At 73.8% G+C, this 222,666-nt stretch carries 212 protein-coding genes and 12 pseudogenes (2 of these 224 only partly in view); 127 read left to right on the forward strand and 97 right to left on the reverse strand.

Annotated elements, in window-relative coordinates; genetic code table 11:
• Window positions 1–843: the 5' portion of an RICIN domain-containing protein gene (locus AB0F03_RS03980; RefSeq protein WP_361986257.1), read on the reverse strand. 789 nt of this gene lie to the left of the window's left edge; only the first 843 of its 1,632 coding nucleotides appear in the window; the start codon lies at window positions 841–843; its stop codon lies beyond the left edge, outside the window.
• 301 nt (window positions 844–1,144) lie between these two features.
• On the reverse strand, window positions 1,145–1,936 hold the full coding sequence (locus AB0F03_RS03985) for a hypothetical protein (protein WP_361986259.1): 792 nt from the start codon (window positions 1,934–1,936) through the stop codon (window positions 1,145–1,147).
• A 202-nt stretch (window positions 1,937–2,138) separates the two neighbouring features.
• On the opposite strand from AB0F03_RS03985, the gene AB0F03_RS03990 reads away from it, so the two are divergent.
• From AB0F03_RS03990 to AB0F03_RS04005, 4 genes are read left to right on the forward strand one after another with little or no spacing between them, the layout of a single operon-like run.
• Entirely contained in the window at window positions 2,139–3,083 is a 945-nt protein-coding gene (locus AB0F03_RS03990; protein WP_361986261.1) for an ATP-binding cassette domain-containing protein, read from the forward strand.
• Entirely contained in the window at window positions 3,080–3,919 is an 840-nt protein-coding gene (locus AB0F03_RS03995; protein ID WP_361986262.1) for an ABC transporter permease, read from the forward strand. The genes AB0F03_RS03990 and AB0F03_RS03995 overlap by 4 nt, the downstream gene beginning before the upstream one ends.
• Before the next feature lie 55 nt (window positions 3,920–3,974).
• On the forward strand, window positions 3,975–5,231 hold the full coding sequence (locus AB0F03_RS04000) for a sensor histidine kinase (protein WP_361986706.1): 1,257 nt from the start codon (window positions 3,975–3,977) through the stop codon (window positions 5,229–5,231).
• Window positions 5,228–5,893 carry a response regulator transcription factor gene (locus AB0F03_RS04005; RefSeq protein ID WP_361986264.1) on the forward strand — a complete coding sequence of 222 codons (666 nt, stop codon included), beginning with the start codon at window positions 5,228–5,230 and terminating at the stop codon, window positions 5,891–5,893. Before AB0F03_RS04000 ends, AB0F03_RS04005 begins: the two co-directional genes overlap by 4 nt.
• 73 nt (window positions 5,894–5,966) lie before the next feature.
• On the opposite strand, the gene AB0F03_RS04010 is transcribed toward AB0F03_RS04005, so the two are convergent.
• Window positions 5,967–7,040, reverse strand: a complete 1,074-nt coding sequence (locus AB0F03_RS04010) for a sodium-dependent transporter (RefSeq protein WP_361986265.1) — start codon at window positions 7,038–7,040, stop codon at window positions 5,967–5,969.
• 169 nt (window positions 7,041–7,209) lie between these two features.
• Between AB0F03_RS04010 and AB0F03_RS04015 the strand changes: the two genes are divergently transcribed.
• The gene (locus tag AB0F03_RS04015; protein WP_361986267.1) at window positions 7,210–8,046 is read left to right on the forward strand and encodes a hypothetical protein; all 837 of its coding nucleotides are present in this window, start codon (window positions 7,210–7,212) and stop codon (window positions 8,044–8,046) included.
• On the opposite strand, the gene AB0F03_RS04020 is transcribed toward AB0F03_RS04015, so the two are convergent.
• The 5 genes from AB0F03_RS04020 to AB0F03_RS04040 are packed head-to-tail and all read right to left on the reverse strand — an operon-like array spanning window position 8,027 to window position 12,029.
• On the reverse strand, window positions 8,027–9,391 hold the full coding sequence (locus tag AB0F03_RS04020; RefSeq protein WP_361986269.1) for a HAMP domain-containing sensor histidine kinase: 1,365 nt from the start codon (window positions 9,389–9,391) through the stop codon (window positions 8,027–8,029). The two genes, AB0F03_RS04015 and AB0F03_RS04020, sit on opposite strands and share 20 nt — an antisense overlap.
• Entirely contained in the window at window positions 9,388–10,050 is a 663-nt protein-coding gene (locus tag AB0F03_RS04025) for a response regulator transcription factor (RefSeq protein WP_361986271.1), read from the reverse strand. Before AB0F03_RS04025 ends, AB0F03_RS04020 begins: the two co-directional genes overlap by 4 nt.
• Window positions 10,004–10,732 carry a phosphatase PAP2 family protein gene (locus AB0F03_RS04030; RefSeq protein WP_361986708.1) on the reverse strand — a complete coding sequence of 243 codons (729 nt, stop codon included), beginning with the start codon at window positions 10,730–10,732 and terminating at the stop codon, window positions 10,004–10,006. The genes AB0F03_RS04025 and AB0F03_RS04030 overlap by 47 nt, the downstream gene beginning before the upstream one ends.
• 11 nt (window positions 10,733–10,743) lie before the next feature.
• Complete coding sequence (locus AB0F03_RS04035) at window positions 10,744–11,349, reverse strand: phosphatase PAP2 family protein (RefSeq protein ID WP_361986273.1); 606 nt, start codon at window positions 11,347–11,349, stop codon at window positions 10,744–10,746.
• Window positions 11,346–12,029 carry a DedA family protein gene (locus tag AB0F03_RS04040; RefSeq protein WP_361986275.1) on the reverse strand — a complete coding sequence of 228 codons (684 nt, stop codon included), beginning with the start codon at window positions 12,027–12,029 and terminating at the stop codon, window positions 11,346–11,348. Before AB0F03_RS04040 ends, AB0F03_RS04035 begins: the two co-directional genes overlap by 4 nt.
• Before the next feature lie 117 nt (window positions 12,030–12,146).
• Here AB0F03_RS04040 and AB0F03_RS04045 point away from each other — a divergent pair, with 117 nt between their 5' ends.
• Together AB0F03_RS04045 and AB0F03_RS04050 are read left to right on the forward strand one after the other, a co-directional pair.
• Window positions 12,147–12,518, forward strand: coding sequence for a BlaI/MecI/CopY family transcriptional regulator (locus AB0F03_RS04045; RefSeq protein ID WP_361986277.1), 372 nt, complete (start codon window positions 12,147–12,149; stop codon window positions 12,516–12,518).
• Window positions 12,515–13,444, forward strand: coding sequence for a M48 family metalloprotease (locus tag AB0F03_RS04050; RefSeq protein ID WP_361986279.1), 930 nt, complete (start codon window positions 12,515–12,517; stop codon window positions 13,442–13,444). The genes AB0F03_RS04045 and AB0F03_RS04050 overlap by 4 nt, the downstream gene beginning before the upstream one ends.
• Window positions 13,445–13,769: 325 nt before the next feature.
• Here AB0F03_RS04050 and AB0F03_RS04055 read toward each other — a convergent pair whose 3' ends face one another.
• Complete coding sequence (locus AB0F03_RS04055; protein ID WP_361986281.1) at window positions 13,770–14,570, reverse strand: crotonase/enoyl-CoA hydratase family protein; 801 nt, start codon at window positions 14,568–14,570, stop codon at window positions 13,770–13,772.
• 101 nt (window positions 14,571–14,671) lie between these two features.
• Between AB0F03_RS04055 and AB0F03_RS04060 the strand changes: the two genes are divergently transcribed.
• From AB0F03_RS04060 to AB0F03_RS04070, 3 genes are all read left to right on the forward strand, one after another.
• On the forward strand, window positions 14,672–15,199 hold the full coding sequence (locus AB0F03_RS04060) for a helix-turn-helix domain-containing protein (RefSeq protein ID WP_361986283.1): 528 nt from the start codon (window positions 14,672–14,674) through the stop codon (window positions 15,197–15,199).
• Window positions 15,200–15,679: 480 nt separating this feature from the next.
• The gene (locus tag AB0F03_RS04065; protein ID WP_361986285.1) at window positions 15,680–18,064 is read left to right on the forward strand and encodes a phosphoketolase family protein; all 2,385 of its coding nucleotides are present in this window, start codon (window positions 15,680–15,682) and stop codon (window positions 18,062–18,064) included.
• 167 nt (window positions 18,065–18,231) lie between these two features.
• Window positions 18,232–18,921, forward strand: a complete 690-nt coding sequence (locus tag AB0F03_RS04070; protein WP_361986287.1) for a response regulator transcription factor — start codon at window positions 18,232–18,234, stop codon at window positions 18,919–18,921.
• Window positions 18,922–18,959: 38 nt separating this feature from the next.
• Here AB0F03_RS04070 and AB0F03_RS04075 read toward each other — a convergent pair whose 3' ends face one another.
• Entirely contained in the window at window positions 18,960–19,373 is a 414-nt protein-coding gene (locus AB0F03_RS04075) for a pyridoxamine 5'-phosphate oxidase family protein (RefSeq protein ID WP_361986289.1), read from the reverse strand.
• A 211-nt stretch (window positions 19,374–19,584) separates the two neighbouring features.
• Between AB0F03_RS04075 and AB0F03_RS04080 the strand changes: the two genes are divergently transcribed.
• The gene (locus tag AB0F03_RS04080; RefSeq protein WP_361986291.1) at window positions 19,585–21,327 is read left to right on the forward strand and encodes a GAF domain-containing sensor histidine kinase; all 1,743 of its coding nucleotides are present in this window, start codon (window positions 19,585–19,587) and stop codon (window positions 21,325–21,327) included.
• Window positions 21,328–21,359: 32 nt separating this feature from the next.
• Here the strand turns inward: AB0F03_RS04080 and AB0F03_RS04085 are convergent, their stop codons facing one another.
• Window positions 21,360–23,312: a PAS domain S-box protein gene (locus AB0F03_RS04085; RefSeq protein WP_361986293.1), complete on the reverse strand. Its 1,953-nt coding sequence runs from the start codon at window positions 23,310–23,312 to the stop codon at window positions 21,360–21,362.
• A 271-nt stretch (window positions 23,313–23,583) separates the two neighbouring features.
• On the opposite strand from AB0F03_RS04085, the gene AB0F03_RS04090 reads away from it, so the two are divergent.
• Window positions 23,584–24,486, forward strand: coding sequence for a universal stress protein (locus AB0F03_RS04090; protein ID WP_361986295.1), 903 nt, complete (start codon window positions 23,584–23,586; stop codon window positions 24,484–24,486).
• Window positions 24,487–24,575: 89 nt separating this feature from the next.
• Here AB0F03_RS04090 and AB0F03_RS04095 read toward each other — a convergent pair whose 3' ends face one another.
• Window positions 24,576–25,034 carry a cyclic nucleotide-binding domain-containing protein gene (locus AB0F03_RS04095; protein WP_361986296.1) on the reverse strand — a complete coding sequence of 153 codons (459 nt, stop codon included), beginning with the start codon at window positions 25,032–25,034 and terminating at the stop codon, window positions 24,576–24,578.
• Window positions 25,035–25,333: 299 nt separating this feature from the next.
• Here AB0F03_RS04095 and AB0F03_RS04100 point away from each other — a divergent pair, with 299 nt between their 5' ends.
• Together AB0F03_RS04100 and AB0F03_RS04105 are read left to right on the forward strand one after the other, a co-directional pair.
• Entirely contained in the window at window positions 25,334–26,200 is an 867-nt protein-coding gene (locus tag AB0F03_RS04100) for a universal stress protein (RefSeq protein WP_361986297.1), read from the forward strand.
• A gap of 166 nt (window positions 26,201–26,366) precedes the next feature.
• Window positions 26,367–27,059: a pyridoxamine 5'-phosphate oxidase family protein gene (locus tag AB0F03_RS04105; protein WP_361986299.1), complete on the forward strand. Its 693-nt coding sequence runs from the start codon at window positions 26,367–26,369 to the stop codon at window positions 27,057–27,059.
• Between the two features lie 160 nt (window positions 27,060–27,219).
• Here AB0F03_RS04105 and AB0F03_RS04110 read toward each other — a convergent pair.
• A pseudogene (locus AB0F03_RS04110) lies at window positions 27,220–27,390 on the reverse strand (GNAT family N-acetyltransferase); the annotation flags it as partial.
• A 287-nt stretch (window positions 27,391–27,677) separates the two neighbouring features.
• Here AB0F03_RS04110 and AB0F03_RS04115 point away from each other — a divergent pair.
• Complete coding sequence (locus AB0F03_RS04115; RefSeq protein WP_361986300.1) at window positions 27,678–28,019, forward strand: STAS domain-containing protein; 342 nt, start codon at window positions 27,678–27,680, stop codon at window positions 28,017–28,019.
• Window positions 28,020–28,358: 339 nt separating this feature from the next.
• Window positions 28,359–29,597, forward strand: coding sequence for a PP2C family protein-serine/threonine phosphatase (locus AB0F03_RS04120; protein ID WP_361986710.1), 1,239 nt, complete (start codon window positions 28,359–28,361; stop codon window positions 29,595–29,597).
• 87 nt (window positions 29,598–29,684) lie between these two features.
• Here AB0F03_RS04120 and AB0F03_RS04125 read toward each other — a convergent pair whose 3' ends face one another.
• Window positions 29,685–30,530 (reverse strand): RNA polymerase sigma factor SigF, encoded by an 846-nt coding sequence (locus AB0F03_RS04125; protein ID WP_361986302.1) that lies wholly within the window; start codon window positions 30,528–30,530, stop codon window positions 29,685–29,687.
• A 257-nt stretch (window positions 30,531–30,787) separates the two neighbouring features.
• On the opposite strand from AB0F03_RS04125, the gene AB0F03_RS04130 reads away from it, so the two are divergent.
• Together AB0F03_RS04130 and AB0F03_RS04135 are read left to right on the forward strand one after the other, a co-directional pair.
• A complete protein-coding gene (locus tag AB0F03_RS04130; RefSeq protein WP_361986303.1) occupies window positions 30,788–31,195 on the forward strand; it encodes a YciI family protein in 408 nt (135 codons plus the stop codon).
• Window positions 31,196–31,203: 8 nt separating this feature from the next.
• Complete coding sequence (locus tag AB0F03_RS04135) at window positions 31,204–32,349, forward strand: DUF6596 domain-containing protein (RefSeq protein ID WP_361986712.1); 1,146 nt, start codon at window positions 31,204–31,206, stop codon at window positions 32,347–32,349.
• Here the strand turns inward: AB0F03_RS04135 and AB0F03_RS04140 are convergent.
• The 8 genes from AB0F03_RS04140 to AB0F03_RS04175 form a co-directional block, all read right to left on the reverse strand.
• Complete coding sequence (locus AB0F03_RS04140) at window positions 32,327–32,464, reverse strand: hypothetical protein (protein ID WP_361986305.1); 138 nt, start codon at window positions 32,462–32,464, stop codon at window positions 32,327–32,329. The two genes, AB0F03_RS04135 and AB0F03_RS04140, sit on opposite strands and share 23 nt — an antisense overlap.
• A gap of 130 nt (window positions 32,465–32,594) precedes the next feature.
• On the reverse strand, window positions 32,595–33,548 hold the full coding sequence (locus AB0F03_RS04145) for an anti-sigma factor RsbA family regulatory protein (RefSeq protein WP_361986307.1): 954 nt from the start codon (window positions 33,546–33,548) through the stop codon (window positions 32,595–32,597).
• A complete protein-coding gene (locus AB0F03_RS04150) occupies window positions 33,545–34,420 on the reverse strand; it encodes an MEDS domain-containing protein (RefSeq protein WP_361986309.1) in 876 nt (291 codons plus the stop codon). The genes AB0F03_RS04145 and AB0F03_RS04150 overlap by 4 nt, the downstream gene beginning before the upstream one ends.
• Window positions 34,421–34,501: 81 nt before the next feature.
• Window positions 34,502–34,876 (reverse strand): STAS domain-containing protein, encoded by a 375-nt coding sequence (locus tag AB0F03_RS04155; protein ID WP_361986311.1) that lies wholly within the window; start codon window positions 34,874–34,876, stop codon window positions 34,502–34,504.
• Window positions 34,873–36,162, reverse strand: coding sequence for a SpoIIE family protein phosphatase (locus AB0F03_RS04160; protein WP_361986313.1), 1,290 nt, complete (start codon window positions 36,160–36,162; stop codon window positions 34,873–34,875). The genes AB0F03_RS04155 and AB0F03_RS04160 overlap by 4 nt, the downstream gene beginning before the upstream one ends.
• Entirely contained in the window at window positions 36,162–36,965 is an 804-nt protein-coding gene (locus AB0F03_RS04165; protein WP_361986314.1) for an alpha/beta hydrolase, read from the reverse strand. Before AB0F03_RS04165 ends, AB0F03_RS04160 begins: the two co-directional genes overlap by 1 nt.
• 199 nt (window positions 36,966–37,164) lie before the next feature.
• The gene (locus tag AB0F03_RS04170) at window positions 37,165–37,860 is read right to left on the reverse strand and encodes a GAF and ANTAR domain-containing protein (RefSeq protein WP_361986714.1); all 696 of its coding nucleotides are present in this window, start codon (window positions 37,858–37,860) and stop codon (window positions 37,165–37,167) included.
• Between the two features lie 147 nt (window positions 37,861–38,007).
• Window positions 38,008–38,931, reverse strand: a complete 924-nt coding sequence (locus AB0F03_RS04175; RefSeq protein ID WP_361986316.1) for an NADP-dependent oxidoreductase — start codon at window positions 38,929–38,931, stop codon at window positions 38,008–38,010.
• Window positions 38,932–39,064: 133 nt separating this feature from the next.
• Here AB0F03_RS04175 and AB0F03_RS04180 point away from each other — a divergent pair, with 133 nt between their 5' ends.
• Window positions 39,065–40,099: a helix-turn-helix domain-containing protein gene (locus AB0F03_RS04180; protein WP_361986716.1), complete on the forward strand. Its 1,035-nt coding sequence runs from the start codon at window positions 39,065–39,067 to the stop codon at window positions 40,097–40,099.
• Here the strand turns inward: AB0F03_RS04180 and AB0F03_RS04185 are convergent.
• Window positions 40,040–40,561, reverse strand: a complete 522-nt coding sequence (locus tag AB0F03_RS04185) for a DoxX family protein (RefSeq protein ID WP_361986318.1) — start codon at window positions 40,559–40,561, stop codon at window positions 40,040–40,042. The genes AB0F03_RS04180 and AB0F03_RS04185 overlap by 60 nt on opposite strands.
• 298 nt (window positions 40,562–40,859) lie before the next feature.
• Between AB0F03_RS04185 and AB0F03_RS04190 the strand changes: the two genes are divergently transcribed.
• Entirely contained in the window at window positions 40,860–41,897 is a 1,038-nt protein-coding gene (locus AB0F03_RS04190; RefSeq protein ID WP_361986319.1) for a zinc-dependent alcohol dehydrogenase family protein, read from the forward strand.
• A 158-nt stretch (window positions 41,898–42,055) separates the two neighbouring features.
• A complete protein-coding gene (locus tag AB0F03_RS04195) occupies window positions 42,056–42,427 on the forward strand; it encodes a hypothetical protein (protein WP_361986321.1) in 372 nt (123 codons plus the stop codon).
• A 225-nt stretch (window positions 42,428–42,652) separates the two neighbouring features.
• On the opposite strand, the gene AB0F03_RS04200 is transcribed toward AB0F03_RS04195, so the two are convergent.
• Window positions 42,653–43,537: an ANTAR domain-containing protein gene (locus AB0F03_RS04200; protein WP_361986323.1), complete on the reverse strand. Its 885-nt coding sequence runs from the start codon at window positions 43,535–43,537 to the stop codon at window positions 42,653–42,655.
• 268 nt (window positions 43,538–43,805) lie between these two features.
• Here AB0F03_RS04200 and AB0F03_RS04205 point away from each other — a divergent pair, with 268 nt between their 5' ends.
• The 3 genes from AB0F03_RS04205 to AB0F03_RS04215 all read left to right on the forward strand — a co-directional run bounded on the left by AB0F03_RS04205 (window position 43,806) and on the right by AB0F03_RS04215 (window position 45,248).
• Window positions 43,806–43,979, forward strand: a complete 174-nt coding sequence (locus tag AB0F03_RS04205) for a hypothetical protein (RefSeq protein ID WP_361986324.1) — start codon at window positions 43,806–43,808, stop codon at window positions 43,977–43,979.
• Window positions 43,976–44,674: a hemerythrin domain-containing protein gene (locus AB0F03_RS04210; protein ID WP_361986326.1), complete on the forward strand. Its 699-nt coding sequence runs from the start codon at window positions 43,976–43,978 to the stop codon at window positions 44,672–44,674. The genes AB0F03_RS04205 and AB0F03_RS04210 overlap by 4 nt, the downstream gene beginning before the upstream one ends.
• Window positions 44,675–44,759: 85 nt before the next feature.
• Complete coding sequence (locus AB0F03_RS04215; protein WP_361986328.1) at window positions 44,760–45,248, forward strand: SPW repeat protein; 489 nt, start codon at window positions 44,760–44,762, stop codon at window positions 45,246–45,248.
• Window positions 45,249–45,373: 125 nt separating this feature from the next.
• On the opposite strand, the gene AB0F03_RS04220 is transcribed toward AB0F03_RS04215, so the two are convergent.
• From AB0F03_RS04220 to AB0F03_RS04260, 9 genes are all read right to left on the reverse strand, one after another.
• A complete protein-coding gene (locus tag AB0F03_RS04220; protein ID WP_361986330.1) occupies window positions 45,374–46,468 on the reverse strand; it encodes a glutamate--cysteine ligase in 1,095 nt (364 codons plus the stop codon).
• Window positions 46,469–46,768: 300 nt separating this feature from the next.
• The gene (locus AB0F03_RS04225) at window positions 46,769–47,359 is read right to left on the reverse strand and encodes a hemerythrin domain-containing protein (RefSeq protein ID WP_361986331.1); all 591 of its coding nucleotides are present in this window, start codon (window positions 47,357–47,359) and stop codon (window positions 46,769–46,771) included.
• An 11-nt stretch (window positions 47,360–47,370) separates the two neighbouring features.
• Window positions 47,371–48,570: a hypothetical protein gene (locus tag AB0F03_RS04230; RefSeq protein ID WP_361986333.1), complete on the reverse strand. Its 1,200-nt coding sequence runs from the start codon at window positions 48,568–48,570 to the stop codon at window positions 47,371–47,373.
• A gap of 301 nt (window positions 48,571–48,871) precedes the next feature.
• Entirely contained in the window at window positions 48,872–49,816 is a 945-nt protein-coding gene (locus tag AB0F03_RS04235; RefSeq protein ID WP_361986335.1) for a Rieske (2Fe-2S) protein, read from the reverse strand.
• 98 nt (window positions 49,817–49,914) lie between these two features.
• Window positions 49,915–50,157 (reverse strand): acyl carrier protein, encoded by a 243-nt coding sequence (locus AB0F03_RS04240; protein ID WP_361986337.1) that lies wholly within the window; start codon window positions 50,155–50,157, stop codon window positions 49,915–49,917.
• Window positions 50,158–50,282: 125 nt separating this feature from the next.
• A complete protein-coding gene (locus tag AB0F03_RS04245; protein WP_361986339.1) occupies window positions 50,283–50,543 on the reverse strand; it encodes a GlsB/YeaQ/YmgE family stress response membrane protein in 261 nt (86 codons plus the stop codon).
• Between the two features lie 179 nt (window positions 50,544–50,722).
• A complete protein-coding gene (locus tag AB0F03_RS04250) occupies window positions 50,723–51,691 on the reverse strand; it encodes a pyridoxal-phosphate dependent enzyme (protein ID WP_361986341.1) in 969 nt (322 codons plus the stop codon).
• A 53-nt stretch (window positions 51,692–51,744) separates the two neighbouring features.
• On the reverse strand, window positions 51,745–52,911 hold the full coding sequence (locus tag AB0F03_RS04255) for an alanine racemase (RefSeq protein WP_361986343.1): 1,167 nt from the start codon (window positions 52,909–52,911) through the stop codon (window positions 51,745–51,747).
• A gap of 10 nt (window positions 52,912–52,921) precedes the next feature.
• A complete protein-coding gene (locus tag AB0F03_RS04260; RefSeq protein ID WP_361986344.1) occupies window positions 52,922–53,569 on the reverse strand; it encodes a PAS domain-containing protein in 648 nt (215 codons plus the stop codon).
• Window positions 53,570–53,752: 183 nt separating this feature from the next.
• On the opposite strand from AB0F03_RS04260, the gene AB0F03_RS04265 reads away from it, so the two are divergent.
• Window positions 53,753–54,532, forward strand: a complete 780-nt coding sequence (locus AB0F03_RS04265) for an alpha/beta fold hydrolase (RefSeq protein ID WP_361986346.1) — start codon at window positions 53,753–53,755, stop codon at window positions 54,530–54,532.
• A gap of 67 nt (window positions 54,533–54,599) precedes the next feature.
• Here the strand turns inward: AB0F03_RS04265 and AB0F03_RS04270 are convergent, their stop codons facing one another.
• Together AB0F03_RS04270 and AB0F03_RS04275 are read right to left on the reverse strand one after the other, a co-directional pair.
• Window positions 54,600–55,100, reverse strand: coding sequence for a peptidylprolyl isomerase (locus AB0F03_RS04270; RefSeq protein ID WP_361986348.1), 501 nt, complete (start codon window positions 55,098–55,100; stop codon window positions 54,600–54,602).
• Between the two features lie 236 nt (window positions 55,101–55,336).
• The gene (locus AB0F03_RS04275) at window positions 55,337–56,410 is read right to left on the reverse strand and encodes an NAD(+)/NADH kinase (RefSeq protein ID WP_361986350.1); all 1,074 of its coding nucleotides are present in this window, start codon (window positions 56,408–56,410) and stop codon (window positions 55,337–55,339) included.
• A gap of 281 nt (window positions 56,411–56,691) precedes the next feature.
• Between AB0F03_RS04275 and AB0F03_RS04280 the strand changes: the two genes are divergently transcribed.
• Window positions 56,692–57,402, forward strand: coding sequence for a DUF4232 domain-containing protein (locus tag AB0F03_RS04280; protein WP_361986352.1), 711 nt, complete (start codon window positions 56,692–56,694; stop codon window positions 57,400–57,402).
• Window positions 57,403–57,635: 233 nt separating this feature from the next.
• On the forward strand, window positions 57,636–59,453 hold the full coding sequence (locus tag AB0F03_RS04285) for a sigma-70 family RNA polymerase sigma factor (protein WP_361986354.1): 1,818 nt from the start codon (window positions 57,636–57,638) through the stop codon (window positions 59,451–59,453).
• A gap of 12 nt (window positions 59,454–59,465) precedes the next feature.
• Here the strand turns inward: AB0F03_RS04285 and AB0F03_RS04290 are convergent, their stop codons facing one another.
• Window positions 59,466–60,317, reverse strand: coding sequence for a CAP domain-containing protein (locus AB0F03_RS04290; RefSeq protein WP_361986356.1), 852 nt, complete (start codon window positions 60,315–60,317; stop codon window positions 59,466–59,468).
• Window positions 60,318–60,783: 466 nt separating this feature from the next.
• Between AB0F03_RS04290 and AB0F03_RS04295 the strand changes: the two genes are divergently transcribed.
• The 3 genes from AB0F03_RS04295 (at window position 60,784) to AB0F03_RS04305 (ending at window position 62,545) form a co-directional block, all read left to right on the forward strand.
• Entirely contained in the window at window positions 60,784–60,918 is a 135-nt protein-coding gene (locus AB0F03_RS04295) for a hypothetical protein (RefSeq protein ID WP_361986358.1), read from the forward strand.
• 10 nt (window positions 60,919–60,928) lie between these two features.
• The gene (locus AB0F03_RS04300; RefSeq protein ID WP_361986360.1) at window positions 60,929–61,243 is read left to right on the forward strand and encodes a DUF2795 domain-containing protein; all 315 of its coding nucleotides are present in this window, start codon (window positions 60,929–60,931) and stop codon (window positions 61,241–61,243) included.
• An 897-nt stretch (window positions 61,244–62,140) separates the two neighbouring features.
• Window positions 62,141–62,545 (forward strand): SseB family protein, encoded by a 405-nt coding sequence (locus tag AB0F03_RS04305; RefSeq protein ID WP_356819544.1) that lies wholly within the window; start codon window positions 62,141–62,143, stop codon window positions 62,543–62,545.
• Between the two features lie 116 nt (window positions 62,546–62,661).
• Here AB0F03_RS04305 and AB0F03_RS04310 read toward each other — a convergent pair whose 3' ends face one another.
• From AB0F03_RS04310 to AB0F03_RS04320, 3 genes are all read right to left on the reverse strand, one after another.
• On the reverse strand, window positions 62,662–63,072 hold the full coding sequence (locus AB0F03_RS04310; RefSeq protein WP_361986362.1) for a MarR family transcriptional regulator: 411 nt from the start codon (window positions 63,070–63,072) through the stop codon (window positions 62,662–62,664).
• Window positions 63,073–63,145: 73 nt separating this feature from the next.
• On the reverse strand, window positions 63,146–63,496 hold the full coding sequence (locus AB0F03_RS04315) for a VOC family protein (RefSeq protein WP_361986364.1): 351 nt from the start codon (window positions 63,494–63,496) through the stop codon (window positions 63,146–63,148).
• Between the two features lie 145 nt (window positions 63,497–63,641).
• Window positions 63,642–64,523: a substrate-binding domain-containing protein gene (locus tag AB0F03_RS04320; RefSeq protein ID WP_361986718.1), complete on the reverse strand. Its 882-nt coding sequence runs from the start codon at window positions 64,521–64,523 to the stop codon at window positions 63,642–63,644.
• A 63-nt stretch (window positions 64,524–64,586) separates the two neighbouring features.
• Between AB0F03_RS04320 and AB0F03_RS04325 the strand changes: the two are divergent.
• The 10 genes and pseudogenes from AB0F03_RS04325 to AB0F03_RS04370 form a co-directional block, all read left to right on the forward strand.
• Window positions 64,587–64,927 (forward strand): annotated as a pseudogene (locus AB0F03_RS04325) (glycosyl hydrolase 53 family protein); the annotation flags it as partial.
• A gap of 190 nt (window positions 64,928–65,117) precedes the next feature.
• A complete protein-coding gene (locus AB0F03_RS04330; protein ID WP_361986366.1) occupies window positions 65,118–65,402 on the forward strand; it encodes an ArsR family transcriptional regulator in 285 nt (94 codons plus the stop codon).
• Between the two features lie 18 nt (window positions 65,403–65,420).
• Window positions 65,421–66,377, forward strand: coding sequence for an SMP-30/gluconolactonase/LRE family protein (locus AB0F03_RS04335; protein ID WP_361986368.1), 957 nt, complete (start codon window positions 65,421–65,423; stop codon window positions 66,375–66,377).
• A 67-nt stretch (window positions 66,378–66,444) separates the two neighbouring features.
• On the forward strand, window positions 66,445–66,906 hold the full coding sequence (locus AB0F03_RS04340; protein WP_361986370.1) for a CrcB family protein: 462 nt from the start codon (window positions 66,445–66,447) through the stop codon (window positions 66,904–66,906).
• Window positions 66,903–67,322: a DUF190 domain-containing protein gene (locus AB0F03_RS04345; protein WP_361986372.1), complete on the forward strand. Its 420-nt coding sequence runs from the start codon at window positions 66,903–66,905 to the stop codon at window positions 67,320–67,322. Before AB0F03_RS04340 ends, AB0F03_RS04345 begins: the two co-directional genes overlap by 4 nt.
• Window positions 67,319–67,693 carry a fluoride efflux transporter CrcB gene (gene crcB / locus AB0F03_RS04350; RefSeq protein WP_361986374.1) on the forward strand — a complete coding sequence of 125 codons (375 nt, stop codon included), beginning with the start codon at window positions 67,319–67,321 and terminating at the stop codon, window positions 67,691–67,693. The genes AB0F03_RS04345 and crcB overlap by 4 nt, the downstream gene beginning before the upstream one ends.
• A gap of 76 nt (window positions 67,694–67,769) precedes the next feature.
• Window positions 67,770–68,606, forward strand: coding sequence for an undecaprenyl-diphosphate phosphatase (locus AB0F03_RS04355; protein ID WP_361986376.1), 837 nt, complete (start codon window positions 67,770–67,772; stop codon window positions 68,604–68,606).
• Between the two features lie 114 nt (window positions 68,607–68,720).
• Complete coding sequence (locus tag AB0F03_RS04360; protein ID WP_361986378.1) at window positions 68,721–69,452, forward strand: FadR/GntR family transcriptional regulator; 732 nt, start codon at window positions 68,721–68,723, stop codon at window positions 69,450–69,452.
• A gap of 398 nt (window positions 69,453–69,850) precedes the next feature.
• Window positions 69,851–70,024, forward strand: a complete 174-nt coding sequence (locus AB0F03_RS04365) for a hypothetical protein (RefSeq protein ID WP_361986380.1) — start codon at window positions 69,851–69,853, stop codon at window positions 70,022–70,024.
• 41 nt (window positions 70,025–70,065) lie between these two features.
• The gene (locus AB0F03_RS04370; protein WP_361986719.1) at window positions 70,066–71,082 is read left to right on the forward strand and encodes an asparaginase; all 1,017 of its coding nucleotides are present in this window, start codon (window positions 70,066–70,068) and stop codon (window positions 71,080–71,082) included.
• A 395-nt stretch (window positions 71,083–71,477) separates the two neighbouring features.
• Here the strand turns inward: AB0F03_RS04370 and AB0F03_RS04375 are convergent, their stop codons facing one another.
• The 3 genes and pseudogenes from AB0F03_RS04375 to AB0F03_RS04385 form a co-directional block, all read right to left on the reverse strand.
• Window positions 71,478–72,653 carry a zinc-dependent alcohol dehydrogenase gene (locus AB0F03_RS04375; RefSeq protein WP_361986382.1) on the reverse strand — a complete coding sequence of 392 codons (1,176 nt, stop codon included), beginning with the start codon at window positions 72,651–72,653 and terminating at the stop codon, window positions 71,478–71,480.
• Window positions 72,650–73,588 (reverse strand): SRPBCC family protein, encoded by a 939-nt coding sequence (locus AB0F03_RS04380; RefSeq protein ID WP_361986384.1) that lies wholly within the window; start codon window positions 73,586–73,588, stop codon window positions 72,650–72,652. The genes AB0F03_RS04375 and AB0F03_RS04380 overlap by 4 nt, the downstream gene beginning before the upstream one ends.
• A gap of 395 nt (window positions 73,589–73,983) precedes the next feature.
• Window positions 73,984–74,151: pseudogene (locus AB0F03_RS04385) on the reverse strand (alcohol dehydrogenase catalytic domain-containing protein); the annotation flags it as partial.
• Window positions 74,152–74,425: 274 nt separating this feature from the next.
• Between AB0F03_RS04385 and AB0F03_RS04390 the strand changes: the two are divergent.
• Window positions 74,426–75,352: a glutaminase gene (locus AB0F03_RS04390; protein WP_361986385.1), complete on the forward strand. Its 927-nt coding sequence runs from the start codon at window positions 74,426–74,428 to the stop codon at window positions 75,350–75,352.
• A gap of 62 nt (window positions 75,353–75,414) precedes the next feature.
• Here AB0F03_RS04390 and AB0F03_RS04395 read toward each other — a convergent pair whose 3' ends face one another.
• The gene (locus tag AB0F03_RS04395; protein WP_361986387.1) at window positions 75,415–76,587 is read right to left on the reverse strand and encodes a serine hydrolase; all 1,173 of its coding nucleotides are present in this window, start codon (window positions 76,585–76,587) and stop codon (window positions 75,415–75,417) included.
• Between the two features lie 103 nt (window positions 76,588–76,690).
• Complete coding sequence (gene rho / locus AB0F03_RS04400; protein WP_361986389.1) at window positions 76,691–77,842, reverse strand: transcription termination factor Rho; 1,152 nt, start codon at window positions 77,840–77,842, stop codon at window positions 76,691–76,693.
• Window positions 77,843–78,384: 542 nt separating this feature from the next.
• On the opposite strand from rho, the pseudogene AB0F03_RS04405 reads away from it, so the two are divergent.
• Both AB0F03_RS04405 and AB0F03_RS04410 read left to right on the forward strand, forming a co-directional pair.
• Window positions 78,385–79,416: pseudogene (locus AB0F03_RS04405) on the forward strand (cytochrome P450).
• A gap of 96 nt (window positions 79,417–79,512) precedes the next feature.
• Window positions 79,513–80,403 carry a hypothetical protein gene (locus AB0F03_RS04410; protein WP_361986391.1) on the forward strand — a complete coding sequence of 297 codons (891 nt, stop codon included), beginning with the start codon at window positions 79,513–79,515 and terminating at the stop codon, window positions 80,401–80,403.
• Window positions 80,404–80,434: 31 nt separating this feature from the next.
• Here the strand turns inward: AB0F03_RS04410 and AB0F03_RS04415 are convergent, their stop codons facing one another.
• The gene (locus AB0F03_RS04415; protein ID WP_361986393.1) at window positions 80,435–80,833 is read right to left on the reverse strand and encodes a nuclear transport factor 2 family protein; all 399 of its coding nucleotides are present in this window, start codon (window positions 80,831–80,833) and stop codon (window positions 80,435–80,437) included.
• Window positions 80,834–80,906: 73 nt separating this feature from the next.
• Between AB0F03_RS04415 and AB0F03_RS04420 the strand changes: the two genes are divergently transcribed.
• Complete coding sequence (locus AB0F03_RS04420; RefSeq protein WP_361986395.1) at window positions 80,907–81,500, forward strand: PadR family transcriptional regulator; 594 nt, start codon at window positions 80,907–80,909, stop codon at window positions 81,498–81,500.
• A 719-nt stretch (window positions 81,501–82,219) separates the two neighbouring features.
• On the forward strand, window positions 82,220–82,993 hold the full coding sequence (locus AB0F03_RS04425) for a class I SAM-dependent methyltransferase (protein WP_361986397.1): 774 nt from the start codon (window positions 82,220–82,222) through the stop codon (window positions 82,991–82,993).
• On the opposite strand, the gene AB0F03_RS04430 is transcribed toward AB0F03_RS04425, so the two are convergent.
• The 5 genes from AB0F03_RS04430 to AB0F03_RS04450 form a co-directional block, all read right to left on the reverse strand.
• On the reverse strand, window positions 82,963–83,706 hold the full coding sequence (locus tag AB0F03_RS04430; RefSeq protein WP_361986399.1) for a GntR family transcriptional regulator: 744 nt from the start codon (window positions 83,704–83,706) through the stop codon (window positions 82,963–82,965). The genes AB0F03_RS04425 and AB0F03_RS04430 overlap by 31 nt on opposite strands.
• A gap of 153 nt (window positions 83,707–83,859) precedes the next feature.
• The gene (locus AB0F03_RS04435) at window positions 83,860–85,050 is read right to left on the reverse strand and encodes a serine hydrolase domain-containing protein (RefSeq protein ID WP_361986401.1); all 1,191 of its coding nucleotides are present in this window, start codon (window positions 85,048–85,050) and stop codon (window positions 83,860–83,862) included.
• 198 nt (window positions 85,051–85,248) lie between these two features.
• The gene (locus AB0F03_RS04440) at window positions 85,249–86,217 is read right to left on the reverse strand and encodes an acetylxylan esterase (RefSeq protein WP_361986403.1); all 969 of its coding nucleotides are present in this window, start codon (window positions 86,215–86,217) and stop codon (window positions 85,249–85,251) included.
• Window positions 86,218–86,383: 166 nt separating this feature from the next.
• Window positions 86,384–87,103, reverse strand: a complete 720-nt coding sequence (locus tag AB0F03_RS04445) for a ferredoxin reductase (protein WP_361986721.1) — start codon at window positions 87,101–87,103, stop codon at window positions 86,384–86,386.
• Between the two features lie 154 nt (window positions 87,104–87,257).
• Window positions 87,258–87,863 (reverse strand): sulfite oxidase-like oxidoreductase, encoded by a 606-nt coding sequence (locus tag AB0F03_RS04450; protein WP_361986405.1) that lies wholly within the window; start codon window positions 87,861–87,863, stop codon window positions 87,258–87,260.
• Between the two features lie 238 nt (window positions 87,864–88,101).
• On the opposite strand from AB0F03_RS04450, the gene AB0F03_RS04455 reads away from it, so the two are divergent.
• Window positions 88,102–88,863 carry a GNAT family N-acetyltransferase gene (locus AB0F03_RS04455; RefSeq protein WP_361986407.1) on the forward strand — a complete coding sequence of 254 codons (762 nt, stop codon included), beginning with the start codon at window positions 88,102–88,104 and terminating at the stop codon, window positions 88,861–88,863.
• Between the two features lie 42 nt (window positions 88,864–88,905).
• On the opposite strand, the gene AB0F03_RS04460 is transcribed toward AB0F03_RS04455, so the two are convergent.
• Window positions 88,906–89,310, reverse strand: coding sequence for a MarR family winged helix-turn-helix transcriptional regulator (locus AB0F03_RS04460; RefSeq protein WP_361986723.1), 405 nt, complete (start codon window positions 89,308–89,310; stop codon window positions 88,906–88,908).
• Between the two features lie 125 nt (window positions 89,311–89,435).
• On the opposite strand from AB0F03_RS04460, the gene AB0F03_RS04465 reads away from it, so the two are divergent.
• Together AB0F03_RS04465 and AB0F03_RS04470 are read left to right on the forward strand one after the other, a co-directional pair.
• Complete coding sequence (locus tag AB0F03_RS04465; protein WP_361986409.1) at window positions 89,436–90,542, forward strand: hypothetical protein; 1,107 nt, start codon at window positions 89,436–89,438, stop codon at window positions 90,540–90,542.
• 324 nt (window positions 90,543–90,866) lie between these two features.
• The gene (locus AB0F03_RS04470; RefSeq protein ID WP_361986411.1) at window positions 90,867–91,652 is read left to right on the forward strand and encodes a putative protein N(5)-glutamine methyltransferase; all 786 of its coding nucleotides are present in this window, start codon (window positions 90,867–90,869) and stop codon (window positions 91,650–91,652) included.
• 54 nt (window positions 91,653–91,706) lie between these two features.
• Here AB0F03_RS04470 and AB0F03_RS04475 read toward each other — a convergent pair whose 3' ends face one another.
• The gene (locus AB0F03_RS04475) at window positions 91,707–93,785 is read right to left on the reverse strand and encodes a SpoIIE family protein phosphatase (protein ID WP_361986413.1); all 2,079 of its coding nucleotides are present in this window, start codon (window positions 93,783–93,785) and stop codon (window positions 91,707–91,709) included.
• 313 nt (window positions 93,786–94,098) lie between these two features.
• Here AB0F03_RS04475 and AB0F03_RS04480 point away from each other — a divergent pair, with 313 nt between their 5' ends.
• The 4 genes from AB0F03_RS04480 to AB0F03_RS04495 all read left to right on the forward strand — a co-directional run bounded on the left by AB0F03_RS04480 (window position 94,099) and on the right by AB0F03_RS04495 (window position 98,276).
• Window positions 94,099–94,977, forward strand: a complete 879-nt coding sequence (locus AB0F03_RS04480; RefSeq protein ID WP_361986415.1) for a hypothetical protein — start codon at window positions 94,099–94,101, stop codon at window positions 94,975–94,977.
• 96 nt (window positions 94,978–95,073) lie between these two features.
• Window positions 95,074–95,445, forward strand: a complete 372-nt coding sequence (locus AB0F03_RS04485; protein ID WP_361986417.1) for a hypothetical protein — start codon at window positions 95,074–95,076, stop codon at window positions 95,443–95,445.
• 196 nt (window positions 95,446–95,641) lie between these two features.
• Window positions 95,642–97,657: an NADPH-dependent 2,4-dienoyl-CoA reductase gene (locus AB0F03_RS04490; RefSeq protein WP_361986418.1), complete on the forward strand. Its 2,016-nt coding sequence runs from the start codon at window positions 95,642–95,644 to the stop codon at window positions 97,655–97,657.
• Window positions 97,658–97,712: 55 nt separating this feature from the next.
• A complete protein-coding gene (locus AB0F03_RS04495) occupies window positions 97,713–98,276 on the forward strand; it encodes a PadR family transcriptional regulator (protein WP_361986420.1) in 564 nt (187 codons plus the stop codon).
• On the opposite strand, the gene AB0F03_RS04500 is transcribed toward AB0F03_RS04495, so the two are convergent.
• Complete coding sequence (locus AB0F03_RS04500; protein WP_361986422.1) at window positions 98,212–98,880, reverse strand: transcriptional regulator; 669 nt, start codon at window positions 98,878–98,880, stop codon at window positions 98,212–98,214. The two genes, AB0F03_RS04495 and AB0F03_RS04500, sit on opposite strands and share 65 nt — an antisense overlap.
• Between AB0F03_RS04500 and AB0F03_RS04505 the strand changes: the two genes are divergently transcribed.
• On the forward strand, window positions 98,803–99,348 hold the full coding sequence (locus tag AB0F03_RS04505) for a DUF4188 domain-containing protein (protein WP_361986424.1): 546 nt from the start codon (window positions 98,803–98,805) through the stop codon (window positions 99,346–99,348). The two genes, AB0F03_RS04500 and AB0F03_RS04505, sit on opposite strands and share 78 nt — an antisense overlap.
• On the opposite strand, the gene AB0F03_RS04510 is transcribed toward AB0F03_RS04505, so the two are convergent.
• Window positions 99,246–99,785 (reverse strand): hypothetical protein, encoded by a 540-nt coding sequence (locus AB0F03_RS04510; RefSeq protein WP_361986426.1) that lies wholly within the window; start codon window positions 99,783–99,785, stop codon window positions 99,246–99,248. The genes AB0F03_RS04505 and AB0F03_RS04510 overlap by 103 nt on opposite strands.
• A 206-nt stretch (window positions 99,786–99,991) precedes the next feature.
• On the reverse strand, window positions 99,992–100,966 hold the full coding sequence (locus AB0F03_RS04515; RefSeq protein WP_361986427.1) for a fibronectin type III domain-containing protein: 975 nt from the start codon (window positions 100,964–100,966) through the stop codon (window positions 99,992–99,994).
• Between the two features lie 486 nt (window positions 100,967–101,452).
• Between AB0F03_RS04515 and AB0F03_RS04520 the strand changes: the two genes are divergently transcribed.
• The gene (locus AB0F03_RS04520; protein WP_361986429.1) at window positions 101,453–102,202 is read left to right on the forward strand and encodes a glycoside hydrolase family 75 protein; all 750 of its coding nucleotides are present in this window, start codon (window positions 101,453–101,455) and stop codon (window positions 102,200–102,202) included.
• A 313-nt stretch (window positions 102,203–102,515) separates the two neighbouring features.
• On the opposite strand, the gene AB0F03_RS04525 is transcribed toward AB0F03_RS04520, so the two are convergent.
• From AB0F03_RS04525 to AB0F03_RS04540, 4 genes are all read right to left on the reverse strand, one after another.
• Window positions 102,516–102,926 carry a PTS fructose transporter subunit IIA gene (locus AB0F03_RS04525; protein WP_361986431.1) on the reverse strand — a complete coding sequence of 137 codons (411 nt, stop codon included), beginning with the start codon at window positions 102,924–102,926 and terminating at the stop codon, window positions 102,516–102,518.
• Entirely contained in the window at window positions 102,919–103,527 is a 609-nt protein-coding gene (gene dhaL, locus AB0F03_RS04530; protein WP_361986433.1) for a dihydroxyacetone kinase subunit DhaL, read from the reverse strand. Before dhaL ends, AB0F03_RS04525 begins: the two co-directional genes overlap by 8 nt.
• A 68-nt stretch (window positions 103,528–103,595) precedes the next feature.
• On the reverse strand, window positions 103,596–104,588 hold the full coding sequence (gene dhaK / locus AB0F03_RS04535; protein ID WP_361986435.1) for a dihydroxyacetone kinase subunit DhaK: 993 nt from the start codon (window positions 104,586–104,588) through the stop codon (window positions 103,596–103,598).
• A gap of 370 nt (window positions 104,589–104,958) precedes the next feature.
• Window positions 104,959–105,240 carry a peptidase inhibitor family I36 protein gene (locus tag AB0F03_RS04540; protein ID WP_361986437.1) on the reverse strand — a complete coding sequence of 94 codons (282 nt, stop codon included), beginning with the start codon at window positions 105,238–105,240 and terminating at the stop codon, window positions 104,959–104,961.
• Between the two features lie 107 nt (window positions 105,241–105,347).
• On the opposite strand from AB0F03_RS04540, the gene AB0F03_RS04545 reads away from it, so the two are divergent.
• From AB0F03_RS04545 to AB0F03_RS04555, 3 genes are all read left to right on the forward strand, one after another.
• Complete coding sequence (locus tag AB0F03_RS04545; protein ID WP_361986439.1) at window positions 105,348–106,559, forward strand: hypothetical protein; 1,212 nt, start codon at window positions 105,348–105,350, stop codon at window positions 106,557–106,559.
• Window positions 106,516–107,199: a hypothetical protein gene (locus AB0F03_RS04550; protein ID WP_361986441.1), complete on the forward strand. Its 684-nt coding sequence runs from the start codon at window positions 106,516–106,518 to the stop codon at window positions 107,197–107,199. The genes AB0F03_RS04545 and AB0F03_RS04550 overlap by 44 nt, the downstream gene beginning before the upstream one ends.
• A gap of 399 nt (window positions 107,200–107,598) precedes the next feature.
• Entirely contained in the window at window positions 107,599–107,937 is a 339-nt protein-coding gene (locus AB0F03_RS04555) for a DUF3040 domain-containing protein (protein ID WP_361986442.1), read from the forward strand.
• A 113-nt stretch (window positions 107,938–108,050) separates the two neighbouring features.
• Here the strand turns inward: AB0F03_RS04555 and AB0F03_RS04560 are convergent, their stop codons facing one another.
• Complete coding sequence (locus AB0F03_RS04560) at window positions 108,051–108,614, reverse strand: hemerythrin domain-containing protein (RefSeq protein ID WP_361986444.1); 564 nt, start codon at window positions 108,612–108,614, stop codon at window positions 108,051–108,053.
• 765 nt (window positions 108,615–109,379) lie between these two features.
• Here AB0F03_RS04560 and AB0F03_RS04565 point away from each other — a divergent pair.
• The 15 genes and pseudogenes from AB0F03_RS04565 (at window position 109,380) to AB0F03_RS04635 (ending at window position 125,665) form a co-directional block, all read left to right on the forward strand.
• Window positions 109,380–110,387, forward strand: a complete 1,008-nt coding sequence (locus AB0F03_RS04565; RefSeq protein WP_361986446.1) for an NAD-dependent epimerase/dehydratase family protein — start codon at window positions 109,380–109,382, stop codon at window positions 110,385–110,387.
• A gap of 28 nt (window positions 110,388–110,415) precedes the next feature.
• Window positions 110,416–112,050: a carbamoyltransferase C-terminal domain-containing protein gene (locus tag AB0F03_RS04570; protein WP_361986448.1), complete on the forward strand. Its 1,635-nt coding sequence runs from the start codon at window positions 110,416–110,418 to the stop codon at window positions 112,048–112,050.
• Window positions 112,047–113,042, forward strand: a complete 996-nt coding sequence (locus AB0F03_RS04575) for a glycosyltransferase (protein WP_361986450.1) — start codon at window positions 112,047–112,049, stop codon at window positions 113,040–113,042. The genes AB0F03_RS04570 and AB0F03_RS04575 overlap by 4 nt, the downstream gene beginning before the upstream one ends.
• Window positions 113,039–113,554: pseudogene (locus tag AB0F03_RS04580) on the forward strand (HAD-IIIA family hydrolase); the annotation flags it as partial. The gene AB0F03_RS04575 and the pseudogene AB0F03_RS04580, both read left to right, overlap by 4 nt.
• A 578-nt stretch (window positions 113,555–114,132) precedes the next feature.
• The gene (locus AB0F03_RS04585; protein WP_361986452.1) at window positions 114,133–115,143 is read left to right on the forward strand and encodes a glycosyltransferase family 9 protein; all 1,011 of its coding nucleotides are present in this window, start codon (window positions 114,133–114,135) and stop codon (window positions 115,141–115,143) included.
• Entirely contained in the window at window positions 115,140–116,102 is a 963-nt protein-coding gene (locus AB0F03_RS04590) for a glycosyltransferase (protein WP_361986454.1), read from the forward strand. Before AB0F03_RS04585 ends, AB0F03_RS04590 begins: the two co-directional genes overlap by 4 nt.
• Complete coding sequence (locus AB0F03_RS04595) at window positions 116,099–117,331, forward strand: glycosyltransferase (RefSeq protein WP_361986455.1); 1,233 nt, start codon at window positions 116,099–116,101, stop codon at window positions 117,329–117,331. The genes AB0F03_RS04590 and AB0F03_RS04595 overlap by 4 nt, the downstream gene beginning before the upstream one ends.
• Entirely contained in the window at window positions 117,328–118,089 is a 762-nt protein-coding gene (locus AB0F03_RS04600) for an SIS domain-containing protein (protein WP_361986457.1), read from the forward strand. Before AB0F03_RS04595 ends, AB0F03_RS04600 begins: the two co-directional genes overlap by 4 nt.
• A complete protein-coding gene (locus AB0F03_RS04605; RefSeq protein ID WP_361986459.1) occupies window positions 118,086–119,504 on the forward strand; it encodes a PfkB family carbohydrate kinase in 1,419 nt (472 codons plus the stop codon). Before AB0F03_RS04600 ends, AB0F03_RS04605 begins: the two co-directional genes overlap by 4 nt.
• Window positions 119,505–120,236: 732 nt before the next feature.
• The gene (locus AB0F03_RS04610) at window positions 120,237–121,241 is read left to right on the forward strand and encodes a glycosyltransferase family 9 protein (protein ID WP_361986461.1); all 1,005 of its coding nucleotides are present in this window, start codon (window positions 120,237–120,239) and stop codon (window positions 121,239–121,241) included.
• Window positions 121,231–122,172 (forward strand): glycosyltransferase, encoded by a 942-nt coding sequence (locus AB0F03_RS04615; RefSeq protein WP_361986462.1) that lies wholly within the window; start codon window positions 121,231–121,233, stop codon window positions 122,170–122,172. Before AB0F03_RS04610 ends, AB0F03_RS04615 begins: the two co-directional genes overlap by 11 nt.
• Window positions 122,169–123,104: a glycosyltransferase gene (locus AB0F03_RS04620; RefSeq protein WP_361986464.1), complete on the forward strand. Its 936-nt coding sequence runs from the start codon at window positions 122,169–122,171 to the stop codon at window positions 123,102–123,104. Before AB0F03_RS04615 ends, AB0F03_RS04620 begins: the two co-directional genes overlap by 4 nt.
• A gap of 125 nt (window positions 123,105–123,229) precedes the next feature.
• A complete protein-coding gene (locus AB0F03_RS04625; RefSeq protein ID WP_361986466.1) occupies window positions 123,230–123,715 on the forward strand; it encodes an STAS domain-containing protein in 486 nt (161 codons plus the stop codon).
• Window positions 123,716–123,865: 150 nt separating this feature from the next.
• A complete protein-coding gene (locus AB0F03_RS04630; protein ID WP_361986468.1) occupies window positions 123,866–125,128 on the forward strand; it encodes an ANTAR domain-containing protein in 1,263 nt (420 codons plus the stop codon).
• Window positions 125,129–125,209: 81 nt separating this feature from the next.
• Entirely contained in the window at window positions 125,210–125,665 is a 456-nt protein-coding gene (locus tag AB0F03_RS04635; RefSeq protein WP_361986470.1) for an RpiB/LacA/LacB family sugar-phosphate isomerase, read from the forward strand.
• A 68-nt stretch (window positions 125,666–125,733) separates the two neighbouring features.
• Here the strand turns inward: AB0F03_RS04635 and AB0F03_RS04640 are convergent, their stop codons facing one another.
• Window positions 125,734–126,099, reverse strand: a complete 366-nt coding sequence (locus tag AB0F03_RS04640; protein WP_361986472.1) for a DUF6479 family protein — start codon at window positions 126,097–126,099, stop codon at window positions 125,734–125,736.
• Window positions 126,100–126,285: 186 nt separating this feature from the next.
• On the opposite strand from AB0F03_RS04640, the gene AB0F03_RS04645 reads away from it, so the two are divergent.
• From AB0F03_RS04645 to AB0F03_RS04655, 3 genes are all read left to right on the forward strand, one after another.
• A complete protein-coding gene (locus AB0F03_RS04645; RefSeq protein WP_361986474.1) occupies window positions 126,286–126,660 on the forward strand; it encodes a ferredoxin in 375 nt (124 codons plus the stop codon).
• 106 nt (window positions 126,661–126,766) lie between these two features.
• Entirely contained in the window at window positions 126,767–128,332 is a 1,566-nt protein-coding gene (locus AB0F03_RS04650; RefSeq protein WP_361986475.1) for an NAD(P)/FAD-dependent oxidoreductase, read from the forward strand.
• A 162-nt stretch (window positions 128,333–128,494) separates the two neighbouring features.
• Window positions 128,495–129,994: an acyl-CoA synthetase gene (locus AB0F03_RS04655; RefSeq protein WP_361986477.1), complete on the forward strand. Its 1,500-nt coding sequence runs from the start codon at window positions 128,495–128,497 to the stop codon at window positions 129,992–129,994.
• Between the two features lie 142 nt (window positions 129,995–130,136).
• On the opposite strand, the pseudogene AB0F03_RS04660 reads toward AB0F03_RS04655, so the two are convergent.
• A pseudogene (locus AB0F03_RS04660) lies at window positions 130,137–131,110 on the reverse strand (nucleotide disphospho-sugar-binding domain-containing protein).
• A 58-nt stretch (window positions 131,111–131,168) separates the two neighbouring features.
• Entirely contained in the window at window positions 131,169–131,822 is a 654-nt protein-coding gene (locus AB0F03_RS04665) for a CatB-related O-acetyltransferase (RefSeq protein WP_361986478.1), read from the reverse strand.
• 99 nt (window positions 131,823–131,921) lie between these two features.
• On the opposite strand from AB0F03_RS04665, the gene AB0F03_RS04670 reads away from it, so the two are divergent.
• Window positions 131,922–132,548: a TetR/AcrR family transcriptional regulator gene (locus tag AB0F03_RS04670; RefSeq protein ID WP_361986480.1), complete on the forward strand. Its 627-nt coding sequence runs from the start codon at window positions 131,922–131,924 to the stop codon at window positions 132,546–132,548.
• A 406-nt stretch (window positions 132,549–132,954) separates the two neighbouring features.
• Here the strand turns inward: AB0F03_RS04670 and paaK are convergent, their stop codons facing one another.
• Window positions 132,955–134,271, reverse strand: coding sequence for a phenylacetate--CoA ligase PaaK (gene paaK, locus AB0F03_RS04675; protein WP_361986482.1), 1,317 nt, complete (start codon window positions 134,269–134,271; stop codon window positions 132,955–132,957).
• Window positions 134,272–134,495: 224 nt separating this feature from the next.
• Here paaK and AB0F03_RS04680 point away from each other — a divergent pair, with 224 nt between their 5' ends.
• From AB0F03_RS04680 to AB0F03_RS04705, 6 genes and pseudogenes are all read left to right on the forward strand, one after another.
• Window positions 134,496–135,362, forward strand: a complete 867-nt coding sequence (locus AB0F03_RS04680; protein WP_361986484.1) for an alpha/beta hydrolase — start codon at window positions 134,496–134,498, stop codon at window positions 135,360–135,362.
• A 212-nt stretch (window positions 135,363–135,574) separates the two neighbouring features.
• Window positions 135,575–135,817: a DUF397 domain-containing protein gene (locus AB0F03_RS04685; RefSeq protein WP_361986486.1), complete on the forward strand. Its 243-nt coding sequence runs from the start codon at window positions 135,575–135,577 to the stop codon at window positions 135,815–135,817.
• A gap of 106 nt (window positions 135,818–135,923) precedes the next feature.
• A pseudogene (locus tag AB0F03_RS04690) lies at window positions 135,924–136,878 on the forward strand (universal stress protein).
• 175 nt (window positions 136,879–137,053) lie between these two features.
• The gene (locus tag AB0F03_RS04695; protein WP_361986488.1) at window positions 137,054–138,295 is read left to right on the forward strand and encodes a PHB depolymerase family esterase; all 1,242 of its coding nucleotides are present in this window, start codon (window positions 137,054–137,056) and stop codon (window positions 138,293–138,295) included.
• A 139-nt stretch (window positions 138,296–138,434) separates the two neighbouring features.
• Complete coding sequence (locus tag AB0F03_RS04700) at window positions 138,435–139,883, forward strand: 3-hydroxybutyrate oligomer hydrolase family protein (protein ID WP_361986490.1); 1,449 nt, start codon at window positions 138,435–138,437, stop codon at window positions 139,881–139,883.
• Window positions 139,884–139,950: 67 nt separating this feature from the next.
• Entirely contained in the window at window positions 139,951–140,448 is a 498-nt protein-coding gene (locus AB0F03_RS04705) for a hypothetical protein (protein ID WP_356819675.1), read from the forward strand.
• Window positions 140,449–140,460: 12 nt separating this feature from the next.
• Here the strand turns inward: AB0F03_RS04705 and AB0F03_RS04710 are convergent, their stop codons facing one another.
• Together AB0F03_RS04710 and AB0F03_RS04715 are read right to left on the reverse strand one after the other, a co-directional pair.
• On the reverse strand, window positions 140,461–142,434 hold the full coding sequence (locus AB0F03_RS04710) for a peptidoglycan recognition family protein (protein WP_361986492.1): 1,974 nt from the start codon (window positions 142,432–142,434) through the stop codon (window positions 140,461–140,463).
• A gap of 263 nt (window positions 142,435–142,697) precedes the next feature.
• The gene (locus tag AB0F03_RS04715; RefSeq protein WP_361986494.1) at window positions 142,698–143,843 is read right to left on the reverse strand and encodes an aminoglycoside phosphotransferase family protein; all 1,146 of its coding nucleotides are present in this window, start codon (window positions 143,841–143,843) and stop codon (window positions 142,698–142,700) included.
• A gap of 328 nt (window positions 143,844–144,171) precedes the next feature.
• Between AB0F03_RS04715 and AB0F03_RS04720 the strand changes: the two genes are divergently transcribed.
• Window positions 144,172–145,668, forward strand: coding sequence for a hypothetical protein (locus AB0F03_RS04720; RefSeq protein WP_361986496.1), 1,497 nt, complete (start codon window positions 144,172–144,174; stop codon window positions 145,666–145,668).
• 33 nt (window positions 145,669–145,701) lie between these two features.
• On the opposite strand, the gene AB0F03_RS04725 is transcribed toward AB0F03_RS04720, so the two are convergent.
• Complete coding sequence (locus tag AB0F03_RS04725) at window positions 145,702–147,132, reverse strand: SpoIIE family protein phosphatase (RefSeq protein WP_361986498.1); 1,431 nt, start codon at window positions 147,130–147,132, stop codon at window positions 145,702–145,704.
• A gap of 349 nt (window positions 147,133–147,481) precedes the next feature.
• Between AB0F03_RS04725 and AB0F03_RS04730 the strand changes: the two genes are divergently transcribed.
• Window positions 147,482–147,895 (forward strand): SsgA family sporulation/cell division regulator, encoded by a 414-nt coding sequence (locus AB0F03_RS04730; RefSeq protein ID WP_361986500.1) that lies wholly within the window; start codon window positions 147,482–147,484, stop codon window positions 147,893–147,895.
• Window positions 147,896–147,978: 83 nt separating this feature from the next.
• Here the strand turns inward: AB0F03_RS04730 and AB0F03_RS04735 are convergent, their stop codons facing one another.
• Both AB0F03_RS04735 and AB0F03_RS04740 read right to left on the reverse strand, forming a co-directional pair.
• Window positions 147,979–149,004, reverse strand: coding sequence for a Gfo/Idh/MocA family oxidoreductase (locus AB0F03_RS04735; protein WP_361986502.1), 1,026 nt, complete (start codon window positions 149,002–149,004; stop codon window positions 147,979–147,981).
• A gap of 95 nt (window positions 149,005–149,099) precedes the next feature.
• A complete protein-coding gene (locus AB0F03_RS04740; RefSeq protein ID WP_361986504.1) occupies window positions 149,100–150,194 on the reverse strand; it encodes a chemotaxis protein in 1,095 nt (364 codons plus the stop codon).
• A 391-nt stretch (window positions 150,195–150,585) separates the two neighbouring features.
• Between AB0F03_RS04740 and asnB the strand changes: the two genes are divergently transcribed.
• Window positions 150,586–152,427 carry an asparagine synthase (glutamine-hydrolyzing) gene (gene asnB / locus AB0F03_RS04745; RefSeq protein ID WP_361986506.1) on the forward strand — a complete coding sequence of 614 codons (1,842 nt, stop codon included), beginning with the start codon at window positions 150,586–150,588 and terminating at the stop codon, window positions 152,425–152,427.
• Here the strand turns inward: asnB and AB0F03_RS04750 are convergent.
• Window positions 152,420–153,028 carry a DUF4232 domain-containing protein gene (locus tag AB0F03_RS04750; RefSeq protein ID WP_361986508.1) on the reverse strand — a complete coding sequence of 203 codons (609 nt, stop codon included), beginning with the start codon at window positions 153,026–153,028 and terminating at the stop codon, window positions 152,420–152,422. The two genes, asnB and AB0F03_RS04750, sit on opposite strands and share 8 nt — an antisense overlap.
• A gap of 102 nt (window positions 153,029–153,130) precedes the next feature.
• The gene (locus tag AB0F03_RS04755; protein WP_361986510.1) at window positions 153,131–154,759 is read right to left on the reverse strand and encodes an alpha/beta hydrolase; all 1,629 of its coding nucleotides are present in this window, start codon (window positions 154,757–154,759) and stop codon (window positions 153,131–153,133) included.
• A gap of 276 nt (window positions 154,760–155,035) precedes the next feature.
• Between AB0F03_RS04755 and AB0F03_RS04760 the strand changes: the two genes are divergently transcribed.
• The 4 genes from AB0F03_RS04760 (at window position 155,036) to AB0F03_RS04775 (ending at window position 159,634) form a co-directional block, all read left to right on the forward strand.
• A complete protein-coding gene (locus AB0F03_RS04760; RefSeq protein WP_361986512.1) occupies window positions 155,036–155,713 on the forward strand; it encodes a chaplin in 678 nt (225 codons plus the stop codon).
• Window positions 155,714–156,243: 530 nt separating this feature from the next.
• Window positions 156,244–157,098, forward strand: coding sequence for a GNAT family N-acetyltransferase (locus AB0F03_RS04765; protein ID WP_361986514.1), 855 nt, complete (start codon window positions 156,244–156,246; stop codon window positions 157,096–157,098).
• A 109-nt stretch (window positions 157,099–157,207) separates the two neighbouring features.
• Window positions 157,208–157,984, forward strand: coding sequence for a GNAT family N-acetyltransferase (locus tag AB0F03_RS04770; RefSeq protein ID WP_361986516.1), 777 nt, complete (start codon window positions 157,208–157,210; stop codon window positions 157,982–157,984).
• A 207-nt stretch (window positions 157,985–158,191) separates the two neighbouring features.
• Entirely contained in the window at window positions 158,192–159,634 is a 1,443-nt protein-coding gene (locus AB0F03_RS04775; RefSeq protein WP_361986518.1) for a hydrolase, read from the forward strand.
• 17 nt (window positions 159,635–159,651) lie between these two features.
• Here the strand turns inward: AB0F03_RS04775 and AB0F03_RS04780 are convergent, their stop codons facing one another.
• Both AB0F03_RS04780 and AB0F03_RS04785 read right to left on the reverse strand, forming a co-directional pair.
• The gene (locus tag AB0F03_RS04780) at window positions 159,652–162,366 is read right to left on the reverse strand and encodes a sugar-binding domain-containing protein (protein WP_361986520.1); all 2,715 of its coding nucleotides are present in this window, start codon (window positions 162,364–162,366) and stop codon (window positions 159,652–159,654) included.
• Between the two features lie 108 nt (window positions 162,367–162,474).
• Complete coding sequence (locus tag AB0F03_RS04785; RefSeq protein ID WP_361986522.1) at window positions 162,475–163,659, reverse strand: ROK family transcriptional regulator; 1,185 nt, start codon at window positions 163,657–163,659, stop codon at window positions 162,475–162,477.
• A gap of 115 nt (window positions 163,660–163,774) precedes the next feature.
• Here AB0F03_RS04785 and AB0F03_RS04790 point away from each other — a divergent pair, with 115 nt between their 5' ends.
• Window positions 163,775–165,214 (forward strand): APC family permease, encoded by a 1,440-nt coding sequence (locus AB0F03_RS04790; protein WP_361986524.1) that lies wholly within the window; start codon window positions 163,775–163,777, stop codon window positions 165,212–165,214.
• A gap of 56 nt (window positions 165,215–165,270) precedes the next feature.
• Here the strand turns inward: AB0F03_RS04790 and AB0F03_RS04795 are convergent, their stop codons facing one another.
• Together AB0F03_RS04795 and AB0F03_RS04800 are read right to left on the reverse strand one after the other, a co-directional pair.
• Window positions 165,271–165,708, reverse strand: a complete 438-nt coding sequence (locus tag AB0F03_RS04795) for an SPW repeat protein (RefSeq protein WP_361986526.1) — start codon at window positions 165,706–165,708, stop codon at window positions 165,271–165,273.
• An 89-nt stretch (window positions 165,709–165,797) separates the two neighbouring features.
• A complete protein-coding gene (locus tag AB0F03_RS04800; protein ID WP_361986528.1) occupies window positions 165,798–166,493 on the reverse strand; it encodes a sigma-70 family RNA polymerase sigma factor in 696 nt (231 codons plus the stop codon).
• Window positions 166,494–166,685: 192 nt separating this feature from the next.
• Between AB0F03_RS04800 and AB0F03_RS04805 the strand changes: the two genes are divergently transcribed.
• Window positions 166,686–167,780 (forward strand): MerR family transcriptional regulator, encoded by a 1,095-nt coding sequence (locus AB0F03_RS04805; protein ID WP_361986725.1) that lies wholly within the window; start codon window positions 166,686–166,688, stop codon window positions 167,778–167,780.
• A 334-nt stretch (window positions 167,781–168,114) separates the two neighbouring features.
• On the opposite strand, the gene AB0F03_RS04810 is transcribed toward AB0F03_RS04805, so the two are convergent.
• Complete coding sequence (locus AB0F03_RS04810; protein WP_361986529.1) at window positions 168,115–169,503, reverse strand: deoxyribodipyrimidine photo-lyase; 1,389 nt, start codon at window positions 169,501–169,503, stop codon at window positions 168,115–168,117.
• A gap of 69 nt (window positions 169,504–169,572) precedes the next feature.
• Window positions 169,573–171,084, reverse strand: coding sequence for an SDR family oxidoreductase (locus AB0F03_RS04815; protein WP_361986727.1), 1,512 nt, complete (start codon window positions 171,082–171,084; stop codon window positions 169,573–169,575).
• A gap of 92 nt (window positions 171,085–171,176) precedes the next feature.
• Between AB0F03_RS04815 and AB0F03_RS04820 the strand changes: the two genes are divergently transcribed.
• The 3 genes from AB0F03_RS04820 to AB0F03_RS04830 all read left to right on the forward strand — a co-directional run bounded on the left by AB0F03_RS04820 (window position 171,177) and on the right by AB0F03_RS04830 (window position 174,246).
• The gene (locus AB0F03_RS04820; protein WP_361986531.1) at window positions 171,177–171,680 is read left to right on the forward strand and encodes a MarR family transcriptional regulator; all 504 of its coding nucleotides are present in this window, start codon (window positions 171,177–171,179) and stop codon (window positions 171,678–171,680) included.
• Window positions 171,681–171,849: 169 nt separating this feature from the next.
• Entirely contained in the window at window positions 171,850–173,985 is a 2,136-nt protein-coding gene (locus AB0F03_RS04825; RefSeq protein ID WP_361986533.1) for an MMPL family transporter, read from the forward strand.
• Between the two features lie 84 nt (window positions 173,986–174,069).
• Entirely contained in the window at window positions 174,070–174,246 is a 177-nt protein-coding gene (locus AB0F03_RS04830; RefSeq protein ID WP_361986535.1) for a hypothetical protein, read from the forward strand.
• Window positions 174,247–174,256: 10 nt separating this feature from the next.
• Here the strand turns inward: AB0F03_RS04830 and AB0F03_RS04835 are convergent.
• A pseudogene (locus AB0F03_RS04835) lies at window positions 174,257–175,243 on the reverse strand (LysR family transcriptional regulator).
• A 143-nt stretch (window positions 175,244–175,386) separates the two neighbouring features.
• On the opposite strand from AB0F03_RS04835, the gene AB0F03_RS04840 reads away from it, so the two are divergent.
• From AB0F03_RS04840 to AB0F03_RS04865, 6 genes are all read left to right on the forward strand, one after another.
• Window positions 175,387–175,464: a putative leader peptide gene (locus AB0F03_RS04840; RefSeq protein WP_353962852.1), complete on the forward strand. Its 78-nt coding sequence runs from the start codon at window positions 175,387–175,389 to the stop codon at window positions 175,462–175,464.
• Between the two features lie 121 nt (window positions 175,465–175,585).
• Window positions 175,586–176,713, forward strand: coding sequence for a dimethylsulfone monooxygenase SfnG (gene sfnG, locus AB0F03_RS04845; protein ID WP_361986536.1), 1,128 nt, complete (start codon window positions 175,586–175,588; stop codon window positions 176,711–176,713).
• 52 nt (window positions 176,714–176,765) lie between these two features.
• Window positions 176,766–177,983, forward strand: coding sequence for an acyl-CoA dehydrogenase family protein (locus AB0F03_RS04850; protein WP_361986538.1), 1,218 nt, complete (start codon window positions 176,766–176,768; stop codon window positions 177,981–177,983).
• Between the two features lie 61 nt (window positions 177,984–178,044).
• Window positions 178,045–178,599, forward strand: a complete 555-nt coding sequence (ssuE, locus tag AB0F03_RS04855) for an NADPH-dependent FMN reductase (RefSeq protein WP_361986540.1) — start codon at window positions 178,045–178,047, stop codon at window positions 178,597–178,599.
• 5 nt (window positions 178,600–178,604) lie between these two features.
• Window positions 178,605–179,789, forward strand: a complete 1,185-nt coding sequence (locus AB0F03_RS04860; RefSeq protein ID WP_361986542.1) for an SfnB family sulfur acquisition oxidoreductase — start codon at window positions 178,605–178,607, stop codon at window positions 179,787–179,789.
• Between the two features lie 14 nt (window positions 179,790–179,803).
• Window positions 179,804–180,946, forward strand: coding sequence for an LLM class flavin-dependent oxidoreductase (locus AB0F03_RS04865; protein ID WP_361986544.1), 1,143 nt, complete (start codon window positions 179,804–179,806; stop codon window positions 180,944–180,946).
• Window positions 180,947–181,704: 758 nt separating this feature from the next.
• Here AB0F03_RS04865 and AB0F03_RS04870 read toward each other — a convergent pair.
• Window positions 181,705–182,778, reverse strand: a complete 1,074-nt coding sequence (locus tag AB0F03_RS04870; protein WP_361986546.1) for an acyl-CoA dehydrogenase family protein — start codon at window positions 182,776–182,778, stop codon at window positions 181,705–181,707.
• A 119-nt stretch (window positions 182,779–182,897) separates the two neighbouring features.
• Between AB0F03_RS04870 and AB0F03_RS04875 the strand changes: the two genes are divergently transcribed.
• Together AB0F03_RS04875 and AB0F03_RS04880 are read left to right on the forward strand one after the other, a co-directional pair.
• A complete protein-coding gene (locus tag AB0F03_RS04875) occupies window positions 182,898–183,248 on the forward strand; it encodes a YciI family protein (RefSeq protein ID WP_361986548.1) in 351 nt (116 codons plus the stop codon).
• A 151-nt stretch (window positions 183,249–183,399) separates the two neighbouring features.
• A pseudogene (locus tag AB0F03_RS04880) lies at window positions 183,400–183,765 on the forward strand (aldo/keto reductase); the annotation flags it as partial.
• Between the two features lie 41 nt (window positions 183,766–183,806).
• Here the strand turns inward: AB0F03_RS04880 and AB0F03_RS04885 are convergent.
• Window positions 183,807–183,983 (reverse strand): hypothetical protein, encoded by a 177-nt coding sequence (locus AB0F03_RS04885; protein ID WP_361986550.1) that lies wholly within the window; start codon window positions 183,981–183,983, stop codon window positions 183,807–183,809.
• 35 nt (window positions 183,984–184,018) lie between these two features.
• Here AB0F03_RS04885 and AB0F03_RS04890 point away from each other — a divergent pair.
• The 9 genes and pseudogenes from AB0F03_RS04890 to AB0F03_RS04930 form a co-directional block, all read left to right on the forward strand.
• Window positions 184,019–184,939, forward strand: a pseudogene (locus tag AB0F03_RS04890) (Tn3 family transposase); the annotation flags it as partial.
• A 130-nt stretch (window positions 184,940–185,069) separates the two neighbouring features.
• The gene (locus AB0F03_RS04895; protein WP_361986552.1) at window positions 185,070–185,693 is read left to right on the forward strand and encodes a histidine phosphatase family protein; all 624 of its coding nucleotides are present in this window, start codon (window positions 185,070–185,072) and stop codon (window positions 185,691–185,693) included.
• Between the two features lie 210 nt (window positions 185,694–185,903).
• Window positions 185,904–186,821, forward strand: coding sequence for a recombinase family protein (locus AB0F03_RS04900; protein WP_361986554.1), 918 nt, complete (start codon window positions 185,904–185,906; stop codon window positions 186,819–186,821).
• Window positions 186,822–187,131: 310 nt separating this feature from the next.
• Complete coding sequence (locus AB0F03_RS04905; protein WP_361986555.1) at window positions 187,132–187,827, forward strand: hypothetical protein; 696 nt, start codon at window positions 187,132–187,134, stop codon at window positions 187,825–187,827.
• Window positions 187,824–188,168, forward strand: a complete 345-nt coding sequence (locus AB0F03_RS04910) for a transcriptional regulator (RefSeq protein WP_361986557.1) — start codon at window positions 187,824–187,826, stop codon at window positions 188,166–188,168. The genes AB0F03_RS04905 and AB0F03_RS04910 overlap by 4 nt, the downstream gene beginning before the upstream one ends.
• Entirely contained in the window at window positions 188,165–189,373 is a 1,209-nt protein-coding gene (locus tag AB0F03_RS04915) for an acetylhydrolase (protein WP_361986559.1), read from the forward strand. Before AB0F03_RS04910 ends, AB0F03_RS04915 begins: the two co-directional genes overlap by 4 nt.
• A 117-nt stretch (window positions 189,374–189,490) precedes the next feature.
• A pseudogene (locus AB0F03_RS04920) lies at window positions 189,491–189,967 on the forward strand (aldo/keto reductase); the annotation flags it as partial.
• A gap of 170 nt (window positions 189,968–190,137) precedes the next feature.
• Window positions 190,138–190,530, forward strand: a complete 393-nt coding sequence (locus tag AB0F03_RS04925; protein WP_361986561.1) for a VOC family protein — start codon at window positions 190,138–190,140, stop codon at window positions 190,528–190,530.
• Between the two features lie 88 nt (window positions 190,531–190,618).
• Window positions 190,619–191,689: an adenosine deaminase gene (locus AB0F03_RS04930; protein ID WP_361986563.1), complete on the forward strand. Its 1,071-nt coding sequence runs from the start codon at window positions 190,619–190,621 to the stop codon at window positions 191,687–191,689.
• On the opposite strand, the gene AB0F03_RS04935 is transcribed toward AB0F03_RS04930, so the two are convergent.
• Both AB0F03_RS04935 and AB0F03_RS04940 read right to left on the reverse strand, forming a co-directional pair.
• Window positions 191,671–192,186 carry a DUF664 domain-containing protein gene (locus AB0F03_RS04935; protein WP_361986565.1) on the reverse strand — a complete coding sequence of 172 codons (516 nt, stop codon included), beginning with the start codon at window positions 192,184–192,186 and terminating at the stop codon, window positions 191,671–191,673. The two genes, AB0F03_RS04930 and AB0F03_RS04935, sit on opposite strands and share 19 nt — an antisense overlap.
• An 89-nt stretch (window positions 192,187–192,275) precedes the next feature.
• Window positions 192,276–193,199, reverse strand: coding sequence for a LysR substrate-binding domain-containing protein (locus AB0F03_RS04940; RefSeq protein ID WP_361986567.1), 924 nt, complete (start codon window positions 193,197–193,199; stop codon window positions 192,276–192,278).
• 112 nt (window positions 193,200–193,311) lie between these two features.
• On the opposite strand from AB0F03_RS04940, the gene mgrA reads away from it, so the two are divergent.
• A complete protein-coding gene (mgrA, locus tag AB0F03_RS04945; RefSeq protein WP_361986569.1) occupies window positions 193,312–194,304 on the forward strand; it encodes an L-glyceraldehyde 3-phosphate reductase in 993 nt (330 codons plus the stop codon).
• 243 nt (window positions 194,305–194,547) lie between these two features.
• Here mgrA and AB0F03_RS04950 read toward each other — a convergent pair whose 3' ends face one another.
• Window positions 194,548–194,931 (reverse strand): nuclear transport factor 2 family protein, encoded by a 384-nt coding sequence (locus AB0F03_RS04950; RefSeq protein ID WP_361986570.1) that lies wholly within the window; start codon window positions 194,929–194,931, stop codon window positions 194,548–194,550.
• A 316-nt stretch (window positions 194,932–195,247) separates the two neighbouring features.
• On the opposite strand from AB0F03_RS04950, the gene AB0F03_RS04955 reads away from it, so the two are divergent.
• The 4 genes from AB0F03_RS04955 (at window position 195,248) to AB0F03_RS04970 (ending at window position 199,778) form a co-directional block, all read left to right on the forward strand.
• Window positions 195,248–195,658 carry a hypothetical protein gene (locus AB0F03_RS04955; protein WP_361986572.1) on the forward strand — a complete coding sequence of 137 codons (411 nt, stop codon included), beginning with the start codon at window positions 195,248–195,250 and terminating at the stop codon, window positions 195,656–195,658.
• A 71-nt stretch (window positions 195,659–195,729) separates the two neighbouring features.
• Window positions 195,730–198,069 carry an FHA domain-containing protein gene (locus AB0F03_RS04960; RefSeq protein WP_361986574.1) on the forward strand — a complete coding sequence of 780 codons (2,340 nt, stop codon included), beginning with the start codon at window positions 195,730–195,732 and terminating at the stop codon, window positions 198,067–198,069.
• A gap of 12 nt (window positions 198,070–198,081) precedes the next feature.
• Window positions 198,082–198,630: a hypothetical protein gene (locus tag AB0F03_RS04965; protein WP_361986576.1), complete on the forward strand. Its 549-nt coding sequence runs from the start codon at window positions 198,082–198,084 to the stop codon at window positions 198,628–198,630.
• Window positions 198,630–199,778 carry a serine/threonine-protein kinase gene (locus AB0F03_RS04970; protein WP_361986578.1) on the forward strand — a complete coding sequence of 383 codons (1,149 nt, stop codon included), beginning with the start codon at window positions 198,630–198,632 and terminating at the stop codon, window positions 199,776–199,778. The genes AB0F03_RS04965 and AB0F03_RS04970 overlap by 1 nt, the downstream gene beginning before the upstream one ends.
• Here the strand turns inward: AB0F03_RS04970 and AB0F03_RS04975 are convergent.
• Window positions 199,775–201,055, reverse strand: a complete 1,281-nt coding sequence (locus AB0F03_RS04975) for a streptophobe family protein (RefSeq protein WP_361986579.1) — start codon at window positions 201,053–201,055, stop codon at window positions 199,775–199,777. The two genes, AB0F03_RS04970 and AB0F03_RS04975, sit on opposite strands and share 4 nt — an antisense overlap.
• A gap of 177 nt (window positions 201,056–201,232) precedes the next feature.
• Between AB0F03_RS04975 and AB0F03_RS04980 the strand changes: the two are divergent.
• A pseudogene (locus AB0F03_RS04980) lies at window positions 201,233–202,399 on the forward strand (DUF6777 domain-containing protein); the annotation flags it as partial.
• A gap of 613 nt (window positions 202,400–203,012) precedes the next feature.
• A complete protein-coding gene (locus tag AB0F03_RS04985; RefSeq protein WP_361986580.1) occupies window positions 203,013–203,465 on the forward strand; it encodes an ATP-binding protein in 453 nt (150 codons plus the stop codon).
• A 50-nt stretch (window positions 203,466–203,515) separates the two neighbouring features.
• On the opposite strand, the gene AB0F03_RS04990 is transcribed toward AB0F03_RS04985, so the two are convergent.
• Window positions 203,516–204,406: an RNA polymerase sigma factor SigF gene (locus AB0F03_RS04990; protein WP_361986582.1), complete on the reverse strand. Its 891-nt coding sequence runs from the start codon at window positions 204,404–204,406 to the stop codon at window positions 203,516–203,518.
• A 275-nt stretch (window positions 204,407–204,681) separates the two neighbouring features.
• Between AB0F03_RS04990 and AB0F03_RS04995 the strand changes: the two genes are divergently transcribed.
• From AB0F03_RS04995 to AB0F03_RS05010, 4 genes are all read left to right on the forward strand, one after another.
• Window positions 204,682–205,107, forward strand: a complete 426-nt coding sequence (locus AB0F03_RS04995) for a helix-turn-helix transcriptional regulator (protein WP_361986583.1) — start codon at window positions 204,682–204,684, stop codon at window positions 205,105–205,107.
• Between the two features lie 75 nt (window positions 205,108–205,182).
• Window positions 205,183–205,665 carry a VOC family protein gene (locus tag AB0F03_RS05000; protein WP_361986585.1) on the forward strand — a complete coding sequence of 161 codons (483 nt, stop codon included), beginning with the start codon at window positions 205,183–205,185 and terminating at the stop codon, window positions 205,663–205,665.
• A gap of 118 nt (window positions 205,666–205,783) precedes the next feature.
• Window positions 205,784–206,578 carry a VOC family protein gene (locus tag AB0F03_RS05005; RefSeq protein ID WP_361986587.1) on the forward strand — a complete coding sequence of 265 codons (795 nt, stop codon included), beginning with the start codon at window positions 205,784–205,786 and terminating at the stop codon, window positions 206,576–206,578.
• A gap of 34 nt (window positions 206,579–206,612) precedes the next feature.
• Complete coding sequence (locus AB0F03_RS05010; protein WP_361986589.1) at window positions 206,613–207,314, forward strand: ribonuclease H; 702 nt, start codon at window positions 206,613–206,615, stop codon at window positions 207,312–207,314.
• Here the strand turns inward: AB0F03_RS05010 and AB0F03_RS05015 are convergent, their stop codons facing one another.
• Both AB0F03_RS05015 and AB0F03_RS05020 read right to left on the reverse strand, forming a co-directional pair.
• Window positions 207,315–208,136: a tyrosinase family protein gene (locus AB0F03_RS05015; protein WP_361986590.1), complete on the reverse strand. Its 822-nt coding sequence runs from the start codon at window positions 208,134–208,136 to the stop codon at window positions 207,315–207,317. It lies immediately after the preceding gene.
• Window positions 208,137–208,171: 35 nt separating this feature from the next.
• Window positions 208,172–208,549: a tyrosinase cofactor gene (locus tag AB0F03_RS05020; RefSeq protein WP_361986592.1), complete on the reverse strand. Its 378-nt coding sequence runs from the start codon at window positions 208,547–208,549 to the stop codon at window positions 208,172–208,174.
• Window positions 208,550–208,887: 338 nt separating this feature from the next.
• Between AB0F03_RS05020 and AB0F03_RS05025 the strand changes: the two genes are divergently transcribed.
• From AB0F03_RS05025 to AB0F03_RS05045, 5 genes are all read left to right on the forward strand, one after another.
• The gene (locus tag AB0F03_RS05025; RefSeq protein WP_361986593.1) at window positions 208,888–210,084 is read left to right on the forward strand and encodes an FAD-dependent monooxygenase; all 1,197 of its coding nucleotides are present in this window, start codon (window positions 208,888–208,890) and stop codon (window positions 210,082–210,084) included.
• A gap of 81 nt (window positions 210,085–210,165) precedes the next feature.
• Window positions 210,166–211,656 (forward strand): MFS transporter, encoded by a 1,491-nt coding sequence (locus AB0F03_RS05030; RefSeq protein ID WP_361986595.1) that lies wholly within the window; start codon window positions 210,166–210,168, stop codon window positions 211,654–211,656.
• Entirely contained in the window at window positions 211,653–212,246 is a 594-nt protein-coding gene (locus AB0F03_RS05035; protein ID WP_361986597.1) for a TetR family transcriptional regulator, read from the forward strand. Before AB0F03_RS05030 ends, AB0F03_RS05035 begins: the two co-directional genes overlap by 4 nt.
• 80 nt (window positions 212,247–212,326) lie before the next feature.
• Entirely contained in the window at window positions 212,327–213,310 is a 984-nt protein-coding gene (locus tag AB0F03_RS05040) for an aldo/keto reductase (protein WP_361986599.1), read from the forward strand.
• A gap of 52 nt (window positions 213,311–213,362) precedes the next feature.
• Entirely contained in the window at window positions 213,363–213,857 is a 495-nt protein-coding gene (locus tag AB0F03_RS05045) for a DUF6328 family protein (protein WP_361986601.1), read from the forward strand.
• 16 nt (window positions 213,858–213,873) lie between these two features.
• On the opposite strand, the gene AB0F03_RS05050 is transcribed toward AB0F03_RS05045, so the two are convergent.
• The 10 genes from AB0F03_RS05050 to AB0F03_RS05095 form a co-directional block, all read right to left on the reverse strand.
• The gene (locus AB0F03_RS05050; protein WP_361986603.1) at window positions 213,874–214,440 is read right to left on the reverse strand and encodes a DinB family protein; all 567 of its coding nucleotides are present in this window, start codon (window positions 214,438–214,440) and stop codon (window positions 213,874–213,876) included.
• A 39-nt stretch (window positions 214,441–214,479) separates the two neighbouring features.
• Window positions 214,480–215,115 carry a DUF2238 domain-containing protein gene (locus tag AB0F03_RS05055; RefSeq protein ID WP_361986604.1) on the reverse strand — a complete coding sequence of 212 codons (636 nt, stop codon included), beginning with the start codon at window positions 215,113–215,115 and terminating at the stop codon, window positions 214,480–214,482.
• 75 nt (window positions 215,116–215,190) lie between these two features.
• Window positions 215,191–215,619, reverse strand: coding sequence for an SsgA family sporulation/cell division regulator (locus tag AB0F03_RS05060; protein ID WP_361986606.1), 429 nt, complete (start codon window positions 215,617–215,619; stop codon window positions 215,191–215,193).
• Window positions 215,620–215,735: 116 nt separating this feature from the next.
• Window positions 215,736–216,707 carry an LLM class F420-dependent oxidoreductase gene (locus AB0F03_RS05065; RefSeq protein ID WP_361986607.1) on the reverse strand — a complete coding sequence of 324 codons (972 nt, stop codon included), beginning with the start codon at window positions 216,705–216,707 and terminating at the stop codon, window positions 215,736–215,738.
• A gap of 51 nt (window positions 216,708–216,758) precedes the next feature.
• Complete coding sequence (locus tag AB0F03_RS05070) at window positions 216,759–218,327, reverse strand: serine/threonine-protein kinase (protein WP_361986609.1); 1,569 nt, start codon at window positions 218,325–218,327, stop codon at window positions 216,759–216,761.
• Window positions 218,328–218,486: 159 nt separating this feature from the next.
• The gene (locus tag AB0F03_RS05075; RefSeq protein ID WP_361986611.1) at window positions 218,487–219,446 is read right to left on the reverse strand and encodes a threonine/serine dehydratase; all 960 of its coding nucleotides are present in this window, start codon (window positions 219,444–219,446) and stop codon (window positions 218,487–218,489) included.
• A gap of 93 nt (window positions 219,447–219,539) precedes the next feature.
• The gene (locus AB0F03_RS05080; protein WP_361986613.1) at window positions 219,540–220,565 is read right to left on the reverse strand and encodes a polyprenyl synthetase family protein; all 1,026 of its coding nucleotides are present in this window, start codon (window positions 220,563–220,565) and stop codon (window positions 219,540–219,542) included.
• The gene (locus AB0F03_RS05085) at window positions 220,562–221,602 is read right to left on the reverse strand and encodes a tetratricopeptide repeat protein (RefSeq protein WP_361986615.1); all 1,041 of its coding nucleotides are present in this window, start codon (window positions 221,600–221,602) and stop codon (window positions 220,562–220,564) included. Before AB0F03_RS05085 ends, AB0F03_RS05080 begins: the two co-directional genes overlap by 4 nt.
• Window positions 221,603–221,753: 151 nt before the next feature.
• On the reverse strand, window positions 221,754–222,431 hold the full coding sequence (locus AB0F03_RS05090; RefSeq protein WP_361986617.1) for an AIM24 family protein: 678 nt from the start codon (window positions 222,429–222,431) through the stop codon (window positions 221,754–221,756).
• A gap of 74 nt (window positions 222,432–222,505) precedes the next feature.
• Window positions 222,506–222,666 carry the end of a serine hydrolase domain-containing protein gene (locus tag AB0F03_RS05095; protein WP_361986619.1) on the reverse strand. 1,006 nt of this gene lie beyond the right edge of the window, so only the last 161 of its 1,167 coding nucleotides appear in the window; the start codon falls outside the window, past its right edge; it ends in the stop codon at window positions 222,506–222,508.

The following is a 222,666-nucleotide window of genomic DNA, read 5'->3' on the forward strand; positions in this document are numbered from 1 at the left end:
GAACTCGGTACGGGCCTCGGTCGCGGACAGTCCGTTGTTGCCGACCTCCAGCATGTCGGGGTCGTTCCAGTGGCCGGGGCCGGCGTAGGAGGCGAGTCCGACGTTGCTGTGGAAGATGGACAGCATGCTGGAGAAGCTCGCGCTGATGTCGCCGGTGGTGCGCCAGCTGTTGCCCACGTCCGCGCCCCAGGTCCACACGTCGTCCTCCCCCCAGTTGCACAGGCTGTACAGGATGGGCCGGCCGGTGGCCGCGAGCGCGTCGCGCATGGCGGTGTAGCGGGTCCGCGCGGGCGCGCCGGTGTTGTTGCAGTTGTCGTACTTGAGATAGTCCACGCCCCAGGACGCGAAGGTTTGCGCGTCGGTGGTCTCGTGGCCGAGGCTGCCCGGGTAGCCGGCGCAGGTGGCGGTGCCGGCGTCCTCGTAGATGCCGAGCTTCAGGCCGAGGGAGTGCACGTAGTCGGCGGTGCCCTTGATGCCGGAGGGGAATTTCGCCGGATCCGGCACGAGGTGGCCGCCGGAGTCACGGGAGTGCGTCATCCAGCAGTCGTCGATGTTGACGTACGTGTACCCGGCGGCCTGCATGCCGTTGGTGTGCATGGCCTGCGCGGTGGACCTGATGAGCGAGTCGGAGACGTTGCAGCCGTAGGCGTTCCAGTCGTTGAAGCCCATCTGCGGGGTGGGCGCGAGGCCGTTGCCCGACGCGGCGGCTGCCGGCGGGGCCGCGCCGAGAGCGATCAGCGGGGCGAAGAGGAGCAGGAGGAGACTGGTCAGGGTCAGTGCCAACGCTCTGGAGGGGACCGGAGCGCCTTGACGCGGTGGTGCGGCCTTCCGACAGCTGTTCATGGTGCATCGACCTCCTGGGACCGTTCGTGGAGGGTTGCTCCGGCGCGGCGGAACAGAGCACGGCCCAGAGGGCGAGCGCACGGAAGCGACCATAAACAAACAAAGTTGCTCACTCAGAGAAGCCGCCCGGCCTCGCCCCGTCAACCCCTCTGCACCGTCCTTGCGGCCTGGTGCCCCACGGACCCGTCGGATTCGGGCCGCCGGCCCGCCTGCCGTCCGGAACCACCACGATCCGACGCAGCGGGCCGGCGGCCCCGCCTCCGCGGGCGCCGGCCCGCTGGTGAACCCCCGGAAACGGCCCTCAGAACGCGGCCGGGGAGCGTGTGCCGCGCTGTGACACGGTCAGGTAGCTCACGAAGCCGATGATCGCGGCCGTCCACGCGAGGGTGACCGGCGCCAGGCCGAGACCCAGGCCGCCGCGGGTGTGGCCGAGTGCCGTCCAGTCGGCGAGGGAGGCGCCGAGGGGGCGGGTGATGACGTACGCGGTCCAGAAGGCGGTCACCGCGTTCAGGGCGCCGAAGCGGTGGGCCAGGGCGGGGACGCAGATGGCGGCGGCGAAGAGGACCACCGATCCCAGATAGCCCAAGCCGGCCGTGGCGGTGAGGTCGCCCGCGGCGGTGCCCAGCGCGAAGGTGGCCAGGACGGCCGCCCAGTAGAACGCTTCGCGACGGCGCGTCCGGATGCTGTGGACGGACAGCGTCCGCTCGCACCCGTACCAGAGGACGAACACCGCGGCCAGTACGGCCATGAAGGCCGGCGTCGACACCGCGTACGGCACGCCGAGGCCGACGTGCAGGACGTCGGCGGCCATGGTGCCGAACACGCTGACCATGACGACCGCTGTCCAGTACGCCCAGGCGACGTACCGGCGCAGAGCGAACTGCACGGCCAGGGCGGCCACCAGGGCGAGGCCGCCGAACGCGACCGCCGGCACCGGCCCGAGCAGGCGGGCGAGGAGGTCCGACGCCGTCTCGCCCATACCGGTGGTCAGCACCTTGATGATCCAGAAGTAGACGGTCACCTCCGGCACCTTGTCCGCCATCCGGCGTACGGGGGTGAGGGGGCGGTCGTCGAGGACGTGCTCAGTGGTCATGATCCGCACGATGGCATTCCGCACCTGAAAGCAACCTGAACGGCGTGCCCCCGGCAGCGGCATCACGTAGTACCGCGGTACGACCGGACGGTCGCGGATCAGTCCCCGGTACCACCGGCCCGGGGCGGTTCGGCACCTAGCGTGGTCACTGAGGCGTCAGGGGCGACCGATGGACGCCCGTGCCCGACAGGAAGAAACACGAATGATCGACGCACAGCAGTTGACGAAGAGGTACGGCGAGAAGACGGCCGTCGACGGGCTGGACTTCGCCGTCAGGCCGGGCACGATCACCGGTTTTCTCGGGCCCAACGGCGCCGGGAAGTCCACGACCATGCGCATGATCGTCGGGCTCGACGCGCCGACGAGCGGATCCGTGACGGTCAACGGCCGCCACTACGCCCGGCACCGGGCACCGCTCCAGGAGGTCGGCGCCCTGCTGGAGGCCAAGTCGATCCACCCGGGCCGCTCGGCCCACAACCACCTGAAGGCGCTCGCGCTGACGCACGGGATTCCCGCGCGGCGGGTCGAGGAGGTCATCGACCTCGCCGGACTCGGCAGCGTGGCGAAGAAGCGGGCCGGTGCCTTCTCCCTCGGCATGGGCCAGCGGCTCGGCATCGCGGCGGCGCTGCTGGGCGACCCGCAGACGGTGATGCTGGACGAGCCGGTCAACGGACTGGACCCGGAGGGCGTCCTCTGGATCCGCAACCTGCTGAAATCGCTCGCCGACGAGGGCCGGACGGTCTTCGTGTCGTCCCATCTGATGAGTGAGATGGCTCTGGTCGCGGATCACCTGATCATCGTCGGGCGGGGACGGCTGCTGGCCGACACCACCGTGGCGGACCTCATCCGCGAGGCGGGCGGCGACACGGTGCACGTGGCCACGCAGGACCCGGCGCGGCTGCGGGACGTACTGGCCGGACCGGGCGTCGACATCACGGGCCGTATCGGATCCGACGGACTTCAGGTGACCGGGCTGAGCGCCCGCGAGATCGGTCTGAAGGCGGCCGAGCACGGCATCGCGCTGTTCGAACTGAGCTCGCGGACGGTATCGCTGGAGGAGGCGTTCATGGAGCTGACCAGGGATGCCGTGGAGTACCACGGCACCACGACCGTCGAGAGCCTCGAGACCGCCGGGAGGCCCGCATGAGCACGCTGACGACGACCGCCGAGGCACCGCCCGCCGCGCCCGCCCGCCCCGCCTACCGGGTGACCGGACGGCGCGTGCTGGCCTCGGAATGGGCCAAACTCTGGTCGCTGCGTTCGACCTGGATCACCCTGGGCCTCGGACTGCTCTTCCTCGTCGCCTTCGGGCTGATCGCGTGCAGCCGCTACCGGTCCGGCAGCCACTCCGGTCACCTGGACAGGGACTTCGCCGCCGCGACGGCCGTGAGCCTGTCCCTCTTCGGCACCAACTTCGCCCAGCTCGCCCTGGGCGTGCTCGGCGTACTGGTCACGGCGGGGGAGTACTCCACCGGCATGATCCGCTCCACCCTGGCGGCCGTACCGCGCCGGCTGCCCGTGCTCTGGTCCAAGGCGGCCGTCTTCGGACTGGTGGCACTGGTGGTCGGCACCCTGGGCGCCTTCGTCGCCTTCGGGTTCGGCAGCGGCATCGTCTCCGGCACGCCCGCGGCGATGAGCCTGTCGCACGCCGGAGTGCCCCGCAGTCTGCTGGGCGCCGGGCTCTACCTCGGGCTCGTCGGCGTCATCGGTGTCGCCCTGGGCGCGCTGCTGCGGTCGGTGGCCGGCGGCATCTCGGTGCTGGTCGCCACCTTCATGCTGATCCCGGGCCTCGTCTCCCTGCTGCCCAGCTCCTGGCGGGACGACATCAGCCCGTACCTGCCGAGCAACGCGGGCGAGTCGCTGTTCGCCCTGACCCACGACAGCACCACCCTGTCTCCCACGGCCGGACTGCTGGTCTTCCTCGCCTGGACGGCGCTCGCCCTGGCGGGGGCGGCGTACCGGCTGGTGCGCAGCGACGTCTGACCGCCCGCACCATGGGCAGGTGACCACCTTGACCACCACCGAGGACGTCAGCGGGATGGGACCGCTGGTCGCCCGGCTCGCCCGGGGCGGCCAGCGGCTGCGGCACGCCGACCGGGCGCATCCCTGGGTGCTGGACACCGCGGTGGTGGTGCTGGTCTTCGTGATGTTCTGCCTGCCCGACCTGCTGCACGGCGGTGCCGGGGACGGCGACGGTCCACGCCGGTTCCGGCTCGCCTTCACCCGGCTCGCCCCGTCGGCCATGCTGCTCCTTCAGGCCGGTCTCGTGCTGCCGCTGCTGTGGCGGCGGCGCCGACCCCTGGCGGCCTTCGGCGTGATCACGGCCGTCTTCGTCCTCCAGTGGTCCCTGGGTGCCGCGCTGCGCGCGGACATCGCCCTGTTCATCGCCCTGTACAGCCTGGCCCTGCACGGACGGCTGCGGCAGCTGCCGTGGGCCTGCGGGGCCATGGCGGCCGGGATGGTGCTGGTCGCGGTGCGCGCCTCGGCGGCGGTGTCCGTCTGGGACGCGCTGTTCTTCCTGCTCAGCACGGCGACCGCCGCCCTGGCGCTCGGCCTGATGGTACGGATCCGCCGGGCCCAGCTCGCCGGGCTGCGGGACCGGGCGGCCCGCCTGGAGATCGAACGCGACCAGCGCAGCAGACTCGCGGCCGCCACCGAACGCGCCCGGGTGGCCCGCGAGATGCACGACATCGTCGGCCACAACCTGTCCGTCATGATCACTCTCGCCGACGCCGGTGTGTACGCCACGGACACCGCTCCCGAACGCGGCAAGGAGGCCCTGCGGCTCATCGGCGACACCGGCCGGACGGCCCTCGGCGAGTTGCGGCGCGTGCTCGGCGTCCTGCGGGAGGCGTCGGACGATTCCGCCAGGGCGCCGGAACTCAGCCCGCAGCCCGGCGTCGCGGACCTCGCGGCACTGTGCGATGGTGTGCGCAGCGCCGGCCTGGACGTCGTCTACCGGACCGTCGGCGACGTGGAGGCCCTGGACGGCGGGGTGCAGTTGACGGTCTACCGCATCGTCCAGGAAGCCCTGACGAACACCCTCAAGCACGCCGGCCCCGGCACCCGGGTGAACCTGTCGGTCGTCGTCGAGGACACCCGGCTGGTCATCCGGGTCCGGGACGACGGCCCGGCCGGACGCCCCGGACCGCCGAACGAGGAAGGACACGGCCTGGTGGGCATGCGAGAACGAGCGGCGCTCTACGGCGGCGACGTGAGCGCCGGACCCGCGGCCGGCGGCGGATGGAGGGTGGAGGCCACCCTCGACCTGACCCCCCAGGCGGGCGCACGATGACCACCGTGCTCATCGTGGACGACCAGCCCCTCCAGCGCTACGGCTTCCGGGTGCTGCTCGACTCCATCCCGGAGACCGAGGTGGTCGGCGAGGCCGCGCACGGCGCCGAAGCCGTCCGCAGGACCGCCGAACTGCGCCCCGACGTCGTCCTGATGGACGTGCGGATGCCCGGCATGGACGGCATCGAGGCCACCCGCCGGATCACCGCCGCCGGCGACCGCTCCCGCGTCCTCGTGCTGACCACCTTCGACCTCGACGAATATGTCCACGCCGCCCTGCGGGCCGGGGCCAGCGGCTTCCTCCTCAAGGACGCGCGCCCGGAGGAACTCCTCGCCGGCATCCGGGCCGTCGCGGCCGGGGACGCGGTCATCGCGCCGGCCCTCACCCGCCGCCTCCTGGACGAGTACGCCCAGCACGTGCCCGCTCGCCGCGGCGAGTCCGACGACCCGAGACTGGGCTCCCTCACCGACCGCGAGCGCGAGATCCTCGTCGCCATCGGCAAGGGCTGGACCAACGGCGAGATCGCCGCCCACTTCGTCGTGTCCGAGTCCACCGTCAAGACGCATGTCGGCCGCGTCCTGTCCAAGATCGGCGCCCGCGACCGCGTCCAGGCCGTGATCTTCGCCTACGACCTGGGACTCGCCCGGCCCGGGGCCGGGTGAACGGACGGCGGGCAGCGGGGTCGTGCCCGCCGGCGGCCATCCGGCCGGGTCGGCCCTGCTCGTTCGCCCCCCGTCAGGCGGCGTCCGGACGGGATGAGCGCCGAGGGCGCGTCCGCACGACCCGGTTCGCGGCCGTCTTCTGCAACAGGCCGTACGCGAGGACGGGCAGCAGCAGATGGGGCTTGTCGGGCAGCGTGGTCGTCAGCAGCACGGCACCGGCGCTGCTGTTGTTCATTCCGCACGCGAGAGTGAGGGAGGAGGAGACGGACGGGTCGAGGCGCAGGACGCGCCCCGCGACACGGCCGGTGGCGAAGGACAGCGCGCACACCACCGCGGCCACGGCCAGCGCCGCGGCGAGCAGGAGCGGCCGGGGACGCGCGACGAAGGAACCCAGGGCGCCACTGGCGTTGACGTACGTCAGGACGAGCGAGCCGGCCAGCGCCACCGGGACGACGGTGCTCAGCAGACGGTTCAGCCGGTGACGCGGCACGACGAGCCGGCACAGCACTCCCGCCGCGCAGGGCCCCACCACCCCGGTCAGGGCGAAACCGCCGCTCAGTGTGTGTCCGGCCGCGGTCATCGTGCGGGCGTACCCGCCGTCCAGCAGCGGGGCCAGCGCCTCGACGGTGACGGGGATCGAGAGCGGGCTGAGCAGGGTGGACACGAGGACCAGTCCGACCATCGTGGGCTGGTCGCCCTGGCCCTTGCCGGTCCATACCGTGGCCCCGGCCGCCACCGGCATGGCGACAATCATGATCATGGCGGTCAGCAGTCCGCTGCCGCCGTCGGCGTCGGGAGAGCGGTGCAGCACGAACGCGACGAGCGGGATGATCAGCAGGGGAGCCGTCATGTGCAGCACGAGCCCCGCCACCAGTGCTCTCGGGCGGCGCAGCAGCCGGCCCAGCGCGTGCGCCGGGACCTGTAGCCCGGCCGAGAACAGCACGAGGCCCAGCAGGGACGAGGACACGGGCAGGGGGAGTCCGGCGCCGTCGCCCAGCGGCAGGGCGGGAGCGTGCCGCAGCCACAGGCCCGGGGCCGGCAGGACCAGCGCCAGGAGATAGGCGAGAGCGACGGCCCGGCCCAGCCGTCGGCGCAGCCAGGCGGTCGTGCGGTCGGTGCCGTCGCGGTTCGCGGGCGTGGTGTCCATAGGGGCGTACCTCCGTCGGGGGCGTGGGGCGCGGACGGGGTGTCGCTATGGGCGGGCGAGGGGCGCGGGGGCACATGGGTCCCATGGTTCACGCGTGGGCCGGGTGGGACGGGCGGGGCCGCGCGGCAGTCAGGATGTATTCAGGTTCCCGGTGGCACGGTCGGGCCTCATGACATACGAGACCTCCGAGACCGCCGGCGTCCCCAGCGCCCCGCCGGCCCCGTCCGGCCACCGCCCCCGCTGGAACAAGGTGCCCGAAGTCACCGTGTACTTCTGGGTGATCAAGGTGCTGTGCACGACGGTCGGCGAGACCGCGGCCGACATGCTCGACGAGAACCTCGGCCTGGGACTGACCGGCGTGTCGCTGCTGATGAGCGTGCTGCTGGCCGCCGTGCTCGTCGTCCAGTTCCGCACCACCGCCTACCGTCCCGGCGTCTACTGGCTCGCCGTGGCCCTAATCAGCGTCGTCGGCACACTGATCAGTGACAACCTCACGGACAACATGGGCGTGCCGCTGACCACGAGCACCACGGTCTTCGGACTCGTCCTCGTGGTCGTGTTCGCCGTCTGGTACCGCCGTGAGCGGACGTTGTCCATCCACAGCGTCGACTCTCTGAGCCGTGAGTCGTTCTACTGGCTGGCGGTGCTGTTCACCTTCGCCCTCGGCACGGCGGCCGGCGACCTGGTCGCCGAACGCATGGACCTGGGTTACTGGGTCTCCGCGGTGCTGTTCGCCCTGGCGATCGCCGCGGTCGCGGTGGCGCACTTCGCCCTCGGCCTGAACGCGGTGTGGAGTTTCTGGATCGCCTACGTGCTGACCCGGCCGCTCGGCGCCTCGGTGGGCGACTACCTCTCCCAGCCGGCCGGCGACGGCGGCCTCGGGATGGGCACGGTGGTGACCAGCGTGCTGTTCCTCGCGGTCATCCTCGGCCTGGTCGTGTACCTGGCGGTGACCCGCAAGGACGTCATCGAGCGGGAGCGGGCTGTCACCCGGCCGGCAGGCTGACCACGAACCGGGCCCCGGGCGTGTGACCGGGGTCGTGGAACACCTCACCGCCGGCGGAGCGGGCCAGGCGTCGCGCGAGCGGCAGTCCGAGGCCCGCTCCGCCGTGCCCGTCGTCCGGGTCGGCCCGTCGTCCGGGCTGGAAGAGCTGCGCGACGAAGGCGTCCGGCACACCCGGCCCGTCGTCGGTGACGTCGATGCGCAGGCGACCGGGCTCCGGGGCCGTACGGACGACGACGCCCGAGCGGGCGTACCGCAGGGCGTTGGCGAGCAGCGGGCTGACGATCCGCTGGAGGAGGGCCGGTGCGACCCCTGCCTGCTGCTGCGCCTCCTCGCCGGTGACGGTCACCGTCAGATGGTCCGGTGTGTCCAGGTTTTCGGCGAGCCGGCGCAGCGTCGGCAGCACCTCGGCCGTGCCGGGAACGACGGCCGCGCCCTCACGCGCGTCGTCGAGCAGCGTGTCGCAGATGGTGCGCATGGACTCGGCGGCGTCCGCGACGACCTGGTGGGCGGCCCGGGTCTCGTCAGGCGTACGCGGGCGGGCCTGCCACCAGTCGAGGGTGGCGATGATCCGGCTGAGCGGGGTGCGCAGTTCGTGCGACAGTTCCCCGGTCAGCTGTCTCTCGTGGCGCAGCACGGCGCGGATGCGGTCCAGCAGTGCGTCCAGCGAGAGGCCGAGCCCGGCGAGTTCGGCGGGCCGGCGCAGGGTGCCGAACCGGTCGTCCGAGCCCACGGCGCTCCACTGGGCCGCCTGGTCGGTCATGGTGCGTACGGGGCGCAGAGCGCGGCCGACCGCCAGACGGGTCAGCGCGTAGGTGCAGGCCAGCATCACCGCGTCGAGGGCGAACGACCCGAACAGCAGGGCGTCGGCCGAGCTGCGGTAGGGGGAGAGGTCCAGGGCCGTGACGACGGTGGCCGCGCCGCTGCCCTCGGGCACCGGCTGGGAGCACAGGCGGACCGGTTCCGGTCCGGCGGCGGTGACGCAGTGCGGCCCGCCGCGCTCGGCGAGTGCGCCGGCGACACGGTTCAGCGCCGCGGCGGGGGAAGGCGGTCTCTCGAGCAGCCGGGTGCCGGCGTAGATCCACACGTTGGCGTCGAGGAGCTGGTCGTTGGAGGTCTCCAGGACGCGCACCGTCGGACCGCTCGTGTCGACGGTCGTGGCGACGGCGGCGGCCCGGGCCCGCAGCTCGTCGTCGGCCTGACGCCGGAGGTGGTGGCGGACGACGGTGTTGAAGACGACGGTGAGGATCACCATCAGGAGCGTGGCGGTGGTCAGCGCCACGAGGGAGAGCCGGCCGCGCAGGGTGCGCGGAGCCAGCCGTGACGCGAGTGACCGGAACGGCATCATGACAGGCGGTGTCCGATCCCGCGGGCGGTGCCGATGGTCAGGGCACTGCCGCTGTCGCGCAGCTTGCGGCGCAGCCGGGTCAGGTACTGGTCGAGGGTGTTCTCGCTGACCTGGGCGCCTTCGGGCCAGCCCGCCCTGACCAGTTCGCGCCGGCGTACCACGTCCCCGTTCGCCGCCATGAGCCTCGCCAGGAGACGGAACTCGGTCGGGGTCAGATCGACGCGGTGGCCGTGCACGGTCAGGCTGTGCCCGACGGGGTCCAGGACCAGGTCCCCGGCCGTGGCCGCGGGACCGGGCGCGGCGCGTCTGACGGCCGCGCGCAGCCGCGCGGCGAGTTCGGCGATGTGGAAGGGCTTGGGCAGATAGTCGTCGCCCCCGGCGGAGAATCCCGCGAGACGGTCCGTGAGGCGGTGACGGGCTGTCAGGAAGATGACCGGCGCCAGGAATCCGTTCGCGCGCATCGCCTGGCACACGTCCCGTCCGTCCGCGTCCGGCAGCCCCACGTCGAGCACGGCCGCACCGACCTCACACGTGGCCAGCCGCAGCGCGGTGGCACCGTCCGCGGCGGGCACCGGGTCGAAGTCCTCCTCACGCAGGCCGCGCAGCAGCACGTCACGCAGGATGTGATCGTCCTCCACGACCAGGATCCTGGTGCGCATGGTCCTCCGTCGGGTCGATGGGGGTGTTCGCGGGGCCGGTGAGGAACCGGTCGGGCAGCCACCAGGCCATGATGCACAACCACAGGCCGAGCCAGCCGATACCGAGCAGCCAGCCGCCGACCACATCCGTGAACCAGTGCACCCCGAGGTAGACGCGGGTCAGCCCGACCAGCGCGCCCCAGCAGCCCGCGGCGGTGGCGAACAGGGTCCGCCCGCGCGGCTCGCGCAGGCATATCGCCGAGATCAGCAGTCCGGCGGCGAGCGCCGCCGTGGTGGTGTGCCCGGAGGGAAAGGCCCAGCCCGAAGCGTGCGTCGCCCAGTCCGCCCGGGGCGGGCGGGCCCGGGCGGCCAGCGTCATCACGCCGTACCGCACGGCCTGTCCGGACGCCAGGCACAGGACGGCGAGGCCGGCGGCGGGCAGTCGGTGACGCGGGGTACGGACCGCGACGATCCCGGCCAGCACGGCGAGCGCGTACGGCACGACACCCGTCCCGCTGGCGGTGAGCCCGCGGGCCAGCGCCACGGCCACGGCGGGACGGTGGGCCACGGACCAGGCGTGCAGACGGCCGTCGGTGAACAGGGGGCCTCCGTCGCCGGACACGCACAGGGTCAGCACACAGAACCCCGCCAGGGCCCCGAGGCCGACGCTCGCCGCCACATCGGCCACCTCGTCCCGGCGCACGACGCCCCGGCTCACGACGCCACCAGCAGCGCGCGCAGGCGGGTGGCCGTGACCTGCCGGACCAGCCTGTCCGCGGGGCGGCGCAGTGCTGCCACGGCGAGCAGCGCGACCAGTGCGCCGACGGCCGCGCCGGCCGCCACGTCGTGCGGGTAGTGCACGCCGACCCAGACGCGGGACGCCGCCATCGCGCAGGCCGCGACGGCCGCGACGGCGCCGAGACGACGGGAGACGGAGTACAGCGCCACCGCGGCCGCGAACGCGATGGCCGCGTGATTGCTCGGGAAGGACCAGTCGCCCGGTGCCGGGCAGGCCTCCAGGGTGCTGACGTGCAGACTCTGACAGGGCCGCTCCTCGCGCACCACCAGTTTCAGGGCGGCGTCCACGCCGTACGCCAGGACCACGATCACCGGGACCGCCAGTGCCCGCACCGCCGCCGCGGCGGCGGTGCGCCGGGCCTGCCACCAGCCGATGACCATGAGCAGCGCGAACAGCCCGAGACCGTACGTCGACCAGACCGACACCAGGCCGTCCAGCCAGCCGGGAGAGCGGTGGGCGAGATCCACCACGTCGGTGTAGGCGAAGCCGTCGACCGACGAACCGCCGAAGGTGAGCATCATCCGCGCGCCTCCTTCGCCTGTGCCTGCGCCCGTACCTTCGCCGCCCGCCGGGAGCGGGCCACCTCGACGGCCAGCGGAATCAGCGACACGGCGACGATCACCGCCACGATGGGCAGCAGATACCGGTCCACGTCGGGGATCGAGGAGCCCAGCCCATAACCGGCCAGGGTCAGGCCCAGGCTCCAGACGAGACCGCCGGCCGCCTGCCAGACGGTGAACGTCCGCGCGGGCACCTGGAGCGCTCCGGCCATCGGGTTCAGCACCGTCCGCACCACCGGCACGAAACGGGCCAGCACGATCGCCCTCGCGTGCCCGTACTTCGCCAGCAGCTCCTCGGCCCGGTGCGCCCCTTCGTGCAGCCTGGCCGAGGAACTGCGGGCGAGCAGCGCGCCCCCCGCTCTCCTCCCGAGCAGGTAACCGCACTGCGCGCCGGCGAGGGCGCCCACGGCGGCGGCGGCCAGCAGCGGTCCGAGCGACAGCCTGACCGGGCCGGCCGTGCCCGTGCACAGCAGACCCGCCGTGAACAGCAGGGAGTCGCCGGGCAGGAAGAAACCGATCAGCAGGCCGGTCTCGGCGAAGAGCACCACTCCGACGCCCAGCACGCCGAAGGCCGCCAGCAGCGAACGGGCGTCCAGCACGTTGACAGCGAGCTGCGACGATAGGTGGATGGGTGTGGTCATCGTCGTGAGCCCTTCGTGCTGACGCGACGGATACGGCGGTACGGCATCCGACCGGTGACTACAATTCTGTAGACGGTCTACTGAACTGTAGACGATGATGGGGTGAGGATCGTTCCCATGAGCGACACCAACGACGAGCGACGCCCGGCCGGCGAGCTGGAGGCCGCCGTCATGGCCGCACTCTGGGCCGCCGGCACACCGCTCACCCCGGGCCGGGTGCAGCAGGAACTCGCGGCCGACCTGGCGCGTACGACGGTGACGACCATCCTGTCCCGCCTCCACGAGAAGGGCGCCGTCGGCCGCGAGCAGCAGGGACGCGGCTACGCCTACTATCCCGTCCACGACGCGGCGGGGCTCACCGCGCGGCGCATGCACGGCGAACTCGACCGGGACACCGACCGCGAGACCGTGCTGGCCCGCTTCGTCGCCCAGCTCAGCCCGGACGACGAACAGGTGCTGCGCCGGCTGCTGGAGGCCGACCAGGCATGATCCTTCTGCTGCTGGTCCCCCTCCTGGCACCCCTGGCGGCGCCGGCCCTGGCGCGGCACGCCCTCGACCGCCTCGATCCCGTCACCGCGCTGTGGGCACTGACCGCCTCCTCGCTCGCGCTCGCGGGGGCGTGCGTGACGGCGCTCGGCGTCGTCGTACTGACCGCCCTGCTCAAGATCCCGGCCTTCGCCGCGCTCGGCGAACTCGTCCACCCCCTGCGCACCCTCTCGGACGGCGTCCTCGTCCCCGCCGCCGCGGCGGCGGCCGGCGTGCTCACCGTCGGCGTCTGGACCCTCGGCCGCTCGGCCGTACGACAGGTCGGTGCCTTCCGCACCGCCCGCACCCAGGCCGACCGCCGCCCCGCCGCCGGCGACCTGTGCGTCATCGACTCACCCCACCCGGACGCGTACGCCCTCCCCGGCCGCCCGCACCGCATAGTCGTCACCACCGCCATGCTGCGCAGCCTCGACGCGGCCGAGCGCGAAGCCCTCTTCGCCCACGAACGCGCCCACAACACCGGTGGCCACCACTACTTCCTCGTCGCGGCCGAACTCGCGGCCCACTGCCACCCCGCCCTGCGCGCGGCCCGCGCCACCATCCGGTTCGCCGCGGAACGAGCCGCCGACGAGGCCGCGGCCGCCGCTGTCGGAGACCGGCGTCTGATGGCCCGGGCCATCGCCCGGGCGGCCCTCGCCGGCCACGACTCCCGTGCGACGCGCCCGGCCTTCACCCCCGCCGCGACCACCGGCCCCGTCCCCCGCCGGGTCGCCGCCCTCCTCACACCCCCCGGCTCCCGCCCGCGCGCCACCCGCTGGATCGCCCTGCTCCTGGCGGCCTGCGCGGCGCTGTCCGTCACCGCCGCGACCGCCGGCGTGCTCACCGTCCATCACGAGGTGGAGGTCGCCCAGGGCGAGGAGAGTCCGTGACCCGGTGAGGCGCTGAGCCGGCGGCGTGGGCGGGGACCGCCGGGGCGCCGAGGAGCATGCCTGTGGCCGCCAGTGCGGTGGCGGCGACGACAGGGCGATACGGATGCGTACGGTGCGCCGAGGGGAAACGCCGCGGTGCCCCGGCAGCTCGCCGGGTCGACCGACCGGTGTCCGCCCGCCACGCTGACCCACTGGACTCGGTGACCCACCGGACCGGACCTTGTGACCCACCCAGTCCGGTGGGTCACAAGATCCGGAGCCCGCGCCGGGCTCCGTCCCCGCACGCCGGCTTCTCTCACAGCGGTTCTCCTGGGTGCGGCGATGGTCAGTGGCCGGTGAAGAGGGCGTCGCGGCGCTCGACGAAGGAGCGGACTCCCTCGGCTCCGTCGGCGGTCGACAGCAGCCGTGCGATGTCGGGGCGCAGCCGCTCGATCGCGGCGCCGTCGCCGTGCTCGTGGGCCAGGTGCGCGGACCGCAGGGCGGTCCGCACTCCCAGGGGGGCCGACTTCTCGGCGATGACCCGGGCGATCCGGGTCGCCCGTTCCACGGCGGCCGGTCCGTCGGCCACGACCTCCTGCACGAGGCCGATGCGGTGGGCCTCCGTGGCGTCGAACTCCTCGCCGGTGAGGATCCAGCGCATGGCGTTGCCCCAGCCGGCTTCGCGGGGGAAGCGGAGGGTGGCCCCGCCGAAGGGGTAGATCCCGCGGCGGATCTCGTACTGGGCGAAGCGGGCGTCCCGGGCGGCCACCCGGATGTCGGCGGCCAGCAGCAGCTCGATGCCCAGGGTCATCACCCAACCGTGCGCGGCGGCGACGACGGGCTTGGACCAGGTCCCGTCCAGCCGCCAGGGGTCCCGGCCGCCCTCGGGCGCGTCGAACTTCCCGGAGGCCAGTTCGGCGCCGACGTCGACCATGTCCAGGCCGCCCGTGAAGTGGTCGCCGTGGGCGAAGAGGACCCCGCACCACAGGTCGTCGTCGGACTCCAGGAGGCCGTAGGCGGCCGACAGCTCGGCGAGCATGGCCCGGGTGAACGCGTTGCGTTTCGCCGGGCGGTTCAGGCCCATGAGCAGTACGTGCCCGTCCCGTTCGACGGTCACCGCGGCGGCATCGGCAGATGCGGCATCCATCAGCTCTCCTCGTCAGTTGCATCATGAGACTTACGGGACGGTAACCGCCCCGCGCGCCGCGGACAAGTCCATCTCATGATGAAACTGATACCGTGACAGGTATGAGGCGGACCTCCTTCGACAACTGGCCCTGCTCGATCGCCCGGACCGTGGACATCCTGGGCGACGGCTGGACCCTGCTCGTGCTGCGCGAGGTCTTCTACGGCGAGTCACGCTTCGACGGCTTCATCACCAGCCTCGGCATCGCCCGCAACACCCTCACCGACCGGCTGCGGCGCCTGGAGGACGCGGGCCTGCTGCACCGGCGCGCCTACCAGGCCGACCCCGTCCGCCACGCGTACCTGCTGACGGACAAGGGCCGCGACTTCTTCGGCGTCCTGGCCGCCCTCAACGCCTGGGGCGACCGGTGGCTGGCCGACGACTCCGGGGCGCCGGTGATCATGCGGCACACGGCCTGCGGCCACGACACCCACGCCCAGGTGGTCTGCTCCTCCTGCGGCGAGCCGCTGCGCCACGAGGAGGTCGACGTGCGCACCGGCCCCGGCTACCCGGCCCGGCTGCTCGACGACCCCGGGGTACGGGCCCGGTTCGAGCGGAACGCGCACCCGGAGGCGGCCGCCGACCGGTGACGCCCGACAGGCTCCCCGCACGGTGCGACGGGCTCCTCGCGCGGTGCGACGGACTCCCCGCACGGTGCGCCGTGGTGCCTGGAGCTGCCGGTCCGGAGCCGCGGTCCGGAGCCGCGGTGCGGTGCCGGGGAGCGGTCGGTCCGGAGCCGCGCCGCCGTGCCAGGAGCGGCCGGTCCGGAGCCGCGCCGCCGTGCCAGGAGCGGCCGGTCCCGATCGGTCCGCGCTCGTCGGCACCGTCCCCCGAGGAGGTGTTCGTGCGCACCCATCCGGAGCTGGTCACCAGGCGCGGGCCGGCCGGCGGGCGGACGCTCTACGGGGTGGACGTAGTGCCGTGAACGCCCCCGGCAGGGACTGTTCGGCCCGCGGAGGTGGGCCGGACGGCCCTTCCGGGTACTCGCCGGGCCGCCGGAGGGTGGGGTGCCGTGCCCCCGGCACGCGTCGTCACCCACCGACCGCCTCCCGACCCGGGGAAGGACCCAGATGTCCGTCGACACGCAGCAGGCGCCCGCCGAACTCACGGACGAGGAACTCGCCACCCTGGACGCTCACTGGCGCGCCGCGAACTACCTCACCGTGGGCCAGATCTACCTCCTGGCCAACCCACTGCTGACCGAACCCCTGCGTCCGGAACACGTCAAGCCCCGCCTGCTCGGCCACTGGGGCACCTCACCCGGCCTCAACCTGGTCCACACCCATCTCAACCGCGTCATCAGGGCCCGCGACCTGAACGCCCTCTGCGTCTGGGGGCCCGGCCACGGCGGCCCGGCCGTCCTGGCCAACTCCTGGCTGGAGGGCTCGTACACCGAGACCTACCCGGACATCACCCGGGACGCGGCCGGCATGGCCCGGCTGTTCCGGCAGTTCTCCTTCCCCGGCGGAGTGCCCAGCCACGTCGCCCCCGAGACCCCGGGCTCGATCCACGAGGGCGGGGAACTCGGCTACTCCCTCTCGCACGCCTACGGCGCCGCCCTCGACAACCCGGACCTGCTGGTCGGCTGTGTGATCGGCGACGGTGAGGCGGAGACCGGCCCGCTGGCCGCCTCCTGGCACTCCGACAAGTTCCTCGATCCGGTCCACGACGGCGCCGTGCTGCCGGTCCTGCACCTGAACGGCTACAAGATCGCCAACCCGACGGTGCTGTCGCGGCTGCCCGGATCCGAACTCGACGACCTCCTCAAGGGCTACGGCCACGACCCGATCCACGTCAGCGGCGACGACCCGGCGGCCGTCCACCGGGCGATGGCCGATGCCATGGACACCGCCGTCGACCGCATCGCCGCCCTCCAGCGCGCCGCCCGCGAGGAGGGCGTCACCGACCGTCCCCGCTGGCCGGTGATCGTGCTGCGCACCCCCAAGGGCTGGACCGGCCCCGCCGAGGTCGACGGACTGCCGGTCGAGGGCACCTGGCGCGCACACCAGGTGCCGCTCTCCGCCGTACGGGACGACCCCGAGCACCTGCGGCAGCTGGAGGAGTGGATGCGCTCCTACCGGCCCGGGGAACTGTTCGACGAGAACGGTGCTCCGCGCGCGGACGTGCTGGCGTGCGTCCCGCACGGAACCCGGCGCCTCGGCGCCACCCCGCACGCCAACGGCGGCCTCCTGCTGCGCGAACTGCCCCTCCCGCCACTGGAGAAGTACGCCGTCGAGGTCGACAAGCCCGGTGCGAGCATGCACGAGCCGACCCGCGTCCTCGGCGACATGCTCCAGGACGTCATGGCCGCCACCACCGACCGGCGCGACTTCCGCCTGGTCGGCCCCGACGAGACCGCCTCCAACCGGCTCCAGGCGGTCTACACGGCCAGCGGCAAGGCCTGGCAGGCCGAGACCCTGCCGGTGGACGAGAACCTCGACCCGCACGGCCGCGTGATGGAGATCCTCTCCGAACACACCTGCCAGGGCTGGCTGGAGGGCTATCTCCTCACCGGCCGGCACGGGCTGTTCTCCTGCTACGAGGCGTTCGCCCACATCGTCGACTCGATGGTGAACCAGCACATCAAGTGGCTGCGCACCACCCGCCGCCTGTCCTGGCGGGCCCCCATCGCCTCCCTCAACTACCTGCTCACCTCGCACGTGTGGCGGCAGGACCACAACGGCTTCTCCCACCAGGACCCCGGCTTCGTCGACCACGTCCTGAACAAGAGCCCGGAAGTGGTGCGGGTCTACCTGCCGCCGGACGCCAACACCCTGCTGTCGGTCGCCGACCACGCCCTGCGCAGCCGCGACTACGTCAACGTGATCGTCGCCGGCAAACAGCCCTGCTTCGACTGGCTGCCGATGGAGGAGGCGAAGGTCCACTGCGCCCGCGGCGCCGGCATCTGGCAGTGGGCCGGCACCGAGGACGGCACGCGCGAACCGGACGTGGTACTGGCCTGCGCGGGCGACGTACCCACCCAGGAGGTGCTGGCCGCCGCCCAGTTGCTGCGCCGCCACCTGCCCGAGGTGATGGTGCGGGTGGTGAACGTCGTCGACATCGCCCGGTTGCTGCCGGCCGGAGAACACCCGCACGGCATGGGGGACTTCGAGTACGACGGACTGTTCACCACCGACAAGCCGGTGATCTTCGCGTACCACGGCTACCCGTGGCTGATCCACCGCCTCGCCTACCGCCGCACCGGCCACCCGCACCTGCACGTGCGCGGCTACAAGGAGATCGGCACCACGACGACACCGTTCGACATGGTGGTCCGCAACGACCTCGACCGCTACCGCCTCGTCATGGACGTCATCGACCGCGTCCCCGGCCTGGCGGTGCGGGCCGCGACCCTGCGCCAGCGGATGGAGGACACCCGGCAACGGCACCATGTCCGGATCCGCGAGCACGGGACGGACCTGCCCGAGGTGGCCGACTGGTCCTGGGACGGCTGACCGGCCGGGCCGGGCGGGAGCGCCCCGCACCGGGCCACCTCGGGGGCCGGGGTTCCCGCGCCCCTGGCGGCCGGGTGAGCGAAGCAGGGCCGACCGGCCCTGGTCCCCGGACCCGGGGCAGGAGGAGGATCGGCGGGGAGATGCGCACACGTCACAAGGAGCGACCGATGGCGGAGCACGAGCCGGCCGGACCCGGCCACCCGATCCGGGTGTTCCTCCTCGACGACCACGAGGTGGTACGGCGCGGGGTGCACGACCTGCTGGACGACGAGGAGGACATCACGGTGGCCGGCGAGGCGGCCACCGCCGAGCAGGCCCTGGCCCGCGTCCCCGCCCTCCGCCCCGACGTGGCGGTCCTCGACGTCCGCCTCCCGGACGGCGACGGGATCACCGTGTGCCGGGAACTGCGCGCGCACCTGCCCGGCCTGGCCTGTCTGATGCTGACCTCGTTCGACGACGAGGAGGCCCTGCTCGACTCGATCATGGCGGGCGCGTCCGGGTACGTCCTCAAGCAGATCCGGGGCTCGGACCTGGTGTCGGCCGTGCGGACGGTGGCCCGCGGGCAGTCCCTGCTGGACCCGAGCGCCACCACCCGGCTCATGGCCAGGCTGCGGGGCGGACAGCAGGCGGCCGGGCCGGGGTCGCTGCCCGGACTCACCGAGCGGGAGCGGGAGATCCTGGCGCTCATCGGCGACGGCCTCACCAACCGGCAGATCGGCCAACGGCTGTACCTGGCCGAGAAGACCGTGAAGAACCACATCTCGCGTCTGCTCGCCAAGCTCGGGGTCGAACGCCGTGTCCAGGCCGCCGTCATCGCCACCCAGGCCCAGGACCGGCCGCGCCCCCGGGGACGCTGAGCGCCGCCTCCGCGGACCGCGCCGCGCCCCCCGTCCGCTCACCCGCGGCCCGGCAGCCGGCGCCCCGTGACCATCTCGGAGGCGATCCGTACGAACACCCGGTCCCGGACGGGCGTCCAGGAGTCGGGGCCGCACCGCGAGAGACGTTCGTGCTCGGCGGGGTCCGTCACCAGTGTGGCCCGGCCGGTGACGACCACACTCCAGCCGGAGTGGGTCACCGCGTCGAACTCGTCCGCCTCGAAAGCGACCACGGCGCCGTCCACCGCGCGGACCAGGTCCGAGCCCGCCGAGGTCCCCAGCACCACCGAGGCGTCCCCGTCGAGGCGGAAATCGACCGGCAGTACGGCCGGGAGCGCCTGCTCGGTGTACACGACACGGCCGACGGGGACCTTGCCCAGCAGAAACAGGCAGGCCTGCCTGCCGAGTGCGGGGAAGTCGCCGTGGTGAAGCACGGGACCATCGTCTGCGCGGGGCCCCCGGAAGGGGTAGGGCCGACCGGCCCTTCCGCCGTCCCGAAGCGGGCCGGGGCGGCGGAGGACACCGGGTCCCGTCGCCGTGCCGTCGTCCGCCGTGATCCCGTATCGTCCCCTTCGCGGGGCCGGGCTACCGTGACAAGGGGCGGGGTGGCCGAACGCGGGGCACGGGGGGCTGGGAGGAACGGCAGTGGGAAGCTCCGAGGAGGTGCGCGCGGCAGGCGTGCGGCTGCCGCAGCTCGGGCTGGACGAGCTGCTGGCCGAGTTGCAGGCCCGCCTGGACGCGGCCCGCGGCACCCAGGACCGGGTGCACAGCCTGCTGGAGGCCGTGCTCTCCGTCGGCCGCGAACTGGACCTGGAGCAGGCGCTGCGCGGCATCGTGGAGGCGGCGGCGGCTCTGGTCGACGCCGAGTACGCGGCGCTCGGCGTGATCGGCTCGGACGGCAGACGGCTGTCTGCGTTCATCACGGCCGGGGTCGGCGCGCAGGAGATCGCCCGCATCGGCCCCTACCCGCAGGGCCACGGCATCCTCGGCGAGCTCATCCGCCACCCCGAGCCGCTGCGGCTGTCGAAGCTCTCCGAGCACGCGGCGTCGTACGGCTTCCCGCCCGGCCATCCGCCGATGAACAGCTTCCTCGGCGTCCCGATCCGCGTGCGGGACCAGGTCTTCGGCAACCTCTACCTGACCGAGAAGCGCGGCGGACGGCAGTTCGACGAGGACGACGAGTCGCTGCTGTCCACGCTGGCCGTGGCGGCGGGTGTGGCGATCGACAACGCCCGCCTGTACGAGGAGTCCAGGCTGCGGGAGCGCTGGCTGGCGGCGAGCGCGGAGATCACCAGCAGTCTGATGTCCGGCGCGGACCAGCACGAGGTGCTGGGGCTGATCGCCGAGCGGGCGCGGGACATCACCGGCGCGGCCCTCGCCACGCTGGCCATCCCCGTGCCCGGCACCGGCACCCTCGCGGTGGAGCTGGCCATCGGCCGGGAGGCGCAGGCGCACCGTGGCCTCCTGCTCCCCGTGGAGGGCACCCTGACCGGGGCGGCCTTCGCCCTCGGCGCGTCCGTGAGCAGCCCGGACATCGCGCACGACGAGCGGATCAGCGCGGGCCCGCCGCGCTTCGCCGGTCTGGGCCCGGCCGTCGCCGTCCCGATCGGCCGTGAGGACCGCGTGCGCGGGGTCGTCCTCCTGGCCCGCCAGGCGGGTGGCGGCGAGTTCTCCGACAAGGAGACCGTGCCGCTGAAGGGATTCGCCGCGCAGGCCGCCGTCGCCATGGAACTCGCCGAACGCCGCCGGGACGCCGAACAGATCGCGCTGCTGGAGGACCGCGACCGGATCGCCCGGGACCTGCACGACCTGGCCATCCAGCGGCTGTTCGCCACCGGCATGACGCTCCAGAGCGCGGGCCGGTTCATCGAGCACACCCAGGCCTCGGAGCGGGTGCTGCGGGCCGTGGACGACCTCGACGAGACCATCAAGATCATCAGGTCGACGATCTTCGGTCTGCGCACTCATGACGCCGACGAGGCCTCCGGGCTGCGCGCCCGTGCGGTACGGGTGGCCGGTGAGGCGGCACCGGTGCTGGGCTTCGCGCCCAGTGTCCGGACGGAGGGGCTGCTCGACACCCGTGTACCGCCCGAGGTCGCCGACCATGTGGTGGCCGTCCTGTCCGAGTCCCTCACCAACATCGCCCGCCACGCGCACGCCGACCGCGCGGACGTGGCGCTGGAGACCGACGGCAACGAGGTACGGCTCACCGTCACCGACAACGGTGTCGGCGTCCCGGCCGGGGGCCGCCGCAGCGGTCTGCGCAACATGACGGAGCGGGCCCATGGCCTCGGCGGGGACCTGGAACTCGTCCGCCCGCGGGACGGCGGCACCCGGCTGGTGTGGCACGCGCCCCTGACACGGACGCCGCCGGCCTCACGCGGCTAGCCGGCGGTGTCCGGCGTACGGCCGGGCCCGGCTCAGAGCTTCAACGTGAACCAGGTCGTCTTGCCCTCGTCGGTCGGCCGCACCCCCCAGCTGTGGGCGAGCGTGCGGACCAGCAGCAGACCCCGGCCGGACTGCTCGTCCTCGGCCGCGTGGCGGGGCTGGGGCAGATGCGGGCTGTGGTCGCTGACCTCCACGGTGAGGTCGGTGGAGGTGCGGCACAGACGGAGCCCGAGCGGGCCCGCGGCGTGCTGCACGGCGTTGGTGAGGGTCTCGGAGAGCAGCAGGAGGGCGTCGTCGGCCGGTGCCGCGCACTCCCACGAGGCCAGCGTCCGCCGGAGGAAGGCGCGGCCCTCGGGGACGGAGGACGCGGTGGCGGGCAGCTCGGCGGTCACGGCGGCCAGGGGGGCCGCCGGGAGCTGGGCCAGCAGGAGCGTCACGTCGTCGTTGTGGCCGTCCGCGTCGGGCAGCAGCGTGGCCAGCACGTGGTCGGCGGCGGCCTCCAGCCCGTCCGCCCGGAGGAAGAAGGTGTCGAGGACGGCGGTGAGTTCGGCGAGGCGCGCTTCGATGTCACTGTCGGGCGTCTCGATCAGGCCGTCGGTGTACAGCACGAGCGTGGCGCCGGGTGTCATGTCGGTGCGGGACTGTTCGTAGAGGACGTCGCCGACGCCGAGCGGGGCGTTGACCGGGGCGGGAAGCGCGCGGACGCCGTCCCGGGGGCCGACGACGAGGGTCGGCAGATGCCCGGCGGAACAGACCGTGACGGTACCGGCGTCCGGGGCGATGATCAGATAGCAGCAGGTGACCAGTTGGTCCGGCACGTCCAGGTCGGTGACGACCGTGTCGAGGGCCTGCATCAGCTGGCGGGGCTGCATGCCCGTCTTGGCGAGCGCGTGCGCGGCCGAGCGCAGCTGGCCCATCACGGCGGCCGCCTCCAGCCCGCGGCCCATCACGTCGCCGATGAGGACCCCGACCCGCCCCGCGCCCAGCGGTATGAGGTCGAACCAGTCACCGCCGACGCCGGCGCCCTGCGTCGCCGGCCGGTAGCGGCTGGCGGTGGCCAGGCCGGGGATGGCGGGCGGCGTCCCCATGAGACTGCGCTGCAAGGTGAGCGCGATGTGCCGCTGCTGCTCCAGCAGGGCCGTGAGTTCGGCCTCCGCGCGCTTGCGGTCGCTGATGTCCCGCACGATGGCACAGGCGCTGACGACCTTCCCGCAGCTGTCCCGGGTCGGCCACAGGGTGACGTCCACGTCCAGCAGCGCCCCGTCCCTGGTGACCCGCAGGGCCTCGAAGTGCTCGACCTTCTCGCCCTCGCGCAGCCGTTCCAGCAGGGCCCGGATGTCGTCCTGCATCTCGGCCGGGGCGAGCAGCGAGACGTGCCGGCCGATCGCCTCCTGGGCGGTGTAGCCGTACAGCCGTGCCGCGGCGGCGTTCCAGTAGGTGATGTAGCCGTCGAGGGTCTTGGCGAGGATCGCGTCCTGGGAGGACTCGACGAGCGCGGCGAGTTCGTTGATGCGGGCCTCGGCCGCCTTGCGGTCGCTGACGTCGCGCACGGCGGCCGACACCAGCAGTCCGTCCGCCGTCTCCATCGGGCTGAGGCTGATCTCCACGGGGAACTCGCTGCCGTCCTTGCGCAGTCCGTGCAGTTCCAGCCCGGCCCCCATGGGGCGCACCTGGCGGTTGGCGGCGTAACCGTCGCGGTGACGGGTGTGATGGCCCCGGAAGCGGTGCGGGACCAGCAACTCCACGGGCCGGCCGAGCAGTTCCTCGCGCCGGTAGCCGAACAGGGCCTCCGTCTGCGCGTTGACCAGCCTGATGGTGCCGGTGTCGTCGACGATGACCATGGCGTCCGGCGCCGCCTCCAGCAGCCCGCGGAACCGTTCCTCGGCCGCCGACGGACCGCCCTGCCGCACGTCGGTGCCGCACCGGCAGGGCCCGGGGACCAGAGGTGCCGCGGAGTGCGCCGGCCCGTACACGAAAGCGTTCATATGTACCCGCCAGTTCGGTCGTGATGCTGCGGCCATCCCAGCGCATGCGGGACGCGACGGCCGTGACTTGTCGCGTCCTGCCCGGACGGTGCGCGGAACGCTTCGGGACGTGACGAAGATGTCCGTTGTCCGTCCCTGACTGATCACAGTCGGTCACGTGGTGGCCGTGCTGTAGGGCCGGTCGGCCCCGCACAGGGACCTGCGGGCCCTGCCCCCCCGCCCCCGCGGGCCGCGAGGCTGAAGGGGATCCCGACATCAGGAGGTGGACACCATGTCCCGCACCGTCACCGTGGGCCTCGACGGTTCGCAGGAGAGCCGGACCGCCGCCGAGTGGGCGGCCCGCGAAGCGCGGCTGCGCGGGCTGCCGCTGAGGCTGGTGCACGTGTGGGAGCCGGCGGCCCCCATGGCGCAGGCGCCGCTGCTGGGCGGGGAGACGCAGCAGCGGTGGACCGAGCGCATCACGGAGGAGACGGCCGAGGGGCTGCGGCTGCGGCACCCCGCGGTGGAGGTCGTCGCCGAGCAGCGCGTCGGCAGCCCCGGCGAGGTACTCACGGCGATGGCCGGCGAGGCCGAACCGATGGTGCTCGGTTCCCGGGGCCTCGGCGGTGTCGGGGGCTTCCTGGTGGGCTCCGTCGGCCTGACGGTCGTCGCACACGCCCGGCGCCCCGTGGTGCTCGTACGGGCCGGGGGACAGGCCGCCGACGAACACGAGCAGGATCCCGCCGGCGTACCGTCCGCCGCGACGCCCTACCGGCCGGTCGTGCTCGGCGTGGACATCACCGCCCCGGACGACACGGTTCTCGCGTTCGCCTTCGAGGAGGCCGCCCGGCGCGGGACGGCCGTGCGGGCCGTGCACGCCTGGGCCATCCCGCCGTACTACGTCTACGGGCTCGCCGTCGACCCCGCGTTCGACCGGGAGGCCGCACAGCAGGAGAGGGCCGCGCTGTCCGAGGCGCTGCGGCCTTGGCGGGAGAAGTACCCCTCCGTGGCGGTCGTCGAGGACTGCGGGGCCGGAAGCGCGGCCGTGCGTCTGGTCGACGCCTCGCACGAGGCGTCCCTGGTCGTCGTGGGCCGCCGCACGCGCCCGGCCCGGCTCGGCCCGCGCGTCGGCCCGGTCACCCACGCCGTCCTCCACCACGCCACCGCACCGGTCGCCGTCGTCCCGCACGGGTGACCGCAGGGCTGGACACCCGCGGGGAGCCGCCCCATCGGCCGGCGGGGCCGCTCCCCGCGGAGCCTGACAGGGCCGGGGGGAACCGTCGGTCACGAGCGGTTGCCGCTGCCGTACGGGGCGTAGAGGTCCAGGAGACGGATGCGGGCGGCCTGGAGGCGCTGGGCCACCACACGGCCGACCCAGACGGCGACCGCGCGGCCGATCTCGGCGTCACGCGCGCACAGGTCCCGCACGGCCGGCGCGTCGAACTCGTAGGCGCGTACCGGGCTGGTGGTCTCGGCGCCCAGCTGCCAGGTGTACGGAGCGAAGTGCCAGGACCAGCCGACGAGTTCGCCGTGGCCGAGGGTCTCGATCACGGCGGCGCGGCGGCCGGGCACGTGCAGGTCCAGGGCGACGGTTCCGGTGCGGATGATCCAGAACCGGTCGGCCCGCCGCCCTTCCTCGAACAGGCGCGTACTCAGGGGAAAGGACACCTCGCGGGCGAGGTTCATCAGCCGCTCCCGGTGGCCCACCGGGAGGGCCGCCGCCAGGGTGGTGGTCGAGGTCATGACTCCGGCTCCTTTCGTTCCCGCCGCCGCTGCCGGCCGGCGGGGCGCAGTGAGGCTGCCGCCTTCCAGCTTCCGCGCGGCCGGTGCCGGACACCACGGGCCGCCCGGCCCTCACGCAGGGCCGACCGGCCCTGCATGGGGGCCGTACCGGCGCGGTGTGCCCGCTGAGCCGGCCCGCCCGCTCCGGGCCGAAGGTCCCCGTGCGCGGGTCGGACCGGCCCTTCGCGGCGGCCCGCGGCGCGTGTCACGGTGGGAGGGCAGGACCCGGCATGCCGGCCCGGCGGAAGGCGGTGAACCCGATGACGGAACTGCCCCTCGTCGTGGGCGTGGACGGATCGGCGTCCAGCCTGACGGCGGTGGACTGGGCGGTGGACGAGGCCGCCCGCCACGGCCTGGAGCTGCGGCTGGTGCACGCCTCCGTCTGGGAGCGCTACGAAGGTGCCCTGCCGCCGGACGGTCCCGACCGCCCGTCGGAGCAGATGATGGCCGAGCACATCGTCGCCTCCGCGGCGGAGCGGGCCCGGCTGCGCGACCCGGACGTCAGGACCGCCACCGCCATCCTCCCCGAGGAACCGGTGGACGCCCTGCTGCGCGAAGGCGACGACGCCTTCGCGCTGGTGACCGGAGCACGCGGCCGGGGCGGGATCAAGGGGCTCCTCCTCGGTTCGGTCGGTCTGGCCGTGGCCGCCCGCGCCCACTGCCCGGTCGTCGTCGTCCGCGGGGACCGGGCCGGCCTGGCCGGCACCCACGAGCGTGTTCTGCTGGGCGCGGGAGAACCGGACGCCGGCGGCGATGCGGCGCGCTTCGCCGTCCAGGAGGCGCAGGCGCGCGGCTGCGTCCTCGACGCCGTACGGGCCTGGCGCTGTCCCGCCGGACCCGACCGGGTCACCGGGGATCTCGCGCACCGGCACGCCGAGGAGGCTGCGCTCCTGCTCGACGCTGTGCTGCGGGACGCGACCGCCGGCCGGCCGGGGGTCCGCGTGCACCGCTCCACGCTCGAGGGTGCGGCCCGGAAGGTGCTCGTGGACCGTTCGGCCGCCGCCGATCTCGTCGTCGTCGGTGCCCGCCGGCGCGAGGACCACCGCCGGCTCCGGCTCGGCCGGGTGGCGCACACCCTGCTGCACCGTGCCCGGTGCCCGGTGGCGGTCGTACCGCGGCGGGGGTGACCCGCCCGTGGCGGCTGGGGCGGCACATGGTCCGCGGGGACGGGAGCGGTTGACCGAGCCGGGTCCGCCGGGATCGGTCATGGTGGACAGGCGGGGTGACAGCGGAAGCGGGCGAGCGGCCGAGGGACACCGGAAGGTGGATCGGCGGACCGGGGAGTGAAGGACGATGGCCGAACAGGGAGCACCGGAACAGACGCCGTCGACGGCGGCGGGCGGCACCCCGCAGGGCGACCTGGGGCGCCGCATCGAGCAGCGGCGGACAGAGCTGGGCCTCACCCTGGAGGAGCTGGCCCTGCGGGCGGCCATGGCCCCGAGCTACCTCGCGCACCTGGAGAGGCACAGCACCGCGGCGCCGGAGGCCGGCACCCTGCTCCGGCTGGCCGGGGCGCTCGGCACCAGCCCCACGGAACTCGGCGGCGGCCACGCCGACCTGCCGGCGGGCATCGGCCATGCCGCCCGGGCCCCCCGGCTGAGCGAACTGGACGAGCAGGAGTGCCGTCGGCTGCTGTCGACGCACGGCGTGGGAAGGATCGCCGTCTCCACCGAGGCCGCCCCGCTCATCGTCCCCGTCAACTACAGCATCGTCGACGACGCCGTCGTCCTCCGGACCCAGCCGGGGACGGTCTCCCTCCAGGCACTCGGCCGTGAGGTGGCCTTCGAGGTCGACCGCGTGGACGACGCGCTCAGTCAGGGCTGGAGCGTCGTGGTACGGGGACCCGCGGAGGCGGTGACCGACCCCGACGCCGTACGACGCCTCTCCGAACGCGCCTACACCACGCCCTGGGTCGGCGGGGAGCGTGATACGTGGGTCCGCATCGGGATCACCGCTCTGACCGGCCGCCGTATCGACGCGCAGTGAGCCCGTCCGGCGCCTCGCCCCGGGCCCGGGGCGACACGCTCCTCGAAGACTGCGCGTCCCCGGCCCGGCAACGGTCACGACACGCCTGCCGCCCCACCCTCCGGGGTGGACGGACGCGGGATCAGTGGTGCCCTGCCGCCGAGGCCGGGGCGCGAACGCGCCCCCCGATCACCCAGGTGTGCGCGGGCGTGAACCCGTCGCAGCCGCTGCCGGACCCCTGCCCGTCGTACCGCCCGAGCCGCTCCGGATCCGCCCGCGGCACCACGGCCCGCAACTTCGCCACGGCCTCGACGTGCGCCGCCGAAGCCGGCCGCGTCCGCCACTCCGCCATGATCGTCAGATTAGTGGGCCGGTTCCCCCGCCCCCGGGTGATTCTTGTCGCGGCCGGGCCCGCGGGCACCGGGCGGGCTGGTCACATCGGGGGAGCGTGTGCAACGCTGCGAGGAGCCAGCCTGGTCTGGTGAGAGACCCCGCGCTGTCTCCAGGCCATCCGGCCCGGTGGCCGGAGAACGGTACGGGTGGTCTTGCTCGGCTGTGCGTGGCCCGACGCCGCGCGCTTGACGGCCCGCCCTCGGGCGGCAGCCGTGAGAGGCTCGATCCCGGAACTGGGGACGATCCATGCCCGAATTCACCGTGACAGTCACCCACCATCCCGAAGAAACCGTCATCGCCGTGACCGGCGAGATGGACATGAGCACCTGCCCGCAGGTGGAGGAAGCCGCCACGGCCCTGCCCGCCGGCAACACGTCGCTGCGCCTGGACCTGTCCGGCATATCGTTCATGGACTCCATGGGACTCAACCTGCTGCTGACCCTGCGGCGCAGACTCCGGACCGGCGGTGGCCGTCTGGTCCTGGCCGGTGTCCAGGAGCAGCCCTGCGGCCTGCTGCGTCTTACCGGGGCGTACCCGCTCTTCGACATCACCGAGGCGGCCGACAGCCTCGCCGGCTCCGGGCGCTGACCGCACGGCGCCCCATGGCCCGGCGACGCGTCATCGGACTCCGCCACCCGTACGGACTCCGTCACCCGTACGAGGCCCCGCATCGCCGCACCGGCCCGCTGCCCGTCTCCGCGCCGCCGTAGGGCGGCCCGCACGTCTGTGCCCAGCCGGCCGTGCGCCACCGGAACGCAACCGTGCCCATCCCGGTCCCTCCCCACCGCCCGCTCCCGCAACCGGCATGTTGCCACCGCAAGCCGGGGGTACTGGAGATGGCGACGAAAGCGGAAGCGGCGGGCACCCGCCGCCCGCCGTACGGAAATGGGGACCGTCGTGCCGGGTCGTGACGAGGCGGTGCAGGGCATGCTGGCGGGCCTGCTGGCCGAGAGCCACCTGATGCCGTTCGAACTCCTGCCCTCCCGCGTGGCCGACCACGCCGCCAGGGCCGGGTTCGGCGACGTACGGATCTACCTCGGCGACCTCCAGCGCGACGTCCTGCGCCTGCTCACCGGCGACGGACGGGACGCCGCACAGGGCGCGCCCGAGGACGCCCGCGAGCTGACCGTGGAGGGCACCGTCGCCGGCCGCGCCTACATGCACGGGGAGATCATGACCGCCGGCGGCGCCCGGCCCGGCTCGTACGGATGGTGGGTGCCGCTGCTGGACGGCACCGAGCGGCTCGGCGTGCTGCACCTGACCTCCGCGACGGACGACGCGCGGGTACGACGCGACATGTACGCCCTGGCGTCCCTCGTGGCGATGCTCGTCGTTGGCCACCGGGACGTCAGTGACTCGTACGCCCGGCTGGCCCGCGTCAAGCCGATGAACGTCGCCGCGGAGATGCAGTGGACGCTGATGCCGCCGCGCACCTACGCCGACGGCCGGGTCGTCGTCAGCGCCGTCATGGAACCCGCGTACGAGGTCAGCGGCGACGCCTACGACTACGCCACCGCCGACGATGTCGTCCACCTGTCGATGTTCGACGCCATGGGGCATGACACCGCGGCCGGCCTCACCGCCAACCTGGCCGTGGGCGCCTGCCGCAACCGGCGCCGGCAGGGCACGCGCCTGCCCGACCTGGGCAACAGCATCGAACGGGTGCTCCTGGAACAGTTCGGGTCCAGCCGGTACGTGACCGGCGTCCTCGCCGACCTGAACACCGCCACCGGCATGCTGACCTGGACCAACCACGGTCACCAGCCACCGATCCTCATCCGCGACGGCCGCTGGAGCACCCTCCTGAGGTGCCCGCCCACCCATCCCATGGGCACCAACCTGCACCTGCCCACCATCGTCTGCCACGAGCAGCTCCAGCCCGGCGACCGGCTCGTCCTCTACACCGACGGCATCACCGAGGCACGCACCGCCGACGGCCGGGAGTTCGGCCTCAGCCGGTTCACCGACTTCCTCATCCGCCATCACGCCGACCACCTGCCCGTCCCGGAGACCCTGCGCCGGCTCATGCGCGCCGTCCTGAGGCATCACGACGACCACCTGCGCGACGACGCCAGCATCCTGGTGTGCGAATGGCTCGGCCCCGGTTCCCACCCGCCCCGCGCCGCACCCCTCGCCGGCATCCCCGGCCCCTGCGGTCAGGACTGAGGAGCGGCGGCCGTACCGGCGTGGCACACACGGCGAAGCCCGCCGCGGGGACGGCGGGCTTCGCACGGGGGGAGCGGACGGAAGTCGTCAGTCGTTGGTGAGCATGCCCTCACGCAGGCGGGCGAGGGTGCGGGACAGCAGCCGGGAGACGTGCATCTGGGACACGCCCAGGCGCTCGCCGATCTGGGCCTGGGTGAGTTCCTCCACGAACCGCATGTGGATGATCTGCCGGTCGCGCTCGTCCAATTCGGCGATCAGCGGGGCCAGCGCGTGGAAGTCCTCCACCAGCTCCAGGGCCGCGTCCTCGGTGCCGATGAAGTCCTGGAGGGCGGTCTCACCGTCCTCGCTGGTGCCCAGCGCGGCGTCCAGGGAGGAGGAGTTGTAGCCGTTGGCGGCGAGGCGGGCCTCGCGCACCTCGTCCTCGGGCAGGCTCAGCAGCTCCGACAGTTCCCCGACCGTCGGGGTGCGGCCCAGCCGGCTGCGGAGTTCCTCCGTGGCGCGGGCCAGCTGGACCCGGGCCTCCTGGAGGCGCCTCGGCACGTGCACGGCCCACGTGGTGTCACGGAAGAACCGCTTGATCTCACCCACGATGTAGGGGATGGCGAACGAGGTGAACTCCGCCTCCCGCGACAGCTCGAACCGGTCGATCGCCTTGATCAGTCCGATCATGCCGACCTGGACGATGTCCTCCATCTCCTCCGGCCCACGGCTGCGGAACCGGCCGGCCGCGAAGCGGACCAGGGACATGTTCATCTCGATCAGCGTGTTGCGGGCGTAGCTGTACGCGGGGGTGCCCTCTTCCAGCACCGCCAACTGCTCGAAGAACAGCCGCGACAGCTCGCGGGCGTCCTTCGGCGCCACCTTGGAGGGGTCGGCGACCTCCGGCACCCCGGCCGTCCGTAGGTCCGTCGCCGTCACGCTCATGAGCGCCATACTGTTCCCCTCCCACAATCGGATCCCTCGCTGCCGCCCGCCTTGGAACGGCCGTCGGCGCAGCGCTTACCCCCTCATCCTGCACCCATGCACGCTGTCCGCACCAATTTCCGATACCGGGGTCCGTGAGGAGGACCGCGCCCGGCTCCGGAGCCCGGAAAGATTTCTTCGCGAGCGATGTCGAGAACCCCCGACCGGCTCCGTCCCCGGGGTGAACGTGACCAGAATGGGTCGCGTCGGCACCGAGGAGAGACACGATGGCCAAGTACCTGCTGCTCAAGCACTACCGCGGCGCTCCCGCTCCGGTGAACAACGTCCCCATGCACCGGTGGACGCCCGAGGAGGTCACGGCGCACATCCGCTACATGCAGGACTTCGCGGCCCGGCTGGAGGGGACCGGCGAATTCGTCGACGCCCAGGCGCTCGCCCCCGAGGGGACCTTCGTCCGCTACGACGGTGAGGGGCGCCCGCCGGTCACCGACGGGCCGTTCGCCGAGACCAAGGACCTGATCGCCGGCTGGATGATGATCGACGTCGACAGCCACGAGCGCGCCGTCGAGCTGGCGGGGGAGCTGTCGGCCGCCCCCGGGGCGGACGGGAAGCCGATCCACGAGTGGATCGAGCTGCGCCCGTTCCTGGCCGCGCCGCCCACCATCACGGAGTGACCTCTCCGATGAACGAGGCCCTGCTCCGGAGCCTCACGCCGAGCGTGCTCACCGTCCTCGTCCGCCGCGGAGCCGACTTCGCGGCGGCCGAGGACGCCGTGCAGGACGCGCTGGTCGAGGCGGTCCGCGTCTGGCCGGCCGACCCGCCGCGGGATGCGAAGGGCTGGCTGATCACCGTGGCCTGGCGCCGGTTCCTCGACGCGACCCGGGCGGACGCCGCCCGCCGCAGGCGGGAGGACCGCGTCGACGAGGAGCCGGCGCCCGGGTCCGCGCCCGCGGCGGACGACACCCTCCAGCTCTACTTCCTGTGCGCCCATCCGTCGCTGACGCCGGCGTCCGCGGTCGCGCTCACGCTGCGCGCGGTCGGCGGGCTGACCACCCGCCAGATCGCCGACGCCTACCTGGTGCCCGAGGCGACCATGGGGCAGCGGATCAGCCGGGCCAAGCGCACCGTCTCCGGCGTGCGGTTCGACCGGCCCGGTGACGTCGCCACCGTGCTGCGCGTCCTCTACCTGGTCTTCAACGAGGGCTACTCCGGTGACGTCGACCTCTCCGCCGAGGCCATCCGGCTCACCCGGCAGCTCGCGGCCGCGATCGACCACCCCGAGGTAGCGGGGCTGCTCGCCCTCATGCTGCTCCACCACGCCCGCCGCGCCACCCGGACCACGCCCGACGGCAGCCTGGTGCCGCTCGCCGAGCAGGACCGCGGCCGGTGGGACACCGCGTCGATCGCCGAGGGCGTCGCCGTCCTCCAGGCGGCCCTCGCCCGCGACCGGCTGGGCGAGTTCCAGGCCCAGGCCGCCGTCGCGGCACTCCACGCCGACGCGCCCACCGCCGGGGAGACCGACTGGGTGCAGATCGTGGAGTGGTACGACGAGCTGACGCGCCTGACCGACAGCCCGGTCGTCCGGCTCAACCGCGCGGTGGCCGTCGGCGAGGCGGACGGACCGCGCGCCGGCCTGGCGGCGCTCGCGGCGCTCGACGACTCGCTGCCCCGCCACACCGCGGTGGCGGCCTACCTCCACGAGCGCGACGGCGACCTGACGACGGCGGCCCGCCTGTACGCGGAGGCGGCCCGCCGGGCACCCAACCTCGCCGAGCGCGATCACCTCACCCGCCAGGCCGCCCGGCTCAACGCCCGCCGGCCCCGCTGACGCGACCCGCCCGGCAGGTGATGCCGGCGGTGCCGAACCGGTTGGTCGCGTCGGAGTGACTGATCTTCGCCACGGCGGCCGTCGTGACGGTCCGCTCGGCGTCGCCGGTCCTCATGTGCGCGACATCCTCACGAGGCCGGGTCCGGAACGGGACGTGGAGGGCCGCCGGCGGGTGCCGGCCGTGCTCAGGCACCCGAAGGCGTGAGGCGAGCCGGTGCGCCGGGACCCCGGGAGGCCCTCGCCGGTCAGTCCACCGTCACGTGCAGGCGCACGGTCAGGCCGGTGGGCAGGGCCCGGATCTCCACCAGGTCACACAGCTGGTGCATCATCCACACGCCCCGGCCGCCGGCGGGGGAGAGCGGGTCGGGGCGGCGCCGGCCGACGAGGGGATCCGTGAGCCGGCCGCGGTCCTGTGTCTCGGCGATCAGTGTGTCGTCCCAGCGCCACAGCCGCAGGGTGCCCTGTCCTCCGCCGTGGCGCACCGAGTTGCCCGTGGCCTCGTTGACGGCGAGCAACCAGTCGGTACGGCGTCGCGGTGACAGGCCCGCCGCCCCGGCCCAGTCCGCGGCGGCGTCGCGGACGCTCCCGAGATCCCGCTCGCCGAAGCGCAGGACGACCGCGTCCACCGGTTCGGGCAGCGGTGTGTCGCAGTCGCGGCCCACCTCGTGCGCGTCCACGTGCCGTGGACTGTGCCGGTAGTCGCCGGGGCCGCCGATGACCGGGTGCGTCCGGTACGCCTGTGCCAGTACCGTCTCGGGCAGCGCGGTGTCGTAGGGGCACAGGATGGTCGCGGGGCGGCCGGCGAACGCCAGGTTGATCAGGGCCTCGTGGCGGGTGGCCTCGCGTGCCTCCGCGGGGGTGCGGCCCGGCCAGATCGGCTCGCCCACGATGGACGGGTGCCGGTCCGCGTGCCGGTCGGCGAACTCCTGGAGCATCGACAGGATGCGCCCGGGGTTGCGTCCGGCCTGCCGCATGTCGACCCAGGTGACGTCCCCTGCCTCCGCGCCGAGGACGTCCCGGAGCAGATTCAGGCGGGTGCCGGGCACGGCGACCAACTGGGGGCGGTGCTGCACGGCCTCCGCGCGGACGAAGCCCCCGACGCCCTTCAGATAGTCGTCCTCCGTGGTGTAGAAGAGCGCCGGATGGTGGAAGGCCGCGTTCTGGCCCGGCTCGGCGGACGGTCTCGTGTGGGTGGTCATCGGCCTGCCGTCTCTATGCCGGTGCCCAGCTCCGGGAAGAGTTCCAGCATGCGGTGGAGCGCGGGCGGCGCCCCGAGGATGCGCACGGGGGTGTCCGAGGAGCGTCGCAGCGCCGCCCGGGTGATGTCCGCCAGCGCCGCGACGTCGAGGTGGCCGAGGCCCGACAGGTCCAGCGTGATGTCTTCGGCCGGGGACGCGGAGAGCGCCGCCGCCGCCGAGGCGGTGACGTACCGGTTCTCCCAGCCGGCCGACCCGGACAGCCGGAATCCGGGCGGCCCGGCCAGTGGCGCGGCCGTCAGTCCCGGCTCGCCGCCCGGGCACGCGGTGGAGTCCGACCGCGTCAGGTGTGCCGCCGACAGCGCCGCCAGGTCCTCGGGGGGCACCAGGCGCCGGTCGTAGAAGCAGCAGGCCCGCAGGGGCAGCTGCTCGAAGACCTCGTGGTGGATCCGCAGCTCGTACTCCAGCAGTCGCTCGGCGCCGGCGATCTCCTGGGTGCCCCAGGACATCTCACCGATCGCCCGCAGCCCCCGGTATCCCTGCGCCACTGCCGCCTGCACGGCCTGCCGCCACAGACCGATCATCGCGTCCGGGTCGAAACGGTCCCCGGTCAGATACGTCTCGGCGGCGGTGGTCACCACGAGCTGTCCACGCCGTACGGCGGAGGGCGCGTCGATGCCCCGGTCGACGAGCGTGCGCGTCACGAGGCCGGGCGCGGTGGCATCCGCGAAGTACCGCACCTGTTCGCCCCGGTCGAATCCGGCCCGGACGAAGCTGACGAGATGGCCGGCCCATTCCGCGTCGGTCGAGTACGTCACAGCGGCATGCCGGTCCGCCGCGGTCTCACCGCTCGCGCTCACGGCCGTGGCGCACATCGGACCACCCTGCCCCTCCCGGTGCGACGGGATCCGCCACACAGATTCACCAGATTACCGCAGGGTCTTCACCGGACCGGGTCAGGACAGGGCGGCGTTCTCGCTGCCGTTGTCACTTTCGTTGCCGTTGCCGTTGCCGCTGCCGGGGAGCAGGGGGAAGACCTGGTCGAGGCCGACGATCCGGAGGATGCGCAGCGTGTGGGCGGGGACGGCGGCGAGCGCGAGGTCGGCGTCGGCGGCGAGGGCGTGGTTGTGGGCGGCGATCAGGGCGGTGATGCCGCTGGAGTCGCAGAACGTCATGCCGGCCAGGTCCAGGACCAGGCGCCGGCCGGCCGGCAGGGTCAGGGTGGGGAGCAGTTCACGCAGCTCGGTGGCGGTGCCGTAGTCCAGGTCGCCACTGATCTCCAGAACGGGACCGGTCGCGGCGTCTCGGATGGTGATCTTCAGTGGGCTCATCGTCGGTCATCGGTCCAGGGGCCGGGGGCGGGGACGCCGAGGGCGAGCAGGGCGGTGTCGTCGTCGAGCCCGTCGCCGAAGCTGTCCAGCAGTACGGCCAGGGCGTCGATGACGGCTTGCGGGGACTTTCCCGCCTGCCCGGTGGCGAAGGCGAGCAGGGCCTCGTCCCCGTACAGCCCGGTGCGGTCCTCGCCGGTACGGGCCTCGGTGAGGCCGTCGGTGTAGAGCAGGAGGGTGTCGCCGGGGGCCAGGGTGGTGGAGGCGGTGACGAAGCGCGCGGCGGGCAGGATGCCGACGAGGAGTCCGCCCGGGGTGGGCAGGAAGCCGGCGGTGCCGTCGGCGCGCAGGACGACGACCGGCGGGTGACCGCCCGAGGCCAGCTGGACGGTGACCCGGCCGGTCGTGGGGTCGGTTTCGAGCGTGCCGAAGACGGCGGTGCAGTAGCGCGGGTCGCCGCTGCCGGAGTAACGCTCGTGGAGCACCTGGTTCAGGGTCGACAGGGCGGCGACGGGGTCGGCGTCGTGCAGCGCGGCGGCGCGCAGGGTGTAGCGGGTCAGCGAGGTCACCGCGGCGGCCTGGGGCCCCTTGCCGCACACGTCGCCGAGGAAGAAGGCGAAGCGTTTGCCGTCGATGGGGAAGACGTCGTAGAAGTCGCCGCCGAGCCGGTCGGGGGACGCGGTGTGGTAGTGGGCGGCCGTCTCCACGCCGGGCACCGGAGGCAGCGCGTCGGGCAGCAGGGACTGCTGGAGCACGGCGAGCGCGTCCTGGAGCCGGGCCCTGTCGGCCTCCGCCTGCTTGCGCGCTTCCTCGGCGACCTTCCGGCCGCGCAGGAGTTCCTCCTCGTAGGCGCGGCGGTCGCGGGCGTCGAAGACGGTGGTGCGGATCAGCAGCGGCTCGCCCGTGCTGCCGTGCTTGACCAGGGAGGAGACCAGCACCGGGATCCGGCCGCCGTCGGCCTGTTTGATCTCCAGGGCGATGCCGCTGATCTCGCCCTGCATCCGCAGCAGCGGCGCGAAGTGCGTCTCGTGGTACAGCTTGCCGCCCACGGGCAGCAGGTCGGTGAACCGCATCCGGCCCACCACCGCCTCCCGCTCCAGACCGAGCCAGTCCAGCAGGGTGATGTTGATCTTCGCGATGGTGCCGTCCATGAGGGTGGACAGGTAACCGCAGGGCGCGTTCTCGTACAGTTCCTCGGCGCTGTCCTCCAGCAGGGCGGCGAAGGCGGCATCCGACGTCTTGTTGTCGCCGGCTTCGTAGGGGTCGGGCTGCTGCCCGGTGCGGCACATCACCGCAGACCCGCCAGGAAGCCCGTGATCGCCTCGTTGGTGGCCTCGGGCGCGGACAGGTGCGGGCAGTGCCCGGTCGCGTCGAGAGTGACAAGCGTCGAACCGGGAATCGCCTGGTGGACGAAGGCGCCGACCTCGCGGGGGGCGATGACGTCCTGGGTGCACTCCAGCACCAGCGTCGGCACCCGCACACCCTTCAGGTCGTCCCGCGAGTCCGACAGGAACGTGGTCCGGGCGAAGACGCGCGCCATGTCCGGGTCGGTGGCGCAGAAGCTGTTCTTCAGCTCGTCACCCAGTTCGGGCCGGTCCGCGTTACCCATGATCACCGGTGCCATCGCCGCCGACCAGCCCAGGTAGTTCAACTCCAGGGACGCCAGCAGCTCGTCGATGTCCGGGGCGCTGAAGCCACCCCGGTACCCCTCGTCGTCGATGTACCGCGGGGACGGCGCGACCATGACCAGCGCGCCGATGCGCTCCGGAGCCGCCGCGGCGGCCAGGACCCCGATCATCGCGCTGACCGAGTGCCCCACGAACACCGCGTCGCGCAGTTCGAGTTCCTCGCACACCTCCACCACGTCCCGGGCGTACCCGTCCAGTGAGGAGTAACGGTCCTCCGAGAACGCGGAGGCTTCCGAGCGGCCCGAGCCGACGTAGTCGAACAGGACCACCCGGTGGTCGTCGGCCAGGGCGGGCACCGTGAGCCGCCACATGTTCTGGTCACAGCCGAACCCGTGGGCCAGCACCACCGTCGGACCCTGCGGGTTGCCGGTGATGGTGACGTTGTTCCTGCGACCGATATCCATACCATCAGTGTCGCAGGCCGCGACGACCCTTACCGCAGGGGCACCGATCGCTCCACGCGCCACCTGACACCTTCACACCTGCACCCGGTCACCTGCACATGTGTCCGTACGGCAGTGGTTCGGGGGCGCCGGTGCGGGCGGCTTTCGGGTGAGCCGGATCACCCCGGGGCGCGGGGCGGGTGGGACGGGGCGGCAGGGGTCACGGCCGGGGCCGCAGGGGCGGCCGGGGGGCCGGGGGCCGGCCGGCGATGTCGGTCAGCAGACGGGTGCAGACGTCGCGGAGCTTGAGGTTGCTCTGCTGGGACAGCCTGCGCAGCAGGTCGAAGGCCTCCTCCGCGGTGCAGTGACGCTGCTGCATCACGCTGCCGATGGCCTGGTCGATCACGCTGCGGGACGCGAGCGCGTTCTGGAGGTGACGGGTGAAGTCCTCCGCGTCGGCCAGACGCTGGGCCAGCGCGATCGCGCCGCCGGCCCGAGCGGCGAACAGCGCCAGCTCCCGCCGGTCCCGCTCGGTGAAGGCGTCCCGGCCGACGGCGTAGAAGTTGAGGGCACCGGCGGTGTGGGCGCGTGCGGAGATCGGTACGGACAGCGAGGAGCGGATGCCCAGACCGGCCGCGAACCTCGGGTAGTCGCCCCACCGGGTCTCCTCCAGCAGGTCCGGCACGTGCACGACGCGGCCGGTCCGCAGGGCCTGGAGGCAGGGGCCGTCGTCCTGGCCGTACTGCCTCTCGTCCAGCTTGTCCGCGACGCCTCCGGTGCTCACCACGGTCAGGGGCCGCTGACGGCGCTGCAAGGTCACCCCGCAGCCGTCCGTCCCGGAGACGCCCACGGCCTCGTCGATCAGGTGCTGGAGGAACTCCGTCAGCGAGTCGGTCTCCAGCAGCCAGTCGATCATGTCCAGTTCGTGCTGTATGCGGTCCGGCCGGTCCACCGCCTCTCACCTCCCGCAGCGAACTGCGTTCCTTGCTCGGCCTCGCTGCACTGATACCCCCGCCGGCGGATGTATCCCCACCGGCTCGGGGCCGGCCGCCCCGCTCTCCGGTCAGACGACCGTCAGCACGATCTTGCCGGTGGTGCGGCCCCGTTCGCCGATCTCGTGCGCCTTCGCGGCCTGTGCCAGCGGTACGACCGCGCCGACCACCGGCCTCAGTGCGCCGCGTTCCACCAGGGCGGCGATCTCGCGCAGGCCGAGGTGGTCCGGCTCGACCAGCATCCACACCGCCCGCACCCCGTCCCGGGCGGCGGGGACGTCGTCCGGGCCGGGCAGGGTGATCAGCCGGCCGCCGGCCCGCAGCACCCGCAGGGAACGCTCGGCGGTCTCCCCGCCGATGCCGTCCAGCACGACGTCGATGCCGGACACGGCGTCCTCGAACCGTACGGCGCGGTAGTCGACCACCTCGTCCGCGCCCAGTTCGCGCACCAGGCCGTGCTTGCCGGCGCTGGCGGTGGCGATGACGTACGCGCCACGCGCCTTGGCGATCTGCACCGCGAGATGGCCGACCCCGCCGGCCGCCGCGTGCACCAGCACCCGCTCGCCGGGACGCACGTCCGCCGTGTCCACCAGTGCCTGCCAGGCGGTCAGCGCGGCGAGCGGCAGCGCCGCAGCCTCCACGTGCGTCAGGCTCGCCGGCTTGGGGGCGAGATGCCGGGCCGGGGCCACCACGTACTCGGCGTAGGCGCCCGCCTGGCGCGGGAACAGCGGCATGCCGAAGACCTCGTCGCCGGGACGGAACACGCCCACGCCGGGTCCGACGGCCGCGACGGTGCCGGACACGTCCCAGCCGACCGCCGGCACGGCGCCCCATTCGACGAGGGCCCCGCCGGCCCGGGTCTTCCAGTCCACCGGATTCACACCGGCCGCGTGGACACGCACCAGGACCTCGTTCAGTCCGGGCTCCGGGCGCTCGACCTCACGCTCGACCAGGTTCTCCGGTCCGCCCCACTGCTCCACGACCACCGCGCGCATGATGTCCGCCTCGTTTCCGTATCGGCTCGGCGCCGGGACCTCCCCGGCGCGACGCGGTCCACGATCCGGCACCCGGGCCCGCCGCGGTTTTGGCCGTCCGGCCATGATGTGCCAGGATCTGGCCATGAGTGACATGTGGTGCGCGGTGGCCGAGGACGAGCGGGACCCGGCGGAGCCGGTGCCCCGGCGGCACCGGATCGCGGTGCTCGCCCTCCCCGGGGTCCCGCCCTTCGAGCTGGGCATCCCCTCCCGCGTCTTCGGCAGCGTCCAGGACGCCGGGGGCCGCCCGCTCTACGCCGTCACCGTCTGCACCGCCGACGGCGCCCCCGTGCTCAGCGACGCCGGGTTCACCGTGCAGCCCGCGGCCGGCCCGGAGGCCCTGGCCGCCGCCGACACGGTGATCGTCCCGCCCACGCACGCCATGCCCGAGCTGGGCCGGGGCGGCCCGCTGCCCCCCGAGGTCACCGCGGCCATCGCCGGCATCCGGCCCGGCACCCGGCTGGTGTCCATCTGCACCGGGTCCTACGTGCTGGCCGCGGCCGGGCTGCTCGACGGCCGCCCGGCCACGACCCACTGGAACCTCGCCCCGGAGTTCCGCCGGGCCTACCCCAGGGTCAAGGTCGACGAGGACGTCCTCTTCGTCGACGACGGCGACGTGCTGACGTCCGCCGGCGTGGCCGCCGGGGTCGACCTGTGCCTGCACATGATCCGCCGCGACCACGGTGCCGCCGCCGCCAACCGGGCCGCCCGCATGTGTGTCGTACCGCCCTGGCGGGACGGCGGGCAGGCCCAGTACATCGACCGCCCGGTCCCCGTGCCCACCGTCGCCAGCACCACCGCCACCCGTGCCTGGGCCCTGGAGCACCTCGGCGAGCCGCTGTCCCTCGCCCAGCTCGCCGAGCACGCCCGGATGAGCCTGCGCTCCTTCTCCCGGCGGTTCCGCGACGAGGTCGGCACGACCCCCGTGCAGTGGCTCACCGCACAACGCCTGGAACTGGCCAAGCAGTTGCTGGAGACCACCGACCTGTCGATCGATCTGGTCGCGCACCGGGCCGGCTTCGGTTCCGCGAACTCCCTGCGCGCGCACATGAGGGCGGCCTTCGGGGTGTCACCCGCCGCCTACCGCCGGACCTTCAGCGCCAACGGCCTCGTCGGCAGCCGCGGTTGACCGCACCCGCCGGTCCCCGGCGGTGCCACCGCCGCCGGACGCGGTGAGCGAGCGCCTCTTCAGGAGGTCGTCGACGGCGCAGGCACCGGGTCCCAGGCAGGCGATCAGGAGGAAGGACCAGCAGAACAGGACGGCCGGCTCACCTCCGTTGTCGATCGGGAACAGGGCGTGGGACTGGTGGACGCTGAAGTAGGCGTAGGCCATCGAGCCGGAGCAGACGACGGCCGCACCGCGGGTGAACAGGCCCAGGCAGACGAGGACGCCTCCGGCCAGCTCGATGGCCGCGGCCCACCAGCCGGGCCACTGCATGGCGGGCACCGTGCCGCCGCCGTGGGCGCCGCCCAGCACGCCGAACAGGGACGCCGCGCCGTGACAGGCGAAGAGGAAGCCGGTCACCAGCCGGAACAGGGCCTTCAGGGCGGAACGTGCCGCGCCCGAGGGGTGTGCCGGTGAGAAGTTCATGGGGGTCACTCCTCAGTGTGGGGAGACCTGGATGACCCGGGTCTCTATTTCATGGACATGACAGTCCCGGTGTAGTGGGGTCCGTGCGCCGGCGCCAGCCGCCGGAAGCTCTGAGTTCCCTCTGAAGGCCGGACACCCGCGCGGATCGTTCCGGCACAGGTGGCGCCGGCCTGGGTACTGGTCCGGGGCACGGGGTGGCGGCGACCACGTGAGCCGGACGCCGTGCCCGTGCCGACGGGCGGCCGTCACCGCTGAGCCGCCCGCACCCACCGTCAACGCCGAGCGGAGAACACCTCTCATGCGAGCCACATTCATGTACGGCAGCGGCGACGTCCGGGTGGAGGACGTCCCCGAACCGACGATCGAACAGCCCACCGACGCGGTGGTCCGCGTCGTACGGTCCTGTATCTGCGGCAGCGACCTGCACCCCTACCACACCATGGAGAAGTCGGAGCGGGGCGCCCCCATGGGGCACGAGTTCCTCGGCGTCGTCGAGGACCTCGGCGCCGAGGTGTCCGGCCTCGGGCGCGGCGACCTGGTGGTGGCACCGTTCGCCTTCGCCGACAACACCTGCGCCCTGTGCCGGGAGGGTCTGCACACGTCCTGTCCCCAGGGCGGATTCTTCGGCCCCGGCAGCGGCTGCGGCGGCCAGGCCGAGGCGGTTCGCGTCCCGCAGGCGCAGGGCAGTCTCGTGAAGCTGCCCGTCGGCGAGGACTCCGGACTGCTGCCGTCACTGCTGACGCTGTCCGACGTGTACGGCACCGGGTACCACGCCGCCAGGACGGCGCACGTCGGCCCGCGCACCACGGTGACCGTCATCGGAGACGGCGCGGTCGGTCTGCTGGCGGTCCTCTCCGCCCGGCAGCTCGGCGCCGAGCGGATCATCCTCATGGGGCGGCACAAGGACCGTACCGACCTGGGCCGGGAGTTCGGTGCCACCGATGTCGTCCCGGAGCGCGGGGAGGAGGGCGTCGAGCGCGTGCGGGAACTGACCGGCGGCGACGGCACGCACACCGTCCTGGAATGCGTCGGCTACATGAACGCCTACGAGACGGCGGTCGGCGTGGTGCGCCCCGGCGGTGTGATCAGCCGGGTCGGCGTACCGCAGTACGAGGAGGCGCCGGTCGGCTTCGGCAGCCTGTTCCGCCACAACATCACCCTCACCGGCGGCCCCGCCCCGGTCCGCGCCTACATCGAGGAACTCCTGCCCGCCGTGCTGGACGGCACGGTCGACCCGGGGCGCGTCTTCACCCGCACGATCGGCCTGGACGAGGTGCCCGACGGCTACCGGGCCATGGACCGGCGCGAGGCCCTGAAGGTCCTGGTCACGCCCTGACGCCGCCAGACGGACAGCCCGGCAGGCTTCGGCCGAGGAGTCGTCGAGGACGGCACGTGGCGGTTTGGACGGTACCGGGCGAGAGACTCGGCCGCTGACACGGAGGGCGCCCGGGACCCGCGGGCGCCATCGGCCCATCGGCGCAGAAAGGAGTCCTCATGTCCGATGAGAAGACCGGGACGCACGTGCCGGGACACGAGACACTGCCGCTGCCGGACTACGACCACCTTCCGCTGGGCAGCCTCCAGCACCGTATCCGTACGCTCGACGAGCAGGGTCTGCGCGAGGTGCTGGCCTACGAGGAGGCGCACGGCAACCGGCTTCCCGTCGTGGAGGCTCTCCGGGCCCGGCTCCAGGAACTGCGCGAGGGGGCACAGCCGTCAGGGGGCTCCCCGCTCGCGCCGGCCCCGGAGCGCCCGCCCGCGCCCGACACCGGCTCCCCGGTCTCGCCCGCCACCACGGGCCCCCCGATGAACCCGCCGTCCCACGGCACCCCCGAGAATCCGGCGCAGCCCCGCTCGACGGGCTGACGCACGGCGGACCGGCGTCCCCGCCGGACCGGCTGCTCACTTCCCTGTACGTCCCACCTGTTCGGTGAGAGTGTGGGGGCGAGCGAGACCCGGGCCGGCGTCACAGCCGGCCCGGGGCTTGTGAGGGGTTCGCTTGGGCAGTCAGGCGAAGGCCGTCAGCCCGTGAGAGCCGACAGCTGTGCGCCCGCCGGTGGGCGGACGCATCCCCGCTCATGCCGCGGCGCCTCACGGGCCACCGCCGGGAAGTCGGGCGCGCGCGGCGGTGGCCGTGGCGTGCAGGTGTTCCAGGGCGTCCAGGACGACGGTGCTCCGGTGCCAGGACAACCAGCGCCCGGCGTCCGTCCCGATGCGCTCCAGCGCGGCCAACTGCGCTCCGGTCAGTCCCCGCAGCGGCCGTTCGTGGTGGGAGGACACCATGCCGAGCACCGCGCCCGCCCTGCTGACCAGGGGAACACTGTGGGCGGCCCGGCTGCCCGCCTGGAGGATGGCGTACCGGGAGGCGTCGTCGAACACGGCCGCGGTCGCCACATCGGCCACGGTGACCTGCCGTCGCTCGGCGGCGGCCTGCGAACAGGCGGTCGTCGGGGTGTCGACGAAGGCGAAGAAGTCGGTGAAGTACTTGTTCAGTCCGGTGTGCCGGGCCAGATGCAGCCGTCCGCCCCCGGCCAGCTGCACGTTGCCCATGGAGGTCTGCGTGAGGGACAGCACCCGGTTCAGCAGCGCCTTGAGCACCGCTCCCTGGCTGCTCCGGGCGCCTCGGTCGAGGGCGATCCCGGTCAGCGGGGGCGGGCTGTGGCGGGCACGGCCCGGGAACCACAGGGCCGTGTCGTGGTCGGGCGCGGGCGTGCGGACCACCGCTTCGGCCAGGGTGTGCAGCTTGATGTTGAACCGCTGGGAGGTGTCCCTCAGCAGGACGAACGCCTCCTTGGCGGAGGCGAGGGCGTAGCGCGCGAGGAGCACGTCCTGCGCGCGGGAGACCCCGGCATGCCCGAACAGCCGGTTACGGGCGTCCAGTTCCTCCTGCGACGGAAGCGGAACACCGGCCTCTTCACACGTGTCGCCGGCAACCTGGACGGCTTCCTCCTCAGGGGACCAGGGCAGCTGGGTCATACGGGCACTCCAGACGGAAAAGGGCAGGCAGGACGGACGCGGCCCGGCCGAACCCGGCCGGGCGCAGGTGCCTGCTTCCCAAACACTCCTCCCGAGCCTAACCACGCCCTCGCGGCACAAACACCCAGGCCCCCTGGTCCGGGCACCGGGCACCCGGCGCCCCGCCCCCGGGTGATGAGGAGAGCCCATCAAATTACCGAGGGGCAGGGGTGAATTGCCGGAAAAAGGGGGACCCGATCGCCTATACAACGTTCTGTGAGGAGTCGATATGAGCAGCCCCCAGGAGAACGAGGCCTCCAGCCCGCTGGAGCAGGTCACCGGTGAGAAGGACGTGCACCCCGAGGAGGAGGGCCGGCAGCCCGAGTCCGCGTCGGGCGCGTCCCGCGACGAGGAGGACGGCGCCACGGACGCCGGGGACCCGTCCACGCAGGCCGGGACATGACCGTCTCGATCGCGCAGCGGGATGCCCCGGCGCTCGGCGGCGACGGCAGCGTCCTGATGCGCCAGCGCCGCGACCACGCCCGGCTCGACGCGATGATGCGGCGCTACGCCGCCGCCCACGGTCCGAGCCGTGACCTGGAGCGGCTGTGGCAGGACATCGTGCACCTGGTGTTCAGCCACGCTTTCGCCGAGGAAACCGTTCTGTGGCCGGTGCTGCGCCGCGTCGCCCCCGACGGGGAGAGCCTCACCGGCCGGGTCGAGGAGGAACACCAGGCGATCAACGACCTGATCGCACAGGTCGAGAGGTCGGTCGACGACCCCCGGCGCAGGGCGTGGATCGAGGAGGCGTTCGCTCTCATCCGCCAGGACATCCGGGACGAGGAGGACGAACTCCTGCCGCGCCTGCGGGAGGCCTTCGACGACCGCCAGCTGCGGCGGATCGGCGCCGCCTGGGAAGCCGTACGGGCGAGCGCTCCGACGCACCCTCACCCCGGCGTGCCCCGCCGCCCGCCCGGCAACGCGGTCCTCGGCGTCCCCCTCAGCGTCTTCGACCGCGTCCGCGACGCCGTCGCCGGCATCAGCCCCACGGTCCGCACAGCCGTGACCCTCACCGGCGCGGCGGTGGCCACGGCCGTCGTCGCCCTGCTGGTGCGCGCCGTCCGGGGCCGGCCGAGGCAGGCACGCGGACCCAGGTGACGGACCGCCCCCGGCCCAGGCCGCGGCGGCCGTGCCCGGTTACTCCCGACAGACCAGACAGACCCCCTTTGTGAAGGTGAGGATCATGGCAACTTCTCCCAAGCCGTCGATGGAGACACACCCGGACATCATCGACATGCGGCAACGCCACGAGATGGCCGAGCGCGCGACCACCACCCCCCAGGGGCAGGCCATCGAGACACTGGCACTGCTCACCGGCCTGTACCTCGCCGCGTCGCCCTGGATCACCGGGTTCAACGGCCTGTCGACGCTGGCCGTCAGCAACCTGATCACCGGCATCGCCTACGCGCTGCTGATGAGCGGCGGCTTCGGGCGCGCCTACGAACGCACCCACAGCATGGCCTGGGCGGCCTGTGCCCTGGGCGTGTGGGCCATCGTCTCGCCCTGGGTGGTGGCCGGCAACGTCAGCACCACCAAGACCATCGTGAACAACATCATCACCGGTGCGCTGGCCCTGCTGCTGGCGCTGGCCGCCAGCGCGGCCGCCCGGGCGGCGGAGACGACCCACGCCCGGCGCGACATGTCCGCACCCTACGCGTCGGGTCGCGGCTGACCGGCCGGGCCGGACACGGCTGACGGTACGGGGCGTGTGCGCCGGGTGAGCCCCCGGCGGACGCGCCCCGGAGAACGTACGGGCCACCGCCCCGAACGTACGGGCGACGCAGGTATACGGCCCCGTCAGGGCATGCCGCTCGTCTCGACCAGCATGTCGATGACGGCGTCGAGACCGCCGTCGGCCAGCGCCTGCCGCTGACGGTCCGCGCCGGTCCCCTGCTGGAGCAGCCGGTGGACCAGCGAGGTCACCTCGCGGGTGTCACCGGCCGCGTCCAGGGCCGGCCCGGTGTGCGCCACCAGCCGGTACACGGCATCGCCCGCCCGGCAGCGCTCGCCACCGGGAAGGATCAGATCACCGCTCAGCCCGTACCGCGCCGCCTGCCACATCGCCACATCCACCAGCTCGGGAGGGGTGTCCGGCGCCGGGATGCCCGCCGCCGCCTCCCCCCTCGCGGTGTCGACCAGGGCGCGCACCAGGCCGGCGAACATCGCGGCCTCGTCCGTGCGCAGTTGCACGTCCAGGCAGCGGACCTCGACGGTGGGGTACGTCTCGGACATGCGGGCCTGCCAGTACAGCTGGCCGGTGTCACCGATCACCCCCGTCGACAGCAGCCGCCGCATCCGCAGGTCGTAGTCCGCCTCGTCGGCGAAGCACGGCGGGACGCCGCTGACGGGCCAGCGGTCGAAGACGACGGTGCGCCAGCTGGCGAACCCGGTGTCGTGCCCCTCCCACAACGGGCTGTTCGCCGACATGGCGGTCAGGACGGGAAGCCAGCCCCGGATCCGGTTGAGGACCTGCACGCCCACCTGCCGGCTGGGGATGGCGACGTGCACGTGCATGCCGTTGACCATCTGCTCGGCCACCAGCTGCGGTGCCTGCTGCTGCATGGCACGGTAGCGGGCCTGGTCGGTGACGGGGACGGGTAGCGCCTGGCGCAGCGGCGGCGTCCCGCTGGCCACCAGGCGGCAGCCGTGCGCCTCGGCCGCCCCGGCCACGGCGTGCCGCAGACGCAGCAGATGGCCGCCGACCTCGTCCAGCGACTCGCACACCGGAGTGGCCACCTCGACCTGGGCCTGGAGCAGCTCCGGCTGGATCTCCCGCGGCGTGACGAACGGTTCGAGGCCGGCCGCGGCGCGGACCTTCTCCGCGCGCGCCGCCAGCCGGCCACTGGCCGGCTCGACGAGCAGGTACTCCTCTTCGACACCGACGGTCGTCATCCTGGGCCTCCCGTTCCCGCGGCGCGCTGCCCGGAAGGCAACGGGCACGCCCTTCGGGCCGGCGTGCTGCCGCTCCGTCCCCGGCGCCGCCCCGATCGTGCGGGGACGTATCCAAGTGCCACCATGGTTCCGCCTCCGAACCCGCCGCGCATCCTGTGCCGGGCGGGCGGCGGCCCCGGGCACTCCCGGGACGCCGCGGGCACTCCCGGACCGCGCGGGAGCGCCTGCCGGACCGGCCACCGGATCGTGGTCAGTGGCCGGCAGGCACGGGCGGGCGGTGCCGCGGGTGCGCGACGCGCCTCAGTGCTTGCCCATCGCCTTGCGGACGGCGTCCTTGGTGCGGTCCATGAGGGCGGCCACCGGGCCGAGCGCGATGTTGGCCGCGGCCGTCTGGACGCCGGGGTGGGGCCGCGTGGGGGCCATGGCCTCGGCGGCCTTGACCGCCTTGGCCATGGTGGCGAGGTTGGTGACGTCGGTGCTGCGGCGGATGTGGGAGAACTCGTAGCGTTCCTCCGCCCGCGCGTGCTCCTGCACGTCCGTGCGCAGCTTCATCAGCCGCGGCCTGAACGCCGGGTCGTCGGTGTCCATGTCGTCCAGCGCCGCGAGGGCCTCCTTGGCGGCCTTCTCCTCGGCGAGCCGGTCCCGGACGACCTGCTCCCCACCCGACACCGCCCGCCGGACGAAGGGGTGCACGACCTCCTCCTCGGCGGTCTCGTGCACGGCGAGCAGCCGTACGAGGCGACGGAAGGCCTCGCGGCGTTCCTCGCCCTCGCTCCGCTCCACCTCGTCGAACAGGTTGCGGATGTCGCCGTGCTGACGCATCAGCAGGGCGACGACATCGATGTCGGGTGCGTGGTCGTCACCGGCCTGCGGGGTGTGCAGCTCGGACATGTGCGGCCGCCTCACTTCTCGCGCTGGGCGGGGTCGGGGTGCTCGCCCTCGGACTGCACGCGGTACTCGCGGCCGAACATGGCGTCGTGCTCGGCCATGACCCGGTCGCTCGGGGGCTCCTCGCCGCCGTGGATGCGCTCCTGCATCCTCTCGAACCGCTCGTGGGCCTCGCGGACGTAGCCCGCGCCGAGGGTGGTCAGGTCCATCTGGGTGTCGAGCAGTTCGCGCAGGTACTGCTTGTTCGGCTCGAAGGTGAGCACGTCGGGCAGCTCCGGAGCCAGCACCTCCTGCGGGTCGCGGCCGTCGTGGCGGCGCATCAGGTCGCAGGCGATGTGCAGGTGCTCCAGCTCCATGTTCAGGTGCAGCTCCCAGATCGCCTTCACCCTGGGGTCGCTCTCCTGCTCCATGAAGGAGTAGTACAGGTAGCACTCGTTGTACTCGTGGTTGACCAGCTGCTCCCACCAGGTCTCGCCCGGGTCGACGAGGGACTCGTAGTGGGTGACGTGCTCCTCCTCGATCAGCCCGATCTCCTGGTAGAGCTGCCGGGCGATCGGCTCCATGTAGGTGGGGCCGGTGTTCATGTAGAAGTTCATCGTCTGCTGTTCCGCCGACATGATCGTCAGCGCGTGCAGCTTCGACAGCGGGTTCGTCGTGTTCTTGTCGTACGGGTCACGGACGTTGTCGACCGGGTCGCGGTGGTGGTACCGGGTGGGACGGCCCGGCATGACCTCGGTGAGGTTGTCGACGATCGACTCCGCCTTGCGGTGCTCGATCATCTCGTACAGGTTCGCGTACCGGTACAGGTGGTCGAAGTCCTCCAGCACACCGAACTGGTACGCCTGCTTGAGGTACGGATCGGGCTCCATCCGTGCCACCCACGCCGTCAGGTCCACCGCGACCTGCTCGTAGGCGATCGTCGTCTCGAGCACCGAGGAGACCCCCGGCAGCAGCCAGTTGACCACCTTCTGCTGCTGCGCCTCGATGTACCGGGTCCGCGCCAGCTGCCGCTTCAGCTCCGGGTCGGGCGTGTGACGGGCGAGCTGGTGGCTGAAGAGGATGGCCTCCACCTCGATCCCGTTCATCGTGATGATCCGGCACCGGGTGTACGGGTCGCAGCGGTCGGGGTCGATCGGCTGCACATTCAGCTCACGCCAGCTGCGCAGCTGGCGGTCGAGCGGGATACCCCGCTGCTCCAGTGGGTTGAACGTCATGGGGGTGCCTCCAAGAGCGGGGCGAGTCGTGGGCCGGCGGGTACCCCGCCACGGACACGGGCCACAGGCCCGTCACCGAGTCTGGCCGCTACGGCTGCGTTTCAGCCACCGGTGCGGCTCAGGTGACACATGGTTCGCCCAGGTGGGCCAGCCGACGTGACATCGCGGCTGACGGATGAGACGACTGGATCGACACGTGTACGAGCGGTGCCGCCACCGGTCCCGGGGGCCGGCGCACCCCGTACGCGCGACCGCGGCGGGCCGGTCACCCGCCGCGGTCGGCGCCCATACCCTCTGCGGGTCAGATCTCCCGCCCGTCCCCCTGCCGGCCTGCCGGTGATCCGTGGTCCCGCTCCGGCCGGCGCAGCCGCACCTCGACGTGACCGTCGACGGTCCGCGTGTCGAAGGCGGGCTGGGGCGCGGTGGCGGGACCGCGTACGTTCAGGCCGTCCGAGAGCCTGAAGACGCTGCCGTGCCAGGGGCACCGGACACAGCCGTCGGCGACCGTGCCCTGCGACAGCGGCCCGGCGAGATGGCTGCACCGTTCGGCCAGCGCGTGCAGTGTCCCCCCCTCCTCCCGTACGACCAGCACGGGGACGTCGTCCACGCTGCGCCGCACGGCCTGACCGGGCGGGAACGTCTCGACGGGGCCGACGCGGTGCCAGCCCTCGGTGACGACGTGCGGAACCTCTTCCGTGTGATTGGCGCCCGAGGCCTGGCGATAGGCCAGATGCCCGCCCAGGGCGCCGCCGAGCCCGACCGCGGTCAGTCCGAGGAACCCGTACGCGCGGCCCGCCGCCTCACGGCCCTGGAGACGACGGACGAGCGAGGCGCCGTACAGGCCGACGGCCGCCGTGTTGGCCAGGGCGTGCACCAGACCGACGCGCTGCTGCTGGGGGTGCAGCTCCGCCCAGTCCACGGCGCCGGCGAGGGCGGCGGGCGCGGCCGTGGCCAGCCCGACGCCGATCAGCAGCGCCGACCCGGGGGAGCGTACGGGCCGCAGATCCAGCACCGCGGCGGACAGCCAGCTGCCGATCGGGACCTGCACCATCAGCGGATGCACGGGGTGCCCCAGCCACCTGCCATGGAGCGCGTCCCGTGCCGCTCCGAGCGGCAGGGACCGCGTCCCCGTGCGCAGGGCGCCGATCACGCGGTCGGCCCGCGGGTCCCGTTCCAGCCGGTCCAGCAGCCGGAGGAATGTGTTCTGCCGCGGGGAACGGCCGCGGCGACGAGGCGAAGTGCTCATGGGCGGCCGGGTCCCCCGCTGCCCGGACGGCAAACGGAGGCGGCTGCCGGTCCGGCAGCCGCCTCCTCCCTGCCCCCGGCCCGGGCCGCGGTATGCCGTCAGGTCACCGCCGGACCGGCGTCCTCCGTGCCGGACAGCTCGGCGAGGAACCGGTGACAACGGGCGGCGCGCTCGGAGTCCTGCTCCATGACGCTGCGGAAGAAGTCGGCGATCTCCTTCTTGCCCGCGTTCTCCGCGTCGCGCACGTACTGGCCGTAGTCGTGTCCGGCCTTCAGGGAGTGGTACTGCACGGAGATGAGGTCGAACACGACGTCACTGAATCCGGTCTCACCAGTCGCCATGAGTCCTCCTGGTCCGTCTCGTCTTAGGGACAAGGGCTGGGTTTCACCGTTTCGGAGGCTGAAACGCCCCGTACATGAGCAAGTCCCCGGCAGCGGGTGCTGACGGGGACTTCTCACGCGGGGGTTCACGCGTGTCGTCGGGCCCAGAGCGGGGTGACGAAAGCGATGAGGAGAGCTGCGACGGCTATCTGGAAGATATGGCGGATCCAGTCGATGCCGCCGGTGTCACCGACGCCGAAGGCAGTGGCGAGCGCGTTACCGGCGACCGCACCGATGATACCCATGATGACCGTCAGCCAGAGCGGGATGGGCTGACGCCCCGGGAGGACCAGCTTGGCCAGCAGTCCGATGATCAGTCCCGCGATGATGGCCCACAAGAACGACACGACTTCTCCTTCCACAGTGCACGAAGTCCGTTGGTCCTCACGTGCCCCTGGAAGGAGGGCTTACGCCTGCGCATCGCGAAGACATCTGGTGCGAGGACGCCTTCGCCCGCTGACGGCACGGGAACCGCGGGAACGGCCGGAGTCGGCCCGACGGCCCGCACACGGCCGGTCAGCGCCCGTCAGGCGGTGAGGAGTTGGGTGAAGCGCCGGGTGTCGATGTTGCCGCCGGACGCGATCAGACCGATCCGCGGAGGCGGGTTGTCGACGCGGCCGGCCAGAAGGGCGGCCAGCGGTGTGGCGCCGCTCGGTTCGAGAACGATCTTCAGGCGCTCGAAGGCGAAGCGCATGGCGGTGACGATCTCGGCATCGCTGACCAGGGCGATGCCGTCCACCAGGCGCTGGTTGAGGGGAAAGGTGATCGCGCCGGGCGTGGCCAGTGCCTGTCCGTCGGCGATGGTGCGGGGGACGGGCACGGTGACGCGCGCGCCGCTCTCCAGGGAGCGCTTGGTGTCGTCACCGGCCTCCGGCTCGACACCGATGACCCGGATGCCCGGGTGCAGTGCCGTGGCGGCGGTGGCGCTGCCCGCGATCAGGCCGCCGCCTCCCACGGGCACCACGAGGGCGTCCAGCGGGCCGGTGTCCTCCAGGAGTTCGAGAGCGGCGGTGCCCTGCCCGGCGATGACGTGCGGATCGTCGTAGGGCGGGATCAGGGCCAGGCCCCGGTCCGCGGCCAGGGCGTGGCCGAGCGCGGTGCGGTCCTGCGTGTAGCGGTCGTACGTGACGATCTCCGCCCCGTACCCGGCGGTCGCCTCCCGCTTGGAGCGGGGCGCGTCCTCGGGCATCAGGATGACCGCGGTGGTGCCCAGTTCACGGGCGGCCAGGGCGGTGGCCTGGGCATGGTTGCCGGAGGAATAGGCCGCGATGCCCTTGGCCAGCTGCCGGGGCGGCAGCTGGGCGGCCGCGTTGTAGGCGCCGCGGAACTTGAAGGCACCGACCCGCTGGAAGTTCTCGGCCTTGATGAACACCTCGGCGCCCACGAGGGAGTTCAGGGTGCGGGAGGTGAGGACGGGGGTGCGGTGGGCGATGCCCTTCAGACGGGCGGCGGCCTCACGGACGTCGTCGAACGAAACGGGCGGTACGGCGGCCATGCGGGGTCCTTGGGTGGTGAGGGGGCGGGGGACCGGGTGATGCCGGGGGCAGCTCACCAGCCGGTGACGCGGGGCCAGAACGCCTCGATCGCGGGAGCGCCGGCGGTGCTCCGGGAGCCGTCCACGACGTGATAGCCCCGGTGCTGGGCGGCGGTGGCGCAGGCGTGGTTGGGCAGGACGCGCAGGCGGGTGCCGACGGGCAGGGCGGGCAGCGGGGCGCCGTCACGGGCGGTGAGGGTGCCGTGCTCCTGGCTCGCGGCGGTCATGACCAGGCCGGGGATCGGCGTACCGGACAGGTCGGCGACCAGGCCGTAGCCCTGGTCCCGTGCCTGCGCGGCGGTGCCGCGGTCGCGGGACATGGCCATCCAGCCGCCGTCGGTGATGAGCCTGCCGTACTCGGGGCGGTGGCCGATGACGGTGACGACGACCGACAGGGCGAGATCGTCGACGCCGCACACGCCGAGGCCCGCCATCACCAGGTCGAAGAAGACGAAGTTGCCGGCGCGCAGTTCGGTGACTCCGGCGAGGTCGTCTGCGGCGTGGGCGGTGGGGGTGGAGCCCACGCTGACGGTGCGTACGGGCAGACCGTCGGCGCGCAGCCGGCCGGCCGCGGCGACGGCGCAGTCGCGTTCGTTCCGCGCCGCGACGCGCCGCTCCCCGTCGGTGCGGGCGAAGTACGACTCGCCGGCGTGGGTCAGGACGCCGTCCAGACAGCCCGCGTCGTCCAGGATGCGGCCGATGCCGGTGAGTTCGGGGGCGTCCGGCTTCAGTCCGCCGCGGTGGCCGTCGCAGTCGATCTCGATCTGGGCCGGGACGGCGATGCCGGCCTCCTGCGCCGCCGCCGCGACGCACCGCGCCTGCTCGGCGCTGTCCAGCAGGACGCGCACGGTGACCCCGCGGCGCGACAGGGCGATGACGCGCGGGAGTTTGTGGGGGTCGATGCCGACGGCGTAGGTGACGTCGGTGTAGCCGGCGGCGGCGAAGGCCTCGGCCTCGGCGAGGGTGGAGACGGTGACGGGGCCGGGGGCGCCGTCGTGCAGGAGGGCGGCGGCGTCGAGGCTCTTGGCCGTCTTCACATGGGGGCGCAGCGGAACCCCGAGCCGGTCGGCCCTGGCCCGCAGACGGGCGATGTTGCGCCGCGTCCGGTGGACGTCGACCACGGCGAACGGGGTGTCGGGACCGGCCAGGGTCGGGGTGGCGGGGGAGGGGGCGGCGGTCATGGGCGGGCCTTCACTTCGCGTAGTTGTAGACAGTCGCCCGGGACACACCGAGCAGGTCCGCGATGGTCCGCGCGGCGTCGCGCGAGGCGAAATAGCCGTCGTGCTGAAGCTGTCGTACGAGCGTCTTCTTGTCCTCCCGGCTCAGTGAGCGGGGCGCCGCGGCACGCTCCGCGGCGTGCGCCTCCACCGCTTGCCGCAGCTCGCGCGCGGTGCGGTCCCGCAGGGTCTCCAGCGGCTCGTCACGGTGCCCGGAGTCGGTGGCCACGAGGTTCGACAGCGCCAGGGTCACCGGGGACAGGACGGACACGTCGAGGTTCAGGCACAGCGCCGCGATGTACTCGCCGGCCGCGTTCCTGATGCCGATGGACGTGCTCTTCGCGGGGCGGCCGTCCGGGAACCGGTTGGGGTAGTTCTGAAGGACGCTCGGGTACTCCGGGTCGGCGATGCGGGCCAGGCCCAACTCCGTGACCGGGTCGCCGACCTGACGGCCCGACAGACTGTTCTCGATCACCCGGACCGCGTGGCGCGGGGTCCTCAGGTCGTGCAGGACCACCTCGCACAGCCCAGGGAACATGCGGCCCAGGGCGACGGCGATCTTCTCGGCCTCGCGGACGAGGTGCTCGTCCGCCTCCTCCGCGCTGTCCGCGAGGTGGTCCACGGCTACGCTCCCCCCTCGGCCTTCGACCGGACGTCCAACTCTGGACGGTAAGGCTAAGAAGTCCTCCGGCCGGTGTCCAGCCCGCCGGGCGCCGGCCGTCGCGCACGGGGAGCCGGCGGCCCGGGTACCGTCTGTCCGAGCACGTGTCGCACAGCACGTTCCACCGTCCAGCGAGGGGGACCCATGGCCGAACGGCTCGCCGCGGAGCACCAGTTGTGGCTGCGCAGTTTCCACCGGCCGACGCCGGGCGCGCCGCGGCTGCTCTGCCTGCCGCACGCCGGCGGCTCCGCGAGCTTCTACTTCGCCGTCTCCAAGGCGCTCTCGCCCGCCGTGGACGTGCGCGCGGTGCAGTACCCCGGCCGCCAGGACCGCTACGACGAACCCCTGGCCGGCTCCATCCAGGAACTGGCGCAGGGGGTGTTCCGCGCGCTGGGCGACGGGCAGGACACGCCGCTGGCCCTGTTCGGCCACAGCATGGGTGCCATGGTCGGCTTCGAACTGGCCCGGCTCCTAGAGGCCGCCGGGCGGCCCCCCGCGATGTTCTTCGCCTCAGGCCGCCGGGGCCCGTCCCTGGTGCGGACCGAGACCGTCCACCAGGGCGACGACGCGCAGCTGATCGCGGAGGTCACCAAGCTCGACGGCACCGACGCCGCCCTGCTGGAGGACGAGGAGCTGCTGCGGATGGTCCTGCCCGTGCTGCGCGCCGACTACCGTGCGGTGGAGACCTATAGGCGCGCTCCCGGACCGCGGCTGAGCTGCCCCGTCGTCGCGATGACCGGCGACGCCGACCCCCGGCTGACCCCCGACGAGGCCCGGACCTGGGCCGAGGAGACCGACGGGGCGTTCGAGCTGCGGGTCTTTCCCGGCGCCCACTTCTATCTGGTGGCGCAGCAGGAGGCCGTAGTGGCCGAGGTCGAAGCCGCGCTACGGCGGCTCGGACCCGCCGCGGGGGCGGTGGCCTGAGCGGCGCCGGCCGGCCCGGGTCGACACAGGCGGCACCGGCACAGCGGTGCCGCCCGCGTGGTGTGCGTCAGCCCAGGACCTTGGCGGACTCGATCACCACGGGCTCGGCGGGAACGTCCTGGTGACCCTGCCGGCTGCCCGTCTTGACGCCCTTGATGGAGTCGACGACGTCCTGGCCCTCGGTGACCCGGCCGAACACGGCGTAGCCCCAGCCGTTCGGGGTCTTCGCCGTGTAGTTGAGGAAGGCGTTGTCCGACACGTTGATGAAGAACTGGGCCGTTGCGGAGTGCGGGTCGCTCGTCCGCGCCATCGCCACCGTGTAGGCGTTGTTCTTCAGACCGTTGTCGGCCTCGTTCTGGATCGCGCCGAGGGCGGGCTTCTGGGACATGTCCGGGGTGAAACCGCCGCCCTGGACCATGAAGCCGGGGATCACCCGGTGGAAGATCGTGCCGTCGTAGTGGCCGTTGCGCACGTACGTCAGGAAGTTCTCGACGGTCTTGGGTGCCTCGGCGTCGTTGAGCTCCAGCACGATACGGCCGAAGTTGGTGTTCAGCTCGACGGACGACATCACAATCTCCTTGTTCCCGTGGGGCTTGCCCACGCGTACGGTACGGCCGGGCGGCCGTTTCTCCGGTGCGACCGAGGACCACGACGATCAGGGACCTCGCGCGCACCAGGGAATATATGACCACAGAGGGCACACCCGGCGCGGCAGCGCCCCGGGCGTCGAACGGCCATCCGGGTCAGGGCCGGTGCCGGCCGCGGCACCTCCGGACGGCGCGGCGGTTCAGGACGGACGGCGGTTCAGGACGGCCACGGCGCGTCGCCGGGCGCCGGTGGCATGTCCAGGTGGGCCAGGTCCTCCGGCGGTGGTGTGGTCACCGGCCACAGCGGCGCCGCGGCCCCGTCGGCGAGCGCGGCCGGTGCGTCGGTGAGGTTCATGCGCTCGCGCAGCCGCCCGTAGAAGTCCGTCGGACCCAGCCGGACCGCCCTCAGCCGGCGCGGCGCGGCATACACCCCGATCCAGTCCCCGGGGCTCAGCACGCCACGCAGCTGGCCGTCGATGCTGACCGCCGCCTGGCCCGACCGTTCGAGCACCCGCAGCGCGATCGGCTCGTCCGGCGCCGCCACGACCGAGCGGTTGAACACCATGTGCGGCGCGACCGGCGTGAAGACGAGCCCCTCCGCCCGGGGCGAGACCACCGGGCCGCCCGCGGCGAAGCTGTACGCGGTGGAGCCCGTGGGCGTCGCCACCAGCAGCGCGTCGGCCGAATAGGCGGCCAGGAGCCGGCCGGCCAGATAGACCCCGACCGACACCTGCCGGTCCCGCGCCAGCTTCTCCACCACCACGTCGTTCAGCGCGGTGACGTTGAGCGCCACCCCCCAGTCCCCGCCCGCCGTACAGTCCGCCCGCACCCGGGGCGGGGGCAGCAGCGGCCCTCGGCCGTACCGCAGCAGTGCCTCCATCTGCGCCGGCACCTCCAGCCGGCACGACGCCCGCATGGTGAGGAGCATCCGGCTCTCTACGGTGATCCGCCGCTCCCGTACGGCGTCCAGCGCGGCCCGCACCGCCGTGGCCGGAACCTCCGTCAGGAAGCCGACGCGGCCCAGGTCGACGCCGAGCACCATGGCGTCGTTCTCGGCCGCCAGCCGGGCGCCGCGCAGGAACGTGCCGTCACCGCCCAGGGTGACGACCAGGTCGGGATCGCCCGCGGTGTCGACCTCCTCCCGGGCGCTGTGCCGCGCGCCCTCCCGCCACACGTCGATGTCGGTGCAGCCCACCGCGTGCTCGGCACACCACTCACGGACCGCCCGTGCGGCGGCCACCGCCTCGGCGCGCCCGCCGTGCACGACCAGGCCGACCCGGTTCACCGTCATACCCGCCACACCCGCACATCCGCCTCCCAGCCGGCTCGTCCCCGGCTGCCATCCTCGCCGCGGACCGGGCCCGCCCGGCGCGCGCCACGCCGCCCGGGACACGGTGGCGAGTCTCGTCCCCGTCCGGCCCGGCCGGTGTGACGGACCGGACCTGATCCCGTCACCGCCGTGTCACAGGACCGGCTCACGGGAACCCGGGGCCCCGGCGACCGGTCTGTGCACGTGAGTACCGGCGCCGCGCCGGTCGTCCTGGACGCACACCGCACACATCGGGGGACCCCATGCAGAACCGACACACCAGCCGCGTCAGCGCGGCGGCCCTGGCCGCCGTCGCCGCCACCCTGTCGCTGACCGCCTGTCAGTCGGCGAGCGCGGCCCCGGCGGCGGCCACCCCCGTCGCCAAGGTCTCTTCCACCACTGCCACTTCGGCCACGGCACCGGCCACCGCCCGTCCCACCACCACCCGCCCCGCCGTCACCGGGACCCCGACCGCCACCCGGTCCGCGTCAGCCGTCCCGACGTCAGCCGTGCCCGCCCCGGCCGCCACCGCGTCGGTCTGTGCGGCGAAGGCGCTCGAGGTGACGGCGTACCAGGCGGCCCACCGTCCCGTCGGCACCGGCACCGGCGCGGCGATCGTCCAGTTCACGAATGTCTCCGCGAAGGCGTGCGTGCTGCGGGGCCACCCGACGGTGGCCGGAGCGGCCAACGGCTCGCCCCAGCACTCCGTCCCGCTGACGGTGACCCGTAAGGGCACCGCGTCCGCCGTGCGGGTGGCCCCGGGCGGCAAGGCGTGGCTGAAGCTGACCTTCGTACAGGTGCAGGGTGAGGGAGACGGGTACTGCGTGTCCGGCGCGACGCCCTCCGTGTTCCCGACGCTGGTGGTCGGCCTGCCCGGTGCCGGGTCGCACCAGGTCGCCCTGGACGACGGACAGTTCGCCGAATGCGACAACAAGGTCACCGCGACGGCGGTCTCGTCGGTGAAGCCCTCCTGATCCGGCGGACACCCGACCGACCGGTGTCCTGATCTCATCGGTGCCCCGGCCCGGCGGCCACTCTCCGCCGGGCCGGGGCACCGTCGTCGTGTGATCTTCTCCATTGCGGCAGTGGCACCGCCCCTGTGAGTCTCACGTCGAACGATTTTCCGAAGAACTGTTATCGGCACCGCACCCAGCGGTCTCCCAGCTGACGGACAGCATCGTTCGGCGTCGAGGACAGGGAAGCTCTGATGAGGACACAGCACACGGTGGACACGGCGGCGCTGGTCGACGCCGCCCGAGGGGGAGACCCGGCTGCCCAGGACGCCCTGGTCAGCGCCTACCTCCCGCTCGTGTACAACATCGTGGGCCGGGCCCTGAACGGGTCGGTCGACGTCGACGACGTGGTGCAGGAGACCATGCTCCGCGCCCTCGACGCGCTCGGCGACCTGCGGACCCCCGGGAGTTTCCGCTCCTGGCTCGTGGCCATCGCGATGAACCGGGTCCGGGCGCACTGGAAGGACCGGCAGCTCGCTCCCGGCGCCGTCGAGGAGGCCGCCGACGTCGCGGACCCGGGCGCCGACTTCGTGGACCTGACCATCGTCCGGCTCCAGCTGTCCGGCCAGCGCCAGGAGACCGCGCGCGCCACCCGCTGGCTGGAGCCGGACGACCGGGAGGTGCTGTCGCTGTGGTGGCTGGAGTGTGCCGGCGAACTGACCCGGGCCGAGGTCGCCGCAGCACTGGGCGTGCCGCCGCAGCACACCGCCGTACGGGTGCAGCGGATGAAGGCGAGACTGGAGTCCGCCCGCGTGGTCGTACGGGCGCTCGACACCCGGCCGCCCTGTGAGGAACTGCGCGGTGTACTGGGCTCCTGGGACGGCGTGCCGTCCGCTCTGTGGCGCAAGCGAATAGCCCGGCACGCCCGTGACTGCGCGCGGTGCAGCGGGCTGTGGAGCGGCCTGCTGCCCGCGGAGGGGCTGCTGGCCGGACTGGCGCTGGTCGCCGCGTCACCGGCGCTGCTCGCGACGGTACGGTCCGTGTTGGCCGGCACGCCCACGGCCGGGATGACCACGGCGGGCATGACCACGGCGGGCATGACCACGACCGGCTCGGCCGCACCCGTCGTGCCGGACACGGCGACCGCCCACCCGGCCGCGGACGCCGGGCGGACGGGATACGCGGGGCACGCCGAGTACGCCGGGGACGCCGGCTCGGACGCGGGGGACGCCGGTGCGGAGCCGGGCGGCGCGGGCGGTACCGGCCCGGGCACCCGGGCCGGGCTCCGGGGCGCTCGCCGGCGTACGACGGCCCGCGACGAGGCACGGCGACGGCGGCGCAACCGGCGCAGGGCCGTCGGCGGAGCCGTGGTGGCGGCCTGCGTCGCGGGCGGCGGCCTCTGGTACTTCGGCACCGGCTCCGGGCCGCACTCCGGGGACGCCACCGCCGCGCACACCGCGGGCGCTCCCGTCGTCGACATGGCGGCCCCGCGCCCCGCCGAGACCTCGCCCTCGCCGTCCGCGTCCCCGTCACCGTCCGCGTCGCACTCGAAGAAGCCGAGCACCTCCAAGAGCCCGCGTCCGGCCGGCCGGAGCGGTACGCCCGAGGCACAGCGCACCGCGCGCGTCACGCCCAGCCCGACCCGGCCCGCGCCGACGCGGACACAGCCGGCGCCGGCCCCGGCGCCCGCGGGCACGGTGGCACAGGTGGTCGCCCTGGTGAACAAGGAGCGGTCGGCCGCCGGGTGCGGTCCGGTCACCGAGGACGCGCAGCTGGAGAAGGCCGCACAGGGCCACTCCGACGACATGGCCGCCCGCGGCTTCTTCGACCACACCAACCCGGACGGCGCCGGCCCCGGCGAACGGATCACCGCGGCCGGCTACCGCTGGTCCACGTACGGCGAGAACATCGCCCGGGGCCAGCAGACCCCGCAGGCCGTCATGGACTCCTGGATGCACAGCCCCGGTCACCGCGCCAATATCCTCAACTGCTCGTTCAAGAACCTCGGCGTGGGCGTCCACAACGGCTCGGGCGGTCCGTGGTGGACCCAGGACTTCGGCGCCGGGCAGTGACCGCGGCGCCCCTCACCGGGCGGCGGCGAAGTCCTGCGTCCAGTAGCTGCCGGGCTGTGCGAGACCGACGCCGATCTCCTGGAAGGAACAGTTGAGGATGTTGGCCCGGTGGCCCGGGCTGGCCATCCAGCCGGCCATGACCTGCTCCGCCGTGCCGTAGCCGTAGGCGACGTTCTCGCCGTAACTGCTCCAGGCGTAGCCGGCGGCTGTGATGCGGTCGCCCGGGGCCGACCCGTCGGAACCGGTGTGCGACATGTTCTGGTGGGCCGCCATGTCCGCGCTGTGCGCCTGCGCGGCCTTGGTCAGCACCGGGTTCAGGGTCAGGGCCTGGCAACCCACCTTGGTCCGCTCGGCGTTGACCAGTCGCACGATCTCGGCGGTGACCCCGGACGCCGTGGCGGTGGGCTTCGGGGTGCTCGGTGCGGCGGGGGCCGCGGAGGCCGGCGCGGCGGGGGTGGCCCTTGGCGTCCCGGGCGCGGTGGTCGCCCCGGGCTGGTGGGCGGCGGCCCTCTTGGTGGGGCTCGGGTGGATCGTCGGACGGGCCGTGGTCCTCTTGGCGGCGCTCGGGTGGGCCGTCGGACGGGCCGTCGTCTTCGTCGCGGCGCTCGGAGGGGTCGTGACCGGGGGCGCGGGCGGCGGGGTGGTCTGCGGTACTCCGGCGTCCTGGACGTTGCGGTGGTGATCCCTGTGCGTGTGCTGCCACTGGCCCACGGGCACGCTCGTCGCGGCGTCTTGCGACTGCCCGTCCGGACCGTACGGCCACTCGGAACAGGCCAGGGCGACGGACGGTACGCCCACGGCGCCGATGGCGAGGGCGGTGATGACTATCCGCCGGTAGTGCTTCGATTTGCGGTGCTGTCCCATACGTCAACCTCACTCGGTGATCGCCGAGCGCTCATTCTCAGGACGCCTTCACAGACAGCGCAAAGAGCCCTTATTACTAGTTCGCCTAGTAGGTTCGCCCGGCTCTTGTCAGGCGGCCCGGGAGATGCTGACTTCGCGACAGCGATGTTTGCGCGTTCGTGGCTGCCCGTCAGAAGCGTGTGGGCGGCGGGCAACGCGGTGGGGTGCCGGACGGCCGGTGCGGCGCCGCGCGACACGTGGTCGTGTGCACGGCAAGCCGGACAAATCCCTTATGTCGCGGGAGTGGCTTCTACTATGCGCAGCGCTTAGTGGCCGAACCCGCTGTGATGGATGTCTCGTCCCTGCCCGGCCGGACGGGCGCCGGCCCACCGGCAGCGGAACGGGAACGCCGCCAGGTGAGGGAGGTGTGGCGTACGGGTACCCGGGGGCTTGTGACACATATGCGACCCGTGCGGGAGGAGACCTGATGAGCGAGAGCACCCCGTCCCAGGCCGAGGGCGAACCGGAGGAGGAGGGCCCCGAGACGGAACAGCCGCCGCGCACCACCCCGTCCCAGGCGGAGGGGGAGGACCCGGACGACGAGAACGCGGACGACGCGTGAGGGAGGCGTCATGGGCGCGGCGCACACCAGCGTCCCCGAGGTATTGGACGCGCTGAAGGACGTGTCCTACCCGGCGGACAGGGACCGTTTGCTCACGGCCGCGCGCGAGGCGGGCGCCTCGGACGACGTGGTCATGGCCCTGCGGAGCATTCCCGCCGAGGAGTACGGCGGCCGGGAGGAGGTGGCGCGGGCGGTCCGGGACTCCGGCCCCGGTCACGCCACCGCGCAGCGGGCGTCACAGGCACGGCACGCCGGCCGACCCGGGATCGCGCAGCATCTGCGGGACGAACCGAAGACCCCGATCCATGAGGAGTTCGACCGCTGAAGCGGGCACGGTGACGCCAGTGGCAGCTTGGTGCGGCCCGTGGCCGCACTCGCCGAACGCGTCGGCCCGGACGGCCTTCATGTGCTGGCCGGGGTCGGGACCGACTGCCGCGTGCAGTCCGCCGCCCTCGCCGCCGCCGACGCCGGCACGGAGGAACTGGTCGTGGCGACTCCTGCACCGGCGTGGACGACGACTCCCACACCTCAGGGCGCTGCGGACCATGGAGTTGTACCGGCCCCTGATCCGGATCACCACCTACGCCGGCCTGCGCGCGGAGACCGGCCCCTGATACGGATCACCACCTACGCCGGCCTGCGCGCGGAGACCGGACCGTGAGCGGGCCGCGGCCCACCCTCGGCTTCCCGCTGCCCGTGCCCGGCATCGGCGAGCTGCCCGTCGGGCCCTCGGCGGGAACCGCTCCCCGGCATGCTGCCGCAGGCCGGACCGAGCACGCCGTCGGCCACGTCGAGCTGACGCCCCCGCCCCCTCGGCCGAGCCGGCACGGACATCGCGGAGGAACGGACACCGCGCAGGAACGCACACCGGCCGCGCGCAGGAACGCACACCGGCGCCGCCCAGGACGAAGACGAGGGCTCCGCGGAACGCCGGACACGACCTGGACCCCGGCTGCCACCCCCGGTCGCCCGGCCGGAACCCGGTCGCCCCCGGGCCCGGCGGCGCTCGCCGGTGCCCCCGCCCCCGCGCCCCTGAAAGGCACGACCGCGTCCACTGAGAGGTATGACCGCGTCCACGCGGCCCACCAGGCTCGCCCGGCCCCGCGACCTCCCGTCGGTCCCGACGCATGCCGCGCACCCCACCGGGTACGCGAGGCGGAGCACGCCCGGGCAGCAGCTTGCCCGGCTGGCCCGTAACACCGCCGCTACCTGGGGATCTGCCATGGAAACACCCGCACACGACGACCTGCCGACGCCGACGCCGGCCCAGCAGGCACTGGACGCGCTCGCCGTGAACGCCGAGGACCAGACCGCCCTGGACACCCTCGCCCACAGTGAGGTACTCGTCCCGGTCCCGGACGACGCGGTCAACGGGGAGGGCGTCGACGCCTCGACGGTGGCGCTGCCCGTCCTCGAACAGCCCGGGGGCGACCCGATCGTCCCGGTGTTCACCTCGGAGGGCGAGATGGCCGAGCTGCTGCCGTTCGTGTCCCGCTACCGCCTGATCCCGCTCGGCGCACTCGCCTCGCAGTGGCCCGAGGAGGACCTCTCCCTCGCCATCGACGGCAGCTCCGCCCACGGACTGACCCTCACCTCGCAGGGAGTACGCACCCTTCTCGTCCGCTGAGCCCGCGCCCGACCCCCCGGGAGGGCGCCGAGGTGCGCCCGGCGCCGGACAGGGCCGTAGACCGGCTGTCGGCGTGGTGCCGCCCGCAAGGGGCGCGGAGATCCCGTCGGACGGACTCAGCCGCCGCTCGGACCCTCCTGCTCGGCGAGCATGCGCCGCAGTACGGCCCGCTGGAGCGGCAGCACCTGGGCGTGCAGCCCGCGGCCCCTGGGGGTGAGCGCGACCCACACCCCGCGCCGGTCCTCCGCGCACACGGAGCGCTCCACCAGACCGTCCTTCTCCAGCCGCCCGATCAGACGGGACAGCGCGCTCTGGCTGAGATGGACCCGGCCGACCAGGTTCTGCACCCGGCACTGGTCCCCCTCGGCGGGTGACTCGGCGGCCAGGATGTCCAGTACCTCGAAGTCGCTGGCGCCCAGACCGTGGGGATGCAGGGCGCGGTCGATCTCGCACATCGTGCGCGCGTGCACCGTCAGGATGCCCCGCCAGCGTTCCTCGAGCCGGGCCTCGGCCGTCTTGACTGCCATACCGGCACCGTAGCACCGATCCGGCCACTTGTTGAGTGTGCAACTAACGGTCCGGGCCGGTCCCTCGCAGGCCTCAGGCGGCCGGGTCCTGGAGGAGTCCCACCAGGTTGCCGTCGCTGTCCTTCACCGAGGCGATCAGCCGGCCGCCGCCGACGTCCTGCGCGTCTTGGAGCAGTTCCGCGCCGGCGTCCAGCAGGGCCGCGAGCCGCTTCGCGAGATCGGTGACGTGCCAGTACGGCACCGGCCCGGTCATACCCTTGGCATGTCCGTTCGGGTCCAGGCCGACGTCCTGCCCGGCGGCCTTGTAGCCGACGTAGTAGGGCTCGTCCGCGTACGGCTCGACGCCCAGCAGCGTGGAGAAGAGGGCCTTGGCGCGGTCCAGGTCGCGCACGGGGTAGATGATCGTCCGGAGACCCTCGGTCATGGGACTCACTCCTTCGGGATGCGTGGTCCGACGGGTTCCCGCCGGTGCTCCCAACGTAGGGCCGCAGGCCCCGCCACGGCTTCTCCGATCCTGACCGGTTGCCGGCCCCCGCCCGGGCCGGGAGACGGCCGACGGGTGCCGGCCGTCACGCGGAGTCGCGCCGGACCAGCTCCGTCGGCAGGATCACCGCCGCCGGGTCCTCACCGCCTGTCTGCGCCAGCAGCACCCGCACCGTCTCGGCACTGATCCGGTCCCACGGCTGCCTGATCGTGGTGAGCGGCGGACTGGCGGCGGTCGCCGCGGGCGAGTCGTCGAAACCAGCGACGGCGATGTCGTCCGGCACCCGCTTCCCGGCCCGGTGCAGGGCCGCCGGCACACCCTGCGCCATCAGGTCGAAGGCGACGAACACGGCGTCCATGTCCGGCGTCCGGGCCAGCGGCCGCTCCGCGCCCGCCTCGCCGCTGGCCCGGCTGTAGTCGCCGGAGACGACGAGCCGCTCGTCGGCCGCGATGCCCGCCTCGGCGAGGACCTTCCGGTAACCGGCGAGCCGCTCGACACCGCCGGGTGTGTCCGGCGGGCCGGTGACCACGCCGATCCGGCGGCGGCCCAGCGACAGCGGGTGCCGGACCATGTCCCGGGCCCCGTCCCGGTCGTCGGCGGCCACATAACTCACCTTCCAGCCGAGGCCGATCGGCTTGCCGCAGGCGACCAGCGGCACCCCCGCCTCCCGCAGCTCCTCGGCCACCGGATCACCGGAGTGACTGGAGACCAGCAGCACCCCGTCGACATGCCCGGCCGTCATGTACCGCGTGATCCGCTGCCGTTCGTCCTGCGTGCCCGCCGGCATCAGCAGCAGCGGGACGTCGTGCGCGGCCAGCGCCTGCGTGCAACCACGCAGCAGCACAATGAAGTTGGGGTCCTCGAAGAGCCGCTCCTGCGGCTCGGCCAGCAGAAAGCCGACCGAGTCCGACCGCCCGGTGATCAGCGAACGGGCGCGCCGGTTGACGACGCAACCCGTCCTGCGGATCGCGGCGTTGACCGCCTCCTGGGCCGCGGGGCCGACGTAGTGACCGCCGTTCGGCCTCCCAACTACGGCAGGACCGTCTTCGTCGCCGAGACGGCCTACCCCTTCCGCCTCGACAGCGACGACCCGCTCACCAACCGGATCGACACCACCGCGGAGCTGGTCCCCGGCCACCCGGCGACCGCGGCCGGCCAGGCCAGGTGGATGAACGACGTGGCGAGCATCGTGGAGGCCGTGCCGAACGGCCGGGGCCTCGGGGGCTTCTACTGGGAGGCGACCTGGACCGCCGTCACGGCAACGGCTGGGACCCGGCCGACGCCACCTCCGGCAACGGCTGGGAGAACCAGGCCCTGTTCGGCTACGACGACCGGGCGCTTCCCTCCCTGTCGTGGTTCAGCCACCGCTGAGCCGTCCGTGGCGGGCCCGGTCGTACACCCCGGCCGGGCCCGCGCCGTCCCGGCCGGGGCGTACGACCGCTCCCGGTCACACCGCCGTCCGGTACCGGACAACGGGCGCCGAGTCCCGGGCGCGCCGGAGTCGCCCCGGGCCACAGTGGGAACACTGCGCAGGAGGAGGCCGGGGAGCGGAGGCGAACGGATGACGGGAACTCCCTCGGGCCGGATGCGGCAGACCATCCTGGAGTGGCTCAAGGACCCGGCGGCCCACTTCCCCGCCACCCGCGGCGCCTCCGGCGACACCGGTGTCACCGCGCGGGCCGTCGCCGCCAAACTGGGCGTACCGCGCCGGACCGCCACCGCCCACCTCGACCTCCTCACCCGCCTCGGCGTGCTGCGCACCCGCCGGGTCCGCTGCCGCACGTACTACCGGCGCGACGAGATCCGCATCGCCGAGGTGGCCCGCATGTTCGAAAAGGGCTGGTGAAGAAGGGACCGACCGCACATGGACCGACCCACGCCACTCGTCCCGCTCCACCACGTCCGTCTGGGCGCCCGCGGACCGGAGGACGTCGTGGCCGACCCCCACGGACGCGTGCTGACCGGCGTGGCGGACGGGCGCATCCTGCGCGTCCACCACCCGGGCGACCCGCACGCGGTCCGCACGGAGGTGCTGGCCGAGACCGGCGGCCGTCCCCTGGGACTGGAACTCCTGCCGGACGGCGACCTGCTGGTGTGCGACGCGGAACGGGGACTGCTGCGCGTCGGCACGGACGACGGCACCGTCCGCGTGCTGGCCGACTCGGTGGCGGGGGAGCGGCTCCGCTTCTCCAGCAACGCCGTCGCCCTGCCCGACGGCACCGTGTACTTCACCGTCTCCAGCCGCCGCTATCCCCTTGACCGGTGGATCGGCGACATCGTCGAACACACCGGCACGGGGCGGCTGCTGCGGCTCGCTCCGGGCGGCGAACCCGAAGTCCTGCTGGAGGGCCTCCAGTTCGCCAACGGACTCGCCCCGAGCGCCGACGGCTCCTTCCTGATGATCGCCGAGACCGGCTCCTGCCGCCTGACCCGCTACCGGCTCACCGGCCCCCGCGCCGGACACGCCGACCCCTTCACCGACCTCCCCGGCATGCCGGACAACCTCTGGCGCGAGGGCCCCGACGGACCCGTCTGGGTCGCCCTGGCCGGCCCCCGCGTCCCCCCGCTGGACCTGCTGCACCGCACCCCGCCGGCCGTCCGCCGCGGCGCCGCCCGGGCCGCCGTCCACGCGCCGTACCGGCCGAGCGGCACCGTCGGCGTCGTCGCCGTCGACGACCGGGGCCGCACCGTCCACCACCTCACCCGCCGGCGCTCCGGCTTCCGCATGGTCACCAGCGTGTGCGCGACCCGCGACCACCTGGTGCTCGGCAGCCTCCTGGAGCCCGGTGTGGCGGTCTGCGCCCGGCCCGCCGCCCGCTGAGGCGGCGGTACCCTGGTCCGGGCCGTGACCGCCCCTCGGGACCGGGCCGAACAGGAGACGTACGAGCATGACAGCGCCGGGCACCGGGACCCGCGGCGTCCGTTCCGCGGCACGCCGGCGGCCGGAATGGCGTACGCAGGTGCCCGTCGTCGCGGTCGTGGCGGCCGGCGGGGCGCTCGGCGCGCTGGCCCGCTACGCCCTCACCCTCGCCTGGCCCACGCCCCCGGGCGGCTTCCCCTGGGCGACCTTGTGGACCAACGTCTCCGGCTGCGCCGTCATGGGCGTTCTCATGGTGCTCGTCACCGACGTGTGGTCCGCCCACCGCCTCGTGCGGCCGTTCCTCGGCACCGGCGTCCTCGGTGGCTTCACCACCTTCTCCACCTACGCGGTCGACATCCGCCGACTGGCCGATGCCGGCCGCCCCGGCCTCGGAGCCGTCTACCTCGCCGCGACGCTGTGCGCGGCCCTCGCGGCGATCTGGCTGGCCTCGGCCGCCGCCCGCCGCGTGCTGACCGTAAGGCAGCGATGACATCGCCCGCCCACCGCGCCCTCCGGCTGACCGTCTGCGCCGGCGAGAACGACACCTGGCACCACAAGCCGCTCCACTCCGAGGTCGTGCACCGCGCGCACACCGCCGGACTCGGCGGCGCCGGCGTCTTCCGGGGCATCGTGGGCTTCGGCGCCTCCTCCCGCATCCACACCTCCCGTCTGCTGTCCCTGAGCGACGACCTGCCGGTCGCGGTGGTCGTCGTGGATACAGAGGAACGCGTCCGGGCGTTCCTGCCCCAGCGCGACGAGCTGACCGGTGAGGCCCTGGTGACCCTGGAGGCGTGCGAGATCGTCCCCCTCCGGTCCGCGTCCCGCCCCGGCGGGGGAGGCCCGGCCGCGGGCGCGGCCGGCCCGGACACGTCGGGCCCGGACCCGGAGGGTAAGGAGTCGTTGTGAACTGGCTGCTGGTCGCCGCGGGGGCCGCCGTCGGTGCCCCGCTGCGCTATCTCGCCGACCGCGCCGTGCAGGCCCGCCACGACTCGCCGTTCCCGTGGGGCACCTTCGTGGTGAACGTGACCGGCTGCCTGGTCCTCGGACTGCTCACGGGAGCCGTCTCCGCCGGAGCCGCCGGACAACCGGTGCAGCTTCTGGTGGGCACCGGTCTGTGCGGTGCCCTGACCACGTACTCGACGTTCTCCTACGAGACCCTGCGGCTGACCGAGGCCGGATCCGGCCTCTACGCCGCACTGAACGTCGTCGCCAGCGTGACGGCGGGCCTCGCGGCGGCCCTTACCGGGGTCTCACTGGCCGATGCCCTGTGGGCCTAGGCGCCTGTCGCCCGGCCGGGCGGAGTCAGTACTGTCTACTGCACTGTCGACCTAACTCTCCTCAGAACTGGAATCCATGAGCGCCATCTCCGTCGGTCAGGCCGTCGTCCTCGGGGTAGTCGAGGGGGTGACCGAGTTCCTCCCGGTGTCCTCGACCGGCCACCTCAAGATCGTCGAGGGACTCATGGACATCCCCGTCGACGACAAGTCCGTCGTCGGGTTCTCCGCAGTCATCCAGGTCGGCGCCATCGCCGCCGTGCTCGTGTACTTCTTCAAGGACATCCGGCGCATCGTCTCCGCCTGGGGCCGCGGTCTGACCAACCGCGAGGAGCGGTACCACCACGACTACAAGTTCGCCTGGTGGGTCATCGCCGCCACCGTCCCGATCGTCGTCGTGGGCCTGGCCGCGAAGCCGCTGATCGACGGCCCGCTCGCCTCGCTGTGGGTGGTCGCCGGCTCGCTGATCGCCGGCTCGGGCGTGATGTGGGCCGCCGACCAGATGGGCCGGCACAAGCGCGGCGAGGACGACACGTCCTTCAAGGACGCCATGTGGGTCGGCTGCTCGCAGATCCTCGCCCTGCTCTTCCCCGGCTTCTCCCGCTCCGGCGCCACCATGTCCACCGCGCTCATCCTCGACCTGGACCGCGTCGCCGCCACCCGGCTCTCCTTCTTCCTCGGCATCCCCGCCCTGACCGGCGCGGGCCTGTACGAGCTGAAGGACGCCCTCGGCGCGGGCGTGGGCGCGGCCCCGCTGGCCGTCGGGACCGTCGTGTCGTTCGTGGTCGCCTACGCCTCCATCGCCTGGCTGCTGAAGTTCGTCGCCAAGCACTCCTTCAACGCCTTCGTGATCTACCGGATCGTCGTCGGCGTCCTCCTGCTCGGCCTGCTCGGCACCGGCACGCTCAGCGGCTGACCGGAGACGCACGTCACCCGGCGGGATGCGCGGCCCGACCCCGGGCCGCGCACCCCGCTCCGTGCTTTCCCGGCCCCCTTGACAGCCTCGGCCCGCACCCCGCAGGATCGGTCCGTGGACCTGTCAGACAGCCAGACAGGTGGTCGTGGCCCCCGGCGTGTGAGCGCCATGGAGGCGGTCCTCGCCCACCTCCGCGACGCCATCGAGCGCGGCGCCTACGCCATCGGCGACAAGCTGCCCTCCGAGGCCGAGCTGTGCCGCACCCTGGAAGTGTCCCGGCCCGTGCTGCGCGAGGCGCTGCGCGCCCTCCAGACGATGGGGCTCACCGTCTCCCGGACCGGCAAGGGCACCTTCGTCGTCGCGAACGCGGTGGAGGACCCCACCTTCGGCGACTACGCGGCCAGCGACCTGCTCGAAGTGCGCCGCCACATCGAGATCCCGGTCGCCGGATACGCGGCCCTGCGCCGCACCCCGGAGAACCTGGACCACCTGACCCACCTGCTGGACCGCATGGAACGGGAGACGGACACCACCGCCTGGGTCGCCATGGACACGGTCTTCCACCTCGCCGTGGCGGAGGCCGCCCAGAACCCGGTGTTCCGCCGGGTCATCGAGGAGATCCGCGACGCACTGGCGCGCCAGTCGGCCTTCCTCAACGAGCTGGGCGGGCGCCGTGAGCAGTCCAACCGCGAGCACCGGGCGATCGTCGAGGCGCTGGCCGACGGCAGCGAACACGACGCGGTGGCGGCCATGAGCCACCACCTGGACCGCGTCGAGACGACCCTCACCGACATCGTGCGTCCCCAGCGGGCGGATCCCGCCGCGACGGACGGAACCGGGACGTGAGCGGGCGGCACCCCGAGGACGGGACGTGCCTCCCGCCCGCCCTCCCCGGCCCCCCGGCCGTCCGCGCCGCCGGCGGCCCGGTCCGGGAACCGTCCGCGAGCGCCGGGCGACCGTGCCTCCCCGCGACCCGGGGCACCACCATCATCTGTCAGGCGCCGCCCCGACGGCAGACCCGGCAGACCGGGCAGGTCCGGAAGGGCACGTCGGCCGAGCGGATTCGGCGGGTCCGGAAGAGCTGGCCGGGCACGCCGGGCGGCGAGCTGATCCGGCAGGCCAGGCTGGGCGCGCCGGATGAGCGCATCCGGCAGACCCGGCAGACCCGGCAGGGCCCACGGGGCTGGAAAGGCGAGCCGGGCCGGTCCTCGTACCGGCTGCCTGACCGTCCCCGGACCCGGGCCGTGAGGCGGCCGTGCCCCGCGCGCGTCCCGGCCCTCCTGAACGCCGACGACGGCGCCGGACGCACCACCCCCGGTCCGCCGCCCGTCGCCGAGCCACCGGTCGCGGGCCGGCACGGCATCCGCGTCCGTGTGTCCCGCACCGCCACCCCCACCCCCACCGGCGCCGACGCGTGACCCGCGTACCGGCCGACCCCGACCCCATGATGCAGGCAGTGATGTACGACAGTTCTCCCGCCGGCGCGCCCGTCGTCCGCGAACCCCTCCACACGCCCGTCGCCCACCTCGTCCGCGGCGGGATCGTCGAAGGAGTCCACCACGGCTCCGTCGTCGTCCTGGAAGCCGACGGCCGGGTACGGTTCCGGCTCGGTGACATCGAGGCGGCCTTCTACCCGCGCTCGGCCCTCAAGCCCGTCCAGGCCGTGGCCATGGTGCGGGCGGGGCTGCCGCTCGACGGCGAGCTGCTGTCGCTGGCCGCCGCGAGCCACTCCGGCGAGGAGCGTCACCTCGCCGGCACCCGGCGCATCCTCGAACTCGCCGGCCTCGGCGAGGACGACCTGCGCAACGTGCCGGACATGCCGTTCGACCCGGTCGTCCGGGACACCTGGGTCCGTGAGGGCCGGGCGCCCTCCCGCCTCGCCCAGAACTGCTCCGGCAAGCACGCCGCCATGCTGTGGACCGCCCGCCTCAACGGCTGGTCCCTGGACGACTACCTCGACCCGGCGCACCCGCTCCAGCGGGCCGTCGCCGAGACCGTCGAGGAACTGACCGGCCAGCGCGTCGCCAGGGTCACCGTGGACGGCTGCGGCGCCCCGCTGTTCGCCGTCTCCCTGCACGGCCTCGCCCGTGCCGTCGCCCGGATCACCTCCGCGGCGCCCGGCACGCCCGAGGCGCGCGTCGCCGACGCGATGCGCGAGCACGCCGAGATGGCCTCCGGCTCCGGCCGGGACGTCGCCGCGCTCATGCGGGCCGTGCCCGGGCTGCTCGCCAAGGACGGCTTCGAGGGCGTGCAGGTGGCCGCGCTGCCCGACGGCCGCGCCATCGCCGTCAAGATCGCCGACGGGGCGAACCGGGCGCGTGTACCGGTGGCCGCGGCGGCCCTGGCCCGGGCCGGCATAGACCCGGCCGCGCTCACCGAGTTCGCGGGGGAACCCCTGCTCGGGGGAGGGGTGCCGGTCGGCTGCGTACGGCCGGTGGACGCCCTGGACCCCGCTCACCCGGCGGCCCGCGTCTAGGGCCTCTCGTTCGGATCGTGCCGGGCTCGCGGGGTCCGGCACCGCTCTCCCACTCTCGGCTTCGCTCGAGCGGGAGGTGCCCCCACCGCCGCGTCGTCGTCGGGTGCCATGGCTCCGCCATGGCACCCTCCTCCGCCTTGCGACGTACTGCACCGGACCACGCTCCCTGATCCGGCCTGATCCGAACGAAAGACCCCAGGCCGTCGCAAGAGGACGGCTGCCGCACCGAAGCAGAAGCAGGCTCTCGCAAGGCCGCCCACGTCACCGAGTGTTCGCGCACGCTCCCCCGGGGCGGCTCGGGCCGGAGTCGGCGGCACATGGTGGGGCGGACCGTGCGCGCCCGGCGGTGGAGTTCGGTGGGGTGGAGGAGGTGCCGCGGTTCATCGGCGCGGCCCTCACGGCTTGAGGACCACCTTCTCGCAGCGGTCCTTCTTGTTCTTGAACAGGTCGTAGCCGGTCGGCGCCTCGCTCAGGGGCAGCCGGTGGGTGATCACCCTGGTGGGGTCGATCTTGCCCTGCTCGATCAGACCCAGCAGCGGCTTCATGTACCTCTGCACGTGGCACTGCCCGGTGCGCAGGGTCAGGGACCTGTTCATCCACGCACCCGCCGGGAACTTGTCGATCAGCCCGCCGTAGACGCCGATGACCGACACGACGCCGCCGCTCCGGCAGGACAGGATGGCCTGGCGCAAGGCGTGCGGCCGGTCGGTCTCGGAGCGGACCGCCTGCTTGGCGCGGTCGTAGAGGTGCACGTGGGAGGCACCGTGGGTGGCCTCCAGCCCGACCGCGTCGATGCACTTGTCGGGGCCCCGGCCACCGGTGAGTTCCTGGAGAGCCGACCGTACGTCGACCTCCTCGAAGTTGACGGTCGTGTAGCCCTGGGCGGCGGCCATCTCGAGCCGGTAGGCCTCCTTGTCGATCGCGATGACCTTCTCCGCACCGAGGACCCGGGCGCTGTCCATCGCGAACTGGCCGACCGGCCCGGCGCCCCAGACGGCGACGACGTCACCGTTCTGGATGTCGCACAGCTCGGCGCCCATGTACCCGGTCGGCAGGATGTCGGACAGGAACAGGACCTGCTCGTCGCTGAGGTCCGACTCGATTTTGAGGGCGTTGACGTCGGCGAACACCACCCGGGCGTACTCCGCCTGGCCGCCGGCGAAGCCACCGGTGAGGTGTGAGTAGCCGTAGATGCCGGCGGTGGGGTGACCGAACAACTTCTCCGAGATGCCGGCGTTGGGGTTGCTGTTCTCGCAGCACGAGTACAACTCCGCGCGGCAGGACGCGCAGGCGCCGCAGGCGATGGGGAAGGGCACGACGACCCGGTCGCCGACGCGCAGCTTGTCGTCGCTGATGCCTGGGCCGACCTCGATGACCTCTCCCATGAACTCGTGGCCCATGATGTCGCCCTTTTGCATGGTGGGGACATAGCCGTCGAGCAGATGGAGGTCGGAACCGCAGATCGCCGTCGAGGTGATCTTCACGATGGCGTCGCGGCCGTTCAGGATCGACGGTTCGGGAACGTCCTGCACCTCGACCGAGTTGCGTCCCGTCCAGCAGTTCGCCTTCATGACAGGGCCTCCTTCAGTTCGTCCTCGGTCAGCGGTCGGGCCGGGTGCTGCGGGAACTCCCCGCGGGCCCGCTTCCCGCCGGGTGCGCCGTCGGAGCGGACGACCTCGCCGGTCTCCGCAATCTGCTTGAAGCGGCGCAGGTCGTCGTCCAACTGCTGGTGCGGTTCCTCGCCGAAGTAGCGCGCCGCGGCCTTGCCCAGCGCCCCGCCGGGCAGGTCGTAGCGCAGCGTCACCCGGATCTCCGTGCCCCGCCCGCCGGGGGCGGGCACGAAGCGGACCTCGCCGGAGTTGTCGATGTCGGCACCGTCCAGCGACCGCCAGGCGATCAGCTGGCCGGGGACGTCCTGAGTGGTCTCGGCGTCCCATTCGACCGCCTTGCCGAACGGCGCGCTGGCCCGCCAGCGACTGGTGCGCGGGCCGGTGACGCGCACCCTGTCCAGGTGCGCCATGAACTCCGGCAGTCGTTGCAGGTCGCTCCACATGCCGTAGACCTCGTCCGGGGGTTCGGTGACGGTGGTGGTCGCGGTCAGTTCCATGGGGGCGCTCCTACGGGTGCGGGTCACGGCCGCGTAGACGTCCGTGGCCGTGATGGCGGTGACCGCGGCCGTCGCGGCGACGGTGCGGCCGAGGCCGCGGCCATCGTGGTTCTTCAGGGCGCGGGTCAGCATCGTCAGATCCATGAGGTCGCCGCCGACGCGGCCCCAGAGCCAGGCGGGATGCGGCCGCCCGAGCAGCCCGGTCGCCGCCGCCAGCTCGCGCACACCGACGGCGGTCGTGGCCAGGCGGTGTCGGGCGCCGTCGTCCACGCCCAGGGCCCGGGCGAAGCCCGCGGGGGCGACGACCTGGGGGACGCCCAGGAGCGCACTGGCCCAGCCGAGGCCACGTACGAGCGGATCGTGCTGTGGGCGGGAGGTGGAGCGGGTGTCTGTCTTCATGGGTGCTCCCCACGTGCGGTGAGGTGAAGGGACGGCGGGCCGCTAGAGACGTGTGGTGAGGTGAAGGGAAAGCGGACCGCTTGAGTGAGAAGGTGAAGCGCGTGTGTCGGACAACGCCGGAGTTTCCGCGTGGCCCGCGTTCAATCCTCAACTCCCGTCCCGAACCGGCGCAGCCGTCCGGTCGCGGCCTGGACGTGACTGCGCACCATGGGCTTGACAGGCGTCCTCACCGCCGAATCCCCGGCTTGACTTCAGGAGCGGGTTCGGATGCGGCCTGTCGAGTACGCGCCCGTCAGGCCGGGCGGGTGGGGTCCGCCATCCGTCCTGCCGGGCCGGACGCGGGCGATCGCCGCTGTTCCGGGTCCGACGGGTGCGCGGGTGACAACTGTCCGTCAGTTGAAGGGCAGAACCACATACTCGCCGACCAGTACCTTGCGGACGGCCGAGCCGACCTCCACGACCTGGCTCGTGTTCTCGCGTCCCGGGGTGCGGCCGGACTCGAACGAGGTACGGCCCTCGTGCTCTTCGCGTCCGGTACGTGACGGGCCGGTCACCCGGATCAGGTGGAACGGTGGTGCCGCCGGCCCGCCGGACGGAGCTTCGGGGCCTCGGCGGCGTGCCGTCCGGGTCCCCGTCGGCCTCCGGCGCGAAACAACCACGCACTGATCGATCAGCGCCATCTTCGGACCCGGACGGCCCACCGGCCTGCTGCGCCCGGAGGTGCCGGCGGGCACCGGGACGGCACCGGCGATCTGACGCGACGGCAGCCCGCGCGCCGCCGGACGCCCCGGGCGCCGCAGGACGCCCCGGACGCCCCGGCGCCGGCGGTGCGGCATGATGACGATCATGTCATCGCAGTTCCGACCGGTTCTCGACCGCATCATGGCGGAGATCGACCGCGCCCCCGGCCGCGGCCGGTCCGCCGACTACATCCCGGCGCTCGCCGCCCGCGACCCCCGCCGTTTCGGCATGGCCGTCGCCGAGCCGGACGGCACGGTGTACGGGGTGGGGGAGTGGCAGCAGCCGTTCTCCACGCAGTCGATCACCAAGGTCTTCACGCTGGCCCTGGACCTGGCCCGCGAGGGCGACGAACTGTGGGAGCACGTGGGCCGCGAACCCTCCGGCAACCCCTTCAACTCGCTGGTCCAGCTGGAGTACGAGAGCGGTATCCCGCGCAACCCCTTCATCAACGCGGGCGCCCTCGTCGTCACCGACCGTCTCCAGACCCGAACCGGGGACGCGGCCGGGGAACTGCTGGCCTTCCTGCGCGCCGAGAGCGGCAACGCCGCCCTCGACTTCGACCTGGAGGTCGCCGCGTCGGAGACCGCCCACGGCGACCGGAACGCCGCACTCGCCCACTTCATGGCGTCCTACGGCAACATCGACAACGACGTGCCGGTCCTGCTCGACCAGTACTTCCGGCAGTGTTCCGTGGCCGCCTCCTGCGCCGACCTGGCGCTCGCCACCGGTTTCCTCGCCCGGCACGGCGTCCGCGCCGACGGCAGCCGGCTGCTCAGCCGCAGCCAGGCCAAGCAGGTCAACGCGGTCATGCTGACCTGCGGCACGTACGACGCGGCCGGTGAGTTCGCCTACCGCGTGGGCCTGCCCGGCAAGAGCGGGGTCGGCGGCGGGATCATCGCGGTCGTACCGGGCCGGTGCACGCTGTGCGTGTGGAGTCCGGGGCTGGACGAGCGGGGCAACTCGGTGGCCGGCGTGGCGGCACTGGACCGGTTCACGACCCTCACCGGCCTGTCGGTGTTCTGAGCGGCCGGCCCGCGGAGGCGGTACGTCCTGACGTCCGGGGCCCGCCCCGACCGGCGGCCGGGTCAACCGCGGGACGCGCGCCCGCCCTTGGCCCGCAGCGTCATCGCCACGGCTCCCGCGCCGAGCCCCAGCCCGGCGACGACGGCCGGGCCGGACCAGCCCGAGTCGTCGTCCGCCGCCGGTCCGGTGGCCGCCGCCACCGGCTTGGCGGACGACGCCGTAGGGGGCGCGGCGCGCAGCCCGTCCAGCGACCCGACCGGATCCACCTGCCCAGCCGCGGCGAAGCCCCAGTCCAGCAGGGCCCGCGCTTCCTCGTACACGGCGAACCCGCCGCCGGACTGCGGGTTCATCACGGTCACCACCAGGGTGCGCCCGCCCCGGCGGGCCGCGGCCACGAGGGTGTTGCCCGCGTTGCTGGTGTAGCCGTTCTTGATGCCGACGAGCCCCGGGTACGGTGCCACGCCGTCCTCGCCGGTCAGCAGCCGGTTGGTGTTCTCGATCTCGTACGGCGACCCGTCACCGGGGAAGCGGGCCTCGGGGGTGGCGCAGTACCGGGCGAAGGCGGGGTCGGCCAGTCCCGCCCGGCCGAACACCGCCAGGTCGTAGGCGGAGGACACCTGGCCGGGGGTGTCGTAGCCGTCCGGGGAGACGACGTGGGTGTCCAGGGCGCCGAGGGCGCGGGCCTTCACCTGCATCCGCGCGGCCGTGGCGTCCCAGCCGCCGTTCAGCGAGGCCAGGACGTGCACGGCGTCGTTCCCGGAGCTGAGGAAGACACCGCGCCACAGGTCGGCCACCTCGTAGGTGTGCCCCTCCTCGACGCCGACCAGACTGCTGCCCTCGGCGACGTCCTCGAGCTCCTCGTACCGCACGGTGTGCCGCATTCCGCTGGGCAGCGTCGGCAGCACGGTGAGCGCGAACAGGGTCTTGAGGGTGCTGGCCGGCGGCAGCCTGCGGTGGGCGTCGCCCGCGGCCAGCACCTCCCCGCTGCCCGCGTCGGCGACCAGCCAGGACAGCGCCGACACCTCCGGCACCGCGGGCGCGTCCCCGCGTGGCCGGACCTGGGTGCCGGAGCGGTAGAGCAGGGCGGGCCCGGGTTCCGCGGCCCGGGGGGCGGGCGGTGCGGGCTCCCCGCTCCGGTGGCCGGCGGCGGCAGCGGCCGGCGTGAGCACCAGCAGGCCGGTCACGCACAGGGAGCAGGCCGACACAGCCGCCCGATAAGCAAGTCCGGTGATCATACGATCAACGTACGGAGAGCGGTCCCTGTGTGCCGCGCTGCCCGGGCCGTTCGGCCCAACGGAGCAACCCGGATGCCGCACCCGGCACTCTCCCGGCCCGGGGTCAGCCGGCCGGCAGGGTGGGCCGGATCTGCCGCAGGAACGCGGCGTTGTCGGGTGTGGCGCGCAGGCGAGCCAGGAGGGTCTCCAGGGCGGCCGGCCCCGTCTCCCGGGAGCGCAGGGCGCGGCGCAGGCCGGTGACGGCCGTCAACTCAGCCGGAGTGAGGAGCAGTTCCTCACGGCGGGTGCCGGTGGTGTCGATGTCCACGGCGGGGAAGACCCGGCGGGCGGCGGGCTCCCGGTCCAGACGGAGTTCCATGTTGCCCGTGCCCTTCAGCTCCTCGAAGAAGTAGCCGTCGGCCCGGGAGCCGGTGTCCACGAGCACCGTGGCGAGGATGGTGAGCGAACCGCCCTCCTCGGCCTGCCGGGCGGCGCCGAAGAACCGCTTGGGGCCGAGCAGCGCGCCCGCGTCGACACCGCCGCTCAGGGTACGGCCGCCGGCGGCGGAGGCGTTGTTGTGGGCCCGGCACAGCCGGGTCAGCGAGTCCAGCAGGACGACGACGTCCTCACCGGCCTCCACCAGGCGTTCGGCCCGCTTCACGACGAGGTCGGCGAGGGCGATGTGGTCCCGGGGCGACCGGTCGAACGTGGAGGCGTACACCTCGCCGCGCACCGAGCGGCGCATCTCGGTGACCTCCTCGGGCCGCTCGTCGAGCAGGACGACCATCAGCCGGCACTCGGGGTGGTTGCCGGCCACGGCGGCGGCGAGCTGCTGGAGCAGCACGGTCTTGCCGCTCTTCGGCGGTGCCACGATCAGGCCGCGCTGGCCTTTGCCGACGGGCGCGAGCAGGTCGGTGACGCGTCCGGCCAGTCCGGAGGCGGGGTGTTCGAGGCGGAGACGCCGGTGCGGGTGGAGCGGCGTCAGGTCGCGGAAGTGCCGCCGGGAGCGGAGGTCGCCGGGAGCGCGGCCGTTGACGCGCGCCACCTCGGTCAGGGCGCGCTGTGCGCCCCGGACGCCTTCGACCAGGTCGCCCGCGCGCAGTGCGTGGCGCCGGATCAGCGCCGGCGCGACCTGCGGGTCGGCGGCAGGGGAGGGGAGGAGGTTCGCGGCCCTCAGGTGCCCCTTGCCGTGCGCGTCGATGTCCAGGACACCGGTGACGGTCGGGGCGGCCTGGTGCTGCCGGACCTCGGGCGGGTGTTCGAGTGTGGTGGTCATGCGAGGTGTCCTTTCACGGACGGAACGAGACGTCGAGGAGGGGGTGTGGCCGCGAGAGGGAGGCGCGGACGGCGGCCTCCGGGCGGCGGGAACGGCACCTCGGGCACGGGACGGGACGCCCGTGACGGATGTGCGGAGAAGCTGACGGGCCGGAAGCCGGAAATCCGGGAACGGCGAACAGATCAGCGTGAAGGAGAGAGACTGGCACCGGCGGCCACGGTGGGCGTGCACGAGTGCTGACGGCACGCTACCACCCGACGGGGTGCTGTGTCCCGGACCGCGTCAACAAGCCGCCGGGCCGGATCATTCCCGCTGCCGCTGCGCACCGGAGGGAGGCGCGGGCCGGTTCGTCCGGTGGGGTACGGCCGCGGGACCACGATCGACCGTCTTGTCAGGGGAACGTCAGGAGACTCCGGTGGAGACCGCACCCGCGCGGCCCGCACCGCACGGACCCCGCCGGCGGCTGCCCGCACGCCGTCGACGCGCGGCTGCCGGCCCAGGGCGCCGTGGCCCCGGTCGAGCCGCCCGGCGGGATCGGGGGCATGGCCGTACTCGGGCACGAGGCGCTGAAGGAGTTCCTCCAGCATCCCGAAGTCGCCGAGGACGCCCGCCACTTCACGGCACCGCGCGACGGTCGGATCGCCGCGGGCCGGCCGCTGCCGACGTTCGCCACCGTCCCGGGCATGACCACTGCCGACGGCGACGACCACCGGCGGCTGCGGTCCCTCGTCAGCCGGGCCCTCACTCCCCGGCGGGTCGCCGGACTGCGCCCGCGCGTCGAGGAGTTGACCGGCACGCTGCTCGACGCCCTGGCGCGGGCCGCCGCCGACGACGGTGTCGCCGATCTGCGACGGCGCTTCGCCCTGCCCCTGCCAATGGGGGTGATTTGCGAACTCCTGGGTGTGGACGTCCCGTTCCGCGCCCGGCTGCACGACCTGGGCGGCGAGGTCGTGGCCCACCGATACCCCGCTCGCCGAGGCCGTCGCCGCCAACCGTGAACTGCTCGCCGTACCGGAGGAGATCGCCGCCGCCAGGGCCGCGCACCCCGGCGACGATGTCACCAGCGCGCTCATCGCGGCCCGGGACGAGGACGGTGACCGGCTCCGCCCGAGCGAACTGATCGGCACCCTCCTGCTCATGATCATCGCCGGGCACGAGACCACGCTCGACCTCGTCACCGACGCGGTACGCGCCCTGTGCGCCCACCCCGCCCAGTTCGCCCTGGTCCGCGCGGGCGAGGCGAGCTGGGCGGACGTCGTGGAGGAGACCTTGCGCTGGGACGCGCCGGTCAGCTACTTCCCGTTCCGCTACCCGGTGCGGGACCTGACCGTCGCCGGGACGCTCATCCCCGCCGGCACGCCCGTGCTCGCGGGATACACGACCGCCGGCCGCGACCCGGCCCGGACCCCGGCCGCTTCGACCTCACCCGGCCCGCCCGGGGGCTGTTCACCCGGTTCCCGGCGCTGCGTCCCGCGGTACCGGACGACGACCTGACGCCGCACGCGGGCTTCGTCGGCAACAGTGTGTGGAGCCTGCCGGTGCGCCTGGCGCCGCCGGGGACCCGAGCCGCGTGACGGCCGTACGGACAGGGCCCGTAACAAATGTCCCTGGACCATAACAGTCCCGGACGTCAGGGGACTTGACCGCCAACCGTGCACTATCTTCACGCCATGTCCACGCCACCGCAGCCCCCGCAGCCTGCCGACCAGCCCGCGCCGCAGCCCGAGCAGCCCCAGCAGTCCGCACCGCAACCGGCCGTCCCCGCGCAGCCGACGGCCTATCCCTACCCGCACCCGCAGTCACCCCCGCCCGGCGCCTTCTACGCACAGCCCACGCTGGTCGGCGGCCCCGGCCCCGGGCACGCGCAGCAGGGGAACCCCTACGCCGGGACACCGTCGTTCGGTCCCGTACCGCCCGTTCCCCCGGCCGGTGGCGGCGGGGCCGGCCGCGCGGTGCTGTGGGCCGTCGTCGGCGCCGTCGTGGCCTCCGCCGCATGGGCGGCCGGTGTCTTCCTCGTCGGCGCCCAGAGCGACAGCGCGGACCTGCGCGGCTACTCGGCGCCCTCCAACCTGTGCTCCGGCGCCGACTACTCCTCCTTCAAGGACGAGTACCCCCAGGAGGACTCCGCGCCGACCCGTACCTCCCTCAAGGACAAGGTGCTGGACGAGGGTTATTGCAGCCTGAGCCTGAAGAAGTCCGGCTCGTCGTACGCGGACGCCTACCTGACCCTCCAGCTGGACCTGCACAAGAAGACCGATCCCGGGCCCGAGTTCACGGCCGGCTGGAAGAACTACGGGGAAAGCCACTCCGGTTACGACGTCGACCCGGTCGAGGGCATCGGCGACGAGGCCTACCTGATCAGCGAGGACACCGTGAGCGGCTCCTCCGGTGGCTCCCGCTACGCCACGCTCGCCGTCCGCGACGGCTGGGTGACGTACGTCATGACCTACAGCCTCTACCTCACCTCGTACTCCCAGGACAAGAACCCGCCCGCGCTCACCGACATCACCGGCTGGCTGAAGACCGACGCCAAGGCGACGCTGCGGCAGCTCAGGGACTGACCCGGCCGTGCCGGGCGCGCGGAGCGGGCGCTCACACCGGCCGCGCCCCGGCCTCCCGGGTGATCTCCGCGAACCGCGCGCCCATGGCCTCGGCGAGGGCCTGCGCACCCGACAGCGGCCGGACCATGACCATGAACTCGTCGATCAGACCGTGCTCGTCGACGTGCAGGAAGTCGCAGCCGGTCAGCTCCCGGCCGCCCACGCCGGCCCGGAAGACCAGCGCGTGCTCCGGTCCGTCCGGGTCGCCGATCTCCCGGACGTAGCGGAAGTCCTCGAAGACCTCCACGACCGCGCGGAGTATCGCCGCGGTGATCGCCCTGCCGGTGTAGGGCCTGAACACGACCGGGCTGGTGAAGACGACGTCCTCGGCCAGCAGCGCCTCCACGGCAGCCATGTCCCGGGCCTCGACCGCCTCACGGAACGCGCGCATGCGGATCACCTCGCATAGTCAATTAATTGAATAGGTGCGGATGAGACTAATCAACGGCTGTTAGCCTGTCCACATGTCGCTCAGGTACGCCGTCCTGGCCGCCCTCCTGGAGGGCGAGGCCTCGGGCTACGAACTGTCGAAGACCTTCGACGTCTCGCTCGCAAACTTCTGGCCCGCCACCCCCCAGCAGCTCTACCGGGAACTGGAGCGCCTGGCGCACGACGGGCTGGTCCGGGCCCGCACGGTGGAGCAGGAACGCCGGCCCAACAAGCGGATGTTCACCCTCACCCGGGCCGGGCGCGCCGAACTGAGCGCCTTCGCCGCGCAGCCGCCCAAGCGGCCCGCCGCCCTGCGCGACGAACTCCTCATCAAGGTCCAGGCGATGGACGGCGGCGACCCGGAGGTCACCCGGGCGCTGATCGAAGAACGGATGGGCTGGGCGCGCGGCAAACTCGGTCGCTACCTGCGGGTGCGCGACCGGCTGCTCGACGGGCGCACCGAGGAGGAGTTCCTGCGCACGGCCGAGCGCGTCGGGCCGTACCTCACGCTCATGGGCGGGATCGCCCTGGAGGAGGAGAACCTGCGCTGGTGCGAGCGCGTCCTCGCGATCCTGGCGCGCCGCCGCGACACCGCGTCGAGCGGTGCCGTGCCCGGGCCGGACCACTGACGGCCGGACCACCGAGGGCCGGACCACCGAGGGCGGATGCGCTGACGGCGGGCGCGCTGACGGCGGGCGCGCCGCCCCAGCCGTCCAGCCGGCGCCCGGCCGATCGCTCGTCGGAGTGGTCGTACCGCGTCCCGCCCACCGACACCGCTCCCCGTGCAGCACAGTGGCCGGGTGTCTCGCCGACTACTTCCGCTGCTGGTCGCGGCGCTCGTGAGCGTCGCCGGCTGCACCACCGTCCACCCCGGCGCCCTGCCGGACCCCGCCCGTTCCCAGCGCCCGTTCGCACCGGACGCGGCGGCGGCACCCTCGACCGTCCACGCGCCGCCCAGCCCTCCGTCCGGGCCCGCGGCGCTCGTGCGCACGGGCCCCGGCCACCGGGAAGCGCACGCCCCGGCGGCTGCCCCGGAGAGGAAAGCCGCCCCGGGAAGCCGCACCGCGCCCGTACGCCGAGCCGTGCCAGCCGTGCCCCGCCGGGCACGGCCCGCCGCCCCGCGGGCCCAGCACCCGCGCCCGCGGCGCCGATTTCCCGTACGGCACCCCGCCCCGCGCCCCCGTCACGTCCACCGACCGCCCACAGCGCGGATGAGCGACGTGTGCCGCCGGGCGGACGGCGTGGCCGCGCCGGACATCGTGCGGCTCTGCCACGCCACCTACGGCTGACGGGGTGCCGCCCACCGCACACCTCGCCCGGCCGCAGGCACGGCGCCTAGGCTGACGGAATGTTCGGTCCCGAAGGCCCCACGCTGCGCGAACTCGCCGTGCAGGCACTGTCGTCCGTCGAGCACGGTTACGACCTGCTCGCCCCGAAGTTCGACCACACCCCCTTCCGCACCTCCGACCGGGTGCTGGACGCCACGGCGCGGGCGCTGGCGCCGCTCGGCCCCTTCGCGGACGGACTCGATCTGTGCTGCGGCACCGGCGCCGGCACGGAGATGCTGGCAGGGCTGTGCCACCACAGCGTCACCGGCGTCGACTTCAGCACCGGCATGCTCGATGCCGCCCGCCGCCGGCCGCGCCCCGCCGGCGGTCCCGCCCCCGTCTGGGTGCGCGGCGACGCCCGGGCCCTGCCGTTCACGGCCGCCTTCGATCTCGTCGTCTCCTTCGGGGCCTTCGGGCACTTCCTGCCCCGGGAGCTTCCGGGGCTCTTCACCCAGGTCCACTCCGTGCTGCGCCCCGGGGGCCGTTTCGTCTTCCCGGTGCCGGCCCCGCCCCGCCCGACGCGGCGCGACTTCTGGCTGCTGTCCGGTTTCGACGCGGTGATGCGGGTGCGCAACGCGCTGTGGCGGCCACCGTTCGTCATGTACTACCGGGCCTTCCGGCTCGGTGCGGTGACAAGGGAGCTGACACGCGCCGGTTTCACGGTCGAGCTGGGTGTCCTGCCCGGGTTCGGCCGGCGAGTCGACGGCAGCCCGCGCGCCCGGCTGGTCGTGGCCCGCAAGGCCGGCGCCCGCCGGACGCCGGGTCAACCCGCGGCCGGTGACGTGAACTCGTAGACCAGTGCGTCCTGTTCGGCGTTCACCACCAGGTCGGTGATCTCCAGCGGACGCGCGTACTGGTCGTGCACCCGTCGGGTCACCCGCACCGAGGAGGCGTCACCGACCTGCGTGATGGCGTCCCGGTGGTGCAGGGTCAGTCCGGCCTTGCGCATCCAGTCGTACGCCCGCCGCAGCTGCGCGGGCGTGGCCCCGTCGGCCCGGTCCCGGTAGCGGGCCAGCTCGGCCACCTCGGCGAGCGCCACCGCGGAAAACGATGTCAACGCCGTCCGCAGGGACCGCCCGTCCGGCGTGACCGACTGGTAGCGGTGCACCAGCGTCGGCCGGTGCGCGGCCAGCCCCAGCGCCGTCGCGTGCTCCGGCGGCGGAGCCTCCCAGGTCACCGTGGCCCGGTCCAGCGCGCAGGGGTCCGAGGACCGGGCGCCGACCGGAAAGGTGAGTGACTGCGGCGCCTCGGCCGGCTGGCCGGGCAGCGTGGCGTGGCTGCCCCGCCGGTCGGTGGTGACGACACCACTGCGGCGCAGCACGTCCAGTGCCTGCCGGACGGTCTCCCGGCTGACCCGGAAGTAGGCGGCCAGATGCCGCTCGCCGGGCAGCCGCTCACCTGGCGGGATGGTGCCGTCGCGCAGTTCCTCCAGCAGCAGCGCCGCGATCCGCCCGTACAGGGGCCGGCCGTCGCTGGGCGGGGGGTCGTGGGGGGTGGTGCGGGCCATGCCGCGCCTCCTGTCGGTGACAAAACGTAGCCGTACGGGTTCGTTGCGCGACCACAATTAGCATTGGTCTAAACCACAAGGGAAGGGTGGTCCGCCGGTTCGGCCGAAACCCGTCCGCCACGGCGCGTGGTCATCCGGAGGCGCGGCGCGGCGTCACAGGGCGCTGTAGACGGCGTCGACCAGCGCCGACTTCCTTGGGTCATTGGCGATGTGCGGTCCCATCCGGTTCATCACGTAACCCAGCGACACGCCCGCCTCCGGGTCGGCGAGCCCGCAGGAACCACCGAACCCGTCATGGCCGAAAGCACGCGCATTGGGCCCGTACGAGCCCTGCGGTCCGCTCAGCCACAGCCCGAGCCCGATCTCCGTCTCACCCTCGAACCCCACGCCGAGCACCAGATCGCGGCAGCTGCCCTGACCCTCGCGCACCCGTTCCGCCGCCTCCGGCGACAGGATCCGCCGTCCCCCGTGGGCTCCGCGCCCGGCGAAGACGCCGTACAGCGCCGCGACCGCCCGCGCGGTGCCGTGCCCGTTGGCCGCGGGAATCTCCGCCGCCCGCCAGCCGGGACTGTTCGCCTCCGCCGCTCCGGCCACGGGGTTGGCGAGAGCCGCCAGCGCGGCCGGTGCCAGCCGGCCGAAGAGGGCCGCCTGCCGGTCGCTCGACGCGGCCGGCGGACGGACCAACTCGGCCGCCCGGCCGGATTCCCCCTCCGGCAGGCCGATGGTGAAGTCGATCCCGAGCGGTCCGGTCACCTCCCGCGCCAGAAAGGCCCCCGGCCGCAGCCCCGAGACGCGGCGCACGACCTCCCCGACCAGGAACCCGTACGTCAGCGCGTGGTACCCGGACCGGGTGCCCGGCTCCCACCAAGGCGTCATGGCCGCGAGCCGCGCGGTGGTCAGCTCCCAGTCGTACAACTCCTCCAGGGTGTGCGGTTCCCGCAGTCCGCAGAGCCCGGACCGATGGGACAGCAGATGCCGGACGAGCACCTTCTCCTTGCCCGCGGCGGCGAACTCCGGCCAGTAGGAGGCCACCGGTGCGTCGAGGTCGAGCAGCCCCCGGTCGGCGAGTAGGTGCGCGCACAGCGCCACCGGCCCCTTGGTGGTCGACCACACGTTCACCACGGTGTCCCGCTCCCAGGGCCGGGTGCGGGCCGCGTCCGCCCAGCCGCCCCACAGGTCCACCACCGTCTCCCCGGCGACGGTGACCGCCACCGCGGCGCCCAGTTCGCCCCGCTCCCGGAAGTTCTCCTCGAACGCCTCCCGCACCGCGGAGAACCGCGGGTCGCAGTGCCCGTGGATCATCGCGTGCGGCTGGGGTGTCTGGCGTGTCTCCTGCGCGGACATATGGCCTCCGTCGTCGCCGGGAAAGCCCGGCCGCGACACCGCGACCCGGGCGCTCCGAACGTACCGACTGGTCGGATCGGAGGGAAGGGCGGGTACGGGCACCCGACCGGCCGGGCCGCGGGGAGGAGCGGCGCGCCCGGGACCGGCCGGGGGTGCGGTCGGGACCGGCGGATCAGCGCCGGGGGCGCGGCCCGCGGATCAGGCGTACGACCGCAGCCAGCGCACCTTCGCCGCCTCGTGGAAGGGCCCGCCGCCCTCGTGGTCGTTGAAGTCGTACACCTCGATCGTCTTGTCGTCACCGGCCCATGCGTTGAACGCCGCGAACACGGTCGACGGCGGACACGTCTGGTCCTCCAGCGCCACCGAGAACAGGGCCGGCACCCGCCCACGGGCCGCGAAATGCACGCCGTCGAAGTAGGACAGCGTGCGCAGCGCGTCCGACAGACGCCCACGGTGCGTCTTGAGGAACAGGCCTATCTCCCGGTAGGGGTGGCGGTCCGTCAGGGTCGCCGCACGGGGGAAGTCGCACAGGAACGGCACGTCCGGGGCCACCGCGACCAGGTCGGGGACCAGCGCGCCGACGGCCAGTGTGATGCCGCCGCCCTGGCTGGCGCCGAGCGCCACGGTCCGTGCCGCGTCGGTCAGCGGATGCGAACGGGCCGCCTGGACCGCCCGCACGGCGTCCGTGAACACCCGGCGGTAGTAGTAGTTCTCGGGTGCCTCGATGCCCCGTGTCATGTAACCGGGGTACGCCGGGGCCGCGCCCACCGGGTCCGCCGTGGCACCCCCGCCGCCCCAGGCGCTGCCCTGCCCGCGGGTGTCCATGAGGAAGTGCGCCCGGCCCGTCGACGCCCACAGCAGACTCTCGTGCGCCAGACCGCGTCCGCCGCCGTAGCCCAGGAACTCCACGACGAGCGGCAGCGGTTCGGTGGCCCCGGCCGGCAGGCGCAGCCAGCCCTTCACGGGGTGACCGCCGAACCCGGCGAACGTCACGTCGTACACCTCGACCGTGGACAGCCCGGTGTCCACCGGCTCGAACCGCGCGTCCAGTTCGTGCTCGCGGGCCTCCTGGAGCGTCTTGTCCCAGAAGGTGTCGAAGTCCGCAGGTGCGACGGATTCACTGCGATATGCGCGGAGTTCGTCGAGGGGGAGGTCGAACAGGGCCATCAGCGACCGCCTTGGTGAAGGGAGACTGCGTCGTCTCACCGTATGTGCGTGGTCGGATGACCCGCCAGGGTCGTGAGCAGGAAAAGGATCTCTGCGGAGACGCGGCGCGAGGGGCACATGGTGCTGGTCGCATGTGAGTAAGCGCTTGCGCCGCGGGGGCGCTCACTCAGCCGAAGCGCTCGATCCTGATGCGGTCCACCGGCTGACCCGCCGCGACCAGCAGCCGGGAGGCGTGCTCGGCGAACGCGTTGGACCCGCACACATAGGCCTCCCACCCACCGGCCGGCGGCTCGGCCAGGAGTGGCGCCACATGTGCGGCCGCCATACGTCCCACCGGCACACCTGACGGGGCACTGCGGGTGAACACGGGTGTCGTCTCGGCGCCCAGCTCGGCCGCGTAGATCAGCTCCTCCGGGCTGCGCGCGGACACCAGCAGCCGCAGCGGCACGGTGAGGCCGCGCGCCCGGTGGTGCCGGACCATCGACATCAGCGGTACGACCCCGGAACCGGCCCCGAGCAGCAGCGCGGGCCGGTCGCCGGGCCAGGCGAAGAAGCCGCTCACCGGACCGCGCACCTCGACGGTGTCACCGGGCCGGGCCACGGTGTGGAACCAGCCGGAGACCTCGCCGTCCGGCACGCGGTCCAGGGTCAGCTCGATGTGCCCGGAGTCGTCCGGTGCCGACGCGATCGAGTAATGGCGCTGCGCTGCGTAGCCGTCCTCCGCGGTCAGCCGCAGCATCAGGTGCTGGCCGGGCAGGTGTCCCGCCCACTCCGGCACGGCCAGGCGGAACGTGGTCGCGCGGGGTGTCTCGCGCCGGATCCCGGTCAGGGTGGCGGTCTGCCACACCGCCGCCGTGCCCTCGCTCACGGCGATCCGGCCGGGCACCGCGAACCGCGTCACGGGAGTCGTCGTCCCGGTCGTCGTCCCGGTCACCGTCGTTTCACTCGCCGTGCTGTCAGTCACCGTCGTGTCAGTCACCGTCGTTTCACTCGCCGTGCTGTCAGTCACCGTCGTGTCAGTCACCGTCGGGGTCGCCGTCTCAGTCACCGGAGTACCGCTGCTCCTCCCAGGGGTTGCCCCGGGCGTGGTAGCCGTTGCGTTCCCAGAAGCCGGGCTCGTCGTGGTCGAGGAGCGTGATGCCCGCGATCCACTTGGCGCTCTTCCAGAAGTAGAGGTGGGGCACCAGCAGCCGCGCCGGGCCGCCGTGCTCGGCCGGCAGCGGCCCGCCGTCGTACTCCCAGGCGATCCAGGCCCGGCCGCCGGTGAGGTCGGACAGGGGCAGGTTCGTGGTGTAGCCCGTGTGGGAGTAGGCGACGGCATGGGTGGCGGACCCATGGGGTCGCACCACACCGAAGAAGGCGTCGAGCGAGACGCCGCCGAACCGCACGCCGAACTTCGACCAGCCGGTCACACAATGGATGTCACCGTCGTACGCCGACGCCGGCAACGCGTGGGCGGCGTCCCAGTTCCAGGTGTGCGGCCGTTCGACCAGGCCGTCGATCCGGAAGGACCAGTCGCCGGGCCCGAGGTCCGGGGTGACCTCGGCGGACAGGACGGGCCAGTCGTCGCCCGCGTCGTACTGTCCGGGCGGCAGCCCGGGCCGGTGGACGCGCGGGCGGCCCGTGAAGCCTCGCGTGACGTTCATGCTTCAACCGTACGCTGTCGCTCCGGCTGCCCCGTCCCTGGTCACGCCCTGATCATTGCGGCGGTATGAACTCTTCCGGGGGCCGGGAATACGCGGCCCGGCGCGTCTCCTTGGCGCTCAGTGCCGGCTCCGGCGCACCGGTGACAGTGCGCGGGCAGCGCCGGTGACAGCGCGAGGAAAGTGAGGGAGCGAGGATGTCCCAGCCGTACGTCCCGACGACAGTGACCGAGGGGGCCGCGTGAGCATCGTGAGCAGTCCGGGCGGCCCCGGCCCGGCCGCCGCCGGCGTCCCGCACGTCCTCGACAACCCGGCCCTCGCCTCCCTGACCGGCCCGCACGCCCACTTCGCCGAGCGGCGCGGCCGGGTGCTGCGCTACCCCGTCGACGTCTCGCCCTGGCTCGCCCTGCCCGACGCTCCGGACGCGCAGGACTGGGCGGACCTCGCCGAACTGGCGGGGCCGGGCGCCGAGGTGCCGCTGCCCGGTTACCGCGGGGAGGTACCGGACGGCTGGGAGATCACCTTCCGGGTCGTGGGCGTGCAGTTCGTGGACGACGGCATAGCCGCCGCTCCGGACGCGGAAGCGGTCCGGCTCGGCCCGGCGGACGTCCCCGAGATGCTCGGCCTCGTGGCCCGCACCGAGCCGGGCCCGTTCCTGCCGCGCACCCTGGAACTCGGCACCTACCTCGGCATCCGGCGTGGCGGCGCGCTCGTCGCCATGGCGGGGGAGCGGCTGCGTCCGCCCGGCTGGACCGAGATCAGCGCGGTCTGCACCGACCCCGCGTTCCGCGGTGAGGGGCTGGCCACCCGGCTGGTCCTCGCGGTCGCCCACGGCATCCGGGAGCGCGGCGACACCCCGTTCCTGCACACGGGCGCGCAGAACACCAGGGCCGTCCGGCTGTACGAGTCCCTGGGCTTCCGGCTGCGCCGTCACACGCTGTTCCTGGCGGCCCGGGCGCCGGAGCGGCTGGCGGACGCCCGCCCGGCGGTACCGGTGCCGTAGCCCGGACGGGCGCCCGGCCGGAGCGGTGCCCCCGGAGGGCGGTCAGTCGGCGCCGGGGCCGATCTCGCCCGGTGCCGCGTTGTACCGCTCCAGATAGGCCGCGAAGCGCACCAGGTCCTCCTCGGGCCAGTCCGCGAGCCGCTCACGGAAGGCGGTCCGGCGGCTGCGGGTGACCTGGGCGAGGATGTCCTCGCCGGCCTCCGTCAGATGCAGCACCTGGACCCGGTGGTCCTCCGGGTCCAGCCGGCGTTCGATCAGCCCGGCCCGCTCCAGCGCGCCCACCTGGCGGCTCACCGTGGACTTGTCCAGCGCGTAGTGGGCCGCCAGGTCGGTCGCCCGGCAGCCGCCGCGCTCCTCCAGGTGGCCCAGCAGGGTGTACGACACCAGGGACAGCTCGGGGTGCATGCGGCCCGCCGAGGCCCGCGCCCGGCGGGCGAAGATCGTCATCTCGCGCTGGATCGTCTCGACGGCCGACTCCGCTGCGCTCACGGGAATACCTCCTCCGGGATTCTGGTTGTATAGTACAACTAGAACGTGAGTTGTATAAGCCAACTTTTGGAGGGTCGTCCGCGATGAGGTCACCGGCACTGCGCCATGTGCTCACGCACCTGATCACCCCGCTGCTGATGTGCATCGGCATGGGGCTCGCGTACATGGGGGCGTTCGTCACCCCGGAGCCGCACCACCTGCCGGTCGCCGTCGTCGGCACCGCCCCGCGGACCAAGGTCTTCGCGCAGACGGTGAAGGACACCGCGGGGGACAAGCTCGACGTCCGTACGGTCGCCACCCGCGCCGACGCCGTCCGACTGCTCGAGTCCCGGGATGTCACCGGCGCCTACGTGCCCAGCGCGAAGGCGCCCGAGCTGCTGGTCGCCACCGCCGCCTCCGACATGGGCGCGACGGCCGTCGAGAAGGTCTTCACGCCGGTGGCCGCCGAGCAGGGCACCCCGCTGAAGGTCACCGACATGGCCGCGCCGGTCAGCGACGACCCCACCGGGCAGGGCCTGTTCTTCCTGCTGGTCGCGGTGAGCATCGGCTCCTACGCCTCGGTCGCCGCCCTCGGTGCCGCGGGTGCCGCGCTCGCGATGCGCGTCCGTGCGCTGCTCGCGCTCGGCGTCTCCGCCGTGGTCGGCGGCATCGGCGCGCTGCTCGCCGGCCCGGTGTTCCACCTCGCCCACCACGACCTCGCGGGTGTGTGGGGCATGGCCTGGCTGTACTCGGCGGGCATCCTCCTCGTCGGCGTCGGTCTGCACACGTTCCTCAAGCGGTGGACCACGCTGGCCATGATGGTGCTCTTCGTGATGCTGAACTTCACCAGCTCCGGCGGCCTGTTCCGGCCCGAGCTCCAGAACGGCTTCTTCGGCACCCTGCACGCCTTCTGGAACGGTGCCGGTTTCGTCGAGGGCGCCCGCAGCCTGCTCTACTTCGGCAACGACGGTCTCGCGCGCAACGTGTGGACCCTGGCGGGCTGGCTGCTGGCCGGCCTCCTGGTGACCGCGCTCGCCGCCCTGTACGAGCGCACCCGGCGCCCCCTTCGGCAGACCGCTCACCCCGGGACCGGGACCGGCACCGGCGCCACGCCCGCCGAACCGGCCTCCCGCGAGGAAACCGAGGCGGAGGCCGAGGCGGACGCGGAGGAAGAGGCGGAGGAAGAGATCGAGGAGACGGTCGGCGCCTGACCGACCGCCCCAAGGGGGCGTGCCGACCGCCCTCAAGGGGCCCGCCGGCCGCCCTTTATGGGCACCCGACCCCCCGGAAGACGCACCCACGGCCGCGTGACGCACGCGGCCGTTCCCCTGTCCCCCGGCAGGGGAGCGATGTCGGAGCGTTGCGGTATGGTGACCGTCCGGCCGCGAGTGTCCGCGGTCCCGATGACGAGGAGGTGAGTCCCATTACCGCTGTGTCGGCAGGGGTGCTCTCTCCTCGTGACGGTGCGGTACACCGGCAGCGGTGACCGCGGGAGCGCCCTGATGCTTCGCGCTCCCGAAAGGCTTCCGGCTTCCATGCCCACTCCCGTACCGCCTTCCCCCTCCGCCGTCGTCTCCGCGCTGCGTGCCGCCGGGTGCGTCTTCGCCGAGGACGAGGCGGAGTTGATCCTCGCCACCGCCCGTACCCCCGGGGACACGGCCGCCATGGTGGACCGGCGCGCCGCCGGGTTGCCGCTCGAACAGGTCCTCGGCTGGGCCCGGTTCCACGGACTGCGCATCACCGTGGAACCCGGGGTGTTCGTGCCCCGCCGCCGCACCGAGTTCCTGGTCGACCAGGCGCTGGCCGCGGCACCGCACGCGGCCGTCGCCGTGGACCTGTGCTGTGGTTCCGGCGCGCTGGGCGCGGCCCTCGCCGCGGTCCTGGGCGGTGCCGAGGTGCACGCCGCCGACATCGACCCGGCCGCCGTACGCTGCGCACGCCGCAATCTCGGCGCCTTCGGCGGCCGGGCGTACCAGGGCGACCTGTACGACGCCCTGCCCGCCGGCCTGCGCGGCCGTGTCGACGTGCTGATGGCGAACGTGCCGTACGTCCCGACCGCCGAGGTGTCCCTGCTGCCGCCGGAGGCCCGCGACCACGAGCCGCTGGTCGCCCTGGACGGCGGCGCGGACGGACTCGACGTGCTGCGCCGGGTGGCCGCCGGGGCGCCCGGATGGCTGGCACCCGGTGGCTGTCTGCTGACCGAGACCAGCGAGCGCCAGGCGGCGGACGCGGCCGAGGTGCTCACCCGGGCGGGACTGTCGACGCGCCTGGCGGTGTCGCGGGAGCTGTACGCGCACGTGGTGATCGGCGTACTTCCCTAGAGTGCGCGGCTCTGGAGTGCGCGGCTTCCGGGGCCGCATCCGTCCCGGAAGCCGCTAATCCAGTTCCTGTGCGCGGGCGATGAGCAGGGCGACGTCGTCGTGGTTGTCCGGGTGGTGGAGGGTGCGCAGGAGCAGGTCGCAGACCTCCTCCAGGGGGCGTGCGGGGTCGTCGAGCAGGGACAGCAGGAAATCCAGGCGTTCGTCCAGCGAGTGGCGGCGGGTCTCGACCAGGCCGTCGGTGTAGAAGACCAGTTCGTCGCCGGGTTCGAAGTCGACGGTGACCGTGGAGAAGCCGATCCCGCCCACGCCGAGGGGCACGCCGGTGGGCAGGTCGAGCAGCTCCGGCGGACGGCCGGGCCGGACCCGGGCCGGCGGCAGATGGCCGGCGTTGGCGATCCGGCACTGCCGCAGATGCGGGTCGTGGACGGCGTAGACGCACGTCGCGATGGAGTGGTCCAGGGCCGACGTGGTCTTGTCCAGGTGCTCCAGCAGCCGGGCCGGGTCGAGGTCGAGCGAGGCCAGGGTGGTGGTGGCGGTGCGCAGCCGGCCCATCGTGGCGGCGGCGCTGATCCCGCTGCCCATCACGTCGCCCACGACGAGCGCGGTCTTGCCCCCGTCCAGCGGGATGACGTCGAACCAGTCGCCGCCGACCTCGCTGGTCGCGCCCGCCGGCTGATAGCGGGAGGCCACCTCCAGGCCGGTGGTGACCGGCGGACGGCCGGGCAGCAGGCTGCGCTGGAGGGTGAGCGCCGTGTTACGGGCGTTCTGGTACCAGCGCGCGTTGTCGATCTGCACCGCCGCGCGGGCGGCCAGCTCACGGGCCAGCAGGACGTCGTCCTCGTCGAACGGCGCCGGGTTCCGGGTGCGCTTGAGGTCGAGCGCCCCCAGCACCTCGCCGCGCGCGATCAGCGGCACCGCGAGATACGAGTGCAGACCCGCCCGGCCCAGCAGCACGGCCGCCTCCGGGGACCGGGCGATGCGCGGCAGGTCGTCGTCCTTGACCTGCGGGACCAGCACCGCCTCACCCGTGCGCACACACTCGGTGACCAGACGGTCGGACGCGTAGCGGGCGATCTGGCCCGGCGGGTCGGCGGCCCGTACCGCCTCCGTGTCCTCGTCCGGGCGGACCGCGAGCGCCCGGATCACCGCGGACTCCGAGGGGCCCAGGGTGCTCGGCCGCCCCTCCACCACCGCGTCCAGCAGGTCCACGGCGGCCACGTCCGCCAGTTCGGGCACGGCGACGTCGGCCAGCTCGGAGGCGGTGCGTTCCAGTTCGAGCGTCGTGCCGATCCGCGCGGAGGCGTCGGCGATGACCGCGAGCCGGCGCCGGGCCGCCTCCGCCTCCACGGAGGCCCGGTGCTGCTCGGTGATGTCGACCAGCGAGACCGCCACACCGAGCACGTTGCCCATGGCGTCCTCCAGCCGGTACAGCGAGTGGGACCAGGTGTGGTCCGAGTCCGGGTCGGCCGCGGTACGGCCGACGAGCGTGTCGTCGACCAGCGGCACGCCCGTCTCCAGCACCCGCCGGGTGGCGGCCTCCAGCGCGTCGGCGTCCACCCGGGGAAGGGCCTCGCGCAGGGTCCGGCCCACGTGTTCGGCGGCCGGCAGACCGTTGATCCTCTCCATGGCCGGGTTGACCGAGACGAACCGCAGCCGGGTGTCGAGGACGCCGTATCCGATCGGGGACTGCTTCACCATCCGCTCGGACAGCGCCACCTCCTGCTCCAGCCGCCGTACGGTCGACTGGTCGGCGGCCAGGCCGAGCGCGTACACGGCCCCGCGGTCGTCCAGCAGCCGCATGTTGCGGAACTCCACCAGTCGGGTGCTGCCGTCCTTGTGCCGGACCGGGAAGCCGCCGGCCCAGCTCTGCCCGGTACGCAGTACGTCGGCGAAGAGGTCGCCGACCAGCCGCATGTGCCGTTCGTGCACCATCAGCCGGGCGGCGTACTGCCCGAGGGCCTCCCGCGCGGTGTAGCCGAACAGCTCCTCCGCCTGCGGACTCCACAGGACGATGCGGCCGTCCGTGTCCAGGACCACCGACGCCACGCCCAGCACGTCCAGCAGCCCGCCCGGCCGCAACGGCCCGCGCACGGGCCCGTCGCCCTCGGCCACCGGAGCCTCGGCTGCACTCATGCCACGCACCGCCTTCGCCCGTCCGCACGGCACGTCGTCCCCCGTGCCGACTCCCCTTGTTCTACCGCGCTCACACCGAGTCTCCGCCGCCTTCGCCGTCTCCTCCACCATCTCTCAACACGGAGCCGGGCGTCCGCCGGAGCCGTCACCGGCGGTGCGCGCGGTGCGGGGCCTGCTGCCGGGACCGTACCGCGCGATCCCGCGGGCCGTGAGAGTTCACGCTCATGTTGCTGCATTGGCCTGTACATGACTATGACGCCACGCCAGACTGACCGCCGACCGAGTGCCCTCCACCCCCGTCCAGGAGTCGCCCATGCCCGCGTCCGCCCGGGAACGCCGTCACGCAGTCCTCGCCGGCCTCGTCGCCCTCGCCACCGCCGCCGTCGTGTCCCTCGTCGCGCCCACGCCCGCCACCGCGGCCGGCACCTGGACCGAGACCGGCTCCGACCGCGCCGACCCGCTGACCGAGAGCCAGGGCCTGACCTCGGTGGAGGTGCCCGCGAACAGCCCCAACCGCTACACCGGCATCGGCACCATCCCCGTCGGTCTGTCCGCCCGGGGCTGGAACCACGTGGGCGACCCCGACGCCACCTACGGCGGCTACTACATCGAGCCCTACCAGCGGGACTCCGGCAACTCGAAGATGTTCCGCGTACAGGCGCCCGGCGGCACCTGGTCGGAGTACGTCCACACGCTCGGACCGGACGAGGCGCTGAACAACTCCTGGGCGGCCGTCTCGCCCGACGGCCAGTGGATGCTGTCCGGCGAGTGGGGCACGATGACCCGCCTGCTGGTCTTCCCCACCCCGGGCGCCAACCCGTCCACCTCCCCCTCGGCGGACCTCCCACGGACCGGGACCGTCCGTCTGGACCACGCCGTCCGCGACGTCCAGGGCTGCGACTTCTCCGGACCGACGACCCTGCTGTGCTCCTCCGACGACCCGGACGGCTCGCTCTTCGGCCTCACCAAGCCGCTGCTGCGCATCGACCTGTCGGCCGCCCCGGACGGCACGGACGTCTCCGGCCACGTCACCGCCCTGCGCCAGCTGCCGCTGCGCAGCTCCTGCTCCGGGAACTTCGAGGCGGAGGGCATCGACTACGACCGCCGCAGCGGCATCCTGCGCGTCATCGTGGTCTCGCCCGGCTTCTGCGTGCTGACGGACAGCAAGACGTACAAGTTCTCCCAGAGCTGAGGTGTGCGCGGCGGCCGGTGATGTTTTCCTGAGGATGGACGCGGTCCGGCGGGATACCCGTTCCACCGCAGCGCGGCTACGAAAGGACAGGCATCAATGACAGACACGGAGCGGTCGCACCCGGAAACCGTCACGGTGGAGCTCAGCGGCTCCGCGGAGGACGCCCGCATCGTCTTCGACGCGCTGAGGTCGTGTTTCGCCTCCGACCGGGGTGCGGACGAGAAGCCTCGGCAATTGCACGAGTCGCGCCCGATGGTGTGGCTCGGCACGTACGACGTCGCGGACGCCCGTGCGGGGGACTGCCCGGAGGTCCGCCTTGGTTCGGCCGTCCAGGCGGACGTGCAGGGCGGCCCCTGGGCCGTCAGCCGGTTCCGGACCAAGCTCGACTCGATGTTCACCGTGCAGGAGACCTCCGCGGCCTCCGGCGACCAGGAGCGGGATCTGCACCTGCGCCTGGAGAGCCGCTGACCTCACGAGGACCACGCCCCGGCCGGCTCCTCGCCGGCCGGGGCGTACTGCGTGTCCGGCGACTCGGGAACTGATTGTACGTACCGGTAGGTACAGAGTGGTCGGCGTCACGCGGGTGTGGTTGTGCAACTAGTTGCATAAAGCGTCGGGCTTCCTCTACAACAAGGGGTGACGACACCGCGCACGGAGGGCCCCGATGAGCCGTTACCCACACCTGATGACCCCGCTCGACCTCGGGTTCACCACCCTGCCCAACCGCGTGCTCATGGGCTCGATGCACGTGGGCCTGGAAGAGGCCGAGCACGGTTTCGAGCGGATGGCGGCGTTCTACGCGGCCCGCGCGCGCGGGGGCGTGGGGCTCATCGTCACCGGCGGCATCGCACCCAACGACGAGGGACGGCCGTACGAGGGCGGAGCCAAGCTCACCACCGAGGCGGAGGCCGGACAGCACCGGGTGATCACCGAGGCCGTGCACCGCGAGGGTGGCCGGATCGCCCTCCAGATCCTGCACTTCGGCCGGTACGCCTACCACCGGGACCTGGTCGCGCCGAGCCCGCTCCAGGCGCCGATCAGCCCCTTCGCGCCGCGCGAGATGACCGACGCCGACATCGAGCGGACCATCGGGGACTACGTCCGCGCCGCCCGCCTGGCCCGGCAGGCCGGGTACGACGGCGTGGAGATCATGGGCTCCGAGGGCTACCTGATCAACGAGTTCATCGCCGCGCGGACCAACCGGCGCACCGACCGCTGGGGCGGCTCGTACGGGAACCGGATGCGGTTCCCGGTCGAGATCGTCCGGCGGGTGCGCGAGGCCGTCGGCGAGGACTTCATCGTCATCTACCGGCTGTCCATGCTGGACCTGGTCCCGGGCGGCTCCTCGCTGGAGGAGGTCGTCACCCTCGGCAGGGCCGTCGAGGCCGCCGGGGCGACACTCATCAACACCGGCATCGGCTGGCACGAGGCCCGCATCCCGACCATCGCCACCTCCGTGCCGCGCGGCGCCTACACCTGGGTCACCAAGAAGCTGATGGGCCGGGTGTCGGTGCCGCTGGTCACCACCAACCGCATCAACACCCCGGAACTGGCCGAGGAACTGCTGGCCGGCGGCTACGCCGACATGGTCTCCATGGCCCGCCCGATGCTCGCCGACCCCGACTTCGTCGCCAAGGCCGCCGCCGGCACCCCGGAGGCCATCAACACCTGCATCGGCTGCAACCAGGCCTGCCTCGACCACACGTTCAGCGGGCAGATCACCTCCTGCCTGGTCAACCCGCGCGCCTGCCACGAGACCGAGCTGGTGCTCTCGCCGACCCGGCTGAAGAAGCGCGTCGCCGTCGTCGGCGCCGGCCCGGCCGGACTCGCCTGCGCGGTCACCGCCGCCGAACGCGGCCACGCCGTCACCCTGTTCGACGCCGCGAGCGAGATCGGCGGACAGCTCAACGTCGCCCGCAAGGTGCCCGGCAAGCAGGAGTTCGACGAGACCCTGCGCTACTTCCGCCACCAGCTCCGGGCCCACGGCGTCGACGTACGCCTCGACACCTGGGTCACCCCCGCGACCGTGGCGGGATACGACGAGGTCGTCGTCGCCACCGGCGTCACCCCGCGCGTCCCGGACCTCCCGGGCGTCGACCACCCCCGCGTCCTGGGCTACCTCGACGTCCTGCGCGACGGCGCCCCCGTCGGCGAGCGCGTCGCCGTCCTGGGCGCCGGCGGCATCGGCTTCGACGTCGCCGAGTACCTCACCGACGGCGGCGACAAGGCGCACGAGGACCCGGAGACGTACTTCCGTCAGTGGGGTGTCGACACCGCCTACCAGGCGCCCGGCGGGCTCGCCGCACCCGAGCGGCCCGCGCCGCCCCGCCAGGTCCACCTCCTCCAGCGCAAGACCACCAAGGTCGGCGCCGGACTCGGCAAGACCACCGGCTGGATCCACCGCACCGAGCTGAAGCACCGGGGCGTCACCATGGTGCCGGGCGTGCGCTACGACCGGATCGACGACGCCGGGCTGCACATCACCGTCGGTGAGGAGAGCACCGTCCTGGAGGTCGACACCGTGGTGCTCTGCACCGGCCAGGACCCGCGCCGCGACCTGTACGACGAGCTGGTCGCCGCCGGGCGCAGCGCGCACCTCATCGGCGGCGCGGACGTCGCCGCCGAACTCGACGCCAAGCGGGCCGTCAAGCAGGGCACCGAGCTGGCGGCGGCCCTGTAGCCGAGGCTGTGGGGCGCCCGCCCGGCGCGCCGCCGCCCGTCCCTAGGATGAGCCCATGTCACTCCCGCACGCGATCCTCACCGCCCTGCTGGAACGACCGTCGTCGGGGTTGGAGCTGACCCGCCGGTTCGACAAGTCGATCGGCTACTTCTGGTCCGCGACGCACCAGCAGATCTACCGCGAGCTGGGGAGACTGGAGGCGGAGGGCCTCATCCGCGCACTGCCGGCCGAGCAGCCGGCCCGCGGGCAGAAGAAGAACTACGAGGTGCTCACCGCGGGCCGCGCCGAACTGGCCCGCTGGACCGCCGCCGCGCAGGACCCCAGGCCCCAGCGGGACGTGCTCCTGCTGCGGCTGCGCGCGGCGGCGGTGGTCGGCACGACGGGCCTGGAGCCGGATCTGCGCCGGCATCTGGAGCTGCACCGGCGGCAGCTGGCCGAGTACCAGGAGATCGAACGGCGCGACTTCCCGCCGGACCGGGACGCCCCCGGGGACCGGCTGCGCCACCTGGTCCTGCGGGCGGGCATCGACCTGGAGACCTTCTGGACCCAGTGGCTCACCCACGCCCTGGCGGAGTTCGCGGAACTGCCGGCGCGGGAGTGCGGTCCCGGCGAGCGGTAGGCGAGCCGCGGGTCCCAGGCGCCTCGGAACCGCCGGGCCGACTCCTGCGGGCCATGCGCCGCAGGCTCAGGAGCACCGGTGCGTACGGCACCGTCAGCGCGACGGCCCCCTCGATCTGCCCGGTCGCGGTCGGCTGCTCCTCGATCATGTCCAGGTCGGTGACGGCCAGTTGCGCGGCCAGTCGCCCGTACGGCAGCAAGTGCTCGGTGTCGCAGGGGTGACCGAGCCGGACCAGCGCGGCGACCGAGTCGACGAGCCGCCGGTGGGCGGGGTCGAGCAGGTCCAGGGCAGGGCCGCATGAGCAGCCCAGCCGCTCCAGCAGCGTCTCCACCGAGCGGCGGGCGGTCTCCACCGCCGGGTCGTCCCCGGCGGGCCCTCGGCGCAGGGCAGCGCCCGGGTCGCCGCCGCCCAGCCGCAGATGGTGGTCCAGCGACTCGTCCTCCGCGGCGGCGATCACCTCGCGCGCGGCGGCCACCGGGACCCCGCCGATCTGGATCAGCGCCCGCACCAGGCGCAGCCGCCGCAGATGGTCCTCCCACCGCGATGGATACCGCGCCTGCCCGAGGAACTCGCGCGGGACGGCGGCAGCGGGCTGCTGGGCCACCGGGGACTGGGCGGCGGCCCCCGCGTGTTCACCGTCGCGCAGTACGGGGAGTCGCGCGAGAAGCTGCTCGCCTACGCCTACGCCTACGCCTACGACCGGGTCGGGCAGCACCACCCCGCATGGGCGGCCTTCGACCGCCGCGTGCGCGGCAGCAAGGGCGGCGTGGGGATCCGGCACGAGACGTACATCGTCCCGGCCGGTTCCTGCGAGTCGCTCCACATCGAGACGCCGCCGGCCGCTGGGCGCGGCACGGGGGGTCGAACCCATGGGCCGGCGCGGGGAAACGGGCGGCGCAGCGACTGGCGAGCGGCCCCGCTCAGTCCCCCCGGACCGGACCCGGCTGACGGAGGTGCCGGGACGGGAGTTCAGAGCCGGTACGGCTTCGATCGGCGGCGCAGCACCCAGCCCGTAGCGACGACGCCGGCGCCGACCAGGGCCGCGCCGACGCCCAGCGTCAGCGGGCCGTAGTCGCGGGCGGCACCGCCGAGGCCGCCCATGACACCCCGGGAGGGTCTCGCGGTGGACGTGGCCGAGATCGTCGGCGAGGTGGAGCCGGAGACGATCACCGACTGGCTGCCCGCGGTGCTGCCGCTGGAACAGACCACCACCACGGTGAACGTCCCCGGGCTCACTCCGGACCAGGCCGCGGACTGGCTGACGGACGTGCCCGACAGGGCCACCTGCCTGCCCTGGGCGAAGCTCGCCTGACGGCTCGAGAGCAGGGCCGCGGTGCCCCAGCTGCCGTTGATCGGGGTGCACGCGCTGGTGACCACCGAGACCGTGGAGCCGGTGGTGCTGACCGAGATCCCCGAGGCGGCGGCGGACGGCCCGGCGAACCCGGCAGGAAGCGCGGCGGCGGCCGCCAGGGTCAGGCCGGAGCGGAGCAGGAGTCGTGAGGTGTGCATGGGCTGGCCTCCGGCGGCACGGTTGGCGGTACGTCCCATGCGCCGCCTGGGGTCGGGAAGCGTCCGTGCGCCTCAACCGCAGCAAACGCCGCCCCCGGACCGCCCGCACGCCGGAGGCGCCCGGCCGGGTGACGGCTGGGCCGCCCGGGTGACGCCCGGCCGTCCGGTGGACGGTGGGCGGTGGTGTACCGGGCCCGGGCCGTCCGTCAGCCGCCCGTGGTCACCGTGCGTTCCGCCGAGTAACCACCCCACGTTCCGTCCGGGAGCCGCGCCCGCAGCCGCACCCGGTGCTCCTCACCGGCCGCCGTGCCCGTGTAGAAGCTGTGGTGCGCCCGGCCGCGCGGCGGCGTGCCGCCCCAGACGAGCGAGGTGGCCGCGGCGCCGTCCAGCTGGATCTGGTACTCGGTGACCGCGCCGCCCGTGCGCGGCGGGTCCCAGGCCAGGTCGATGTAGTAGGCCCCGCCGGACCGGTGGGTGGCTGCGGTGAAGCCGGTGGGCGCGGGGTCCTGGCCGTCGTCCCTGCCCGGGGTGGTCAGGCGGACCCGGGTGCCGGCGGGGGAGAGGTTGTCGGCGGCGTCCCGGGCCCGCACCGTGAAGACGTAGCGGCTGCCGGGGCGCAGGCCGGTGACCACCGTGGCGGTCTGACCGCCGCCGACGCTGTGGATCTTTACATCGCCCTGGTAGACCTCGTACGACACCACGCCCCGGTCGTCCCGGGACGCGCCCCAGGACAGCTGGACCGCGCGGCTGCCGACGGTCCGCCCGGCGGTGTCGCGGGGCCGGGTCGGTGCCGAGCGGTCCGCCGCTACCGCGGCCGGTGTCCGCGCCCGTACCGACCGGCTCGGCGGGCTCAGCCGGCCCGCGGTGTCCCGGGCGCGCACGGTGAACGCGTACATGGTGGACGGCCTGAGCCTGGTGACGTCCACCATGTGCTGCGAATCCGCCACGTCCGCCACTTTCGTGGTGCCGCGGTATATCTCGTAGGAGCGGACCCCGGAGCCGTCCGGCAGGGCGTTCCACATGACGTGCACGCTCGTGGCGCTGCCCGCCGTGGCGGTGACCCCGCCCGGAGCGCCCGGCGCCCGCCCCTCGTCCGCCTCGCCGGTCCGGCCCCAGCCGCACGACACGGCGAGCAGCAGGGCCCCACAGGCCAGCACGAGCGGAACGGGAACGCGTCGCACGGCTGTTCCTCCCCGGGGACGGCGTGAGCAAGCGCGGTAAAGGTCCGGACCAATATGCCCGGCGGGTGCGGCCACAGCAAGGGGGGCGCGTGGGCGACCGCTGCCGGAGTACGTAAGCTGGACCTCTCCGCGGCTGAACTCGCTTCGCGTGAAGCGGAGTTCATGCCGACGGCGCGGACACGCTGTCGTCGCCGATCCCGCGCCGGCATGGGCGGCCGGGGGTTCCGGGCGGGCAGTGTCCCGGAACCCCCGGCCCCTGTCGTCCGTGGGACCCGGCCTCCTGTACCCCTGTCGTCCGCTCCGCGCAACCCGGCCGGCGCCCGGACCCATGGGTTCCCTCGCGGAGCGGCCCCGGATGTCCCCTCACGGGGTGTCAGAAGCGTGCTCCATCCGGCCCCTTCGGAGCGGCCCCGACGCCCATTCGCCCGAACGCGCACCACAGTGGGCTGAATGCCCGTTATGTCCCCTAGGAGAGGGTTCCTCATCGTGCGTGTCCCGTCGCTGACGCTGGCCGCCGCCGGCGCCGTGCTGCTCGCCCCCGCGGCCCTGCCCGCCCCGGCCACCGCCCTCCCGCCCCTAGAACGGCCGGCGGTCCACGACGAGGACCTGATCACCGCCGCCGACCTGCTGGCGCGCACCGACGCGTGCACCCAGGTCTCCCGGGGCCGGTACCGCACCGACGCCGACACCGCCCCGACCGTCCCCGTCTGCGGCACCCGGGACGCCGTCTTCTGGAAGGCCGACCTGGACATCGACTGCGACGGCCGGCCCAGCGGGCGCTGCAACCACCGCACCGACCCGCTGTTCGCCCCCACCACCGCCTTCCAGCAGTCCGACGGCCGCCATCTGAGCGCCGCGCGCGTGCCCTACATCGTGGTCCCCGCGCCGAGCAGACGCTGGAACCAGCACGCGCACGGCGTCCGGGGCGGCTCCGTGGCCGCCGTCGTCTACCGGGACCGGGTGCGGTACGCGGTCGTCGGCGACACCGGCCCGCGGGACATCATCGGTGAGGCCTCCTACGCCACCGCCCGAAGCCTCGGCATCCCGCCCGACCCGCGCACCGGCGGCGTACCCTCCGGCGTCACCTACATCGTCTTCCGCCATTCCCGCGTCATCCCCATCGAGGACCACGCGGCGACGGTGGCGGAGGGCCGGCGACTGGCCGGCCGCTTCATCGCGGACGACCCGGGGAACTGGCCCTGGCGGGCAGCTTTCCGCCGTCTCCTCGTCCGGTAGACGCGCACCTCCGTGGCGGTGACGGTGGCGGGGACGCGGAGGCAGTGGCCGGCCGGGCGTCCCGTCGCGGGTGAGCGGCTCACCGGCCCGGGCGGGCGGACGAGCGGCACACCGGCCCTGGCGGCCCGCTCCCGGCCGTCTCGCCGTCGTGAGGGAGGCGTCCCTTCCTCAGCGGCGGCGGCGGAGGGCCGGCAGCCGGACCGGTGTTGCGTCGTGGGGGTCGCGGCTGACCGGCTCTTTCGTCGCGTTCGACGCGTTCGTCGCGTTCACCGCGCGCAGCGCTACTGACCGCTTGCGCGGGCCGGCCCGGTCGTCACACCTTGCGGTAGGCGTACGCCTCCGCCGCCGCCGCTTCCACGGCGTCCAGGTCTCCCCCTGCGGCCGCGGTGACCACCGCGGCCACGGCGCCCTCGACGAACGGCGCGTCCACCAGGCGCGTGTCCTCCGGGAGCTCGCCGCCCTCGGCGAGCAGCGCCTTCACCGTGAGCACCGCGCTGCCCAGGTCGGTGAGCACCGCCACCCCGGCCCCGCCGTCCACCGACGCCGCCGCGGCGGCGATCAGCTCGGCGCTCGTGCCGAGCCCGCCGCCCTCGGTGCCGCCCGCCGGAGCCACCGGCACCCCGGCCGCCCCGCCGGACAGGCCCTTGGCCAGCGCCGCGACCGACGCGGCCACCTCCGCGCTGTGCGACACCAGTACGATCCCGACCGCCCTGTCCTCACTCACCGTCCGCCTCCGCCGTGTCGGCCAGCGCGGCGATCAGCAACGCCGACGAGGTCGCCCCCGGATCCTGGTGGCCGATGCTGCGCTCGCCCAGATAGCTGGCCCGGCCCTTGCGCGCCTGCAACGGGGTGGTGGCCTGCGCGCCCTCCTCCGCGGCGGCCCGCGCGGCGGCGAAACCCGTCCCGAGCGCGTCCACGGCCGGCACCAGCGCGTCGATCATGGTCTTGTCACCCGGTGCCGCCCCGCCGAGCGTCATCACCCCGTCGACGCCCGCGCGCAGCGCCTCGGCCAGCTGCTCCGTGCCGACCTCGGCGGCGTCACCGAGCGCCTTCCCGGTCCGACGCAGCAGAGTGCCGTACAGCGGGCCGGACGCACCGCCGACGGTCGAGATCAACTGCCGCCCGGCCACCGTCAGGACGGCCCCCGGAGTCTGCGGGGCCTCCTTCTCCAGGGTGGCCGTGACCGCGGTGAACCCGCGCTGGAGGTTGCTGCCGTGGTCGGCGTCCCCGATGGCCGAGTCGAGGGCGGTGAGCCGGTCCGCCTCGCGGTCGACGGACGCGGCGGTCGCCGTCATCCAACGGCGGAAGAAGTCGGCGTCGAGCACTGGATCTCCTTGCGTGGTAGGACTGCCGGCCGGTACGGCCGGGACGGTGATCGTCCGCTGTCGCCGGTTCACATGCCCCAGCGCAGCGCCGGAGTCCGCACCGGCGCGTCCCACAGCCGCAGCAGTTCCTCGTCGGCCTGGCACAGGGTCACCGAGGCGCCGGCCATGTCCAGGGAGGTGACGTAGTTCCCGACCAGGGTGCGGGCCACGACGACCCCCCGCTCGCGCAGTACCCGCCGCACCTCGGCGTGGAAGCCGTACAGCTCCAGCAGCGGCGTGGCGCCCATGCCGTTTACCAGCAGCAGGACCGGGTCGCGCGGCGGCATGTCCTCCAGAATGGCGTTGACCGCGAAGTCGGCGATCTCCCCGGAGGTCATCATCGGGCGCCGCTCCCGGCCCGGCTCGCCGTGGATGCCGATGCCGAGCTCCAGTTCGCCGTCCGGCAGATCGAAGGTCGGGCTGCCCTTCGCCGGGGTCGTACAGGCGCTGAGGGCCACGCCGAAGCTGCGGGAGCTCGCGTTGACCTGGCGGCCGACGGCCTCCACCCGCTCCAGCGGCTGCCCCTCGGCCGCGGCGGCGCCCGCGATCTTCTCCACGAACAGCGTCGCCCCGGTGCCGCGCCGACCGGCCGTGTAGAGGCTGTCGGTGACCGCCACGTCGTCGTCGACGAGCACCTTGGCGACCTGGATGCCCTCGTCCTCGGCCAGCTCGGCCGCCATGTCGAAGTTCAGCACGTCGCCGGTGTAGTTCTTCACCACGAACAGCACGCCCGCCCCGCTGTCCACGGCCGCCGCGGCGCGCGCCATCTGGTCCGGCACCGGCGAGGTGAACACCTCCCCGGGGCAGGCGGCGGACAGCATGCCCGGGCCGACGAACCCGCCGTGCAGCGGCTCGTGCCCCGATCCGCCGCCCGAGACCAGCCCGACCTGTCCGGCCACCGGAGCGTCCCGGCGGACGATCACCCGGTTCTCCACGTCGACGGTCAGATCGGGATACGCGGCCGCGAAGCCGCGCAGCGCGTCCGCGACGACGGTCTCCGGCACGTTGATCAGCATCCTCATGGGGGTCTCCTCGTGAGCTTGGCGCTTAGGCCCAGGACCTGCGACTCAGCAGGTCACCGGCGTGGAGGGCGGTCTTTGATCCCGGCGGTTCGTGACGGTTCGTGGCGGCCGGAGGCGGGTCGTGCCGGGTCGGCCGCCGACTCGGAGCCGACTGCGGTGACGAGACGTCAGGTCTCGGCGCTCCTTGGTCGTCGAATCGGCCGTCCCGTCTACTGGCAGTATCGGCCTTGCGGCGGTGAGGGTCACCTGCGGCCGGGCGCTTTCACGCTCCGTAGCGCTCCCTGCGCCACGTGCAACGTCGTGCTCCCGCCGCACGCCGAAGACCTCCCGGGCGTGCAGCCCGGGAGGTCCGGCGGTGGGGGAGCGGCGGTCAGTAGCCGCAGGCGGTCACCCACTTGTGGGAGGAGATGCGGTCGTTCCACTCCCACGGGATGTTGCCCTGGCCCCCGTTGGGCGCACAGGTGGAGGCGCCGCCGTAGTTGATGTCCTCGTAGACGCGCACGTCTCCGTAGGCGCCGCCGTAGCCGTTGTTGAACCAGGCCGAGGCCCGGTCGTTCATGTTGAAACTGCCGTTCGGGCCGCAGGTGCTCCAGTTGGCGTCGTCGCCGCTCCACCCGCAGGAGTGGCCGCCGCGATTGGTGTCCTCCCACACCCAGTAGGCGCCGTCCGCGGCCAGGACGGAGGCGCTCGCCGCAGTGGTGTTCCCGGTCGCGGTGTTCGCCGTGGCGGCGCTCGCCGTGGTCAGGGCGGCTGCCCAGCTTGGACGTCACGCTGTCGTACGTACGGGCCTGCGGCGGCGACCCGCGGGAGTGGGAGGGGCGCTGGCACGCCGTCGCCGTCGAACTCCGCGCCGTGTCCTCGGCGGGCGCCCCGGGGGAGCGGGACGGTGCGGGCGAGGTGGGTGGCGCGCACGCACAGCCCTGCCCGGAGGTGCCGGCCGGCCAGCCCCGGGGGCCGTACGTCGGTCTGGCGGCCTTCCGGACCGAGGACGCCGACCTGTTCTTCGGCCGTGAGCGTCTCGTCGAGGACCTCCTCGTCACCCTGGCCCGGAGGCGGGCCGTGGCCGTCGTCGGCGCGTCCGGAGCCGGCAAGTCCTCCCTCCTGCGTGCCGGACTGCTGCCGCGCCTGACCCGTGACGAACCGCGCCGCAGGGTGCGGGTCCTCACCCCCGGACCCCACCCGCGGGAACGCCTGGAGAGGGCGCTCGCGGCGGGGCGGGAGTCGGGGGAACCCGGGCTGGGCTGCGGGTCGGGCCACGGGGCGGCCTCCGGGCTGGGCCACGGGGCGGGCTCCGGGCTGGAATCGGGGTCGGGCCACGGGCCGGGCCACGGGGCGGACTTCGGGCCGGGCTCAAGGCCGGGACCCGATCCGGGCCCCGAGCCGGATTCCAGGCCGGTCTCAGGGGCGGGCCCCGAGCCGGATTCCGGGCCGGGCCCCGAGCCGGGCTCCGAGCCGGGTGAACTGGTCATCGTCGTGGACCAGTTCGAGGAGGTCTTCACCGTCTGCACCGACGCCGACGAGCGGGCCCGCTTCATCGCCGCCCTCGTCGAGGAGGCGGAGCGGCCCGGATCCGGCTGCCGGATCGTCCTCGGGGTCCGCGCCGACTTCTATGCCCACTGCACCCGCCACGCCCCGCTCGTCGCCATCCTGCGCGACGCCCAGGTCGTCGTCGGACCGATGAGCGCGGCCGAACTGCGGTGCGCCGTCGTCGAACCCGCCCGGCGCGCCGGCCTGACTGTGGAAGGCGCCCTCCAGGCCACCCTCGTCGCCCACGCCCACGGGCAGGCCGGAGTCCTCCCCCTGCTGTCCCACGCGCTGCTGGAGACCTGGCGCAGGAGGCGCGGCGCCGCCCTCACCCTGGATGGCTTACACGCTGGCGAGCGTACGGCCGTCCGGGCCGTAGGCGACGGCGCGTACGTCTCCTCCGGTGGCGTTCAGCCCGGACGGCCGCACACTCGCCAGCGCCGGTGAGGACGGCGCCGTACGACTGACCGCCGTCGCGGACCGGCGCCGGACGCGACGGCTGGCCGTCCTGGACGGCCACGCCACCGGGGCGTTCTCGGTGGCCTTCAGCCCCGACGGCCGCACACTCGCCACGGCCGGCGGCGGGCACGCCCCGGTACGGCTGTGGAGCCTCGCCGACCCGCGCCGTCCGGCCCCGCTCGCCGGGCTCTCCGGCCACACCGACGTCGTCGGCTCGGTGGCGTTCAGCCCCGACGGGCGTACCCTCGCCAGCGCGAGCGACGACCGCACGGTGCGGCTGTGGAGCGTGGACCGGCCCGCGCACCCGACCGCGCTGACCACACTGACCGGCCACGGCACGGCGGTCAGCTCGGTCGCCTTCAGCCCCGACGGAACCGTACTGGCCTCCGGCGGCTTCGACGCCACCGTCCGGCTCGCCGGTACCGACCAGGCCGGCGTCATCGCGCACGCCTGCGCGCACACCGGCCCCCGCATCACCCGCGCCCAGTGGACCGCCCACCTGCCGTACCTCGCCTACGCGCCCCCGTGCGGCGATCCGGACAACCCCGGGCCGATCAGCCGGCCCCGACGCGCACCCGGCGCCGCCGGCGCCCCCGGGCGTCCAGCGGGACGGGACACGGGGAGCTGACCCTCCGGTCCGCCGTCACGCCGTCACGCCGTCACGCCGTCACGCCGTCACGCCGTCACGTCGTCACGCCGTCACGAGTACGTTGAGGAGAACGATCACGACGCAGGCCGCGACGGCCACCAGCACCACCCAGGGCCACATCGGGTGTTCCTCGGCCGGCTGCGCCTCGGTGGGCTCGGGCACGGTGGCTCCCTTCGAGCGGACGACGGGACTGGACCGCCTCCATCGTGGCCGCGCCGGAGCGCCCTTTCAGTCAGGGTGGCCACCGGCCCCGGGGTGGAGTTTTCTCCCCCCGGCCCCGCCCTCGTGGCCGGCAGCGGCCCGGCATCGCCCGCGCCGTCCGGGGAACTCGGCGGTCCGGAAGACCGGGCCGCCGTCGGCGGAGGAGGTGCCGTTGCCGTGGACGACTGGGAGATGTGGGAGATGCCCGACGAGGTACGGCTGTCACCGCGCGAGCGGCTCGCGCTGGTGCAGATCGAGTCGAGACTCCGCCAGGACCGCCGGTTCGCGCGCCGGATGGGCTGCCCGCGCGGTCCGGGCTGGCTGCCGGCCGCTGTCGTGCTGCTGACGGCCGTGTCGGTGTTCCTGGCCGTCATGGGCATCCGCACCTCGGACCCGGCGCTGCTGTGGTGCTTCGCGGTGCTGTGGCCGCTGACCCTCTTGCAGGCGTTCCGGCTGCTGTGCCGGGCCACCCGCGCCCGGACCCGCTCCGGCGCCCGGGTCACCCCCTGGCTCTGAGCTGCGGCAACAGAAAAGCAAGCCCCGGCAACGGAGAAGCGAGCCCCGGCAACGGAAAGCGGGGCCGGGCGACATGCCCGGCCCCGCCTCCTTCCGCCCAGGACGGTGTCGCGTCAGCTCTCCTTGCCCCGCCCCGACAGCGCGTCGCGCATCCGGTCGACCAGGCCGGCACCCGGGGCCAGCAGCTTGTTGGCCGGGGGCTTGTCCGGCGCCGCCGGGTGCGGCCGGGTCGGCGCCGTCTTCTTGGCCCGGCGCACCTTGTCGCCGAGGGTCATCAGCGCGTCGGGGGTACAGGCCGCCTCCAGGCGCGGGAAGAGGTTCTGCTCCTCGTCGGTCACATGGGAGCGGATCTCGGTCATCAGCTGCGCCATGAGCGTGTCGAACCGGGGGTCGTCGGCCTGACAGCCCTCCAGGTCCTTCATGATCTGCTCGGCCTTCGCGTGGTCCTCCAGCTCCTTGTCGGCCAGGGCGTCCCCGCCCGTGAGGTGCTCGCGCACCGCCGGGTACAGATAGGCCTCCTCGGCGACGGAGTGGCGGACCAGCTCGATCGTGACCTGGTCGGCGAGGTCCTTGCGTTCGCTGGAACCGGGCGGCAGCGCCTCGATCCGGCCGAAGAGCTCCTCGACCTCACGGTGGTCGGTGGTCAGCTCCTGGATGACGTTTCCGCCGTGACCCATCGTCGTACCTCCTGAGTGACACGCGGCGGCCCGTGAGCGGCCGGCCGTCGTCCGGCCGGGTGCCCCGAGGACACCGGGCTACACGGTCCGCCCCGCCGGGCCACCGCATCGGGTGGCGGAGGGCGGCCATCCGGCCCGCTCCGGACGGCGCCCCCTCCCGCGGTGCCGCATGATTCCGCTGCGGACGGCCGCGCCCGGGTGCGCCCACCGGGCGGTGGCCCCGGCCACCGCGCGACCGTGGTCACCCGCGGACCAGCCTCCTGTGACCACCCCGGCCGCGAGTCGTCTGCAAGTTCTGAACCCGTCTTCGGGAGCCGTTACTTGCCCGTAGTACAGCCGAGCAGGGCGAGTCGGTGTGTGCGGTGCGGCCCGGCCGGGGGATTGCCGGTCGTCTTCGGTGGGTTCCGGTGGGTTCCGGTGGCGGCTCCCCGCACGCACCGGCTCCCCGGGGCGCGGCGGGGCCCGGACATCGTCGTGCAGGGCCCCTCCCGCCGTGCCGCACGGGCCGCCGAAGTCGCGCGAGCACCCGTGATCCGGGAGAATCAGAATCCAACGCGTGAACCCAACTGGCAGGGGAACCCAGCTGCCAGTGCCGTCCAGCAAGCGGCGGCCGATCAGGGCGGTCCTCCGGATGAGCGGGGACCCGGCCCTCTCCTTCCCTTCTCTCCCAGCGGGCCGACGACGTCGGACCCGGCGACGCAGTACGCGCCACGCCCGGCCAGGGCGTCCTCGCGGCGCGAACGACGTGGACGAAGGAACAGTCCCATGACTGCTGAGACACCTTTCTCCTGGCGGCGCGCCCTCGTGACCGGCGGCGCCGGTTTCCTCGGCTCCCATCTGTGCGAACGGCTGCTGGATTCGGGCGTCGAAGTCGACTGTGCCGACAACCTGGCCTGCGGCCGGCGCGAGAACCTCGCGCACCTGGAGGACCGGACCGGATTCCGGTACGTGCACTGCGACGTCTCCGCGGCCGAGTGCACCGGACTGCTGCCGGGCCCCTACGACCTGGTACTGCACTTCGCCTGCCCGGCCTCACCCGCCGACTACCTGCGGATGCCCCTGGAGACGCTGGACGTCGGCAGCCTCGGCACCCGCAACGCGCTGACGATCGCCGAACGCGACGGCGCCCGCTTCCTGCTGGCCTCCACCTCCGAGGTGTACGGCGACCCACTGGTGCACCCGCAGCACGAGGGCTACTGGGGCAACGTCAACCCGGTCGGGCCGCGCAGCGTGTACGACGAGTCCAAGCGGTTCGGCGAGGCCCTGGTGACCGCGCACGCCGGCACCCGGGGGACGAACGCCGGGATAGTACGGCTGTTCAACACCTACGGGCCGCGCATGCGAGCCCACGACGGCCGCGCGGTACCGACGTTCATCTGCCAGGCCCTGGCCGGCGAACCGCTCACGGTGACCGGCGACGGCAGCCAGACCCGCTCGCTGTGCTACGTCGACGACACCGTCGACGGCATCCTGCGGGTGGCCGCCAGCCGCTCCGTACGGCCGGTCAACATCGGCGGCAGCGACGAGATCACCGTCGCCGACCTGGCCCGCCGGGTGGTCGCCCTGACCGGTTCCCGCTCGCCGATCGCGTTCATAGACCGGCCCGTCGACGATCCCGGCCGGCGCCGCCCCGACACCACCCTGGCGCGCGAACTGCTCGGCTGGTCCCCGCAGATCCCCTGGGAGGAGGGCCTGAAGCAGACCATCGCCTACTTCTCCGCCCTGCCCCCACAACCGGCCTCGCGCGCGGAGGTCCCGGCCCCGCAGTCCTGACCCCCGCCCCCGGCCCTGGAGACAGCGCATGCACGTCCTCGGAATCAACGCACTCTTCCACGATCCCGCCGCCGCCCTGATCACCGACGGCACGGTCGTGGCGGCAGCGGAGGAGGAACGCTTCTCGCGCCGCAAGCACGGCAAGCGCCCGGTTCCCTTCTCCGCCTGGGAGTTGCCCGAGCAGTCGGCCCGCTGGTGCCTGGCACAGGCCGGCCTCACCCCGGCCGACCTGGACGCCGTCGCCTACTCCTACGACCCCGCACTCGCCCGTCCCGCCGAGCGGATGGGGCTGCACGACCCCTGGGACCACCTGCGCCAGGAGTACGCCCGCCGGGCCCCGGAGTTCCTCGCCGAGGCCCTGCCCGGACTCGACCCGGCCAAGGTCAGGTTCGTCCCGCACCACGTGGCCCACGCCGCCTCCGCCGGGGCCGTCTCGCCGTACCCGGACTGCGCCGTCCTCGTCCTGGACGGCCGCGGCGAGTGCGGCTCCCACCTGGCCGGCCGTTACACCGGCCGCGAACTCACCGTCCTCGGCACCCAGGAACTGCCCGACTCCCTCGGCCTGTTCTACGAGGACCTCACCCAGCACCTCGGATTCCTGCGCAGCAGCGACGAGTTCAAGGTCATGGCCCTCGCCTCCCACGGCACCCCGCGCTTCGCCGGCCGGCTGCGCGAGTACGTCCACGCCGAGGACGGCGGCGGCTTCCGGGCCCGCCCCGTGCCCTGGGCCGAACTCGTCCCGCCGCGCCCCGCCGGCGGCGCCTGGGACCAGGACCACGCCGACCTCGCCGCCAGTGCCCAGCTCTGCCTGGAGGAGACCATGCTGGGCCTCGCCCGGTGGCTGCGCGAGCGCACCGGCGAGGACGTGCTCACCCTGGCCGGCGGGGTCGCGCTGAACTGCGTGGCCAACACCCGGCTGTGGCGGGAGAGCGGCTTCGCCCACGTGTGGGTGCAGCCCGCCGCCGGCGACGCCGGCACGGCCCTCGGCGCGGCGGCGCACGTCGCCGGGCAGAAGGACACCCTGGAGCCGATGCCGACCGCCGCGCTCGGCCGCGGCTGGAGCGACACCGAGCTGCGGGAGTGGCTCGACCGGGCGGCCGTACCGTACGAGGAGCCCGCCGACATCGCCGAGACGGCCGCCGAGGCGCTGGCCGCCGACGGGATCGTGGCCTGGTTCCAGGGCCGCAGCGAGTACGGGCCCCGCGCGCTCGGGCACCGCTCACTGCTCGCCCACCCGGGCCGGGCCGCCAACCTGGAGCGGCTCAACGCCGTCAAGGGACGCGAGGAGTTCCGGCCCGTCGCGCCCATGGTCCTCGCCGAGCGTGCGGCCGAGATCTTCGACGGGCCGCTCCCCAGCCCCCACATGCTGTTCGTGCACGACGTGGCCCCCGACTGGAGGGCCCGCATCCCGGCCGTGGTCCACGTCGACGGCACAGCCCGCATCCAGACCGTGGACCGGGACCAGGAACCGCTGGTGGCCCGGATGATCGAGGGCTTCGAACGGCGCACCGGGCTGCCGGTGGTGGTCAACACCAGCCTGAACACCGCCGGCCGGCCCATGGTCGACGACCCCAGGGACGCCCTGGAGTGCTTCGGCTCGGCCCCCGTGGACCTGCTGGTGCTCGGCCCGTTCGCCATCCGTCGCGGGAAGGCGTTCGCATGAGCGACGCACCCGCCTACACCGTCGTCGTCCCGACGATCGGCCGCCCCTGCCTCGCCGAGTGCCTGCGCGCGCTCGCCGCGGCCGGCGACCATCCTCCGCACGAGGTGGTCGTCGTGGACGACCGGCCCGCGCCCGACGGCAGTCTGCCGCTGGAGCCGGCCGGGCAGCTCCTCGACCGCGTCCGCACCCTGCGCACCGGCGGCCGTGGCCCGGCCGCCGCCCGCAACGCCGGCTGGCAGACCGTCCGTACGCCCTGGACGGTCTTCCTGGACGACGACGTCCAGGTGCTGCCCGGCTGGTCCCGGCGGCTCGCCGAGGACCTGCGGGAGGCCGGTCCCGACGTGGGCGGCATCCAGGGCCGGCTGCGTGTGCCCCTGCCCCCGGACCGCCGGCCCACCGACTGGGAACGCACCACCAAGGGCCTGGAGAACGCCGCCTGGGCCACGGCCGACATGGCCTACCGCACCGAGGCCCTCAAGCGGACCGGTGGCTTCGACGAACGCTTCCCGCGCGCCTTCCGCGAGGACGCCGACCTCGCCCTGCGCGTCCAGCGGGCCGGCTGGTCCCTGGTCCGGGGCGGACGGGTCACCCGGCACCCCGTCCGCCCGGCCCACTGGTGGGCCTCACTGCCCGCGCAGCGCGGCAACGCCGACGACGCCCTGATGAACCGGCTGCACGGCCGCGACTGGTGGGACCGCGCACAGGCGCCCCGCGGCCGGCTGCCCCGCCACCTCGTGGTCACGGGAGCCGCCCTCGCCGCCGCCTCCTGTGCCCTGACCGGGCGGCGCCGGGCCGCGACCGCCTGGGCGGCGCTGTGGACGCTGGGCACCACCGAGTTCGCCCTCGCCCGCATCCTGCCCGGCCCGCGCACCGCCCGCGAGATCGCCGGGATGCTCGGCACCAGCGTGCTCATCCCGCCCCTCGCCGTCCGGCACTGGGTGCGGGGCGTCGTCCGCCACCGGCACGCCGAACCCCTGGGAGGTGCCGAGTGAACAGGCTGACCGCCGTCCTCTTCGACCGCGACGGCACCCTCGTGCGGGACGTGCCGTACAACGGCGACCCCGGCCGGGTCCGGCTGCTGCCGGGCGCCGCCGCGGCCGTCGCGCTGGCGCGGTCCGCCGGGCTGGCGACCGGGGTCGTCAGCAACCAGTCCGGCATCGCGCGCGGCCTGCTCACCGTCGAGCAGGTGCTCCGCGTCAACGCCCGTGCCGACGAGCTGCTCGGCGGGCTGGACACCTGGCTGTTCTGCCCGCACGCCCCCGACGCGGGCTGCGCCTGCCGCAAACCCCGGCCCGGCCTGATCCGCACCGCCGCCGCCCGGCTGGTGGGCGTCGAGCCCGCCGGGTGCCTGGTGATCGGTGACATCGCCGCGGACGTGCTGGCCGCCCGCGCGGCGGGCGCCCGGGGCGTGCTCGTCCCGAACGCGGCCACGGCACCGGCGGAGGTGGCACGTTTCGCCATGGACAGCGCCCCCGACGTACTCACCGCCGTACGCGCGGCACTGGCGGAGGCCGGCCTCCCGCCCGGGAGACGGCCGTCGGTGACCGGGAGCCGGCCGTCCGCACAGGGCCCGGCCGCCGGCCAGGCCCACGCACGGGCACCCCGGCACGCCACCAGGACTCCCGCGGTCCCCAAGACGCCCGAGGCCGCCGCGACATCCGCTCCTGCGGCTCCTGTGGCGCGTGAGGCTGCCACGGCACCCGCCCGTGTGGTTCCTGTGGCTTCTGGAGGTGTGGCGGCACCCGCTCCTGCGGCTCCTGTGGCGCGCGAGGCCGCCGCGACACCCGCCCCTGTTCCTGCGGCTCCCGCCAGCCGCAGCGCTCCCAGGGTTCCTGCGGCTCCCACATCCACCGCGGTCTCTGCGGCCCCCGGGACCGGCACCGCCGGAGCGGCCCCAGCGGCCCCGACGGCCCCGATCGCCCCACCAGCCCCAGCGGCCCCCCTGGTCCCCACTACCCCCGCGGCCCCCCGCGTCCCAGCCGCCAAGGCCCCCGACAGCGGGCGATCGGACGGCGTGGCGGCCCCCGTGGTGCCCGCGGCCCCCGTGCCCGCGCCCGCGCCCCCCGCGGGGAGGCGGTCGCGGTGAAGGCTCTCGTCGTCCGTATCGACAGTTTCGGCGACGTCCTGCTCGCCGGCCCCGCCGTACGCGCCGTCGCCGCCCGCGCCTCCCACGTCACGATGCTCTGCGGCCCGCGCGGCGCGGACGCCGCCCGGCTGCTGCCCGGCGTCGACGAGGTGCTGGAGTGGGCGGCGCCCTGGGAGGGCTTCGACCCGCCCCCGGTCGTCCCGGCGGACGTCGACGCCCTGCTGGGACGGCTGCGCGCCGGCGCCTACGACACCGCGCTCGTCCTCACCTCCTTCCACCAGAGCCCGCTGCCCACCGCGCTGCTCCTGCGGCTCGCGGGCGTCGGCCGGATCGGCGCCGACAGCGTCGACCACCCCGGCCGGCTGCTCGACGTACGCCACCGGCGGCAGAGCGGCCGGCACGAGGCCGAGGCGGCCCTGGAGACGGCCGCCGCCCTGGGCTTCCCGCTCCCGGCCGGAGACGACGGCCGGCTGCGCGTGCTGCCGCCCCCGGACACCGGCGACCTCACCGGCCACGGCCCCTACGTCGTCCTGCACCCCGGCGCCAGCGCCCCCGCCCGCGCCTGGAGCCCCCACCGCTGCGCGGAGGCCGTCGCCCTGCTCACCGACGCCGGACACCGCGTCGTCGTCACCGGCGGCCCCGGCGAGACGGCCCTGACCCGGCAGGTGAGCGGCGACCTCGCCACGGACCTCGGCGGCCGGACCTCCCCCCGCACCCTCGCCGGCGTGCTGCGCACGGCCGACGCCGTGATCAGCGCCAACACCGGCCCCGCCCACCTCGCCGCCGCCGTCGGCACCCCGGTCGTCTCCCTGTTCGCGCCGGTCGTGCCGGCCGGCCGCTGGGCGCCGTACGGCGTTCCCGTCATCCTGCTCGGCGACCAGTCGGCGCCCTGTGCGGACACCCGGGCCCTCACCTGCCCCGTGCCCGGCCACCCCTGCCTGGACGAGGTCACCGGACAGGACGTGGTGCGCGCGGTGCACAAGCTCATCCAGGAGCGGCAGTCATGAACATCCTCGTCTGGCACGTGCACGGATCCTGGCTCACCGCCTTCGTGCAGGGCCCGCACACCTACCTGGTCCCGGTCACCGGGGACCGCGGCCCCGACGGGCTCGGCCGGGCCGTGACCTGGGACTGGCCCGCGACCGTCCGGGAACGCACCCCGGGCGAACTGCGGGACAGCGACATCGACCTGATGGTCCTGCAACGCCCCCACGAGATCGACCTGGCCGCGCGCTGGACCGGCCGCACGCCCGGCGTGGACGTGCCCGCCGTGTACGTCGAGCACAACAGCCCCGACGCCTCACCCGAGCGGCAACTCCACCCGCTGGCCGGGCAGTCCCGGATCCCGGTCGTGCACGTCACCCACTTCAACCGGCTGATGTGGGACAACGGCCGGGCCCCGGCCGAGGTCGTCGAGCACGGCATCCTCGACCCCGGCCCGATGTGGACCGGCACCGAGCGGCGCGCGGCGGTCGTGGTCAACGACCCCGTGCGCAGGGGCCGTACCACCGGCACCGACCTGCTGCCCCGGTTCGCCCGCTCCGCGCCCCTGGACGTCTTCGGGATGCGCACCGAAGGGCTCGCCGAGCACCTCGGCCTGCCGCCCGGGCGCTGCCGCACCCGCGACCTGCCGCAGCACGAACTGCACCGCGAGATGGCCCGCTGCCGTCTCTACCTGCACCCCGTGCGCTGGACCTCGCTCGGCCTGTCCCTGCTGGAGGCCATGTTCCTCGGCATGCCCGTGGTCGCCCTGGACACCACCGAGGTCCGCGAAGCCGTACCCGACGGCGCCGGGGTGGTCTCCAACCGCCTCGACGTACTGGAGGACGCCGTACGGGCCCTCCTCGCCGAACCCGGGCTGGCCCGCCGCACCGGTGCGGCGGGCCGGGCGGCGGCCCAGGCCCGCTACGGAGAGCGGCGCTTCCTGGAGGACTGGGAGCGCCTGATCAAGGAGGTCACCCGATGAGCCGCATTCCGCACACGGCCGGGCGCGTCGCCATGGTCTCCGAGCACGCCAGCCCGCTGGCCGCGCTCGGCGGACCGGACGCGGGCGGCCAGAACGTGTACGTGGCGCAGGTCGCCCGGCAGCTCGCCAGAAAGGGATACCGGGTCACGGTGTACACCCGGCGGGACTCCGCCGGCCTGCCGGACCGGGTGACCCTCATCGACGGCGTCCAGGTCGTGCACGTGCCCGCCGGGCCGCCCGCACCCGTCCCCAAGGACGAACTGTTGCCGCACATGGCCGAGTTCGGGAACTTCCTGGCCCGGCAGTGGGCACAGAGCCCGCCCGAGGTGGTCCACGCCCACTTCTGGATGTCGGGCCTGGCCGCCCTGGCCGGCACCCGGGAACTCGGCATCCCCGTCGTGCAGACCTACCACGCGCTCGGCACGGTCAAGCAGCGCTACCAGGGCACCGCCGACACCAGCCCGCCGCAGCGCCTCGCCGTCGAGGAGGCCATCGGCCACGAGTGTGCCCGGATCATCGCCACATGCACCGACGAGGTGGCCGAACTGAAGGCCATGGGGCTGCCGGAGGACCGGATCAGCGTGGTGCCCTGCGGGGTGGACCCCGACCAGTTCGCGCCCGTCGGCCGCCCGCGCCGGGCCGGTGCCCGCCGGCGGCTGCTGGCCGTCGGCCGGCTCGTCCCCCGCAAGGGCTACGACCGCGCCATCCGCGCCCTGGCCGGCGTCCCCGACGCCGAACTCCTCATAGCCGGCGGCCCGGAGGCCGACCTGCTCGGCACCGAACCCGAGGCCGCGCGCCTGTACGGCACAGCCGCCGAACTCGGGGTCGCCGACCGGGTCACCCTGCTCGGCGGGGTCAGCCGGGCCCGCATGCCCCGGCTGATGTCCAGCGCCGACCTGGTGCTGTCGCTGCCCCGGTACGAGCCGTTCGGCATCGTCCCGCTGGAGGCCATGGCCTGCGCCACCCCGGTCGTCGCCACCGCCGTCGGCGGCCAGCTCGACACCGTCGTGGACGGCACCACCGGCGTCCTCGTCCCGGCCGACGACGACCACGACCTCGGCGCGGTCGTCCGCGGCCTCCTCGCCGACCCCGACCGGCTCGCCCGGTACGGGGCCGCCGGCCGCGAACGGGTCCTCGGCCACTACACCTGGGACCGGGTCGCCGACGGCGTGGCAGCGGTGTACGGCGCAGTGTCCTCCGTCCGCTCGCTCTCGGGAGTCGTCCGATGAAGACCGCCACCGGCACCACGCACGGCACCGCGCACGGGACCACCGACCACGACACCACCCACTGCGACGACCTGACGAAGGCCCTGGAGACGTTCCGCGACAACGGTCCGCTCCTCGAACGCTGGGGCACCGACCTCGCCCGCCGGCTGGGCTCCGGCGCCCGGCTGCTCGTCGCGGGCAACGGCGGCAGCGCCGCGCAGGCACAGCACCTCACCGCCGAACTCGTGGGCCGCTACCGCGACGACCGGCCGCCGTTCTCCGCCGTCGCCCTGCACGCCGACACCTCCTCCACCACCGCGATCGCCAACGACTACGGCGTCCAGGAGGTGTTCGCCCGCCAGACCGCCGCCCACGGCCGCCCCGGAGACGTCCTGCTGCTGCTGTCCACCAGCGGGGCGAGCGCCAACCTGCTGGCCGCCGCCGAGCGCGCCCACCGTCTGGGCATGACGGTGTGGGCGCTGACCGGACGGGCCCCCAACCCGCTGCACCTGGGCGCGGACGAGGCCCTGTGCGTCGACGCCCCCGTCGCCGCCACCGTCCAGGAACTGCACCTGGTCGCCGTGCACATGTTGTGCGAGGCCTTCGACCGGGCCGTCGCGCGCGGCGAGGCCGACCACCGGGCCGACGGCTCCGGCGCCGACGGCAGGTCCTCGGCCGACGGCAGGCCGGGTGTCGTCGGCCGGCTCGTGGGCCGCGCCCGCACCGTCGGCCGTGCCGCGTCCGGCGCGCCCGCAGCCCCCACGGAGGGACACGCGTGAACGCCTCGCACACACCCCTGGTCGTCGTGGGCGACGCTCTGCTCGACCACGACCTGTGCGGCCGGGCCGAACGCCTGGCCCCGGACGCCCCCGTACCCGTCGTCCACGGCACCCGGCGCAGCTCCCGTCCCGGCGGAGCCGCTCTCGCCGCCTGCCTCGCGGCGGCCGACGGACGCCCCGTCACCCTGGTCACCGCCCTCGGCACGGACCCCGCCAGCGACACCCTGCGCGAGCTGCTGGCCGGCCGGGTCGAGCTGGTGGAGGTGCCGCTGGAGGGCACCCTCAGCAGCAAGACCCGCGTCCTGGCCGGAGACCGGCCGCTGCTGCGCCTCGACGACGGCGAGGGACACGCCCGCGAGGCCACCCAGGAGGCGGTGTCCACGGTCGCGGCGGCCGACGGCGTTCTCGTCGCCGACTACGGCCGCGGCACCGCCGACGTCCTGCGGGACGCGCTGGCGCACACCGCGGCGCCCGTCGTCTGGGACCCCCACGTCCGCGGCCGGCCCCCCGTGCCCGGCGTCCGCCTGGTCACCCCCTCGGCACAGGAGGCGCGCGCCTTCGCCCGCCGGCTGGCCGGCGGAGACGACGCGGGCGACGCGGCCGGACTGCGCACCGCCGCCCGGGACGCCCGCGCCCTGGTCGCCGCCTGGCAGGCGCAAGCCGTCGCCGTGACCCTCGGCGACCGCGGCGCCCTCCTCTCCCACGGCGAGACCCCGCTGCTCGTGCCGACCCCGGCCGCCGCCTCCGGCGACCCCTGCGGCGCCGGCGACCGGTTCGCCTCCGCCGCCGCCGGTCTGCTCGCCGACGGCGCCCTCACCGAGGCCGCCGTCCAGGCCGCCGTCCACGCCGCCACCCGCTACGTCGCCGAGGGCGGCGCCCGCGCGATCACCGGTCCGGACCGGCCCGAGCCGGCCGCCGAGCCCGCGGCCGACGGCGACACCACCGCCGACGCCGCGCGCACCGCCGGCCGCGTCCGGGCCGCGGGCGGCACCGTCGTCGCCGCGGGCGGCTGCTTCGACCTGCTGCACGCCGGGCACGTCGCCCTGCTCCAGGCCGCCCGCCGGGCCGGTGACTGCCTGATCGTCTGCGTCAACTCCGACGACTCGGTACGCCGCCGCAAGGGCGGCGGCCGGCCCCTCGTCCCGGCCGCCGACCGGGTGCGGGTGCTGCGCGCCCTGGAGTGCGTGGACGCGGTCGCCGTCTTCGACGAGGACACCCCCGAACGCATCCTCGGCGAACTGCGCCCGCACATCTGGGCCAAGGGCGGCGACTACGCCCGGACCCGGCTGCCCGAACAGCCCCTCGTGGAGAGCTGGGGCGGCCAGGTCCTGCTCCTGCCCTACCTCGACGGCCGCTCCACCACCGTCCTGGCCCGCCGCGCCGCCCGGACGCCGACCCCGGGCTCCCCGAGGTGACCCCCACGGCCCCTTCCCGCGCCCCGCGCACCTCCGTCCCGCCGGGAGCCCGTGGTCCCTCGCGCACGGCCGGCCTGCCGGGAGGCATCGGCCGCGGTACGTTCCCGGAGCCGGCGGGCGTGGCCGACGTGCGGTCCTCCAGCGCCCGACGCGCGGTCGCCCTCCCGGGAGGTGCCGGCACCGGCACCGGCACCTGCCGGGAAATGGCGGAGGCGAGCACCACACGGCTCCCGCGCACGCCCCGTGCGCCCCGCGCGGTCGGCCCGGCGCTCGGCGACCGGCCCGGCCCACCGGGACGCGTCAGCCCCGGCATCCGCCGCCGGCCGACGGAGACGACCGGTGGGCGCCCCCCAAGGGGCCGGCGCGCACGCGGCCCGGCGCGTGCACTGTCCGCCCCGTCAGGTGTCCGACGGGCTACTGTCCCGCCAGGTGGCCGGTTGGCCCTGCCGATGCCGGTGCCGGTGCCGGCCCCGGCCGCGCGCGGCGGCCGTCGCCACCCGCCGCCCGCCGGAGCCATGTCCTCGTCCATCACCGCCCGGCCCAGGGTGCGGGGCGTCCGCTCCGCCAAGTGTCCGGTGCCCGAGTGCCGGACGCCGGTGCCCGGCCCGGCCGCGCGCGGCGGTCTCCGACGCCCGCCGCCCGCCGGAGCCATGTCCCCGCCCACCACCCCGACTCCGTCCCCGCCCCCGACCCCGCGGGGTGCACGTCCCCACCCGCCGGAGGGTGTCCTCGGTGAGCACTGAGCACTTGGCGAGCCCCCCCGACGCGCCACGCGTCCTGGTCCTGCGTGCGCTGGGCCTCGGTGACCTGCTGGCCGGTGTGCCCGCGCTGCGCGGCGTCCGCCGGGCCTTTCCCGGGCACCACGTCGTCCTCGCCCAGCCGCCGGGCCTGACCGAACTCGCCCTGGCCACCGGGGCGGTCGACGCCGTGTTCCCGGCCGGGGCGCCGGGCCGGGCCGTCCCGGCACTCACCCACTGGTCGGGCCCACCCCCCGACGTGGCCGTCGACCTGCACGGCAACGGCCCCGAGAGCCGCGACGCGCTGGCCGCCCTGCGTCCACGCCGGCTCCTCGCGCACGCCTGCCCGGACGGGCCGCCATGGCGGGGACAGCTCAACGAACGCGACCGCTGGTGCGCCTTCCTGCACGGGTACGGCATCCCGGCCGACCCCCTCGACCTGCGCCTGCCCCGGCCCGCCACGCCGTCCCCGGCCCCGGGCGCGGTCGTCGTGCACCCCGGCGCCGCGTCGGGCTCACGCCGCTGGCCGGGGGAGCGGTTCGCCGCCGTCGTACGGTGCCTGCGGGCGGCCGGACACCACGTGGTCCTCACCGGCGGCCCCGGCGAGGACGCCCTGGTCCGCTCGGTCGCCGAACGCAGCGGCCAGCGCGCCCGCGACGTGCTGACCGGAGGCCTGCCGTTCGCCCGGCTGTCCGCGCTGGTCGCCGAGGCGTCCCTGGTGCTCAGCGGCGACACGGGCCTCGCCCATCTCGCGGTGGCCCACGGCACCCGCTCGGTCACCCTGTTCGGGCCGGTCTCCCCGTGCTTGTGGGGCCCGCCACCCGGCCCGGACCACCTCGCCCTGTGGAAACCCGGCCCGCCCGGCGACCCGCACGGCCGCACCGCGGACGCCCGCCTGGTGCGCATCGGCACCGGCGAGGTCGCCGCGGCCTGTCTGACGCTGCTGCGGGACGTCCGCGGCCGGCAGCGGCACGACGGGGAGGCCGCGCATGTCCACTGAGCAGGCACCCGGCCGCGTCCGCACGGCGTCCGCCGACGGCGATCCCCGGGTCACCGTCGCCGTCATCACCCGGGACCGCAGCGCCAGTCTGCTGCGCACCCTGGACGCCCTGGCCGCGCTGCCCGAGCGGCCGCCGGTCGTCGTCGTCGACAACTCCCGCGACGACACCACGTACCGGGCCGTGTCCGGCCACCCGGCGATCACCCGCCTGCTGCGGCCCGCCGGCAACACCGGCGCCCTCGGCCGCAACCTGGCCGCCCGGCACGCCCGCACCCCCTACGTCGCCTTCAGCGACGACGACTCCTGGTGGACGCCGGGCAGCCTCGCCCGGGCCGCCGACCTCCTGGACCGGCACCCCCGGCTCGGCCTGCTCGCCGCCCGTACCCTCGTCGGCCCCGAGGCCGCGGACGATCCCCTCAACGCCGTACTGGCCGCCTCGCCCCTGCCGCCCGAGCCGGACCTGCCCGGCCGCCCCGTGCTCGGCTTCCTCGGCTGCGCCTGCGTGGTCCGCCGCGAGGCATTCCTCGGCGTCGGCGGCTACCACCCGCTTCTCTTCTTCGGCGGCGAGGAGACCCTGCTCGCCTACGACCTCGCCGCCGCCGGCTGGGGCGTCACCTACGAGCCCTCCCTCAGCGCCTGCCACCACCCCGAGGACCACGGCCGCACCGGCCGCTCCTCCCTCGTCCGGCGCAACCATGTGCTCACCACCTGCCTGCGCCGACCCTGGCCGGTAGCCCTGCGTGCCGGCACCGACCTCGCCCTGGCCGCGGCGACCGGCCGTCCCGGCGCGCGCAGCGCCCTGAAGGAGGTCCTCACCCGGTTCCCGGCCGCCCTCGCCCGCCGCCGCACCCTGCCCCCGCACGTCGAACGCGCCGCCCGCCTGCTCGACCGGGAGCCGGCCGGCGGCCCGAGGAAAGGCGCCCCGCGATGACCGGCACCACCGCGCCCGACGCCCGCACCCGCACCGCCCCCGACGACCGTACGACCGTCGTCCTGATCACCCACAACCGCCGCGACGAACTGCTGCGCACCCTGACCCTGCTGCGCCGGCTGCCCGAGCGTCCACCGGTGATCGTCACCGACAACGGCTCCACCGACGGCACCGCCGAAGCCGTCGCCCGCGACTTCCCCGAGATGACCCTGCTGCGCCCCGGCCGCAACCTCGGCGCCGTCGGACGCAACCTGGCCGTCCAGCGGGTGCGCACCCCCTACGTCGCCTTCTGCGACGACGACACCTGGTGGGCGCCGGGCAGTCTCGCCCGGGCCGCCGACCTGCTCGACACCCGGCCCCGGCTCGCGGCCGTCACGGCACGGATCATCGTCGAACCGGACGGCACCGAGGACCCGGTCGTACCCGAACTGCGCGAGTCCCCGCTGTCCGGCCCCGACTGGCTGCCCGGCCCCGCCCTCGGCTCCTTCCTCGCCGCCGCCACCGTGCTGCGCACCGAGGCGTTCCGCGCCGGCGGCGGCTTCCACCCCGGGCTGTGGCTCGGCGGCGAGGAGGAACTGCTCGCCTGCGACCTGCTGCGCCAGGGCTGGTGGCTGGCCTACGCCGACGATCTCACCGTCCACCACCACGCCTCCGTGCTGCGCGACAGCACGGCCCGGCGCGTCCTCGGGCTGCGCAACACGCTGTGGTTCACCTGGCTGCGCCGCCCGCTCCTGCCGGCACTGCGCCGTACCGGGCATCTCGCGCGGACCGTGCCCCGCGACATCGCCTCGGTCCGCGCCTTCGCGCACGCCGCCGCCGGGCTGCCGTGGGTGCTGCGCCACCGTGACCCCGTACCGGCGGACCTGGAGCACCGGCTGGCCACGCTGGAACGGGCCCGCAGGGACTCACCCGCCCGGCGGTACGTCGGCTGAGTTCCGCGACGTACGACACGCCAGGTTGACGTCGTTGCGCCGGCCGACGGGCGCGGGCACAGTGAAGCCCCCGGTCAGGACGCGACCGGTTGTTCCTTCCGCCCCGCTCAGGAAGCCCGGTCCCCATGGAATCCCGATCACTCACGGACAGCGGTCAGCCGTCCCCGGCCCGCGTCCGCCCCGGCGGCCCCGCCCCGCTGCTCCTCCAGACCGTGCACGAGTACCGCGCCGGACTCGGCGCCATCAGCGTCCTGAAGGCCCGGGGCACGGTGGACGACTCCAACGCCCGGCAGTTCGCCGAGGCCCTCGCCGAACACGTCGGCCACGCCGGCCAGGCCGCGGAACATCCCCTCCTGGACCTGACCGAGGTCTACTTCGCCTGCGCCGCGGCGATGCGCTCCCTGGCCCGGGCGACCGGACCCCTCGCCCGGGCCGGCCGCGCACTGGCCGTCGTCCAGCCCCGCCCGCACGTGCGGGAGGCCCTGACGAACGCCGGTCTGCCGGGCGTACGCGTGCACGCCACGCTGGCCTCCGCCCTGCACACCCTGCACACCCTGCATCCCCCGGCGGACCGGGAGCAGGCCCGTACGGAGCCCGGCGGCCCCGCCTGACGCCCGCGTCCTGGTGGGTGCCCGAGCCGGTGCCCGTGCCCCGGGGCGGAGGACGGTGCGGTTGAGGAGCGAGGGCCTGGCGTGCAAGGTGGTGCAACGGTCAGGAAGAGGCCGACCGATCCCTGAGTGACGTCCTTTCTGGGGGATGCCATGACACCCTCTTCCGCGCGGCCGGCCGCACCGGCTCCCCTCGTCATCGACTCCTCCGTCGTGGCGGCGCCGCCCGCCGGGGGCGCCCTGCTGCTGCGCGTGTCGGGCACCCTGGACGCCGACGGGGCCCAGGCCTGGTCGGACGCGCTGCGCGGCCACCTGGAGCGGGCGGACCGCGCCGGACTGCGGCCCGTCCTCGACATGGCCCACGTCCAGCTCGGCGGCGGCGTCGTGCTGCGTACGCTGAGCGAGTCGGCCCGGGCCCGCACCGGACGCCCCGAGCTGATCATCGTCCGCGCCCGGCCCGGTGTGCGCGAGGCGGTGCGCCTGGCCCGCCTGACCGGCGTCCGGCTGTACGCCACCCTCGACGAGGCCCTGCGTGAACTGGCCCGCACCGCCTCCGGGGCGCAGGAGCCGCCCGCCTGGCGCTCACAGCTGACGGACCCGCTGCGGCCCTCGTACGACGACCTGTACCGGGAGGTCCGCGCGCTGCGTGCCCGGGTGCGCACGGCACCGGTGATCGGCATGGCGCAGGGCGCGCTCATGGCCCGCTACGGCCTGCCGGACCCCGCCGGCGCCTTCCGGGCACTCAGGGAGGCCTCCCAGCGGTTCAACGTGCCGCTGCGCGTCCTGGCCTCCGCCGTGGTGGTGGCCCGGCCCCCGGACGGCGAGGTGTGGTTCCCCGGCCGCCGCTCCCTGCCCGCGCCCCAGCTGCGGATCCTGGCCCGCGCCGGTGGCGTCCCGCGCTACCGGCGGCAGATGACCGACGCCGTCCTGCGCGAGGCGCTGGCCATCGGGCGGGCGCCCGCCGGGTACGTGCGGTGCGTGGACCCGGCCGTCGACGCGCTGATCCTGGAGGCTCACCACGGCTGCGCAGAAACGTTTCTGGACCATCTCGAGCGCGGCGGGGCCGACACCGACACGGCCGCCCGGACCGGGAACCGCCCCGTGAGCGTGCCCGACGTCGCCACCGATCCGCTGCTCCGCGACGACTTCCGGCGCGCCCTGCTGACCTCCGGCATCCGCGCCCTCCACAGCGTTCCGGTGCCGTCTCCCGCCGGCCCGTGCGCCGGCGTGATCACCGTGCACTGGCCCGAGGCCCGGCACCGGCCGGTCGCCGGCGAGGCCTTCGCCCGGCTGGCCGCCGACACGTCGGCCTGGCTGAGCTGGTACCACCGCTCGGTGCTCCTGGACGCCCTCGAACACCTTCACAGCGCGCTGACCGGCGGCGCGCCGGGCGCACGGCAGCCCGGTCGCAGGTGACCTGACGGGAGCCCGGCCGGCCACGGGAGCGGCCCACAAGCGGGCGCCCCGTGCGGGAGGCAGCGCGCTACGCTCCGGGGTATGCGGATCTCCGTCTCCTCCGACATGGACGAACCCGTGGCCCGTCTCCTGGTGGCCGAACTGCGGCGCCGTGGCCACGACGTGCGCGAACACGGCGCGCTGCGGCCCGGGGCCGACACCCGGTGGGCCGCCTGCTCCGAGGCCGCCGCCCGGGACGTGGCCGAGGACGCGGCCGACCAGGCGGTGGTGTGCTGCTGGACCGGCACCGGCGCCTCCATCGCGGCCAACAAGGTGCCGGGGGTACGGGCGGCCCTGTGTACGGACGCCGCCACGGCGGACGGCGCGCGCCGCTGGAACGACGCCAACGTCCTCGCGCTGAGCCTCCGCCTGACCTCCGAGCCGGTGCTGAGGGAGATCCTGGACGCCTGGTTCGCCGCGGAACCCAGTCAGGACGCGGAGGACCGGCAGAACGTGGCCCGCGTCGGCCGCCTGGACGCCGCCCGGAGGAACTCCTAGGGGCGCAGGCGGTCCGGCGCGGGCCGGGGCCGGTCGACGGGCTGCTTGAGCAGCCCGGCTTCGGGGCTTCAGTGGGCGCCGAGTCCGCCGCCGCCGAACGAACCGCTGGACCCTCTGCTCCAGCGCGGGCTGTCCTCCGACTCGCTCGGCTCGGAATCCATGTTGGTCAGCTCGTACGGCGTGAGCGGGCGACCGCCCTTGGGGGTCTGCGGCACCTCCGCGGACTGCCTGTTCTGCCGGACCTCGTGCACCGCGCCCTCCGGCGGCAGCTGGGGCTGTTCCTCGGGACGCGGGCGCGGCGGCTCGCGGTACTTGACGCGGGAGGTCATCCAGAAGCCGCCGCCGAGCAGCGCCAGGAGGGCCACAGCCACGATGAACAGGAACAGGCTCATCAGGCCGCTCGCCGCGGCCAACTGCATCGATGCGGTGTTCATAGAACAGAGATACCCCTCACGAATAGGTGTGAACCCGGACAAGGCGGTTGATAGTGATGGGTGGCGGTGAATCGCCCGCCGGCTCGGGCAGTGCTCGCCGCCGGTCCGGGGCACCGGTTCAGACGCCGGTCCGTCATCGGCCCCGGAATCTGGTTTGCGCCCCCACGCCCCGGCTACCCGCACGGTGTGACACCGCCGACTTCGCAGCAGCAGCTCTACCGGTTCCTGGAGGACCGCTTCACCTGTGCGCAGGCGTGTACGGAGTGCGCCCGGACCTGCGCGGTGCGGGCCAGTCTCGTCGAACCGGACGGCACCGAGCGCCAGGAGCGCGTACGGCGGCTCGGCATCATGTGCGCCGAGGTGTGCGACGCCACCTGCCGGGTGCTGTGCGAGGAGACCCGTCAGGACGAGGAGGCGCTCCGCGTCCGGGTGGAGTGGTGCCGCTCGGTGTGCCTGGAGTGCGCGCACGCCTTCGAGGAACACCCCGGTGCCGAGACGGCCGCGGCCGTCTGCCGGGGCTGCGCCGACGCCTGCGCGGGCTTCCTGGAAATGCTGAAGTGAGTACCCGTACCCCCTGAGCGCCCGTACGCCCCCTGGGGCCCCCGCGTGATCGACGCCAACGTGTGAAACGTGTTCCACCGCGTGGGTCCGCGTGTTACGAAGGACCATGTCCGCGAACGAGGGAACCCGCGCGTACGACGCCGTGATCGTCGGTGGTGGCCACAACGGCCTGGTCGCCGCCGCCTACCTGGCCCGGGCCGGCCGCTCCGTACTGGTGCTGGAGCGGCTGGACCACACCGGCGGCGCGGCCGTCTCCACCCGCCCCTTCGCCGGGCTCGACGCCCGCCTGTCGCGCTACTCCTACCTGGTCAGCCTGCTCCCGCCCAAGATCGTGCGGGACCTCGGACTCGACTTCCGCGTCCGCACCCGCGCCATCTCCTCCTACACCCCCACCGAGCGGGCGGGCCGGCCGACCGGGCTCCTCGTCGGCGGCGGCGAGCAGCGCACCCGGGAGTCCTTCGCCCGGCTGACCGGCGGCGACCGCGAGTACGAGGCCTGGCAGCGCTTCTACGGCATGACCGGCCGCGTCGCCCGGCGCGTCTTCCCCACGCTCACCGAGCCCCTGCCCACCCGCGACGAGCTGCGCCGCCGCATCGACGACGAGGCCGCCTGGCGGGCCCTGTTCGAGGAGCCGGTCGGCCTCGCGGTCGAGGACACCTTCCACGACGACCTGGTCCGGGGTGTCGTCCTCACCGACGCGCTGATCGGCACCTTCGCCGACGCCCACGACCCCTCCCTCGCCCAGAACCGCTGCTTCCTCTACCACGTCATCGGCGGCGGCACCGGAGCCTGGGACGTGCCCGTCGGCGGCATGGGCGCGCTGACCGACGCACTGGCCGCCGCCGCCCGCGCGGCCGGCGCCGAGATCGCGACCGGCCACGAGGCCGTGCGGATCCACACCGACGGACACACCGCCGAGGTCGCCTACCGCACCCGGGACGGCGAGGGCGTCGCCGCCGCCCGGCACGTCCTGGTGAACGCCTCCCCGCAGGAGCTGGCCGCGCTCACCGGGGACCCGGCGCCCGAACCCGCCGAAGGCGCCCAGCTCAAGGTCAACATGCTGCTCACCCGGCTTCCCAGGCTGCGCGACCCCGGCGTCGACCCCCGCGAGGCCTTCGCCGGCACCTTCCACATCGCCGAGGGGTACCGCCAGTTGGCCACCGCCCACGCCCAGGCCGCCGCGGGTGAACTCCCCGACGCGCCCCCCTCGGAGATCTACTGCCACTCCCTGACCGACCCCACCATCCTCGGTCCGGACCTGGGTGAACGCGGCTACCAGACCCTCACCCTGTTCGGCCTGCACACCCCGGCCCGGCTCTTCGACCGGGACAACGACGGCGTGCGCGAGGAGCTGCTGAGGTCCACCCTCGCCCAGCTCGACGCCCACCTCGCCGAACCGCTCGCCGACTGCGTGGCCACCGACGCCGACGGCCGGCCCTGCATCGAGGCGAAGACCCCGCTCGACCTCGAACGGGACCTGCGGCTGCCCGGCGGCCACATCTTCCACCGGACCCTGTCCTGGCCGTACACCGAGCAGGAGACGGGCCGTTGGGGCGTGGAGACCGGGCACGCCGGCGTCCTGCTGTGCGGGGCGGGCGCGGTGCGCGGGGGAGGCGTCAGCGGCGTACCGGGGCACAACGCGGCGATGGCGGTGCTGGAGGAGACCGCCTGAGGCGTCGGCCCGCAGCCACCGGCCTCGTCACCGGTCTGCCTGCGGCCCGTACGGTGGTCCCCGCCCGGGGCGACGTTGGGAGCCCTGCCGGCCCCGGCGGCCGGTCCCCGTGGTGGACGCGGTGCTTGACCGGCGCGTCCGGCGGCCCGAGGATCGGCTGTCATGACGCAGGGACAGGGCAGCAGCACGGTCGACGGGGTGCTCCGGCGCAGCGCCCGCCGCACCCCGGCGCGCGTGGCGGTGGACTACGCCGAGCGCGCCTGGACGTACGGCGAACTCGACGACGCGGTCTCCCGCGCGGCCACGCTCCTGCGCGCCGAGGGCCTCGCACCCGGCGACCGGGTCGCCGCCTACGGCCACAACTCCGACGCCTATCTGATCGCCTTCCTCGCCTGCTCCCGCGCGGGCCTGGTCCATGTGCCGGTCAACCACAGCCTCACCGGAGCCGACCTGGCCCACCTCCTCGGCCAGTCGGGCAGCACGCTGGTGCTCGCCGACCCGGACCTGGCCGGCCGGCTCCCGCGGGACGCGCGGAAGATGGCGCTGCGGGACACGGACGACTCGCTGCTGACCCGGCTCCCGCAGGCACCGCCGTACGACGGCCCCGAACCCCGCACCGAGGACCTGGTGCAGCTGCTGTACACCTCCGGGACGACCGCCCTGCCCAAGGGCGCGATGATGACCCACCGGGCCCTGGTGCACGAGTACCTCAGCGCGATCACGGCCCTCGACCTCAGCGCCGGCGACCGCCCGGTGCACGCCCTGCCGCTGTACCACTCGGCGCAGCTGCACGTGTTCCTGCTGCCCTTCCTCGCGGTCGGCGCGACCAACATCATCCTGGACGCGCCCGACGGGGACCGGCTGTTCGACCTGATCGAGACCGGCCGCGTGGACAGCCTGTTCGCGCCGCCCACGGTGTGGATCGCCCTGGCCGGCCGGCCCGACTTCGTCACCCGCGACCTCGGCGGCCTGCGCAAGGCGTACTACGGCGCGTCCGTCATGCCGGTGCCCGTGCTGGAGCGGCTGCGACGGCACCTGCCCGGGCTCGCCTTCTACAACTGCTTCGGGCAGAGCGAGATCGGCCCGCTGGCCACCGTCCTCGGCCCCGCCGAGCACGAGGGCCGGCTGGACTCCTGCGGCCGGACGGTGCTGTTCGTGGACGCCCGGGTGGTGGACGGGAACGGCACCGACGTACCGGACGGCACGCCCGGTGAGATCGTCTACCGGTCACCGCAGTTGTGCGAGGGCTACTGGGACAGGCCCGAGGAGACGGCCGAGGCCTTCCGCGACGGCTGGTTCCACTCCGGTGACCTCGCCGTGCGCGACTCCGACGGCTATTTCACCATCGTGGACCGGGTGAAGGACGTCATCAACTCCGGTGGCGTGCTGGTGGCCTCGCGCCAGGTGGAGGACGCGCTCCACACCCACGAGGCGGTCGCCGAGGCCGCCGTGATCGGTCTGCCCGACGAGCGGTGGATCGAGGCCGTCACGGCGGTCGTCGTCCCGCGCGCCGAGGTGACCGGGGACCAGCTCATCGCGCACGTGAAGGAGCGGCTGACCCCGTTCAAGGCGCCCAAGCGGGTGCTGTTCGTGGACGCGCTGCCCCGCAACGCAAGCGGCAAGATCCTCAAACGCGAACTCCGCGACCGCTTCGGCGCTTGACCGGGTCCCGCAGCCCCCGGCCCGACGGCGACGGCACGCCGGCCGGCGACCGCGATCCCGTCCTGGCTCCGCGGTACGGCCCAGTTCTCGTACAGCCGCGGCCGGCGGACAGGTAGCGCCGCGTGACTGCTGAGGCCGTCGCTCACCCTCGCTGGGCGGCTCGTCGAGCCGAACGAGTGATCTCGGGTGGCAAGCGCGGACTCCCGGCGGCGGCCAGCACGTTCTCGATGAGGTCGGCGGCGCGCGGGGTGCCGCCCTCGGCCCGGGCCGCGGCCTTGAGCTGCTCGGACCGGTCAACGCGTTCGGGATCCGTGACCAGGTCGTTCAGCGCCGCGCGAAGGTTCTCGGCGGTGGCGTCAGCGGTGTCCACACGGCGCGCGACACCGAGTTCCACGAGCCGGTCGGCATTCATGAACTGCTCGGCTCCCTGCGGCACGGCGATCATGGGAACGCCGGCGAGGAGCCCTTCGCCGCAGCCACCCATACCGGCGTGGGTGACGAAGGCGTCGGCCTGTTCCAGGATCGCCCGCTGCGGGACCCAGGAGTGCACTTCTACATTGGGCGGGATGGTGCCGAGTTCCTCGCGGGCGGTGTACTCGCCGATCTGGAGCACGACGTGCCAGCCGGGCAGGTCGCCGAAGGCGGCGATGCACTGGCGGTAGAACTCGGGCCGGCGCGTGTACGCCGAGCCGAGTGAGATCAGCAGCACGTTGTCCGTGGCCGCCGGGCGGGCCCAGCCGTCCGTGTCCGCTCGGGGGCCGAAGCAGGGGCCGACGAAGGTCACCGTGTCGGTGTCGACTCGATGAGGTAAAGGTCGGCCGGATCGTCCTCGTAGGCGGCGCGCAGTTGCGGGAGCGCCTGGACGGCGTCGTCGAGGAAGAGGCTCGCCGCGGCGATGGGATCGGCAGGCCAGTCGTTGTCCGCGACGGGCAACGTGGAGGTGCAGGGCACCAGCTCCGCGCCTGCGGACTCGATCCGGTCGGCCACGAACGGGTCGTCGGCGTACGTGACCCGGTGCCCGCGGGCCACCAGTTCACGGATGAGCGCCAGGCTGGGCAGGACGTGGCTGACGACGGGGACGCCGACCATCGCGATATGGGCGCGGCGACGGGACATGGGCCATCACTCGTTTCTGGCGCGGGCCGGGTGCGGGCGGTGGGGCGAGGGCGCGGTGTCAGGGCCGGCCGATCTGCGCGGCGGCCTCCTCCAGGTCGGCGACGGTCCCCGACATGATCGTCCGTACCTGCCTGGTGATGTGCTGCACGGGCCAGTCCCACCACGCCACGGCGAGGAGCCGGGCGATGTCCGCAGCGTCGTAGCGGGTGCGGATGAGCCGCGCGGGGTTGCCGCCGACGATGCCGTAGTCGGGGACGTCGCCGGCGACCACGGCGCCGGCGGCGATGATCGCGCCGTGACCGATGCGTACACCGGGCATGACCGTGGCGCCGTGCCCGAACCACACGTCGTTGCCGACGACCGTGTCGCCCCGGCCGGGCAGGTCGGTGATCAGGTCGAAGTGCTCCGCCCAGGAGCCCCCCATGGTGGGGAACGGGAAGGTGGAAGGACCGTCCATGCGGTGGTTGGCGCCGTTCATGATGAAGCGGGTGCCCGCCCCCAGGGCGCAGAACTTGCCGATGACAAGCTGCTCGGGACCGTAGTGGTACAGGACGTTGCGCGTCTCGAACGCGGTCGGCTCGTCCGGATCGTCGTAGTAGGAGAAATCACCGACCTCGATCAGCGGCGACTTCACCAGCGGCTTGAGCAGAACCACGCGCGGGTGCTCGGGCATCGGGTGGAGCACGGTGGGGTCAGCGGGAACGGGCGGCATCGTGGAGGCGGGTCCTCTCTGATGGACCTGGAGCGACAACTGTCGCGTTAAGATGCTGGCACAGCTCTACCGCCTTGACCAACCGGATACTGATTGCCGATGACGGACCCACTGGACACGACGTCGGACCGCCGTCCGGGCGGTCGCACCGCCCGCATCCGCGCCCAGGTTCTCGATGCGGTGCGCGCCGAACTCGCTGAAGGCGGTCACGAAGGACTCACGATGGAGGGTGTCGCGACACGGGCGGGAGTGCACCGCGCCACGGTCTACCGGCGTTGGCGGGATGTCGGCGGCCTGCTCGTCGACGTCATCGACGCCGCCGGCGAGAGCGACTGGCAGCCGCCGGACACCGGCTCGCTGCGCGGCGATCTGTCGGCCCTCAACCGAGAGATCCAGGAATCCCTGGTCGTGCAGCCGTCGTTCGCCGTGGCCCTGATGGCCGCCTCGTTCCACTCCGAACGGGCCGCGCGGGCCCAGACGCAGTTGTGGGCGGACCGGTACGCCCAGTGCGAGATCCTCGTCGAGCGCGCCATGGAGCGCGGTGAACTCCCCGCACAGCACACGGACGGGCGGAGCCTGCTGATCGCCGCTACGGCGCCGCTCTACCACCAGCTGGTGCTCCTGCGCGCCGATCCGGACCCGCAGCTCCCGGAACGGGCCGCGGAGGCGGCAGTCCTGGCGGCTGCCGCGGGCGCCTTCTCCGTCCGTCGGGAAGAGAGCGTGTGATCGGGGAGACGGGGAGCGAACGTAAGCGAACAACCGTGCGACAGGACCTGGACCACGGTCCGGCGGTCCTGGCTCGGACACCAGGGCCCATGTAACCCGCCGGCCGGTTCTGGCAGCTCGGCCTATGTGGTGGGCGGCCGGATCGCGCTCGGCGACGTGCCGGGCGACCGCATCGACACCGGGGCGGGCGTACCGCTCCGGCGGAGCGGACGGAGGGGCGAGGGGAGCGGGCCGGCAGCACCGGGGTGGAGGTGCCGCCCTCCACGCCGTGGGTGAGCGCACTGAGGCGGAGCCGGTGCGCGGTCCAGGTCGATCGCCACGCCCCCTGCCCTTCCGGCCCTGCCGCAATGCATGCCTACACCTCGCCCTGGCAGTACGAGACTAGGGCCGGCGCGGGCGTCGCAGGTCACGTCGACGGGTGTCCGGCATCCCGTGGCCGCAGATCCACGATCCGGCGGATCTTCCCCACCGACCGCTCCAGCGACTCCGGCTCGACGATCTCGACGCCGACCGACACCCCGACGCCGTCCCTGACCGCCGCGACGATCGACCGGGCCGCCGCGTCCCGTACCTCCGGAGTCACGCCGGGGCGGGCCTCGGCCCGGACGGTCAGCGCGTCGAGACGGCCCTCCCGGGTGAGACGCAGCTGGAAGTGCGGCGCCACCCCGGGCGTGCGCAGCACGATCTCCTCGATCTGGGTCGGGAACAGGTTGACCCCGCGCAGGATCACCATGTCGTCACTGCGCCCGGTGACCTTCTCCATCCGCCGGAACACCCGGGACGTGCCGGGCAGCAGCCGCGTCAGGTCCCGCGTCCGGTACCGCACGACCGGCATGGCCTCCTTGGTCAGCGAGGTGAACACCAGCTCGCCGCGCTCGCCCTCCGGCAGCACCTCGCCCGTGACCGGATCGACGACCTCCGGATAGAAGTGGTCCTCCCACACATGGAGACCGTCCTTGGTCTCCGCGCACTCCTGGGCCACGCCGGGGCCGATCACCTCGGACAGCCCGTAGATGTCGACCGCGTCGATCGCGAACCGCTCCTCGATCTCCCGCCGCATCCGCTCGGTCCACGGCTCGGCCCCGAAGACGCCCACCCGCAGGGAGGTGCCGCGCGGGTCCACGCCCTGGCGTTCGAACTCGTCCAGCAGCGTGAGCATGTAGGACGGGGTGACCATGATGACGGACGGTTCCAGGTCCCGGATCAGCTGCACCTGGCGGGACGTCATGCCGCCGGACGCGGGGACGACCGTACATCCCAGGCGCTCGGCACCATAGTGGGCGCCCAGGCCACCGGTGAACAGCCCATAGCCGTAGGCCACATGCACGACGTCGCCGGGCCGCCCGCCGGCCGCGCGGATCGACCGTGCCACCATGTCGGCCCACATGGAGAGGTCGTTGTCCGTGTAGCCGACCACCGTGGGGCGGCCCGTGGTGCCGCTGGAGGCGTGCAGCCGGCGGATCCGCTCGCGCGGCACCGCGAACATGCCGAACGGGTAGTTCTCCCGCAGGTCGGATTTGGTCGTGAAGGGAAAATGGGCCAGGTCGGCGAGCGAGCGGCAGTCCTCCGGGCGGACGCCGGCCTTGTCGAACGACTCCCGGTAGAACGGCACGTGCGCATAGGCATGCCGCAGCGAGGCGCGCAGCCGCTCCAGCTGCAACGCCCGCAGCTCCTCGGGCCCGAGCCGTTCGCCCGCGTCGAGCAGGTCCGTCGCATCCGTCATCGGGACGTCTCCCTCGCCAGACTCACATTCCGGACGACCGATCATTCGGTCGCTCTGTTCGGGATCAGTAATTCAGGCCGTCCGGACCTCGGGCAAGAGGGCTGCGGATTTTTTCCGGCCCGGGCCGGGGCGGGGCAGCGGTCGCACCGGCCCGTGCGAAGGGCGCTGCTCGTTCGCGAGAGAGTGCGTTGCGGCCGGGCGCGACGGGCCGGGATGATCACCGCATGCCCAGCTTCAGCACGGCCGACGGCACCCGGCTCGCCTACCACCTGCGCGGCACCGGCGAGCCCCTCGCCGTCCTGCCCGGTGGCCCGATGCGCGCCTCCGCCTATCTCGGAGACCTCGGCGGACTGACCGCGGACCGTCGGCTGGCTCTGCTGGACCTGCGGGGCACCGGGAGCTCCGCCGTGCCGGCCGACCCGGCGACGTACCGCTGTGACCGGATGGTCGAGGACGTCGAGGTGTGGCGAGCCCACATGGGGCTGGAGCACATGGATCTGCTCGCGCACTCCGCCGGAGCCGCCCTGGCCCTGCTCTACGCCGCCCGCCACCCGCACCGGATACGCCGGCTGGTGCTGGTCACCCCCAACCCGTCCCCGCTCGGCATGCGCGCCACGCCCCAGGACCGGCTGGCCGCGGCCCTGCTGCGCGCGGACGAACCGTGGTTCGCACGGGCGTACCCCGCCTTCCGGGCCTGGCTCGCGGACGGTGCGGACTTCGATGACGTGTTCCTGCCGTTCTTCTACGGCCGCTGGGACGACACCGCCCGGGCGCACGCCGACGCCGAACCGGAACAGACCAACGACGAGGCGGGCGACCGTTACTTCGCCGAGGGCGCGTTCGCCCCGGGCGTGACCCGGACCGCCCTCGCCGCCCTGACCGCGCCGGTCCTCGTGTACGCGGGCGGGGCCGACGGCGGCCCGCGCCCCGCCCTCGCCCGCCGCACCGCCCGGGCCTTCCCCCACGCCGAGGTCACCGTCCAGCCCGGCGCCGGCCACTACCCCTGGCTGGACGACCCGCGGTGGTTCCGCGGTCGCGTCGCCGCCTTCCTCGGCACCCCGGCGGGCACCGCCCCGTCCCGGACCCGGTGAGCGGCCCGCAGCCGCCGGCCCTCACCACGCCACGGGCCGCGGCCACGCGTACGGCCGCGTCTCGCGGTTCTCGTGGGCGCCGGGCCCCGGCTGCCCGGTGGGCCGGACCGGGAAGCCCGGCCGTATGCCCCAAGTCCTCCCCGCGTGCCCTGTCCGCCGTAGCGGCCGGTCGCTAGGCTGACCGCGGAGGACGAACCGGGAGGAGCAGGTACGTGGCCGAGACCATCACCCAGCAGCAGCCGCTCACGGGCTGGGACAAGCCGGAGCTGGACCTCAGCAGGGCCGAGTGGCAGTCCAGCAGCCAGGGCAGGGGCGACGTCCAGATCGCCTTCGTCGAGGGCTTCATCGCGATGCGCAACAGCGGCCGGCCGGAGAGCCCCTCCCTGATCTTCACCCCCGCGGAATGGGGCGCCTTCGTCTCCGGCGCGCGGGAAGGGGAGTTCGACCTCACCTGAACCGGGGATGCCGCCGGCGGATTCCGGGACACGGAACCGGCAGTGCCCCGCCGGGCCCGCACCTGAGCGAGGCTGTCCCCGGCAAGGGGAAAGCCGTGTCGCGGAGGTGAGGAAGACGAGCACTGCGCCGGTCATCGCCGCGGTCGACGGTTCCGGCGGCAGCCCGCGCGCCCTGGACCGGACCCGGGACGCCGCCCGCCGCCGCGCCGCACCGCTGCGGGTGGTGCACGTACGGCAGTACGCCGCCTGGGGCCAGGCCGACGTACTGGTCGCCGGTCCGCCCGAAACGGAGGCCGACCCGGTACTCGACGACGTGCGCACCCGCCTCGCCGAGCACCCCGACGACACGGCCGTGGAGTACGTCGCCCTGGCCGGCGTCCCGGGCGCCGTCCTGCCGGAAATCGGCGCCGGACGCCCAGCTGCTGGTGCTCGGCTCCCGGGGCCGCGGCGGCTTCGCCGGCCCGCTGCTCGGCTCCGACGGTCTCGCCACCGCGCGGGACGCCGCATGCCCGGCGGTCGTCGTACCGCCGCCGGCCCGCGACCGGGACGCCGCCCACCCCGTCCGGGCCGAAGAGGAGCACGGCGACCGGCCCGCCGGGCCCGGCCTCCGGGTGGTGGTCGCCGGGCTGCGCCCGGACAGCCCCGACACGGCCGTCCTCGCCTTCGCCTTCGCCGAGGCCGCCCGGCGTGAAACCCGGGTGCGCGCGATCGCCGCCTACCCGTGGCCCACGCAGACCTGGTCCGCGCCCGGCCGGCCCGCGCCGCCCGTGGCCGACCAGGGCGCCGTGGAACAGGAGATCCGCGCCCTCGCCGAGGGCTTCCTGGCCCCGCACCGCGAGCGGCACCCCGGGGTCCGCGCCGACGCCGAGGTGCTGCCCGGCCATGCGGCCGGCCACCTGCTCGCCCCGTCCCGGGACGCCGGCCCGGTCGTCGTCGGCCGGCACCGGCGGCGGCTGCCCGCCCCGGCCCCCATGCCGGGCTCGGTCACCCGGGCCGTACTGCTGCACGCGGCGAGCCCGGTCGCGGTGGTGCCGCCGGCCCAGCCGGACGCCACGACCTAGCAGACCGCGCGACGCCCCGCAATCCGCCCGCTGCCGACTGCCGCCCCGGCGGCTGTGGTGCGCGGCGCCATGGTGCACGGACACACCCGAACCTAACGTTCCGCACCACCCGGCGCTCCAGCGCCGTCCCCGCGCGGGAGCGGCCGGGACAGGTGTGTCCACCGAAGGAGCCGCCATGCCCCTGCCTCCGTTCAGCAAGGCACCCGCAGCACCACCACACGCCCGGCTGCTGCCCCGCCTGTTCGCCGTCCTCGCCGTCGTCCTCGGCACCGCACTCGCCGGCCCCGCGCCCGAGGCCCGCGCCGCCGTCACGCTCACCAGGGTGAGCGACTTCGGCTCCAACCCGGGCGCCCTCACCATGTACGTCTACCGGCCCGCCGCTCTCCCCGCCCACCCGGCGGTCGTCGTGGCGCTGCACGGCTGCACGCAGAACGCCCAGACCTACGCCGACAACTCCGGTCTGCCCCGACTCGCCGACCGCGACGGCTTCCTGCTGGTGCTCGCGGAGACCGGCACCGCCAACAACGCGAACCGGTGCTTCAACTGGTTCCAGTCCACCGACAACCGGCGCGGCCAGGGCGAGGCCTCCTCCGTCCGGCAGATGGTGGACCAGGCCGTCACCGCCTACGGCGCCGACCCGGGGCGGGTCTACGTCACCGGCCTGTCCGCGGGCGGCGCGATGACCGCGGTCATGCTCGCCGCCTACCCCGACGTGTTCTCCGCCGGCGCGGTCGTCGCCGGCCTTCCCTACGACTGCACCCGGGACAACAGCCCCTACACCTGCATGAACCCCGGCGTCGACCTCGCACCGGCCGACTGGGCCCAGCGGGTGCGCGACGCCTACCCGTCGTACACCGGGCCGTGGCCGCGCACCGCCATCTGGTACGGCGACCAGGACACCACCGTCGTACCGCGCAACGCCACCGAGCTGCGCGACCAGTGGACAGCCCTGCACGGACTGTCCCAGACGCCCACGCGCACGACGACGATCGGACCGGACGCCACCCGGCAGGACCAGTACCTCGCCCCCGACGGCACGGTCGCCGTCGAGGTCGACCGCGTCCCGGGCATCGGCCACGGCACCCCGGTCGACCCGGGCACGGGCGCCGAACAGTGCGGCGGCACCGGCGCGCCGTACTTCCTCGACTCGATCTGCTCCAGCCGCTGGATCGCCCGGTTCTTCGGCCTGGACACCTCCGACCCGGGCGGCTCCGACCCCGGTGGCGGTGACACGGCCGCCTGCCGGACGGCGAGCAACTACGCCCACGTACAGGCCGGGCGGGCCACCACCAGCGGCGGTATCACCTACGCCAACGGCTCCCACCAGAACATGGGTCTGTACAACACGTTCGTCACCCACACCCTGAAGGAGTCGCCCACCGGCTACTTCACCCTCGCCGACAGCGCCTGCCCCTGACACACAGTCAAGGGTGTGCGGGGCCGCCATGGTGGCCGACGACCCCCAACGGGCCGTCATCATGGCGGCCCCGCACATGTCCGCAGCCACCACACCACCCCTAGCCTCCAGCGCGTCCCCAACCCGCCGGAGGAACCGAATGCTTCCCCGCCCCACGTCACCACCCGCCCGCCCCGCCCGACACGCCCGCCCCGCCCGGCGCACCACGCTGGGCGCCCTGTCGCTCGCCGCCGTCTGCTCCCTCCTGGCCACCCCCGTCACCGCCGCGCCCGCAGGACCGGGAACACCCGACGGCCCCTGCGCCGGCCGCGCCCGGCTGCACGTCCCCGGCGCCGCCCACCAGCAGGCCGACTGCCTGGACGAACTGACCACCGCCGGCACCGTGTCCTCCGGCCACACCGACCCGGCCGACTACGCGGGTCTCACCCCCGCCGGCCTGCCCACCCCCTCCGGCGTCCCCGGCATCCAGATCGACGGCTACTTCCCGGACACCTCCACCACCAACACCGACCACGGCTGGCACCACGACTCCCAGTTCGTCATCCGGCTGCCCGACCACTGGAACGGCGGCCTGGTGGTCACCGGCACCCCGGGCAACCGCGAGCAGTACGCCAACGACCGGGCCATCGCCGACTGGGTCCTGGCCCGCGGCTACGCCTACGCCGCCACCGACAAGGGCAACACCGGCCCCGCCTTCTTCCGCGACGGCCGCCGGCCCGGCGACGCCATCGCCGAATGGAACACCCGCCTCACCCAGCTCACCCGCGCCGCCCGCGCCGTCGTCACCCAGCGCTACCACCGGCCGCCGGCCCGCACCCTCGCCACCGGCCTGTCCAACGGCGGTTACCTGGTGCGGTGGCAGCTGGAGAACCACCCCGAGCTGTACGACGGCGGCGTCGACTGGGAGGGCACCCTCTGGCGCGCCGACGGCCCCAACCCGCTCACCTCCCTGCCCACCGCGCTGCGCCACTACCCCGTCTACGCCGCCGGCGGCCCCCGGGCCGCCGAGGCCGCGAGCGCGCTGCACCGGGCGGGCTTCCCGCCCGGCTCGGAGTTCCTGTGGCCGTACCACCACCAGGTCTACTGGGACCTCACCCAGCGCATCTACCGCGAGGAACTCGACCCCGACTACGACGGCGCGACCGAGGCCGGCACCCCGTTCTGCGCCTCCGGCACCCCCGCCTGCGACGCCGACTACGCCTACCCGGACCGCCCCGCCGCCGTCCACCGGGCGGTCGGCCGCATCGCCCTCACCGGCCGCATCGGCAAGCCGCTGATCACCCTCCAGGGCACCCTCGACGTGCTGCTGCCGATCAGCGAGGACTCCGACGTCTACGCGCGCATGGTCCACCGGGCCGGCCGCGGCTCCCTGCTGCGCTACTACCGCATCGAGGACGGCACCCACACCGACTCCCTCACCGACGCCTTCCCCGGCAGGCTCCGCCCGATGGTGCCCTGCCACCGCTCCGCGTTCACCGCCCTGGAACGCTGGCTCGCCGGAACCGCCCGACCGCCCGAGGACCACACGGTCGTACGCCCGGCCGGCGCGGACCCGGCGGCCCTGCTCACCAGCTGCCCGCTCGGCTGACGCGCCCCGCCCGCCGGTGCGGCGCCCGCGGGTCACCCGGCACGGCACGGGCACGTACCATGGCCGCATGTCGTTCCTCCGCCGCCGCAGCGCCACCCCTGCCGGACCCGACTTCGACGTGCTGGCCATGGACCCGGGCGACTGGCCGGGCAACCTCGGCGCGGGCCTGCTGCCCGCCCCCGACGGCACCTGCCAGGGCGTGTTCCTGCGCTACGACCTGTTCGGCGGCCGCGGCCCCGCGATGATCATCGGCAATCTGCCGGAGGGTTCCCCGGCCCGTGACGTGGCCGAGGGCGAGATCCCCTTCGAGGTGGGCCAGCTGCTGCTGGCGCTGGAGAACGACGAGGAGGTCACCGTCGTCGAGACCGAGGACACGCCGGTCCTCCAGGGCGACAACCTCCTCATCGTGCGGCGCCTGAAGCTGTCCGAGAGCCGGGTGTCCTGCGTCCAGTTCGACCGCAGCGACGGCGTCCTCGTCACCATCGCCGCCTGGGACCGCCCCATCACCGACGACCTGTACGCCCTGCTGAAGCCGCTCCCGGCGGAGCTTTTCCAGCAGGGCTGAGACCGCGGGACGCTACCGGCGGACCGAGCCCGCCGGCGTCACGTCCGCGGCACGGACGAACGCGACCCGGTGGCCGTACTGGATCTCGTAGTACAGGTCCTTGCCCGCCACGACCCGGTGCGAGTCGGTGGTGAAGGTGACCGCGTAGTAGTACTCGCCGGGCACCGCGTCACCGGCCACGTACGCCTGTCCGGCCGGGATCGTGTACGGCAGCGGCACCACCGACTGGGCCGGGACGTCCGCCGGATAGGCCTCCTTCTCCGGGTAGGCACGCCCGTACACCGGAACGCTCGTCAGACCGTCCCTCGGAGTTACCACCAGTCCCCGCGCCGGGACCGCCGCCGGTTCCTCGCGCGGGTTGTAGAACCAGGCCTTCTGCCCCAGGTACCAGATGGCCGTCCAGTCGCCCCAGCGGTCGGCCACCGCGTACTGCTGGCCGGTGGAGACCCGCGAGGACAGGTCGTTCACCCCGGTGGTCGGGTCCGTCTTCAGGCCGATGTCCCTGACCAGCGGGGCGGTCACGTCGTGGTCGGTGTAGAGCCGCACCTCGCTGGAGCCGTGCGCCGTGCAGGGCTCGCCCTTGGTGGTGCAGCCGGTGTACGCGGGCTGGTTGGAGTCGTAGTCCGGCAGGATCGTCACCACGGGGGAGTGCCGGCTGGCCGTGCGCCGGAACGGGTGGCCCAGCAGCTGGAAGTAGTGCCGCCAGTCCCAGTACGGGCCGGGGTCCGTGTGCATGCCCGGAATGGTGGAGGCGGTCGGTCCGGGCACGTTGTCGTGGCCCAGGATGTGCTGCCGGTCCAGCGGGACGTCGTACCTCCTGGACAGGTACCGGACCAGCCGGGCCGAGGAACGGTACATCGCCTCCGTGTACCAGGCGTCCGGACTGGCGAGGAAGCCCTCGTGCTCGATGCCGATCGACTTCGCGTTGACGTACCAGTTGCCCGCGTGCCAGGCGACGTCCTTGGCCTTGACGTGCTGGGCGATCAGACCGTCGGTCGAGCGGATCGTGTAGTTCCAGGACACATAGGTCGGGTCCTGGATCAGGTTCATGACCCCGTCCCAGGCGCCCTCCGTGTCATGGATGACGATGTACTTGATGCTCTGTGAGGCCGGACGGTCGCCCAGGTCGTGGTTGCCGTAGTCGTCGTCCCCGAACTCCGCGTACGGCGCAGGGACCGACTCGCAGGACACCGACCTCGGGCACTCGGTGTCGTCCGTGGGCAGCGTGCGCAGGCCGGCCCGCCGCAGCGCGGCGGTGTCCGGGGCCAGCCGCGGCTGCGCGGCCAGGAGCACCCGCTGGCCGTCGTCGGTGATGCGCTCCTCACCCGTGCGCAGGACGTCGTACACGTCGTCGGCGTACGCCGCCGCGGTGGCCGTGTCGTCGGCGCCGGAGAACCGGGCCACCGCGCCGTACCAGTCGGCCGGGTCGGCGCTCCGCGGCTCGCCCAGCTCCTTCTGCGCGGCGGCCAGCAGGGCGGCACCGCCGGCCACGTTCGCCGCCGGGTCGGCGCGCAGTTCCGCCGCCGGGATACCGGTCAGCTCCGCCGCCTTCGGCAGGGTCCGCAGCCGGGCCGGGACCGCGGAGGAGGCCGGCTTCCCGGCGGCCGGGCGCAGCGCGGCCCGCGCGGCGTCGCCCCGCGGGTCCTCCGCGCCCTCGGCGAAGTGCTCCGAGGCGGCGATCGCGGTCCGGGCGTCGGTGAGGTGCATCGGGCCGTAGCCGCCGGTCACACTCGGCGCGCCACCGTGCCCGTCCCAGCGGGATTGGAGGTAGGAGACGGCCAGCAGGACGCTCTGCGGCACGTGATAGTCGGCCGCCGCGGCGGCGAACGCGTGCTGGAGCCGGTCCGCCGAGGAGTCGGTGACCCGGTGGGCGGGGGCCATGCCCAGCAGGGGCAGCAGCAGGGCCGCGGAGGCGAGCGGAACGACGGTCCGCCGTAGGGGTCTGTGACCGGGGGTGGACGTGGGGTCGGTGGCGGATCCTCGCAAGGCGGCCTCCTGTGACGGGCGGGGCATGGCGGGGCATGGCGGGGCCGGGCTGGGTCAGTGGTACCGGCTTGCCGACGATCCGTCAATGATGCCCGCCAGATGGCGATTTCCCATGTCACGAAGGGTTTTCGGCGAGTTTCGCGGCGGTGGTGCCCGGGCCTGCGGCGCGTCACCGGCGTAGACCAGTGGCCGTCGCATCCGGGCATACGCGAAAGTCCGCGGTGCGTCGCCGCTGGGGGGCGCACCGCGGACCTTCGCCTGGGTCAGCGGGTGCCGACCGCCGCCCGGACGGCCTTGCGGGCCATCTGGCAGTCGTCGTGCAGCCGCCGGAGCAGCAGCCGCTGTTCCTCACCGGACGTCGCGGCACCCGGATGGGCCGTACCCGGTGCCGCCGGTCCCGGATCGCGCATCGAACGCTGGACGGCCGTCTCGTACGTCCGGATCTCCCGCGTCAGCAGGAGCATCAGGTTCACCAGGAAGGCGTCCCGGGACGCCGGGCCGGCGGACTGGGCGATCTGGGCGATCTGCCGCCGGGCCACCGGCGCGTCCCCGAGGACGAGCCACAGGGTCGCCAGGTCGTATCCCGGCAGATACCAGCCCGCGTGCTCCCAGTCCACCAGCACCGGACCGGCCGGGGAGAGCAGCACGTTCGACAGCAGGGCGTCGCCGTGGCAGAACTGGAGCATCCCCTGCCGGCCCACCTCCTGCGCGATGCCGTGCAGCAGCTTCTGGAGGTCGCCGAGGTCGCGGTCGGTGAGCAGGCCCAGCTCGTGGTAGCGGGAGATCCGGGCCGCGTAGTCCAGCGGCATGTCGAAGGTGCCCGCCGGGGGCCGCCAGGCGTTGACCCGGCAGATCGCGCCGAGTGCCGCCCGGATGTCCGCGCGGGGCGGAGCCTCGACGGGGTGCCGCTGGAACGCCGCCGCCCGGCCCGGCATGCGCTCGATCACCAGGGTGCAGTTGTCCGGGTCCGCCGCGATCAGCCTCGGCACCCGGACCGGCGGCCGGTGCCGGACGAACGAGCGGTATGCGGCTATTTCCTGACGGCTCCGCTCCGCCCACGCGGGCGAGTGGTCCAGGAGGCACTTGGCGACGGCCGTGCTGCGCCCCGTCGTCCCGACGAGGAGGACGGACCGTCCGCTGCGCCGCAGGATCTGCACCGGAGCGAACTCCGGACAGATCCGGTGCACCGCGGCGATCGCGGTGCGCAGCTGCGTGCCCTGGGGGCCGGACAGGTCGAGCCTCCCGCTGAGCGGCTGCGCCCCGGGCTGGCCCGGGACCCGCCGCGGCCGGCCCGCGCCCAGCACGGGGACGCCCGGACGTGCCGCCGGGTCGAGGTACGGTCCGCCGCCCGCCGGGCGGGAGCGCAGCGGCCGGGGCGGGGCGGACACGGAGGACGACGCTGCGTACATGGGAGATACAGATCCCTTCGTGTGCCTGCGGTGCCTGCCTGTGGGTCCGTGCTTCGAACCCATGCTCCGAGCCCTGCCCGAAAGCGTGGTTCCGAGAGCGTGCGCCCACCCGCCCGGCCGTCCGGGCGCACCCTGGGGAGTGGGCCCGTCATATGGCGCTGTGCAGCTGTCATATGTGGGTGGCGACCGGTCGGGGTGGCGCTTTCCTACCTGACACCCGAGGCCCACTGGCACACCATCTGGCGGACCCTGGCGAACCGTGGCGAATAGTCGCCCGGCAACGTCCACGGGTCTACTGTCAACTCAGCCGAGAACCTGGGGGCTTGACGTGAGCGGACAACCCAACACCCGCCTTGCGGACCTGTTCGGCCTGGCCGGCTGGTCCAAGGGCGAACTCGCGAGGCTGGTCAACCGGCAGGCGGCGGCCATGGGCCACCCCCAGCTGGCGACCGACACCTCCCGGGTGCGGCGGTGGATCGACGTGGGGGAGATCCCGCGCGATCCGGTGCCGCGGGTGCTGGCGGCCCTGTTCACCGAGCGTCTCGGCCGTGTCGTGACCATCGAGGACCTCGGTCTGGTACGGCACGGGCGTGCGGGGAAACGGCAGGGCGCCGGGAACGAGGAACATCCCGACGGTGTGCCGTGGCCGCCCGAGCGGACCGCCGCGGTCCTCACCGAATTCACGGGAATGGACCTCATGCTCAACCGACGCGGCTTGGTGGGCGCGGGTGCCGCGCTCGCCGCGGGATCCACACTCAGCAGCGCCATGTACGAGTGGCTGCACACCGACCCGGCCCTGAAGGCCGACGCCCCTGTCCTCGACGACCCCCTGCACGCCGACCCCGCCGGGTTCGACCGCTACGAGGCCGCCCCCATCGGGTGGCAGGAGATCGAGGCGCTGGAGCGCTCGGTCGAGGTGTTCCGCGCCTGGGACGCCGCCCGTGGCGGCGGGCTCCAGCGCAAGGCGGTGGTGGGCCAGCTCAACGAGGTGGGCGGCATGCTCGCCTACCGTCATCCGCCCCACCTCCAGCGGCGCCTGTGGGGCGTCGCCGCCAACCTCGCCGTCCTCGCGGGCTGGATGTCCCACGACGTCGGCCTGGAGCCCACGGCGCAGAAGTACTTCGTCATCGCCGCCCACGCCGCCCGGGAGGGCGGGGACCGGCCGCGCGCCGGCGAGGCGCTGTCGCGGGCGGCCCGGCAGATGGTGCACCTGGGCCGGCCGGACGACGCGCTGGACCTGATGAAGCTCGCCCAGTCCGGCGCCGGCGACCGTCTCCAGCCACGGACGAAGGCGATGTTCCACACCATCGAGGCCTGGGCACAGGCGTCGATGGGCAAGGGCCAGGCGATGCGCCGCACGCTCGGGCAGGCGGAGGACCTCTTCGTCTGCGAGGGGCAGGACGTGGAGCAGCCGGAGTGGATGCAGACCTTCAAGGACGAGGACCTGTACGGCATGCAGGCACTCGCCTACCGCACCCTGGCGGAGTTCGACCCGGGCGCGGCCACGCACGCCCGGTACTACGCGGAGAAGGCCCTGGCCCTGCGCGTCGACGGACGTGAGCGGTCGAAGATCTTCGACCATCTGTCCATGGCGTCGGCCTGTTTCATCGGCGACGACCCCGAACAGGCCGACCGTTACGCCCGGCTGGCCCTGATGTCGATGGGTTCGAACTCCTCGCGTCGCACCTGGGACCGGCTGCGGCAGATGTACCGGCTGACCGCGGAGTACGCCGAGTACCCGAGCATCCGGCAACTGAGGGAGGAGATCAGGCTGGCCCTGCCCAGGCCGAGGGCCAGGTCGGACGGCGACAGCGCGTCCGCGTAGGCCGCCCGGGCGGCCTACGGGTGGACGGGCCGGTCAGCCGACGACCTTGGCGACGAGGACGCAGGCGTCGTCCTCGCGTCCGGCTCCGCCGAACTCCTCGACGACCGTTCGCACACAGTCCCGCGCGGTGCGCGCCGCCCCGAGGCGTGGGGCGAGGGCGAGCAGCCGGTCGACGGTCGCGGTCCTGCTGTGGCCCGGCACCAGCGCGTCGGTGTGCAGCAGGAGCAGGTCGCCCGGCCGCAGGGTGACGGCGGACTGCCCGTACCCGGCACCTGGGGAGGCACCGAGGAGCGTGCCGTCCGGCGCGTTCAGCGCGCTCCCCGTCCCGTCGCGGTACAGCAGCGGGGCGGGGTGTCCCGCCCGCGCCCAGGTCAGGGTGCGGGTGTCGGGCTGGTAGCGGCAGCAGACGGCGCTGCCGAGGGCGGGTTGCACGGTGGCGTCGAGTAACCGGTTGAGCAGGGTGAGCAGGTGGCCGGGTTCGGTGCCGGCCATGGCCATTCCGCGCACGGCGCCGAGCAGCATCGCCATGCCCGAGGTGACGGCCACTCCGTGTCCGACCAGGCCGCCGACGCCGAGCAGCGTCCGGCCGTCGGACAGTTCCAGTGCGTCGTACCAGTCCGCGCCGATCGGTGTGCCGGCGGCGGCCGGCAGCCGGTGGGCGGCGAGGTCGAGGGTCTGCGGTCCCTGGTGGGGGAGCCGCAGGGAGCCGCGCCAGGGCGGCAGCACGGCTTCCTGTAGTTCGGCCGCGATCCGGTGCTCGGTCCGCTCCTGCCGGCGGTGGCGGTGCAGCGAGTCACGCCTCTCGCGCACCGTCCGCTGCTCGCGGCGCAGGTCGCTGACGTCGCGCAGTACGGCCCACATGGAGGTGGTGCCGCCGTCGGCGCCGAGCACGGGTTCGCCCATCATGTGCACCGTCCGTACGGAGGTGTCGGGGCGTACGACGCGGAACTCGCCGTCGATCGGTCTGGCGTCGACCAGGCAGTCCGTCACCATCGCGGTGAGTTTCGGCCGGTCCTCCTCCAGCACCAGGGCGGGCAACTCGTCCAGGGTGGCAGCGGGGCGGGCCGGGTCGAGGCCGAGGATCTGGTACAGCTCCCCGGACCAGGTCGCCTCGTCCGTCAGCAGGTTCCACTCGGCACTGCCGACGCGGCTGAGCAGTGAGCCGCGCGAGGCGGTGACCGATGCGGGCCGGGGGGGCGGCGCCTCGGCGGGCCCGGCCGGAGCGGGGGCCGGGCCGTCCCGCAGCTGGGCCAGGTGGGTGTCCAGGTCGTCGAGCTGGTGCAGGGCGAGGTCGTACAGGGCGCGCTGCCAGCGTTCCTCGGGGTCCGTCGCGTCGCTGCGGGTGTCCCGCCGTACGGCGTCCACGTCGCCCTTGAGTCGTCGCGTCTGCCGGATCAGCGCCTCGACCGAGCCGGGTCCGGGTGGCTGGGCGGCGGGGCGGTCCGCGGAGACTGGGGACGGCATGACGCACTCCGATGAGGGGGGACGGTACGGGCGGGAACGGCGGGGGACCGCTACGACTGTGGCACAGCCCGCGACGCGCTGTAAGGGATTCGGCAACACACGATACGGTGGTGCTTCCGGCATATGCCAGAGTCTTCCCGGGCTGATCCGTACGCACGAACGGCGTACGCGCCGCACCGGTCAAGTCGTAGCTGGCGTACGCGAATTGGGGCAGGCACCCCGCCCGTCCCCGCACTGAAGCACGTGTTCGACGCTCCTCTGTTCCCCTCCGTCACGCCGGGGCCTGTACCTGCCGAACTCTGACCGGATTTGACGCCATGCGACAGGCCTTCGCCGACTCCTTAATGGCATGGACATCATCGTCGAACAGCTCGCCCATGCCCGGCTCATCACCGCCGAGGACCGGGAGGTGCCGGTGTCGGCCACGCTCCGCTACTCCGCGGACGATCCCCTCGCCGTCTTCGTGGACTTCCCGGCCGAGGCGGCTCTGAACGGCGAGGAGGTCACCTGGACCTTCGCCCGCTCCCTGCTCGACCAGGGGCTGCGCGCCCCGGCCGGTCACGGGGACGTACAGATCTGGCCGTACGGCCGTACCCGTACCGTCCTGGAGTTCCACTCGCCGCACGGCATGGCCCTGCTCCAGTTCCAGGCCTCGGCGCTGCGCCGCTTCCTGCTGCACACCTACGCGGTGGTCGCCGGCGGACAGGAGGACCTGGCCGGCGTGGTGGAACGGGGGCTGAGCGCGCTGTTCGGCGGGGTGTGAGCCGGTGGCGGAGCGCTGCGGGGGCGCCCCGGACCGCGACGCGTGGGGCCGGCATCACCCTGACCGGCGGTGACGGGGCCGGGTCAGTGACCGGCCCCGTCGTACAGGGCGGGGCGCGGGGCGAGGTCGACGGCCACCCTGGCGCCGGTCTCCAGTGCCCGGACACCGGCCTCGGCGACGACGGAGGCGGCGTAGCCGTCCCAGGCGCCCGGCCCGGTGACCTCCCCGCGCCGGGTCGCGTCCACCCAGGCCTGTAGCTCGCGGTCGTAGGCGTCGGCGAAACGGACGAGATAGTCCGGTGCCACTTCCTCGCGGGCGCTGCCCCCGGCGGTGACCACCATGGTGTGCTCGTCGCCGATCCGGGCGCTGCCCGCCTCGCACACGGCCTCGCAGCGCACCTGGTAGCCGAAGCCGCAGTTCACGAAGACCTCGACGTCCACCAGGGCGCCCCGCTCGGTCTCGAAGAGCACGAACTGCGGGTCGAGCAGACCCTCGGGCGCGCCCGGGGACGGTGCGGGCCGCAGCACGGTGACCGCCGTCAGCTCCTGCCCCAGCAGCCAGCGGGCCGCGTCGATCTCGTGCGAGACGGAGCTGTTGATCAGCATCGCGCTGGTGAAGCCGACGGGGGAGGAGACGTTGCGGTGGGTGCAGTGCAGCATCAGTGGTCTGCCCAGGCGGCCCCCGTCCAGCAGCGCCTTCAGCCGCCGGTACTCGGTGTCGTAGCGGCGCATGAAGCCGATCTGCGCCAGTCGGCGGCCGAGCCGCACCTCGGCCTCCATGACCCGCAGCGCACCGGCGGAGTCCGGCACCATGGGTTTCTCGCACAGCACCGGCAGTCCGCGGGCGAAGGCACCGAGCAGCGCCTCCTCGTGGGCCGGGCCGGGAGAGGCGACGAGGACCGCCTGTACGCCCGGTGCGTCGAGCGCGGCGATCGGATCCGGGTGCACGGTGACGCCGGTGAGGCCGGCCGCCGCCTCCCGGGCCCGGGCGAGGTCGGGATCGGCCACGGCCGCCACCCTGGCTCCGCTGACCACCCGGTCGAGACGCCGTATGTGGTCCGCCCCCATGTGCCCGGCACCCAGTACCGCCACCCCCAGCAGGTCACCCATGTGCGCGCTTCCTCCCGGCGGTCGGTGCTCGGCGGGGTCACGCCGTAGCGTACGCCGGCGCCGGGGAGTTCCGGTGGTGGCGGCGTTCTTCCGCGTCAGTACCGCAGTACGCCGGCGATGCCGTCCGCGTCGCCGAGGGTGCCGTCGGGGACGAAGCGGACGTCGGCGCCGGTCTCCAGGCAGCGCTCGACGATCTCGTCCACGATGTCCTCGCGGACGTCGAGGTCCCCCGCCCCGGCCGGCACCAGATGGCCGCCCACGTCGCGGACGGCCGCGCGGAAGTTCTCCTCCACGGCCAGCAGCCGCACCCGGCCCTCCCGGGCGCTCTGCCACAGCTCGTCCAGACCGGCCGCGAAGGTCCGGTGGCCGCGTGCCGAGGTGAGGTCCCGGAGCACCGAGCCGGCGTCCTTGGCCGTCTCCGCCTCCAGCGCCGGGCGGACGGCCTGCCACACGGCGTCGGGGCCGGCGTGGGCGAGCCCGCCGTGCGGCACGTGCACGGCGTTCCGGGCGACGCTGCCCACCTCGTCCAGCAGGGCGAGCGCCGCCTGCTCACCGGTGACGTACAGCGGGCGGGGCTGGGCGCGCAGCACCGCGCCGAGCGTGGTGTCGGCCGTGCGCAGGAACTGACGGGTGCCCTCGTCGCGGAAGGTACTCGGCAGATCGCCGACGCGTTCCTGGCGTTCGGCGTCGAAGTTCCCCCGCCCGCGGGTCAGCGGGAAGCCGCCGGACCGGTCCTCGGCGACCCGGTCGACGCCGCCGCTCCACAGGGTGGCGCGGTCCGCGGAGACGGACAGCACCCAGAAGGGCCGCTCGGCCGTCTGCGCGGCGACCAGGTTGCGGGTGAGGAAGGTGTCCGAGAGCACCACCCGCTCGGGGACGGGGCGGGCCAGCGACCAGACCTGGTGCTCACCCGGCGCGGCGAAGATCACCAGGCCGTCCTCGGCGTGTGTCAGGTCCACCTCCGCCAGCGCGCGGTCGAGCTGCGCCTCGACGTCGGCGCGCCGCTCCCGGCTGACGGCGGGATCGGATTCCAGACGTCTGCGTGCCTCGGTCACCACGTTGCGCAGCCGGACCGGGTCCTGGCCGCTCCCGCGTTCCCGGCGGTGCGTCGGGGTCAGCACGGAGACCGCCGGATAGGGGCGCGGGCGCCGCAGTTCGGTCAATGTCGCGGGACTCAGTGCGTGCTCCATGACAGAACGATAGGGCGGATTCACCTTTACGGCATTCGGGGTAATCCGGGGCACGGTGGAAGCCGTCCGGACCGGCCGGGGCGTTCGGCTGATTTCTGGCCGCGAAGTCGTAACGCGCGGGCTGTTTGGGGAAGTTTTTGCCTGTGGCCGGTTCCTGGCCCCCGCGGCCCGGTGGCACGCCCGTCCGCGGTTTTCGCGGAGGCAAAACCCGGCCGAAACCGTGAGGGCGCGCGGGGCTGCCCTGTTACGGCCACGTTGACCGGACCCCCGGGGCGGGCGGACGCTCGTCATATAGATGCTCGATACAACTGGTTTGCCGGTCCGTTCCCCGCGGCCAAGAAAGTCCAGGTCGGCGGGGAGACGGCCGCCAGCCGGAGGCAGGAGGTAGCGCATGTGCGGCATCACCGGATGGGTCTCCTTCGACCGCGACCTGACCACCGAGGCCACCACATTGCATGCGATGACCGAGACGATGGCCTGCCGGGGCCCGGACGACCGCGGCACCTGGACCGAGGGACCCGTCGCCCTGGGCCACCGCCGCCTCGCCATCATCGACCTCCCCGGCGGCCGTCAGCCGATGACCCTGCCGACCCCCCGGGGGACCCTCGCCCTGGTCTACTCCGGAGAGGCGTACAACTTCACCGAACTGCGCCGCGAACTCCAGGACCGCGGCCACCGGTTCACCACCGACTCCGACACCGAGGTCGTCCTGCACGGCTATCTGGAGTGGGGCGACGCGGTCGCCGAACGGCTCAACGGCATGTACGCGTTCGCCGTCTGGGACGGCCGGCACGACAAGCTCGTGATGATCCGCGACCGCATGGGCATCAAGCCGTTCTACTACCACCCCACCGCCGACGGCGTCCTGTTCGGCTCCGAGCCCAAGGCCGTCCTCGCCAACCCGCTGGCCCGCCGCCGCGTCACCCTGGACGGCCTGCGCGAACTGTTCGTCATGGTCAAGACGCCGGGACACGCCATCTGGGACGGCATGCGCGAGGTGGAGCCCGGCACCGTCGTGACCGTGGACCGCTCCGGACTGTCCACCCGCGTGTACTGGCGGCTGGAGACCCGCCCGCACACCGACGACCGCGACACCACCGTCACCGGGGTGCGCTCGCTCCTCGACGACATCGTGCGCCGGCAGCTGGTCGCCGACGTGCCGCGCTGCACCCTGCTCTCCGGCGGTCTGGACTCCTCCGCCATGACCGCGATCGCCGCCCGGCAGCTCGGTGAGCAGGGCGAGAAGGTGCGCAGCTTCGCCGTCGACTTCGTCGGCCAGACCGACCACTTCGTCGCCGACGAACTGCGCGGCACCCCCGACACGCCCTTCGTGCACGACGTGGCCCGCCTCGCCGGCACCGACCACCAGGACATCGTCCTGGACGCCCAGTCCCTCGCCGACCCGGCCGTGCGCGAGCAGGTCGTCCGGGCCCGCGACCTGCCGGCCGGCCTCGGCGACATGGACGCCTCACTGCTGCTGCTCTTCCGCGCCATCCGGGAGAAGTCCACGGTGGCCCTGTCCGGTGAGTCCGCCGACGAGGTCTTCGGCGGCTACCTCCAGTTCTTCGACGAGGAGGCGCGCCGCGCCGACACCTTCCCCTGGCTGGCCACCATGGGCCGGCACTTCGGCGAGGACGCCGACGTGCTGCGCGCCGACCTCACCAGGTCCCTGGACCTGAAGGGCTACGTCGGCGACGGCTACCGCACCGCCGTCGCCGGGGTCGACCGGCTGGAGGGCGAGAGCGACTTCGAGTACCGCATGCGGCAGATCAGCCACCTCCATCTGACCCGCTTCGTGCGCATCCTGCTCGACCGCAAGGACCGGATGAGCATGGCCGTGGGCCTGGAGGTCCGGGTGCCGTTCTGCGACCACCGGCTGGTCGAGTACGTGTACAACGCCCCGTGGGCGCTGAAGTCCTTCGACGGCAGGGAGAAGAGCCTGCTGCGGGAGGCGACGGCGGACGTCCTGCCGCGCTCGGTGTACGAGCGCGTGAAGAGCCCGTACCCGTCCACCCAGGACCCGCGCTACGCCCGCGCCCTCCAGGAACAGGCCAAGGACCTGCTGACCCGGCCCTCCCACCCGGTCTTCGACCTGGTCGACCGGGACCGGGTCCGCAAGGCCGCCGACCACGACGCACCGGTCAGCACCCAGGCGGCCCGGCGCGGTCTGGAACGCACCCTGGACCTGGCGCAGTGGCTGGACCTGTACACGCCCGAGCTGGTGCTCAGCTGAGCCCGATGGCACGGTCGGCCGCCGCCGCCGACCGCTGCCACCACGTCGTCACCGGCTCCCACACCAGGACCCGGGGTCCGGTGCCGAGCCGGGCGGCGCTGAATTCCCGGCCGGTGTGCGCGGCGGACGCGGCGACGGAGACCGTGTCCACCCGGCGGGCCTCGGGGTCCGCCGGGTCGGCGATGGTCCGCACGTCGGCGTAGGCCGTGCCGCCCGGCGCGAGCCGGTAGGTGCCGGTGCCGCCCTCCGGCACCGGCAGCGCGGCCCCGTCCAGGTCCCCGAAGGTCACCGTGGGCACGCGGTCGACGAGGCAGGCGCGGGTGCCGCGGTTGGTGACGTCGACCCGCAGTACGGCCGGGGTGCCGGCCACGGCCTTCGCCCGTACGGTCAGCGTCCGCCGGGCGCAGCGCTCGGGCCGGTCGTGGCCCGTGGCGGCCTGGCCGCGCGGTGCGGCGGGCAGTTTCTCGTCCGTGACAGCCTGGCCGTGCGATGCGGCCGGCCGGAGGTGGCCCGTGGCGGCCTGGCTGTGCGGTGCGGTCAGCAGCAGGGCCGCCACAGCGGCCGAGGCGGCGGGTACGGTGACGGCGGCGCGGATGCGCATGACGGTGCCCCCTGTGTGGTCGTGTCCCGGATACGGCGGCCGAAGCACGCCTGCCCGGTGTGACGACCGGGACGCCCCCGAAGTTGCCCCGGCGCGCCCCTGTCACCCGTTCGCGCCGGACCCGTCACCGGTCGGCGTGACCCCGGTCCCGGTCTCCTCGGCCCCGTCCGCCGGACAGGAACTGCCGCTCGGGGGCAGCGAGCCGTAGAGCAGGAAGTCGTTGATCTTGCCGTGGACGCACCGGGAGGAGACGTACCCGGTGTGGCCCTCGCCCTTGCTGTCGAGCACCACGGCCGACGGGCCGAGCCGCCGGGCCGTCTCCTCGGTCCACCGGTACGGCGTCGCCGGGTCGCCGCGCGTGCCGACCAGCAGCATCTTCGCCGAGTGCACGTCCCGGACCCGGTCCCGGATGAAGTCGGTGCCCCTGGGCCGGCCGTAGCACAGCAGCAGCTGGGTGAGCCGGTAGCGGCCGAAGACCGGCGAGGCGCGGTCGTACGCGGCCCGCAGGTCCTTCAGGTCCCGGGTGATCCGCGCCGCGGTGGGCCGGTCGGGGTCGTCCGCGCAGTTGACCGCGATCAGGGCGGCCGGCAGGTTGTCCATCGGGACATCCTGGACGTCGGTCAGCCCGCCGTCCGTGCGGAGCCGGCCGCGGGGGCCGTCGATGCCGCCCGACGAGAAGGCCAGGACGCGCCGGGTGTCACCGTCCTCGATCAGCGAGGCCAGGGCGCGCTCCAGCGAGGGCCACAGCTCCTTGCCGTACAGGGCCTGCCCGATGGCGCCGACCAGGTCCTGACCGGTGAACGAGCCGCCGAAGTCCGTGGGCACCGGGTTCCGGTCGAGCGAGCGCACCAGCCGGACCACCTCGTCCCCGGCCGCCCGCCGGTCCTGGCCGAACGGGCAGGCGAGATCCTTCGTGCACCAGTCCAGGAAGTCGTCCAGCGCGGTCTGCTGGCCCTCGGCGCCCGCCAGGCCCTGCTCGGACAGCGGCTCGGTCAGCGTGTCCACGCCGTCGAGCACGATCCGGCCGACCTTGCCCGGGAACTGCGCCGCGTACACCGAGCCGAGCCGGGTGCCGTAGGAGAAGCCGAGGTAGTTGAGCTTCTTGTCGCCGAGCGCCTGGCGGATGACGTCCAGGTCGCGGGAGGCGTTCACGGTGCCGATGTGGGCCAGCACCGGACCGGAGTGCCGGGCGCACCGGTCGGCGGTCTCGCGCAACTGCCGGAGCAGTGCCCCGGGCCGGTCGAGTCCGGCGTCCTCCTCGGTCATGGAGAAGGCGCCCTCACCGTCCCCGCCGCAGCTGACGGGGGAGGACCGGCCGACACCGCGCGGATCGAAGGTGACCACGTCGTAGCCGTTGGTCAGGTCCATGAACCGGCGGCCGTCGGCGGCGAGCTCGGGAATGCCGGCACCGCCGGGACCACCGAAGTTCAGCAGCACCGAGCCCCGTGAGTGCCCGGTGGCGCGGTAACGGGCCAGCGCCACGTCCAGGGTGCCCGCGCGTGGCCGCGCGTAGTCGAGGGGGACGGTGACCTTGGCGCACTGGAGGTCGTCCGGCATGTCCGGCCCGTCACAGGCCTGCCACGTCACCTTCTGCCCGTAGAACCGGGACAGGTCGGGCTGTGGCCGGTCGGCGGCGGCCGCGGGCAGCCCGGCGCCGAGCAGTGCCAGGACGAGGGCCGAGGCACCCGCGCAGCGCCGCACCGCGGGCCGTGTGGACAGCTTGGCCAGCATCGTTCGCCTCCCGGAGCGCCTGCCACGGACCGGGCCGGCGCCTCGGATCACCATAGGCGCGCCCCGGACGGCTCGCCTCCGGACGAGCGGGGCGGCGGCCTCCGCCGTATGCTGCGCGCCCACACCCCCCGGCGATCACCGAGCCGCTTCGCACGCGGTTCGATAGCAGTGGCACTCGATGGGGTGAAAGCCCGATAAGCCATGACTCGGATGGTTCGTCTGCGTTTTCCTGAGGTGCGGGCAAGTGCCCGCACGACGTCTGGAAGGCAGGGAACTATGAGACGGGCTACCCGAAACGGTGTGTTCGCCGTCGCCGCCGCGTCCGGCGCGATGGCCGTGGCGCTGCCGGTGTCCGCCGCCTTCGCGGCCGACGGGGCCGGCGCCCGGAGCGCCGCGGCCGGTTCGCCCGGACTGGTCTCCGGCAACACCGTGCAGCTCCCGGTGGACGTGCCGGTGAACATGTGCGGCAACACCGTGAACGTGGTGGGACTGCTCAACCCGGCCGCGGGCAACGCGTGCGCGAACAAGGCGGCCGGGGCGCGGGCGGGGTCGGCCGCGTCCGGCGGTGCTTCCGCGCGGGGCGCTGCCACCGACTCGCCTGGTGTGATCTCCGGCAACGGTGTCCAGCTCCCCGTCCATCTGCCGGTCGACGTCAGCGGCAACAGTGTCGACGTGGTCGGCCTGGGCAATCCGGCGCAGGGCAACCAGTCGGTCAACGGTCCCGGCGACCAGTCCCGGCGCCCCCCGCACACCCCGGCCCCGCACCACCGCACCCCCGAGCCCCCGGTCGCGCCCCGGGCGCACCACCCCGCCCCGCACACCCCGCGTCCGGTGGCCTCCAGCCTGGCGCACACGGGCGCGGACATGACGGCCCCGGCCGTCGCCGGCAGCGCCGCGCTCGTCCTCACCGGCGCGGTCCTGTACCGCCGTTTCCGGCCGGGCCGCAGCGGCTGACCCGCCGGGCCCAGGCCTGACCTGACCGCGCACGCGGCCCCACCGCGCGCCCACGGCCCCGCCGGCCCCGGCCCGGCGGGGCCGTGCCGTCCAGGGACCGGCCGACGACCGGACGCTTGCGGCAGGGGAGCGCCGGGCGGACTGGGCCCCGCCGAAGCGGCTCCCGGAGCACGCCGCACTCCTCGGGGGGCAGCACCTGCTCCGGGTCCGCGTAGGGGCCGCTCCGCTCACGGGCCCGCGGCGATGACCCGGCCGCACCCCCGCCGGTACGGCTTTCCTGGCATCCGCCGACAGGACGGCCAGGGAGGAAGGGCCGGCGGGGATGACCGGGCCGGACTCCGCGCCCCCCACAAGGGCTGTGGCCTCCGCCGGCGGACGGGACGGGACCGCCCCGTACCCGGTGGCCGGGCCGAACTCCCCGTCTCGCTGGGCGGGGTGGGTGTCGCGTCGGCTGATCTTCCCGTGGCGCGGCCCCCGTTGCTCCGGAAGGATGCTGTGCGGCAGTCCCCCCGACGATACGGAGCGCACCCATGACCTTCGCGGCCCCCCACGACCTCGTCGTCACGCAGGCCACCCTCGCCGACTGGCCGGTGATCAGCGGATGGGCGGCGGCGGAGGGCTGGAATCCCGGACTGTCCGACGGACCGGCGTTCTTCGCCCAGGACCCCGACGGCTTCTTCCTCGGCCGGATCGACGGCGAGCCGGTGTCGGCCGTCTCCGTCGTCACGTACGGCCCCGCCTACGCCTTCCTCGGCTGCTACCTCGTCCGCCCCGACCTGCGCGGCCACGGACACGGCCTCACCACCTGGAAGACCGCCCTGGCCCACGCCGGCGACCGGACCGTCGGCCTGGACGGAGTCGTCGCCCAGCAGGACAACTACCGCCAGTCCGGCTTCGAACTCGCCTACCGGACCATCCGGTTCACCGGCACCGCCCCCGCCGGCGAGGCACCCGCCGGTGTCCGCCCGGCCACCCCCGCCGACCTGGCCGCGCTCACCGCCTACGACGGCGCCTGCTGTCCCGCGGACCGCCCGCGGTTCCTCGCCGCATGGCTCACCGCGCCCGGCCACCGTGCCGTCGTGCGGGAGGACGGCGGGCGCCTCACCGGCTACGGCGTGATCCGCCCCGGCCACGACACCCTGCGCGTCGGCCCCCTCTTCGCCGACACCGCCGACGACGCCCGGGCCCTCTTCGCCGCACTGACCGCCGGCACCGGCGGCCGGGAGGTGGCGCTCGACGTACCCGAGCCGAACACGGCCGGTGTCGCTCTCGCCGAGGAGGCGGGACTGCGCCCCTCGTTCGAGACCGCCCGCATGTACACCGGCCCGGTCCGCGACCACGCCCGGGAGCGCGTCTTCGGCGTCGCGACGCTCGAACTCGGCTGACCCGCGCGGCGGTCGGTCCGGCCCGCGGGATGACCGGACCGGCCCGCCTCCCGCCGTCCGCCCGGTAATTCCGTTGCCGGGGCCGGCCGCTCGTGCTGGGGTGCACCGCATGGACCACACCGCTGTGCTCGCCCTGTACGACCGTGAGATGCGCGAGAACGCCCGCCCCGACGGGCCCGGGGCCCGGATCGAACGGGCCGGTGCCGTCGTGCGTCAGGTCACCGACGCGCACGGGTGGAACGGCGTGCTCTGGTCCGCGCTCGACGCGGCGGACGCCGGCCGGGCGATCCACGACCAGATCGCCCGCTTCACCGGCCTGGGCCTGGACTTCGAGTGGAAGGCCTACGGCCACGACGAGCCGGCGGATCTCGGTGACCGGCTCCTCGCCGCCGGATTCCGGGCCGAGCCGGCGGAGACGCTGATGGCCGGCGAGGTGGCCGGGCCGGTGGCGGCCGCCGAGCCTCCGGCCGGCATCCGCGTGGTGCGGGCCACCGATCCGGCCGGTGTGGACCTCGTCGTGGACGTCCACGAGAGGGCCTTCGGCACCGACGGCACCGGGCTGCGGCACCGGCTGCTCGCGCGGCTGGCCGCCGACCCCGGCACGGTCGTGGCCGTGGTCGCGCTGGCCGGGGCGGAGCCCGTCAGCGCCGCCCGCATGGAACTGGTGCCCGGCACCCGGTTCGCCGGGCTGTGGGGCGGCGGCACCGTCGAGGCCTGGCGGGGCCGGGGTGTCTACCGGGCTCTGGTCGCCCACCGGGCCCGCGTCGCCGCCGCCCACGGCTACCGCTACCTCCAGGTCGACGCCTCACCCATGAGCCGCCCGATCCTGGCACGCCTCGGCTTCCACGCGCTGAGCACCACGACGCCCTACCGCTACGCGGTCTAACCCACCGCCGGAGAAGGCCCGGTGAGGCCCCCATGTGCCCGGGGCGGGCGGACCGCTGCGCTCCGGTCGTGGCGGGCCGCCTCTGTTCACCACGCCTTCATGCCATGTACCTTTCAATCAATCGACGCGTGTAGAACTCTCGACAGGCTCTACGCGCGCAGACCGCGCCCGCACCGCCTCTCCCCACCCCACACGGAGGTTCGCCGGATGCCCGGAACCAGCAGTTCCCGCCGCAGACTCACCACCGCCCTGGCCGGCCTCGGGCTGCTCCTCGGCGGAGCCGCCTTCCAGCTCGGTACCGGCGCCCCCGCCCACGCGGCGGCCCCGCACCGCATCCTGTTCGACAACGCCCACGCCGAGACGGCCGGCAACGCCGACTGGATCATCTCCACCAGCCAGCCCGACCCGCTCGGCCAGGACTCCTCGCCGTCCGCCGAGACCGACTGGACCGGAGCCCTCTCCTCGTGGGGCGTCGCCCTGGAGAAGACCGGCGCCTACAGCCTGAAGACGCTGCCGCAGGGCTCCGCCCTCAGCTACGGCGGCACGTCCGCGACCGACCTGTCCAACGTCGACACGCTGGTCCTGCCGGAGCCGAACACGCTGTTCACGAGCGCCGAGAAGACGGCGATCATGAACTTCGTGAAGAACGGCGGCGGTCTGTTCATGATCTCCGACCACACCGGAGCGGACCGCAACAACGACGGCGAGGACGCGGTCGAGATCCTCAACGACCTGATGACGAACAACGGCGTCGACTCCACCGACCCCTTCGGCTTCTCCATCGACTCGCTGAGCATCAGCTCCGACCACCCCGCCGCGATCAGCGACAGCACCGACCCGGTCCTGCACGGCTCCTTCGGCACCGTCACCAAGAGCCTCATCGCCAGCGGAACGACCGCCACGCTCAAGCCCGCCGACAACCCCGGCGTCAAGGGCCTGCTGTACCGCACCGGTTACTCCGGCACCACCGGCGCGTTCTTCGCCACCAGCACCTTCGGCAGCGGCCGGGTCGCGTTCTGGGGTGACAGCTCCCCGATCGACGACGGCACCGGCCAGTCCGGCAACACCCTGTACGACGGCTGGAACGACTCCGGTGCCAACGACGCGGCCCTCGCCCTGAACGCCACCGCGTGGCTGTCCGGCGCGAGCGGCGGCGGCACCGGCGGTGGCTCGACGTCCTGCACGGCCGCCCAGCTCCTCGGCAACAACGGCTTCGAGTCCGGCAGCACCGTGTGGAACGCCACGAGCGGCGTCATCACCAACGCCACCGGTGAGAAGGCCCGTTCGGGCTCGTACTACGCCTGGCTCGACGGCAACGGCACCGCCACCACCGACACGCTCGCCCAGTCGGTGACCATCCCGTCCGGCTGCCCGGCCACACTCGGCTTCTCCCTGCACGTCGACACGGCCGAGACCACCACTAGCACGGCCTACGACACCCTCAAGGTCCAGGTGGTGAACGGTTCCGGCACGGTCCTGGCCACCCTGGCGACCTATTCCAACCTCGACGCCGCGGCCGGGTACACCCAGCGCACCTTCGACCTCGGCGGCTACGCCGGGCAGACCGTCACCCTGAAGTTCACCGGCACCGAGGGTTCCAAGTACCAGACGTCGTTCGTCGTGGACGACACCGCGCTCCAGGTCGGCTGAGCCGGGGCGGGGGCGCGTCAGGCGGCCGGCACCGTCCGCTCCGGCACGTTCCAGCCGGAGACCCGCACTCGTGGCACCGACCCGTGCAGGTCGCCGGTCCGGTAGGTGGCGGTCAGGGTCAGCCGCTCGCCGGGCCACAGGCTCACCTCGTTGTCCGACCAGCGCACCGGCAGCACCGGCCGGTCCCGCGCGTCCACGAGACGGACGTCCGTGAACAGCGCCGGGGTCGCGCCGGTCCCGGTGTTCCGCAGGGTCACCGTCGTGGTCGAGGTGTCCCGCCCCGACCGGGTGACGGCCGTCGCCGTCACCGGCACCCGCGCCATCGAGGCGAGTCCGTGGAGGTCGGCGTAGCCCGTGGTCGGGGTGTGGTACCAGTCGGTGTCGTCCCAGTCCAGGGTGTCCGGGCTGGTGGAGAGCCAGTACACGTTGCGGCTCACCTCCGTGCCCCGGGCGTCGGTGAGCACCAGCCGGAGCAGGTGGGTGCGCGCCGGACCGGTCACCGAGGCCGGCAGGGTGAGCGCGGTCGCGTGGGCCCCGTCGCCGTCGACGGCCGTCCCGGTGACGGTCCTGTCGTACCTGCGCGTCCCGTCGGGGTCGAAGAGCGCGGCCCGGACGGTGAGCCCGCGCTCCCGGGTGTGCCGGTTGTTGACCACGACGACCGAGCGGTCGTCGTAGGAGTACTGCACGTGCAGCGGTTCGTTGGCCTTCTTCGCCCCGAAGTAGGCGCCGTTCTGATCGAGGTAGCGGTCCGTCAGCTGCCAGTGCAGGGAGGTCCAGCCGCTGTTGAACATCCAGTGCACGACTCCGGTGGCGGGCCGCTCGGCGTCCGTGGCGTTGCGCCCGTACGCCTCGAACTGGGCGCGGACGTTCTCGTACTGGGCCAGCTGGGCCTTGCGGACGTAGTCGGTGAGGCCCGTGGGGGCGCCGTAGCGGCCGGCCAGGGCGTGGTCGTAGAGGGCGAGCGTGCCGAAGGTGGCGGACGGTGAGCGGTGGTACTGCCGGGCGTCCGGGTCCCGCCAGAGGGTGTCGAGTTCGGCGGGTGTCATCATCCGGCGCAGGGTGTCCAGGGTGGGGATGCTGGGGCCCGCGCTCGTCTCGGAGTTGAAGCCGGTGGCCCCGCCCTCCCGTTTGGCGTACCAGTAGCCGGGCGGCACCCAGTCGTACGGGCCGGTCATCTTCATGCCCGAACGGCCCAGCTGCGGGGTGGAGGCGTCGGAGGCGGCGGGGACCACGGGGGCGGTGAAGTCGGCGCCCTTCAGCGCGTCGAGGTACTCGCTCTCGATCGTCGCGCTCGGGGCGGAGTCGCTGCCGATCAGGAAGGACAGCACGCTGGGGTGGTCGCGCAACCGGGCGGCCTCGGCGGCCATGGACGCCCTGGCGACACGGTGATCGGCGTCGGTCCACTTCTTCCCCGACCCGTTGGGATTGACGTCGCCCTCCCACTTGTCGCAGCACTCCCAGCCCGGCAGGGTGAGGACGCCGTAGCGGTCGGCCAGGCCGAAGAACTCGTCGGGCTCCAGGTGGCCCTCCAGGCGGAGGGTGTTCAGGCCGAGGTCGACGGCGTACTTCAGCCGGTCCTCGACGTAGGCGCGGTCCCAGCGCAGGAACTCGTCCGGGGACCAGCCGCCGCCCCGGACCAGGAGCCTGCGGCCGTTGATCCGGTACTGCCGGGCGCCGTCCGCGTTCAGCGGTGCCCGCACGTCCCGGATGCCGAAGGTCTCGTGGGCCGTGTCCGAGACCGTGCCGGCGACGGACGCGGTGAGGGTGAGGCCGTACAGCGGCTGCCCGCCCATCCCGGCCGGCCACCACACCTTCGGCGCGGTGAGACGCAGGCCCGGGGTGTCGTCGGGGGTGAAGGTGACGGTCTTCGTCTCGTGGGGGGCCAGCGGTACGGTCCGGGTGAGCCGCGTGCCGGCGACGCTGCCGGAGATCTCGGCGGTCACCGGCGTGCCGGAGTCGTTGCGGGCCCGGGCCTTCACCGTCAGGCGGGCCGTGGCGAGCGACGGCACGGCCAGCTCCGTCAGTACGTGCGTGTCGCGCAGGGCGACCGGGCCGCCCCGGCGGACCAGGACGTCGCGGACGAGGCCCATGTTGCGGTCGGGCGGCGGCTGGAGCCAGTCGAGCCAGCCCATGGTCAGGTCGCGGCCGGGGTCGTTGGGCCGGACCCGGAAGGCGACCGCGTTCGTGCCGGACCTGACCAGCGGGGTGATGTCCAGTTCGTGGCGGGTGTAGGCGCCGGCGACCTCGGCGGCCCCGGCCACCCGGTGGCCGTTCACATAGACGTCGGCCGCCGAGACGACCCCGCTGAAGTCCAGGAAGGTGCGCCGCCCGGTGTCCTCGACGGTGAACTCGGAGCGGTACCACCAGGGCACCTCGAAGTCGGCCTTCGGGATCCTCTGCTGGTCGGTGGAGCGGAACGGGTCGGCGTACACGCCGTTCGCGAGCAGCGCGGCCAGCACCGTCGAGCGGGGGCCCGTCCGATACCAGCCCTTCGCCGGGTAGCCGGGGGAGGAGACGGCCGCGGCGGAGTCGGTCACCCGCGCGGTGGACCGGACGGCGTAACCGGCGAGCGGGGTGCTGGTGCCGGCGACGGCGGGCACGTGGGCGACCCGGGCGGACCGGTGGGGTTGCGCGGTGTCCCGGGGACCGGCCCAGGCACCGGCGGTGAGGGCGCCGGCCAGGGCGAGCAGCGCGACGGCCCCGGGGAGCCGGCGGGCGGGACGAGGGAACACGGCGGACTCCAGCCTCGTAAAGTTAGGAAACTTTACAAACGCCGGTCACGCTAGGGCGACCCCCGGACGCTGTCAACGACCCTCGCCGTCGTGAACCTTGACCGAGAGTCAGATTCCGGCCGTCCGGCGCTCGAACACCACGTCCCGGGCCGTGTCCAGGGCCGTGGCCACCGCGCCGAGCAGCACCGCGTCCGCGCCGAGCCGGCTCGGCGCTATCCGCGGGCGCAGCGGGGTGAGCGTGCGCAGCCGCTCGCGGACCGGCCGGAGCAGCAGCCCGGCGCTGTGACCGAGCCCGCCGCCGAGGACGACGAGGTCCGGGTCGAGCACGGCGGCGGCGGCCGCCACCGTGTGCGCGATCCGCTCGGCCTCCAGCTCCACGGCCCGCACGGCGGCCGGCTGCCCCTGCCGGGCCGCGTCGAACACGGCCTTCGCGGTCAGCCGGCCGCTCATCCCCAAGCGCCGGGCGGACTCCACCACCGCCACCCCCGCCACCGCGTCCTCCAGCCGCTCCGGCTTCCCCCGGCCGGTCCAGGGCAGGAAGCCGATCTCGCCGGCCAGCCCGTGCGCGCCCGTGAACAGCCGCCCCCCGCTGACGACGCCCATGCCCAGACCGGTGCCGATCAGGAGGTACGCGAAGAGCCGGCTGCCCGCGCCGGCGCCGTACGCGTACTCGCCGAGCGCGGCCAGATTGGCGTCGTTGTGCACCTCCAGCGGGACGCCCAGCTCCCCGCGGATCCGGTCCATGAGTCCGGCGCGCCCCCAGCCCGGCAGATGCGTCGCGTACCGGACCCGCCGGTGCCGCTCGTCGTACACCCCGGGTGTGCCGAGCACCCCGTGCGCCACCTCGGCCGGGTCCGCGCCCGACCGCTCGATCGCCCGGCGGGCGGTGTCCACCACCAGGCCGGCCAGGGCGGCGGAGGTACGGGCCGGATTGGGCACGTCGGTCCGTGCGACGACCGTGCCGTCCAGGTCGGCCACCGCCACGCGCAGCCGGGCCCGGCCTATGTCCACACCGAGCGCGTACCCGGCGGCCGGGTCGGGGGCGTACAGCACGGCGGTGCGGCCGCGCTCCGGGGTGTGCGTACCGGCCTCGCGCACCAGGCCGGCCGACTCCAGCGAGGCGAGCGCGCTGGAGACCGTCGGCTTCGACAGGCCCGTGTCCCGCGCCAGTTGGGCGCGCGAAGCGGCACCGAGGGCGCGCAGCCGGTCCAGGAGCAGCCGCTCGTTGGCACTGCGCAGGCGCCGGCGGCTCCAGGGCTGTTCCGGCGGCTCCGTGACGTCGCTGGCGGGCATCGCACCATTCTCCTGCATGCCCGGCGCATACTTGACGCCTCTCGTAAGGCTCCTTAACTTTGTCGGCTCGTCGGCCCGCCGGGTGCGGCGTGTTCCCGCGGCGTCAGGAGTCCCCATGTCCGGCAGCCCGCCACCCACGGGTGGTTTCGTCCGTCGCGTCGGCCTGTTGCAGGCCACGGCGATCAACATGAGCCAGATGTGCGGCATCGGGCCGTTCGTGACGATCCCGCTGATGGTCGCCGCGTTCGGCGGGCCCCAGGCGGTCACCGGATTCGTCGCGGGCGCGGTCCTGGCGCTGTGCGACGGCCTGGTCTGGGCGGAGCTGGGCGCGTCGATGCCCGGCTCCGGCGGCAGTTACGTCTATCTGCGCCAGGCCTTCCAGTACCGCACCGGCCGCCTCCTGCCGTTCCTGTTCGTGTGGACGGCGATGCTGTTCATCCCGCTGATCATGTCCACGGGCGTGGTCGGCTTCGTCCAGTACCTCGGCTATCTCGCCCCCGGCCTCGGACGGACCGCCGGCGATCTGACCGGCCTCGGCGTCATCGCCCTCGTGGTCCTGCTGCTCTGGCGCGGCATCGAGCACATCGCCCGTATCACCCTCGTCATGTGGGCCATGATGATCACCTCGGTGCTCCTGGTGATCACCGCCGCCGCGACCGGCTTCAGCCCGCACCGCGCCTTCACCTACCCGGCACACGCCTTCGACCTGACGAGCGGTCACTTCTGGCCGGGCTTCGCCGCGGGCCTGACCATCGGCATCTACGACTACCTCGGCTACAACACCACCGCCTACCTGGGCGCCGAGATCAAGGATCCCGGCCGCACCCTGCCGCGCTCCATCGTCGCGTCGATCCTCGGCATCATGGCGATCTACCTGCTGCTCCAGATCGGCACCCTCGGCGTCGTCGACTGGCACCGGATGACGGACCCCCACGACATCGCCTCCACCTCGGTCGCCTCCGCGGTGCTGGCTCAGACGTGGGGCCGGGGCGCCGCGGACACGGTGACCGTGCTCATCCTGATCACCGCGTTCGCGTCCGTGTTCACCGGGCTGCTGGGCGGCTCGCGGGTGCCCTGCGACGCCGCCCGCGACGGGGTCTTCTTCCGGCCGTACGCGCGGCTGCACCCCCGGCACCGCTTCCCGGCGCTCGGACTCGCGACGATGGGAGTGATCACCGCTGTCGGCTTCCTGATCGGCCGTCACACCGACCTGCTGACGCTGATCCAGCTGCTCACCACGGTGATGGTCATCGTCCAGGCGCTCGCGCAGATCGTCGCGCTGAGCGTGCTGCGCCGCCGGCAGCCGGACCTGCGCCGCCCGTACCGGATGTGGCTGTATCCGCTGCCGGCCGTCATCGCCTTCGCCGGCTGGTGCGTCATCTATGGATACGCCGACCACAACTCCCCGGGCCGCCGCCCCGTCGAGTGGTCGCTGGCCTGGCTCGCGCTGGGCTGCGCGGCTTTCCTGGTCTGGGCGTGGCGGGAGCGGGTGTGGCCGTTCGGCGCGAAGGAGATCAGCGAGGAGTACGACGCCCTGGAGGCGAGCCCCGGGTGACGTGCGGAAGGCCGGTCCGCCCGGGCGGACCGGCCCCGCTCGCCCCGCCGCTTGTGCTACGGCCTGGGCGCGCTCCTCGCCGCCGTGACGGCGCAGACCAGTCCGAGGACGAGGGCCAGGGCGCCGATGACGATGTTGTTGACGATCACGCCCGCGTCCGGGGCGCGGCCCACGATCCACGGAGCGATGATCATCCAGATGCCCATGGCGCACATGGCCCAGCTCAGGCCGTACATCCGCTCGGGGGCCCGGGTGAATCCCAGCGCCAGCAGGCCTATGGCGATGCCCATGATCAAGTTGTGGGTCGCGAGCGCGGGCTGGTTCGCCGTGTAGTGCAGGATCCACGGCGAGGCGGCGCAGTACAGGCCGAGCAGGAACACCGGCCCGTCCACGAGCACCACATCCCGACCGTCGAGCATCCGGGCGTAGCGCGCCTGCATCTCGGGGACATCGGGGTGGCTCCTCATGTCACCCCGGTGCGAGACGTTCGCCATGATTCGTCTCCTTCGACTCTGCGGCCAGACCGGCGTCCGGCGCGGTGTGCGGTGTGCACCGCAGAATCCAGTTTGCACTTATTTGCCCTTTATGTGTAGTGATCCCCGGTCTTGTTCATGCCCTCTCCGGTCTGCCTCTCTCCGGTCTGCCTCTCTCCGGTCTGCTGTTCCATACTGCTGCGCAAACGATGCAGTCCCCGGCGCGCGTAACTCTTGACCGTGCCCAGCGGCCACCCGGTCCGCTCCGCGATCTGGGTCTGGGTGAGGTCCTCGTAGTACGCGAGGCGCAGGACGCGCTGCTGGGGCGCGGGCAGCCGGGCCAGTTCGTGTCCCACGAGCACGCGGTCCAGAGCGGCCTCGGGCCGCTCGGCGGCGCACTCGTCCGGCGGCAGGGCCGCGCCCGCCGCCGCCACCAGCTCGCCGCGGCGCGTCCGGGCGGACAGGGCGTCGGCGATCTTGCGGCGGGTGATGCCGACGATCCATCCGGCCACCGTCCCCCGCTCCGGCCGGAAGCCGGCGCGGCCCCGCCAGACACCGAGAAACACCTGCTGGGTGACGTCCTCGGCCTCCGTGGCATCGCCCAGCGTGCGCCACGCCAGCGAGTGCACCAGCCCCGCCCAACGGCGGTGGACCGCGGCGAGACAGGCCTCGTCGCCCGCCACCAGGCCGCGGGCGAGTTCCTCGTCGGTGAGCGGCTCCCCGGCAGGCGGCCACGGCGGCGGGCCGGCGGACCGGTCGGCCGGGGCCGCGGTACGGGGCGCGACGACGGTCGAGTGCGGGCTCATGACGACGGCTCCTTCGCGTCGGACGGGACGGCCGGAGCGGAGCGGCCGGGCCGTCCCTGTGGACCGGTACGTTCCGGGGCGCGCTCCGGGCGTTCATCGTGTGAGTCCGCGGACCGGCCGGACAACTTGCATCGGTTGTGCGTCGTATGGCGGACGTATGGTCGTCGTATGGATGCGACCGACCCTGCGGGGATGCCGGGGATGCCGGGGAGCGGCCGGGCGGGTTCCGCCGGGGCCGCGGAGCCGGGGCTGACCACCGGCGCGCTGGCCCGCCGGCTGGGCGTCTCGCCCACCACGCTGCGTTCCTGGGACCGCCGTTACGGCATGGGCCCCGCCGCCCGCGCCGACGGCCGGCACCGCCGGTGGACGCCCCGGGATGTGACCATGCTGGAGACCATGTGCCGGCTGACCGCGTCCGGGGTGCCGCCCGCCGACGCCGCCCGGGCCGCGAAGGAGCGGGCCTACCCGGCAGCCCCCCGCCCCCCGGCCGGCGGCGCGCCCGCCCCGGCACCGCCGGCCGTACCCGCCGCACCGGCCGCACCGGCCGCACCGGCCGCACCGGCCGCACCGGCCGCACCGGCCGTCCCCGCGGCGACCGCCCCCGGCGCGCCGTCTCCCGGTGCGGCCCGGCAGGAGGGTCGCGGGCTGGCCCGGGCCGCCGTCCGGCTCGACGCGGCGGCCGTCGGGGAGCGGCTGGAGGCCGCCGTGGACCGGTACGGCGTGGTGGCCGCCTGGCAGGACGTGATGCTGCCGACGCTGCACGCGGTGGGCCGCCGATGGGAGTCGTCGGGGGACCGGTACGTCGAGGTGGAGCACCTGCTGTCCTGGCAGGTGTCCACCACCCTGCGCCGCCACACCCGGCAGCCCGTCGCGACGGCCGGCCCCACGGGCGCGGGACCCGTGCTGCTGGCCTGCGTCCCCGGTGAGCAGCACACTCTTCCGCTGGAGGCGCTCAACGCGGCGCTGAGCCGGCTCGGCGTCGCCACCCGCATGTTCGGTGCCGCGGTGCCGGCGGACGCGCTCGTCGCGGCGGTACGGCGTCTGGGCCCGGCCGCCGTGGTGCTGTGGGCGCAGGCCCGCTCCACCGCGAGCCTGCCGCTCGCCGAGCACGTGGCCGCGATGGAGTGGGGCGTCAAGGGCGCCCGCGCGCAGCCCCTGGTGATGCTCGGCGGCCCCGGCTGGGCGGGCCGCCCCGCCCCCGGCATGCTCCGCCCGGCCACCCTGACCGAGGCCCTCACCCCCCTGGTCACCGCCTACGGCACACCTCCGCCCACCGAACCCGCCTGACCGACGGCCTCCACCCCCGCCTCGGACGCCCCACCGCCCTCACCGCCACCGGCCCGCTTCCCAACCGCCGGCCAGCCAGCCGGCGACGCGCACAGCCCGGCCCCGACGACGCGCGCGGGGAGCAAGAGGGCCGGCGCAACGTTCAGCGCGGTCCGGGGAAGCCTGCCGCAGGCGCATCAGCCGGGGCGTCCCCGGCTCCGTCCCACCCTCGCGGCGCCGGGGCGGGCGGTTCGCGGGGCGTCCAGCCGGGGCAGGAGTCGGCGGGAGTGTTCCCAGCCCCGTGCCGGGCCGTCCCCGCCGCCGGTGGCGCCGGGGGGCGGGCGGGGCGTGGGTTTCAGTCCGGGGCGGGGGCGCGGTCGCGGGCGCGGCGGAAGCGGGAGAGGCCCTCGGCGAGGCCGATGACCGGGTCCGGGTAGTCGCCGGTGCGCGCCCGGTCCGCGGTGCCCAGCTTCCACGGCTCGTGCACCGCCGCCCCGGCGATCTCCCGCAGCTCCGGCACCCAGCGCCGTACGTACGCGCCGTCGGGGTCGTGCCGCCTGGCCTGGGCGAGGGGGTTGAGGACCCGGTTCGGGCGGGTGTCGGTGCCGGTGCCCGCGACCCACTGCCAGTTCAGCTGGTTGTTGGCCAGGTCCCCGTCGACCAGCAGCCGCAGGAAGTGCCGGGCGCCGACGCGCCAGTCGACGTACAGGGTCTTGGCCAGGAAGCTCGCCGTGAGCAGGCGGGCGCGGTTGTGCATCCACCCCTCGTGCAGCAGCTGGCGCATCCCCGCGTCGACCACCGGATAGCCGGTACGGCCCCGGCGCCACGCCTCGATGTCCTCCCACGCCGTCCGCTCGGACCGCCAGTGGTCGTACTTGGTGCGGTAGTCGGCGCCGGCCGCGGCGGGCCGCACCGCCAGCAGCTGGCGGTGGAAGTCCCGCCAGGCGATCTGCCGTACGAACGCCTCCCCGCCCGGCCCGCCCGCCAGGCGCGCCCGCCGCACCACCTCGACGGGGGACAGGGTGCCGAAGTGCAGGTGCGGGGAGAGCCGGGAGGTCGCGTCGCCCGCCAGGTCGTCGTGCCGGTCCTCGTAGGCGGCGACGCCGGAACGCAGCCAGTCGGCGAGCCGCCTCCTGCCCGCCGTCTCGCCGCCCTCGGCCAGCCCCGGCGACAGCCCGGACAGCGCGGCCCGGGACGGCAGTGCCTCGGACCCGATGCCCGGCGGGACGCGGACCGCGCGCGGCGCGTCGCGCACGTCCCGCACGTGCTGCGCCGACCACTGCCGGAAGTACGGCGTGAACACGGCGAAGTGGTCGGAGGAGGCCGGGGTCACCGCGCCCGGTGTCACCACGGTGGTCACCGTGTCGTGGACGTGCAGCCGCCGCCCGTCGGCCTCCAGGGCGCGCCGCAGCCGCTGTTCCCGCCGGTGGGCGTAGGCGCTCACGTCGGCCGCCAGGTGCACCTCGTCGGCGTCCGCCTCCGCGGCCACCCGGCACACCTCCGCCACGACGTCGCCGGAGCGCAGGACCAGGCGTCCGCCCCGTCGGCGCAGCCCCGCGTCCAGGTCGCGCAGGCAGTCCGCGAGGAACGCCAGCCGGTTGGGGGCGGCGAAGCCCGCGGCGTCCACCCCGGTGTCCCGTACGAACAGCGGGACGACCTGACGGGCGCCCTCCAGCGCGGCCCGCAGGGGCGGATGGTCGTACAGGCGCAGGTCGGCGGTGAACAGGACGACCGAGACGTACATGGCGCGGCTCCGGGGCGTGGGATGCGGACGCTGGACAGTTCCGGCGGGGCGGGCGCGGCGGATGCGGCGTCAGCGGGCGGACGCGGGCGCCTGCCGGGCCGCCGCCCGCGCGATGTTGCGGGCCATCCCGCCGAAGACCACGGCGTGGAAAGGGGAGACGCTCCACCAGTAGGCGTGGCCGAGCAGGCCGTGCGGGTGGAACAGGGCCCGCTGCCGGTACCGGCTGCGGCCGTTGCCGTCGCTTTCCGCGTACATCTCCAGCCAGGCCAGCCCCGGCAGCCGCATCTCCGCCCGCAGCCGCAGCAGGTGTCCGGGTTCGATCTCCTCCACCCGCCAGAAGTCCAGCGAGTCGCCCACCCGCAGCCGCTGGGCGTCCCGCCGGCCCCGGCGCAGTCCGACCCCGCCGGCCAGCCGGTCCAGCCGGCCGCGCAGGCTCCAGGCGAGCGGGAAGGAGTACCAGCCGTTGTCCCCGCCCACGCCCTCGATCACCCGCCACAGCTCGTGCACCGGGGCGTCCACCGCCGCCTCACGGTGGTCGGCGTACAGGCTGCCGCCGGCCCAGTCGGGGTCGGTGGGCAGCGGATCGCTGGGCGCCCCGGGTACGGCGGCGGACGACCAGCGGGTGGTCACCCGGGCCTCGCGCACCCGGCGCAGGGCCAGCCGTACCGCTTCGTCGAAACCGAGCGGATGCCCCGGCGGGCCGGGCACGTACCGGTCGATGTCGTGCTCGTGGCAGATCACCTCGTGGCGCAGCGACTCGGTCAGCGGGCGGGCGAGGGAGGCGGGGACGGGGGTGACGAGGCCCACCCAGTGGCTGGAGAGGCCGGGGGTGAGGACCGGCACGGCCACGATGAGGCGCCGTGGCAGGCCCGCGACGCGCGCGTACCGCTGCATCATCTCCCGGTACGTCAGGATGTCCGGCCCGCCGATGTCGAAGGTGCGGTTGACGTCGTCCGGCAGGCCCGCGCTGCCGGCCAGCAGCCGCAGCACGTCCCGTACGGCGACGGGCTGGATCCGGGTGTGCACCCAGCTGGGCGTGATCATCACCGGCAGCCGCTCGGTGAGATAGCGCAGCATCTCGAAGGAGGCCGATCCGGAGCCGATGATGACGGCGGCGCGGAGCACGGCGGTCGGCACGCCCGAGGCCAGCAGGACGCGGCCGACCTCCGCCCGGGATCTCAGGTGCGGGGAGAGCCGGTCCTCGGGCACCCCGACCGGTGCGAGCCCGCCGAGGTACACGATGCGGCGCACACCGGCCGCCTTCGCCTGCTCACCGAAGACGTGGGCGGCGCGGCGGTCGGTCTCCTCGAAGCCGCTGCCGCTGCCCAGTGCGTGCACCAGGTAGTAGGCCACGTCGACGTCCCGCATCGCCTCGGCGACGGACGCGGCGTCGGTGACGTCGCCCCGCACCACCTCCGCCTCGCCCGCCCACGGATGGTCGCGCAGTTTGCCGGGGGAGCGGGCCAGACAGCGCACCCGGTGCCCGGCGGCGAGCAGTTCGGGCACGAGCCGGCCGCCGATGTAGCCCGTTGCTCCGGTCACCAGACAGCGGAGCCTGCCTGCCGGGTCGTCGTGGTTCATCGCTTCCAGGACCTCCGTGTCGGTGACCCCCCGGAACATGCCTTCCCGCCGGGCCGCGTCCGCGGATGCGTGTCCTTCTATAGGCTGATCACGTGGTGACAGCGGACGACCGGGAGCGACGCGCCGGACCACCGCGGGATCCGGCGCCGGACCCGCGGTCCTCCGCCGTGCGACCGCGCCGGGCGAACGGCGAGGCCGACCTGCTGGTGCACGCGTCCGCCGCGGCCCACGGGCCGCACGCCACCGACGTCCGGGCCCTGGCGGCCGTGCGGGACGCGGTGGAGCCGAGGACGCCGGGCCGTCCGCGCCTGCGTCCGGCCCTGGCCTCGGAGGCGGTCACCGACTGTCCGGACCGGCCGGAACACGCCGGGCGGGTCCGGGAGAGCGCCGGCCGCGTCTGCCGGGTCCGGGAGAGCGCCGGCCGTCGTGTGGTCCACCTGCACTACGCCGACGCCGCCCGCGCGGCGGCCCGCGGCCGTTTCCGGCCGCTCGTGGAGGCGACGGAGGCGGCCCGGCCGTGCTTCGGCCCGGACGAGCGGTCCGCGGCGTTGCGTTTCCCGACCGCGTCCGGCGAGGAACTCTCCCGCATACGCTGACCCCCCGGGACGGGCGGCATCCGCCGGTCCGCCGGGGGCGGTCCCGCATCCGTCGACTCCCCGGGACCGGAAGCAGCAGGTGTCTGCCGTCGATCACGGCACCCCCACGACCCGATGCCCGGGACAGCCGGTCATCGGGTGTCCGCCTCCGTTCCGAGCCAGGAGAGAGATGGCCGCCCCTTCCCTCCGTACCGCCCGCCTGCTCCTTCCCTTCGCCCTCCTCGCCGCCTGGCTGGCCGTCGGCGGCTTCCTGGGGCCGTTCGCCGGGCGCCTCGGCGAGGTCTCCACCAACGACCAGGCCGCCTTCCTGCCACGCAGCGCCGAGTCCACCCGGGTCCTCACCGAACAGCGGGCCTTCCGGCAGCGGGAGACGCTGCCGGTGATCGTCGTGTGGACCGCCGACGGGGGCGGCTCCGTACGCCGGCAGCAGGCCGCCGCCACCACCGCCCTCGCCTCGCTCACCCGGACGCCGGGCGTGGCCGGCCGGACCTCGCCGGCCCTGCCCGCCGAGGACGGCAGGGCACTGCAAGGGGTCGTTCCGCTGCGGCCGGACCTGGGGGACCGGCTCCCGGCGGCGCTCGACCGGATCCGCGCCGCCGCGGACCGCGTGCCGGGCACCACCGCGCAGCTGGCCGGACCCGCCGCGACCCAGGCGGATCTGGGCGACGCCTTCGCCGGCATCGACGGCCTGCTCCTCGGCGTCGCGCTCGCCGCGGTCCTGGTCATCCTGCTGCTCGTCTACCGCAGCGTGCTGCTCCCGTTCCTCGTCATCCTGAGCGCCGTCTTCGCCCTCGGGCTGGCCTGCGCGCTCGTCTACGCCCTGGCCGACCACGGGCTGGTCCGCGTCGACGGGCAGGTCCAAGGCATCCTGTCCATCCTGGTGATCGGCGCGGCCACCGACTACGCCCTCCTCTTCAGCGCCCGCTACCGCGAGGAACTCACCCGGCACGCCGACCGGTTCACGGCCGCCCGGGCGGCGCTGCGCCGGTCCTGGGCGCCCATCACCGCCAGCGCGGCCACCGTCGCCCTCGGCCTGCTCGCCCTCCTGCTCAGCGACCTGACGAACAACCGGTCGCTCGGACCGGTCGGCGCCCTCGGCATCGGCTGCGCCCTGCTCAGCACCCTCACCTTCCTGCCGGCCGCGCTCGTCCTCCTGGGCCGGAGCGCCTACTGGCCCACCCGGCCCCGGGCCACCGACGGCACGGACCGTGCCCACGGACTGTGGCAGCGCGTCGCCGCTGTCGTCGACCGCTCACCGCGCACGGTGTGGGCGAGCTGCCTCGTCGCCCTGCTGGCCTGCGCCGCCTTCGCCCCCACGCTCGCCTCCAGGGGCGTTCCGCTGTCCGAGACCTTCGTCGACGGCGCGCCGTCCGTCGCCGCCCAGGACACCCTCGACCGGCACTTCCCCGGCGGCTCCGGCAATCCGGCAGTGGTGATCGCCGACGCGGCGCGGCTCCCAAGGGTCCTCGCCACCGCCCGGCACACCGAGGGCGTCGCCTCCGCCGCCGCCGTGAGCGCCTCCGGCCGGCCCGGCGCCGAGCCCCTGGTGGCCGGTGGCCGCGCCGTGGCCGACGTCACCCTCCGCTCGGCCGCGGACAGCGACGACGCCACGGACACCATCGCCCGGCTGCGCAGCTCCGTGCGGGCCGTCCCGGGTGCCCGCGCCGTGGTCGGCGGCTACACCGCGCAGCGGTACGACACCCTGCGCACCGCCGAACGCGACCGGACCCTGATCGTTCCCGTCGTCCTCGCCGTCATCCTGGTGATCCTGGCCGGGCTGCTGCGCTCCCTGCTGATGCCCGTGCTCCTCGTGGCCACGGTCGCGGTCAACTTCCTGGCCACCCTCGGGGTCTCCGCCCTGGTCTTCCGCCACGTGTTCGGCTTCAGCGGCACCGACCCCTCCGTGCCGCTGTACGGGTTCGTGTTCCTCGTGGCCCTCGGCGTCGACTACAACATCTTCCTCATGTCCCGGGTGCGCGAGGAGTCGCTGCGCCACGGGGTACGGCAGGGCGTCGTGCGGGGGCTGGTGTCGACGGGCGGGGTGATCACCGCGGCCGGCGTGGTGCTGGCGGCGACCTTCGCCGCCCTCGGTGTCATCCCGCTGGCCTTCCTCGCCCAGATCGCGTTCATCGTCGCCTTCGGTGTCCTGCTCGACACGCTGGTGGTGCGCTCCCTGCTGGTGCCCGCCCTGGTGCGGGACATTGGCCGCCTCGCCTGGTGGCCGGGCCGGCTCAGCCGGCGCCCCGACGTGCGGGAGGTACCGCGGCCGCCGCGGACGCCGCGGACGGCGGACGAAGTACGGTGACATGCCCGCGCTGATCCGGGGCAACAGAAGCGGTACAACATGTACATTCCGTTCGGGTCAGCGACGCAGGAGGTGGCCGCCGTGATGAGTGCCAAGGTGTTGGAGCGTTTCCCCGCAGGGTCTCCGCGGGGATCGTGGCCGGCAGAGGAATACGCGGCGGCCCGGCGTGCCGAGGGCGAGCCGGCCACCGTGGTGATGGACCTGAAGTCGGACGCCTTCCTCGTCGTGCTCGACGGACAGGAGGACGACGGCCGCGCCTGAGGCGCGGCCGTCACTGCCGGGCCAGCTCCCGCGCCCGCCGCACGAACGCCGTGTGCAGGTCCTGGGCGGCCTGCGGCACCGGCTCCGCGCGCCGGCGCTGGAGCACCAGCAGCACCCGGGTGGTCTCACCGGCGAGCGGCCGGTACGTGATCGTGCCGGACCGCTCCAACGGGTCCCCGGCCACACTGAAGTCCGGCAGCACGGTCGCCCCGAGTCCCTCCGCGACCATCAGCTTGCCCATCTCCGCACCGTCGGTCGAGTACGACATGTCCGCGCTCTACGGCGACGCCGACCGCGCAGAGGCCCGCCCCTCCGCCCGGGTTCGGGCGGAGGGGCGGGCCGGGGTGGCAACCGCGGTACGGCCCGCCAGCAGCCGGTGTACGTAGCGGTGCATCACATACCCGGCCCGCATGGCGATCAGCGGGACACCGAGCAGGTCGTCGGCGGTGATCACCCGCAGCGCGGCCAGCGGGCTGTCCGGGCGCAGGCACACCACCGGCCGCCCGCGCAGCAGTTCGGTTCCCTCCATGCCCGCCGGGACGTCGTCGCCCTCCAGATGGTTGACGAGGCCGAGATCGAAGCCGCCCTCCGCCAGCCCGCGCTGGATGTCCGTCTGCTGGGCGCCCACCACCTCCACCTGGGTCACCGGATGGCCGGCGCGGAACTCCCGCAGCACCGGGATCAGCAGCGGCACGGTCGCCGCGTTGACCGTGCCGACGCGCACCGTACGGCTGATGCGGTGCTGCTCACCGGCCGCCGCCCGCAGCCGGTCCACCGCCTCCAGCACGCTCACGATGTGCGGCAGCAGCTCCCGGCCCGCCCCGCTCATCGTCGCGCCCGACCGCTTGCGCTCCAGCAGGTCGACACCGAGCTCCCGCTCCAGGTTCCGCACGGTCTCGCTCAACGCCGGCTGTGACAGGCGCAGTTCGTCGGCCGCCCGGCGCAGCGAGCCCAGCCGGGTCACGGCCGCGATGTATTCCAGCTGTTCCGTCCGCACCGCCGCAGAATGCGCGGCCGGCGGCGGCCGGTTCAAGGGTTTTCCTGTCACACCTTCGTTAAATTCAATGGTCCGCGATACGAGACCGGTCGGGTTTACCTTGACGGCCATATCCGGCTGCTGCCACGATCGACGGCATGACGATGCGACTGGACCTCACGCGGCGACGCCATGTCGACCTCGCGCGCGTCTCCAGCGCCTCCTGTTGCCCCGCGGCCTGATCCGCCGCGTTCCCCGCCCCACCGGACGTCTCCGGCACGCCTGATTTCCCGCGCCCCTCCCCGCCCGGAATTCCGCGTGCCCGAATGTCCCCGCGCGCATTTCCCGCAACAGGAGTTCCGCATGCCCGCAGCGCCTCTTGAATTCGCCTACTGGGTCCCCAATGTCAGTGGGGGACTTGTCACCAGCACGATCGAACAGCGCACCGACTGGGGGTACGACTACAACCGCCGGCTCGCCGTGCTCGCCGAGAACAACGGATTCGGGTACGCGCTCAGCCAGGTCCGCTACATGGCCAGTTACGGCGCCGAGTACCAGCACGAGTCCACCAGTTTCAGCCTCGCCCTGCTGCTGGCCACCGAGCGGCTGAAGGTCATCGCCGCCGTCCACCCCGGCCTGTGGCACCCGGGGGTCCTCGCCAAACTCGGCGCCACCGCCGACCACCTGTCCCACGGCCGCTTCGCCGTCAACGTCGTCTCCGGCTGGTTCAAGGACGAGTTCACGGCGCTCGGCGAGCCCTGGCTGGAGCACGACGAACGCTACCGCCGCTCCGAGGAGTTCATCACCGCCCTGCGGCGGATCTGGACCGAGGACCACGCCGAACTCGCCGGTGACTTCTACCGGCTGCGCGACTTCTCCCTCAAGCCCAAGCCGCTCAACACTCCCGAGCGCCCGCACCCCGAGATCTTCCAGGGCGGCAACTCCACCGCCGCCCGGCGGATGGCCGGCCGCGTCTCCGACTGGTACTTCTCCAACGGCAAGGACTTCGACGGGGTCACCGAACAGATCCAGGACGTCCGCGCGTCCGCCGCCGAAGCCGGGCGCCGGGCACCGAAGTTCGGCCTCAACGGCTTCCTCATCGCCCGCGACACCGAGGCCGAGGCCCGCGAGACCCTGCGCGAGATCGTCGCCGGGGCGGACACCGAGGCGGTCGAGGGCTTCGGCGCGGCCGTACGCCAGGCCGGACGGTCCACGTCCGACGGCAAGGGCATGTGGCAGGACTCCACGTTCGAGGACCTGGTCCAGTACAACGACGGCTTCCGCACCGGGCTCATCGGCACGCCCGAGCGGATCGCCGAACGCATCGTCGCCTACAAGAGGCTCGGCGTCGACCTCTTCCTCCTCGGCTTCCTGCACTACCACGAGGAGGTCGAGTACTTCGGCAGCCGCGTGCTGCCGCTCGTACGCGAACTCGAGGCCCGGCTGCCCGAGACCGCCGACGGGCCCGGGTCCGTGCCCGCCCACGTCTGACCGTCCCCCCGCCTTCCGCACCGCACCGCACCGCGAAAGAGGTCACCGCAGCATGAGCACCGTCCCGCACACCGACTGGACCGCCGGCCCCGCCCCGCGCACCGCCCAGGACTGGATCGCCCGCGCCACCGGGGTGGCCGCCGTCCTCGCCACCGACGCCGCCGCCCGCGACCGGGCCGGCGCCACCCCGTACGCCGAGATCCGGCTGCTGAAGGACTCCGGCCTCGTCACCCTCCTCGGCCCCGCCGAGCACGGCGGCGCCGGCCAGGACTGGCCGACCGCCTACAGGGTCGTCCGGGAGATCGCCAAGGCCGACGGATCGATCGGCCAGCTCCTCGGCTACCACTACCTGTGGTTCTGGGCCGCCCGCCTGGTCGGCACCCGCGAACAGTGGGAGCACGTGGAGGCCGAGGCATCCCGCAACCGCTGGTTCTTCGGCGGAGCCGTCAACCCGCGCGACAAGGACGTCACCGTCACCGAGGACGGCGACGATCTGGTCTTCACCGGACGCAAGTCCTTCTCCACCGGCAGCAAGGTCTCCGACGTCACCGTCCTGGAAGGCGTCCTGGACGGCACCGACCAGCACGTCTTCGCCATCGTGCCCTCCGGCAGCGACGGACTCACCTTCCACGACGACTGGGACAACATCGGCCAGCGGCTCACGGAGAGCGGCGGCGTCACCCTCGACGGCGTCCGCACCCCGTGGTCCTCGGCCGCCGGCTACGTGGACAAGCGGTTCCAGCCGCGCGTCTACAACACCCTCAACGTCCCCACCATCCAGCTGGTCTTCGTCAACTTCTACCTCGGCATCGCGGCCGGCGCGCTGGAGACGGCCGCCACCTACACCCGCACCAAGGCGCGGTCCTGGCTGCACGGCGGTCACGAGCGGGCGGTCGACGAACCGTACGTCATCGACACCTACGGCGACCTCACCGCCAAGCTCTGGGCGGCCGAGGCGCTCGCCGACACCGTCGCCGCGGAGGGCCAGACCCTGCACGACGACCCCGACGCGGTCACCGAGCGGACCCGCGGCGAGTTCGAGGTCCGGGTCGCCGCCACCAAGGCACGCGCCACGGACGTCGCCCTGGAGATCACCACCCGCATCTTCGAGGTCACCGGCGCCCGCTCCACCGCCACCACCGAGGGACTGGACCGCTTCTGGCGCAACGTCCGCACCCACACCCTGCACGACCCGGTCGCCTACAAGCGCCGCGAGGTCGGCCGCTGGGTCCTCGAAGGCGAACTCCCCGAACCCACCTGGTACTCCTGACCGACCTGCCCTCCGGGCGCCCCCGCGCGGGCGCCCGGCGCACCCCAGAAACGAGGCACCCATGGCCACCGTCCTGTCCGTCTCCGGCAGCCCCTCCGCCTCCTCGCGCACCGGCCGCCTGCTGCGCCACCTGGACCAGCGGCTCATAGCCCAGGGCCACGAGGTGATCCCGCTCGACGTCCGCACCGTGCCGGCCGAGGCCCTGCTCGGCGCCGACTTCCGCCACCCCGCCATCGTGGAGGCCGCCGAGCTGTTCGCCCGCGCCGACGGGATCGTGGTCGGCACACCCGTCTACAAGGCGTCGTACTCCGGCGTCCTCAAGGCGCTCCTGGATCTGCTCCCGCAGTACGCGCTCACCGGCAAGACCGTGCTGCCGCTCGCCACCGGCGGCTCCACCGCCCACGTCCTCGCCATCGACTACGCCCTGCGACCGGTGCTGAACTCCATGGGCGCCGCGCACATCGTCCAGGGCTGGTTCACCCTCGACAAGGACATCACCGTACGGGAGGACGGCTCGGTGACCGTCGCACCCGCCACGGAGCAGGCTCTGGGGCAGGTGGTGGACCAGTTCGCCGCGGCGCTGGGCCGCAGCCCCGTCCTGGCGGCGGCGAGCTGACCCCCATGACCGCCCACGTCATCGCCGACGAGACGGAGGCGCTCGCCGTCGCCGCGGCCCTGGCCGGCGAGTTCCGCACCGGGGCCGCCGGACGGGACGCCGCACGCCGGCTCCCGCGCGCCGAACTGGACCGGCTCTCCGCGTCCGGACTGCTGGCCGTCACCGTGCCCGCCGGGCACGGCGGCGCGGATGTCGGCGCCCGGACCCTCGCGGAGATCTTCCGGCTGCTCGGCTCCGCCGACGGCAGCCTCGCCCAGATCCCGCAGAGCCATTTCGTGTACGTCAACGTCATCCGCCGCCAGGGCACCGACGAGCAACAAAAGTTCTTCTTCGCGGAGATCCTCGCCGGTCGCCGCCTCGGCAACGCCCAGTCCGAGGCCGGCACCCGGCACGTCCAGGACATCCGCACCCGCCTGGAGCCCCGGGCGGACGGGTCGTACGTCCTGCGGGGCGTCAAGCACTACAGCACCGGCGCCCTGTTCGCCGACTGGATCCCGGTGCCGGCCCGCGCCGAGGACGACAAGCTGTACGTCGCCTACGTCCCCCGGGACGCCCCCGGCCTCACCGTCGTCGACGACTGGGACGGCATGGGCCAGCGGACGACCGCCAGCGGCACCGTCCGCCTCGACGGCGTCCCCGTGCCCGCGGACCGGGTCCTGCCCCACCACCTCACCTTCGAGGGACCACAACTCCACGGCGCGGTCGCCCAATTGCTGCACGCCGCCATCGACACCGGCATCGCCGGCGGAGCACTGGCCGAGGCTGCGGAGTTCGTCCGCACCACCAGCCGCCCCTGGTTCGAGAGCGGAGCCGGGACCGCCACCGAGGACCCGCTGCTCGTCCAGCGCTTCGGTGAACTCGCCCTCGAGCTGCGGGCCGCCGAGGCACTGCTGCGCGAGGCCGCCCGCGCCGTCGACGCCGCCCGCGCCGAACTCACCGACGACTCCGCGGCCGAGGCGTCCATCGCGGTCGCCGCCGCCAAGGTGCGGGCCGCGCAGGCCGCCGTGGAGGTGGCGAGCGCCCTGTTCGAGGTGGCCGGCACCCGCGCGGCCCTCGACTCCCTCAACCTGCACCGCCACTGGCGGGACGCCCGCACCCACACGCTGCACGACCCCGTCCGCTGGAAGATCCAGCACATCGGCCGGTACGTGCTCGACGGAACCCGGCCGCCCCGGCACGGCCTGCTCTGATCGGAGACCCCCTCGTGTCCCTCACCTTCCACTGGTTCCTGCCCACCAACGGCGACAGCCGCCATGTCGTCGGCGGCGGCCACGGCACCCCGGCGACCGCCTCCGGCCGGGACCGGCCGCCCACGGTCGCCTACCTGAGCCAGATCGCCCGCGCCGCCGAGGACCTCGGCTTCGCCGGCGCGCTCACCCCGACCGGCGCCTGGTGCGAGGACGCGTGGCTGACCACCGCCATGGTCAGCCAGAACTCCGAACGGCTGAAGTTCCTGGTCGCCTTCCGGCCCGGCTCGGTCGCCCCGACCCTCGCCGCCCAGATGGCGTCCACCTTCCAGCGCCTGAGCGGCGGCCGGCTGCTGCTGAACGTCGTCACCGGCGGCGAGAGCCACGAGCAGCGGGCCTACGGCGACTTCCTCGACAAGGACGCCCGCTACCGCCGTACCGGCGAGTTCCTGCACATCGTGCGGCAGCTGTGGGACGGCGGAAGCGTCGACCTGCACGGGGAGCACCTCCGGGTGGAGGGGGCGAAGCTCAGCCGGGTGCCCGACCCGGTGCCCGAGGTGTACTTCGGCGGCTCCTCGCCCGCCGCCGGCGAGGTCGCGGCCCGGTACGCCGACGTGTACCTCACCTGGGGCGAACCGCCGGCGCAGGTCGCCGAGAAGATCGCCTGGATACGGAAGCTGGCCGCGGAGCACGGCCGTACCCTCCGGTTCGGCATCCGGCTGCACGTCATCACCCGGGACACCGCGCGGCAGGCCTGGGCGGAGGCGGACCGGCTGCTCGACGGCTTCGACCCGGAGACCGTACGGGCCGTCCAGACGGGCCTCGCCCGCAGCGAGTCGGAGGGCCAGCGGCGGATGCTCGCCCTGCACGGCGGCAGCCGGGAGAGCCTGGAGATCCACCCCAACCTGTGGGCCGGCATCGGGCTGGTGCGCGGCGGGGCGGGCACGGCCCTGGTCGGCAGCCACGACGAGGTCGCCGAGCGCGTCAGGGAGTACCACGCCCTCGGCATCGACGAGTTCGTCCTCTCCGGCTACCCGCACCTGGAGGAGGCGTACTGGTTCGGCGAGGGTGTACTGCCCCGGCTCGCCGCACAAGGCTTGTGGACGCACCCGGACGGCAGCCGGACCGCCACCACGGCACACGTACCCTTCGCAGGCTGACCCCCCGCCCCCCGCCCGACCACCGGGGCCATCCCCAACCACACGGCCCCCGGCCCCCGCGACGGACAGCGGCAGGGCCTGTCGGGCTTCCGGGACGGATCGCGGTGAGCCCCTCGCCGACCGGGAGACCCGCCTCTGAGCGGGCCCCGCTGGAGGGCCCGCGTCCCTGCCGGCCGGTCCCGCCCAGGACCCACGCCGGTATCAGCCGGCCCCGTCGAAGGGTGTGCCCGGCCGTCAACCGACCTGGCCGGAGGGTGTGCCCGGCCGTGAGCCGACCTGGCCGGAGGGCCCGCGCCGGTGCCGGCCGGTCCCGGGCGACGTCCGTGGCGCAGCCCGTCCGCCGGGCCTCCGGGGGGCGGCGAGCCTCCTCGCCGACCGGGACACCCCGCCCGTCGGCGGCCCCTGCCGGGCTCACGCCCGTGTCAGCCGGTCCCGACGGTTCCCCCGCCCGCCGACAGGCCCCACCGGGGGCCCAGGCCCCTGTCAGCCGGGGCCGGCAGGGTTCCCCGCCCAGCGGCGGGCCCCGCCGGGGGTCCAGGCCCGTGTCAGCCGGTCTCGGTAGAGGTTCCCCCCCGTCGGTGCCCGGCCGGGGCTCGCGCTCGTGCTGGCCGGCCCTGCCCGGAGGCTTTCCGCCCGTTGGCGGGCCCCGCCGGGGGCCCAGGCCCGTGTCAGCCGGTCTCGGCAGAGATTTCCCCTGTCGGCGGGCCCGGCCGGGGGCCCGCGCTCGTGCCGGCCGGTTCCGGCAGATGCTCCCCCCGTCAGCCGGCCCCGCCGGAGCTCCGTGCCCCCGTCGCCCCGCCGGAGGCGGTCAGTGTCCGTAGGTGTGCCTCGCGTGTCTCGGCTGTCTGGCCCTGTACCAGCAGGAACAGGCCCTCGCGGGCGAGGCGCTGGGCGCGGCTCGACAGGGCCAAAGCGCGGCCGCCGCCGGCCACCACCGCCGCCGTCGTGGCGACGCGCAGCACGTCGTAGGCCTCCGCGCGCACCGCCAGCCGTTCCCCGGTCCGCTCGTGCGGGACCGGATGGTCGGCCAGGTCGTAGGCCCGGCGGCGGACATCGGCGAGGCGGGCGCGCAGCGGGGCGGCGGTCTCCTCCGCCAGGAGCGACAGGGCTGCCTCCGCGACGCCGAGGACCGCCGGGCCGGTGTTCCGCGTCCTGGCCCGGTCCCCGGCCGCCCAGGTCTCGTACGGCGTGCGCAGCACCACCGCCTCGGCGGGCAGCCACAGGCCGTCCAGCTCCAGCGACACCGTGCGCGCGGCGGTGAGGGCGGCCAGCCGCATCGGCGCCGAGGCCCGCAGCCCCGGCTGCTCGCGTGCCTCCGCGAAGGCGAACAGCACCTCACCGGCGTCGGTCGTCCCGGCCAGCAGGAGTACGTCGTTCAGCCCCCACCCGGTGTACCAGGGCACGGTCCCGTCGAACAGCCAGCCGTCACCCCGGCGGCGGACCCGCACCGGGCACCGCCCGTGCGACCGCAGATGGGCGTACGCCACCCCGGACAGCAGCTCCCCGCGGGACAGCGGTTCCAGCAGCCGCTCCCGCGCCGGCAGGCCGCTCGCCGCCAGCATCCGCACCGGTGTGTGGTGCTGCGTCTGCACGAACCACGTCGAGCAGCACGCCCCGGCCAGGATCTCGGTGATCTCCCTCAGCACGGCCGGCGGCGCGCCCGAGCCGCCGTGGTCCACCGGCGCGGCCACCCCGAGCAGTCCCGACCGCTTCACCGCCTCGACATGGCCGGGGGGCACCCCCTCCTGGTCGACCCGTTCGGCCTCGGGGAGGAGCAGCTCCGTGGCGAGCCGGCGGGCGCGGGCGACGAGCGGATGCGGGGTGCGGGGCATGAGGGAGATTCTTCCGGAAGTTTTTCCGTGGCCGCGGCGCGCGGTGCCGGTCCGCGGCCCCGCCGTTCGTGTAGGGGTGACACAGAGCCCGTCACGGGCCCGACGCCTTGGAGGACGTCATGAACCACTACCTGCTCAGCGTGGTCCAGCCGGCCGGCGGCACACCGCCCGGCCCCGAGGCCCTCACCGGGATCATGCACAACGTCGAAGCCTTCAACGACGAACTGCGCGCGGCCGGTGCCTGGGTCTTCGCGGGCGGTCTGCACGGCCCGGAGACCGCTACCGTGCTGCGCCCCGAGAACGGCGACGTGCTCGTCACCGACGGCCCCTATGCCGAGGGCGGGGAGTATCTGGGCGGACTGTGCCTCATCAAGGCCGCCGACCTGGACGAGGCCTTGGAGTGGGGCCGCAAGGCCGCCCTGGCGACCACCCTGCCCATCGAGGTACGGGCCTTCGTGGACCAGCACTGAAAGCGCGGAGCCGCACCGCCGGCCGGGACCGCCGGCACCGGGGCCCGCCCGCTCAGCGTGCGGTACGGGCACGGGCACGGCCACGCACGCACATCTGCGCCCACGGGCCGTCCCCCGGCCGCCCCCGGCACACCTGTGCGAAACTCCGCCGATGATCTCCGACTCAGCCACCGCGGACGCCTCCGGCACCTTCGTCCTCGGCGACCTGCCCGTCCACCGCATCGGCCTCGGCGCCATTCGGCTCACGGGCAGCGCCCCCTTCCATCTCGGCAACCCCAGCGACCGCGCCCGCTCGACAGCGGTACTGCGCAGGGCCGTCGAACTCGGCGTGAACCACATCGACACCGCCGCCTTCTACTTCTCCGCCCTGCGCTCCGCGAACGAACTCATCAACACCGCCCTCGCCCCGTACGCCGACGGTCTGGTCATCGCCACCAAGGTGGGCCCCTTCCGTGACCAGCGGGGCGAGTGGGGTGCCTCGGCCCGGCCCGACGAATTGCGCGGGCACGTCGAGGAGATGGCCCTCGGGGAGGATCGGAACGGCCAGTAGCAGGAGCGTCAGCTGCCAGTGAGCTGGTTCGGAACGCGGCCGGAGGCGCGGAGCTCCCGCAGGTCCGGGATGTGGTTGTAGAGGGTGCCGGGGCTGACCCCGAGGAGCTTGGCGATCGAGGTAATCGAGTTCTCGGGGTTGGGCAGCATGTCGCGGGCGGCGCGGATGATCTCGGGGGTGGCCACGGTGGGCCGACCGCCGACCCGGCCGCGGGCGCGTGAAGTACTTCGGGTTCAAGCGCGGCATCACCTGGCTCAACGCCGTCAACGACCAGGTCGCAGGCATCGGGCAGATGGTCGTGCTCGGCACCCCTCGTGACTCCCTGCACATCCTGGACGCCCTGCTGAACCTCGACGGCGGGGTGAAGCCGGAGATGGTGGCGACCGACAACGCCTCGTACTCCGACATGGTGTTCGGCCTGTTCAAGATCCTCGGATACAACTTCAGCCCCGGGTTCCGCGACCTGGACGACCAGAGGTTCTGGCGGGCCACCATGCCCGGCGTCGAGACGGGCACGTACGGCGCGGTGGAGGACCTGGCCCGCAACCGCGTCAACCTGAACAAGGTGATCACGCACTGGCCGGACATGCTGAAGGTCGCCGGTTCCCTGGTCACCAACCAGGTCCGCGCCTACGACCTGCTGCGCATGTTCGGCCGCGACGGCCGCCCGACCCCGCTCGGGGCGGCGTTCGCGGAGTACGGGCGGATCGCCAAGACCGAGCACCTGCTGCGCGTGGTCGATCCGGTGGACGACACCTACCGGCGGCAGACGAACCGGCAGCTCACCGTGCAGGAGTCCCGCCACAAGCCGGCCCGCGACGTGTGCCACGGCAAGCGCGGCACCATCCACCAGGCGTACCGCGACGGTATGGAAGACCAGTTCGGCTCGCTCGGCCTGGTCCTCAACGCCATCGTGCTCTGGACGACGAAGTACATCGACGCCGCTGTGGCCCAGCTCCAGGCCGAGGGGCACGAGATCCGGGAAGAGGACATCGCCCGCCTGTCCCCGCTCAAGCACCGCAACCTGAACCTGCTCGGCCGCTACAGCTTCACAGCCAGCGTCCCGGCCTCCAGCAACCTGCGCCCGCTACGCGATCCGGACGCGCCCGAGCTGGACGAGGACGACGGCGGCGAGGAATAAGACACGTCGTGCAGATCTTGCAACGCGCTGATCGGCTTGATGCCCGACTCTCCCCCTCGTGGGAACCGGTCCGCGTAGGTCGGCGTCCTTCCATGAGTCCGCAAGATCGACTTCGCTGAAGGACGCATCTATGACCGGTACGGCCGCCCGCTACCTCTATCTCGCCCGTCACGGCGAGGCATCGCCGGATGAGAGTGAATTGACGGATGCGGGCCGCCGCCAGGCTGCCCTGCTGGGGGAGCGGCTCCGTGGGGTTCCGCTGGCGGCGATCCACCACGGCCCTCTCGCCCGTGCCGAACAGACCGCCCGGCTGGTCGGTGAGCAGCTCGACGGAGTTCCCTGCCGTCGTTCCGAAGCGGCTGGCGACTACCTCCCTTACCTGCCGACACGCGAGGAGCTGCCACCGGAGGCAGCGGACGCCTGGATCGAGTTCCTGCACCAGTTCACGGTCGAGGAACGCGAGCAGGGCCCCGGGCTCGCCGCAGCGGCACTTGCAGAGTTCACAGGGACTGTCGTCGGAGACGAACCGCGACATGAGCTTGTCGTCACCCACAACTTCCTTGTCGGCTGGCTCATCCGAGCCGCCCTTGACGCGCCCAAGTGGCGATGGCTGGGCATCAACCATGCCAACGCGGCCTTGACCGTCATCCGCTACACGCCCGACCGCCCCCCGGCGGTCCTCCTCTTCAACGACACCGGCCACCTCCCCGCCGAGCTCCGCTGGACCGGCTTCCCGCCAGAGCTCCATGTCTGAGGCCCGTAGATGAGATCGATGTTGAACCGTCAGAGGAAGCATCTGCGCCTGTCATCAAACGATCGTTTGATGACAGGCGCCTGGCCCGTCCAATGAACCCGTGCAATCCGGGGGTTCGAGGTGGCGCGAATCCAATCAGATCCGATGGTGATTGCTGACAGGGTTTGACGACAGACAGGGTCCGATCCTCCGTACGGAAGGGGCCCCTCGGTGGCGAACCTGGTCTACAAGCGGGTCTCGACCGACCAGCAGTCCACCGCCCGGCAGGACCTCGTCCTGGACGAGGCCGGGATCGAGGAGCCGGTCGTCTTTGAGGAGGACCCGGGCACCTCCAGCCGCCTCCACCCGCTCCAGCGGCCGAAGTTTGGCGAGCTGCTGACGTACGCGCGGCCGGGCGACACCGTGCACATCTCCGAGATGTTCCGCCTCGTGCGCGGCAACCAGCACATCCTCGACGTGCTCGACGTCCTTCACCGCGACCACCTCGCCCTGCGCATCCACGACGGCGCCTTCTCCGCGATGGACCTCACCGCCCGCCACCCGCGTACCGGAGAGCTGCTGTCCACGGTGAAGTTCATGGTGCAGACCCTCGCCGCCGCCGGCGAACTCCAGCGCGACCTCCAGCGTGAGCTGACCTCCGACGGACTGCGCGCTGCCGAGGCCAACGGTGCGAAGGGCGGGCGCCGCCCCGCCGTGGCGGCCGCGCAGACTGCCGACGTACGCGCCGCGTACCTGGAAGGCCGCTCGATCGCCGCCCTCGCCCGCGACCACCGGGTCAGTCGCGGCGCGATCCGTACGGCCGTCGCCGATCTCCTGCCCGATCACTCCGCCGCCGACGAGGACGCGCCCGCCCCGGAGTTGCCGGTCACCCTCGACATGCCGGGCAAGGTCGCCGACTACCTCCGCACCACGGAGCTGGAGCCCGCCGAGCGCACCGCGCTCGACCAGGGGGCGACCGTACGGCGCGGCCAGGGCTACACCCTGCGCGTCAACGCCGTCCCCGCCGTACACCGCCAGCTCCTCGCACGCTGCCAGCCGCTCGACGGCGCCCAAGGCGTCCCTGCGGTACCGGCTCAGCGCAAGGCCCGCCGCGAGTACGAGAACCGGGTCAGCGCCCTCACGCCCTGACCTTGATCAATCTCAGCGCCAACCGCTGAACCGATGTTCCCCGAGGCCGGTCTTCAACAAACGATGGTTCATTGAAGCCTTTGTTCTATCGGCGCGCGCCTGAAGGTGTTGGGGCGAGGACTTGATGGCCCCTGTGCATCAACGCAAGCCAGCGGGGTCGACCCCGGGCCACCGGGTTTCCCGGATTCGATCTTGGAGTGCACACAGATTTCTTGCCATAACTGATTTGTGATGCAAAGCTGACTGAGTGACAGACGCTTCGATGCCCTCGCAAGGCACGCCTCACGAAGTCCTCGCCGGTCTCGGTGACTTGACCCGCAAGGTCCGAGCCGCTCAGCGCGGCACCTGGTTTCCTCTCCTGCTGCTCGGCGCGCTCACGCTGGGCGGCATCCTGGTCAACCGCTTCACCTTCCACGTCGAGACCATTCCCTGCCCGGCAACCGCCCCCGCCGCAGGCATGGGCTGCACCGTGGGGGTGAAGCAGGGTTCGCCGTACTACTGGGACCTCGGGCTCGCCCTCGCCTACGTCGCGACGGCGTTCTTCTACATCCGCCGCTCCCGCGACCGGGGTGTCGGCACCCCCGTCCGGCCGTACATTCTCACCGGGGTAGCCCTGCTTGGCCTGGTGGCCGCCACCACGTTCTGGGCCACCCGTCACGGGCTCCCGCAGCCCGGCGACCCGATCGACTTCTGGGGCCTGCACCTCGACGCCACTTCCGAGGCGACGGGGTTCGTCGGAATGCTCGTCGGCAACGTCACGGCCGTCGGACTGCCGCTGCTCGTACTGTCCTGGGTGGAGCGCAGCCGTGCCCTGCTGCTGCTCGCCCTGGCGTACCTGGCCATCTTCCTGGTGCCGTTCCTCACCCGTTTCCAGCTCTTCCAGTTCATCCCCGTCACCTCCCCCTGGTCCGCCGCGCCCCGCCTTGGCCTCCAGGCATTGCTCCTCCTGCTCGGCGCCCTCGGCTTCGGCCTGGCCGAGCGATCCCGTCGGCGCGACGTCTCATGACCTCCGAGCCCGATCAGCATCCCGTCAACGGCCTGAACGACGTGGTCCACCAGCGCGTCCGTCTCGGCATCCTCACCGTGGCCCACCAGGCACGCCGGGTCGAGTTCGGCTTCCTGCGCACGGCACTCGGCCTCACCGCCGGAAATCTCAGCCAGCATCTCGCCGTCCTGGAGAAGGCCGGACTGGTCGAGATCGAGAAGGGCTACGAGGGCAAGCGCGCCCGCACCTGGCTCTCCCTCACCCCCGCGGGCGAGCGCGCGCTGCGCGACGAAGTCACCCAGCTCAAGCGACTCATCCAGCAGATCGAGACACCGGCCAAGAACCCCGGGGAGGACATGTGACCACCACACCGGTCAGCCCGAGAACGGGCCTGACGCGCCGGCGCATGCTCACAGCCGCGCTGGCCGCCAGCGTCGGGGCCGCCGTACCGATCAGCGCAGCGCGCCAGGCATGGGCGGCTTCGACCGCCACCGGCCCGGTACAGCTCACACTGCCCGCCCCCACCGGGCCGCACCCGGTGGGCACGGTGCCGCTCCACCTCGTCGACACCTCGCGTCCGGATCCTGTGGCCGGCCCGGTACATCACCGCGAGTTGATGGCCAGCGTCTGGTACCCCGCTTGCAAGACGAAGGACCTGCCGCGTGCTCCCTGGATGACCCAGGGTGCGCTGCGGGCAATTCTGGCGGACGTCGGCTTCCCCCTCGATCCCGCCCTCGGCCCACTCACCGCCGCACACGTCGGCGCACCCGTGCACCAAACGGGCCATCGCCTGCCCGTCCTCGTGTACTCGCACGGCGCGGGCAGCCATCGCGGCGACCACACCATCATGGTCCAGGAACTCGCCAGCCACGGCTACGCCGTGGTCACCGTCGACCACACGTACGACGCGTTCAGCGAGTTCCCCGACGGTCGACTCACCGTTCCGGCAGAGGTCCCGCCGTTCCTGGGGCCCCGGGACTTCGCCACGGACATCCGGTTCGTGCTCGACGTCGTCGAGGGCGTTGCCGCCGGGCACAACCCCGACGTCGACGGCAGGCCACTGCCCCAGGGACTGCTCGGCGCCCTCGACCCGGGGTGCATCGGCGCGTTCGGCTGGTCGAAGGGTGGCACCGCCACCGCGCTCACTATGCTCGCCGACCAGCGCGTTGGCGCCGGGCTCAGTATCGACGGTCCGATGCAGCCGACCATCACCACCGACCTGGACCGGCCGTTCATGATGATGACCGCTTCGTTCACTCGGGCCGCCATGCCGGACGTCGCCGAGTTCTGGACACACCTTCGCGGTTGGCGGCTGAACGTCCAGGCCGACGGGGCCATCCACAAGACGTACGGCGACGACGCGACACTGATCCCGCAAGCGGGCAAGGTCCTCGGCATGACCAGCCAGCAGATCCAGGACATGATCGGCACCCTCGATCCGGATCGGGCGGTCCGGATCCAGCAGGCCTACCCCCTCGCGTTCTTCGACCTACACCTGCGACACCGCCGGGGACATCTGCTCGACGGCCCGAGCGCGGCCTTCCCAGAGGTGAAGTTCATCCCGTGAGAAGCGTCGGACCGCGCAATGCGCGGTCCGACCAAGACCGCCAGGAATGCCGTTGACATCCGGGCACGGCCTTCGCAAGTCCGGCTATCCGCGCAGCCCTTCCATCGCGCGATCGGCGCTTTAGCCGAGCACTTCGGCGCCCTCGCCGAGCTGCGCGAGGCCGACCTGATCCGCCACCTCGGGATCTCCGCCGTCGCACCCCGGCTGAGTGAGGCGCTGGAGATCGCGCCCGTGGCCGCCGTACAGAACCGGTACTGCGTCGACGCCCCCGGTCCGGAGGGCGACGCACTGCTGCCGCTGTGCGGTGAGCGGGGCATCGCCTTCGTCCCCTTCTACGCCGTCGCCGGCCAGGGCGGCGAGCGCGGTGCCGCCGAGGCCCGCCAGGACGAGGAGCTGCTCGCCGTGGCCCGGGCGCACGGAGCGAGCCCCGCGCAGGTCCGGATCGCCTGGACCCTGCACCGGGGCCCGCACGTCCTCGCCGTCCCCGGCACCGGCGATCCCGGCCACCTGGAGGAGAACGTCGCCGCGGGCGCCCTCCGGCTGACCGCCGAGGAGCTGTCCCGGCTCGACGCCCTGCGCGCGCCGGGCCGCTGACGGACGGCGCCGGCGCCGTACCGGGTCACTCGGCGCGGCCCGCACGGGGTGGGGCGGCCCGCACCGGCAGGCCGCCCCACCTCTGCCGTGACGCGCGTAGAACAGGGACTGGCGTCCGTCGCGTTTTACGTATAACCTCACCCGCTAACCACCCCCACCGGAAGGTCACGATGCGCCGCCTCGCCCTGGTCACCCTCGCCGTCGACGACTACGACGAGGCCGTCCGCTTCTATACCGAGGCCCTCGGCTTCCGGCTCGCCGAGGACGCCCCGCGCCCCGACGGCTCCCGCTGGGTCGTCGTGGAACCCGGCGGTGACGGCCCCGGCACCGGACTGCTCCTGGCCCGTGCCAAGGACGCCGAGCAGCGGGCCCGGGTCGGCGACCAGACCGGCGGACGCGTCGGTTTCTTCCTGCACACCGACGACTTCGCCCGCGACCACGCCCGGATGACCGCCGCCGGCGTGACCTTCCTGGAGGAACCGCGCCACGAGCCGTACGGCACGGTCGCGGTCTTCCGGGACCTGTACGGCAACCGCTGGGACCTGCTCCAGCCCGCCGCCTGACCGTTCGGCACCCGCTGGGACCCGCTCCAGCCGCCGCCCGGCCGTTCCGCGCCCCCCTGTCGAACCACCTGCCGAGGAAAGCCCTGCCATGACCGCGTCCCCTGTCGACACCGAGACCCTCCGCCGGCTGCCCAAGGCCGTCCTGCACGACCACCTCGACGGCGGCCTGCGCCCCGCCACCGTCGTCGAACTCGCGGCGGCGGTCGGCCACACCCTGCCCACCACCGACCCCGACGAGCTGGCCGCCTGGTACTTCGACGCCGCCAACTCCGGCGACCTGGTCCGCTACATAGCCACCTTCGAGCACACCCTCGCCGTCATGCAGACCCGCGAGGGCCTGCTGCGCACCGCCGAGGAGTACGTCCTCGACCTGGCCGCCGACGGTGTCGTCTACGCCGAGGTGCGCTACGCCCCCGAGCTGAACGTCAACGGCGGCCTGACGCTGCCCGAGGTCGTGGAGACGGTGCAGGAGGGCCTGGCCGCCGGCATGGCCAAGGCCGCCGCGGCCGGCACGCCGGTCCGCGTCGGCACGCTGCTGTGCGGCATGCGGATGTTCGACCGGGTCCGTGAGGCCGCCGACCTGGCCGTCGCCTACCGCGACGCCGGTGTCGTCGGCTTCGACATCGCCGGCGCCGAGGACGGCTTCCCGCCCGCCGACCACCTCGCCGCCTTCGAGCACCTGCGCCGCGAGAGCGTGCCCTTCACCATCCACGCCGGCGAGGCGCACGGCCTGCCCAGCATCCACCAGGCGCTCCAGGTGTGCGGCGCCCAGCGCATCGGCCACGGGGTGCGCCTCACCGAGGACATCGTGGACGGCAAGCTCGGCCGCCTCGCCTCCTGGGTCCGCGACCGCCGGATCGCCCTGGAGATGTGCCCCACCTCCAACCTCCAGACCGGTTGCGCCACCTCGATCGCCGAGCACCCGATCACGGTCCTCAAGGACCTGGGCTTCCGGGTCACCCTGAACACCGACAACCGTCTGGTCTCGGGTACGACGATGACCCGTGAGATGGCCCTGCTGGTCGAGCAGGCGGGCTGGAGCGTCGAGGATCTGCGCACCGTCACGGTGAACGCCCTCAAGAGCGCGTTCATCCCCTACGACGAGCGCAAGGCCCTCATCGAGGACGTGGTCCTGCCGGGCTACGCCGCCGCGCTCTGAAGCAGCCCTCTGAGGTAGGCGGCCTGTCCGACGTGCTGGAGATCGTCGGACAGGACGCTCACCAGGCGGGTCCCCAGCGTGACCGGGGGGTCCCAGCGCTCGTCCACGACCCGTTCCAGGTCCTTGGCGGCCACGGAACGCAGGGCGTCGAGGGTCTGCCCGTGGACGGCGTCGTAGTAGCCGGTGAGCAGCCCGGCCGACTCCACCCGTACCTTCGCGACCTCGGCGGGGCTGTGCCCGTAGCCGGTGTCCTGCCGGGGCAGACCGAGGCCGAACCGCTTCTCCCAGTCCTGGGAGAGCCACACCTGGTCGAGACCGAAGGCGTCTGCGACGTGGTCGTCCTGCACCCGGGTCAGGTGCCAGACGAGCCAGGCGATGGTGTTGGCGTCCGGGGCCGGCCGGTGGTGCAGCCCGTCCGGCCCGAGACCGTCGAGGACGGCATGGACTTCTTCCTGGATGCGGCCGTAGCCGTCGATGAGGATGTCCTTGGCATGCATACCGTCCACCCTCGCAAAGGACCGCCGTCCGCGCGTGCCGATTCCCGCTTCCGTGACCGCCCGGTCTGCCCGGTCAGCCGCGCAGCCGGTCAACCGCTCGTCCCGGCCGGGGCTCGTCCCGGCGCACACGCCAGGTCGCCCGTCTCCAGGAGGGTGACCAGGGCGCGGGCGGCGGGACTGGTGGCCCCCTCCGGCGGCAGCAGCGCGACGGTCTCGTACCGCGTGTCGCCCACGCCCTTGAGCGGCAGCGCGGCGAGCGCCGGGCGCTTGTGCCGGAAGTGCCGGGGGACGACGGCGACCCCGAGGTTCTCGTCCACCAGGTCCAGCAGACTGTGCACGTCGTTGACCTCCAGCGCGACCGTGCGCCGGACCCCGGCCGCGGCGAACGCGGTGTCGGTGGTGCGGCGCGGTCCCCAGTCGGGGTGGAAGTCGACGAAGACCTCCCCGGCGAGGTCGTCGGGGCCCAGCAGGGCCCCGGCCGAGGCGAGCCGGTGACTGGGATGGCACAGCACGGTCATCGGCTCGCTGGTCAGGGACACCGAACGCAGCTGGTCGGTGTCGGCCTGGGTGCGGTAGGCGAAGGCCAGGTCGAGCCGTCCGGCCGCGACCTCCTCGGCCAGCGCGCCCGAGCCGGCCTGCCGCAGCCGGATCTCCACGTCGGGGTGCCGGCCCCGGAAGGCGGCGAGCAGCCCGGCCACGTGCACCCCGGCGATGCACTGCTCGGTGCCGAGCGCCAGCGTGCCGCGCAGCACGCCCTGCACCGCCGCCACCGCCTCGTGCGCGGAGCGCACCTGGGCCAGGATCCGCTCGGCCTCCGCCAGCAGCGCGCGCCCGGCCTCCGTCAGGGTCACCCGGCGGGTGGTGCGCACGAACAGCGGCGCCCGCAGCTCCCGCTCCAGTGCCCTGATCGACGCCGACAGACCCGACTGGGACACCATCAGACGTTCGGCGGCCCGGGTGAAATGCTGGTCCTCGGCGACCGCGACGAAGTGCTGGAGATGGCGCAGTTCCATGATTGAGCAGCCTAACCGCTGAATCCCATCGGATTCTTCTGTTGGACCGCTGCCCGGGGCCCGGGGAAGAGTGGGAGCCGGTAGATCGTGTGCCAACCCCTCTGGAGTCGCGTTGTACACCGCACACCCCGACCGTTACGCCGACATGCCCTACCGGCGCACCGGACGCAGCGGCCTGAAGCTTCCCGCGCTGTCGCTCGGCCTGTGGCACAACTTCGGGCCCGACCGTCCCGTCGAGACCCAGCGCGCCATCCTGCGCCGGGCCTTCGACCTCGGCGTCACCCACTTCGACCTGGCCAACAACTACGGCCCGCCGCCCGGCGCCGCCGAGTCCGCGCTCGGCGAGGCCCTCCGGGCGGACTTCGCGCCGTACCGCGACGAGCTGGTGATCTCCACCAAGGCCGGCTATCTGATGTGGCCCGGCCCGTACGGCGAGTGGGGCTCGCGCAAGTACGTGCTGTCCTCGCTGGACCAGAGCCTGACCCGCCTGGGCCTGGACCACGTCGACATCTTCTACTCGCACCGCCCCGACCCGGACACTCCGCTCGAGGAGACGATGGGCGCTCTGCACACGGCGGTGCAGCAGGGCAAGGCGCTCTACGTCGGCATCTCCAACTACTCCGCGGAACAGACCCGCGAGGCCGCCCGCATCCTGGCCGGCCTCGGCACCCCGCTCCTCATCCACCAGCCGCGCTACTCGATGCTCGACCGGCGCCCCGAGGACGAGGGCCTGCTCGACGCCCTGGACGAGATCCAGGCCGGCTCCATCGCGTACTCCCCGCTGGAGCAGGGCCTGCTCACCGGCCGCTACCTCGACGGCATCCCCGAGGACTCCCGGGCCGCGAGCGACAGCCCCTTCCTGAACTCCGACGCGGTCACCGAGGACCTCGTCGCCCGGCTGCGCGCGCTGGACGAGATCGCCACCTCCCGCGGGCAGACCCTGGCCCAGCTCGCCCTGGCCTGGGTGCTGCGCGGCGGCCGGGTCACCTCCGCGCTGGTCGGCGCGAGCAGCCCGCGGCAGCTGGAGGACAGCGTCGGCGCCATCCGGAACCTGGACTTCGACGCGGAGGAACTGGCGCGGATCGACGCGATCGTCCGGCCGTAGTCCGTAGCGCGATCGTCCGGCCGTAGCGAGGCCGTAGCGAGGCCGTAGCGAGGCCGTGGCGAGGGCGGGGGAGGGCCGCGGCGACGGCCCGACCGCTCGCGCGCAGGCGCCGCCGCTCGCCCTCCCGGCGGACCCGCCCGGCCCGGCGGTCCGCCGTACGCGGCCCGCACCCACCGTATGCCGCCCCGCGCACCGGCCCGCACCGGCCCCGCCGGTGCGGGCCGTTTCCGTGCGCCGGTGCCGTCAGGCCGCCGCCGGCACCCGGTCCAGGAACCCCAGGACCTGCCGGATGCGGCCCTCGTCGTCCAGGGTGACCACGTCGAACCCGGCCACCGGCGCCGAGCCGTCGGCCTCGTTCACCAGTTCCCAGGCGAAGCGCGCGGTGTCGTGGTGGCCGTCGACCGGTCCGAGCGGGCGGAACACGTGGCCGGGGAACTGCGCGTGGGCCGCCGCGATCACGGCCGCGATCTGCTCGTGCCCGCGGACATCCGCGAGAGGGTCGGTGTAGCCGCCGTCCACGGCCCACGCGGTGGCGACGGCCTTCTCGACGGCCTCCGGCCCGGTGGCGTTCCAGGCCTCGAAGTAACGGGTGGCGGCGTTCTCGTGACGGTCGGTGTGCACGGTCATGGCGAAACATCCTCCATCGGAGTCGTCTGTACTGGTCAGGCCCCGGATGCGGCGTTCGCCGATCCGGTGTGACCACCATGCCGCGCGACCGGGGGAGGGGTCGATTACCTCCGGGGTCATCCCGTCGCCGCCGTACAGCCCGGTTCATTCCGGCCAGAACGGGCGGTGAATATGCCAACAGACTGGCCGGAAAGGCATGGTGACAGTGTTTTGGGAGTGGCGATACTCGAAGGTCAGGGGGCACTTCACGCACAGGGAGCCGCACGGGGAGCGAGAGGCCTGACCGGCAGTCAGCGAGGCGACCGGGGAGTGAGACGTGCACGACGAGTTCCTGTGCCATGTCACGGCGTACGGCGTTTGTGACGGGCGGCGCATCGGCGTACCGCTCGGCACCTATCGGGCGCCGACGCTGGCGCTGGCGCTGTGGTGGCTGCGGGACCGGGCGTCCTGGATCGCCGAGCGGCTCGACCCGAGCCCGCAGGACCCCGCCTTCCCCGCGGGCGCGCTGGTGCCGGTCGCGGCCACGGTGGCCGATGTCCCGGCGCTGCTGCGGTCCTGGTGCGCCGACGACGCCCGGCAGGAGCGGGCCGCCGACGAACTGGCGGACGGCCGGCTGGTCCGGATCGCCGCGAGCGACGACACCACGGAGTACGAACTGCTCGCCGAGTCCGTCGACGCGCTGCGGATGCAGCGCGCCAGTCCGGGCCTCGTCCTGCCCGTCGCCTGACACGTGTCCGTGGCCCTCGGACACACCGTGCCGGGGGGCGCTCGCGTGGGTGGATCGGTAGAATTCGGGTCATGGCGGAGCGGCCGGTCGGTCCGACGGCGCCCGACATCGTCCTGGAGACCGACACCGGCTCCACGGTGATGAGCCCGGGCCACGACTACCACGTCGGACGCGACCCGTTGAGCGACATCGTCCTCGACGATGCCCGGGTCTCATGGCACCACGCAGTCCTGCGGGCCGACGACGGCCACTGGACCCTGGCCGACGAGCACAGCACCAACGGCACCTACGCAGACGGCCGCCGGGTCCAGGAGTGCGGGATCCGGCCCGGCGACGAGATCCGCTTCGGCAACCCCGCCGACGGCCCCCGGGCCCACCTGGTCCGCCCCCGGGAACCCGACCCGGACCGTCCCTCCGCCGTGTCCCTGCCCGAGCTGACCGGCACCTTCCGCCGGCCCGCCGGCGTCCGCCCGCTGTCCGAGCGCACCATCCGCATCGGCCGGGCCCCCGACAACGACCAGGTCGTGCACGACCTGATCGTCTCCCGCCGCCACGCCGAACTGCGCGCCCTCCCGGACGGCACGTACGAGATCGCCGACCTGGGCAGCCACAACGGCACCTACCTCAACGGCCGGCCCGTCACCCGCGCCCCCGTCGTTCCCGGCGACATCATCGGCATCGGCCACTCCGCGTTCTCCCTGGTCGGCGGCGCACTCCAGGAGTACGTCGACACCGGCGTGGTCTCCCTCGACGTGCAGGACCTCACCGTCACCGTCGACCGCGGCCGCAAGGTCCTGCTGGACAACGTGTCGTTCCCGGTGGGGGAGAAGTGCCTGCTCGCCGTCGTCGGACCGAGCGGGGCCGGAAAGTCCACGCTGCTGGGCGCCCTGACCGGGCAGCGCCCCGCCGACCGCGGCACCGTCCTGTACGACGGCCGCGACCTGTACCGCGCCTACGCGGAACTGCGCCAGCGCATCGGCCTGGTCCCGCAGGACGACATCCTGCACCCCCAGCTCACCGTCCGCGCCGCCCTCGGCTACGCCGCCGAGCTGCGCTTCCCCGAGGACACCGCCCCGAGCGAGCGGCGCGCCCGGGTGGACGAGGTCATGCGGGAACTGGGCCTGGAGCAGCGCGCCGGCCAGCCCGTGCACAGCCTCTCCGGCGGGCAGCGCAAACGCGTCAGTGTGGCCCTGGAACTGCTCACCAAGCCGTCCCTGCTCTTCCTGGACGAGCCGACCTCCGGCCTGGACCCCGGCATGGACCGCTCGGTGATGCACATGCTGCGCGGCCTCGCCGACGACGGCCGCACGGTCATCGTGGTCACCCACAGCGTCCTCAGCCTCGACGTCTGCGACCGGCTCCTGGTCCTCGCCCCGGGCGGCAGAGTGGCCTACTACGGGCCGCCCGGCGACACCCTCGCCTTCTTCGGCACGCACCAGTGGCCCGAGGCCTTCGAGGCGTTCGACCGCGACCCGGACCGGGACTGGGCCAGGGAGTACCGCGAGTCGCCGCTGCACCGCCGCTACGTCACCGAGGCCACCGCCCAGCCCCACCATCCCGGCCCGGCCCCCCGCACCCCGGCGCCGCCGCCCCGCCCGCGCAGCCGGAGCGCCCAGCTCGGCACCCTGGTCCGCCGGTACACGGCCGTCCTGAGCGCCGACCGCACCTTCCTGTTCGTCATGATCGCCCTGCCGTTCGTGATGGGCGCCATGGCCCGCGCCCTGAGCGAAGGCGCACTCACCCAGAAGACCGCCACCAACGTGCTGCTCATCCTGTGCGTCGGCGCCGTGCTCACCGGCGCCGCCAACGCGGTGCGCGAACTGGTCAAGGAACGCGTCGTCTACCGGCGGGAACGCGCCGTCGGCCTGTCCAGATCCGCCTACCTGCTGTCCAAGGTGGTGGTGCTCGGCACGGTCACGGTCGTCCAGGCCGTCGTACTCACCCTGGTCGCCCTGCTCGGCATCGGCCTGAACCCTCCCGGCGGCACGGGCGTCCTGCTGCCGCCGCTCGCCGAGATCACCCTGGCCGTCGCCCTGCTGGCGTTCACGGCGATGATGCTGGGCCTGGTCGTCTCCGCGCTGGTGCCCAAGGAGGAGGTGACGATGCCGCTGCTGGTGCTGCTCGCCATCGTCCAGGTCGTCTTCTGCGGCGCCCTGCTCCACCTGAACGGCACGCCCGGTCTCGGCCAGCTGTCCTGGCTCGTCCCCTCCCGCTGGGCGTTCGGCGCCATGGCCGGCACTCTCGGACCGGCCCGGATCATGTCCCCCGCCCAGGCTGCCGACCCCCTGCTCCGGCACACGCCGGGCAGCTGGCTGCTCGACCTGGGCATGCTGCTGGTGCTGTCCGCGCTCTGCGGGTTCGCGGTCGCCCGGCTGCTGCGCCGGCAGGAGCCGGCCGTGATGCGGAAGTAGGTGCACCCCCCGATGACCCCGCCCCCGCCCGGATTCCGGCCCACGCACGTCATCCCCCCACGCGGCCTGCCCGCCTGGGAGGCCCCGGACCCGGCCCGGCCCACCATGCCGCTGGACCCGCTGCTGCCGGTGCAGCTCGTGGAGCGGAGCGGCGACTGGGGACACATCCGCTGCGCCAACGGCTGGGGCGCCTGGGTCGACGGCCGCCGGCTGGTCGCCGTACCCGAGGACCCGCCCGCGGCCGGCGGCCCGGACGGCACCGCCGATCCGCGGCCTCTGCTGGCCCGCGCCGAGCAGGCGCTCGGCGACTACCGGGCCGCGGTGGAGGCGCTGGCGGCGGGCGGCCTGGACGGCGAGGCCTTCGGCACCCGCACCGAGGGCCTGCGCATCGGGATCGTCATCGACGGGGAGTCCATGTGGCTGTACGACCCGCGGGAGGGGCGGTGGGTGTACGGCGACGGACGGCTGCTGAACACCTACGCCACCGACCGGGCGGTCACCGGCGCGGACGACACCGGGCACGCGCCGACCCGGCTGGTCGCGCCCGAAGGTGAGCGCTGATGGCGAACCGGAGCAGCCTGTTCTCCGGCCGCCCCTCGGAACTGATCGGCCGCAGGGTGGCGGGCTACCTGATCGAGAGCGAGATCGGCCGCGGTGGCATGGCCGTCGTCTACCGCGCCCGCGACCTGCGCCTGGACCGCACGGTCGCCCTCAAACTGCTCGCCCCGGAACTGGCCCGCAACGACACCTTCCGCAAGCGGTTCACCCACGAGTCACAGGTGGCCGCCGCGATCGACCATCCGCACATCGTGCCGGTCTTCGAGGCGGGCGAGACCGACGGGGTGCTCTACATCGCCATGCGCTACGTCCCCGGCAGCGACCTGCGCCATCTCCTCGACGCGCGCGGACCGCTGTCGCTGCCGGACGCCGTACGGATCAGCGCGCAGGTCGCCTCCGCACTCGACGCCGCCCACGGGCACGGCCTGGTCCACCGCGACGTGAAACCCGGCAACATCCTGGTCGCCCAGGGCGCCGACAGCGACCACCCCGAGCACGTGTACCTCACCGACTTCGGGCTGACCAAGAAGTCCCTGTCCCTGACCGGCTTCACCAGTGTCGGCCAGTTCGTCGGCACCCTCGACTACGTCTCCCCCGAGCAGATCTCCGGGCGCCCGGTCGACGGCCGCTGCGACGTCTACGGCCTCGCCTGCGTCGTCCACGAGATCCTCACCGGCCGTCCGCCCTTCCAGCGCGAGGACGACATGGCCCTGCTGTGGGCCCACCAGTACGACGAGCCGCCCCCACCGAGCGAGACCCGCCCCGGTACCGCCCCGGCCGTCGACCCCGTCTTCGCCAGAGCCCTGGCCAAGAGCCCGGACGCCCGCTACGAGACCTGCCGCGACTTCGTCGCAGCCCTGCGCGCCACCATGACCCCAGCACCCGCGCCCCCCGGACCCAAGCCGCCCAGATCCATCACCCCGACTTCCACAACCTCCGGACCCTCAGCTTCCGGACCCTCAGCTTCCGGACCCTCAGCTTCCGGACCCTCGGCCTCCGGGTCCGTGATCCCCGGGTCCGTGCCCCGCGCGCCCGTGACCGCCGGGCCGGTCGGGCCGGTGATCGGCCGTGGGAGCACCGAGCCCGGTCGCGCGCCGCCCGCCGAGGTCCTGCGCCCCCCGCGCTGGGCCGCGCCGGTGTTCCGGGTCTAGCCGGACCGGGAGGGGACTTCCACGCGGCCCCCGCGGTGCACCCGGCGGGCCAGCAGGCCGCCCAGGAAGCCGGCCAGCAGACCCCACAGCGCGCCCAGGCCCACCGTCTGCCACAGCCGGGGCATGAGGAACAACTCTCCCGACAGGCCGCCGCCCAGATCGCCGATGCCGAGCAGGGAGAGCCCGAAGTGCGCCGAGACACGGCACGTCAGGCAGATCATCAGGACCGTCAGGGCCAGCGCGACGGCCAGGTGCACGGCGTGCTGCCAGAGCCGGACGCGGGCCGGGGAGCGCACGGCCGTCAGGAAGGCCACGGCGAGCAGCAGGACGGCGGCGGCGACCACCAGCCACCACATCCGGCCGTCGTAGTCGGTGAGTGAGCGCATGTTCAGCGCCGAGGTGCGCGGGGCACGCAGGATCCGGTCCAGGACGTGCGGCATCGGCAGACCGAACGGGCCGTCCACGCGGCCGTCCCAGGTCGCGCCGAGTCCCACGGTCAGGCCCACCCAGGACACGTTGGGCAGACCGAGCAGGATCAGCGCGAAGGTCGCGGGGGCGTGCCCGCGCGTGGCCGCCGCGACCAGTGCGGTGCCGAGCCCGAGGGCGACGCACGCGAGGAGCAGGACCACCATCGCGTGCGCCGCCGGACGCACCGACTCCTGGAAGCGCAGCAGCCGCCCCGGCAGCGGAGCCCCGCGCGCGACCAGCAGGGCCAGCACCAGCACACCGGCCAGCCACAGCAGGCCGAACAGCACGGTCAGCGGAACATCCGTGGTGAAGCCGACCCTCGGTGAGGCGTCGAGCAGGCCGGACAGGTCACCGAGGGCGCCGCCGGCCGCGTCCACGGCGAAGGTCTGCCGGGCGGCGAAGGCCAGGCCGGTCAGCGCCGCCAGCCACAGCACCGCGATCCGGGCCGCCCAGCCCGCCAGCTCCCCGGCCGAGGCCACCGCCCGGTGCCTGAGGGGGCGCAGGAAACCGTCGCCGAGCACCAGGGCACCGGCGAGCGTCACCGACAGCGGCAGCACGGTGAGACCGGCCCGCGACTCGGCGAACACGCCGGCGTCGCCCGACACGTCCAGGCTGCCGCCGACCGCCGTGACCACGGTCGCGGCCACCACCCGCGGGAACGCGCCGGCCGGCAGCCCCGAGGCACCGGCCGCCCACAGCCCCAGCGCCGCCACCAGGACCATGACGGCCAGCCCGGTCAGCACCGCGGCCACGGCCTGCGCCCAGCCGTGGCGGGCGGCGGGCCGGGCGAGGACGGTCGGAGGGCTCACCCTTGCCACGCTAAGCAGTCGCCGTGCTCCCCGCCCCCCGGACGAGCCGTCGGCGCCGGCTTGCGGGCCGTACGGTACCGCGGCACACAATGGAACAAAGTGCACCCGAATGCACCACACGGATCGTGACGGATTCATCTCGGCAAAGCCGCGCGTGTGCGACGGGAAGAAGGGCTCGTGAGCGTCGAACCTCCGTCATCCGGCCGGCCCTCAGGACCCCCGTCCGGCCCCCTGTCGGGTTCCTCCCGGCCCCCCTCGGGGCCGCCGCCCGCGCAGCCGCCGACCGGCGGCTCGGGCGCCGGGGAGCCGCACGGGCCCTGGTGGAAGTCGGTGCCCCGGGTGGCAGCCCTCACCGCTGCCCTGGTGGCCGCCGTGGCGCTCGCCCTGGTCTTCACCCGTCCGGGCGGCGGCGGCTCCTCCGCCAAGGCCGGCAAGATCTTCCTCCAGTCCGCCGGCAGCGCGGGCGAGGATCCCTTCACCCGGTCGACCGCACAGGTGGTCGCCGCTCCGCCGGCTTCGTCCGCCCCCACCGCGACCGCCGGGGTGGCCGACCAGGTCCGCGGTGTGCAGGGCGGGGCCGCGGGGCTGTACGGCGGCACCCGGCAGACGGCCAGCTGCGACGTGGAGAAGCAGATCCGGTACCTCCGGGCGGACCAGGGCAAGAACCGGGCGTTCGCCGAGACGGTCGGCGTCCGGCCCTCCGACGTCCCCGCCTACCTGCGCTCGCTCACCCCGGTGCAGCTGCGCACGGACACCTGGGTGACCAACCATGGCTACCGCGACGGCGCCGCCACCAGCTACCAGTCCGTCCTCCAGGCCGGTACCGCCGTCCTGGTCGACGGGCACGGAATGCCCCGGGTGCGCTGCGCCTGCGGCAACCCGCTGGCCTCGCCGGTCGTCCAGCGCAGCACCCCGGACGTGGTGGGGCACAGCTGGCCGGCGTACCGGCCCTCGAACGTGGTCGTGGTGACACCGGCGCCGGCGGTCGTCAAGACCTTCGTGATCTACGACCCGCACCACGACGAGTGGCTGCGCCGCCACCGCGGTGACACGCACGGCCGCCACGACCAGCGCACCGCGCCGCCGACGCACCCGCACCCCTGGAGCCGGCCGACGCCCTGCCCGATGACCCCGGGGACGACCGGCAAGCCGGATTCCTCGTCGAAGTCCTGCCCGTCGACCTCGGTCACGACCATCCCGCCGAGGTCCACCTCGCCGTCGTCGTCCCAGTCGTCCCAGTCGTCCAAGCCGTCGGAGTCCTCGAAGCCGTCGTCCGAGCCGTCCAAGCCCTCGAAGTCGTCGTCCTCGTCGTCCGAGCCGTCCAAGTCGTCGTCCTCGTCGTCCGAGCCGTCCAAGTCGTCGGAGTCCTCGAAGTCGTCGTCCGAGCCGTCCAAGTCGTCGGAGTCCTCGAAGTCGTCGTCCGAGCCGTCCAAGCCCTCGAAGTCCTCGAAGTCGTCGTCGGAGTCCTCGGAGCCGTCGTCCTCCAAGTCGCCGTCGTCGGAGTTCCTGAAGCCGTCGTCGTCCGACTCCTCCAAGTCGTCCCCCGAGCCGTCGTCGGAGAAGTCGTCACCCTCGAAGGAGGCGCCGTCCGGCAAGTCGTCGGAACCGTCACAGGGCTCGTCGCCGGCGGAGAACTCCTCCGCCGAGCCCCCGTCCACGGGTGGCTCCGAGCCGGCGTCCGAGAAGCCCGGGCAGTCGGACCGGACCTCCCAGCAGCCGGAACAGCCCGGGCAGAGCCCCGGCCGGCAGGACCAGAACCAGCAGGACCAGCAGAATCAGCAGGACCAGCAGAACGCTCCGCAGTCCTGAGCGGTCGCGGTTCTCCTCTTTCGGAGTACAGTCCGACCCCGGCCACCGTGCGCGGTGGGGATACGCATACGGTGGACTGGCGGGCCGGGCTCGGGGTACGAGGACTGGTGCGACACCGGCCGTACCGGGCTTTTTCGAGAGAGACAGCATGACCGAGCACCTGGGCGGGGCAGTGATACCGACTGGCTTCGACGTACCCGTGGAGCCGTTGCGACGCGCGGCCCACTACACCGGCGAACCCGGATGCATCGCTGAGGCGCGCGCGTTCGCTGCCCGGTTCCTCCAGCAGCTGCGGACCGAATGGTGTGCCCCGGCCGACAGCCGCGCGGACGGTGAGCTGCTCCTGGTGGTGAGCGAGCTGGTGACCAACGCGGACCGGCACAGCAGCGGCCCTTACATCTTGGAGCTGGAGGGCACGAACAGCGCGGTCGCGGTGTCCGTGTACGACAGCAGCACCGCCCTGCCCCGCCGCTACCCCAGGGACCCGCAGCGTGTCGGACGGCACGGTCTGGAGATCGTGCACGCCCTGGCCTCGGAGGTCACCGTGGAACGCGTACCGGTCGGCAAGCGGGTGCGTGCCCGTTTCGAACTCGCACGCTGACCTCGGCGGCGCTCCGGGCACGCACGCCGCCGCTCCGGGTCAGGGGCAGGTCAGGCACAGCCCAGTTCGCCGAGCATGCCCTGGCGCAGCCGGGCGATGATCCGCTTGATCAGCCGGGAGACGTGCATCTGGGAGCAGCCGAGCCGCTCGCCGATCTCCGCCTGGGTGGCCTCCTCGACGAACCGCATGTGGAGGATCTGCCGGTCGCGGTCGCTCAGCTCCGCCATCAGCGGGGCCAGCGCGTGGAAGTCCTCGACGAGCCGCAGCCCCTCCTCCTCCACGCCGATGAAGTCGGCGAGCACGGCCTCGCCGTCCTCGGGGCCGTCGCCGGTGAGCGCGGCGTCCAGGGAGGCGGAGTTGTAGCCGTTGGAGGCGATCTGGGCCTCGACGACCTCGGCGGGGGAGATGTTCATCAGGGTGGCCAGTTCGGCGACCGTCGGGTCCCGGTCCAGCCGGCTGGACAGCTCCTCGCGGGCCTTGGCCAGCTCCACCCGCAGTTCCTGGAGCCGGCGCGGCACGTGGACCGCCCAGGTGGTGTCACGGAAGAACCGCTTGATCTCGCCCACGATGTACGGCAGGGCGAAGGAGGTGAACTCGACCTCGCGGGACAGCTCGAACCGGTCGATGGCCTTGATCAGTCCGATCATGCCCGTCTGGACGATGTCGTCCATGTCGTCGCCGCGGCTCCGGAACCGTCCGGCGGCGAACCGCACCAGGGACATGTTCATCTCGATGAGGGTGTTGCGCGCGTACTGGTGCTCGCGCGTGCCCTCCTCCAGCTCGGCGAGCCGACGGAAGAACTGGCGGGACAGCTCCCGTGCGTCGCGCGGGGCGACGGACCCCGGGTCCGCGATCCCAGGCAGTGAATTCCCGGCCGTCCTGTCCTGCTCGGTCCTCTCGGCGACCTCTGCCTGTGATCGGATCCCGGCGGCGGTCTTCATTGCCCTCTCCCACGAAAGTCAGTGCGACGTCTGCCTCGGGGGCCTCTGTGTGCCCGACCCCGTCCATGAATGTGCCTGGTCGGCTACCCCGTATACGGAGAGTCATGCGTGCCCGTGGAACTCTTCACCCTGCGGGTACCCTCGATGACCCCGTGCATGCACCCGTCCGGCCGTACTGGCGTGAAACAGTCGGTCCGCCGACGTGCGCCCGGCATTTCCCTCAGGGCGGAACGCCCGGCCCTTGCCCGGGAACGCACCGCTCCTAGGCTGACGGGATGAGCAGCCAGGTGAGCGAAGAAGCCCGGGAGGCCGCCCGGCGGCCGGTGCCCGCCCCGACGGACGTGCCGCAGTCGACGCCACGGGAGCCGCTGTGGCGCGATCTGGTCGGCGCGGTGCTGCGCCGGGAGCGGCGGGCCCAGCGCCGCACGCTCAGGGAAGTGGCCGACGCGGCCCGGATCTCGCTGCCCTACCTGTCCGAGGTCGAGCGTGGCCGCAAGGAGGCCTCCTCCGAGGTGCTCGCCGCCGCGGCCCACGCGCTCGGTCTGGGGCTCGGCGACCTGCTGTCGCTGGTCCACGGCGAGTTGGTCCACGGCGAGCCGGCCCGCGCGGTGCCGGCCCGGCGCCCGGCCCCGCACCGACGGCCGGCTGCCGCGCCGCACCGGACGCAGCTGTCGCACCGGGGCCTGTGCCTGGCGGCCTGACCGGGCCGGCCGATGAGTTTCGCGGCGGGCGGCGGTCTGCACCGGTGACCGCGTTCCACGCCCCAGGAGGTACTCATGACCACCGACGGTTTCGTCACGTGTCTCTGGTTCGACGGCCAGGCGGAGGAGGCCGCGCACCACTACGTGTCCGTGTTCGAAGACTCAAGCGTCGGTCGCGTAGTGCGCCACACCGAGGCGGGGCCCGGCGCGGCCGGGTCCGTGCTGACCGTGGAATTCACGGCCAACGGCCAGAGGTTCCTCGCGCTCAACGGCGGCCCGCAGTTCCGCTTCACCGAGGCGGTCTCCTTCCAGATCCTCTGCTCCGACCAGCGGGAGATCGACCACTACTGGACGAAGCTCACCGAGAACGGCGGCGAGGGCGGCCCCTGCGGCTGGCTCAAGGACCGGTACGGCGTCTCCTGGCAGGTGGTCTACGCCCGGCTGCTCGACATGGTCGGTGACCCGGATCCGGAGAAGGCCGCGCGTGCCACCCGGGCCATGATGGCCATGGGCAAGCTGGACGCCGCCGCGCTGGAGAAGGCGTACGCGGGGGAGTAGCGGGACTCCGCCCGGGGCCGGCAGGGCCGGTCGGACCCCGCCCGGTTCGGCGCGCGGCCCCGGCCCCGCATGGCTAGCGTGAACAACCGGGACACATCACACCAGGAGGGTCGCGACCATGGCCGTGCAGCCCGAGGGAACGCCCTGTTGGGCCGATGCGATGTTCAGTGACATCGAGGGTGCCAAGCGGTTCTACGCCGACGTGCTCGGCTGGACCTTCGGCGAGTCGGCGTCGGAGTACGGCAACTACACGCAGGCCTACGCGGACGGCAGGGCGGTGGCCGCCGTGGTCCCGCCGATGCCCGGCCAGGAGGGCCAGTCGCAGTGGTGCCTGTACCTCGCCTCGCCGGACGCCGCCGCCACCGCGGAGCGGATCCGGCACAACGGCGGCGAGGTCCTGATGGAGCCGATGCGGGTCGGCGACCTCGGCACGATGTGCCTGGGCCGGGAGCCCAGCGGAGCCGTGTTCGGTGTGTGGCAGGCCGGCAGGCACGAGGGTTTCGAGGCGACGGCCACGCCCGGCGCCTACTGCTGGGCGGAGGTCTTCACCCGGGAACCCGAGCGGGCGGACGCCTTCCTGTCCGCCGTCTTCCCGTACCGGATGAAGGAGATCGAGGACGACGCGATCGATTTCCGGTTGTACGAGGTCGGTGAGGACACCGTTCTCGGCCGGATGCGGATGACCGACGACTTCCCGCCCGAGGTGCCCTCGTACATCAACGTGTACTTCACCGTGGACGACTGCGACGCGGCCGTTGCCCGGGCCACCGGGCTCGGCGCGGTCGTCCGCTTCGGCCCGATGAGCAGCCCCTTCGGCCGGTTCGCCGCGCTCAGTGATCCCCAGGGCGCCCACTTCTCGGTGATCGACGTCACGACCACCGAGGGCGGGATGCCGGAGACCAGGGACGTCTGAGGGGACCCCGCCCGGCCGACTACGCGGCCATGGCATGATCGTGTGCATGCGTGAACGTGTGGTGGCCGCGTGCGACGGGGCTTCGAAGGGCAACCCCGGACCGGCCGGATGGGCGTGGGTGATCTCGGACGACGACGAGCGGACCCCCGTCGGCTGGGCGGCGGGCCCGCTCGGCCGGGCCACCAACAACGTCGCCGAACTCACCGCGCTGGAGCGGCTGCTCTCGGCCGTCGACCCGGATGTGCCGCTGGAGATCCGCATGGACTCCCAGTACGCGATGAAGGCCGTCACCACCTGGCTGCCCGGCTGGAAGCGCAACGGCTGGAAGACCGCCGCCGGCAAGCCCGTCGCCAACCAGGACCTGGTCGTCCGCATCGACGAACTCCTCGGCGGCCGGTCCGTGGAGTTCCGCTACGTGCCCGCCCACCAGGCCGACGGCGACCCGTTGAACGACTTCGCCGACCGCGCGGCCAGCCAGGCGGCCGTCGTGCAGGAGCCCGCCGGCAGCGAGCTGGGTTCGCCGCAACCCCCGCCGTCGCCGGACACCCCGGTGGCGGCCGGGGCGCCGCGCCGGAAGACGCCCCGCCGCACCGGCGGCGGCGCCGCGTCCGCCCGCACCATCAAGGCCAAGTTCCCCGGCCGCTGCCCGTGCGGCCGGTCCTACGCGGCCGGCGAGCAGATCGCCAAGAACGCGCAGGGCTGGGGCCATCCGGAGTGCCGTACCGCCGGGTCCTGATCAGGCGTCGAACGTGTAGAACGCGGTGTGGTCCAGCAGGTCCGCCGGGCGCACGGTGTTCCACGGCTTCATGGTCTCGTTCAGATCCACCACGTCCGGCGTGCCGCCCGCCGGCGCGTAGCCGGCGCCCGGGTGGCGTCGCTGCCACTCCGCCCACAGCTTGTCGATGTAGGCGTGGTGGAGCCAGAACACCGGGTCGTTGGGGGAGACCCCGGTGGCCATCTGCCCGCCGACCCAGACGTGGACCCGGTTGTGCAGGTTGACCCCGCGCCAGCCCTCCAGGTGGTTGCGGAAGCCGTCCGAGGCGCTGTTGTACGGCGCCATGTCGTACGTCGCCATGGACAGCACCGATTCGACCTCGGCACGGGTCGGCAGCTCGCGCACGGCCGTGCCGAGCGAACGGCGCAGGAAGGTACGGCCGTCCACCCGCACGTCGACCGGCCAGTTCCCGGCGGACGCGGCGAACGGGCCGTCCATCACCCGGCCGTCGGTGCTGCGCCCGGTGCCGCCGAGGAAGTCCGGCGCCCACAGGGAGGCGCGCACCGTGCGGTCGGTGCTCCAGTCCCAGTACGGCAGGGCGACCGTGGGGTCCACGGACTGGAGCGCCTGCTCGAAGTCGAGCAGGAATCTGCGGTGCCAGGGCAGGAAGGAGGGCGAGCGGTGGCCGGTCCGCTCGCCGGTGTCGGTGTCCGCCATGATGAACTCGTTGTGCGTGCGGACGAAGTCGTCGTAGCGTCCCGCGCGCTTGAGTTCGAGGACGGCGGCGACGAACCGCCGCTTCTCGTCGGCGGTCAGGGCGGCCTGGTTCTTGCGTACCGTCATGGTGCGGGGTGCTCCGGATTTTCGTGCGGGGGCGGTCAGTTGGCGGGGAGCGGCAGCAGCGCGGAGCCCTGGAGCTCGTCCACCGCGGCCCGGGCGGCGGCGCGCGGGGTGGGCACCGGGGCGTAGTGGCTGACGACGCTGATCCAGCTGCCGTCGGCGTTGCGCATCACGTGAAGCTGCACGCCGTCGACGAACACCGCGTAGCCGCCGCCGTGTTCGTGGTGGTGTCCGCCGTCGCTCGACGGACGGCCCTGTATCCGTCGGCCCTGGTAGACCTCGTCGAAGGATTCGGGTGCCGCCGGTTCGTGATGGCCGGCGGCGGACGCGGCGGGCGCGACGAGGGTGGCGGCCGTGGCCGTCGTGGCGACGGCGGCTGCCGCGGTGAGCGCACGGCGCCGGGTGATGCCGGGCATGCGGGTCCTCCTCAGGAGTGATGGAGTGTGACGACGCATGCCTATCGGGCGTTACGGGAACGGAAGAAATCGCCCGGAACGGGTTGGCTGTGATCCGGACAATCAACCACATGTCGTGCAGAGTTGAACCAAGATGATCTTGCTGTGCCCCGGTGCCGATCCACGGCGGAACGGGGAATTCCTTGCCGGGGCACCCGGCTTCCCGATGATCCTTTCCGGGGGCCGCCCGTCCGAGTGGCGCGGCTCACCACGCCAGGCTGACGCGATCGAGCGGGTCGGCCGGACTGCTACCGTCCGGTGCCGATCGACCACATCCGGTGACAGTCAGGGGTGCGCGCGTGAAGGTCGTCTGTGTCGGAGGCGGGCCCGCGGGCCTGTACCTCGCCATCCTGCTCAAACGGCAGGACCCCTCCCACGACATCACCGTCCACGAACGCGACCCCGAGGGCTCCACCTACGGCTGGGGCGTGACGTACTGGCGCGGCCTCCTCGACAAGCTCCGGGCGCACGACCCCGAGTCGGCGCGGGCGATCGAGGAGCACTCGGTCCGCTGGAACGAGGGTGTCGCCCACGTCCGGGACCTGGCGGCCCGCCACCACGGGGACGAGGGCTTCGGCATCGGCCGCCACCGGCTGCTCGACCTGCTCGCCGGCCGGGCCCGCGCCCTCGGCGTCCGCCTGGAATTCGAGAGCGCCATCGGCGAACCGCCCGCCGCAGCCGACCTCGTCGTCGCGGCCGACGGCGTCCACAGCGCCCTGCGCACCCGGCACGCCGGGCACTTCGGCACCCGGATCACCGCCGGCCGCAACCACTACATCTGGCTCGGCACCACCAAGGTCTTCGACGCCTTCACGTTCGCCTTCACCGAGACCGGCCACGGCTGGATCTGGGCCTACGGCTACGGTTACGGCGACGGCCACAGCACCTGTGTCGTCGAGTGCTCCCCGGAGACCTTCACCGGCCTCGGCCTGGACCGGGCGGACCGGTCCGAGGGCCTCGTGCTGCTGGAGAAGCTCTTCGCCGGCGTCCTCGACGGCCACCCCCTCATCGCCCGCCCCGGCGCCTCCTGGCTGACCTTCCGCACCCTCACCAACCGCACCTGGCACCACGGCGGCCTCGTCCTGCTCGGCGACGCCGCCCACACCACGCACTATTCCATCGGCGCCGGCACCACCCTCGCCCTGGAGGACGCCATGTGCCTGGCCGGCGCCCTGAAGGAGCACGCCGCCCTGCCCGACGCCCTCGCCGCCTACGAGCGCCGGCGCCAGGCCGAGCTGCTGTCCGTGCAGAGCGCGGCCCGCTACAGCGCCCAGTGGTACGAGAACCTGCCCCGCTACATCCACCTGCCCCCGCACCGGATGTTCGCCCTGCTCGGCCAGCGCCACTCGCCCCTGCTGCCGTACGTCCCCCCGCAGCTGTACTACGGCCTGGACCGGGCGGCCGGACGGCTGGAGGCGCTCCGCAGGCTCAAGCGCTGGCTCGGCCCCCGCGCCGCCCGCGCCCTGCACGCCCGGTCCACGGCCCGCCGGGACTGACGAGACGCTGGTGAATAGTCATTCACCCGATAAGGTGAATTCATATTCACCTCGCCGTCCGTGCTGCCCGCAGGAGCCCCGATGGACCAGCCAGCCGCCATACCCCCGCCGCCCGGCACCGGCACGCCGCTCCGGCTGCGCGACCGGCTCACCATCCCGGTGCTCGCGTCGGGCGGCATCCTCATGGCGGTCATGCAGACCGTGGTCGTACCCCTCCTGCCGGACCTGCCCCGGCTCACCGGATCGTCACCGGCCGCCGTCTCCTGGATGGTCACCGCGACCCTGCTCGCCGGCGCCGTCCTCACCCCCGTGCTCGGCCGGGCCGGCGACATGTACGGCAAGCGCCGGGTGCTCACCTCCGCGCTCGCCCTGATGACCGTCGGCTCGGTCCTGTGCGCGCTGTCCTCGGACATCCGCGTGCTCATCGCCGCCCGCGCGCTCCAGGGCGCCGCCGCCTCCGTCGTCCCGCTCTCCATCAGCATCCTGCGTGACGAACTCCCGCCCGAACGCCGGGGGTCGGCGGTGGCGCTGATGAGTTCCACCGTCGGCATCGGCGCCGCCCTCGGGCTGCCGCTCGCCGCGCTGGTCGTGCAGTACGCCGACTGGCACACGATGTTCTGGCTGACCAGCGCGCTCGGTGCGCTCGGCGTCACGGCGACCTGGTGGGCGGTCCGGGAGTCCCCGGTGCGCGAGCCCGGCCGCTTCGACGTCCTCGGCGCGCTGGGACTCGCCGCCGGGCTGGTCTGCCTGCTGCTGGGCGTCTCCCAGGGCGGCACCTGGGGCTGGGGGAGCGAACGGGTCCTCGGGCTGTTCCTGGCCGCCGTCGCCGTCCTCGCGCTGTGGTGGTGGCAGCAGCTGCGCAGCGCACGGCCGCTGGTCGACCTGCGCCTGGTCACCCGGCCACGGGTGGGCCTGTCCCATGTGGCGGCCCTGCTGACCGGGTTCGCCTTCTACGCCAACTCGCTGGTCACCGCCCAGCTGGTGCAGGCACCCGAGGCCACCGGCTACGGCCTCGGCCTGTCCATCGTCGCCACCGGACTGTGCCTCCTGCCCGGCGGCGTCACCATGCTGCTGTTCTCGCCGCTGTCGGCCCGCATCTCGGCCACGCGCGGCCCCCGGATCACGCTCGCCCTGGGCGCCGCCGTCATCGCCTGCGGCTACGCGCTGCGCATCGCCGACAGCCGCGACCTGTGGATGATCATCCTGGGGGCCACCGTGGTCGCGACCGGCACCACGCTCGCCTACTCGGCGCTGCCGACCCTGATCCTGCGCGCCGTCCCGGCCGCGCAGACCGCCTCCGCCAACGGCGTCAACGTCCTCATGCGCACCATCGGCCAGGCCGTCTCCAGCGCGGCCGTCGCCGCCGTCCTCGTCCACCACACCAGCCCTCTCGGCGGCATACCCGTCCCCACCCTGCACGGCTACCTCCTCGCCTTCGCGATGGCGGGCGCCATCGCCCTCGCGGCCTGCGCGGCGGCCCTGACCATCCCGGGCGACGAGCCCGCCGACCGCGGCCGGCGCGCCCGCGGGGCCACCCGGGGCGCGCGCGACGGGGCGATGGAGGGAGCATGACGGGCATGACCACGCCGGCCGGCCGGGAGGCCGCCCCCGCACGCCGGGACGCCGAGGCCACCAGGGCCGACATCCTGAAGGCGGCCCGCCACCTCCTGGCCCGGCACGCCCACGCCGACATCACCCTCAGGGCCGTCGCCGAACGGGCCGGTGTCAGCCCGCCCCTGATCCTGAAGTACTTCGGCAACAAGGACGCCCTCTTCGCCCGCGTGATGTCCTTCGACGCCGACGCCGACGCCCTGCTGGACGCCCCGCTGCACGACCTGGGCCGGCACATGGTCCGGCACGTGCTGTCCAGCCAGCGCGACCGCGGCGCCGACCCGCTGCTGCGCATCGCCTTCGCCCCCCTGCACGGCGACCACGGCGACGTGCTGCGCGCCAACTTCCGCGCCCAGGTGACCGAACGCCTCGCCGCCCGGCTCACCGGCCCCGACGCGGGCCTGCGCGCCGAACTCGCCGTCGCCGCGCTCGTCGGCCTCGGCGTGATGTACGGCATCGCCCGCGGCCCGCACCTGCGTGAGACCGCCGCCGACACCGTCGCCGACCGCTACGGGCCCGCCGTACAGGCCCAGCTGACACCCGGCCGCTGAGCCGGCGCGGCCCGGCGCCGGACAGGCCCGCCGGAGCGCCCCGTTCCACGCGACGCCGTGCCGGATGACAGACTGGCGCCATGGACGAACGCGTGATCGGCAGGTCGGGTCAGTGGGCATCGGTGGTCGGACTCGGCACATGGCAGCTGGGTGCCGACTGGGGTGACGTGGACGACAAGGAAGCCCTGTCCGTCCTGGAGGCGGCGGCCGAGTCGGGGGTCACGTTCTTCGACACGGCCGACGTGTACGGCGACGGGCGCAGCGAGGAGACCATCGCCTCGTTGCTGCGCGGCCGTCCCGACCTGCACGTGCTGGTGGCCACCAAGATGGGCCGCCGGGTCGAGCAGATCCCCGGGAACTACGTCCTGGACAACTTCCGTGCCTGGAACGACCGCTCGCGCCGCAACCTGGGCGTCGACCGCATCGACCTCGTCCAGCTGCACTGCCCGCCCACCCCGGTCTACTCCTCCGACGCGGTCTTCGACGCCCTGGACACCCTGGTCGAGGAGGAGCGCGTCGCCGCGTACGGGGTGAGCGTGGAGACCTGCGCGGAGGCCCTCACCGCGATCGCCCGGCCGAACGTGGCGAGCGTGCAGATCATCCTCAACCCGTTCCGCATGAAGCCCCTGTACGAGGTGCTGCCCGCCGCCCGCGAGGCCGGCGTCGGCATCATCGCGCGCGTGCCCCTCGCCTCCGGGCTGCTGTCGGGCAAGTACACGCGGGACACGGTGTTCGCGGCCAACGACCACCGCTCCTTCAACCGCCACGGCGAGGCCTTCGACCAGGGCGAGACCTTCTCCGGCGTCGACTACGCCACCGGGGTGGAGGCCGCCGCCGAGTTCGCCGCGCTCGCGCCCGAGGGATACACCCCCGCCCAGCTGGCGCTGCGCTGGATCATCGAGCAGGACGGCGTGACCACGGTCATCCCGGGCGCGCGCAACCCGGGGCAGGCCCGTGCCAATGCCGAGGCGGCCAAGCTGCCGCCGCTGCCGCGGGAGACGTTCACCGCGATCCGGGAGCTGTACGAGCGCCGGATCAGCGACCAGGTCGAACACCGCTGGTAGACCCGGGTGCGCGGACCGTTTGAACGAACGGCCGTGCGGTTACACGCACCGCATGACGGAGGCAGGACTGCGTACAGGACGCGACGAGACCGAGGAGGAGCGGGCGGACCGGAAGTGGGGTGAACTCATCCAGGAGGTCCGCGTGGCGCAGACGGGCGTGCAGATCCTGTTCGGGTTCCTGCTGACCGTCGTCTTCCAGCCGAAGTACGTGCGGCTCACGGACACCGATCAGGTCATCTACATCGTGACCGTCGTCCTGGGCGCCTGCGCGACCGGCGCCCTCATCGGACCGGTCTCCCTGCACCGCCTGGTCTCCGGCCGCCGGGTGAAGCCGCAGGCCGTGCGGCTCGCCTCCCGGCTGACGTTCGTCGGGCTGGTGCTTCTGCTCGCCACGATGACGTCGTCGCTGCTGCTGATCCTGCGGGTGGCCACGCACGACGGCTACGTGCCGTACCTGGTCTCGGGCGTCGTCGCCTGGTACCTGGTGTGCTGGTACGGCCTGCCCCTGTGGGCCCGCCGCAAACACACGGACCGGTCGGACGACTAGGACCCCGTCCGGCCCGTCACTGGCCCACCCGTCCGTCGACGCACTCGCGCAACAGGTCGGCGTGGCCGCAGTGCCGGGCGTACTCCTCGATCCTGTGCACCTGGAGCTCCCGGACCGCGATCCGCTCCCTTCCCAGCCGCTCCCCGAGATCCGGGTGCCGGGCCAGTACGGCGTCGGTCGCGGCCTGCTCGCGCTCCAGATCGGCGTAGGCGGCGTCGACCACGGCCTGTTCGGCGACCGCTCCGTCGAAGTCCGCGTCCCTGGCGCCGTACAGCTTCGGCAGCGGCTCGCCCTCGGTGATCCAGTTGCGCCAGTCGCGTTCCACCTCGGCGAGGTGCCGGATCAGACCGAGCAGTGACATCGTGGACGGCGGGACCGAGCGCCGGGCCAGCTGCTCGGCGTCCAGGTCCTCGCACTTCATCCGCAGGGTGGTGCGGTAGTTCGTCAGGAAGTCCGACAGCGTCGCCGGCTCGCCCTCCGGTTCGGCCCCGTCGTCCCGGGGGTCGTCGGCGGGGTCGGCCCACATGTCGGGGTGGACGGTCGCCCGGGTCCATCGTGCCGGTCGGTCGCTCATGCCCCGCATGGTGGTCCGCGGCGCCCCCGTCGCGCCACCGAATTGTCGTCACAGCGCGCGCAGCTGACGGTCGTGGACCCGGCTGAGCAGCAGCACGGACAGCAGGGATCCGATCAGCGCGCAGCACATGTCCCACTGGGTGTCCCAGACATCGCCCTGGGTGGCGAGGAAGGCGTCCGCGCCGTGCCCGCCGATCTCCGCCGCCAGCCACTCCAGCAGTTCGAAACAGGCGCTGAACGCCAGGCAGGCGCACACGGTGAGCGGCGCCAGCCAGCGGCTGCCGCGCAACGGCGAGGTCCGGCTGAGCAGTTCCCGCACCAGCACGGCCGGGACGAAGCCCTGCATCAGGTGCCCGAAGCGGTCGTAGGGGTTGCGGTCAAGACCGAAGGTGTCGCGCACCCAGTCACCCGCCGGGACCTGCGCGTAGGTGTAGTGGCCGCCGACCGCGAGGACCAGCGCGTGCGCGGTCAGCAGCCCGCACAGCAGCCCCGTCAGCGGGAAGCGCCGCCAGGCCAGCACGGCCAGGGGCAGCCCGGCCAGCACCCACACCGTCTCCAGGAGCCAGGTGGTGCGGTCGCGCGCGCCCCACGCCGACGCGGCCAAGCCCGCCGCCGCCACGGCGGCGTAGAGGGCGGGCGGCACGCGGCGCGGCGCGCGGAACGGGAGGGACGGCGCTGCGGTCACGGCGGGGCTCCTTGCCTGCGGGGCTTCGGGGGACCCCATCGTGGCGCCGGACCGGGACCGCGGGCATGAGTACGGCTACTCAGCCGCGGAGAGGATCTCCTCCAGCAGCTCGTCCACCGCGACGCGTTCCCGCCCCGGCGGGACGACCCGGTAGGTCTCGCGCAGGAACGAGGCGATCGCGGGCGCCCAGGCGAACACGACCGCGTGGTGCCGTCCGCCGTCCGCCCGCACGTCCCCGAGGAACTCCAGCCGCAGTTCGTGCCACAGGCCGGTGGCCTCCGGCCGCATCCGTACGTCGCCGACCCCGACCGGCCCGGCCAGGCCGTCGGAGAGCATCTGCCGGTCCAGCCGCCAGCTGGCCAGCACATGGCCGTCGTGCGCGAAGGCGGCGGTCACGGCGAACGGGTCGCCGGCGTCGTAGCTGAGGTGGGCCAGCACCGGACACCGGCCGGTACCGTGCGCAAGGAGCTGCACCACCAGGGTCTTGTGCACGAACGAGTTCACGCGGGGGCCTCCGGGACGATCGGCGTAGAGCCCTCTAGTACCCCGGTTGTGGCCGAGATGCTCATCCGTGTGACCGATTCCGCTGACCCGTGCGGGACGCGGCCGGCCGGCGGGCGTCAGGCGAAGGCCTCCCGCAGGGCCGGGAGCAGGGTCTTCGACGACCAGTCGAGGAACTCCGGCTGCGAGTCGCCGCCGATCTGCACCAGGGCGATCTCCCCGAACCCGGCCTCCGCGTAGGGCCGTACGGCCTCCACGAACGCCTCCGGGTCGTCGCCGCACGGGATGGAGGAGGAGACGTCGTCCTCGGTGACGAACTGGGTCGCGGCCTCGAAGGAGTCGGGGTGCGGCAGCTCGGCGTTCACCTTCCAGCCCAGGCCGAACCAGCGGAACTGGGAGTGGGCGCGCTTGACCGCCCTCTCCCGGTCGGTGTCGTAGCAGACGGGAAGCTGGCCGACCCGGGGCTTGCCGCTGCCGCCGTGCCGGTCGAAGGCCTCCAGCAGACCCGCCTTCGGCTCCGTCGCGATGACCAGGTCGGCGAGGTGTCCGGCGAGCTTGCACGACCGTTCACCGGAGACGGCGAGACCGATCGGCGGCGCCTCGTCCGGCAGGTCCCACAACCGGGCCGACTCCACGTCGTAGTGCTGCCCGTGGTGCGTGACATGGCCGCCCTCGAACAGCGCGCGGATGATCTGCACGGCCTCCTCGAGCATCTCGTGGCGCACGTCCACCGGCGGCCAGCCGCCGCCCACGACGTGCTCGTTCAGGTTCTCGCCGGCGCCGAGGCCGAGCCGGAACCTGCCTTCGGACAGCAGCTGCACGGTCGCCGCCTTCTGCGCCACGATCGCCGGGTGGTAGCGCAGGATGGGGCAGGTGACATAGGTCATCAGCGGGATCCGCGAGGTGGCCTGGGCGGCGGCGCCCAGCACGCTCCAGGCGTACGAGGCGTGTCCCTGCGAGCGCAGCCACGGGAAGTAGTGGTCCGAGGTCACCGAGAAGTCGAACCCGGCCTCCTCGGCCTGCACGAGGTGGTTCACCAGGTCCCGGGGGCCGGCCTGCTCCGTCATCATCGTGTATCCGATTTGCACCATGGGGAGCGAGTCCCCGGCCCGGCCGCCGGAAAACGGCCCACGGGCACCCGGTCAGTCCTTCGGCGCACGGAACGTCCCGAGGAACGTCCGCAGCGCCAGCCGGCCGGCCGCGTTCCCCCAGGCCCCGGCGGGGGTGGTGAAGCGCAGCGAGAAGCCCCGGGCCCCGCCCAGCAGGAAGCCCCGCCCGAAGGTGTGCGTCCGCGAGTCCCCCGATCCCGTCAGCCACTCCAGGTCGGCGGCCCTGTGGCCCTGGTAGGTGGTGGCCCGGACGGCGCCGACGCGGTGGTAGCCGGGCAGCCTCGCCAGCCCGGGCTCCACGTCGTCCCGCCAGACCGCGACCGGGTCGGGGCCGACGCGCTCGCTGTAGGTGACGGCGAGGGCGGTCGGTTCGCCGCCGCGGCCGAAGGTGACCCGGTAGGCGAGGCCGCCCACCCGGGAGGTGGCCAGCCGCCGCCAGCCGTCGGGCAGCGCCACCGAAAAGCCCTCGGGGGCGGTGTACCGGTGGTAGCCGGCCGGCAGGGCGGGGGAGGCCGACGGGGGCGGGGCGGGGCCGGCGGGCGGGGTGGCAGGCGGGGTGGCGCCGCCGGTGGGCCGGCCGGCCGGGGCGGTGGCCCGGCGCGGCGGTCCGGCGGTGTCCGTGCCGGGCAGCGCGCCGGTCGCGGCCAGCACCGCGGCGGCGACGGCGGTCACGGCGAGCGCGGCGGCGACGGCCAGGAGCCGTCGGCCGCGCCCGGGGCCGGCGGCACCCCGGTACGCGCCGCGTACCCGGGGCACGGGCGCGGGCCGGTGGTCCGCGTCCGTGTCCTCGGTCAGTGCCCGGGTCAGGGCCTCGTGGACCACCGGCCGGGTCAGCCGCTCCCGCGGGTCCTTGCGCAGCAGCCCCTGCACGGCCCGGGTGAGCGGGCCGGCGCGCAGCGGGGTGCGCAGCGGCAGCCGGTCGACGGCCTTCAGCGTGGCGTCGGGCCGGCCGCGGTCCCGGAACGGCGGCCGGCCCTCGACCATCGTGTACAGCAGCGCTCCCAGTGCCCACAGGTCGGCGGCGGGGCCCAGGCGTTCGTCGCGGGCCTGCTCCGGCGAGGCGTACGAGGGGGCCGTGAGCCGCGGCACCAGGGTCGCGCCGGCCAGGCCGAACCCGGTGACGACGACCGGGCCGTCGTCCCGCACGAAGACCTGGCCGGGGCTCAGTTCCCCGTGGGTGATGCCCGCGTCGTGCGCCGCCCGCAGCACGTCGAGCAGCTCCAGGCCGGTGCGTGCGGCGCGCACCGGGTGGAAGGAGCCTTCCCGGGCGAGGAGTTCGCCGAGCGGTAAGCCGTCGATCCACTCGGTGACCGTCCACAGGGTGCCGGCCTCCACCACGGCGTCGACGACCGCGGCCACCTGGCCGGGGAGGAGCAGCCGCATGGTCTCGGAGGTGCGGACGACCCGGGCCGTGACGCGGCGCGCGGTGTCCTCGGCGACGGGTTCCGGCAGGGCCGTCTGTGTCACCAGGCGGGGCTGCTCGGCCGCCGTGTCCTCGGCGTACCACCACAGGCGGTTCGTCTCCCGGGCGAAGACCTCCAGCAGCCGGTACCGCCCGGCGACCCACTCGTGTCCGCAGACGTGCGTCTCGACCATGGTCATCCCTCGCTGAAGCCCCTGCCGCGTCTTTCCCAGAGGTACGCGGGGCGCGCGGGGGTGCGTTCAGCGAATCCTCAATTCACGCCCCCTTTCCGCCTTTCATTCATACGTTCGAGGGCCGGTGCGGTGCCGGATCGGCCGCCCCGCCGCACGGCAGCCGTCTCACAGCAGGCCGAACCGCTCCGCCCAGCCGTGCAGTTCCCCGGGTGTCGTGTTGCCCCCGCAGACCACGAGCCCGAGCCGGGCGCCGTCACCGGCCCGAGCCGCCACCTGCCGGGCCGCCGGCAGCAGACAGCCCGCGGCCGGCTCCGCCCACACCTTGGCGTGGTCGGCGAGGTCCAGGCAGCCCTGCACGGCGTCCCGGTCCGGGACGACCAGGACGTCCTCGACGAGCGCGGACACATGGTCGTACGTCAGCTGCGCCACCGAGGGCGCGCTCAGGGTCGTGACCAGGGAGGACAGCGGCACCGGTACCGGGCCGCCCGCCCTCAGCGCGCCGGACATCGCCTCCGCTCCCTCGGTCTCCACGCCCCACACGCGCACCCCCGGGCGCAGGGCGCGCAGGGCTGCGGCGACCCCGGCGATCAGACCACCGCCGCCGACGCTGACGACGACGTCCGTCAGCTCCCCGGCGTCCTCGGCCAGTTCCAGACCCACGGTGCCCTGTCCGGCGATCACCACCGGGTCGTCGAACGGGTGGACCAGGGTGAGCCCCTCGTCCCGCAGCCGCGTCACCAGCTGGAAGGCGCTGTCCATGCCGTCGGTGAGCCGCACCGACGCCCCGGCTTCCTCGGCGAGCGCGAGGGAGCGCGCGGGCGCGGTCCGCGGCATCACCACGGTCGCCTTCACGTCGAGGGCCGCCGCCATCACCGCGAGCGCGACACCGTGGTTGCCGCCGCTGACCGCGACCACGCCGGCCGCGCGCTCCGCCGCGCTCAGCGACAGCAGCTTCGCCGTGGCCCCGCGGGCCTTGAACGAGCCGGTCCGCTGGAGCAGTTCGAGCTTGGCGGTGACCGGGACGCCGAGCAGCGCGCCGAGGCCGGGACTCGGTACCGTCGGTGTCCTGACGACGTGTCCGGTGATCCGCTGTGCGGCGGCTTCGATGTCCGAGATACCGATCACGGTGCTCCATCCTTCCGGCGCGGATCGGGAACCGCGCCGGAACGGACCTTGACCCGCCGGGACGCCCCAGGTCAACGCCGTATCGGATGATGACTACCGCGCGCGGTCCGCCAGCAGGTCCAGCAGCCGTGCCAGTTCCCCGGCGGCCCCGCCGGCCAGGGGCGTGCCGGCGAGCAGCGCCCGCGCGGCGGCCGTGTGGGCGCGGGCCTCGGCCAGGGCAGCCGCCCGGCCGCCCGCCGCCTCGACCAGTGCGGCGGCCTCCTCGGCCCGGCCCGGCGAGTCCAGCAGTGCGGGCAGGTCCCGGGCCGCCGGGGAACCGAGCGCGGCCAGCACCGGATAGGTCTTCTTCCGCTCCCGCAGGTCACCGCCCACCGGCTTGCCGGTGACGGCCGGATCGCCCCAGATGCCCAGCACGTCGTCGACCAGCTGGAAGGCGGTCCCGAGGTGCCGCCCGACCCGGTCCAGGGCGTCGGCCGTGGCCCGGGGGGCCCCGGCGAGCGTGGCGCCCAGTGCGGTGGCACAGCCCAGCAGCGCGCCGGTCTTGCCCTCCGCCATCGCCCGGTACTCCGCCGCCGTCACCCGTTCCGGCCCGGTCCACGGCCGGGTGGCGAACAGCAGGTCGTCGGCCTGCCCGCGCACCAGATCGGCGAGGGCCGACGAGAGCAGCCGTACCGCGCCGGGGCCCTCGGGGGCCGCGGCGAGCACGTCCACCGCCAGCGCGAACAGGGCGTCCCCGGCCAGTACGGCCGGGCCCGTCCCGTAGGCCCGCCACACGGCCGGGCGGCCGCGCCGGACCGCGTCCCCGTCCATGATGTCGTCGTGCAGCAGCGAGAAGGCGTGCACCAGCTCCACCGCGACCGCCGCCGGCACCCCCGCCCGCCCGTCGGCGCCCGCCGCCTCGGCGCCCAGCACGGCCAGCGCCTGCCGTAGGCCCTTGCCGCCCGGGGCGGCGGCGGGTGCCCCGCCGACCTCGCACCAGCCGAAGGTGTAGGCGGCCATCTCGGCCACCCATGGGTGCAGCCGCCCCACCGCGTCCTCCAGCGCGGGCCGTACCAGCTCCCGGCAGCGGGTCAGGGTGAGCAGGGCCGGGTCCTGCACCGGTGTGCCGAGCGCCGTCACCGGGCGGCCTCCGTGTCGAGACCGAACTCCCGCTGGGCCCGGGCCACCATCTCCCGGGCGTGCCGCAGCCCGCTGCGCTCCAGCGTCCGGGCCAGTCCGGCGAGTTCGGCGGCCGTCTCGGCGCGGTCGCGGCCGAGGCGGGCGAGGGACTTGGCGAGGCCGAGCCGGGACAGCGCCTCGCCGCGCGGCTCGCTCATGGTGCGGAACTCGGCGAGCGCCAGCTCGTAGCGGTCCCGGGCCTCGGCGTGCCGCCCGGCGCGGTAGAGGACGTTGCCCTGCATCTTGTGGTTGTAGGCGAGGGCGCTGGACAGGTTCATCTCGCGGCAGGTGGCCTCCGCCTCGGCCAGCAGCTCAAGGGCCCGCTCGGTGGCGCCGTCGCGCACGGAGAGGACGTCCGCGAGTCCGCGCAGTGCCCAGGCGTACCCGCGCCGGTCGTCGGCCCGGCCGGCTATCTGCGCCGCCTCCTCGAACAGTGCGTACGCGCGGTCGAAGTCGCCGGTGTTGCGGTGCATCTGGGCGATGCCCTCCAGCGCCCACACCGTGTGCCGGGCCTCGCCCCGCCTGCGTGCCTCGGCCAGCAGCTGTTCGTGCAGCCGGCCGACCGCCGCGTAGTCGCCCTGGATGCGGCCGGTCTCCGCGAGGCCGGCCAGCGAGTAGCCGCGGACGACGACGTCCCCGCCGCGCTCGCCGAGGTCGGCGGCGAGTTCCAGCAGCCGCCGGGCCAGCGGGAACGCCCCACGCTGGCGGGCCAGAGTGCCGCCGCTCCACAGTGCCCACGCCATCGCGGCGGTGTCGCCGGCCTCCCGGGCGGCGCGGTAACTCGCCTTCCAGGCCAGGTCGGCGTCCCGCACATGGCCGAGCCGCCGGTGCGCCTCGGCGACGGCGAGCCCGCAGCGCGCCGCCTCGCCGGGCAGTCCGGCCCGCTCGGCCTCGCGCAGCCGTTCGGTGCCTTCGGCCAGCACGTCGACCAGCGAGGAGTTCACGGACAGGGTGGTCAGGGCGCCCTGGTACTCCGGGGCGGAAGCCTTGCCGTACATGCGTACCCTTCTATACACAGAGTGTATACACAGCGTGCATAGCGTCTCGGAAAAATGCCCCGGCCCGAGGGCCGGGGCTCGGTCTGTCGCTGGTCAAGACGCCGGTGCGGCGGCGGGGGTTGCCCGGGCGGCGCAGCTCACTTGTGAAGGTTCAGTGCTGCTGTGGCTTCTGGGGCGTCAGCTCACTCGGCCGCACCACCACGTACCCCTCGCCCTGGAGCATCAGCTGCACGGCCTCACCGGAACCGCCGCGCAGCATCGAGCCGAGGGACTGCGAGCGGTGCAGCGAGGTCTCCAGGCGCGCGGTCCAGCCCACCACCGCGTCCGTGTCGACGTACACCGGCGCCTGCGCGGTCACGGGTATCACCAGCGGGTTGCCGTCGCAGACCAGGCCGAGCCGGCCCTGTCCGCTGAACACGCTGTTGAACAGGCCGCCGCCGGCGATGCCCGACCCCTTCACCGTCTTGATCTCGTACGACAACGAGGCGTCGAAACACAGGACGTTGCGGCCGTTGACCGTGAACCGGTCGCCGGCCTCCACCTCGACGATGAAACAGTTCTGCGCCTCGTGCGCGAACCAGGCCTCGCCCTGTCCGCGCACCGCCATCAGGGGCAGTCCCTCACCCGTGACCGCGCGCTTGAGCATGCCGCCGACGCCCTGCCCCTTGCGCTCGAACTTCAGGTCGCCGCGGTAGGCGACCATCGCGCCCTGCCGGGCGTGCATCTCGCCGTTCACCGCGTATCTGAGGCACTTGGCGTTCTCGACGGACATCCCCGGCTCGACGGCCGGCTGCACCACGTGCTGACTGGAGAAAAGATCACCCTTCATGCGGGGCATGGTGTCCCGGACGACAGCGTTCCGCCAAGATCACGGAACGTACCGGTTCGGCCACGGAAGGGCCTTCACTGCTCGACCGCCCCCGCCTTGCCGCAGAACGCCGGGTCCAGGGCGCCCGCCAGGGTGTCGAGCACCTTGTCGTTGTTCGACGTGTTCGCCATCGCCGTGAGGCTGCGCCGGCCGTCCTTCGTGGTGAACGCGTACGTGTAGTAGCCCTGCACGGCCC

The sequence above is a fragment of the Streptomyces sp. NPDC028722 genome, from assembly GCF_040637655.1.
Lineage (GTDB): Bacteria > Actinomycetota > Actinomycetes > Streptomycetales > Streptomycetaceae > Streptomyces.

Bases quoted from the DNA above. Each gene is read 5' to 3' on its own strand.
- AB0F03_RS04640 (WP_361986472.1), bottom strand. From the start codon at position 126,099: ATGAACACCGCATCGATGCAGTTGGCCGCGGCGAGCGGCCTGATGAGC.
- AB0F03_RS05085 (WP_361986615.1), bottom strand. From the start codon at position 221,602: ATGTACGGCAAGGCTTCCGCCCCGGAGTACCAGGGCGCCCTGACCACC.
- AB0F03_RS04600 (WP_361986457.1), top strand. From the start codon at position 117,328: ATGAAGACCGCCACCGGCACCACGCACGGCACCGCGCACGGGACCACC.
- AB0F03_RS04000 (WP_361986706.1), top strand. From the start codon at position 3,975: ATGGGACCGCTGGTCGCCCGGCTCGCCCGGGGCGGCCAGCGGCTGCGG.
- AB0F03_RS04740 (WP_361986504.1), bottom strand. From the start codon at position 150,194: ATGGAGCACGCACTGAGTCCCGCGACATTGACCGAACTGCGGCGCCCG.
- AB0F03_RS04045 (WP_361986277.1), top strand. From the start codon at position 12,147: ATGAGCGACACCAACGACGAGCGACGCCCGGCCGGCGAGCTGGAGGCC.
- AB0F03_RS04425 (WP_361986397.1), top strand. From the start codon at position 82,220: ATGTTCGGTCCCGAAGGCCCCACGCTGCGCGAACTCGCCGTGCAGGCA.
- AB0F03_RS04765 (WP_361986514.1), top strand. From the start codon at position 156,244: ATGACCTTCGCGGCCCCCCACGACCTCGTCGTCACGCAGGCCACCCTC.
- AB0F03_RS04785 (WP_361986522.1), bottom strand. From the start codon at position 163,659: ATGCCCGCCAGCGACGTCACGGAGCCGCCGGAACAGCCCTGGAGCCGC.
- AB0F03_RS04375 (WP_361986382.1), bottom strand. From the start codon at position 72,653: ATGAAGGCGAACTGCTGGACGGGACGCAACTCGGTCGAGGTGCAGGAC.
- AB0F03_RS04615 (WP_361986462.1), top strand. From the start codon at position 121,231: ATGTCCACTGAGCAGGCACCCGGCCGCGTCCGCACGGCGTCCGCCGAC.
- AB0F03_RS04270 (WP_361986348.1), bottom strand. From the start codon at position 55,100: ATGTCGTCCGTCGAGCTGAACACCAACTTCGGCCGTATCGTGCTGGAG.
- AB0F03_RS04590 (WP_361986454.1), top strand. From the start codon at position 115,140: ATGAACATCCTCGTCTGGCACGTGCACGGATCCTGGCTCACCGCCTTC.
- AB0F03_RS04510 (WP_361986426.1), bottom strand. From the start codon at position 99,785: ATGCACACCTCACGACTCCTGCTCCGCTCCGGCCTGACCCTGGCGGCC.
- AB0F03_RS04485 (WP_361986417.1), top strand. From the start codon at position 95,074: ATGACAGACACGGAGCGGTCGCACCCGGAAACCGTCACGGTGGAGCTC.
- AB0F03_RS04815 (WP_361986727.1), bottom strand. From the start codon at position 171,084: ATGAACCACGACGACCCGGCAGGCAGGCTCCGCTGTCTGGTGACCGGA.
- AB0F03_RS04790 (WP_361986524.1), top strand. From the start codon at position 163,775: ATGTCCGGCAGCCCGCCACCCACGGGTGGTTTCGTCCGTCGCGTCGGC.
- AB0F03_RS04490 (WP_361986418.1), top strand. From the start codon at position 95,642: ATGAGCCGTTACCCACACCTGATGACCCCGCTCGACCTCGGGTTCACC.
- AB0F03_RS04345 (WP_361986372.1), top strand. From the start codon at position 66,903: ATGACATCGCCCGCCCACCGCGCCCTCCGGCTGACCGTCTGCGCCGGC.
- AB0F03_RS04430 (WP_361986399.1), bottom strand. From the start codon at position 83,706: ATGGCCCGCACCACCCCCCACGACCCCCCGCCCAGCGACGGCCGGCCC.
- AB0F03_RS05000 (WP_361986585.1), top strand. From the start codon at position 205,183: ATGACCACCGACGGTTTCGTCACGTGTCTCTGGTTCGACGGCCAGGCG.
- AB0F03_RS04085 (WP_361986293.1), bottom strand. From the start codon at position 23,312: ATGAACGCTTTCGTGTACGGGCCGGCGCACTCCGCGGCACCTCTGGTC.
- AB0F03_RS04150 (WP_361986309.1), bottom strand. From the start codon at position 34,420: ATGTGCGCCACGGCCGTGAGCGCGAGCGGTGAGACCGCGGCGGACCGG.
- AB0F03_RS04575 (WP_361986450.1), top strand. From the start codon at position 112,047: ATGAGCGACGCACCCGCCTACACCGTCGTCGTCCCGACGATCGGCCGC.
- AB0F03_RS04730 (WP_361986500.1), top strand. From the start codon at position 147,482: ATGGACATCATCGTCGAACAGCTCGCCCATGCCCGGCTCATCACCGCC.
- AB0F03_RS04960 (WP_361986574.1), top strand. From the start codon at position 195,730: ATGGCGGAGCGGCCGGTCGGTCCGACGGCGCCCGACATCGTCCTGGAG.
- AB0F03_RS04015 (WP_361986267.1), top strand. From the start codon at position 7,210: ATGACATACGAGACCTCCGAGACCGCCGGCGTCCCCAGCGCCCCGCCG.
- AB0F03_RS05015 (WP_361986590.1), bottom strand. From the start codon at position 208,136: ATGACGGTACGCAAGAACCAGGCCGCCCTGACCGCCGACGAGAAGCGG.
- AB0F03_RS04055 (WP_361986281.1), bottom strand. From the start codon at position 14,570: ATGGATGCCGCATCTGCCGATGCCGCCGCGGTGACCGTCGAACGGGAC.
- AB0F03_RS04230 (WP_361986333.1), bottom strand. From the start codon at position 48,570: ATGACGTTCAACCCACTGGAGCAGCGGGGTATCCCGCTCGACCGCCAG.
- AB0F03_RS04650 (WP_361986475.1), top strand. From the start codon at position 126,767: ATGTCCGCGAACGAGGGAACCCGCGCGTACGACGCCGTGATCGTCGGT.
- AB0F03_RS04925 (WP_361986561.1), top strand. From the start codon at position 190,138: ATGCGCCGCCTCGCCCTGGTCACCCTCGCCGTCGACGACTACGACGAG.
- AB0F03_RS04120 (WP_361986710.1), top strand. From the start codon at position 28,359: ATGCTGGCGGGCCTGCTGGCCGAGAGCCACCTGATGCCGTTCGAACTC.
- AB0F03_RS04985 (WP_361986580.1), top strand. From the start codon at position 203,013: ATGACCGAGCACCTGGGCGGGGCAGTGATACCGACTGGCTTCGACGTA.
- AB0F03_RS04930 (WP_361986563.1), top strand. From the start codon at position 190,619: ATGACCGCGTCCCCTGTCGACACCGAGACCCTCCGCCGGCTGCCCAAG.
- AB0F03_RS04505 (WP_361986424.1), top strand. From the start codon at position 98,803: ATGGTCCTCCCACCGCGATGGATACCGCGCCTGCCCGAGGAACTCGCG.
- AB0F03_RS04800 (WP_361986528.1), bottom strand. From the start codon at position 166,493: ATGAGCCCGCACTCGACCGTCGTCGCGCCCCGTACCGCGGCCCCGGCC.
- AB0F03_RS05035 (WP_361986597.1), top strand. From the start codon at position 211,653: ATGACGGGCATGACCACGCCGGCCGGCCGGGAGGCCGCCCCCGCACGC.
- AB0F03_RS04480 (WP_361986415.1), top strand. From the start codon at position 94,099: ATGCCCGCGTCCGCCCGGGAACGCCGTCACGCAGTCCTCGCCGGCCTC.
- AB0F03_RS04795 (WP_361986526.1), bottom strand. From the start codon at position 165,708: ATGGCGAACGTCTCGCACCGGGGTGACATGAGGAGCCACCCCGATGTC.
- AB0F03_RS04165 (WP_361986314.1), bottom strand. From the start codon at position 36,965: ATGGATATCGGTCGCAGGAACAACGTCACCATCACCGGCAACCCGCAG.
- dhaK (WP_361986435.1), bottom strand. From the start codon at position 104,588: ATGAGGATGCTGATCAACGTGCCGGAGACCGTCGTCGCGGACGCGCTG.
- asnB (WP_361986506.1), top strand. From the start codon at position 150,586: ATGTGCGGCATCACCGGATGGGTCTCCTTCGACCGCGACCTGACCACC.
- AB0F03_RS04805 (WP_361986725.1), top strand. From the start codon at position 166,686: ATGCCGGGGATGCCGGGGAGCGGCCGGGCGGGTTCCGCCGGGGCCGCG.
- AB0F03_RS04305 (WP_356819544.1), top strand. From the start codon at position 62,141: ATGGAAACACCCGCACACGACGACCTGCCGACGCCGACGCCGGCCCAG.
- AB0F03_RS04215 (WP_361986328.1), top strand. From the start codon at position 44,760: ATGGCAACTTCTCCCAAGCCGTCGATGGAGACACACCCGGACATCATC.
- AB0F03_RS04175 (WP_361986316.1), bottom strand. From the start codon at position 38,931: ATGCGCGCGGTGGTCGTGGAGCAGTGGGGCGGACCGGAGAACCTGGTC.
- rho (WP_361986389.1), bottom strand. From the start codon at position 77,842: ATGACCACCACACTCGAACACCCGCCCGAGGTCCGGCAGCACCAGGCC.
- AB0F03_RS04370 (WP_361986719.1), top strand. From the start codon at position 70,066: ATGTACGACAGTTCTCCCGCCGGCGCGCCCGTCGTCCGCGAACCCCTC.
- AB0F03_RS03985 (WP_361986259.1), bottom strand. From the start codon at position 1,936: ATGACCACTGAGCACGTCCTCGACGACCGCCCCCTCACCCCCGTACGC.
- AB0F03_RS04910 (WP_361986557.1), top strand. From the start codon at position 187,824: ATGACCTCCGAGCCCGATCAGCATCCCGTCAACGGCCTGAACGACGTG.
- AB0F03_RS04195 (WP_361986321.1), top strand. From the start codon at position 42,056: ATGTCCGATGAGAAGACCGGGACGCACGTGCCGGGACACGAGACACTG.
- AB0F03_RS05045 (WP_361986601.1), top strand. From the start codon at position 213,363: ATGACGGAGGCAGGACTGCGTACAGGACGCGACGAGACCGAGGAGGAG.
- AB0F03_RS04620 (WP_361986464.1), top strand. From the start codon at position 122,169: ATGACCGGCACCACCGCGCCCGACGCCCGCACCCGCACCGCCCCCGAC.
- AB0F03_RS04725 (WP_361986498.1), bottom strand. From the start codon at position 147,132: ATGCCGTCCCCAGTCTCCGCGGACCGCCCCGCCGCCCAGCCACCCGGA.
- AB0F03_RS05040 (WP_361986599.1), top strand. From the start codon at position 212,327: ATGGACGAACGCGTGATCGGCAGGTCGGGTCAGTGGGCATCGGTGGTC.
- AB0F03_RS04450 (WP_361986405.1), bottom strand. From the start codon at position 87,863: ATGAACGTCACGCGAGGCTTCACGGGCCGCCCGCGCGTCCACCGGCCC.
- AB0F03_RS04705 (WP_356819675.1), top strand. From the start codon at position 139,951: ATGTCGTTCCTCCGCCGCCGCAGCGCCACCCCTGCCGGACCCGACTTC.
- AB0F03_RS04995 (WP_361986583.1), top strand. From the start codon at position 204,682: ATGAGCAGCCAGGTGAGCGAAGAAGCCCGGGAGGCCGCCCGGCGGCCG.
- AB0F03_RS05070 (WP_361986609.1), bottom strand. From the start codon at position 218,327: ATGACCATGGTCGAGACGCACGTCTGCGGACACGAGTGGGTCGCCGGG.
- AB0F03_RS04390 (WP_361986385.1), top strand. From the start codon at position 74,426: ATGACGATCATGTCATCGCAGTTCCGACCGGTTCTCGACCGCATCATG.
- AB0F03_RS04190 (WP_361986319.1), top strand. From the start codon at position 40,860: ATGCGAGCCACATTCATGTACGGCAGCGGCGACGTCCGGGTGGAGGAC.
- AB0F03_RS04225 (WP_361986331.1), bottom strand. From the start codon at position 47,359: ATGTCCGAGCTGCACACCCCGCAGGCCGGTGACGACCACGCACCCGAC.
- AB0F03_RS04335 (WP_361986368.1), top strand. From the start codon at position 65,421: ATGGACCGACCCACGCCACTCGTCCCGCTCCACCACGTCCGTCTGGGC.
- AB0F03_RS04775 (WP_361986518.1), top strand. From the start codon at position 158,192: ATGCCCGGAACCAGCAGTTCCCGCCGCAGACTCACCACCGCCCTGGCC.
- AB0F03_RS04940 (WP_361986567.1), bottom strand. From the start codon at position 193,199: ATGGAACTGCGCCATCTCCAGCACTTCGTCGCGGTCGCCGAGGACCAG.
- AB0F03_RS04760 (WP_361986512.1), top strand. From the start codon at position 155,036: ATGAGACGGGCTACCCGAAACGGTGTGTTCGCCGTCGCCGCCGCGTCC.
- AB0F03_RS04185 (WP_361986318.1), bottom strand. From the start codon at position 40,561: ATGAACTTCTCACCGGCACACCCCTCGGGCGCGGCACGTTCCGCCCTG.
- AB0F03_RS04435 (WP_361986401.1), bottom strand. From the start codon at position 85,050: ATGTCCGCGCAGGAGACACGCCAGACACCCCAGCCGCACGCGATGATC.
- AB0F03_RS05030 (WP_361986595.1), top strand. From the start codon at position 210,166: ATGGACCAGCCAGCCGCCATACCCCCGCCGCCCGGCACCGGCACGCCG.
- AB0F03_RS04735 (WP_361986502.1), bottom strand. From the start codon at position 149,004: ATGGGTGACCTGCTGGGGGTGGCGGTACTGGGTGCCGGGCACATGGGG.
- AB0F03_RS04635 (WP_361986470.1), top strand. From the start codon at position 125,210: ATGCGGATCTCCGTCTCCTCCGACATGGACGAACCCGTGGCCCGTCTC.
- AB0F03_RS05005 (WP_361986587.1), top strand. From the start codon at position 205,784: ATGGCCGTGCAGCCCGAGGGAACGCCCTGTTGGGCCGATGCGATGTTC.
- AB0F03_RS04280 (WP_361986352.1), top strand. From the start codon at position 56,692: ATGCAGAACCGACACACCAGCCGCGTCAGCGCGGCGGCCCTGGCCGCC.
- AB0F03_RS04380 (WP_361986384.1), bottom strand. From the start codon at position 73,588: ATGAAGACAGACACCCGCTCCACCTCCCGCCCACAGCACGATCCGCTC.
- AB0F03_RS04665 (WP_361986478.1), bottom strand. From the start codon at position 131,822: ATGCCGCCCGTTCCCGCTGACCCCACCGTGCTCCACCCGATGCCCGAG.
- AB0F03_RS04965 (WP_361986576.1), top strand. From the start codon at position 198,082: ATGACCCCGCCCCCGCCCGGATTCCGGCCCACGCACGTCATCCCCCCA.
- AB0F03_RS04850 (WP_361986538.1), top strand. From the start codon at position 176,766: ATGAGCACCGTCCCGCACACCGACTGGACCGCCGGCCCCGCCCCGCGC.
- AB0F03_RS04475 (WP_361986413.1), bottom strand. From the start codon at position 93,785: ATGAGTGCAGCCGAGGCTCCGGTGGCCGAGGGCGACGGGCCCGTGCGC.
- AB0F03_RS04065 (WP_361986285.1), top strand. From the start codon at position 15,680: ATGTCCGTCGACACGCAGCAGGCGCCCGCCGAACTCACGGACGAGGAA.
- AB0F03_RS04415 (WP_361986393.1), bottom strand. From the start codon at position 80,833: ATGCGCGCGTTCCGTGAGGCGGTCGAGGCCCGGGACATGGCTGCCGTG.
- AB0F03_RS05020 (WP_361986592.1), bottom strand. From the start codon at position 208,549: ATGCCCGGCATCACCCGGCGCCGTGCGCTCACCGCGGCAGCCGCCGTC.
- AB0F03_RS04625 (WP_361986466.1), top strand. From the start codon at position 123,230: ATGGAATCCCGATCACTCACGGACAGCGGTCAGCCGTCCCCGGCCCGC.
- AB0F03_RS04100 (WP_361986297.1), top strand. From the start codon at position 25,334: ATGACGGAACTGCCCCTCGTCGTGGGCGTGGACGGATCGGCGTCCAGC.
- AB0F03_RS04020 (WP_361986269.1), bottom strand. From the start codon at position 9,391: ATGATGCCGTTCCGGTCACTCGCGTCACGGCTGGCTCCGCGCACCCTG.
- AB0F03_RS04295 (WP_361986358.1), top strand. From the start codon at position 60,784: ATGAGCGAGAGCACCCCGTCCCAGGCCGAGGGCGAACCGGAGGAGGAG.
- AB0F03_RS04050 (WP_361986279.1), top strand. From the start codon at position 12,515: ATGATCCTTCTGCTGCTGGTCCCCCTCCTGGCACCCCTGGCGGCGCCG.
- AB0F03_RS04315 (WP_361986364.1), bottom strand. From the start codon at position 63,496: ATGACCGAGGGTCTCCGGACGATCATCTACCCCGTGCGCGACCTGGAC.
- AB0F03_RS04895 (WP_361986552.1), top strand. From the start codon at position 185,070: ATGACCGGTACGGCCGCCCGCTACCTCTATCTCGCCCGTCACGGCGAG.
- AB0F03_RS04595 (WP_361986455.1), top strand. From the start codon at position 116,099: ATGAGCCGCATTCCGCACACGGCCGGGCGCGTCGCCATGGTCTCCGAG.
- AB0F03_RS04395 (WP_361986387.1), bottom strand. From the start codon at position 76,587: ATGATCACCGGACTTGCTTATCGGGCGGCTGTGTCGGCCTGCTCCCTG.
- AB0F03_RS04630 (WP_361986468.1), top strand. From the start codon at position 123,866: ATGACACCCTCTTCCGCGCGGCCGGCCGCACCGGCTCCCCTCGTCATC.
- AB0F03_RS04875 (WP_361986548.1), top strand. From the start codon at position 182,898: ATGAACCACTACCTGCTCAGCGTGGTCCAGCCGGCCGGCGGCACACCG.
- AB0F03_RS04205 (WP_361986324.1), top strand. From the start codon at position 43,806: ATGAGCAGCCCCCAGGAGAACGAGGCCTCCAGCCCGCTGGAGCAGGTC.
- AB0F03_RS05010 (WP_361986589.1), top strand. From the start codon at position 206,613: ATGATCGTGTGCATGCGTGAACGTGTGGTGGCCGCGTGCGACGGGGCT.
- AB0F03_RS04060 (WP_361986283.1), top strand. From the start codon at position 14,672: ATGAGGCGGACCTCCTTCGACAACTGGCCCTGCTCGATCGCCCGGACC.
- AB0F03_RS04935 (WP_361986565.1), bottom strand. From the start codon at position 192,186: ATGCATGCCAAGGACATCCTCATCGACGGCTACGGCCGCATCCAGGAA.
- AB0F03_RS04170 (WP_361986714.1), bottom strand. From the start codon at position 37,860: ATGATCGACTGGCTGCTGGAGACCGACTCGCTGACGGAGTTCCTCCAG.
- AB0F03_RS04115 (WP_361986300.1), top strand. From the start codon at position 27,678: ATGCCCGAATTCACCGTGACAGTCACCCACCATCCCGAAGAAACCGTC.
- AB0F03_RS04010 (WP_361986265.1), bottom strand. From the start codon at position 7,040: ATGGACACCACGCCCGCGAACCGCGACGGCACCGACCGCACGACCGCC.
- AB0F03_RS04235 (WP_361986335.1), bottom strand. From the start codon at position 49,816: ATGAGCACTTCGCCTCGTCGCCGCGGCCGTTCCCCGCGGCAGAACACA.
- AB0F03_RS04465 (WP_361986409.1), top strand. From the start codon at position 89,436: ATGAGGTCACCGGCACTGCGCCATGTGCTCACGCACCTGATCACCCCG.
- AB0F03_RS04825 (WP_361986533.1), top strand. From the start codon at position 171,850: ATGGCCGCCCCTTCCCTCCGTACCGCCCGCCTGCTCCTTCCCTTCGCC.
- AB0F03_RS04440 (WP_361986403.1), bottom strand. From the start codon at position 86,217: ATGGCCCTGTTCGACCTCCCCCTCGACGAACTCCGCGCATATCGCAGT.
- AB0F03_RS04830 (WP_361986535.1), top strand. From the start codon at position 174,070: ATGAGTGCCAAGGTGTTGGAGCGTTTCCCCGCAGGGTCTCCGCGGGGA.
- paaK (WP_361986482.1), bottom strand. From the start codon at position 134,271: ATGACGGATGCGACGGACCTGCTCGACGCGGGCGAACGGCTCGGGCCC.
- AB0F03_RS04125 (WP_361986302.1), bottom strand. From the start codon at position 30,530: ATGGCGCTCATGAGCGTGACGGCGACGGACCTACGGACGGCCGGGGTG.
- AB0F03_RS05065 (WP_361986607.1), bottom strand. From the start codon at position 216,707: ATGGTGCAAATCGGATACACGATGATGACGGAGCAGGCCGGCCCCCGG.
- AB0F03_RS04655 (WP_361986477.1), top strand. From the start codon at position 128,495: ATGACGCAGGGACAGGGCAGCAGCACGGTCGACGGGGTGCTCCGGCGC.
- AB0F03_RS04265 (WP_361986346.1), top strand. From the start codon at position 53,753: ATGGCCGAACGGCTCGCCGCGGAGCACCAGTTGTGGCTGCGCAGTTTC.
- AB0F03_RS04670 (WP_361986480.1), top strand. From the start codon at position 131,922: ATGACGGACCCACTGGACACGACGTCGGACCGCCGTCCGGGCGGTCGC.
- AB0F03_RS04560 (WP_361986444.1), bottom strand. From the start codon at position 108,614: ATGGGTCACGGCGGAAACGTCATCCAGGAGCTGACCACCGACCACCGT.
- AB0F03_RS04105 (WP_361986299.1), top strand. From the start codon at position 26,367: ATGGCCGAACAGGGAGCACCGGAACAGACGCCGTCGACGGCGGCGGGC.
- AB0F03_RS04155 (WP_361986311.1), bottom strand. From the start codon at position 34,876: ATGAGCCCACTGAAGATCACCATCCGAGACGCCGCGACCGGTCCCGTT.
- AB0F03_RS04715 (WP_361986494.1), bottom strand. From the start codon at position 143,843: ATGTACGCAGCGTCGTCCTCCGTGTCCGCCCCGCCCCGGCCGCTGCGC.
- AB0F03_RS04145 (WP_361986307.1), bottom strand. From the start codon at position 33,548: ATGACCACCCACACGAGACCGTCCGCCGAGCCGGGCCAGAACGCGGCC.
- AB0F03_RS04130 (WP_361986303.1), top strand. From the start codon at position 30,788: ATGGCCAAGTACCTGCTGCTCAAGCACTACCGCGGCGCTCCCGCTCCG.
- AB0F03_RS04950 (WP_361986570.1), bottom strand. From the start codon at position 194,931: ATGACCGTGCACACCGACCGTCACGAGAACGCCGCCACCCGTTACTTC.
- AB0F03_RS04035 (WP_361986273.1), bottom strand. From the start codon at position 11,349: ATGATGCTCACCTTCGGCGGTTCGTCGGTCGACGGCTTCGCCTACACC.
- AB0F03_RS04750 (WP_361986508.1), bottom strand. From the start codon at position 153,028: ATGCGCATCCGCGCCGCCGTCACCGTACCCGCCGCCTCGGCCGCTGTG.
- AB0F03_RS04255 (WP_361986343.1), bottom strand. From the start codon at position 52,911: ATGACCGCCGCCCCCTCCCCCGCCACCCCGACCCTGGCCGGTCCCGAC.
- AB0F03_RS04420 (WP_361986395.1), top strand. From the start codon at position 80,907: ATGTCGCTCAGGTACGCCGTCCTGGCCGCCCTCCTGGAGGGCGAGGCC.
- AB0F03_RS04810 (WP_361986529.1), bottom strand. From the start codon at position 169,503: ATGTACGTCTCGGTCGTCCTGTTCACCGCCGACCTGCGCCTGTACGAC.
- AB0F03_RS04870 (WP_361986546.1), bottom strand. From the start codon at position 182,778: ATGCCCCGCACCCCGCATCCGCTCGTCGCCCGCGCCCGCCGGCTCGCC.
- AB0F03_RS04840 (WP_353962852.1), top strand. From the start codon at position 175,387: ATGCGACTGGACCTCACGCGGCGACGCCATGTCGACCTCGCGCGCGTC.
- AB0F03_RS04755 (WP_361986510.1), bottom strand. From the start codon at position 154,759: ATGCTGGCCAAGCTGTCCACACGGCCCGCGGTGCGGCGCTGCGCGGGT.
- AB0F03_RS04495 (WP_361986420.1), top strand. From the start codon at position 97,713: ATGTCACTCCCGCACGCGATCCTCACCGCCCTGCTGGAACGACCGTCG.
- AB0F03_RS04860 (WP_361986542.1), top strand. From the start codon at position 178,605: ATGACCGCCCACGTCATCGCCGACGAGACGGAGGCGCTCGCCGTCGCC.
- AB0F03_RS04025 (WP_361986271.1), bottom strand. From the start codon at position 10,050: ATGCGCACCAGGATCCTGGTCGTGGAGGACGATCACATCCTGCGTGAC.
- AB0F03_RS04300 (WP_361986360.1), top strand. From the start codon at position 60,929: ATGGGCGCGGCGCACACCAGCGTCCCCGAGGTATTGGACGCGCTGAAG.
- AB0F03_RS03995 (WP_361986262.1), top strand. From the start codon at position 3,080: ATGAGCACGCTGACGACGACCGCCGAGGCACCGCCCGCCGCGCCCGCC.
- AB0F03_RS04680 (WP_361986484.1), top strand. From the start codon at position 134,496: ATGCCCAGCTTCAGCACGGCCGACGGCACCCGGCTCGCCTACCACCTG.
- AB0F03_RS03990 (WP_361986261.1), top strand. From the start codon at position 2,139: ATGATCGACGCACAGCAGTTGACGAAGAGGTACGGCGAGAAGACGGCC.
- AB0F03_RS04095 (WP_361986296.1), bottom strand. From the start codon at position 25,034: ATGACCTCGACCACCACCCTGGCGGCGGCCCTCCCGGTGGGCCACCGG.
- AB0F03_RS04285 (WP_361986354.1), top strand. From the start codon at position 57,636: ATGAGGACACAGCACACGGTGGACACGGCGGCGCTGGTCGACGCCGCC.
- AB0F03_RS04310 (WP_361986362.1), bottom strand. From the start codon at position 63,072: ATGGCAGTCAAGACGGCCGAGGCCCGGCTCGAGGAACGCTGGCGGGGC.
- AB0F03_RS04220 (WP_361986330.1), bottom strand. From the start codon at position 46,468: ATGACGACCGTCGGTGTCGAAGAGGAGTACCTGCTCGTCGAGCCGGCC.
- AB0F03_RS04470 (WP_361986411.1), top strand. From the start codon at position 90,867: ATGCCCACTCCCGTACCGCCTTCCCCCTCCGCCGTCGTCTCCGCGCTG.
- AB0F03_RS04240 (WP_361986337.1), bottom strand. From the start codon at position 50,157: ATGGCGACTGGTGAGACCGGATTCAGTGACGTCGTGTTCGACCTCATC.
- AB0F03_RS04140 (WP_361986305.1), bottom strand. From the start codon at position 32,464: ATGAGGACCGGCGACGCCGAGCGGACCGTCACGACGGCCGCCGTGGCG.
- AB0F03_RS04990 (WP_361986582.1), bottom strand. From the start codon at position 204,406: ATGAAGACCGCCGCCGGGATCCGATCACAGGCAGAGGTCGCCGAGAGG.
- AB0F03_RS04700 (WP_361986490.1), top strand. From the start codon at position 138,435: ATGCTTCCCCGCCCCACGTCACCACCCGCCCGCCCCGCCCGACACGCC.
- AB0F03_RS04565 (WP_361986446.1), top strand. From the start codon at position 109,380: ATGACTGCTGAGACACCTTTCTCCTGGCGGCGCGCCCTCGTGACCGGC.
- AB0F03_RS04460 (WP_361986723.1), bottom strand. From the start codon at position 89,310: ATGACGATCTTCGCCCGCCGGGCGCGGGCCTCGGCGGGCCGCATGCAC.
- AB0F03_RS04410 (WP_361986391.1), top strand. From the start codon at position 79,513: ATGTCCACGCCACCGCAGCCCCCGCAGCCTGCCGACCAGCCCGCGCCG.
- AB0F03_RS04090 (WP_361986295.1), top strand. From the start codon at position 23,584: ATGTCCCGCACCGTCACCGTGGGCCTCGACGGTTCGCAGGAGAGCCGG.
- AB0F03_RS04040 (WP_361986275.1), bottom strand. From the start codon at position 12,029: ATGACCACACCCATCCACCTATCGTCGCAGCTCGCTGTCAACGTGCTG.
- AB0F03_RS04570 (WP_361986448.1), top strand. From the start codon at position 110,416: ATGCACGTCCTCGGAATCAACGCACTCTTCCACGATCCCGCCGCCGCC.
- sfnG (WP_361986536.1), top strand. From the start codon at position 175,586: ATGCCCGCAGCGCCTCTTGAATTCGCCTACTGGGTCCCCAATGTCAGT.
- AB0F03_RS04695 (WP_361986488.1), top strand. From the start codon at position 137,054: ATGCCCCTGCCTCCGTTCAGCAAGGCACCCGCAGCACCACCACACGCC.
- AB0F03_RS04070 (WP_361986287.1), top strand. From the start codon at position 18,232: ATGGCGGAGCACGAGCCGGCCGGACCCGGCCACCCGATCCGGGTGTTC.
- AB0F03_RS04250 (WP_361986341.1), bottom strand. From the start codon at position 51,691: ATGGCCGCCGTACCGCCCGTTTCGTTCGACGACGTCCGTGAGGCCGCC.
- AB0F03_RS04005 (WP_361986264.1), top strand. From the start codon at position 5,228: ATGACCACCGTGCTCATCGTGGACGACCAGCCCCTCCAGCGCTACGGC.
- AB0F03_RS04135 (WP_361986712.1), top strand. From the start codon at position 31,204: ATGAACGAGGCCCTGCTCCGGAGCCTCACGCCGAGCGTGCTCACCGTC.
- AB0F03_RS04275 (WP_361986350.1), bottom strand. From the start codon at position 56,410: ATGACGGTGAACCGGGTCGGCCTGGTCGTGCACGGCGGGCGCGCCGAG.
- AB0F03_RS04200 (WP_361986323.1), bottom strand. From the start codon at position 43,537: ATGACCCAGCTGCCCTGGTCCCCTGAGGAGGAAGCCGTCCAGGTTGCC.
- AB0F03_RS04330 (WP_361986366.1), top strand. From the start codon at position 65,118: ATGACGGGAACTCCCTCGGGCCGGATGCGGCAGACCATCCTGGAGTGG.
- AB0F03_RS04770 (WP_361986516.1), top strand. From the start codon at position 157,208: ATGGACCACACCGCTGTGCTCGCCCTGTACGACCGTGAGATGCGCGAG.
- AB0F03_RS04210 (WP_361986326.1), top strand. From the start codon at position 43,976: ATGACCGTCTCGATCGCGCAGCGGGATGCCCCGGCGCTCGGCGGCGAC.
- AB0F03_RS04340 (WP_361986370.1), top strand. From the start codon at position 66,445: ATGACAGCGCCGGGCACCGGGACCCGCGGCGTCCGTTCCGCGGCACGC.
- AB0F03_RS05090 (WP_361986617.1), bottom strand. From the start codon at position 222,431: ATGAAGGGTGATCTTTTCTCCAGTCAGCACGTGGTGCAGCCGGCCGTC.
- AB0F03_RS04160 (WP_361986313.1), bottom strand. From the start codon at position 36,162: ATGTGCCGCACCGGGCAGCAGCCCGACCCCTACGAAGCCGGCGACAAC.
- AB0F03_RS04970 (WP_361986578.1), top strand. From the start codon at position 198,630: ATGGCGAACCGGAGCAGCCTGTTCTCCGGCCGCCCCTCGGAACTGATC.
- AB0F03_RS05050 (WP_361986603.1), bottom strand. From the start codon at position 214,440: ATGCGGGGCATGAGCGACCGACCGGCACGATGGACCCGGGCGACCGTC.
- AB0F03_RS04355 (WP_361986376.1), top strand. From the start codon at position 67,770: ATGAGCGCCATCTCCGTCGGTCAGGCCGTCGTCCTCGGGGTAGTCGAG.
- AB0F03_RS04290 (WP_361986356.1), bottom strand. From the start codon at position 60,317: ATGGGACAGCACCGCAAATCGAAGCACTACCGGCGGATAGTCATCACC.
- AB0F03_RS04180 (WP_361986716.1), top strand. From the start codon at position 39,065: ATGTGGTGCGCGGTGGCCGAGGACGAGCGGGACCCGGCGGAGCCGGTG.
- ssuE (WP_361986540.1), top strand. From the start codon at position 178,045: ATGGCCACCGTCCTGTCCGTCTCCGGCAGCCCCTCCGCCTCCTCGCGC.